The organism is Caulobacter sp. SRI_014 (assembly GCF_057586315.1).
In genome coordinates this window covers 1-217,419 of sequence record NZ_JBYCZQ010000007.1, presented here as the reverse complement: position 1 = coordinate 217,419, position 217,419 = coordinate 1, and the positions used below count along the sequence as shown (strand labels likewise).

The following is a 217,419-nucleotide window of genomic DNA, read 5'->3' as shown; positions in this document are numbered from 1 at the left end:
GTTCGCAGGAGCAACGCGGGGCGGTCAGTCCAGTTGCCGGGCCTTGATGACGCAGATCAGGCCGTCCGGCTCATAGCGCAGATCGACCGCGCCGCCGAGTTCGCCGACCAGGCCCTGGCGCAGCAGGCGGCTACCGAAGCCACTGCGGCTCGGCGGCGTGACGGGCGGACCGCCCTCCTCCCGCCAGATCAGGTCCAAGCCGCCGTCGACCGGCGTCCAGCTGACGGCCACGGCGCCCGACGATCCAGACAGCGCTCCGTACTTGAGGGCGTTGGTGGCCAGTTCGTGCAGGGCCATGCTGATGGCCAGGGCGGCGCGCGGCCCAACCCGGATGGCCGGGCCTTCGGCGCCATGGCGGCCGGCATCGTAGGGCCGCAGGGCGGCGGCGACCACTTCGGTCAGGTCGGCGCCCTCCCAGTTCTCGCGGGTCAGCACATCGTGCGCCGCCGACAGGGCCAGCAGGCGGGCGGTCAGGAGGTCGCGGGCCTCACGCGGTGTCGAGCCGTTGCGCAGGGTCTGGTGGGCGATGGACTGGACGGAGGCCAGGGTGTTCTTCACCCGGTGGTTCAGCTCGTTGATCAGCAGTTGCTGATGCTGTTCGGCGCGGCGGGCCTCGGTGACATCGACATTGACGCCGATCATGCCGATGAAGCGGCCCTCGACGTCGTGGCGCGGGTCGGCGCGGGTGAACAGGGTGCGGATTTCGCCGTCGGCGCGGCGGTAGCGGGCCTCGACCTCGAAGGCCTGCTGGCGGGCCATGGCGGTTCCGAAGGTCTCGAACAGGCCGGGCGCGTCGTCCTCGAGGAGGGTCGAGGCCCAGGTGAAGCCGGACAGGTCCTCCGGCACGCCCCAGAAGTCGCGCAACAACCGGTTGAGATAGACGCAGCCGCCATGCTCGTCGCCCATCCACAGCATGACCGGCGCGCTTTCGGCCAGCAGACGGAAGCGGGCTTCGCTTTCGCGCATGGCGGCCTCGGCGGCGCGCATCTCGGTCAGGTCGATGGCGATGCCGACATAACCCTGGAAGCCACCCTCGGGGGTGAGCCTGGGCTTGGCGCTGGCCAGCATGGTGCGCCAGACGCCATCCGCGCGTCTGAAGCGGGCCTCGAAACTGTAGGGCTCGATGTTCAGCCGGGCCGAGGCGCGGGCGCCGAGCACCCCCGGCAGGTCGTCGGGATGCAGCATGTCGATCCAGACGTTGCCGAGCAGGGTGTCGGTGGGGGCGCCGGCGTACTCGCCGAAGGCCTGGTTGGCGAATTCCATCTCGCCGGCCGCGGTGGTCATCCAGATCGGGGCGGGCGCCTGGTCGGCCATGGCCCGGAAGCGGCGTTCGCTCTCTTGCAGGGCGGCTTCGGCGCGGGCCCGCTGCAGCGCCGACCAGGTGCGGGCGGCGACGTCCTCGACGAGGGCGGCCTCGGTGTCAGTCCAGACCCGTGGCTGGGTGTCGTGGACGAACAGGACGGCATTGAAGCGGCCGTCACGGATCAGACCGACGCTGAGCTGGGCGATGATATTTCCGCGCCGGTAGGCGTCGACGTGGGCGGCGGTGCGGGGGTCGTTCTGGCTGTCGTCGATACGCAGGGTGTGGCCGGCCCGCAGTTCGTCCATCACCGACGGGCCGAAGTTGTCGAGGCGGAAGCTGCGGCCGCCCAGGCTGTTGACCCCCTCGATGGTCCAGTCGCCGGGCACGGTCATCATCTCGCCGGCCGCATCGACCTCGCCGAAGCCGGCCCGGGCCACGGCCAGGTGCAGAGCCAGCTCACGGGCGGCGATACGGGTGATCTCGACCGGGTCGGCGGTGGCCCGCAGGCGCTCGGACAGCTGCAGCAGGAAGCTCAGACGCTGGCGGGTCCGCACGTGCTCGCTGGTCTCGGTGACGGCGGCGAAGACCCCGCCGACGGCCCCGACCTCGTCATGGATCGGGGTGTAGGACAGGGTGTACCAGCCCTCCTGGGGATAGCCGTTGGGCGAGACCACGCGGCGAACATTCTCGGCCAAGGTCGGTTGGCCGGCGTAGGCCGGATCGATCAGGATCCGGGCGTCCTCGTAGAACTCCGGCCAGACCCCGGAGACCGGCAGGCCCAGGGCGACGGCGTCGCGATCACCGAGGATGCGGGCGTAGGCGTCGTTGTAGATGATGGTCCGCTCTGGCCCCCACAGGACGAACATAGGCTGGCGGGCGTTGAGCATCAGGCCGATGGCGGTGCGCAGGCTCTGGCCCCACTGGTCGATCGGGCCCAGCGGTGTGGCGGCCCAGTCGTGTCGGCGCACGCGGTCGGCCAGTACGCCGGCCGCCTGGGGAAAGGCGGTCGCCGTCATTGGCGTCGAAGGTGACTGATCGTCCGGCAAGCCATCCCCGCTGTGGACGGCCGGCGCCCCGCCTCGTCCCAAAGGACGAGAATGCGCGAGTCGGGCGTTGGTTCCAGCCGCTTAGCGGCCGGGAGCGACCACCATGCAGGTCTGGCGCTTGGCGCTGAGCGCCTTGCAGGCGGCACGGGCGTCGTCGGCGGTCAGGCCGGTGAAGCGCACGCGGAAGAAGCCGTCGACCTTGGCGCCGATGACGCCCTCGGCGTCGTCGAGGACCTTGCCGAAACGCTTCTTGATCGTGCCCATCTGGGTCTTCGCCTGGTCCTTGCTCTTGAAGGCGCCGGCCTGGACCGTCCATTGGCCCTTGGGCTTCTTGGGCTGAGCAACGGCTTTCTTGGGCGTTGTGACCTTCTTCACGGCCGGATCGGGAATTGCCTTCATGCTGCCGACCACGGCGACGTTGCCGACGTCCGGGCCGGCGGTGAAGTAGGCGCGCGGCACGTCGGTGTCGCCCTGTGCGGTGTCGTACTGCAGCGGTGCGGGCGGCGGCGGCGGCTCGAAGAGGTTCTGGGCGACCAGGATGCGTTCCCCCCGGTCCCGGCGACGCATGACGTCAAAGCCGGTGGTCAGCAGTTCCTGCACGTGGTTGTCGCGGGCGGCGTTGGAGGTTCCGCCGAGCATGACCACGATCAGGCGGCGACCATCCTGCACGCCCGAGGCGGCGAGGTTGTAGCCCGAGGCATTGGTGTAGCCGGTCTTGAGGCCATCCACGCCCGGCATGCGGAAGAGCAGCCGGTTGTGGTTGTTCATGCTGACGCCCCGGTAGGTGAAGGTGCGCAGGTTGAACAGGTTGTAGTACTGCGGGTAGTCGCGCATCACGGCGCGCGAGAGGATGGCGATGTCGCGGGCGCTGGAGACCTGGCGGCTGTCGGGGAGGCCCGACGCATTGACGAACCGGGTGTTGAGCATGCCCAGCTCCTGGGCCCGCAGAGTCATCAGGGCGGCGAACTTGGCTTCCGAGCCATTGGCCATGTGCTCGGCGAGCGCCACGGCCATGTCGTTGGCGGACTTGACGGCCAGCGCCTTCATGGCGTCGTCGACCGTGATCACTTCACCGGCGGAAAGGCCGAGCTTGGTCGGCGGCTGGGCGGCGGCCTTGGCTGAGACGGTGATCAGGTCGGTCGGCTTCAGCCGCCCCTCGTTGATCGCCTCGAAGGCCAGGTAGAGGGTCATCACCTTGGTGATCGAGGCGGGGTAGCGCGGGCTGTCGGCGCGCTTGGCGTAAAGCACTTCACCCGAATTGGCGTCGACAACGACGGCGGCGTACTTGGGTTGCGCGGCAGGGTTGGCGCGCGGGGCCGTTTGAAGCTGGGCGTAGGGAACCTGAGCGGCCGCCAGACCGTTGATCATCGGCGCGAAAACCATCGCGGCGGCGGCGAAAGCTGCGAACACTACGCGGCGGGCGGGCTGGTACATGCTGCGTCCGTCGAAGAATCAATGGGTTACGCCACCCCCCTGTTGGTGGCGACTGCACCATAACATGCACGACCACGCCTTACGCCAAAGTAAACACCTCTTGAGCGAAATCGCCGCAGGGGCCTGAAATGGCGGCGTTTTCTGTTCACGGGAGCGTCATTGTGCACTGCACAATAAATCGTTGACTGCTGCAGTGCAGCATGAGACAACGCCGCTACGCCGAACCTCCCCGTGACGGCGATCCAGATCACATCCCAGCAATGGGCAAGCGCTTTCAAGGAGACCTCTCATGGCCGCCGCCGAAACCCTCAAAGCCACTGTCGAACAGTTCACCGTCGCCGGGAACCAGGCCTTCAAGGACCAGGTCGAGAAGAACCTCGCCGGCCTGAACGAATTCAACGCCCACTCCAAGAAGAACCTGGAAGCCGTCGTCGCCTCGGTGACCGCCGCGACCAAGGGCGCCGAGTCGCTGGGCGCGCAGTACATGGCCTATTCCAAGACCGCCGTGGAAAACCAGGTCGCCGCCGCCAAGGCCCTTTCGGGCGCCAAGAGCGTGCAAGAAGCCGTGGAGCTCCAGACGAGCTGGGCCAAGAGCGCCATGGAGCTCTACATGGCCGAAGTCGGCAAGATGGGTGAAACCGTCGCCGCCGCCGTCAAGGACAGCTTCAAGCCTCTCAACGAGCGCGTCACCGCGACCGTCGAGAAGCTGCAGTCGGTGAAGTAGCCCTCTCCCCCCAGCTTCACCAACTCGTGAGGGCCCGGATCGGTAACGATCCGGGCCTTTTCCGTTTCCGGCCCAGGGTTTGAGGCGCTAGGTATCGGCCATGTCCAACGCCGAAACCCGTCTGGCCGCCGCCGGCATCACCCTGCCCGCCCCGGTCGCCCCGATAGCCAACTACGTGCCCTTCGTCCGGTCGGGCAATCTGCTGCATATTTCCGGTCAGGTGTCGCTGGACGCCAACGGCGGGATCACCGGCATCGTCGGCGAGGACGTCGATGCGGCGACCGCCGTGCAGGCGGCGCGGCTCTGCGGCATCAACCTGATTGCCCAGATGAAGGCCGCCACCGGCGACCTCGACAAGGTGGTCCGGGTGGTCAAGCTGGGCGGCTTCGTTCAGGCGGGGCCAAGCTTCTTCGACATACCCAGCATCATCAACGGCGCTTCCGACCTGATGGTCGAGGTGTTCGGCGAGGCCGGACGGCACGCCCGCTCGGCGGTCGGCGTCTATCGCCTGCCGCGCAACTTCGCGGTCGAGGTCGATGCGGTGGTGGAGCTGGCCCCATGAAACATCATCCACGCCCGCAACCTTCGGAATTCGGCCAGGCCTGGGAGCTGTTGTTCAGCCCACCGGTCGCGCACCGGGGCCTGTGGTCGCCGGACGGCCCGCCGGAGAACAGCCTGGGGGCTTTCCATGCCGCCTGCGCCGCCGGTTACGGCATCGAGCTGGATGTTCACCTGACCGCCGATGGCGAGGCCGTGGTGTTCCATGACTATGGCCTCGACCGCATGTGCGGCGTCGAAGGCAAGCTGAAGGACCGCAGCCTGGCGGACCTGCGCGACCTGCGCCTCAAGGGCACCGACGAGGGCATTCCCACGCTGGCCGAAGCCCTGGTCGAGATCGGCAGCAAGGCCCTCGTCCACATCGAACTGAAGACCCCGTTCGGCGAGGTCGGCGACCTGGAGAAGCGGGTCAGCGAAGTGCTACTCGACCACCATGGCCCGACCTGTGTGATCGGCTTCAACCCCTACAGCCACGCCTGGTTCGCGGACCACCATCCCCAGATCCTGCGAGGCCTCGACAGCTATGCCTGGAACGATGAGGCGGCGATGAAGCTGGCCCCGGAGATGCGCAAGAGCTTCGCCAACCTGGAGCATGTCGAGATCGCCCGGCCCGACTTCCTGGCGCTGGACACCCGCATGCTGCCCTGCCCGCGTGCAGAGCTGTACCGCAGCCGGGGCATGCCGATCATCGCCTGGACGGTGCGCACCCTGGAGGACGGCGAGCGGCTGGAGCCCTACTGCGATAACGTCATCTTCGAGGGCTTCCGCGCGTGAAGCTGAAGCCGGCGGTCCGCATCCACCGCCGAATTTCCGAGATTGGGAAGGCCGCCTGGAGCGCCTGCGCCGGCGAGGGCAACCCCTTCGTCGCCTACGACTTTCTCGACATCTGCGAGGAGAGCGGCTGCGCCTCCGACCGCACCGGCTGGGCGCCGCATCACCTGTCGATCGAGGACGAGGCGGGCGCGGTGGCGGCCGTCATGCCCCTCTATCTGAAGAGCCACAGCCAGGGGGAGTATGTCTTCGACTGGTCCTGGGCCGACGCCTATGAGCGGGCCGGCGGGCGCTACTATCCGAAACTGCAGTGCGCCGCGCCCTTCTCGCCGGTGACCGGACCCCGCCTGCTGGTGCGGCCGGATGTGGATCCGGCCGAGGGCCGCAACATGCTGCTCGGCGGGGCCTTGACGGTCTGTGAGAAGCTGGGGGCGTCCGGCCTGCATGTCACCTTCCCCGAGGAGCGCGACTGGCGGTTCCTGACGACGGCCGGGCTTCTGGCGCGGCAGGATCAGCAATATCACTGGGAAAACAAGGGGTACGGGACGTTTGATGACTTCCTCGCCGCCCTGTCGTCGGGCCGGCGCAAAACCATCCGGCGCGAGCGTCGCGATGCGCAGACAGGCGTCGAGATCGTCGGCCTGACCGGCGCGGACCTGACCGAAGAGCACTGGGACGCCTTCTTCGCCTTCTACATGGACACCGGGTCGCGCAAGTGGGGCAGCCCCTATCTGAACCGGCGGTTCTTCTCGATGCTCGGCGAGCGGATGGCCGACCGGGTGCTGCTGGTCATGGCCAGGCGCGAGGAGCGTTGGATCGCCGGCGCCCTCAACCTTGTCGGCGACGACTGCCTCTACGGCCGCAACTGGGGCGCGCTGGAGGAACGGCCGTTCCTGCATTTCGAGCTCTGCTACTACCAGGCCATCGAACACGCCATCCGCCTGGGCCTGAACCGCGTCGAGGCCGGCGCCCAGGGCCAGCACAAGATTGCCCGCGGCTACCTGCCCTCCCCGGTCTACTCGGCCCACTACATCGCCGACCCGATGCTGCGCGAACCAGTCGCCCGCTATCTGGACCAGGAGCGGGCCAATGTGCAGGGCGAAATGAACTGGTTGGCCGAGGAGTTTTCTCCGTTCCGGCAGGGCTAGCTGGCGTCCCAGGAGTCCTTGAGAAGCTTGCTGATCGAGGCGTCCACCTCACCCGGCGACGACAGGGTGATCGCCGCCTTGAGGCGCTCGGACCAGCCCTCGTTCCTGTAGGGTTCCAAGCGTGGGTCAGCGTCGGGCGACACGCAGAGGCCCAGCCGGGCCTTGCCTCCCTTGAGCGGACGGACCGAGGCAAACTGGAAGTTCCGCGACCACGCCGAGAAGCCCTTGCGCTGGCCGGTGACCAGGCCCGGGTAGTCCTTCACCTGGGCTTCGACGGCCTCGAAGATGGCGGTTGAAGCCGGATCCTTCCACAGGGCGATGCGCAGGGCCGGGCCGTCGTCCCAGCCGAGGTCCGACGGGAAGGCCTCGTTCAGGACATGGGCGGCGCGGTTGACGCCAAGTCCGTGGTGCTCGCGCAGCCAGTCGGCCTGTTTGCGGCGACTGGTCTCGGGGCAGGATTTGGCGATGGCCACCCATTCAGCCAGGGTCTTGCCGGTGTCGCGCTCCAGACTGGCCTGGACCGAGGCGAACCACTTCTTCTGGCGCTCGGTGAGGTGTTCGGCCATCGTTGGAAATCCCCCGGTTGGAGCGAGCTTGATGAGTCTGGACGGAACCTACGACGACGCCAACATCTTTGCGAAGATCGTGCGGGGCGAGATCCCCAGCGCCCGGGTGTTCGAGGACGACGACGTCCTGGCCTTCATGGACGCCTTTCCGCAGTCGAAGGGCCATTGCCTGGTCATCTCCAAGACGTCGCGGGCGCGCAACCTGCTGGACGTCGAGCCGGAGGTGCTGGTCAATCTAATGGTCGCTGTTCAGCGGCTGACGCGGGCAGCGCGCAAGGCGTTGAAGCCCGACGGGCTGGTGGTCACCCAGTTCAACGGGGCGCCGGCGGGGCAGACCATCTTCCACCTGCATTTTCACGTCATCCCGCGCTGGGAGGGCGAGGCGCTCGGGCGGCATGGCGGCGGCATGGCCGACCCGGCCGAACTGCAGGCGCTGGCGGCGCAGATCAGGGCGGCGCTGGACTGATGCGCGCGGCCGGCCTCGCCCTGATCGCGGGCCTGGCGGCGACGCCGGCGGCGGCGGCGGATTTCCGCATCTTCGCGGATGACCTCGAGGGTCTGGGGGTGGTCGACCTGGACAGCATCGTCATGACCGGGACCTACCAGAGCTTCGAGCTGGTGCTGATCTATGGCGAGGAAGGCCCGGTGCAGGTCGCGATGATGCCGATGCAGCTGTCCTGCGGGCGGCGGCAGTTCCGGGCCAACGGGCCGGCGCGGGGGCTGGATGCGCAACTCAAGGTGGTCGAGACCAGCCCGGTGCCGACCGACTGGAAACCGACAGACGGCAGTCAGATGGCCCGGGTGGCGGCCCATATCTGTGATGGCGCGCCAATGCCGTTGGCGCCGGGGAGCAGTGTCCAGGACCTGATGGCCAAGCGGATGGCGCGGGTTCCCAACTAGCGCTTGAGCAGGCGGTCGCGGGCGGCGTTGAGCTGGGCCGCGAGGCCGGCGGTGCCGCCCCTGTCGGGGTGGGCCAGGCGGATCAGGCGGCTGTAGGCGGCCTGGATCTCGGCTTCGCCGGCCTCGGGGGTGACGCCGAGGATGGCGCGGGCTTCGGTGTCGCTGGGGCTGGGCAAAGCCTGCTTCCTGGGCAGATGGACGCGGGCTCCGAAGGCCAGGCCAACACCGACAACCAGCAGGCTGCCGCCCAGCACCATGCTGCCGCGCATGGCCGCGGCGATGCCGCCCAGGAAGGCCAGGGCCCCGAGCGCGCCGCTGGCCACCCGCCAGTCGCGGATGTTCAGCTTCGGCAGGCTCTTGCGGCCCATCCAGACGAGGACGCCGACCGCGGCGGCCAGCAGCAGATAGATCATGAACTCACTCCCCGCCCTATTCGGCGGCGAGCAACTCATCGCCCGAGAAGGCCGAAAGGCCAAGCGAATGCATCAGGGCGCGCAGTTCCTGACGCGCCGCGACATGGCTGAGGGCCACCGGGATCGGGCGGACCTTGGCCGACAGGTCGGCGATGGTCAGGCCGAACGGGAAGAGCTCGCGGTAGATGACCCGGTCGCGCAGGCCGGGGCCGGTGCGGAAGCCGACGCGCTTGGCGAGGGCCATCAGGCGGTCATCGACCCGCTTGCGGTTGCGGGCGTCGACGCTGGCCAGGCGGTTGCGCAGGACGACCCAGTCCAGCATCTGGCGCTGGCCGGTCAGGGCGCGCTGTTTGCGGGCTTCCCAGACGGTCTCGGAGTAGAGACTGGGCTTTTCCAGCTCCAGGGTCACCGGATTGACGCTGCCCAGCATGTCGAAGTCGACGAAACTGTCGTTCATCGGGGTGACGATGAGGTCGGCGCGGGCGTGGGCGGCGCGGCTGAGCGGGGTGTCGCCCCCGGGGGTGTCGATGACCAGGAAGTCGGCGTCCTGGTGGCCGGCGGCGAAGGCGGTCTCGAAGGCGGCCATCTGTTCGGCGGCGTCGGCGCGGTGCAGCGCAACGCCATCCTCGGATGGGTTCCGGATCAGGGGCTCAGGCAGGCTGACCCCGGGCTGCGAAGCGAGCCAGGCGTGGCGGTTGCGGTAGAATTTGGCGAGCGAAGACTGGCGCAGGTCGAGATCCATGATCGCCACCTTGGCCCCGCCGTGCAGCAGGGCGGCCGTCAGGTGGATGGCGATGGTCGACTTGCCGGCCCCGCCCTTCTCGTTACCCACGACGATGACCCGAGGCATTTGCTTGGGGGCCTGATGCATGGCGGTCTCCTTCCGCGATGGCCGCGACTCACCGAGCCCGGGCCGTTAACGATCCACCCCGCGAGGGCTGAGAGCAATGTGACCGGCGCGATTGTCCACAGGCGTGTGGAGAACCCCGGTCTCGCTGGACTTGGCCCGCGGGGACGGGCGATAAGCCGCGCCTGTTGACCTGAAAGGGAGGCCAAGCGTGGTCAAGCGCCCCGCCATCGTCCGAACCGTCACCGACCTGCGCCAACAGGTCGCGGCCTGGCGCGCGGCCGGAAAGCGCATCGCCATGGTCCCGACCATGGGCGCCCTGCATGAGGGGCACCTGTCGCTGGTCCGGCTGGGGCTGGAGACCTGTGACCATGTGGTGGCCTCGATCTTCGTCAATCCGGCCCAGTTCGCGCCGCATGAGGATTTCGACGCCTATCCGCGCGGCGAGGGCCGCGATGCGGAACTGCTGGGGGCGGCGGGCTGTGAGCTGATCTTCGCGCCGGGCGTGGAGGTCATGTACCCGCCGGGTTTCGCGACCAGGGTGACGGTGGACGGCGTCTCCGGACCGCTGGAGGGCGAGAAGCGGCCGCAGTTCTTTGGCGGGGTGGCGACGGTGGTCTCCAAGTTGCTGATCCAGTGCGGGCCGGACGTCGCCCTGTTCGGCGAGAAGGACTACCAGCAGCTGCTGGTCATCAAGCGGATGGCGCGGGACCTCGACCTGCCGGTGGAGATCGTCGGTGGGCCGACCGTGCGCGAGGCCGACGGTCTGGCCATGTCCTCGCGCAACGCCTACCTCAGCGCCGATGAGCGGCGGACAGCGGCGCTTGTGCCGGCGGTGATGGCCGAGGCCGTGGCGGCCCTGCGCGGCGGCATGGCGGTCGAGGCGGTGGAGGCTCAGGCGGTCGCGAAGCTGGAGGCGGCGGGCTTCGGGCCGGTCGACTATGTTCAGGCGCATGACGGCGAGACCATGCAGAGGCTGGGGCCTGGACCGGTTGGGGCCGGGGCCCGGCTGTTCGTGGCGGCGTGGCTGGGCAAGACCCGGCTGATCGACAACTGGGCGGTCTGATCCTCCCCCTCTCGGGGGAGGTGGCAGCGGCGCAGCCGCTGACGGAGGGGGTCACCGCTGAGGTTTGCGGGTAACCCGGCCGTAGCGACCGCCGGTGGGGACCCCCTCCACCACCGCCTTCGGCGGCGGTCCCCCTCCCCCGATGGGGGAGGATCTTTACCAGGCGCCCAGTTCACGCAGCTGTTTCGCCAGTTCCTGGTCCATCGCCTCCCCTTCCCCCTTGGCGAGGTCCGGCGGAGCGTCCTTGGCGTCGAGATAGCGCCAGCCCTGGAAGGCGCGGCGGGGCTGGGGGGCGGTCTCGATCAGTTCGGGCGCCAGCATGAAGCGGACGGGTTGTTGGCCCGGGACGTCGGTGCGGATTTCGGTGATCGCCTGGCGGCAAAGCACCTGGCCCTTGATCACCCAGTATAGCGACCCGCCATCGAGCACCTCGGCGGCGCGCTTGGGGGCCATGCGGGTCGGGCAGTAGGACGGATGACCCTGCGCCGCACGCTGGGCCCGCCAGTCGCGCAGGTCCTGCAGGCTCTCGACGCCGACGCAGAGCTTGATGATGTGAAGCGGCATGGGGCGGATTTAGGCGATCTGGGCGGGGATGGAAGGCTTATCGAAGCGGGGGACCATTATACCGCAGCAGGGACATCAACACAGACACCCGGCGATCGGTAGCCGAGGTTCGACGTTCCGGTTAGTCGATTGTTTTTGTGTGACTTTAGGGTAGCGGGAGAGGCCGGGAATGTAGGCGCCGGTGTTGACATGGCGTAGGCGCCGAGGCGGGGAATGTTGGCGCCTTGTGACAGGCCGATATCAACGCGACCCTGTTGGCGGGCTCTGAACCGTCGTTGCGGCCGGTTTTGCGAGATGAATATGTCTAGACATATTCGCTAAGTCTCTGATTTTGCAGGATCCACATAGAGATATTCCGCGAGCCGTTTGCATTGCGGCGCAGGCATCCCTAGATCAGGAACGCTCTTCGGGGAGTAGCCGGCCGCGGTTCCAGCGGGATCATCGTCACCAATCCTGGCCCGCGGGCCCTGGCGATGAGGACGGATCAGATCGATCCGGATTGGCGAGACCGACGACACCGCCCCCGCCATGGGCCAAGGGGACGGCCTGTCGCCTGTGTCTGGATGGCCCCCGGGATATCGATCATGACGCTGACCCTGCGCTCCACCGGCCCCGTGCTCGGCCTGCTGGCAGTCTCCGCCCTGCTGCTGTCGGCCTGCGAGGATGGGGCCGCCGCCCTGCAGCAGGTGGAAGACGCCGCCGCCAACGCCCGCAACACGGCCCAGAGACTCAACGAAGGCGCCGAGCTTGCCGAGCAGGCGGTGCGTGATCCGGCCGGCGCGGTGCGAGAGCGCACCCTCAGCGCCCGGTTCAACCGCGCGCCGACCGCCCAGCCCAATCTTTTCGTGCTGACCGACATCGCGACCGGCTGCCAATACCTGGCGACCTATGCCGCCGATGGGACGACGGTGCAGTCCGTCGCTCCGCGCATCGATGGCGCGGACGGCAAGCAGCGCTGCCTGACGCCCAGCGGCGAGGCCCTGCCCGCCCCCGATGCGGCGAGCCTGGTCGGCAAGACCATTCGCGGCCTCGGCGGCGACGGCGGCGAAGCCGCGCGATAGCTCAGCCGGCCTCGAGCTTCGCCAGCACGACGCCCTCACTGACCTGGCCGCTGGCGACGGCGTTGAGTTCGGCGACCGTCCCGTCGAAGGGGGCGGCCAGGGCGTGTTCCATCTTCATGGCCTCGAGGACCAGCAGGGTCTGGCCCTTGGTCACCGTGTCGCCGGCCTTGACCGAGACGGAGACGACCTTGCCGGGCATGGGGGATAGGATGGCGCCGTCGGAGGCGCCGGACTGTCCGGCCGCCGCCAGCGTCCATCGGAACTCGTAGATCTCGCCGTCGATGATGATGATCCGCGTATCGTCATCAGCGCAGATCACGTTGAAATAACTACCGTTCAATCGCGCATGGTTTTCCGAGCCGCTCATCCGGGCGGTGCAGCCGTCGTAGCTGCCATCGAATTCCGGGTCTAAGGTGTATCCCTCTTCTTTGTGCGGGAGACCTGTAAAGGCGAGCGTTCTGCGTTGACCATCTTCGTACATCGTCAGCGGAAAAGTGGGGTCAGCGTTCAACCGGAAGCCGACCATCAAGTTCTCCCAGAGGAGTTCCTCCGTTTCGCCGGACCGTGCCCGCCGACGCTTCGTTCGAGCAAACGACTGCCCAGCAGCCAGAACGGCCAGAGCCGGCGCAGGGCCCTTCCGAACGAGATCGTCTAACCGGCGCTCAATGAAGCCGGTATCCACATCACCCGCGATGAATTGCGGGTCGGCGGCGCAGCGCCCCAGGAACGCGGCATTCGTCTTGACGGGCCACACCCGAACTGCACGACAGGTCTCTGACAAGGCATTCGCTGCCTGCTCCCGAGATGCTCGATGCACGATCAGCTTCGCGATCATAGGGTCGTAGAACGGCGAAACGCTGCCGCCTCTCTCGACTGCACTGTCAATCCGGGCGTCGCCTTCAGGAAGATAGAAGACGTCGAGATCTCCCGTGCTCGGCAGGAACCCCGTCGCCGGGTTCTCCGCATACAGCCGCGCCTCCATCGCCCAGCCGTCGATCTTCAACTGGTCCTGCGTCAGCGGCAGCGGCTCGCCGCTGGCCACCCGCAGTTGCCACTCCACCAGATCCTGCCCGGTGATCATCTCCGTCACGGGGTGCTCGACCTGCAGGCGGGTGTTCATTTCCATGAACCAGATGCGGTCGGCCTTCAGGCCCTCGGACGCATCGGCGATGAATTCGATGGTGCCGGCGCCTTCGTAGTTCACGGCCTTGGCGGCGAGGACGGCGGCCTCGCAGACGGCGGCGCGGGTGGCCTCGTCCATGCCGGGGGCCGGGGCTTCCTCGATGACCTTCTGATGGCGGCGCTGGAGGCTGCAGTCGCGCTCGAACAGGTGGACGACGTTGCCGTGGCTGTCGCCGAACACCTGCACCTCGATGTGGCGCGGGCGGGTGACATACTTTTCGATCAGCACCTTCTGGTCGCCGAAGCTGGCGGCGGCCTCGCGCTGACAGGAGGCGAGCGCGGCGGCGAACTCGCCGGCTTCCAGCACCTTGCGCATGCCCTTGCCGCCGCCGCCGGCCACGGCCTTGATCAGCACGGGATAGCCGATGGCGTCGGCTTCCTTCTGGAGGCGATCAGCCGACTGGTCGTCGCCCAGGTAGCCCGGAGTGACCGGCACGCCGGCCTCGGCCATGCGCTTCTTGGCGGCGTCCTTCAGGCCCATGGCGTCGATGGCGGCCGGCGGCGGGCCGACCCAGATCAGGCCGGCGTCGATCACCGCCTGGGCGAAGCCGGCGTTCTCGGAGAGGAAGCCGTAGCCGGGGTGGACGGCGGCGGCGTTCGTCGCCTTGGCGGCGGCGAGGATCTTCTCCTGGACGAGGTAGGACTCGCGGGCCGGGGCCGGGCCGATGTGCACGGCCTCGTCGGCTTCGCGGACGTGGGGCGCATCGGCGTCGGCGTCCGAATAGACGGCGATAGTGCGCACCCCCAGCCGGCGGGCGGTGCGGATGATCCGCCGGGCGATCTCGCCACGGTTGGCGATGAGGACGCTTTCAAGCATGGGAACTTCCCAGGACGATGATGGCGGCGATGCCGAACACAAAGATGAAAAGGCTGAGAAGGGTCAGGACGCCCATGACCACGCCGGTCATGACGGCGCCGGGCCACTTCATGGCGTAGGCGACCTTGAGGTGCCTGACCGCATGGATGGGCACGAAGACCATTAGACCAAGAGTCCAGAAGTCCCGGGGCCCCGGAGGGATCGCTTCGCCGATGGATATCAGGAGGGCGGTGAACCCCAACCCGTAGAGGGCGACCGTCGCGTGGTCGTAGAGGGTGTAGCCACGCTTGTAGAACAGCAGCAGCCACAGGATGGCCACCGAGATCGGCACCATCAGGAAGCCGAGCTTGTAGAGCATGCTGACAATCTTGAGCATGTAGTAGTCGAACTTCTCCGACTTCTTCATGATCGTGTTGGAGATCGAGAGCATGGTCTTCTCGACCTGACTGGCCTTTTCGCCAGGCTTGGCCTTCATGGCCTCGAGCTTTTCGCTCTGCTGCTTCATCAGGGCCTGACGGCCCGCCTCGTTGCGCTCCACCGGCGCGCCGTTGACCTTCACCACGCCGCCACCCGGATATTGGATGACGCTCGGGATGGTGAACATCAGGAACAGGGCGAACAGGAAGATGTGCAGCGGGGCCACGTAGCGAGCCCGCTTGCCCTCGATCCAGTCGCGGCTGAGGCGGCCGGGGCGCCAGGCCAGCAGCGGCAGGGTGCGCCACAGGCGGCCGTCGAAGTGCGCAATGCCCTCGACGAACTCGTGCAGCAAATGGCCGAGCTTGTTGTGCAGGTGACCCTGCTGGCCGCACTCATGGCAGTAGTGGCCAAGCAGCGGCGTGCCGCAGTTGGCGCAGGTCTTTCCGGGGTCGGCCGGCATCGGAGGCTGGCCGGGCCTGGGATGCTCCGGGTCAATCGCGGGGCCGGCTTCGGCCACGGCGGCAGCCGCCGCTGGCTTGGGAGCCCGCGGCTTGCGCGGTTTGGCGGCGGGTTTCGCAGCCGCCGCCTTCCTGGGTTTGGCCCCCTGCGTCATCCCTACTCCGCCCAGCCCGGTTTGCGCTTCTCGAGGAAGGCGGTGACGCCTTCACGGCCCTCTTCGCTGACCCGGCGGGCGGCGATGCGCTTGGCCGTCTCTTCCATGACGCCGCGGTCGATCTCGGCGCCCTCGATGTCGTTGACCAGGGCCTTGGCGTCCGCGACGGCGCCGGGAGCACAGGCCTTGATGGCGGTGGTCAGACCGGCGCGGACAGCGTCGAAACCGGCGGCGTCCGGGATCACCTGGCCAACCAGGCCGTAGCCCTGCGCCTCGGCGGCGCTGAAGACCTGGCCGGTCGCGAACAGGGCCTTGGCGTTGCGGGCCCCGATGGCGCGGATCACGTAGGGGCTGATGGTCGCCGGGGTGAGGCCGAGCTTCACCTCCGAGAAGGCGAAGGTCGAGCGTTCCGTGGCCACGGCCATGTCACAGGCGGCCGCCAGGCCGGCGCCGCCGCCGAAGGCCGGGCCGTCGATCAGGGCGACGGTCAGCTGCGGCAGGTCGTGCAGGGCTTTCAGCATGCTGGCCAGGCCCATGGCGTCTTCGCGGTTCTCGGATTCCGACCACTCGACGGCGGCCTTCATCCACTCCAGGTCGGCCCCAGCGCTGAACGAGGCCCCTGCCCCGGTCAGGAAGACCAGCCGCACGCCGTCGGCGTCGCTGAGGGTGCGGAAGGCCTCGTGCAGAGCCGAGATGACCTCGGCGTTGAAGGCGTTGCGGCGGGCGGCGCGGTTGATGGTAACGGTGGCGACGCCGTCGGGGGTGGCCTCGATGAGGACGAGGTCGCTGAGGGTGTCGGTGTCGGGGACTTCGACGAGGGGGTCGGCGATGGGGTTGGTCATGTTGGGAACCTATGGTGTGGCTGAGGCGTGGGAAACGCCTGAGCGGTGACGCCGATACCGTTGTTCTTTTTTTGTTCCATACTAATCTCCGTCATCCCGGCCGTAGCGCGCAGCGCGGAGAGCCGGGACCCAGGGGCGGCGCGCAAGATGTTGGCGGCCGCAACCGGCGGAGCTTCCGGCCCCTGGGCCCCGGATCGGCCTTCGGCCGTCCGGGATGACGGAGTGGGGAGGATATGGAACGACACTTCTACGTCTACATCCTGGCGAGCCGGCGCAACGGCACGCTCTACACGGGGATCACCGGCGACCTCGCCCGACGCGTCGCGCAGCATCGTGAAGGTGAAGGCAGCGCCTTCGCCAAGAAGCACGCGGTGCGGATGCTCGTCTGGTACGGCCACTTCGAGACAGCTCACGAGGCGATCCGCTTCGAGAAGCAGGTCAAGCGCTGGCGGCGGACCTGGAAGCTTGAGTTGATTGAGAAGCTGAACCCGCAGTGGCTGGACCTGTACGAGACGTTGAATTGTTGAGCTGGGAACGCGGCTGATCCGTTGGCGGCGGCCGCCCCTGGGTCCCGGCTCTACGCTTCGCTTCGGCCGGGATGACGGAGATGGGTGGTGGATCAGCATCATTACATCCGGAAGACGCCGAACGGCGTCTCGGGGATCGGCGCGTTGAGGCTGGCGGAGATGGCGAGGCCGAGGACATCGCGCGTCTGGGCCGGGTCGATCACCCCGTCGTCCCAGAGGCGGCTGGTGGCGTGGTAGGGGTTGCCCTCGTCTTCGTAGGTCTGGCGGATGGGGGCCTTGAAGGCCTCTTCCTGCTCCGGCGTCCATTTATCGGCGTCGCGGTGGACAGTGGCGAGAACGCTGGCCGCCTGTTCGCCGCCCATGACGCTGATCCGGCTGTTGGGCCAGGTGAAGAGGAACCGGGGGGAATAGGCGCGGCCGCACATGCCGTAGTTGCCGGCCCCGAAGCTGCCGCCGATCAGGACGGTGAACTTCGGCACATTGGCCGAGGCGACGGCGGTGACCATCTTGGCCCCGTCCTTGGCGATGCCGCCGGCCTCGTATTTGCCGCCGACCATGAAGCCGGAGATGTTCTGCAGGAACACGAGCGGGATCTTCCGCTTGCAGGCCAGTTCGATGAAGTGGGCGGCCTTCTGGGCGCTCTCGCTGAACAGGACGCCGTTGTTGGCGAGGATGGCGACCGGATAGCCCCAGATGCGGGCGAAGCCGCAGACCAGGCTGGTTCCATAGAGGGCCTTGAACTCGTCGAAGTCGCTGCCGTCGACGATACGGGCGATGACCTCTTTCACATCGTAGGGCGCGCGGACGTCCGACGGGACGATGCCGTAGAGCTCGGCCGGATCGAAGGCCGGGGGCTTGGGTTCGCGGACGTCGAGTTCCTGAGGCTTCAGGGTGTTCAGACCGGCGACGATGTTGCGGACGATCTCCAGGGCGTGCTCGTCGTTGGCGGCCACGTGGTCGACGACGCCCGAGCGGCGGCCGTGGACGTCGGCGCCGCCAAGGTCCGTGGCGGAGATGACCTCGCCGGTGGCGGCCTTCACCAGCGGCGGGCCCGCGAGGAAGATGGTGCCCTGGCTCTCATCGCCCGCGCCGCGGACGATGACGGTCTCGTCGCTCATCGCCGGAACGTAGGCGCCGCCGGCGGTGCAGGATCCCATGACGCAGGCGATCTGGGGGATGTTCTCGGCCGACATGCGGGCCTGGTTGTAGAAGATGCGGCCGAAGTGTTCGCGGTCGGGGAAGACCTCGGCCTGGTGGGGCAGGTTCGCGCCGCCGCTGTCGACCAGGTAGATGCAGGGCAGACGGTTCTGCTGGGCGATCTCCTGCGCGCGGAGGTGCTTCTTGACCGTCATCGGGTAGTAGGTGCCGCCCTTCACGGTGGCGTCGTTGGCGACGATCATCACCTCGCGGCCAGAGACTCGGCCGATGCCGCAGATCAGGCCGGCGCCGGCGATTTCGCCGTCGTAGAGGTCGAAGGCGGCCAGCTGGCCGATTTCCAGGAAGGGCGAGCCCGGGTCCAGCAGGCGCTCGACGCGTTCGCGCGGGAGCAGCTTGCCCCGGCTGGAATGGCGTTGGCGCGAGGATTCCGGCCCACCAAGCGCGGCCTTGGCCACGCGCTCGCGCAGCTCGGCGGCCAGGCCCTGGTTGACGGCGGCGTTGCGGGCGAAGGCCTCGCTGGATTTGTCGACGGTCGTGCTCAGTTTCGGCATGGGTGAGGGATAGCTTGTCCCTTGAAGCGGGGGAAGCGGCAGGATTGTGCCCATTGAGGCCGACGACGTGCCGGCGGGTTCATTTCGGAGACTCGTGATAGGCTGGCGCCGTGGTCGGGCCCATCACCTATCGTCAGGACAGCGCCCTCACCCGCCTCTTCGAGCGCGAGTGGGAGGCCGGCAACGCGCGCTGGTTCTCGCTGCCGGGCGGAGCGACCCTGTTCGAGTCGGGCGAGCGGTCGGGCCAGATCTTCCTGGTCCACGCCGGCAAGCTGGGGGCCTTCCGCAAGGAAGAGGGTCTGGACCGGCAGTTCGTCGGCGTCATCCGGCCCGGCGAGCCGGCCGGCGAGATGGCCCTGGTCGGCGGCACGGCCCACACCGCCCGGGTCGTCGCCTTGCGCGATTCCGAGGTGCTGGCCCTCGACGCCAAGGCCTTCTTCGAGGCCGCCGACGACGATCCTCACGTCATGCTGGAGATCGCCAGGCTGGTGCTCAACCGGGCCCGATACGCCAGCACCCGCGCATCGACGGGCGACCCGGCCGTGTTCGGCTTCGTGGCGGCCGACAAGACCGGCAAGATCAGGACGTTGATCGGCAAGATCGCCCGGTCGATGGCCGCGATGGGCCATTCGGTCACCGTGGTCGGGTCCGAGGCTGCCAGCGCCCCGACCGAATGGTTCTCCAACGTCGAGGCCGATCACGAGTTCGTCCTCTATGTCGCCGAGGCCGGCGAGCGGGCCTGGGGCGACCTGGTCGGGCGGCAGGTGGACCGTCTGTTCCGGGTCGGCCGCGGCGACCGGCCGCCGCCGTCGACAAGCGGCAAGGCGTCGGAGACGCTGGAAGCCTACAAGCTGGTCGATCTGATGCTGATCCAGCCGGCGACCCTGACCCAGCCGAAGGGCTCGGAGGCCTGGCTGGAGGCGACCGGGGCGGCGCGGCTGTTCCATGTGCGCGAAGGCAGCGAGCCCTGCGCGGCGCGGATGGCGCGGTTGCTGACCGGCCGGTCGGTGGGGCTGGTGCTGTCGGGCGGCGGGGCGCGGGCCTATGCCCACATCGGCGCCCTGCGGGCCCTGAAGGCGGCCGGGGTGCCGATCGATTTCGTCGGCGGGGCGTCGATGGGCGCGATCATCGGCGCCAGCCTGGCCATGGGCTGGGAAGAGGCCGAACTGGAGCGACGCATCCGCCAGGCCTTCGTCGACACCAGCCCGCTGGACGACATCGCCTTTCCCCTGATCGCCCTGACCCATGGGCGTAAGGTCAATCACCGGCTGGAAGAGCATTTCGGCGAGGTCGAGATTCCGGACCTGTGGCTGCCGTTCTACTGCATCTCCTCCAACCTGACCCAGGGCACCTACGAGCTGCATCAGCGGGGGGTGCTGCGCCATGCGTTGCGGGCGTCCATCGCCCTGCCCGGGGTCATGCCGCCCTCGACCCTGGCCGGCGAGGTTCTGGTCGACGGGGCGGTGATGAAGAACTTCCCGGCCGACATCATGCGCTCGATCCAGCGCGGGCCGGTGGTCGGGGTCGATGTCACGCGCGGCCGCAGCATCACCACCGAGGACATCGCCCTGCCCTCGCTGCTGAAGTGGGTGCTGTCGGGCGAATGGCGCAAGGGGCCGCCGATCGTGGCCTTGCTGATGCGGGCGGCGACCCTGTCGACCAACCGCGAGGTGCTGGCGGCGCGGGACGCCACCGACGTCCTGGTCCTGCCGGACGTCGACCACATCGACATCCGCGACTGGAAGGCCTTCGAGATCGCGGCCCAGGCCGGGCTGCTGGCCACCGAAAAGGTGCTGGCGGGGCTGGAGCGGGCGGTCGTCGATTTGCGCCGGGCCAAGACCTGAATGGATTGAGCCCGGCGGCGGCGCAGCGCTAGGGTGGCGTCAGGGTATCGGGGGATTTCATGGCTATCGAGGAGCGGCGTCGCGCCTGGTTCAATTTCGGCCGGGTTTTTTCCAGAGGGTTCCAGTCGTTCGGCAAGGCGATGATGCCGGCGATCCTGATCGCGCTGATCTTCATCGTCGCGCCCTACGCGGCGCTGATCGGCGCGTTGGGGACCCTGACCACGGCGGCGGACTACGAGCGTCTGATGGCGTCGGGGATGATTGCCGCCTGGTTTGGCGGCGCCCTCGTGGTCGGGCTTGTCGCACTGGTCGCCCAGACAGGCCTCATTCACCTGGCCCTCAGCGTGCAGCACGGCAGAGACTTCAGCTTCGGGAGCAGCCTGAGGGCCGGCGTACGGCTGTTCCTTCCCGCCTTGGGCATGGGGATCCTGGTCGGCCTGGGAACCATGCTGGGGCTGCTGCTGCTGGTCGTCCCCGGTCTCATCCTGATGGTCATGTGGTGCGTCGCCCTGCCCGCGCGCATCCACTACGGACCGGGCGTCACCGCCGCCATGGAGGAGAGCGCGGACCTGACCAAGGGCGTCCGCTGGATCGTCTTCGCTCTTCTGCTGGTCAGCGGCGTTGTTCTCTACGTCCTGGGCCAGGTGACGACCGCGCCGATCGCCCTGCTGCCGCCCCAGGTCGCGATGGTCGCCGCCGCCATCATCGTGCCGGTCACCGCCGGCGCCACGACCCTGGCTCAATGCTTCGGCGCCGCTTCGCTGTTTCACGAACTGAAATGGGGCGATCGCGATCCCAATGAAGAGGTGGCGGCCGAGGTGTTCGACTAGGCCTGGCGGGCGACCAGGAACAGGCGCGGGAAGGGGAACAGGGTCACCCCGTCGGCACGTGGCGGAAACGCTTTGGCAGTCCGGGCGGTGAACTCGGCCAGGAAGGCGGCGCGTTCGGCGGCGTCGGTCAGGGCGTCGAGGTAGGGTCGCAGGGCCGTGCCCATCATCCAGTCGACAACGGGGTCCTCGCCCTCCAGCACATGCAGGTAGGTGGTGGTCCAGATGTCGACGGCGCCGCAGCTGCGGGCCAGCCAGCCGTAATAGTCGTCGAAGGACGGGGTCGGGACGATCAGCCGGGCCGGGGCCGTTCGCGCCGCCCAGGGCCCCTCGTCGGCGGTGCGGCGCAGGATCTGGTGGTGGCGGGTCTCGAAGGCGGTCGGCATCTGGCAGGCGAAGACGCCGCCGGGGGCCAGGGCGGCGGCCAGGCGCGGGAACAGTTCGGCGTGGTCCGGCAGCCATTGCAGGGCGGCGTTGGTGAAGATCAGGTCCGGCGGCGTGGGCGGACCGAAGCTGGCGATGTCGCCTTCGATCCAGGTCACGGCCTCGGGCCGGGCGCGGGCCTTGGCGAGCATGTCGGGACTGGAATCGAGGCCGAAGACCCTGGCGCGGGGATGACGCCTGGCCAGCAGCGCCGCCTGTTCGCCCGTGCCGCAGCCGAGGTCCCAGATGATGCGGGGGTCGAGGTCGGATGGAACCTGCAGCAACAGGTCGAGGGCCGGCCTGTCGCGGTAGGCCTTGTAGCGTTCGTAGACGGAGACATCCCAGGACGGCATGGGCCAAGCCCTACACGGGTCGTTGCAGGTTATCCACAGGCCGCGACTTTTGCGCCGCCCCCCTCAGATGACCTTTGCATTGGGCGGCGAGGCGCCCATATCCTGAAGGTCCTGTTCTCAACAGCTGAAAGGAGGTGATCCAGTGTCTCACCAAAAACACACGGCAACCGCTCACGGATCGACGGGCGGGGATTATTCCCTCCTCTAGACTGTGAAGTCGTCTAACGACGCGGTTCAACCGTCGTTTGGTGTGGGGCCGGCTCTCGTAAGGGGGCCGGCCCTTTCCATTTGAGGTCAGGTGTTCGGCGCGGCGGCCGGCGGCGGGCTGTCCAGGAATCGCTGGATCAGGACCGGCAGCTCGACATCGACCAACTGGTTCGACTTTCGCAGAGCGGCGTCGCAGGCGAGGTCCAGCAGATCATGGCCGACGGTGTTGGGGGGCAGTTTCAGCCAGGCGGTGCGGCTGTCGGTGTTGAGCACCTTGCCCGCGCGGTCGTAGCCGACGTGCTCCAGGATCCGCATCCGGCCGCCCTTGCAGTCCAGCTCCAGCTTCTCGACCTCGTAGTCGACGCCGTTCTCGGGGTTGCGGTAGATCCAGGTCGAGACGATTTCGACGGAATTGCCGTCGCGCGCCTCGGTGCCGAGGTCCATCAGCACCAGTTCGTTGTCCTTCACCGAGACCACGTAATAGTCGTTGGCGGCCGCGGCCCCTGCCGTCGCAAGCCCGGCCGCCAGAGCAGCCGCCGCAATCCATCGTTTCATCGTTTCCCCCACCGGCCCGTTCAACCGAAGAAGCCCATCACCCAGTAGGCGACGGCCGCGACCAGCACGGTCAGAACGACGCCCAGGAGAACCCGACCGAACAGCCGGCCGTAGCGATCGGCGGCGGGACCACGCTCGGCCAGCGCACGGCGGCGGCGCGCATCGCGCTCGGCCATGGCGGCCGCCCGCTTCCGGTCGGCCTCCTGCTCACGGCGTTGGTCGAGGCTGACGATCTTGTCTTCTTCGCGGGGCATGGGTCCGATCTAGCGCTGACCGGACACCATTCCAAGCCTTGGCGGCCAGGCCTTAGCCGCCAACCAGTTCGCGGCCGATCAGGAAGCGGCGGATTTCGTTGGTGCCGGCCCCGATGTCGTAGAGCTTGGCGTCGCGCAGGTAGCGCTCAACGGGCCATTCGCGGGTGTAGCCGGCGCCGCCGAGGGCCTGGATGGCGTCGTTTGCCACCTTCATCGCATTTTCGCTGGCCAGCAGGATGGCGCCGGCGGCGTCGAAGCGGGTGGTCTTGCCGGCGTCGCAGGCGCGGGCCACCGAATAGACGTAGGCGCGGGCGCTGTTGAGGGCGACGTACATGTCGGCGACCTTGCCCTGCATCAGCTGGAAGCTGCCGATGGCCCTGCCGAACTGCTTGCGGTCGCGGACGTAGGGCAGGACCACGTCGAGACAGGCCTGCATGATGCCGAGCGGGCCGGCGGAGAGGACCGCGCGTTCGTAGTCGAGGCCGCTCATCAGCACGCCGACGCCGCCGTTCAGCGGGCCCATGATGTTCTCTTCCGGGACTTCGCAGTCCTCGAACACCAGCTCGGCGGTGTCCGAGCCGCGCATGCCCATCTTGTCGAGCTTCTTCGAAACGCTGAAGCCCTTCATGCCCTTCTCGATAAGGAAGGCGGTGATGCCGCGGCTGGCCCCTTCCGGGTCGGTCTTGGCGTAGACCACCAGGGTGTCGGCGTGCGGCGCGTTGGTGATCCAGAACTTCGTGCCGTTGAGGACATAGCGGTCCCCCTTGTGATCGGCGCGCAGCTTCATCGAGACAACATCGGAGCCGGCGCCGGCCTCGCTCATGGCCAGGGAGCCGACGTGTTCGCCGCTGATCAGCTTGGGCAGGTAGCGGCGCTTCTGTTCGGGCGTTGCCCAGCGGCGGATCTGGTTGACGCACAGATTGGAGTGGGCGCCGTAGCTGAGGCCGATGCTGGCCGAGGCGCGGGACACCTCTTCCATGGCGATCACATGTTCGAGGTAGCCGAGGCCGAGGCCCCCGAATTCTTCGTCGACGGTGATGCCGTGCAGGCCCAGGTCGCCCATCTCGGGCCAGAGCTCGCGGGGGAAATGGTTGTCGGCGTCGATCCGCGCGGCCATGGGCGCGATGCGGTCGGCGGCGAAGCGGGCGGTGGTTTCGCGGATCGCCTCGGCGGTCTCGCCGAGGCCGAAGTCCATCTGGGGGGAGTGCGTCATGGCGCCGAGATAGCAGACGCCCCGCGGGTCGCACAGACCCACGGGGCGGTTACGCCATGCTACGCGGCACTTACGCTTTACTGCCCCCTGTCGCCGGCCATCACTCGGCCGGCGCATTCTCGCTCTGTTGAGCCTCGTCCTCGTCATCCATCGGCGGCAGACCGAAGGCCGACAGCCAGCGCCAGGCCGAGAACAGCAGAACCCCACCACCGCCCAGAGCCATCGACCAGGCGGCGATCTTGATGGTGGTGTCGCCGGTGCCGTCGACCAGGCCCCAGGCGATGCCGCCACCGCAGACGAACAGGCCGATCACGGCCCCGCCCAGCCAGGCCATGCCCGGAATGCGCGGCTGTTCCAGCGGCGTGGCGTCGAAGGCCGGATCGAAGTTGGCGGCCAGGACGCGCTCGTCCTCTTCCACCAGGCGGCGGATGTGGTCTTCGTTGAGCAGCGGCTGGCTGCGGACGCCGCTCATCTCCGGCTCGAAGGGCTGGCTGGAGATGTCGAACAGGCCCGGCTCGGACTCGTTGGCGGCCTCGAAGCGGAAGGGATCGCCGGCGTCGCTGGCGACGGCCACTTCATGCTCGGGCGCCGGGGTCAGGACGAAGGCGCGGTCGCCGTTGCCGACGGCCAGCACCGGGGTCGCCGGGTACGGGGTGTAGCTTTCCGGCTGTTCGGGCAGGGCTTCGACCGGGGCCGGCGGCGGCGGGAAGGCCAGGGCGTCGGCGGCCGGAACCGGGGTCGGGTCGGCCGGGGTGCGGGAGAACTCCAGCACCGGATCGGCGTCGCTGGCCTCGGCGTCGGCGAAGTCGGCTTCGGCGGCCGGCTCCTCGGCGGTGACCACCTCGGCCGAGGTCGGCGACCAGGAGAGGCTTTCGTCGGCGGTCTGTTGCGGGACAATTTCCTCGACCGGCGTCTCAACGACAGTGGCGCTCAGAGACTCGTCGGCGACAGGCGCGGACACCACCGGCTCGACGGTCGGAACCGGCGGCGGCACGACGACCGGTTCCGGCACCAGTTCCGCCAGGCGCGAGGTGACGGCGGCTGCGGCCGTCATCGTCTGCGTGGTCGCCGGCGGCGGGGCATGCGGCGAGGGCAGCGGTTCGTCGCGCTCGGCGACGGCCTTGTCGGCGGTCAGGTCGGTCTTCAGGGCCGTCGGGGTCTGCCGCGGCACGAAGTTGACGGCGTCGTAGTCCACCTTGGGCCGAACGATCGGCGACGGGGCCGGCACCCAGCCGTTGGCCGGGGTCAGGAACAGGGTCTTCTCGGCCGAGCGGCGGCGGACCAGGGCGTCGACGACGATGCGCTCGCCCTCGAAGTCGGCCTTGCGCCACATCTCCATGGCGCAGGCCGCTTGCAGCAGGCTGCCTTCGTTGACCCGGCGCAGGACGCTGGAGCGCTTGAAGTTGTCGACGCCGACGTTGAAGGCGAAGCAGCACAGCGCGTCGAACTGGTTCTGCGTCAGCGGCGTGAAGGTCTGCTCGTTCACCGCGTGGGCGACGGCGATCAGGTCGTAGAGCAGCAACGCCTCGGCGTCCTGTTCCGAGACCTGCGCCCCTTCGCGGGCGGTCAGGGTGTGGCCAAAGCCGATCGTCCAGCGGCCGTCAGGCAGCTGAGCCGCTTTGGAACGGTAGCCTTCGAACGTCTTGATCAGTTCGACGGCGGCCTTGGAGACCTGATGACGGGGTTTCATGCCCATTTTGACCCAAATTGATACGAGCGCCGGTGCGTTCAACTACCCCCGGGCAAGATAGGGGCCGTTTTGCGCGAGCGCTGAACTGAGGGTCTCACCTTACAGGAGAATCAACGCCGCCAGACCCAGGAAGGACAGGAAACCCATGAAATCGGTCAGGAACGTGACGAAAACTGAGGATGAAACCGCAGGATCGCGTCCGAGCCGGTCCAGGGCCAGCGGCACAAGGATGCCGGCCATGCTGGCGATGAACAGATTGATGACCAGGGCCAGGCCGATGGTCAGGCACAGCAAGGGGTCGCGGAAGAACAGGAACACCGCCAGGGCCATGATCGAGGCCAGCACGGCCCCATTCAGCAGGCCGACGCCCAGTTCGCGGAAAACGATCCGCATGGCGTTCGACGCGTTCAGCTCGCGGCTCGCCAGCGCCCGCACGGCCACGGCCAGGGTCTGGGTGCCGGCATTGCCGCCCAGGGAGGCGACGATGGGCATCAGGATGGCCAGGGTGAGGATCTTGCTGATCTCCTCCTGGAACGCCCCGATGACGCTGGCCGCCACGGCAGCGGTCAGGGTGTTGACCACCAGCCAGGGTAGGCGCGACCGGGCGATCCCCCAGATGGTGGCGTCACGGCCGGCGTCGCTCACCCCGGCCAGGGCGAGGATGTCTTCCTCGGTCTCTTCCTGGATAACGCCGACGATGTCGTCGACGGTGATCTGGCCGACCAGACGGCCTCCACTGTCGATGACCGGGGCGCTGATCAGGTGGTACTTGTCGAAGATGTAGGCGACCTCTTCCTGGTCCATGTCGACGTCGATCTCGGTGACCGACTCCATGATCTCGGCCAGGTGCTGATCGCGCTGGGCCCGCAGCAGGATGCTGACCGGGACGGCGCCGGTCGGCTTGTGCGAGGGGTCGATGACGTAGACGTCGAAGAACAGCTCGGGCAGGTCTTCGCTGTGGCTGCGGATGTGGTCGATGGTCTGGCCGACGGTCCAGAAGCTGGGGGCCGCCATCAGGTCGCGCTGCATCAGGCGCCCGGCGGTTTCGTCCTCGTACTTCAGGGCGGTGACGATGGCGTCCCGCTCTTCCTGATCCATGGCGGCCAGGACCTGGGCGCGCTTGTCGTCTTCCAGGTCCTCGACCAGGTCGACGGCGTCGTCGCTGTCCATCTCCTCCAGGGCGCGGGCCAGGGTGGTGCTGGGCACCGATTCCATAACCTCTTCGCGCAGGTTGGTGTCGAGCTCCGACAGCACCTCGCCCAGGGTCTCGGCATCGAGCTGGGGGATGACCTGCTCGCGGTAGTCAGCGGTCAGGAAGCCCATCAGGTCGGCGACGTCTTCCGACCGCAGGGCCCCGACCAGCTCGCGCAGACGCTCGTCATCGCCGCGGTCGGCGGCGTCGATGACCAGTTCCACGTATTCGGCGTTGAGGGCGTAGTCGTCGCCGAGCGCGAGGTCTTCGAGGTCCTCGGGGGCGGCGATGGCGCGAACGTCCATATCTTCGGTCAGGTCGGCTTCGTCCCGGGTCATGGGGGCCTCCTGGCTGAAGTGGCTTCGTCTTTTCGGCTAAGGACCCGGGTCTGCCGCTGGCAGGCCCGGATGCTTGTCAGAAAGCGACTGGTAGATCGCCTTCATTCATCGATTCACTGGTGCGGTCGAGAAGACTCGAACTTCCACGGGTTGCCCCACAGCGACCTCAACGCTGCGCGTCTACCAATTCCGCCACGACCGCTCGTAGTGAGGCGCGGGGGGTAGCAAAAGCCGCGCGCGATGGGAAGCGCAATATTCAGTCGATCCCGAATGCGGCCACCACCTGATTGCCGCCGCCGCGGCCGCCCCAGCCCCAGCTGTTGTTGCCAAGCTTGGGCGCGATGGCGAGCGCGTACTCCCCGGGCGTCAGGGGTTCGGCCGGAATCAGGGTCCAGCCGGCGGCGTCACGCGTGGCGTTCAGCGCCACGGCCGAGGCGTTCTTGACGTTGCGCGTGCCGTAGCCGAGCGGGTTCACCTTGCCGGTGGTCAGCCGGCGGGTGTTCTTGACAGTGGACAGTCTAAACAGGCCGAAGATCTGCTGGGGATCGACGTCGGCTGGCTCGCCGCTGCTGAAGGCCAGGCTGTCGGCGCTCTTGAACCGTGCTGTGCTGGCCGCGCCCTTCAGTTCGTAGAAGACGTCCGCGCCGCCATAGCCCATCGCCTTCATCTGCTGCTTGAAGGCAGCGGTCTGAACTTCAAGGGAAGCCGCAGCGCCGTTCGCGCTGACTCCGAACGGCGAGGCCGGCGGCGCTTTAGCGGCTAGCGCCGGGCCAGCGACAAGCGCGGCGGTCGAGGTCAGGATGAAGGCGCGGCGGTGCATGGCTTACTCCCCAGAATGTGGGGAGACAGTGCCCGGAGTCAGAGAACGCCGCTTCCTCGGAATGGGGGGCCTTGATCCCCTAATCGACGCCGAAGGCGTAGATTCCGACATTCGGCGCGCCATCCTTGCCACCAAAGCCTTCCCATCCGCCGGACTTCGATCCGACCGCCGCAGTACTGACCCAGGCGTACTCGCCGGGCGTCAGGGGGTTCACAACGTCCAGCTTGAAGAAGTCGGCCCCGTATCGGGCGGCGGTGAAGGCGACCTTGTAGCGCTCCTGGATATTGAGGTTGGTCGCGCCGCTTGCGATCGTTCGCCCGGTTTCCAGATGGCGGGCGCGCTTGGCGGCCGTCAGGCGGAAGAGCGCGTAACGCGCCATCGGATCGGCATCGGCCGGCCCGTTGACCACGAACGAAGGAACAGTCGTCGGCGTGAACCGCACCCGGCTGCGCTCGCCCCACAGCTCATAGAAGTTGATCAGGACCGCGCCGACCGGATCGCGCTTCTTGACCTTCATGACCGCCGTCTGCCGCTCCAGCGGAATGGCGCCGATGTCGGAAAAGCCCGTGAAGCCTTCGACCACGGCATCCGCCGCGTGGGCGGTCGAGGCCAGGCCAGCCATCAGGCCACCGATCAGAAACGCACGTCTTTGCACTGAAATCCCCCTGGAACCGAGGGGCTCTTCAAGCACGATTTGCCGCGTTTGTCTTCGCGGCCTTGCGCCCTATGCCGTGCCGTCTCCGCGCCCCAGCGGATCACGCAGCGGCTCCCCTGCACCGACGAATTCCAGCGACACAGAGTTGATACAGTAGCGCAGGCCGGTCGGGGGAGGGCCGTCCGGGAAGACGTGGCCCTGGTGGCTGTCGCAGCGGGCGCAGCGGGTCTCGATGCGGCGCATGCCGTAGCTGCGGTCCTCGACGCCCTTGACGTTGGCCGCGGCGATCGGGGCGTAGAAGCTGGGCCAGCCGGTGCCGCTCTCGAACTTGGTTTCGAACTTGAACAGCGGCAGGCCACACAGGCGGCAGCAGTAGACGCCCGGCCGCTTCTCACCCAGCAGGCCGCCGCAGAACGGCGCCTCGGTGCCGTGGTGAAGGAGGACGTCGCGCTCTTCCTGGTTCAGGTCGCCTTCGAGGACCTTGCGTTCGGCTTCGGTCGGCGGGGTCAGGTCGTAGGTGGTGGCGGTGTCGGTCATGACACCCAATCTAAGGCGGGCGGGCCGATCCGCAATCATACGAAAGGGCAAGCCGTCGTGATCACCTCCACCACCCCCACCGTCCCCGGCCGCGAGGTCGTCGAGAGCCTGGGCGTCGTCAGCGGCGAAGCGATCATCGGGGCCCACATCTTCCGCGACTTCTTCGCCGGCATCACCAACATCATCGGCGGCCGGGCCGGCGGCTATGAGAAGGCGCTGCGCCAGGCGCGCGACATCGCCTTGCAGGAGATGGAAGACGAAGCGCGCGAGCGCGGCGCCGGGGCGGTGATCGGCGTTGATCTCGACTACGAGACGCTGGGTCCCGACAACGGCATGATGATGGTCACCGCCAGCGGGACGGCGGTCAGGCTGGCTTAAGCCAGCTCGGCCTTCATCCGCCGCCGCACATCCCAGAGGTAGGCCAGAACGAACAGCACGGCGTAGATCTCTATCGACTCGCGGATGGCGATGTACTGCGGACGGAACTTGTCCTCCATGTCGGTCGCCACCAGCAGCCGCTCGGATATCCGCATGACCCAGGTCAACGCCGCCGCCGGCCAGATCAGGCTGCTGGGCCAGATCCAGCTGAACCAGCCCTGACCGAGGTAGGGGCCGCGCTTTTTCGCCCAGGCCCAGATTGGCCAGATGATCCCACCCAGCAGGGCAGCGAGGATCAGCATCGTCTTGGGAATTTCCTCAGTCAGGGAGCTGAGGTTGTGCAGGTTGGTCTCGCCCTGGCGATTGATCTTCGCGTACTCCGCCGGCGTCTCCCAGCGGAACCAGCTCTGCCCCCAACTGGCTTCCTCGCCGGCGAAGAGGAACAGCGCCAGTACGAACAGGCCAAACCACCAGACCATGGCCGGATGCGGCAGCCGGCGCCGGTCGCGGATAATCTGGATCGCCTCCCAGCATCCCCAGAGCGCAAAGATGATCGTCGGTATCTCGACAATCCCAAGCTCGCCCGACAACCAGCGACGGCCTTCCTGTGGCCAAGGGAAAAGGGCCACGGCGAGGAGCGTCGTGGCGGCCAAAACATAGAGCGGCAGGCGGCGGCTGAATGAAAGATTCATTCCGTCACAATTGCCGGAGGCGCGACTGCTTCGCAACATCCTTCTCAGACCGGGAGAGGGGGTATGCTGACCTAGCGTCGCCGTTGCCAACGGGACGTGGGCGGTCTAACCCCCGTCGCGCAAGAACCCTGCGTGCAAGAGGCTGCCTCGTCGATGTTCTCGAAGATTCTGATCGCCAACCGCGGCGAGATCGCTGTCCGGGTCATCAAGACCTGCCGTCGCATGGGTATCAAGACGGTGGTGGTCTATTCCGAGGCGGACGCCGACAGCATGGCCGTGGAAATGGCCGACGAGACGGTCTTCATCGGCCCCCCGCCCGCCAACCAGTCCTACCTGGTCGCCGAGAAGATCATCGCCGCCTGCAAGTCGACGGGCGCGGAAGCCGTGCACCCCGGTTTCGGCTTCCTGTCGGAGAAGGCCGAGTTCGCCCAGCTGTGCGCCGACGAGGGCATTGTCTTCATTGGTCCCAACCCCGGCGCGATCAGCGCCATGGGCGACAAGATTGAATCCAAGAAGTTCGCCCAGGCCGCCGGCGTCTCCTGCGTGCCCGGCCACATCGGCGAGATCGACGACACCGCCCATGCCATCAAGATCTCCGAGGAGATCGGCTATCCGGTGATGATCAAGGCCAGCGCCGGCGGCGGCGGCAAGGGCATCCGCGTCGCCTGGAACGAAAAGGACGTCGAGGAAGGCTTCCCCGCCGTCCGCGCCGAAGCCAAGGGCGCGTTCGGCGACGATCGGATCTTCATCGAGAAGTTCATCGTCGATCCGCGCCACATCGAGATCCAGGTGCTGGGCGACAAGCATGGCCACGTCGTCCACCTGTTCGAGCGCGAATGCTCGATCCAGCGCCGTAACCAGAAGGTCATCGAGGAGGCCCCCTCCCCGCTGCTCGATCCGGCCACCCGTGAGGCCATGGGCGCCCAGGCCGTCGCTCTGGCGAAAGCGGTGAACTACGACAGCGCCGGCACCGTCGAGTTCGTCGCCGGCCAGGACAAGAGCTTCTACTTCCTGGAAATGAACACCCGCCTGCAGGTGGAACACCCGGTCACCGAGCTGATCACCGGCCTGGACCTGGTCGAGCAGATGATCCGCTCGGCCTACGGCGAAAAGCTGGCCTTCGAACAGAAGGACCTGAAGATCAACGGCTGGGCGATGGAAAGCCGCATCTACGCCGAGGACCCCTACCGCAAGTTCCTGCCGTCGATCGGCCGCCTGGTCCGCTACGACCCGCCGGTCGAGGGCGTTCAGGACGGCTACACCGTGCGCAACGACGCCGGGGTGCGCGAGGGCGACGAGATCTCGATGTTCTACGACCCGATGATCTCCAAGCTCTGCACCTGGGGCAAGACGCGGGACGAGGCCATCGCCGGCATGGGCCGGGCGCTCGAGGACTTCCACATCGAGGGTCTGGGCCACAACATCCCGTTCCTGTCGGCGGTCATGGACCATCCGGTGTTCCAGTCGGGCAAGCTGGCCACCAGCTTCATCGCCGAGGAATATCCCGACGGCTTCCACGGCGCCCCGCCCAGCGACGCGGCGCTCGACATCATGACGGCCTCGGCGGCCGCCATGCACCTGGTCGGCCAGCAGCGGATCGGTGAAAGCAAGCGGACCGACTGGATCGTGGTCATCGGCCATCGCCAGATCCCGGTGACGATCTCGGGCGGCGGCGCGTCCGTCACGGTCCGCCTGACGGAGGGAACCCGCACCCTGGAGCTGACCGACATCGCCTGGCGTCCGGGTCAGCCGCTGTTCAAGGCGCGCCTCGGCGGCAAGCCGTTCAGCGTCACGGTCAAGCCGGCCGCCGAGGGCTTCACCATCCGCCACCGCGCCACCTCGCTGAAGGTGCTGGTCCTGACCCCGCGCTCGGCCGAGCTGCACACCAAGCTGCCGGAACGCAAGGCCGCCGACACCTCCAAGATGATCATCAGTCCGATGCCGGGCCTGGTCGTCTCGATGGACGTCGAACTGGGCCAGCAGGTCCGCGAGGGCGAAATCGTCTGCGTCATCGAGGCGATGAAGATGCAGAACATCATCCGCGCCGAGCGTGACGGGGTGGTCAAGGCGGTGTCGGCCAAGAGCGGCGACAGTGTCGCGGCCGACGAAGTGTTGGTGGAATTCGCCTGAAACCCGGGCAAAGGGACGGGCGGGTAACGGTCGGGCTGCCGACCAATTCTGTTGCAAAGGTGCGACAGGCCGCCGCAGTTCGACTGCGGCGCGTATCGAGAACGCATCGAAACGCCGGAGATCGGCGTTAGGCTCCCGTTCAGGACGGGTGCATCGGACATGGGCGTTCCGCATATCTACAGCCTTGAAGGCCGTATCGGCCGGCGCGAGTTTGTGCTGACCCAGATCGGCGTCTTCGTGGGCTGGTACTTCTTCACCTTCCTTCTCATCGTCGTCGGCGGCGCGGGCTACGCCAGCCAGACCGGCGTGCGCGGAATCTGGGAGGCCGGGGCCAACCTGGCCGGCTGCATCGCCGCCAGCCATGCGATCTGGATTTCCCTGGCGGCGGCGGTGAAGCGTTGCCATGACCGCTCCCTGAGCGGGTGGATGCTGCTGTTCGCCATGCCGCCGGTCATCGGCCAGCTGTGGCTGATCCTCAACCTGATCGCGGGGGCCGGCGAGGCCGAGGACAACGCCTATGGCCCAGCCCGCGACAGCGACACGCTTTCCGAAGACCTCGCGCTCGCCTAGATAGGGACCGACCGGGGCCTATGGCCCCCAAGCGAGTCGGAGCGGCAAGGCGGATGAACGGCCAACTGGACTGGGCGGAGCTCTTCTTCTCCTCGACGGGACGGCTGGCGCGCACCCCCTTCCTGATCACCAGCGCTCTGCTGTTCGGGGTCGCCTTCCTCTACTACTGGGTGACGCCTGGGCCGTTGCAGTGGGTGACCGGCTTCGTGGTCTATCCGGTGCTGCTGATCAGCGGCTGCTGCCTGCTGGCCAAGCGGCTGCATGACCGGGGACGGTCCGGCTGGTGGGCCGGACTGATCATTCTGGCGGTTGTCGCCGTGTTTCCCTGGCCGCAGGGCTTTTTCGACTTCGTGTTCTCGGCCATCGTGATCTGGGCCTTGGTCGAGCTCGGCGTCATGCCGGGCGAGGCGGGGGCCAACCGTTTCGGGCAGAGCCCGCTGAAAACTGCCTAGCTGGAGTAAAGAGATGCGTTTCGTGACCGCCGCGGCCGTGTTGGCCCTGACGTTTTCCGCCGGCGCGGCCATCGCCGCCGAGGACCTGAGCCCCGAGGCCCAGGCCGGCGTCGATATCGCCAAGAACTACGCCCGCACCCCCAAGGTGAAATTCCGCAAGGTGAAGGTCGGCGCCGACGGCAACGTCTGCGGCCTGGTCGCCGTCGGCGCGGACCGCGAGATGGAGTGGATGGTCAACCCGTCCGAACAGACCCTGTGGCTCAACGAGGGTGCGCAGGAACCCGAGAGCGTCTTCGGCTGGGGCGAAAAGATCCTGCGCAGCAACGGCGACCGCAAGCAGTTCCAGACCTGGAAAGCCTGTCAATCCGGCAAGTAGGAATGGCGGGCAAGTAGGGCCTATATCGGCGCCGGAACCTCGGTGACGGCGCCGAACACCCGCTCGAAGCTCGACTTCAGCGCCGCGTCAGTCTCGTCCATGGTCACCGGCAGGCCGAGGTCGACCAGGCTCGTCACCCCATGCTCGGTGACGCCGCAGGGCACGATGCCGTCGAAGTGGCTCAGGTCCGGTTCGACGTTCAGGCTGATGCCATGGAAGCTGACCCAGCGGCGCAGCTTGACCCCGACCGCCGCGATCTTGTCCTCGCGCGCCCAGCCCGGCCCCTTGCGCTCGACCCAGACGCCGACCCGGCCGTCGCGCAGTTCGCCGACCACGTTGAACGCCCCCAGCGCCTCGATCACCCAGGTTTCCAGGGCCGTGACGAACCGGCGGACATCCCGCCCGCGCCTGGTCAGGTCGAGCATCACATAGGCCACCCGCTGGCCCGGCCCGTGATAGGTGTACTGCCCGCCCCGGCCGCTCTCGAACACGGGAAAGCGCGAGCTGTCCTTGAGGTCGCCGTCCTTGGCCGACACCCCGGCGGTGTAGAGCGGCGGATGCTCCAGCAGCCAGACCAGCTCCCCTGCCCGCCCCTCGGCGATGTCAGCGGCCCGTTGCTCCATGACCGCCACGGCGTCGGGATAGGCCACCGGCGCAGTGGACACCGCCCATTCGGCCGTAACGCCGTCCTCGCGGCCGAAAAGCGGCGTCGCGTCTTCGGAACTTAACTGGTGATCAAGCATGTTCCGGCCAATGTGGGGCCTGCGCCGAGTTTGCGCGAGGGGTTGGTGGGTCTAAGTGAGCCAGGTCAAGTCGGTCAACGTCGAGATTTCCGTGGTCCTGGGCCGCTCGCAGCTGCCCATGGCCCAGCTGTTGCGCATGGGCCGCGGCGCGGTCATTCCGCTCGATGCCAAGGCCACCGACGAAGTCTGGATCCTGGCCAACAACCACCCCGTCGCCCGCGGCGAAATCCAGATCAACGACGACAAGATCAGCATCGCCGTGACGCGCGCGGCGGATGTTTATGACTTCATGGCCGGGGGCGGGTGAAGCCCGCAGGGACCGCTCGGCCTTTTGCCATCCGCTTCTACCGCCAACGAATGCCTGCGAGGTTCGATCCGTTGATCGTAGATGCACAAGACTACGAGATAAGATGCCGCTTCAGAATGGTCAGAACAGTTCATCGCTAACTGCTGCCGGGTGCGTTGCAGCGTGAAAATCAGCCCCAAAGCGCGTCATGTACACTCTAGTGCACGTTATCACGACATCATCCAGCGGTGTGAGATTTGCAACATCTAAAACTACAAGTCCATTCTGGTGAAGAACTTCCAACGAATCGATATCGCTTTTCACATCGACCCAAATGGGCTTGCTTACTGTTTCTCCACCCCTCGGGTGCACCCCAACAGAAAGCAACTTGTGACCAGAAAAATCCATACATTCAATAATGTTTGAAAAGAACTTCTCCATGTCTCCGTCGTATTTCTCCCAGCGAGTTTTGAATTCGCGATTTATCATCTCATCCGGATAGGCAATTGATTGCATGTCATCTTTAGCATCGACGCCAATCATGATTTTCTCAAATACACCGGCGTCGTGAGCGTTAATCTTTGAGAGAACTTCCTTAAAAAGAATATGCTTCGAGGAGAAGGCACCACCGGCGCTAATCATCAAATGCGCCCAGAGGTCGACCATCTCGTCTTCTTCCTCGAGGGAAGCAGCTTCCATAAATGGAATCAGAAACTTTATGGCGGGCATTTCTGCGGGGCCCACCTCCCCCATTTCCTCGCTGATCTCCTTCGCGCGGAGAGCGATCTTTCTCAAGGCGTTCTCTCGATGAAAGCGGACTTTGTCCGCCAAGTAGAGACCGAACTCTCTAAACGCGGGGCCAAAAAGGTCATTGAAGGCTGCAACGATGCCCTTCTGAGCTTCTTGTCCGATATCTGGCAGCTGAACCGTCATAGTGGTATGTTATCGTGCTTCTTCCAGGGGTTGGAAAGCTCCTTCCCACGCAGGCTCTTGAACGCCCGCACCAGCCGACGCCGCGTCCCATGCGGCATGATCACGTCGTCGATGTAGCCACGGCTCGCCGCCACGAACGGGTTCGCGAACCGCGCTTTGTAATCCGCTTCCTTCTCGGCGATCTTTTCCGGGTCGCCGATGTCGGCGCGGAAGATGATCTCGACGGCGCCCTTGGAGCCCATGACGGCGATCTCGGCGGTCGGCCAGGCGTAGTTGACGTCGCCGCGCAGGTGCTTGGAGCTCATGACGTCGTAGGCGCCGCCGTAGGCCTTGCGGGTGATCAGGGTGACCTTGGGCACGGTGGCTTCGGCGTAGGCGAACAGCAGCTTGGCGCCGTGCTTGATCAGGCCGCCGTACTCCTGCTTGGTCCCCGGCATGAAGCCCGGCACATCGACCAGGGTCAGCAGCGGGATGTTGAAGGCGTCGCAGAAGCGGACGAACCGGGCGGCCTTGCGGCTCGAGTCGATGTCCAGGACGCCGGCCAGAACCTGCGGCTGGTTGGCGACGATGCCGATGCTCTCACCGTCCATGCGGGCGAATCCGCAGACGATGTTCTTGGCCCATTCACTTGAAATCTCGAAGAAATCGCCTTCGTCGACGATCTTGAAGATCAGCTCCTTGATGTCATAGGGCTTGTTCGGGTTGGCCGGGACCAGGGTGTCGAGGCTGGGCTCGGCGCGGTCGCCCGGATCGAAGCTCTCGCGCGACGGGGCCTTCTCGCGGTTCGACGAGGGCAGGAAGTCGATCAGGCGGCGGACCTGGGTCAGGGCTTCCAGATCGTTGTCGAAGGCCCCTTCAGCGACGCCCGACTTGGCCGCGTGGACGCGGGCCCCGCCGAGGTCCTCGTGGCTGACCTCCTCGTTGGTGACCGTCTTCACCACGTCGGGGCCGGTCACGTACATGTAGCTCGTGTCCTTCACCATGAAGATGAAGTCGGTCATGGCCGGCGAATAGACGTCGCCGCCGGCGCAGGGGCCCATGATGACGCTGATCTGCGGGATGACGCCGCTGGAGAGCACGTTCTCGAGGAAGATGTCGGCATAGCCGGCCAGGCTGTCGACACCCTCCTGGATGCGGGCCCCGCCGGCGTCGAACAGGCCGATGATCGGGGCGCCGACCTTGGCCGCCTGGCGCTGGACCTTGACGATCTTGGCCGCGTGGGCGCCCGACAGGCTGCCGCCGAAAACGGTGAAGTCCTTGGAGAAGACAAAGACCACCTTGCCGTTGATGGTGCCCCAGCCGGTGACCACGCCGTCGCCGGCGATCCGCTGGTCCTGCATGCCGAAGTCGTGGCTGCGGTGTTCGACGAACATGTCGAACTCCTCGAAGCTGTCCTCGTCGAGCAGCAGGTCGATACGCTCGCGGGCCGTCAGCTTGCCCTTGGCGTGCTGGCTGGCGATACGGCGCTCGCCGCCGCCGGCCCGGGCCTGTTCGCGCCGACGTTCAAGCTCTGCGAGGATATCTTTCACGCGCCTGCTCCACACAATGATCTGCGCACGGGTTAAAGCGCGGATGAGAGCGGCGCAAGCGTCCCGCTAGGTCAGCGTAAGGCGTCGAACCAGGCGCCCAGCATGCGGGCCTCGCCCAGGCGGTTGGCGGTGCGGTCGGCGGCCTCCTCGTCGACACCCCAGCGCTCTTCCTGGAAGGCCTCGTCGACCCGGGCCAGGTGGTGGGCTTCCTCGCCGGTCAGGCGGCCGCGCTGCACGGCCAGGGCCAGCAGGGCCGAGCCGAACAGGCTGGTGGCGCTGAGCAGGGCGATCAGGCTGAAGTCGTCCATGGCGAGGGCCAGCGCCCTCGCCTGCTCCAGCGTCTTGACCGGCTGCGGCCGGTGAATGACGCCGGCGGCGCGTTCGAAGGCGAGGTTGTGCTCGGCTTCCGCCCACTGCAGCACCGGCTCCCAGGCCGCCGTCTGGCGGGCGATCAGCTCAGTCGGCTGGTCGGCGAAGTAGCAGAGCGCGTCGCTGCCGGCGTAGCGGGCGAATTCGTCGGCCAGGGCGGCGCGCGACGGCGCGGTCTTCTCGATGGCGGTGAAGGCCAGCCGCGTGGCCGGCATCTGGGCCATCAGGATGAACTCCTTCTGGCGCTCCCACTCCCCCGCGACCAGGTCCGCCAGCGCCTGGGTCGGCGTGACCATGGGCAGGCCGCCCGGGCTCCTGGGCGAGCGCCCGTCCAGCAGAACCGCAAAACCGCCATCGACGGGGGCCACTGTCACGGCCTTGTAGAACCGCCGCGCCGTCTGCACGGTGTCGTCCGGACCTTTGAGCGCCATCTCTTCTTCCTGGTTCGCGACGGAAGCGTGTCGCGCGGGCGTGGAAGTGGGGCAAGCCGGCGAATGTTGCAAGGGAGCGTGACTTGGCCCTGCCCACGAAAGACCTGATGGCGTCGATCGCCGCCACCCGGTTCGGCCTCGGCGCCCGACCGGGCGAGATCGAGGCCGCCCGGTCCGATCCGCAAGGCTGGCTGGGCCGCCAGATTGTCGGCCGGGGCGCGGACCTGGGCGTCGCCAACTACGATCTGAGCGCCGCGCGCATCGCCGAATTCCGCAACTTCCGCGCCGACCGCCGCGAACAGCGGATGGAACAGGCGGACATGAAGGAAACGCCGCCCGGGAATGACCCCGTCCAGATCGCCGGCCGCATGATCCGCGAAGGCGCCGCCGAGGACTTTCTCCTCCGGGCCCGCAACGCCGCCAGCACCGACGCCAGCTTCCGCGAGCGCTGGGCGATGTTCTGGTGCAACCACTTCACCGTCTCGGGCGTGAAACTGATCACCGCCGTCACCGTCGGCCCCTTCGAGGCCGAGGCGATCCGGCCCCGGGTGTTCGGCAAGTTCGAGGACCTGCTGATCGCCTCCAGCGCCCACCCGGCCATGCTGCTCTATCTGGACCAGGCGCAGTCGACTGGCCCGGGCAGCCGCATCGGCATGGCCCTGCAGCGGCGTCCCAATCAGCGCAACCGCACCGGCGGCCTCAACGAAAACCTGGCCCGCGAAATCCTCGAGCTGCACACCGTCGGCGTCGATGGCGGTTACAGCCAGGCCGATGTCACCGAGTTCGCCCGATGCATGACCGGCTGGAGCGTCGGCAATCAGCGAGAGCCGGAGAAGTTCGGCAGGTTCGTGTTCCGCGAGTACGCCCACGAGCCGGGCGACCGCACGGTCATGGGCAAACGCTACAAGGACGCCGGCGTCGACCAGGCGGCGGCGGTGATGAAGGACCTGGCCGCCAACCCGAAGACGGCCCGCTTCATCTGCGCCAAGATCGCCCGCCACTTCGTCGCCGACGCGCCTCCGCCGGCGCTGGTCGCCGACCTGGAGAAGGCCTGGCTGGCGAGCAATGGACATCTGGGCGAGGTCGCCCGGGCCCTGATCGCCTCGCCTCACGCCTGGGCGCCAGAGCCGCACAAGTTCAAGACGCCCTACGAGTTCGTCCTTTCCGGCTATCGCCTGATCGGCGGTCAGCCGGGGGCCATCGAACACATCGCCCCGACGCTCAACGGGCTGGGGATGCGGGCCTATTCGCCGCCCTCGCCCAAGGGCTGGCCGGACGACGGGGCCTATTGGGCGACGCCCGACGCCCTGATCAAGCGCATGGCCTGGGCCGAGTCCTTCTCCGCCGTGGTCGCGCCCGAGCGCGACCCCGACGCCCTGGCCCGCTCGGCCCTCGGCGCTCGGCTCAGCGAGCGCACCGGCAAGGCCGTGGCCCGCGCCGAATCCCGTCCCGAAGCGCTTTCCCTGCTTTTGATGTCCCCGGAGTTCCAGCGCCGATGACCGTCCCCCTCCTGACCCGCCGCTCGCTGCTGGCCGCCGGGGCCGGCCTCAGCGTCACCTTCATGGGCGCCAATGCCTTCGCGCAGGCGACCGGCCACAAGCTGGTGGTTGTGGTCTGCCGGGGCGGTATGGACGGCCTCAGCGTCTCGCCGCCGATCGGCGATCCGGACTACGCGGCCCTGCGAAAGGGCATCGCCATCCCGGCCGACGCGGCCCTGAGACTCGACTCCACCTTCGCCCTGCATCCCTCGCTGGCCGCCATTCACGCCATGGCGCGGCAGGGCGAGGCCCGCATCGTGCCGGCCATGGCCAGCCCGGACCGCGCCCGCAGCCACTTCGAGGCCCAGGACGTGCTGGAGACCGGGGCGGGCGGCGTCTACGCCACCGACAGCGGCTGGCTCAACCGCGCTCTGGCGGCCATGGGCGACCGCAGGGTCCCGGCCCTGTCGGTCGGCGCCACCTCGCCGCTGATCCTGCGCGGCCCGGTGCAGACCGGCGCCTGGTCGCCCGGACGGGCCAGCGAGAAGAGCCCTCGCCTGCCGGGCCTGTTGATGGACCTTTACGCCGGCGATCCCCTGCTCGCCCCCGCCCTCGCCCAGGGTCTGGAGACCGAGGACATGGCCAAGGCGGCCCTGACCAGCATGAGCAAGGCGCCCCCCGGCGAGATGGGCGGCGGCCTGGCCGGCCTGCAGCGCCAGGGCCAGGCCTCGGCCAAGCGCATCGGCCAGACGGTTGCCGGCTTCATGGTTCAGCCGGAGGGTCCGCAGATGGTCGCCCTGTCGGCCGAAGGCTTCGACACCCATGCCAACCAGGGGGCGGCCCAGGGGGTGCTGGCCAACCGCCTCGCCTACCTCGACTCCCTGGCCGAGGGTCTGCGCGAGGGGCTGGGCGCCCAATGGAACAAGACGGTGGTGGTGTTCGCCACCGAGTTCGGCCGCACGGCGCGGGTCAACGGCACCGGCGGCACCGACCATGGCACCGGTTCGACCGCCATCCTGCTGGGCGGGGCGCTCAAGAAGGGCGGCATCGTCGGAGACTGGCCGACCCTGAAGGAGACGGCCCTCTATGAAGGCCGCGACACCCGCCCGACCGTCGACAGCCGGGCCCTGTTCAAGGGCCTGCTGGCCGACCACATGGGCGTCGACCGCCGCGCGCTCGACACGACGGTCTTCCCCGACAGCGCCGGCGTGGCGCCCGTGACGGGTCTGGTCTAGGCCGGGACCACGTCGAAGGCGATCGTCAACCGGGGCTCGTCGCCGCCGAACGGCTCGGTGCCGTGCCACATGAAACTGGGGAACAGCACCAGCATCCCCGGCTGCGGCTTGACGCGGTACTCCGCCTCCAGCGGCGGCTTGGTCGGCGTGCCCGGATGGCCGAAGCGCAGGGAGCCTTCGTCGCCATCGGCCTGCACGCTGGGCGGCAGGGCGACGTAAAAGGCCGAGGAAATCCAGCCGCCGGGATGCAGGTGGTCGACATGCCGCCCGCCCGGCGCCAGCCGCACCGACCAGCTGCCGGTGTACCGGTAGCCGTCGCCGTGCGGACGGCCGCGCATCGGATCGTCGCCCTCGCCAAGCCCCGCGATGTAAGCGCGGATCGGCGCGTCAATGGCCTTGAAGAAGGCCTGGATGACCGGATCGTCGCTCTGGTCCAGCCGGCCTTTAGACTGGGTGCCGCCGCGCAGGGTCTGGCCGATCGGATGGGCCTTGGCCTGATGCACCGCGTCGAGCGCCTTGGCCAGGTCGGCGAGGAAGGCCTCCAGGCTGGACCAGCCCTCCGGGGTCTCGATCACGACGGCCTTAACCAGCGCCGCATGATCGGCCAGGGACGCGTAGCGGGGATCGTCCTTCATCCGCCAGGCCGTAGCCTGCAGGGCGATGCCGTGCTGGTCGAGCGGGTCGATGCGGCGCAGCTTTTCGGCCGTGACCTCGGCGCCGTTGACGTCGCCGGCGGCCAGTTGCGCCTGGGCCAGGGTGGCCAGGCCGAAGGTGTCCATCGGCGCGCGGCTGACCGCCTGGGCGGCCAGCAGGGCGGCCCGGATCGGATCGCTCGCCAACACCACCTGCGACGCCGCGCACAGCAGATAGTTTGGCGCGTCCGGATGCTCGGCGGCGGGAACCAGGGAGGCGATCGCGCCCTCGGTGTCGCCGGTGTATTCCAGCAGCTGGCCCTTCACGACCAGCAGCGGCGCGGCCGCGTTGCCGGTCTTGCCGGCCAGGGAGGCGTCGAGGCGGGCGCCGGCGGCGGCCACATCCCCGGTCCGGGTCCAGATCAATTGCGAGAGGTCGCGGTGCGTGCCCGGATCGTCCGGATCCTGCGTCAGCGCCGCCTCGAAGGCGGCCTGGGCCTCCTCGAAGGCGTCGCGGGCCAGCAGGTAGTGGCCGAGGGCCCGATGCAGGGTCGCCGAGCCGGGCTGGCGATCGATGGCCTTGCGGATGGTCGCTTCGGCCTCGGTCGGGCGGCCGGCGCCGGACTGCGCCATGGCCAGGTTCTGCAGCGCCAGCGGATCGCCGCCGGAAGCGGCGACGGCGGCCTCATAGTCCGCCAGTTCCGCCTGGGTGTCGCCGCGATGGCCATGGGCGCTGGCCCGCACGGTGAGGAAGGACGGATCTGGCCCGCCGGCCAGGCTCTTGTCGAGCACGGCGATCGCCTCGGCCGCCTCGCCCTTGTCGATCAGGTACTGCGTCAGGCTAAGCGTGCCCGAAACGAAGCGCGGATCGCGCCTGTGGGCCTCGCGCCAGGCCTCGGCGGCATCATCGCCCCGGCCCTGTTCGTAGAGGAACTCGCCCAGCGCGGTGGGCGCCAGCGGCCCGGCCTTGTCCAGCTCGGCGACGCGCCGCAGGGCCTTCTCAACGCCGGCCGGATCGCCGGCCATCTGGGCCAGGGTCGCCTGGGCCCACCAGACGCGCGGCTCGTTGGGGATGGCCCCCGCGACATGAGCCAGCACCTGCTGCGCCTGCTCGGGACGGCCGCCCTGCAGGTGGAATTCAACGGTGGCCATCATACGGGCCTGTTCGGGGGTCAACGCTTGGATCTCCGGGCAAAGGGGTCTTCATCGACTTCCGATTCATGGAAGCCGAAGCGCTCGAAGCCGGCCCGCAGTTCGGGGCTGATCGGCGCGGTCACATCGATGAGGCCGCCGCTGGGATGCGGCACGACCAGGCGGCGGGCGTGCAGTTGCAGCTTGATGCCACCGCTGAGTTCGCTGCTCTTGTCATTGGAATATTTCGGGTCGCCCAGGATCGGGTGACCGATAGCCTGCATATGGGCGCGCAGCTGGTGGGTGCGGCCGGTGTGCGGGCGCAGGGCCATCCAGGCGGCTCGGTGGGCGGCCCGGCTCAGGGTGACGTACTCGGTCTCGGCCGGATCGCCGCGCGGGTCCTTTGGGTCGGCCGCGACGACCAGTTCGCGGTCGCCGACACCGGTCTTCATCAGGGGCAGTTCGATGACCCCTTCGGCGGGCTTGGGGTTGCCCGAGACGATGGCCCAGTAGGTTTTCCTGGCCTTGCGCCGGGCGAAGGCCCCCGACAGCTTGGCGGCCGCGCCCGGGCTCTTGCCGAGGATCAGGACGCCGGAGGTGTCGCGGTCAAGACGGTGGACCAGACGCGGCCGCTCCAGCCCCTCGCCCCATGCCGACAGCAGCCGGTCAATGTGGTGTGGCGTCTTGGTGCCCCCCTGGACCGCCAGGCCTGCGGGCTTGTTAAGGGCGATGACCTCGTCGTCTTCATAGAGCACCAGTGAACGGACGTAGGCCGCGTCGCGGTCGCTGATCTTCTTCTTCTCGCCGGCCGGCGGGGCGTCGGGCAGCGGCGGCACGCGGACGATCTGGCCGGCGGCCAGCCGGGTGTCGGGCTTGGCCCGCCCGCCGTCGACGCGCAGCTGGCCGGTGCGGGTCAGCTTCTGGATCTGGATCTGGCCAAGGTGCGGCCAGCGCCGCCGGAGCCAGCGGTCCAGGCGGCTGCCGTCCTCGCCATCGGCGACGATCAGCGACTTGACCTCTCTGACGCTCACGCGAAGACCCTCCGGGCCAGCATCAGCCCTGCAAAGACAGCGGCGACCGACGCGATCACCGACACCGTGGCGTAACCGGCCGCCCCGGCCATGTCGCGCCGCTCGATCATGCCCACCACCTCCAGCGAGAAGGCCGAGAAGGTGGTGAAGCCACCCAGGAAGCCGACGCCGGCCAACAGCCGGATCCGCTCCTGCCCGTCCCCGCCACGCAGGGCCAGGGTCCCGATCAGAAGACCCATCAACAGGCCGCCGAGGATGTTCACCGTCAGCGTACCCCACGGCCATCCGCCCCAGCGCGCGGTCAGCGTCCCGGTGAGATACCGGGCCACCGAGCCCGCCGCCCCGCCGGCGGCCACCAGAAATAGCTTGTCCATCCGCGCCTTATAGCGAAACCGGGCGGTTCCGCACCCCCTTGGGTCAGTTGTAGCTGGCGCAAAGCGCGCGGCGTTCGGCGCGGCGTTCTTCCGCCTTCCTGAACTTGGCGTCGATCTCTTCGGTCGTGTCGATGTGGTCGTCGTCGACACTGAAATCGAAGTCCTTGCTCACCTGATCGGAAAGGATCCCGAAAGCGGCTGCCAGCGACTGATCGTAGGAGGCCGCATCCCGCTGCCGGCGGAGCCTGTAGAAACGGGTCTCCGTGTCCAGGGACGCGGCTCCGACAACCAGCCGGACCATCTCTGCCTGGCCCAGACATATGACCAGATTGTCGTCATCAATCATTGGGCTGTCAGGTCTGAAGTCCATGTCTCCGAAATCAGCCGGATCGAGCGCATCCGTCATTTCAAAGGTGCTTTGATTGTCGACCGATCGCACGACGAGAAGGTCCCGGCAGCGCTGCTTTTCGTCGTACAAGTCGCCCTGCATCTCGCCCATCATCATGGGCTTGAAGGTTTTTCCCAGTGTCTCGGCTTCCGCCGCGATCTCGTTGTCGCCAAGGCCCCGGGCACGCCAGTCGGCGACAAGCGCCTTCTCCCATCCGAGGAAGAGCGCACGTGGGTCGGGGCCGGGTTTCTCCCCATCTTCTTCAGTCTCGTCGAGATCGACAGGCTCTCTGCCCGCGGCCACATCCTCGGCGTTCAACCGGGCTTCGATGCCCGCACGCATGTAGCGGATCGAGGCGAGGCGAAAGCAGGTCCGGATAGTCTCCGGGTCGGACGGCTTCACCATCACCGCCGGCTCCGCCGCGAAGGCCGGCGACACCATCAGGCCGTACAGGACGACAAACAGAGCAGGCGGCAGGCGCATCATGGAAGCCTGCCTGATCCTTCGCCCGGCCGCCAGTATCGGGCTCATGACGGATCGACGTCGAAGGCGATCGTCAGTCGCTCCTCGCCGTCCTCGAACGGTTCCGTGCCATGCCACATGGCGCTGGGGAACAGGGCCAGCATGCCGGGCCTGGGCTGGATCCAGCGTTCGGCTTCCAGCGGCGGGGTCGTCATCAGCCCCGGCTTGCCCAGCCGCAACCAGCCGGCCTTGCCGCCGGCGTCGACCTCGGGCGGCAGGGCGACGTAGAAGGCCGAGGAAATCCAGGCCTTGTGCAGGTGGTCGATGTGCACACCGCCGGGCGCCAGCCGCACCGACCAGGAGCGCACGACCCGGTGCGGCCTCGCCTCGCCGGTCATGCCGAGGATATGGGCGGCGATAGGCGCCTCTATCACCTGGAAGAAGGCGCGGATGGCCGGATCGTCACTCTCGGCCAGGCTTTTGTCGGTCTGGGTGCCGCCGCGCAGGGACTGACCGACCGGATGGGCCTTGCCGCCGTGCAGCGCGCGCAGGGCCACCGCCAGGTCGGCGAGATAGGCCTCCAGACTATCCCAGCCAGGCGGCGTGGCGATGGTCTGGGTCGAGACCATGGTCTCGTAGTCGCAGGCCTCGGCGTAGCGGGGATCGCCGTTCAGACGCCAGACCAGCTGACGGATCGAGTGAGCGTGCTCATCGTGGGGGGCGATGGCCAACAGACGCTCGACCGCCGCATCCGCCGCGAGGGTGTCGCCGGTCGCCAGCATGGCCTCGGCCAGGGCGGCCAGGGCAAAGGGATCGTCGGCTTCCCGGGCCAGGGCCCGCTGCGCCATGCCGGCGGCCGCTTCCGGATCGACCGCGATGGCCAGCCGGGCGGCGGCGCTGAGCACCAGCGGCGGGGCGGCGAAATCGGCGGCCGCCTCGGCCAGCACGGCCCTGGCGGCGTCGGCCTCACCGGCGTATTCCAGCACCCGCGCCTTGAGGACCAGCAACCCCGGCTCGCCGGGTTTGAAGGCCAGGGCCGTGTCGATCTCGCGCGTCGCTTCGGCGGCGTCGCCGGTCAGGCTCCAGCGCAGGGCCGCAAGGTCGCGATGCAGTCCCTCGTCCTCCGGCCAGTGGCGCAGGCCGTCGCGCAAGGTCGCCTCGCAGGCCGCCAGATCGCCGCTCAGCCGCTCGCCATGCGCGATCAGTTGGGTGAGGTCCGCCGACTTCATCCCCAGCGCCTGGGCCCGCCGACCGGCCTCGACGGTTTCGGCGCCCCTGTTGAGCTGAGCCGAGACGGCGGCGCGGTCGAAATGCACCTCGGCCTCTTCCGGGGCCAAGCCGGCGGCGATCCGCAGGTCGTCGAGCGCCTCATCCAGGCGGCCCAGCCGGCGATAGATCCAGGCGCGCACGCCGCGCACCGCCAGGGTCCCGACCTCAGGCGGCTTCGAGAGCGCCGGGGCGAGGATGGCCAGCGCTTCTTCGGTGTCGCCCTCGAGGGCCAGTTGCTGCGCCACTGCCGAAGCCACGGGATGGTCGGGATCAGCCGCCAGGGCGTTGCGCCAGGCCTCCAGCGCCTCTTCGGCCCGCCCGGCGGCGGCCATCACCTCGCCCAGCGCCACCCAGCCCTGAGCCCTGCCCCCGTCGATCCGGACCAGATGGCGCAGCGCCCGCTCGGCGCCGACTGTGTCGCCCGCCGCGCGGCAGGCCGCCCCCAGGGCCCACCAGACGGGCGGCGTGGTCGCCGCTTCCATGCCCACGGCCGCAAGCATGGCGCGGGCTTCGACGGGCCGGCCGCCGCGCAAAAGCTGTTCGGCCTGGCGGAAGCGATTCAACTGATCGGGGCTCATGGCGCAGTTATACCCGCAACCCTCCACAGCGATATCGTTCCTCAACCTGGGCATATATACGCGGCGTTAAGCGCACCTGCGGCACCGTGCCGCGCAGATGAACGCTCCGCCCCTCGACCGCATCGCCGCCGCCGATGTCGCCGCCGTTCTCGAACGGGTGGCCGGCGCGGATCTGGCCGCGCGCGGCGGGATCACGGTCATCAGCGTCGAGGCCGTCCGCGACAAGGTCGGTGAGCGCTGGGAACGCAACCGCGCCGCCGTCTGGGCCTATGTCCAGCGTCGCATGGCCGAGCATCTGCAGCCCGGCGACATCTTCCAGCGCATCGGCGACACCGACTTCCTGATCGCCATGACCAGCGAGCACGGCGCCGCCGCCCAGGCCGTGGCGCTGCGCATTCTGGAAGAGGTGCTCAGCCACTTCCTGGGCGAGGCCAAGCCCTCCCAGCTGAAGCTGCGCACCGTCACCGAGGTCAACGGCGACGAGCTGCGCTGCGCCGAGCTGGACCCGCGCATCATCGCCGTGGCCCGCCGCACCGAAGACGCCCCGGACTCGCCTCATCGCTTCGGCATCGACCCGCGCGAGGAGTCCCGCCGCAACCCGGCCAGCTTCGTCACCGCCAGCGGCGCCCGGCTGCGGGTCGATTTCGCGCTGGAACATCTGGTCAGCCTGCGCCACCAGGTCACCGCCGCCCTGCGGGTCGAGCCGACCGTCACCGACGAGGCCAGCGGCCGGGTATTCGCCGCCCGCCAGCTGATCCGGCTGAGCGACGACGAGCTGGAGCAGATCGATCAGGCGACCATGGACTATGGCGCCCTTTTCCTGCCCGCCGGTCAGGACCGGTCGCGTACGCCGCTGATCCTGCCGGCCTCCTTCCGCACCATGATGGCCCGAAAAGGTCGCGGCATGCTGATCGCCGCCGCCGGCCAGGCCCCGGACCTGGCCCGCACCGGCCTGCTGGTCGAGCTCAACGACGTCGACCGTGGCACCCCGCCCGGGCGGCTGATCGAGGTGGTGGGGCTGCTCCGCACCCTCACCCGCGGCGTCTTCGTGCGCGGGGGCCTGGCAAAGGACGCGCTGGAGCCGCTGCGCGGGGCGCGGCTGGCCGGCGTGACCATGGACGCCTCCGAGCTGACCAGCGACGCCTCGAAACTGGCCGCCAGCCTGCTGGACTTCGGTCGCCAGGCGCGAGGTCTGGCGCCTGCCGTGGCCGTCCAGGGCCTGCCGTCAGACGACTATTTCGCCGTCGCCGAAGTGGCCGGCATGACCCACGCAGCGGTGCGCGGCGCTGTCCTCACCGCCACCCGGTCGGCCGCCTAGAGCAGGCTTCCGCGGCCGCTGGTCACTTCGCTGTAGCGGTGCACGCGGGTCGACAGCACCAGGCCAAAGCCGATCATCACGGTCATCATGACGGTGCCGCCGTAGCTCAGCAGCGGCATCGGCACCCCGACGACCGGCGCCATGCCCATGACCATGGCCCCGTTGATCAGCACATAGAGGGCAAACGTCGCCGTCACCCCGGCCGAGCCCAGGCGGCCGAAATGGCTGTGGCTGGTGGCGGCGATGCGCAGGGCCATGAAGATGATCCCGACGTAGAGCAGAAGCACCGTTGCGGCGCCGAGGAAGCCCAGCTGTTCGGACAGGGCCGCGAATATGAAGTCGGTGTGCTTTTCGGGCAGGTAGTCGAGCTGGCTCTGGCTGCCCAGACCCAGGCCCTTGCCGAGGAAGCCGCCGGAGCCGAGCGCGATCTTGGACTGCAGGATGTGATAGCCGTCGCCGCTCGGGTCCTTTTCAGGTTCGAGGAAGGTGAAGACCCGCTTTCGCTGGTATTCCTGCAGAACGAAGAAAATGAAGGGCGGCAGGGCGGCCAGGGTGGCGACGATGCCGCCGACGATCAGTTTCCAGTCCAGCCCGGCCAGGACCATGATCGCGACGCCCGTGGAGCCAACCAGGATGGCGGTGCCGAGGTCGGGCTGGTGGGCGACCAGCAGAGTCGGGGCGGCGATCAGCGCGAGCGGGATCAGCAGCCACCAGCTCATCCGGGCGCTCTCGGCCGAAACCCCGTGATAGAAGCGCGCCAGGGCCAGCACGATGCCGATCTTCATGATCTCGGACGGTTGGAAGCGCGCCGGGCCGATCTCAAGCCAGCGCTGGGCTCCCTTCGAAACGTCGCCGAACAGCTCGACCAGCACCAGCAGGAAGAGGCCGACCGCATAGACCGGATAGGCCGTCTCGAACCACCACCGCAGCGGGACCATGGCCAGCACGATCATTGCGACAAAGAAGATGCCGTAGCGCACCAGATGTGCGGCGGCCCAGGGCGTCCAGCTGGAGCCGGCGACGAAGTACATGATCAGCGACCCGGCGCCGGCGATCAGGCACAGCAGAAGGCAGAAGACCCAGTCGATCTCTAGAAACTTGATCAGCGGCCGGTCACGCTCGCCGGGCCGGGACAGGGCGGACATGGTCATCGGCCGGGTGCTCCGGGAACCGCTGCGGGCGGCGGGTTCGAGATGCCTTCGCCCGCCGGGGCCAGCGGCTCGATGCCCTCGGCCGGTTGGGCCGGCTGGGCGGGCTGAACGCCCTCGACGTCAGCGTTGGGATCGAGTTCTGGCGGGGGCAGCGGCTTCTCGATGCGGGCCCTGATTTCCGGGTCCTTGAGCAGCGCCGTGCGCATGATCTCACGCGCCCGCGGCGCCGCCGCCAGCGAGCCGCTGACGCCGCCGTGCTGGACGATGACCGACAGGGCGTAGCGCGGATTGTCGACCGGTGCGAAGGCGATGAAGAGGTTGTGGTCCTTGAGCTTCCAGGCAAGGCCGGCGTTCTTGCGCGACTCGCCGACCTTGTAGTCGCGCGACTGGGCCGTGCCGGTCTTGCCGGCCATCAGCACGTCGCCGAGACCCAGCTGGCTCTGACGATAGGCGCCGCCGGTGGTGTCGTTGGCCACCGCCGCCATGGCGTTGCGAACAATGTCCAGGTGCTCCTTGGGGATCGGCAGGTCGGGAACGGCGGCGCCCGAGGGCAGCTCCTTGCCGCCGACCGACTTGATAAGCCGGGGATTCAACGCCTTTCGGCTGTTGGCGATGCGGGCCGTGGCGACGCAGAGCTGCAGGGCATTGACCGTGACGGCCCCCTGCCCGATCGCCACCGACAGCGTCTCGCCCAGGTGCCAGACCCTCGCGTCGGGATTGGCAGCCTTCTTGAAGGCCTCCTTCTTCCAGGCCTTGTTCGGGATGAGCCCCCGGGACTGGCCCGGAATGCCGATGTCGAAGACCTGCTGGAAGCCCAGCTTCTTGGCGGTATCGGCGATCAGGTCGATGCCGGCGCGGTTGCATAGATGGTAGAAATAGGTGTCGCAGCTGTTCTTGATGGCGTCGTGCATGTCCTGCGCGCCATGGCCGCCGGCCTTCCAGCAGCGGAACGTGCGGTTGCCGTAGTGGTAGCCGCCCGTGCAGACCACCCGCTCCTTGGGATTGATCCCGGCCGCCAGCAGGGCCAGCGCCGTGGTCGGCTTGAAGGTCGAGCCGGCCGGGTAGGTCCCCGACAGAGCCTTGTCGAGCAGCGGGTTGCGTTCGTACTGCGCCAGAGCCCGGTACTCCGGTCCCGAAAGGCCGCGCACGAAGCCGTTGGCGTCAAAGGCCGGGGCCGACATCATGCAGAGGATGTCGCCGGTGCGGCAGTCCATCAGCACCGCGGCGCCGCTCTCCTCGCCGAACACCTCCAGCGCCCGCCGCTGAACATCGACATCGAGAGTCAGTCTGATTTCGTCGCCCGGCACCGGCGGCAGGTCGCCGCCGGGGTCCTCGGCCACCACGCGGCCCTTGGCGTCGACCTCGACCTTCTTGCCCCCGGCCTTGCCCCGCAGCTCCAGATCGAAGGCCTTCTCAACCCCCTGGCGGCCGATGCGGAAGCCGGGATTGAACAGCAGCGGGTCGGGCGTCTGGCCGGCGTCCTTGACCTTCTTGATGTCCTTGTCGTTGACCTTGGCGACATAGCCGATGACGTGGGCGAAGGCGCCGCCGTAGGGATAGACCCGCACCTCGGCCATGTCGGCCGAAACGCCCGGCAGTTCCGGCGCGCGGACGTTGATGCGGCTGAACTGCTCCCAGGTCAGGTCTTCCATGACCGGCACCGGGGCCTTCTTGGGCGCGCGTTTGATGTCCTTGATCAGCCGCGGAATCCTGGCCGGATCGATGGGCACCAGCTTGGCCAGGTTGTTGACCACCCGCTCGACGTCGGTGTCCTCGTCCCGATAGACGGTCAGCCGGAAATTGGGGCGGTTGGAGGCCAGCACCGCGCCGTTGCGGTCGAGGATCCGCCCGCGCGGCGGCGGCACCATGATGAAGTTGAACTGGTTGGAGCTGGCCAGCATCTGATAGCGCTGGGCCTCGACCACCTGCAGATAGGCCAGCCGCGTCCCGAGCGCGGCCATGCCGAGACCCGTGATGCCGCCCAACAGGAAGGCGCGCCGGTTGAAGTCGCCCTGACGGCGATTGACCTCGCTGAAGAAGATGGACGGCTCGCTCACCGGAACCTCACATCCGCGTCGTCGAAGCGGTCGATCAGTCGGTGCGCGAACGGATACAGCAGGCTGGTGGCGAGAAGTTGCCAGATCATGCCGATGACGTTCGGCGTCGCGCCCGACTGCAGCATCGTGAACAGAAAGCCGGCGATCAGCACCACGCCGGTGACGCCCGCGTACCAGGCCCACATCATCATCCGGCTCTGGCCCGTCATCATGGCCCGCATGGCCAGGGTCAGGCCGTAGCCGATCAGCATGGAAAGGCTCCAGAGGCCGAACGGCGTACCCCACAGCAAATCGAGGATCAGGCCGATGACCAGGATGACGATCGGCGACAGGATCGAGGGCCGGATCACCGCCCAGGAGAAGACGCAGATCATCGGAAACACCGGCTCGGGCAGCTGCAGCCCCAGCAGGCGGAACGGCAGGCCAAGTAGCAGGGTGGCCAGCAGGCAAAGCAGGGCCGGCGCGCCCATCCAGCGCCAGGGATCGAGCGGCCGAGCGGCCTGCAGGCTCACGGCATGCCCCCCGGCGTCGCGTCGGGTTTGGCGGCCGGCTTCGGCGCCGGCGGCCTGGCGGCCGGCGGAGGCGCTGCGGTTTTCGGTGCGGGCGGCGGCGCGGTCTTGGCGGCCGGCGGAGTCTGGGCCTTTACCGCAGGCGTTGCAGCGGGCGGCGGCGCACCAACCGGAGCGGGCGGCTTGGGCGCCGGGGCCAGGATGGTCCTGGCCGCCAGGGCCGCTGGGTCCTCGGTCTTGATGTCGGGCATGACGCCGGAGTTAAGCGCCTTGTCGTCGGCCAGCTGGGAGAAGTCCTTGAATTGAATGATCCGCACCCAGTCGAGGGCCGTGGCGTCGCTGTCCAGGGCCACCCGCCATTTGCCGTCCAGGCCCTTTACGGCCCGGCCGACCGGCAGACCGCGCGGATAGACACCGCCGTCGCCGCTGGTCAGCACCCGGTCGCCCGGCTTGACCGGATCGGGGCCGCGCAGGTTGTCGAGGCGCGGATTATCGCCGCCATCGCCGGTCAGGATGGCGCGGGCGTTGCTGCGGGCGATCATCACCGGCGTGCGCGAGGAGACGTCCTTCAGGAGCAGGATGCGGCTGGCATTCGACGACACGCCGACCACCCGACCGATGACGCCGCGCTCGCTGATAACGGGATAGCCGATGGCCACGCCCTTGTCGGTCCCGGCATTGGCCAGCTGAGCCCGGCGGAAGGGGCCGCGACCGTCGAACACCACGCGCGCCGTGATCATTGGCATGGCCGGCTCGGTGCGGACGTTCAGCATGGTGCGCAGCCGGGCGTTTTCCAGCGCCAGGGCGGTGGCCCGGTCCTCGACCCGGCGGGCGTCCTGCAGCTCCTGTTTCAGCCGGCGGTTCTCACCGGCCGCGTCGAAATAGCTTCCCAGCCAGGAGAAGCCGCCGCTGATCCAGCGACCAGGCTGGGCGACCACATCGCCGACCGGGGCCACGACGTTGTCGACGGCGGTCTGGGTGGCCTGTTGGGCGGTGTTCTCGACCGTGCCGCGACGGTCCGACAGCATCAGGGCGATGGCGATGACGACGCAGACGACCAGGGCGACCCCGGCCGTCCAGGCGAGGGGCACCTTCAGATCGCCAAACGTGTCCTGGCGGAACGCCACCCGATATCTCCCCTAGATCCGCAAAGCGGATCTAGAAATGTTTGGTTGGGAAGACGACGGGCGGCGGAACCGCACACACTTCCGCCTGCCGTCTTCCCGCTGGGACAAGAAGTCCCGATTCGAGAAGTTTAGACGAGCGTGCTCTCGAGAACGCCCTTCATCCACTTGGGGTGTTCAAGAACCTTGCCACAGCCAAGCGCCACGCAGGACAGCGGATCGTCGGCCACGGTGACCGGCAGGCCGGTGTGGTCGCGGATCTCGGCGTCCAGGCCGCGCAACAGGGCGCCGCCGCCGGTCAGCATGATGCCCTTATCGGCGATATCGCTGGCCAGTTCCGGCGGGGTGGCTTCCAGGGCGACCTTTACGGCCTCGACGATCTGGTTGACCGGTTCGGCCAGCGCATCGGCGGCCTGCTTTTCCGAAATACGCACTTCGCGCGGCACGCCCTGCATCAGGTCGCGGCCCTTGACGTCGATCGACAGGCCTTCGCCATCGGCCGGCGAACGGGCCGTGCCGATTTCCTTCTTGATACGCTCGGCGGTGGTCTCGCCGATCAGCAGGTTATGGTGGCGGCGCATGTAGCTGATGATGGCTTCGTCCATCTTGTCGCCGCCGACCCGCACGCTGCGCGAATAGACGATGCCCGACAGGGACAGAACCGCCACCTCGGTGGTGCCGCCGCCGATGTCGACGACCATCGAGCCGGTCGGCTCATGGATCGGCAGGCCGGCGCCGATGGCGGCGGCCATCGGCTCGTCGATCAGGCCGACGCGGCGGGCGCCGGCGTTCAGGCAGCTGTCGTTGATGGCGCGGCGTTCGACGGCGGTGGCGCCCGACGGCACGCAGACGATCACCTTGGGGTTCACGAAGCCCTTGCGGTTGTGAACCTTGCGGATGAAGTACTTGATCATCTCCTCGGCGACTTCGAAGTCGGCGATGACCCCGTCGCGCATCGGACGGATGGCTTCCATGTGGCCGGGGGTGCGGCCCAGCATCTGCTTGGCTTCGATGCCGACGGCGTGGACGCTCTTGCGGCCGCCGATGTTGCGCAGGGCCACGACCGACGGCTCATTCAGAACGATGCCCTTACCCTTCTGATAGATCAGGGTGTTGGCGGTGCCGAGGTCGATGGCGATGTCGTTGGACATGGCGCCGAAGAGAGAGCCGAACATTCAGGGCCTTGAGGTCAGGTGCAAATCGGGACGGGCGAAGCGCTGCCCTGCAAGCCCTGCACCATGCGAAAAAGCCCCCGGGGCCCCCAGATTCGCGGTTTGGTCCAAAGCATTGCGGAACGTGACGCGTTTGCCCCGCGAACGTGTTGATTTCAAGGTCTAAACTGAGCGCCGTTTCACCAAGTCACGGAACGTTTGGTCGGGAACCCGGACTTAGGGGAACGGCAGCGGTTCGAGGTTGTTGCTGCCGACCGAGGAAAAGGCGTTGTCGGAGCCCGGTTCGACACGAATTTGCCATTCCGGGAACGGCTCGAACTTGAAGGCCACGTCCGGCTTTCCCTTGACGTCGGAGGGCTTGCCGCCCTTGTGGCAACTGACGCTGACGACGGTTCCCGCCGTCCGTCCGACGCACCAGAAATCGGCTTCCGGAACGCCCTTGCGTTTGCGCACCATGAGCCAGGTCAGCAGTGTCGGGTCCTTCCTGTCCGGCCCCTGGTAGTCGAACGACCAGATCGCCGGCACCTGGTCGGAGCGCCCGCCACGATCCGGCAGGACGGTGCGTTCGAGCTTGAAATCGAGCCCCTTCACCTCACGCAGCCACAGGTCGGAGCCGTACCACTCCCCGCCCCCGCTGGCGCCGCCGAACATGTAGCCGTCGCGGTGCGCGGCCAACTGAGTCAGGGCGTCGCCCAGGTTGGCCGCCACACCGGGATCGAGCCGGCGCCCGCCACTGGGCGCCGGGTTCAGCGGCGTCAGCGTCAATCGTTCTCGAAAGCCGCTCTTCACCACCCGCAGGCCGTCGGCCGACAGGCGCAGGGTCCAGATGGTGTCCGGCGGCCGCAGGGCCCGGCTGCGCAGGGAAGACCGGCTGAAGCACTGAATCTCATAGCGATCGGCATTGCCGCCGCCCCGGCAGAAGCGGCCGGTATCGAAGTCGGGGCCTGTGTCCGGCCAGATGTCGTCGTATTTGAAGCCCTTGCCGTTGTAGCGAAACACCTGCGGCGGAGCGTCCTTGTCACGCCGGATTTCGACGACCATCACGCCGTCCTCGACCGACACCCGCGCCCTGGCGTCCGGCAACACCGCGCCAAGCCCTTCGGCCACCCGAAGGTCCTGCGGACCTCGGGCCGCCAGCTGCTCGATGAAGGTCGGCTCGGCGGCCAGGGCGGCCGGCGCCGACAGGAGCAGGGCGAAGCTCAGACAGACGGCGCGCATGCACGGCCTCCTTCAGCCCGAAACATGCGGCCTGCCAGGGGTTGCCGCATCCCCAGAACGAGGGGGTTCAGGCCAGCGCCGCCAACAGCACCCCGACCGCCGTCGCCCCGCCGAACAGCCACTGCCAACGACTGATGTGCTCGGCGAACAGCCGCTTGCCGGCCAAGGCCGCGATCGGCATCTCGACCACCCCGACCGCCCGCACCAGACCGGCGGGGGCCAGGGCCAGGGCCACGAACCAGCCGGCCGAGGCCAGGGCCCCGAACAGGCCAGCGCCCATCGACACCCGCCAGGACCGCAACACGGCGATCAGGGCCGGGCGGGCGAACAGCAGCATCCAGCTGCCCAGCGCCAGGCTCTGGATGGCCTGGACCACGGCCACGGTGACCAGGGCGGCGGGGATGGGATGGCTGAGGTCCAGCGCATGGCTGGCCTGGCGGAAGGCGTTGGCGCTCACCGCGAAGCTGGCCCCCGATACCGTGCCCAGGATGGCGGCGCTCCAGTCGCGCGGCCCCTCGATGCGGCGTGGCCAGCTCAGCGCCGTCAGCCCCGCCGTGGCCAGCAGGATGCCGCCCCAGGCCGCGGCGCTGAGGTGATCATGGAAGACGAAGAAGCCGATCAGGGCCGCGAACGGCAGGCCGCTCTGCTGGAACGCGGTGCCCAGCGCGAAGCTGGAGCGGTGCATGGCGACCAGCAGCGCGGCCGTAGCCCCGATCTGAGCGAAGGCGCCGAGCGTGGCCCAGGCGAAGAAGGCCGGGGTGAACTGCAGGGCGTGCGGCGCCACCCCCATGGCCACGGTCGCGAAGACGCAGGCAAACGGCAGGCCGAACAGGAACCGCACCAGGGTCGCGCCCCACGGCCCGCCGGCCCCCAACAGACTGCGCTGAGCAGCGTTGCGCGCCACCTGGAAGGCGGCGGCGGCGACGGTGACGGGAATCCACAGCATGAAGAGGTTCGCCTACACGCCCCTCCCCGCCCCGTCATCCTCCGGCTTGTCCCGAGGATCCATGGTCAGGTCAGGCGCGAACGTCGCCGCGGACCGCGTGGATCATCACCACGGCCCGTGCGAGCGGAAGAATGGGTCCTCGGGACAGGCCCGAGGATGACGACGTTGTCAGAACCCGCTTGCGATGGCCGTTTCCGGCCGGCTCTTTTCCTTGCGGGAGAAGAGGTTGTTGAGCGCGTTGACGTAGGCCTTGGCGCTGGCCGTCAGGGTGTCGGTGTCCGCCGCCTGTCCGGTGGCGATGCGGCCGTCCTCCTCCAGACGCACCGAGACCTGGGCCTGGGCGTCCGTGCCTTCTGTCACCGCATGCACCTGGAACAGGCGCAGGGCGGCGGCGTGGGGCACGATGGCGTGGATGGCGTTGAACACCGCATCGACAGGACCGTCGCCGGTCGCCTCGGCCGTCTTTTCCTCGCCATCGACATCCAGGGTCAGCTCGGCCGACTGGCCGTCGGTGCCGGCCACGACCCGCAGGCGGACGACGCGGATCTTCTCCGAACCGCGCGCCAGGGCGTCGTCGACCAGGGCGATGATGTCGTCGTCGAAGACATGCTTCTTCTTGTCGGCCAGTTCCTTGAAGCGGACGAAGGCCTCGTTCAGGGCGTTCTGGCCCAACTCATAGCCCAGCGCCTTCAGCTTCTCGCGGAAGGCATGACGGCCCGAATGCTTGCCCATGACCAGGTTGGTGGCGCCCTGCCCGACGTCCTCGGGCCGCATGATCTCGTAGGTCTCGGCGTTCTTCAGCATCCCGTCCTGGTGGATGCCGCTCTCGTGGGCAAAGGCGTTCTTGCCGACGATGGCCTTGTTGAACTGCACCGGGAAGCCGGTGATGGCCGACACGTAGCGGCTGGCGCGGGTGATGTGGATCGGGTCAACGCCGCTGTCGAAGCCCAGGTCCTCGCCGCGGACGCGCAGGGCCATGACGATCTCTTCCAGCGCCGCGTTGCCCGCCCGCTCGCCGATCCCGTTGACCGCGCATTCGACCTGACGCGCCCCGCCCTGGATGGCGGCGATGGAGTTGGCCACGGCCAGGCCCAGGTCGTTGTGGCAGTGGGCCGAGAAGACCACTTCGTCGGCGCCGGGCACCTTGGCGATCACATCGCGGAACATCGCGCCGTACTCTTCCGGGTACGAATAGCCGACGGTGTCGGGCAGGTTGATGGTCTTCGCGCCGGCCTTGATGGCGGCTTCAACGCAGCGGTACAGGAACTCGCGGTCGGTGCGGGTGGCGTCTTCCGCCGACCATTCGACATCGCCGCACAGGTTGCGGGCCTTGGCGACCGAGGCGGTGACCGCCTCCAGCACCTGCTCTGGCTCCATCTGCAGCTTCCACTTCATGTGCACCGGGCTGGTGGACAGGAAGGTGTGGATGCGGCCGCGGGCGGCCGGGCGGATGGCCTCGGCGCAACGCTCGATGTCGCCGGCGGCGGCGCGGGCCAGGCCGCAGACCGTGCTTTCGGTGACGATCCTGGCGATCTCGCGCACGGCCTCGAAGTCGCCGTTCGAGGCGATCGGGAAGCCGGCCTCGATGACATCGACCCCCATCTCCTCGAGGATCTTGGCCAGCTCCAGCTTCTCGTCCAGGGACATGGAGGCGCCGGGCGACTGCTCGCCGTCGCGCATGGTGGTGTCGAATACGATGACGCGCTGGGCGCCGGTGATGATCGAACTCATGGGGTAAAATCTTTCGTCGCGTATGGCTTGGGCGGGTGGAGCTTTTTGCCCCTGGGCGACCCGCCGCGACGTATGCGCAGCTAGACGGTCATCCAGGGGCAGCTAAGCCCGAGGAGCCGAAGAAGACGCAGGGTGTCGCGCTGGCGATCCATGCTGCCGATGTACAGATTCACCCTGAATCACGCAAGCTTTTTGCGCCGATGCGCGATTATGCCGCCTGCTGAGCAAGAACCTTCCGCACCGCCGGCCGCAACCTGACCCGCTCGCGATGCTCGTAGACTTTCGGGAACCGGCGGCAGTCCACCCCGTCGCCCTCCAGCCAGTCGGCCATGGCGAAGAGGTAGAGGTCACAGACGCTGAAATCCTCGCCCAGCACCCAGGGTCCGATGAAGAGATCGTCCTCGATCACCTGGAACACCCCGGCCATGGTCTCCGGCACCTTGGCGGTCAGATGGGCGATGGCCGCCGGATCGTCCGCCCAGCGATAGCCGCGCATCTTGTGGGCGTGGGCGACGTGGACGGTGGTGGCGAGGTAGGCGTTGAAGGCCTGGGCCTGGGCAAAGCCGAACGGGTCGGTCGGCGCCAGCCGGGCCTCCGGATAGCTCTGGGCGACCCAGGCAAGGATGGCCATATTTTCGGTGATCACCCCCTCGTCGGTGACCAGCGCCGGCACTCGGCCCTTGGGGTTGATCGCCAGGTACTCGGGCGTGCGCTGCTCCTGTTTGGAGAAGTCGACGCGCAGGGCGTTGTAGTCCGCCCCCGCTTCTTCAAGCGCGAGACGGGCGACATCAGAGGCGGAGCCGGGCACGTAAAACAGGGTCAGCATGGGCGATACCTTTCGCCCTCACCCCTACTGCGGCCGGGTAACGATCGGGAAGTCTCCTTTCGGTGCATCGAACCACCCGAGCATTTTCACCAGCGCCCCGACGTTGCCCTCGACCTTGACGCCCGACTGACCGGCCAGGCCCTTGCCGCTGAGCAGCGCCTGCAGGAGCATGGCCCGGGGCAGCGTCACCGTCGCCTCGGCCGTCGCACCCTCGCCGGCCGGACGGGCGACCAGCACCTGGTTGCGCACCGTCACCAGCACCCGCTCCTGCCGCTCGGGGAAGACGAACAGAACCGAAGCCTGGCCATCGCCGACCTTTTCCGGGTTCAGCCGCACGGCCAGCAGGTCGAACAGCATCGGCGTGGTCATGCTCATGACGATGTCCGGCGAGTTCGAGACCACCGAAGGCGGCGGCAGGCCATGGCGCAGCTCGCCGGCCCCGGTCAGGTAGATGTTGCGCCACAGGCTGCTCTCGGCCTGGTAGCCCAGCTGGTCATAGGTTCGGGCCAGCTGTTCGGCCGCCGCCTTGTCGGCCGGATCGGCCTGCACGACGTTGTTGAGCAGGGTTGCCGCCCAGGCATAGTCGGCCGCGTCAAAGGCCTTGGCCGCCAGGGTCCGCACCTTCTCCGCCCCGCCCATGGCCTCGACATACCGCCTGGCCTGCTCGGCCGGCGGCAGCACCGCCAGGCTCGACGGGTTGGCGTCGTACCAGCCCATGTAGCGCTGATAGACCGCCCGGCTGTTGAAGCTCATCGTCCCGTAGTAGCCGCGGTTGAACCACTGGTTCGCCAGGACCGGCGGCAGCTTGATGCGGTTGGCGATCTCGGCCCCGACGTAGCCCTGGTTCATCAGCCGCACCGACTGGTCGTGCAGGAACTTGTAGGCGTCGCGGTGGCTCAGCAGATAGTCGTTGATCACCGCCTGGCCAAAGCGCGGCCAGCCATGGCTGGTGAACATCACGTCGGTTCTGGGGCCGTACAGCTCAACCGCTTCCGACAGGTCGTCGGCCCAGACCTTGGCGTCCCGCACCAGCGCTCCGCGCGGCGTGAGCACATTGTGCATGGTCGGGTTGGCGTTCTCGGCCATGCACAGCGCACGGAACTGCGGCAGGTAGATGTTCATCTCGGCCGGCGCCTCGGTGCCGGGCGTGAACTGGAAGACCATCTCGATGCCGTCCACCGTCATCGTCTGGCCGGTGCGCTCGATGATGTCGCGCGGCGCGATCAGGGTCACCGTGCCCTTGGCCACGGCCTGGCCGATGCCGGAGCTGACCTGTCCCTGCGGCCCGGGCGCCAGGTTGTGGCCGAACTGGTAGTTGGCCCGCCGGCTCATGGCCGTGCCGGCGATGACGTTCTCCGACACCGCCTCTTCCAGGAAGCCGTGCGGTGCGATCACCCGCACGTCGCCCGGCCCCGTGCCGACATCCTTTTCGTCGATCACCCCCCGCACCCCGCCGAAGTGGTCGACATGGCTGTGGGTATAGATGACGGCGACCACCTTGCGGGCCCCGAGCGTCTCGTTGACCAGGTCGAGCGCCGCCCGGGCGGTCTCGGTGGTGGTCAGGGGATCGATGATGATCCAGCCCGTGTCGCCCTGGATGAAGGTGATGTTGGCGATATCGAAGCCGCGCACCTGCCAGATCCGGTCCGAGACCTTGAACAGGCCGTTCAGCGACAACAGCTGGGCCTGTCGCCAAAGGCTGGGGTTCACGCTGGCCGGCGCCTCGCCCTCGATGAAGTCGTAGGCGCCGAGGTTCCAGGCCACGCTGCCGTCAGCCCGCTTGATCAGCGGGTCCTTCCGCGTGGTGACGAAGCCGCGCCGGGCGAAGTCGAAGTCCTGCCGATCCGCGAAGGGCAACTCCGCCTTCAGCTTGGCCTGCGCCGCCGCGGTGGCGGCGGTTGGGGCTTCCGCCGCTGGCGCATGGCCCGCCATCATCAGGGCGACCACCGCCGCCGTCGCCGCCAGTCCACGCATGCAGGCCTCCCCATTCTGTCACTGAAGAATGGCAGACCGGGGCAGCACCATTTGTAACTGGAGTTACAGTTTTTGCAGGACCGAGTTCAGGACTCAGCCTGCTCCAACGCCGCCTGCTGGGCCTCATGCTTCTTCAGCCAGCGGCGGGCGTACAGGCCGATGGCGATCCAGGCCGCCACCACCAGGGCGATGCTGATGTAGTGGCCAACGTTGCCCTGGCCCTTGAAGCTCTGGACCAGGGAATTGCCGGCGAAGGCGGTCAGGGCGATCTTGGGAATGATCCCCAGCCCCGTGCCGGCCGCGAAGTCGCGCTGGCGCATCGGCGCGACGCCCGCCGCCATGTTGACGACGATGAAGGGCGCCGAGGGCACCAGCCGCACGATAAGGCTGGCCAGGAAACCGTTCTCGCCGATCAGCCGCATGAAGCTGTTGACGCCCTTGCCACCGACGTTGCGCAGCAGCTTGCCGCCGAACATCCGGCCCATCCAGAAGCCGATCTGGGCCGACACCAGGGTGCCGATCCAGCTGTAGGTCATGCCCAGCCACGGCCCGAAGGCGACGACGGCCGCCGCGATCAGCACGATCTGCGGCACGCCCAGGAAGGCCAGCACGGCAAAGGCTCCGACCGCCACCGGCAGACCCCAGATCCCGTGCACCGAACCCAGCCAGGTCTCGATGGTCGATTCCCCGTCCAGGCCGATCAACGGCGCCCCGAACAGGAAGACGATGCCCACGCCGCCGAACAGCAGAAAGCTGACCGCCACCGACCGCCAGGCCCTGGCGTCCATGTTCAGGACGAATTCGATAAAGGCCTTCATGTGAGCGAAGGCCTCGCCGATTGCCGCGATGGGGTCAAGCGAAGGTTGCGGGAGCGCACGGGTGCGGCTGCGATCGGGGGCGGCGTAGCTCATCACAACTCCATCGGCCCCGAGCCGCTTCAACCGGTCCGACGACGGAGCGGTTCCACAAACCCTTGTATGACTTTGGTTCCCCCTTCTTCATTTTGAGAGGATGGGCCTTTGCGGCTACGCTCCCGGGATGAACCTCCTCGGCGTCTCCGGCAGCCTGCGCGCGGCCTCCTTCAACACCACCCTGCTGCATGCGGCCCGGGACCTGCTGCCCGACGGCGTCAGCCTGACGATCCACGGCCTGCACGATCTGCCCCTGTTCAATCAGGACGTGGAATCTGAGGGCGACCCGCCCGCCGTCACTGCCTGGAAGGACGCCATCCGCGCCGCCGACGGCATCCTTTTCGCCTGCCCCGAGTACAACGCCGGCATCACCGGCGTGCTCAAGAACGCCATCGACTGGGCCAGCCGCGGCTCCCCTGCCCCGCTGACCGGCCAGATCGCCTGCATCGTCGGCGCCAGCCCCGGGATGACCGGCAGCGCCCGCGCCCAGGACCAGCTGCGCCTGATCCTGCGCCGCACCCTGACTCGCGTCGCCCCGATCGGCGAGGTTCTGGTCTTCCAGGCCCATACCAAGATCGTCGATGGCGCCCTGACCGACGAGAAGACCACCACCTTCCTCGGCGCTCATCTGCAGGGCTTCGTCGACGAGGTGCGCCGCTACCGGGCCGGCTGACACCCTCTCCACGAAAACTGCACGGCTCGGCATGTTGCGGCGCGGCGCCCCCGCGCGTAAGACCCCCGCAATCCTGAAATCATCAAACCTCCAGGGGAGCCCTTACCGATGTCGCTCGAATCCGCCGCTCTGGCCCGCGTGAAGCCGTCCGCCACCATCGCGGTCACGGCCAAGGCCCGCCTGCTGCAGCGCGAGGGGCGAAACGTCATCGGCCTGGGCGCCGGCGAGCCCGACTTCGACACCCCGGACAACATCAAGCAGGCGGCCATCGCCGCCATCAACGCCGGCAAGACCAAATACACCGACGTCGACGGCATCCCGGAGCTGAAGGAAGCCATCTGCGCCAAGTTCGCGCGCGAGAACGGCCTGACCTACAGACCCAGCCAGATCAACGTCTCGCCGGGCGGCAAGCCGGTCATCTACAACGCCTTCGTCGCCACCCTGAACCCGGGCGACGAGGTGGTCATCCCGACCCCCTACTGGGTCAGCTACCCGGACATGGTCTACCTGGCCGGCGGCGAGCCGCGCTTCGTCCAAACCAGCGCCGCGACCAACTTCAAGGTCGAGCCCGCGGCGCTTGAGGCGGCGATCACGCCCCGCACCCGCTGGGTGCTGCTGAACAGCCCGTCCAACCCGTCCGGCGCCGCGTACACGCGCGACGAACTGCGGGCCATCGGCGAGGTCCTGCTGCGCCATCCGCAGGTCTGGATCCTGACCGACGACATGTACGAGCACCTGGTGTTCGACGACTTCGAGTTCACCACCATCGCCCAGGTCGTGCCCGAGCTCTACGACCGCACACTGACCATGAACGGGGTGTCGAAGGCCTACAGCATGACCGGCTGGCGCATCGGCTACGCCGGCGGCCCCGAGCCGCTCATCAAGCTGATGGGCAAGGTGATGAGCCAGTCGACCTCCAACCCCTGCTCGGTCTCGCAATGGGCGGCGGTCGAGGCGTTGAACGGGCCGCAGGACTTCATCAAGCCCAACGCCAGGCTGTTCCAGGAGCGCCGCGACCTCGTCGTCTCGATGCTGAACCAGGCCAGCGGCATGCACTGCCCGACCCCGGAAGGCGCCTTCTACGTCTATCCGTCGGTGGCCGAGCTGATCGGCAAGACCGCGCCCACGGGCAAGGTCATCACCGATGACGAGGCCTTCGCCAGCGAACTGCTGGAGTCGGAGGGCGTCGCCGTGGTGCACGGCGCCGCGTTCGGCCTCTCGCCCCACTTCCGCATCAGCTACGCGACCTCGAACGCGGTGCTGGAAGAGGCCTGCAGCCGGATTCAACGGTTCTGCGGCGCGGTCCGCTAAGCTCCGTCGCCGGACGAAGCACCCCGGTTTGGGACGTTACCCACCGGTCACATCTCCGCGACTAAATCGGCTTTGGAAATATTTGGGTAAGCATTCGCGTGATGCTTGTAGTTCAATCGCACTAAGCGCGAATCGAACGCATCATCATTTTGAGGCCTGCATCCCATGCCCTTCACCGCCGTAGTCGCCCTGACCTCGCTTGACGGAACCACCGGGACCCAGATCACGGGTGAAGCCGCCAGCAATTACGCCGGCCAGTCCATCGCCAACGTCGGCGACATCAACGGCGACGGCATCGACGATTTCGCCGTCGGCGCCACCGGCGTCGGCGGGGCCAGCCAGGGCGCGGTCTATGTCGTGTTCGGCACGGCCTCAGGCTTCCCGGCGGCGTTCAACTTCAACACCCTCACCGGCGCCAACGGCTTCCAGATCAACGGCGGCGAATACGCCCAGGACTTCGTCGGCGTCTCGGTCGCCGGCGCGGGCGACGTCAACAACGACGGCATCGACGACCTGATCATCGGCGCCTCGGGCGCCGACCCGGACGGCGGCGGCTCCGGCGCGGCCTATGTGCTGTTCGGCAAGAACGTGGCGGTCGATGGCGCCTTCGCCAGCGACATCGCCACCAGCAGCCTGACCGGCACGACCGGCTTCCAGATCAGCGGCACCAACGGCGGCGACGGCCTCGGCTTCTCGGTCGCCCTGGGCGACTTCAACGGCGACGGCATCGAGGACATGCTGATCGGCGCCAACCAGGCCGACAGCTACCGCGGCGCGGGCTACGTGATCTTCGGCAAGGACACGGCCGTCGACGGCGCCTTCGCCGGCAACATCGACGTGGCCACGCTTGACGGCACCAACGGCTTCAAGATGCCGGCCATCAACTCTTACGACTACGTCGGCACCTCGGTGTCGAACGCCGGCGACGTCAACGGCGACGGCATCGACGACATCGCCGTCAGCGCCCAGGGCGCCGACCCCAACGGCTCCAACTCCGGCGCCGTCTACATCGTCTTCGGCAAGAACACCGCCTTCACCGCCACGGTCAGCCTCAGCGCCCTGGACGGCACCGACGGCTTCCGCATCTCCGGCACCGCCGCGGGCGACCAGTTCGGCATCAGCGCCGCCGGAATCGGCGACGTCAACGAAGACGGCATCGACGACGTCCTGGTCGGCTCCAACGGCCTGACTAACAATGGCGGCGCCTTTGTCATCTTCGGCAAGGACACCGCTGTTGACGGCGATTTCGCCAGCAACGTCAACGCCTCCGCCCTCGACGGAACCAACGGCTACCGGATCGACGGCGAGCTCTCGGGCGACAACCTCGGCATCCGCGTCGCCGGTACGGGCGACGTCAACGGCGACGGCGTCAACGACTTCATCGTCGGCGCCACCGGCAAGGACGACGCCGGCTCCAACGCCGGGGCCGCCTACGTCATCTTCGGCGGCGCCGGCGTCGGCTCCACGGGCAGCGTGTCCCTGGCCGGTCTCGACGGAACCAACGGCTTCCAGATCAACGGCGAGGCCGCTGGCGACAACCTCAGCCGCGTCGCCGGCTGGGGCGATTTCAACAACGACGGGGCCATGGACATCCTGGTTTCCACCTCCTTCCACGACGCTGGCGGCAACAACAGCGGCGCGGCCTGGATCATCTTTGGTGAAGTCGGCGCCAACATGCTCGCCGGCACCGGCGCCGATGACGACCTGACCGGCACCGCGGGAGTCGACATCGGCGACGGCGGCGACGGCAACGATATCCTGCGCGGCCTGGCCGGCGACGATGTACTTGATGGCGGCGCCCTGTCCGATCAGCTGTTCGGCGGCGACAACGACGATGTTCTCGGCGGCGACGCCGGCGGCGACCTCCTCTATGGCGAAGCCGGCGTGGATGAACTGAACGGGGGCGACGGGGCCGACAAGCTGTTCGGCGGCACGGGGACCGACGAGCTCAATGGGGGGCTCGGCAACGACCGCATGGACGGCGGGACCGATGTCGATAGCCTGAACGGCAACGAGGGCAACGACTACCTCGACGGCGGGGCCGGCGCCGACATCATGACCGGCGGCTTGGCCAATGACATCTACATCGTCGACGACGTTGGTGACCAGACCATCGAACTGTCCGGCGAAGGCTTCGACATCGTCCGCACCGCCCTCGACGGCTGGGTTCTGGCCGCCAACGTCGAGGGGCTTGAGCTACAGGGTTCCGCCGACATCGACGGCAGCGGCAACAGCGGCGCCAACAACCTTCAGGGCAACAGCGGCTCCAACACCCTGAGCGGGGCCGCCGGCGTCGACACCATCAATGGCAACGACGGCGACGACTTCATCGTCGGCGGCGAAGGCAACGACCTGCTGCGCGGCGGCCTCGGCGCGGACACTTTCGTCGTCGCCCATGCCTTCGGCGCGACGCTCGAAACCGACCAGATCTATGATTTCAACGCGGCCGAGGGCGATATCATGGACTTCTCGGCCGCCTATATCGGAACACTCTCCGAGGTGGCCAGCTTCGGCAAGAACGCCGGCGAGATGACCGTGACCTTCGCGGCCGGCATCACCACCGTCCGCCTGGACATCAACGGCGACGGCAAGACCGACTACCAGGTCAAGATCAACGGCGATGTCACCGGCGAGACCGGCGACTGGATTCTCTAGGCGGCTACTGCGGCGGGGGCAGTCCGTAGCGCCCGTCGCAAGCCCGCATCTCTGCGAACAGCGGCTCGGCGGGGGCCTTCTTCTCCAGGAGGATGGCCTTCACTCGGGTTTCCGCCGCCGCCTGGACCTCTTTGCCGATCGCCAGCCGGTCCAGTTTCGGGTTGGCGCCGGCATAACGCAGCAGCGCCCCGTCGGCCCGCTGGAAGAAGACGCCGGCCAACGGCGGATTGGCCTGATTGCCGTAAGACAGGGCCAGGTAGGCCACCGCACAACTCTTGTCGTCGACCACCGGCGGTTTGGCCGCCGGCGGTGGCGGGGCCTTGGCGACCGGTGGCGGCGCCTTTGGCGGCGGGGGTTTGACCGGCGCCATCGAGGGGACCGGGCCCAGGGGCGGCTTGAGACCGAACGCGGCGTCGCAGCGGGCCGCGAGCCGCAGAACCTCGAGGATCGGCTTGGGATCGGAGTCGATGCCGCCCTTCAGAAGCATCATCTCGAAATTCTGGCTGTAGGCCTCCCAGTCGCTCGACTGGTAGTCGGCGACAGCCTTGTCGACCACCGGCGACGAAGCGCGGGCGTCGAAGTCGATCTTGTCGAAGTTGGGCGTCGCCCGAGCTTCGGCCGACAGCGTCATCAGCGACGACTTCTGCTTGTGGAGCGCGTCATAGACCCCCTGGCAGGTCGGCCCGTCGCTCTTCCACGCCTCTGCCGCCAGAGCCGGCGATCCGGCCAGCAACAGGAGAACAACACCCAAACCCAGCCGGACCATCGCGCGCCTCCCCTGTGCACGACGATCTTAAGCTGGAAGAGCGCGGCCGTGCATGCCCGTATTGGGGGGTGCGCGGCCCTTGTGGTCCTAGTGCTTTTCGCGCCAGGCCGCCTTGGCGGCATCGGCCGTCAGGCTCAGCCGGACCTTGTCGTCATCCACATAGTCGACCCAGCTGAGCGGGATCATGTGATGTTTGAAGCCGCCGGCCAGGTCGATCTTGGCCAGCTCGATGTCCGTGCCGACCACATGGTCCACGCGGCCGACATGCTTTTCGTCGGAGCCGATGACTTCCATATGTTCGCGGATGTTGGTGGCGTCGGTCATTTGGCTACTCCCGGACAGGTTACGCGGACCTGCACAACGGCTGTGCGGCGGGAGGGTTTCAGACTAGATTTCGCCCATGGCTGACGTGATCAACCTCAACAAGGCCCGCAAGGCGAAGGCCAGGGCCGCCGGCAAACAGTCGGCCGTAGAGAACCGCGCGAAGTTCGGCCGGACGGGTGCGGACCGCTCCCTGGAAGCCGCCCGCAAGGCCAAGGCCGACCAGGCGCTCGACGGCGCGAAGCTCAGGGACGACGAGCAAACCTAGCTCTCCCCCCGCGAAGTGGGGGGAGGACCGCTTTGGAGCGAGAGCGACAAAGCAGGAGGGGGGTACCCCTGTCCGACGACAATCCCAACCGCCGGTGGGCCCGCCTCCTGCTTTCTCGCTTGGGCTCGAAAGCGGTCCTCCGCCCAAAGGGCGGAGAGCTTGGATGCCGCTACTCGACGCCCAGCTTCGCCTTCAGAATCGCGTTGACCGCCGCCGGGTTGGCCTTGCCGGCCATTTCCTTCATCACCTGGCCGACGAACCAGCCGATAGCCTGCGGCTTTTCCTTTACCGCCGCCGCCTGACCGGGGTTGGCGTCGATCAGCTTCTGCACGACCGCCTCGATGGCCCCGGTGTCGGTGACCTGCACCAGCCCGTGCTTCTCGACGATGGCGGCCGGAGCCCCCTCGCCCGCCCACATGTGCTCGAAAACCTGCTTGGCGATCTTCGAGGAGATGGTTTCCTTCTCGATCAGCTCGACCAGGGCGGCGATATCGGCCGGCGGGATCGGCGAAGCGTCGAATTCCAGCCCGTCGAGGGCCAGCTTGGCCGCCAGCTCGTTGGTCGTCCAGTTGGCCACCAGCTTGGCGTTCCGCCCCGCCGCCGCCGTCTCGAAGAAGGCCGCCAGGGCCGCATCGCTGGTCAGCACGCCGGCGTCATAGGGCGACAGCCCGTACTGGCTCTGCAGCCGCGCCTTCTTGGCGTCGGGCAGTTCCGGCAGGCTGGCTTCGATTTCCTTCACCCAGGCCGCGTCGATGACCAGCGGCAACAGGTCCGGATCGGGGAAGTAGCGATAGTCCATCGCCTCTTCCTTCGACCGCATCGAGCGGGTCTCGCCCTTGGTCGGGTCGAACAGGCGGGTCTCCTGGTCGATCTTGCCGCCGTCCTCGAGGATCTCGATCTGGCGGCGCGCCTCGTACTCGATGGCCTGCTGGATGAAGCGGTAGCTGTTGACGTTCTTGATCTCGCAGCGCGTGCCCAGATGCTCGAAGCTGCCGGTCTCGCGGAACCTGTCATAGCCGCCGACCCGGCAGACCGAGACGTTGACGTCGGCCCGCAGGTTGCCCTTCTCCAGGTCGCCGTCGCAGGTGCCCAGGGTGACCACGATGGCCCGCACCTTCTTCACATAGGCCGCTGCCTCCGCCGCGGTGCGGATATGGGGCCGCGAGACGATCTCCATCAGCGCCGTGCCCGACCGGTTCAGGTCGATGAAGGTGGCGTTCGGATCGAGGTCGTGGATCGACTTGCCGGCGTCCTGCTCCAGGTGCAGCCGCTCGATGCCGACGGTAAAGGTCGTGCCGTCGTCGCGCTCGACCAGCACCTCGCCCTCGCCGACGATGGGCTGGTCGAACTGGCTGATCTGATAGCCCTGCGGCAGGTCGGGATAGAAGTAGTTCTTGCGGTCGAACCGGCTCTTCAGGTTGATCCTGGCGTTCAGGCCCAGACCCGTCTTCACCGCCTGCTCGACGCAATGCTTGTTGAGCACCGGCAGCATGCCCGGGAAGGCCGCGTCGACCAGGCTCACCTGCTCGTTCGGCCCCGCGCCGAAGCCGACCGCCGCGCCGCTGAACAGCTTGGAGTTCGACGCCACCTGGGCGTGGATCTCCAGCCCCATGACGATTTCCCAGTCGCCGGTGCGACCCTTGATGACATTCGCGCTCATCACCACCACCGTTCCGCACGGGCCTTGAACCCGGCGGCCTTTTCAATCGCGCCGGCCACGGAGAACACCGTCCCCTCGTCCAGCGCCCGCCCGATCAGCTGCAGGCCGAGCGGCAGTCCATTCGCGTCCACACCCGCCGGCACGCTGATCGACGGCAGGCCGGCCAGGTTGGTCGTCACCGTGAAGACGTCGTTCAGGTACATGGCGATGGGATCGGCGTTCCGCTCGCCCAGCGCAAAGGCCGCCGACGGCGCCGTCGGGGTCAGCAGCACGTCGCACTGTTCCCAGGCCCGGTCGAAGTCATCGGCGATGCGCCGGCGCACCTTCTGGGCCTTCAGGTAATAGGCGTCGTAATAGCCGGCGCTCAGCACATAGGTGCCGATCAACAGCCGCCGTTTCACTTCCGCGCCAAAACCTTGCGCCCGGGTGTTCTCGTAGATCTCGGTGAGGTTCTTGCCCTCGGCCCGGAAGCCGTAGCGCATGCCGTCATAGCGGGCGAGGTTCGACGAGGCCTCGGCCGGCGCCACGATGTAATAGGCCGGCAGGGCGTATTTGGTGTGGGGCAGCGACACCTCGACGATCTCGCAGCCGGCCTCGCGCAGCCAGGCGACGCCGTCTTCCCACAGCTTCTCGATCTCGGCCGGCATGCCGTCGACGCGGTATTCCTTCGGAACCCCGACCCGCAGACCCTTCACCGACTTGCCGACAAAGCTGGCGAAATCAGGCGTTTCGACCGGCAGGCTGGTGCTGTCCTTGGGATCGTACCCGGCCATGCTGGTCAGCAGAATGGCCGCATCCTCGACCGTCTTGGCGATTGGCCCGGCCTGGTCCAGCGAAGACGCGAACGCCACCACGCCCCAGCGCGAGCAACGCCCATAGGTCGGCTTGATCCCGACCGTCCCCGTGAACGCCGCCGGCTGGCGGATCGACCCGCCGGTGTCGGTCGCCGTGGCGCCCAGGCACAGGTCGGCCGCCACCGCCGCCGCCGAGCCGCCCGAGCTGCCGCCCGGGGTCAGAGACTGGTTGCCGCCCTTGATCTTCCACGGGTTCACAACCGGCCCGAAGGCGCTGGTTTCGTTGGACGAGCCCATGGCGAACTCGTCCATGTTCAGCTTGCCCAGCATGACCGCACCGTCGCCGAACAGGTTGGCGGTGACGGTGCTCTCATAGGGCGGCTTGAAGTCGCCGAGGATCTTCGAACAGGCCGTGGCCCGCACACCCTCGGTGCAGAACAGGTCCTTGATGCCCAGCGGGGCGCCTTCCAGCGGCCCGGCCGTCCCGGCGGCGATCTTGGCATCCGAGGCGGCGGCCATCGCCAGCGCCTTCTCCGGCGTCTCGAGCACAAAGGCGTTCAGCGGCCGCGCCGCCGCGACGGCGTCCACGTGGGCCTGGGTCAGCTCGACGGCGGAAAACTCTTTGGCCTTAAGGCCTTCCAGCGCGGTCTTCAGGGAGAGGGAGGTAAGCGACGACATCTATTCCACCACCTTCGGCACGATGAAGAAGCCATCGACCGTCTTCGGCGCATTCAGCACCACCTTGTCGACATAGGCCCCGTCGGTGACCACGTCCTCGCGCAGCGGCAGCACGGCGGCCACCGCCGAGGTCATCGGCTCGACCCCGTCGGTATCCACCTCGGCCAACTGTTCGATCCACTGCATGATGCCGTCGATCTCCCTGGCCATCGGCTCAAGGGCTTCTTCGGGCACGGCAATCCGGGCGAGACGGGCGACCTTGCGCACCGTGGCGGCGTCAACGGCCATTGGCCAAACTCCAGTCGAAACGAGAGCCGGTGGTTAGCCGCGCCGAGGCCGCTTTGACAAGGAGAACCGGCCTTTTCGGCGCTATTTCCAGCCGAACGCCTACTTGATCTTGATCTTCAGCGTCCGCTTGTCCTGCACCCGGCTGAAGTCCAGCGTCACCGTGCGGTCGCGGCCGTTCTCGATGACGTCCAGTTCGGCGCCGGTGAAGTCGTCCTCGGCCACGATGCGCCAGCGCTCGAAGGCGCCGATCTCATAGGTCAGCCAGCCCGTCATCGACTTCGGCGAGGCGATGGTGATGAACAGGGTCCCCTGGTCCACATAGAGCCAGGTTTCGGTCGGCGCGTCGGCCACCGGATCGGCCCCGCGCGGCGGCGGCGTCCCCATCATCGTGGTCAGGGTGCGGCTCTGCACCGAGACGGACCATTCCTGAGCGGAGGCCGGCGTGGCGAGGAGCAAGACGGCGAGGGCGGAGATGAGGATACGCATGCCCCTACCCTCGCTCGCTTTGATCCGGCGCGCTTCCTCATTTCGGGGGGCTGCGTTTGACCTGGCGCCGGTGCGCGCCTACAGCCCGCCCATGGCCATCCTCGACATCCTCGACCTGCCGGCCGCCCTGCCGCAGTACGCGCCACTTGTCGGCCTCGACCCGGGCGAGAAGACCATCGGCGTCGCGGTCTCCGACATAACCCGCACAGTCGCCAGTCCGCTGGACGTCATCCGCCGCGAGAAGTTCACCAGGGACGCCGAAGCCCTGTTCAAACTGATGGACGAGCGGGGCGCCAAGGGCATCGTCATCGGCCTGCCGGTCAACATGGACGGCACGGAGGGCGTCCGGGCTCAGTCCAACCGCGCCCTGGCCCGCAACCTGCTGCGTCTCCGCGACCTGCCCATCGCCTTCTGGGACGAACGGCTGTCGACGGCGGCGGTGACCCGCGTCCTGATTGACGAGCATGATGTGAACCGCAAGAAACGCGGCGAGGTCGTGGATAAACTGGCCGCGACCTGGATCCTGCAGGGCGCGCTGGAGCGACTGCGCAACGCCTAGACACCAATACCTCCCCCTTTGGGGGAGGGGGACCGCGCGCGAAGCGCGGGGTGGTGGGGGCAGCGCCGGCCCATCAAGCACACCCACGTTCTGGCGCGGCGGCAACAGCAGCGTTCAGGATCAACCCGATACGCCGGTGCTGCCCCCACCACCACCGGCTTCGCCGGCGGTCTCACTCCCCCCTTGGGGGAGGAACTGAGCCCTACCCCGCCACCTTCACCATCCGCTTGCCGACGTTCTCCCCGGCCAGCAGCCCGATCAACGCGCCCGGCAGGCTCTCCAGCCCCTGCAGAACATCCTCCTGCACCTTCAGCTGGCCGCTCTTGGTCCAGGCCTGCAGATCGGCCATCGCCTGATCGTTCTTCTCGGCGAAATCGCTGACGATGAACCCCCGCAGGCGAAGCCGCTTGGTGACGATCAGCCCCGGCACCCCGCGCGGCCCGAACGGCGCGGCGTTCTCGTACTGCGACACCGCCCCGCAGCAGGCGATCCGTCCGTGCACGTTCATCTGGAACAGGCAGGCCTCGAGGATCTCGCCGCCGGTGTTGTCGAAATAGACGTCGATGCCGCCCGGACAGGCCGCCTTGAGATCCTTGAACAGATTGCCGCCCTTGTAGTCGACCGCCGCATCGAACCCGAACTCGTCTACCAGCATCCGGCACTTGGCCGCCCCGCCGGCGATGCCGACCACCCGGCAGCCCTTGATCTTGGCGATCTGGCCGACGAACAGCCCGACCGACCCCGCCGCCGCCGACACCACCACCGTCTCCCCGGCTTTCGGCTCACCGCACTCCAGCAGGCCGAAATAGGCCGTCAGCCCGGCCACCCCGAACACGCTGATAAGATTGGTCAACGGCTCGACCCGGGGCAGTTTGCTGAGGTTCCTGGCCTTCAGCACCGCGTATTCCTGCCAACCGGTGTCGGCGAACACCAGGTCGCCGGCCTTCAGATTGTCGGCCTTTGACTCGACCACCTCGGCCAGCGCCCCGCCGGCCATGACATCCCCCGCCTGCAGCGCCGAGCGGTAGGTCGCCCCCTGCATCCAGGCCCGGTTGGCCGCATCGAGGCTGACGTACAGCACCTTCAGCAGCACCTCGCCCTCACCCGGCGATCCGACCGTCCCCTCGCTCGTGCGAAAATGCGTCGGCTCCAGCTTGCCCTTGGGCAGGTCGGCGAGGACGATCTGGCGATTGGCGGTCATGGCGGCGCTCCCTGAGATTTTCCGCAAGTTCGCACTCCGCGCCGCCCCCGTGAACCCTCCAGCTTCGTGCGGAATTTTACCCGGTAAAAATTCGGTCGCCGGAATTGCGCGCCCAACCACCGCCCGTTCCCAGGTGTTCAGAGGGGGTGGTTTCAGGGAGGACGTTCCCGTGTCGCGCATCGGTCGAAACGCCCCCGCCGGCGGACGCCGAGTAGGTTGTAGATGGGTGCTTATCGACTGAATTATTTGATCTTTTTTTCTTCTACAGAACCCCGACTTGCTCCCTTCGCGGTATAATGGTCGCCGCTTCGGTAAGACCACCCCGGGAATCCCTGTACAGCCGTCCCATGAGCGCAATCCTCCTCGGCGTCCTGCCCGTCTTCGCGATGATCGCGCTCGGCTGGGGCCTGCGGGCCAGCAAGTTCATCCCCGAAGAGCACTGGCCGGCCATCGAGCGGATCACCTATTTCGTCTTCTACCCGGGCTTCCTCGCCCCCGCCGTCTGGCAGGCAGACTTCTCGGCCCTGTCGGCCGGCCCCCTGGCCATCGGCACGATGGGCGGCATCGCCATCGTCGCTATCGCCGTCCTGCTGGCCAAGCCCCTGCTCAAGCTGTCGGACGCCTCCTACACCTCGGTCTTCCAGGGATCCTTGCGCTGGAACGCCTTCGTCTTCCTGCCGCTGGTGGCGGTGGTCTACGGCCCGGCCGGCGCCAGCCTGGGCGCGATGATCATGGGCGCCCTGATCCCGGCCATCAACATCGTCTGCGTCCTGGTCATGAGCCGTTGGGGCGAGGGCCAGGGCGGCGGGATCAAGTCCGCCCTCAAGGGCCTGGCCCAGAACCCGGTCCTCTGGGGCTGCGGCATCGGCGCCCTGCTCAATGTCCTGCACGTCCCCAAGGTCCCGGTTGTGATGACCACCGTCGGCCTGCTCTCCGACGCCGCTTTCGCGCTGGGCCTGCTGGTCGCCGGCGCCGGCCTCAACTTCGCCTACGTCCGCCGCCGCCAACTGCTGATCTTCACCGTCAGCGCCATCAAGATCCTCGTCCTGCCGGTCCTGATGTGGGGCCTCACCCGCCTGGCCGGCGGCGACGAGACCGCCCAGGGCATAGCTCTTCTGGCCGGCTCAGCGCCCGGCGCCGCCGCGTCCTACGTGCTGGCCCGTCAGATGGGCGGCGACGCCCCGCTGATGGCCGGGATCGTCGCCTTCACCACGGTCGCCAGCCTGCTGACCATTCCCGCCCTTCTCATCGTCTTCCACCTGCCGTAAGAGGGCGGCTCATGACGGCCAGCGCCCCGGGAATCGACGACCTCCGAAGCAGGACCTTCCCGTTTCCGTTCCGTCATTTCGTTTCGGCGGGCGATCTCAACATCGTCCAGGTCACCGAACTCCTCGACCTCGCCGACCACTTCGTCGATTTCAACCACCGCGCCTCCAAGAAGCTCGACCTTCTGAAGGGCCGCACGGTGATGAACCTCTTCTTCGAGGCCTCGACCCGCACCCAGTCCAGCTTCGAGATCGCCGCCAAGCGCCTCGGCGCCGACACGGTCAACATGAGCCCGCGCTCCTCGTCGATGACCAAGGGTGAGACCCTCATCGACACCGCCGTCACCCTCAACGCCATGCAGCCGGACATCCTCATCGTCCGCCACGGCAGCAGCGGAGCCGCCGCGCTGCTGGCCCAGAAGGTCGGCTGCAGCGTCGTCAACGCCGGCGACGGCCAGCATGAACACCCCACGCAGGCCCTGCTCGACGCCCTGGCCATGCGCAGGGCCTTCGGCTCGCTAGCCGGTCTGACCGTCGCCATCTGCGGCGACGTCGCCCACAGCCGGGTGGCCCGCTCCAACGTCGCCATGCTCAGCATCCTGGGCGCCGAGGTCCGCCTCGTCGGCCCGCCGACCCTGATTCCGGCCGGGGCCGAACACTGGGGCGTCGAGATCCATCACGACATGAAGACCGGCCTCAAGGGCGTCGACGTGGTCATGATGCTGCGCCTCCAGCTGGAGCGGATGCAGGGCGCCCTGGTGCCCTCGACCCGTGAGTACTTCCGCTTCTACGGCCTTGATCGCGAACGGCTTTCCTATGCCGCCAGCGGCGCCAAGGTCATGCACCCCGGCCCCATGAACCGCGGCGTCGAGATCGACAGCGATGTCGCCGACGACCCGGCCGTCAGCCTGATCCAGAACCAGGTCGAGATGGGCGTCGCCGCCCGCATGGCGGTGCTGGCCAGCCTCGCCCACCGCCTGGACAACGCCTGATGGCCCGGCCGCAACCCACCGCCTTCCAGAACGCCCGCCTGGTCGATCCCGAGAGCCGCTATGATGGTCCGGGCTCCGTGATCGTCTCCGAAGGCGTCATCGCTGACGTCGCAAAAGGGCGTGAATTCAAGGACCTGTCCGGCGATGTTCGCGTCATCGACTGCGAAGGCGCCATGCTCTCGCCCGGCCTCATCGACCTGCGCGTCAAGACCGGCGAGCCCGGCGCCGAGACCAAGGAAACCCTGAAGTCCGCCGCCCAGGCCGCCGCCGCTGGCGGCGTCACATCCATGGTCGTCCAGCCCGACACCGATCCGGCCGTCGACGATCCGGCCATGGTCGACTTCATCCTGCGCCGGGCCCGCGACATCGAGCTGGTCAACGTCTACCCGGCTGGCGCGGCCTCCAAGGGCCTAAAGGGCCAGCAGCTGGCCGAGATCGGCCTGATGCGCGACGCCGGCTGCGTCTACATCACCAACGGCGACCAATCGATTGTAGATTCACGGGTTTTCCGCCGTATCCTGGCCTACGCCAAGGCCTTCGGCATGCTGGTCGCCCACCGCCCCGCCGATCCCTGGCTGACCGGCGACGCCGGCGCCACCGAGGGCGACTTCGCTGCACGCCTCGGCATCCCGGCAGCCCCGACCGCCGCCGAAACCATCATGCTCGAGCGCGACCTGGCGCTGGCCGAACTGACCGGAGCCCGGCTGCTGGTCGACCAGATCACCTGCGCCGCCAGCCTGGCCGCCCTCAAGCGGGCCAAGGATCGCGGCGTGAAGGTCCACGCCTCCGTCTCGATCAACCACCTCAGCTTCAACGAGCTGGACATCGGCGACTACCGCACCTTCGCCAAGCTCGACCCGCCGCTGCGCAGCGAGGCCGACCGCCAGGCCCTCATCGACGCCCTGGCCGACGGCCTGATCGACGTCGTCGTCTCGGCCCACGCCCCTGCTCCGGCCGAGGACAAGCGCCTGCCTTACGCCGAGGCCGCGCCGGGCTCGGTCGGTCTCGAAACCCTGCTGCCCGCCCTGCTGGCCTTCCACCACGACGAGCGCATCCCGCTCGTCGACCTGATCCGCGCCGTCACCCTGGCCCCGGCTCAGCTGCTCGGCCTGCACGCCGGGCGCCTGGCCCCCGGCGCCCCGGCCGACCTGGTCCTCTGCGACCTCGGCGCCCCGGTCATCGTCGACGCCGACAAGCTGCGTTCCAAATCCAAGAACTCCGCCTTCGACGGCCGCCGCCTGCAAGGCCAGGTGCTGATGACCCTCGTTGACGGCAGAACCGTCTACCGCACCGCCGACTGACCTCTTGCTCAGCGACAATCGGCGCGGCAGTGTCGCGTCGGGAGGAACAAACATGGAATCCTTGGCCGGCGCCGTCTATCTGACGCTGGGACTCGTCGCCATAGGCGGCTACCTGCTGGGCTCGATCCCGTTCGGGCTGCTCAGCGCCCGCATCGCCGGGATCGACATCCGCACCGTGGGCTCGGGCAACATCGGGGCGACCAACGTCCTGCGCACGGGCCGCAAGGACCTGGCGCTGCTGGCCCTGATCGGCGACAGCGGCAAGGGCGCCCTGGCCGTGCTGCTGGCCGGCCTGCTGACACACTGGAACGCCGCCGCCATGGCGCTCGCCGCTGGCGCGGCCTTCACCGGCCACCTCTTCCCGGTCTGGCTGAAATTCAAGGGCGGCAAGGGCGTCGCCACCTTCTTCGGCACCATGCTGGCCATCGCCTGGCCCGTCGGCCTCCTGGCTGGGGTCGCCTGGCTGCTGATCGCCTTCCTGATGCGGATCTCGTCCCTGGCCGGCCTGACCGCCGTGGCCCTGGCCCCCTTCTTCGCCCTCGCTACCGAACAGCCCTACCCCGTCGTCGTGCTGGCCGTGTTCATGGCCGTGCTGGTCTTCATCCGCCACCGCGACAACATCGGCCGCCTGCTCAAGGGCACGGAGCCCAGGATCGGCGCCAAGAAGGACGCGCCACCCGCCGCATGACCAACGAGGAGCGCCTCGCCTGGCTGCGCCTGGCCCGCACCGAACAGGTCGGGCCGGTCGCCTTCGAGAACCTGGTCGGCCGCTATGGTTCGGCCGTGGCGGTCATGGCCGCCCTGCCGGACCTCGTCCAGCGGGCCGGCCGCACAGGTCCCTTGCGCATCCCCGGCCTGGACGACGCCCGCCGCGAACTCGAGGCCGGAGAGCGGATCGGCGCCAAGCTCTTCTGTTCCTGCGAACAGGCCTTCCCCTATCTGCTGGCCGCTATCGACCCACCGCCGCCGCTCATCTGGGCCCTCGGCGACCTGACCCTCGCCAGTCGCCCGACCGCCGCCATCGTCGGCGCCCGCGTCGCCTCGGCAGGCGGCCAGAAGTTCGCCCGGGGCCTCGCCGCCCAACTCGGCGAAGCCGGCGTCACCGTCATCTCGGGCCTGGCCCGTGGCATCGACGGCGCGGCCCACCTCGGCGCCCTGCCGACCGGAACCATCGCCGTCCTCGGCGGCGGTCCCGACGACCTCTATCCGCCTGAACACGCCGACCTGCACCGCCAGATCGCCGAGCGCGGCGCCGTCGTCTCAGAAAGCCCGCCAGGCTACCGCGCCCAGGCCCGCGACTTCCCGCGCCGCAACCGCATCATCTCGGGCCTCTCCCTGGCCGTGGTGATCGTCGAGGCTGAACTGCGCTCCGGCTCCCTGATCACCGCCCGCCTCGCCAACGAACAGGGCCGCGAAGTTCTTGCCGTCCCCGGTTCGCCGCTCGATCCTCGCGCCAAGGGGACCAACGACCTGATCCGTCAGGGGGCCCAGATGTGCGAGTCGGCCGAAGACGTCCTGAACGCCATCCGCGACATGTCCCTGCGCGAACGCGACCCGCCCGTCTGGAAAGGCCCCGCCGTCAGCGACCGTGAGATCGACGCCTTGCGTGAGCGCCTCGCGGCCCTGCTCTCCCCGACGCCAGTCTCCCGCGATGAGCTGGTCCGGGCCACCGGCGCGCCAGTCCCTGTGGTGCTCGCCGCGCTTACCGAACTGGCCCTGGCCGGCCGCGCCGAACTCCTCTCCGGCGGCATGGTCACGAGCGGCTGACGCCGTACCCGAGTTTCAAACTGGCGTTCAAACGCTCGTTCGGCCATGATGCCGGCAACAAACCAAAAGCTGCGGGAGACTTCAGGATGGACGCGCAATCGAACTGGACCGGCCTCGACGCCGACCGCCTGGAACGCATCGGCGAGCACCTGCAGAAGCAGTACATCGATAAGGGCCGCATCGCCGGCTGCCAGATCGCCGTCACCCGCCACGGCCACCCCGCCTACAACGCCGTGTTCGGCAGCATGGACCTCGAGCGCAAGAAGCCGCTGACCGAGGACACCATCTTCCGCATCTATTCGATGACCAAGCCGATCACCTCGGTCGCCCTGATGACCCTGTTCGAGCGCGGCTTCTTCCAGCTCGACGATCCGGTGCAGCGCTTCTTCCCCGAATGGAAGAACCAGCGCGTCTGGGTGAGCGGCGAAGGCGAGGACATGGTCACCGCCCCGCTCGACCGCCCGGTCAGCATCCGCGACGTGCTCACCCACATGAGCGGCTTGACCTACGGCGGCGGCCTGCCCGGCGTCGGCATCCAGCACCCGGTCGACAAGGTCTATCGGGCCTTGAAGGTCCGCAGCCTCGGCTCCACCGACAGCCTCTCCGAATTCATGACGAAGCTTTCCCAGGTCCCCCTGCTGTTCCAGCCCGGGACCAAGTGGATGTACAGCCTCGCGACCGACGTCTGCGGCGCCCTCGTCGAACGCATCAGCGGCGTGCCCTTCGACAAATATCTGCAGGACGTCATCTTCGATCCGCTGGGCATGGTCGACACCGCCTTCCACGTCGCCCCGGAGAAGGTCCACCGCTTCGCCTCCAACTACCAGCGCAACCCCGACAAGACGCTGGGCCTGCTCGACGACGCCGGGACCAGCGCCTACCTCAAGCCCGCCGGCTTCCTGTCCGGCGGCGGCGGCCTGACCGGCACCTGCGCCGACTACATGCGCTTCGCCGAGATGCTGCGCCGGGGCGGTGAGCTGGACGGGGTCCGCATCCTCGGCCCCCGCACGCTCGACCTGATGACCCGCAACCACCTGCCCGGCGACCAGGACCTGACCGAGATCGCGCTCGGCAGCTTCTCCGAAACCGCCAACAGCGGCGTCGGCTTCGGCCTCGGCTTCGCCAGCACCATGGACGTGGTCAGCACCGGCACGCTCGGCGAAGGCGACTTCTACTGGGGCGGCGCCGCCTCGACCATCTTCTGGGTCGATCCGCACGAGGAACTCAGCGTCGTCTTCATGACCCAGCTGATGCCGTCGGGAACATTCAACTTCCGGGGCCAGCTGAAGAACATCATCTACTCGGCGATGGTGGACTAGTTCTTGCGCGGCTCGACCGGCTGAGCCTCCGCCCAGTCGCCCGGCCGCTCCTCGCGGACCCAGCGCCAGCCATCTGCCCCGCCATGGTTGCCCTTCGGATCAATCCGGCTGGCGCTGGCGGCGGCGATCAGGCCGGCGCGGCCCTTGGCGGCGCAACCGCCCTCCTCCACCTCGACGCCGGGATAGGGTTCGAGGGTCTGGCGGCGCGGCTTGCCGCCGGCGGTCCTGGTCCCATCGGGCGGGGGCGGGCCACACTTCAGCCGCCATGTCCGCAGGGCGATGACCCGGCCACTCTCGTCGAGCCGAACGCCATCGACGCCATAGTAGCTGTAGTAGCCGTCGGCGCCGGGATCGCTGGGCCCGGTCTGAGCGACCTGGAAGTCGGGGCCCACGCCGACCCGCATGGCCTTGAACAGGGCCGGGTCGTTCTCAACCGCACTGTCGGGCTGGGCCGCATGGCCGCGACGGACGATGAAGGCCGAGTCGCAGTCCCAGGCCGGCAGGTCGAGCGACGCATCGACCGAACAGCCATCCCCGACCCACACCCCATCCCGCGCAGGCGGCAGGGCGTCGCGGTCGGCCGCGAACAGCACCGGCGTCTTGGTGGTCAGAACATCGTCGTTGCAGGCGGTCAGGCCCACGGCGGCGAGCAACAGAGCAACGGATAACAGCCTCATCACGACCTCCTCACGCCCCCGTGAACAGTGCGTGAGAGTCGCGTGATTGTCCAGCCGGCTTATTTGTCCCCATCGCGGACCCAGCGGCTGTCCTCGCCGCCCGATCCCATGTCCTCGAAATGCTCCGACAGACCCGCTGCCGAGATCAGGGCGGTCTTGCTCACCGGGGCGCAGCCGGACAGGTCCTTGTCCATGATCATGCCCGGCGATGGCTCAAGCGTGCCGTAGCGCGGATTGCCGTCTGGCCGTTTGGCGTCCTTGGGCGGCGGCGGACCGCACTGCACCAGCCAACCGGTGTAGGAGATGATCCGCCCCTCCTTGTCGGTCTTGAGAGGACGTAGCCCCATGTAGATGTAGATGGCGGCAGGCTCACCGTTGGGGGTCTTCTTGTTCTTGTCCTCGTCCTCGATGCGGATCTGCATCACGCGGGGATCGCCGGCCGCCAGAACGAAGGGCAGAGCAAAGGCTTCGCCCTTCTCGCTGACGCCGGTCATCGCCGAATCCTTGATCACGATCCAATGGGCGCACTCGGGCCAGGTCGTCGCCGGCTTCTTGAGGTCAAATTTGCAGCCCTTCTCTTCGTTGACCCACAGGCCCTCACGAAGCGCAGGCGTTCCCTGATCCGCGGCCAGGAAGGTCGGCTCTGTCGTTATCACCATGTTGCAGGCCGACAGCGAGGCGGCGAGGCCAACCGCCATCAGTCCCTTGAGCGCGATCCGATGCCACATGCTTAATCCCCCTTCGAAGCCTATTAAGCATTATCCCCCATTGCTGTGATGTCCATCTGGAGAGTCGCCCGTGCCAATGCCCGCCGCCGAACTGGAACGCCGCCTGACCGAGGCCTTCCCGGACGCCGAAATCACCATCACCGACCTGGCGGGCGACGGCGACCACTACAAGGCGCGGATCGTCTCGCCTGCGTTCGCCGGCCTGCCCCGGGTGCGCCAGCACCAGCTGGTCAACAAGGCGCTCAGCGATGTGCTCGGCACCGTGCTTCACGCCCTCGCCCTCGAAACCGCAGCCCCCTAGGGACACCATGCGATACCGCCCCTTTGGCGCCACCTACGGAATAGCCGTTTCAGTGGTCACGCTGCTGCTCGACGATTCCGGCCGCAAGTCGGCCCGCGACTGGCGCGAGTTGATCGAGGCCGCAATGGCCGCCGGCATCAACAGCTTCATGCTGGCCGGTCACGGCGACCCCGTGCTCGACGGCCTGGCTCAAGCCATCGCCGGGGTCGAGCGGCGGTTGCTGTTCCTGGCCTGGCGGGCGCCGGCCATCGGCAACCTGGACCACAGCACCGGCATGATCCTGCGCCGGCTGGACACCGACTACCTCGATCTGGTGGTCGTCGAGGACCTCGATCAGATCGAATTCGCCCGCACGCTCAAGCACAGCCGGTCCGCCCGTCAGATCGGCCTCGCCGGCTCGGGCGAACTCCTCGACCTGGCGCTCAAAGGGGGCGGCGTCGACTGTCTGATCGCCCCCTACAGCCTGACCTCCATGGGCATGGAGCGGGTTCGCCTGAAGACCGCCTCGGAACGCAACATCGCGGTCATCGCGCGCGACGTCTGCCCGACCGAACTGACCGGCGAGGACAAACCCAGCCTGATCCCGAAGGGCTGGTTCAAGAAGAAGCCGAAGATCAGCGCCCGCAGCGCCTATCACTTCCTGGAGGACACCCACGGCTGGACCGGCGAGGAAATCTGCCTGGCCTACGCCCTGTTCGACCCGTCCGTGACCAGCGTTCAGATGCAGGCCGACAGCCTGGAACGGATCGCCCGACTCGCGGCGGTGCCGGAGCGCGAACTGCCCACCGGCGTCGCGGCGCAGATCGAAATGGCGCGGTTCGCGGCCCGATAGCGACACGAAATGTCGCGGGTTCTTGACCCGGAGCCCCCCGGCGCCTAGCTGAGGGGCAAGTTTTCTTTGAGGATTTGACCATGTCCGAAGCGACCGTCGCCGACCGCGTCCAGGCCTTCATCGCCGGCGCCGTCGCCGAGAACCCCGTTGTGGTGTTCATGAAGGGCGAGCCGGACCAGCCGCGCTGCGGCTTCTCGGCCCAGGTCGTCCAGATCCTCGACCATCTGGAAGTCGATTTCGTCGGCGTCGACGTGTTGCAGTCGGAAGAGCTGCGCCAGGGCATCAAGACCTACAGCGACTGGCCGACCATCCCGCAGCTCTATGTGAAGGGCGAGTTCGTCGGCGGCTGCGACATCATCCGCGAGATGTACCAGGCCGGCGAGCTGAAGACCTTCCTGCAGGGCCAGGGCGTGCTTCCGGCGTGAGCCGGAGCCTGACCCCACCGGACGGCCGCCAGACCTTCACCCTCGATTTCACGCCCGTCCCGGCCGACATCGACGAGAACGGCCACGTCAACAACGTGGTCTATCTGGGCTGGATGCAAGACCTGGCCACCGGCCACTGGCGCGCCCGCCTGCCCGTCGAAGAGCAGTCGAAGTGGGCCTGGATCGCTCTGCGTCATGAACTCGACTACCGGCGCGCCCTGCTGCCGCACGAGACCGCCAACGCGGTCACCTGGATCGGCGAACGGCGCGGCCCGCGCATGGACCGCTTCTACCGGATCGATGGCCCGGACGGGGAAATGTGCTCCCAGGGCCGCTCCGAATGGTGCCTGATCGACGCCATCACCCGCCGTCCCGTCCGCGTGCCGGAGTGGATGGAGCAGATGTTCACCGCGCCGCTAGCGGATTGACGATGGCCACCGGCTGCCCAGGCTTGAGACCCAGTTCGGCGTAGCTGAAGGCGATCTCCATCGGCCGCGGCGCGGCCTTGCAGGCGTCCAGCTTCTTGCGGCCAAACGCGACCGCCGCCTTGCCACCGGCCTTTTCGACGAACCAGACGATGTCCTCCTTGGCCGTACAGCCGGTCGAGGTCACCCGGATGACCAGGGTGTCAGCCCGCACCTCGGCGCTGATCAACGGCTCAAGCTCGACCATCCCGGCGTCCGGCGAGGAATAGACCGCCTTGGTGGCGCAGGCCGAGACGAGCAACAGAGCGGCGAGCAGGGCGTGGCGGCGTGTCATGCCGACAGCAAAGACAGGCCCACCGTTCTTGTCCAGCCTTGGCGGAACTCCGGAAGCCTAAGATCGTCGAGACGTTGCCTCCCAACCTCGTAGTCCCCCAGGACCGGGAGAACGGCTTCCCCCCTGAAGTCCCATAGAAAAAGGGCCCCGGATCGCTCCAGGGCCCTTCAACTCTTGGTCTGGTTCGACGCTTACGAGGCGTAGAATTCGACGACCAGGTTCGGCTCCATCTTCACCGGGTACGGCACTTCGGCCAGTTCCGGGGCGCGGACGAAGGTGGCCGAGAACGACCGCAGGTCCACGGTGATGTAGTCGGGGTGGTCACGCTCGGACGAACCGAGAGCTTCCAGAACCAGCGCCATGTTGCGCGACTTTTCACGCACGGTGACGACGTCGCCCGGCTTCACGCGGTAGCTCGCGATGTTCACACGCTTGCCGTTCACCTGCACGTGGCCGTGGTTGACGAACTGGCGGGCGGCGAAGACGGTAGGCACGAACTTGGCGCGATAGACGATCGCGTCCAGGCGGCTTTCCAGCAGCGCGATGAGGTTTTCCGAGGTGTTGCCCTTGCGGCGCGCGGCTTCGGTGTAGGTCTTGGAGAACTGCTTCTCGGTCAGGTTGCCGTAGTAGCCCTTCAGCTTCTGCTTGGCCTTCAGCTGCAGGCCAAAGTCGGAGACCTTGGACTTGCGGCGCTGGCCGTGCTGGCCGGGGCCGTACGAACGCTTGTTGACCGGAGACTTCGGACGACCCCAGATGTTTTCGCCCATCCGACGGTCGATTTTGTACTTGGCGCTATGGCGCTTGGACATAAGTCACTCATTCATTTTCGATCCGGGCCGGCGACCCCGTCAGTGGGGCCACGATCTCAACGGCGGCAACAGGATCACCCGTCATGTCTTCCGCCACCGTCCGGCAAGCCGGCGGCGTGGAAGGCGCGGTGTATGACGGCGCGAGGCCGACAAGTCAAGGCGCGGGTGGGGCTTTCGGCAGCAGGGCCTCGATGCGGGCGATGACATCATCCATGGCCACAACCTGCACCGCCTCGAGCAAGGCCGCGATCTCCGGATCCGCCACGCCCTCCTTGGCGACGGCGCTGCGTTTCGGCGGCTGGGCTGCCGCGCTGCTGGCGATGACCGTATCGTCGAGGCGCACGGTGATCTCGACGACAAACGGCGGCGGATCCGGCTTGAACTGCTTGGTGTCGTACCAGCCCGACTTGGTGTCCTTGCGTTTGCAATTGAGGGTGTAGGTCGACTCCATCGCGCCGCCGATCAGCCCGCCCGCGAAGGCGCCGGTGCTGTGGATGTACATGATCTGGGCGTTCTGAAAGACCTCATAGCGCTCCAGCACCACCTTGTGGCCGTTCAGTCGGTCGCCGAAATGCTCGCGCAGCCGCTTCTCGACCCGATCGGCCCGCCCCCCGACCAACTGGTCGCCATAGGCGATCACTCCATACTCGCAGGAACTCAGGAACAGGTTCACGAACCGCAGTTCCTGCTTGTAGACCTTGCGGGTGTTGGCCAGCGTCCACGGCGGCGTCGGGGCGCCCACCGGGACCGTCGGAACCGTTGTCGACTCGACCGACGCAGCCGTTGGCTGCACCGTCACCGGCGGCGCCATGTCCTGGGCTCTCGAAGCCCCTGCCGCCAGCGCCAGCAACAGGCCGGCGATGGCCCATGACCCCCTGATACCCATGACACCCCCAACTCCGGTGCGACAGACGCACCCCGACGCCATTGGTAAGGCGTCGGGGACCGCCCTTCAACGTCAGCCGTCGATGGGATCATCCTCCGCCGGCAGCGGCTGGTCGGTGATCGGCAGCGGCCGGCCCAGTTGCGGCGACCAATCGATTGTCCGCTGCATGGTCGGACCCTGGATAGCCACCACAATCTTGCGCTCGGTGATGGAACGAATTTCGACCGCCGCCCCCTCGATACCGCCGCCCAGCGAGGGCGACACCGGTGAGGCCGCGTCGGCCTCGGCCAACCACTGCGCCATCTTCTCGTTCAGGGCCCGTTCGGCCGGCGTCGCCGGCTCGGCCAGTTGGTCGAGCAGCAGCCGGCGGCCGGTGCGCCGCAGCATCGCCCCCTCCGGCGCGTCGGAGATGACGTATCGCGTCAAGGTGACGATGGCCGGGCCCTTGGACAGGCTGGTGTCGAGGTCGGCGGTGCGCTGCTCGTAGGCCCACTCGAGGCAGACCGGATCGTCGGCGCAGGCCGTGCGGGCATAGGTCAGGAAGGAGCGTTGTCCCTCCAGCAATCGACTTCGCTGCCTCTCCGGAAACTTCTCAAGCTGTGCCTTGTAACTCTGGGCCATCCGCTGGTCCGCCACCGCCAGCGTCGGGTTCTCGCAGGCCATTCGCTCGACCGAGGCCTCAGCCTTCGCGCAGTCGAAACTCGGCCTCGGCGGGGGCCTGGGCGCCTCCGCCGCCACCGGCGTCGCGGCCACGGGCGCCGCCGGCGCCTTTTGCTCACACGCCCCCAAAACCGCCGCGAGCGAGGTCGCGGCCGCCACAAGACAGGCCTTCCTTTTCATGGTTGTTCCGCCAGGAAGCCCGACCGGTCCATCCGGCCGCCGCTCCGGTAACGATGTTCATCGCTTCCCCTTTTGTTCCGCAAGTCACCGGTGCGTGTTCGCACGCCTTGTTTTGCGGCTTTCCCTTACGCAAAGTCGCCGCGAGCACGGGATTCGCCATGGCCGACACCACTTCACCGACCCGCACGGTCGCCCCCCACACTGTGGCAATTGTCGGCGGCGGCTTCAGCGGGACCCTGCTGGCCCTCAAGCTGACGGCGGCGAGGCCTGGCTGGCGCATCCTTCTGATCGACCCGGCGGTGCGGCCCGGACGCGGTCTGGCCTACGGCGCCTGCGAGCCCTACCACCTGCTCAACGTGCCGGCCCACCGGATGGAGACCGGCCTCAGCCCGCCCTTCCAGGACTGGCTGTCCGGCGCCGGCCACCACCTCGACGAGGCGCTGGTCGAGGCCGAGGGCGTGCTGGCCGACGCCTTCCTGCCGCGCGGCCTGCTCGGGGACTATCTGCAGGAGCGCCTCGACGACGCCTGCTCGGAAAGCGACGGGCCGGGCCTGGCCACCATCCGGGGCGAGGCGGTCGCCCTCCTCGATCCCCCGCGCCGCGGCGTGCGCCTGCTCGATGGGCGCGAGATCGCCTGCGACCTCATGGTGCTGGCCACCGGCAACCTGCCGCCCCGCGCGCCCCTGCCCCAGGACGCCTGGCTGCACGACCATCCGGCCTTCGTCCCGGACCCCTGGGCGCCCCAGGCCCTGAAAGGCGGCGATCCGGATGCCGCGGTGCTCATGCTGGGCACCGGCCTGACCATGGTCGATGTCGCCCTCAAGCTGGCCGCCGAAGGCCAGAAGGGGCCGATGGTCGCCGTCTCGCGCCGGGGCCTGCTTCCAACGCCGCACAAGGCCGGCGGGGCATGGTCGCCGTTCGTTGCGCCCCTCCTCCCCGCCTCACCGCTGATGCTGACCCGCGCCGTCCGCGCCGCCGCCGCCCAGGCCGAGCGCCAGGGCACGCCCTGGCAGCGGGTAATGGACGCCGTCCGCCCGGCCATCGCCCGGGTCTGGGAGACCTGGACGCCGCGCCAGCGCCGCCAGTTCCTGCGTCACCTGCGGCCGCGCTGGGACGTGCACCGCCACCGCATGGCGCCGCGCGTCGCCGCCCGGCTGGACGCCCTGTTGGAAAGCGCCGCCCTGACCGTCCTTGGCGGCCGCATCGTTGAATGGACCCGCCGCAAGGGCCAGGTCACAGCCCGCCTGCACCTGCGGGGCCTGAAGACCGAACAGTCCCTGACGGTCGGCAAGGTCATCAACTGCACTGGCCCGCGCAGCGATCTGGACCGCCTGGCCAATCCCCTGTTCGCCGACCTCGCCCGCCGCCGCCTGATCCGCCCCGATCCGCTGGGTCTGGGGCTGGAGAGTGACGACTGCGCCGTGCAGGACATCGACGGCCGCGCCTCCGACTGGCTCTACGCCGTCGGCCCGCTGACCCGGCCGGCCCTGTGGGAAGTCACCGCCGTCCCGGAGATCACCGCCCAGATCGACCGCCTGACCCACGAACTGGCCCAGGACACCGAACGGCCGAAGGTCGCCCTGGCCGAAACCTTCATCGACATGGGCGCGGGGATCTAGGGCGCGGGGATCTAGGGGCGCCGCCTCTAAAGCCGCGCCGCGTGCCAGGCGATGTGGTCAGCGATGAAGCTGGTCATGAAGAAGTAGCTGTGGTCGTAGCCGGGCTGGCGGCGCAGGGTCAGATTCTGGCCGGCGGCGGCGCAGGCGGCCTCCAGCAGTTCGGGCTTCAGCTGGCCCTCGAGGAACTGGTCGCCGAGGCCCTGGTCCACCAGGATGTCGTCGAACCTTGCGGCGCCCGCCTCGATCAGCAGACAGGCGTCGTGAGCGGCCCAGGCGGCGCGGTCCTCGCCGAGATAGGCGGTGAAGGCCTTCTCGCCCCAGGGACAGCGAGTCGGCGAAACGATCGGCGCGAAGGCGGACACTGATTTGAACAGGTCCGGATGGCGCAGGGCCAGGGTCAGAGCCCCGTGGCCGCCCATGCTGTGGCCGAACACGCCTCGCCGGGCCGGGTCGGTCGGGAAGGCGGCGTCAACCTCGGCCAGCAGGTCGTCGGTGATATAGCTTTCCATCCGGAAGTGCGGCGCCCAGGGGGCCTGTGTGGCGTCGACATAGAAGCCGGCCCCCTGCCCCAGGTCATAGGCCGGATCGTCGGCCACGCCCTCGCCGCGCGGGCTGGTGTCGGGGGCGACGATGATGACGCCGTGCTCGGCGGCCGCGCCATAGGCGCCGGCCTTGGTGGTGAAGTTGTCTTCGGTGCAGGTCAGGCCCGATAGCCAGATCAGGACCGGAAACGGCCCCTCGCCCGGCGGGACGAATACGCTGAACTTCATCGGCGTGCCGGTGGCGGCGCTGTCGTGGCGGCAGTAGCTGAGGGTTCCGCCGTGGACGCGGTGGGTGGCGGTGATGTCGGGCATGGTCGGCGCGGACTCCAGGGGGTGTCCGCGCCTTCCTAGCGACTTGGTGTTACAGCATCCAGCCGGCGCTGTCGGCGGTCACGTCACCGTCGAGGCGCATCTGGTAGTCGGCCTTGCCGTCGCCATCGACGTCGAGGCGCAGGGTCGTGGTGTTGCTGGCCGCGGTGTAGGCCAGGGTCATCTGGCCGGCCTGCATGCTGAAGCCCGTGACCAAGGTGAAGGCCTGGTCGCCGGCGACGTCCATGTTGGCGTCGATGCCGGACAGGTCGAGGAGGTCGCGTTCGGCCCGCACCAGGTCGGTGACGCGGTCGACTTCGAGCGTCCCGCCCAGTTCGCTGGAGATGACCGACTCCTGCAGGACGACGAAGGTGTCGTTGCCCGTTCCGCCGGTCATGGTGTCGTTGCCCGTGCCGCCGATCAAGCGATCTGCGCCGCCGCCGCCCGACAGGGTGTCGCCGCCGCCGAGGCCTTCAAGCAGGTTCAGGCCGTTGTTGCCGGTGATGCGGTTGACCTCGGCGTTGCCGGTGCCGCGGTAGTTGGCGGTGCCCATGATTTCCAGGGCCTCGACGCCGTCGGCCAGGGTCGAGCTGACCGTGGCGCGGACGATGTCATAGCCTTCGCCCGCGACTTCGAAGACGCGGTCATTGACGTTGTCGACGATGTAGACGTCATTGCCGGCGCCGCCGTGCATCTGGTCGCCGTTGGCGCCGCCGTCCAGGTAGTCGTTGCCGGCCCCGCCATAGAGGGTGTCGTAACCCGCGCCGCCGTCGAGGCGGTCGTTGCCGTCATCGCCCACCAGGATGTCGTTGCCGTTGTCGCCGTTCAGCTTGTCGGCGCCGGCAAGGCCGTAGATTTCGTCATTGCCGTCGCCGCCCGACAGGGTGTCGTTCGAGGCGGTGCCGACCATGGTGTTGTCGGACCCGTCGCCGGTGGCGACCAGGGACTGTGCGGAATCGCCGGGAACAGGCGCGTACTGGGGCGTTACGGCGTCCTGATCAATGGAAACGCCGGTCGTCTTGGCAAGCTTCGCCATCTGGTAATCCTCCCCAGCCGATGGCGCTCACCACCAGCCGAACTTTTTACTGTCGCGGAAATCGCGGACGCACTCAGGGTGCGGAGCTAGTCGGCAACGATCTGTCGGCGACATTGTTCCGGTTTGGCACAGGGGAATATTTTGCGTCGGAAAGTTGCCCAATGGACACGTCTTTCCACGCGAGTAATCGTCGCGTGAAATTTATGCCCACTCTGGGCGATATAGTGCAAATAAACTATATCGTGCGGAAAGCGGTCTAGAAGACCACCACCGAGCGGATGCTCTCCCCGGCATGCATCAGGTCGAACGCCTCGTTGATGCGTTCCAGCGGCAGGGTGTGGGTGATCATCGGGTCGATCTCGATCTTGCCGTCCATGTACCACTCGACGATCTTCGGAGTGTCGGTGCGGCCGCGTGCGCCGCCGAAGGCCGTTCCCTTCCAGACCCGGCCAGTGACCAGCTGGAACGGCCGGGTAGCGATCTCTTTCCCCGCCTCGGCCACGCCGATGATGATGCTTTCGCCCCAGCCCCGGTGGCAGGCCTCCAGCGCCTGGCGCATGACCGTGACGTTGCCGGTGGCGTCGAAGGTGTAGTCCGCGCCGCCGTCGGTCAGGGCGACCAGGTGGGCGACGATGTCGCCATCGATGTCCTTGGGATTGACGAAGTGGGTCATACCGAAGCGGCGGCCCCATTCCTCCCGGGCCGGGTTGATGTCGACCCCGATGATCATGCCGGCGCCGACCATCTTCAGGCCCTGGATGACATTCAGACCGATGCCGCCCAGGCCGAAGACGATGCAGTTGGCCCCGGCCTCGACCTTTGCCGTGTTGACCACCGCGCCGACGCCCGTTGTGACGCCGCAGCCGATGTAGCAGGCCTTGTCGAAGGGGGCGTCCTTGCGGATCTTGGCGAGCGCGATCTCGGGCAGCACCGTGTGGTTGGCGAAAGTCGAACAGCCCATGTAGTGGGCGACCTGCTGGCCCTTGTAGGAAAAGCGGCTGGAGCCGTCCGGCATCAGGCCCTTGCCTTGCGTGGCGCGGATGGCGGTGCAGAGGTTGGTCTTGCGGCTGAGGCAGCTTTTGCACTGCCGGCATTCGGGTGTGTAGAGCGGGATGACGTGGTCGCCGGGCACGACGCTGGTCACGCCGGGGCCGACTTCCAGAACGACACCCGCGCCTTCATGGCCGAGGATCGAGGGGAAGATGCCTTCGCTGTCGAGGCCGTCGAGGGTGTAGGCATCGGTATGGCAGATGCCGGTGGCCTTGATCTCGACCAGCACCTCGCCGGCGCGGGGACCTTCCAGGTCGACCTCCACGATCTCCAGCGGCTTCTTGGCTTCGAAGGCGACGGCGGCGCGGGTCTTCATGGACGGAATCTCCTCTGATCGGAGCGCACCCTAGCGTCTGTCGCGTTCCGGTCCATGGGTTCGATTGTAGAGGGCGGCGGAAACCTCACGGGCCTCGTCCCACCAGGCCTTGACGAGGTCGGCGGCCGGACCCGTCCGGGTCAATGAGGCCCCCTGCCCTGCCCACAAGGACAACACCTCGCCATCGCCGAGGCGGCCGCCGGCGGCGCGCAATTCTCGGGTCAGGCGATTCTGCACCGGATAGGCCGGGACCTCGCCTTCAACGGGGCGCATCGTCCGCATGAAGTCGTTCTCGATGCCCCGCGCGTTGCGGCCGGTGAAGGCGCGGGTGACGGCGGTGGCATCGTCGGGGACGGTCTCGATACGCCCTCGCCAGGGCTTGCTGATCGTCGCCTCGTCGGCCAGCAGGAAGGCGGTGCCCATCTGGGCCGCCGCCGCACCGAGGCTCAAGGCCGCCGCGACGCCATGACCGTCCATGATGCCGCCGGCGGCGATCACCGGCAGATCGACGGCGGCCCGGATGGTCGCGACCAACGCCATGGTTCCGATCAGGCTCTCGGGGCCGGGCTTGAGAAATTCGCCGCGATGGCCGCCCGCCTCGCCGCCCTGGGCGCAGATGGCGTCAGCCCCGACGGCGGCCCAGGCTCGCGCCTCGGCCACGGTGGTGGCGGTTCCGACCACAAGGGTCCCGGCTGCCTGCAGGGCCGCCACCTGATCCCGGCTCAGAACGTCGAAGGTAAAGCTGGCCAACGGAGGAGCCGCCGCCACCAGCGCCGCGAACTGGGCGTCGAAGTCCGGCGCATAGTCGTTGGGCGGGGCCGGCAGGTCGATGCCAAGCCGGTCGTGCCAGGGCGCCAGCCGCTCCAGCGCCTCGGTAACCGCCGCCGGATCGGGCGCGGCCGCACGGGCGATCAGCAGATTGACCCCGAACGGCCGGTCGGTCGCGAGCTTGAGGCCCGCCACCTGCTCGATGATGTCCTCCGGCGCGAGGGCGCCGGCCGCCAGCGAGCCCATGCCGCCCGCCTGACTGACCGCCAGCGTCATGGCGACCCCGGAGGCCCCCAGCATCGGCGCCTGGATGATCGGAATGGCGAGGCGGTCGAACAGCGCAGCGGCGGTCATGTCGCCAAGATGGGGCGCCAGGCCTTCAAGCGAAAGACGGTCAGTCCTGCGGATTGGCCACCAGGCGACGGCTGAGCCAGCCCTTCTCCGGCCGCGTCAGATAGACGTCCTCGATCACCCAGCGGCCATCCTCGACGACCATGTCGATCAGCCGCTCGCGTGCGTCGCCATAGTTCTTGAACGTCACCCGGATCCGCGCTGTCTCGGCGGTCTGTTTGACCACGACGATCTTCAGGTCCTTGTACTCCGGCAGGTCCTGGCCACCCGAGACCCAGTCGAAGTCGAGGTAGTTCATGTCGCGCGTCGCATCGACCGCCAGCAGCGCCCGCAGGCTGGCCGCGTAGAGCGGCGGCGCATTCGGGTCTTCCTCCGGCAGCGGCGCATCCGGGCCAGGATCTGGGACCGGTTTGTAGAGTTCGGCGATGACCTCGGCGGGGCCAGGCGTCTGGGCCAGGGCCGGCGCGCCAAAGGCCAGGGTCAGGCAGAGGGCCAGGATCGCTGCACGCATCGTCGTCTCCATCGTGAAGCGATCCTGCGCCGCGCCAAGTCAGGCGTCTCCCCCCGTTAAGGTGGTCAGGCCGCCGCGATGGCAGGCAGGCGCCAGTCGCCGTTGATCAGCGCCGGCTTGGGCAGATAGCCGCGCCAGGTCACCGTCCAGGGTCCGGCCTTGGGGGCCGGCAGCCAGTTGTCCGTCCGCTCACCCCCGGGATCGCTACGGCCGATCCAGACATCGACCCCGCCATCGGCGCGACGTTTCAGCCCCTTGGTCCGGTCGCCGATGGCGTAGCGGTTCAGCGGATTGTCGGTGAAGAAGAACTGGCCGTCGGCGGTGGCCTCATACATCGACAGCGACCAGAAGGCCCCGACCGGCACATCGGCCGGCAGGCTGAAACGGTAGAGACCTTCGCCGTGAAAGACGCCGTCCTTCTCGCCCTCGGGCCGCATGTACATGGCCTCGGCCGGCGGCAGGGCACCCAGCCCACCGAGCGCCACGGCGGCGCGGTAGAAATAATCCTGGCCATAGTCACCGAGGTTGGCCCGCGGATAGCTCCAACCCTGGATGACCTTCTGGCGGCCCCAGCCGCCCTGGACCAGCTTGCGGGCCTCGGCGACCCCGGCGGCGACAGCCGCCATGTCGGCGTCGGCGACCTTGCCGTCGCCCAGAAGGCCAGGCACGCGGCGCAGGAGTTTCAGGTCCAGCGCGCTGGCCGGATCGCTCGCCAGCAGATCGCGGATGCTGGCGAAATAGGCGGCCGGATCGGCGTCGCGCGTGGCGTAGACGCCAGGCGCCTTGCCGGCCTTGCCCGCCAACCTGAACCCGCGCAGCAACGGCTGCAGCGCCTCCACCTCGGCGGGACCATCGACCAGAACGCGGGCCAGAGCCCAGGCGTGCGGCGTGGCGATCCGCACCGGATTGGGCCCTGTCGACGCCTGGCCAGGACCGCAGAGGGTGAAGGTCCCCCCTGCGCCGCCGACGGTGCGGCTGCCGAGCACGGCGTTGTTGTTGGTGAACATGTCCATGATGGCGACGGACCAGTAGCGGTCGCCGGTCTCAGGCACGGTCAGGGTCACCGGACCTTCGGACAGATCGAGCCAGGCGCTGAGATAGAGAGTGTCGTTGTTGGGCGTGGTGACAACCCGCGCGGTGTGATCAGACAACGCCCGTCCGCCAGCGAAGACGTTGGGCGGCAGACCTTGCTTGACCTGACGGGCCCGGGTCAGAGCCATCTCAATCAGCGGCAGGCCGAAGATCCAGGCGTCGCGAGCGGCGGTCTTGATGTCGGATTGGGCAAAGGTCGCGGGCGCCAATCCGGAGAGGCCAAGAGCGCTGAAGCTGAGCATCAGTTCGCGACGGTTCATGACCTGGCCTCCCGTGATTTGCCAAGAATGTAACCGTACGGTTTCATTTCAGCAAGAGCGGCTACCCGCCCTTCTCGGACGCCGCCTTCTGCGCCGCCAGCTTGGCCAGCACCCGCCCCCGGCCTTTCGACAGAGCCGTAATCACGCCCCGGAAGGTCCGCACCTCCTGGTCGGTCATCTGCGCCTTGCCCAGCGCGACCCGCAGATTCCGCACCATCGACGGCCGCTTGGCCGGCGGGTGGAAGAAGCCGGCCTCGTCCAGTTCCGCCTCGAGCTGTTCGTACAGCCCCATCATCGCCTTCTGATCGGCCGGCGGCAGGGCGTTGTGAGCAAACGCCTGGCGCGGCCCCTCGTCGATGGTCAGCCGCCATTCGTAGGCGTTCAGCGCCACCGCCTGGGCCAGGTTCAGCGACCGGAACCGCTCATCCACCGGGATGGTGACGATGGCCTGGCAGAGGGCGATGTCGTGCGTCTCCAGCCCCGCCCGCTCGCCGCCGAACAGCATGCCGACCGCCTGGCCCGCCGCCACCCGTTCGTGCAGATCGGCCGCCGCCTGGCGCGGGGTGATGACCGGCAACTGGGTCTCGCGCGGCCGGGCGGTGGTGGCGAAGGTCAGGCTGAGATCGCCGATGGCCTCGGCCAGGGTCTCGAAGACTTTTGCATTGTCGAGCGGCCAGCTGGCGCCCGAGGCGCTGGCCCAGGCGCGGTCCTGCGGCCAACCATCGCGCGGCCGCACGAGGCGCAGTTCCGACAGGCCGAAATTGGCCATGACGCGCGCAACGGCGCCGATGTTCTCGGCCAGCTGAGGTTCGTTGAGGATGACGACGGGGGGGCGGAAAGACATGGCGGCTTCCTACTCCAGACCACTAGCTGATGTCGAACCGCCGGCTCGCGCGTTAGGGTCGGACCATGCGCACCCTGATCCTCGCCGCCGCCCTGTTGCTCGCCGCCTGCGGGGGCGAGACCGATACGGTGGCCAGGACGCCGCCCCTGGACATCAAGGTGCTCGACAAGGGCATCACCCAGCTGGCCGACCGCGTTGACGGCCGGCTGGAAGTGGCGGTGCAGAACATCGACGGCGGCGAAACCTGGGCCCGGAACGCCGAGCAGACCTTCCCGCTTCAGAGCGTCTTCAAGGCGCCGCTGGGGGCGGCCGTTCTGGCCGAGGTCGACGGCGGGCGGCTGTCGTTGGACGAGGTTCTGACCATCAGTGACATGGAGCTGTCGCCGCCGCTCAGCCCGATCTCGCAGGCCTGGCCCGGACGGACGACCTACACGGTGCGCGAGTTGCTGGTCGCCGCCGTGCGGGACAGCGACAACACCGCCGCCGACGTGCTGATGCGCAAGATCGGCGGACCGGGCGCCCTGAAGTCCTGGCTGGTCGAGCACCAGATCGTCGGCCTGCGCATCGACCGCTATGAGCGCGAGCTGCAGGTTGAAGCCGTCGGCATGCCGTCGTTCCGCCCGGCCTGGCGCACTCCGGAGGCCTTCGAGGCGGCCAAGATGGCCGTGCCGGAGGCTCAGCGCCGCGCCGCCTGGGAGGCCTACGCCGCCGATCCCCGCGACACCACCATCGCCTCGGGTTCGCTCAACTTCCTGCGGCAGCTGTCGACCGGACAGCTGTTGTCGCCGACCTCGACCAAGCTGTTGCTGGGGCTGATGACGGAGACCAAGACCGGCGCGAACCGGCTGAAGGCGGGGCTGCCGGAGGGGGCCAGCCTGGCGCACAAGACGGGGACGTCAGGGACGAATTTCGGGGTGACGGTGGCGACCAACGACATCGGCATCCTGACGCTGAAGGACGGGCGGAAGTATGCGGTGGTGGTGCTGCTGGCCGACTCCACGGCGGACCTGAAAACGCGCGAGTCGGTGATCGCCGAGGCGATGCGGGTGATCGCCAAGGCGGTGGAGTAGAGCCGAGGCGAGGTAACAAGCTCTCCCCCCGCGAAGTGGGGGGAGGACAGATTTCGAGCCTTAGCGAGAAATCCGGAGGCGGGCCCCACCGGCGGTAGGGAGGTTCCTCCTGCAACAGACTTGCCCGCCTCCTGCTCTGTCGCTCACGCTCCAGAGCGGTCCTCCCCCCACTTCGCGGGGGGAGAGCTTGAGAAGGCCGCCGGCTTAGGCCGAAGCCCGCGACACGACCTCCTCGGCCTTGCGACCCGTCAGTTCCACGCGGTGGTCGAACTCCGCCTCGAAGGCGCCCAGGCCCTGCGTCATCGACCTCAGGTCGATGATGAAGTCCTGGCGCTCCGCATGCGGCATGCAGACCTCGATGCGGTCCCACCCCGGCCAGCCATCCCGGGCGTCATACCCGAGGATCTGCCCGCGCTTGTTGGACAGCGTCGAGGTAATCCGCGCCGTCGCGGTATTCGGCGCATATATGGTCAGCTTCTCGATCGGCTCCAGCAGGATCGGCGAGGCCGCCGCCAGGGCCTCGGTCATGCCGATCCGCCCCGCCGTGCGGAAGGCCATTTCCGAACTGTCGACCGGGTGCCAGCTACCGTCGACCAGGGTCACGGCCACATCGACCACCGGGAAGCCCAGCGGCCCCTTCTCCAGCGCGTCGCGCACCCCGGCCTCGACAGCCGGGATCCACTGCTTGGGCACGACCCCGCCGGTGATCTTCTCGCTGAACTGGAAGCCCTCGCCGCGCGCCAGCGGCCGGACTTCCAGCAGCACATCGCCGAACTGGCCGTGGCCGCCGGTCTGCTTCTTGTGGCGGCCGCGCTGGGTGACCGCCTTGCGGATGGTCTCCTTGTAGGGCGTGGTCGGGGCGTGCTGGGTCACCTCGACGCCGTACCGGCGCTTCAAGCGATCCAGCGCGATACGCAGGTGCGCCTCCCCCTGCCCGGCCAGCCGCATCTCATGCAGCTCGCCATCGTGCACCAGCCGCAGGCCGGGATCCTCTTCCAGCAGCTTGGTCAGGGCGCCGGACAGGCGCACATCGTCCTTGCGGTCGCGGGTCTCGATGGCGATCTCGTACACCGGGAAGCGCGCCGTCGCCGACACCGCCGCCTTTGCCGCCGTCCTGCCGACGCTGAGCAGATCGCCGGCGTGGGCGTCCTCGACCTTGCCCAGCGCCACCACATCGCCGCATCGGGCCGAAGCCACCTTCTTCGTCGCCTGACCCATGACCTGGAACAGGCCGCTGATCCGGCCCTTCTCGCCGTTCGGCAGGGTAACGTCCGAGCCGTCGGCCAGGTCGGCCCCGAACACCCGGGCATAGGTCATCTTGCCGGCCTGACCGGCATGGCTGGTCTTGACCACATAGGCCGCCGGCCCGTTGGCGCCGAGCCGCTGGGCCGCCGCGTCCGGTTCCGGCGCGTCGTGACGCAGGGCCTTCAACAGGCGACGCACGCCGCATCCCTGCTGCGCCACGCCCAGAAAGACCGGGGCGATCTGCGCCGCCCGGGTCTCGGCGATAATGTCGGCGAACACGGCGCTGAGGTCCGGCGTCTCGTCCGACAGAAGCTGCTCCATCAGCGCGTCGTCGAAGTCGGCCATCTGCTCCAGCATGTGGAAGCGAGCATCGGCCTCCTCGGCCTTCAGTTCGCCGGGGATGTCGACCTGCTCCGAGGCCTTGCCGGGCCGATAAACGAAGGCCCGCTCTAGGGCCAGGTCGATGAAGCCGGTGACGTGCTCGTCCTTCCAGATCGGAAGCTGGCGCGCCACCACGGGCGCGCTCGACACTGGCTGCAGGGCATTGAGCAGGTCATCGACATTGCCGCGCGCCTGGTCGATGCGGTTGACGAAGATGGCGCGGGGGATGCCTAGCCGCTCGATTTCCTTCAGCCAGGGCTGGGCGAGGATGGCCTTGTCGGGTTCGGGATCGATGACCAGCAGGGCGAGATCAGCGCAGGCCAGGGCCTGGTCGGCCTCGGCGCGGAACTCGACTGACCCGGGACAGTCGATCAGGGAGTATCGGTCGTCCATGAAGTCGAAGCTGGCGATGTTGAGCTCGACGGACTGTCCGGCCGCCTTGGCCTCGGGGGACCCGTCGCCCACCGAGCCCTGCCCCACCGGGGACTGGCGATCGGTGGCGCCCGCCGCATGCAGCAGAGCTTCGAAGAGTGTGGTTTTTCCCGCGCCGTTCGGACCGACAAGGACAATGGTCCGGACGGCGCCAGCCTTTCTACCCATGGAGTAACCTCCCACCGTTAGGCGGCGAGGCCTCGCGGCCCGGCCGCGGTTGTAAGGGTCAAGGGAGGACCAGACCGGCCCTCCACGCGGCCACTTCACGCCTGTGTGCGGCGCAGCAGCAAGTCCACTTCCGTCAGGTCACGCTTTCGGGATCGGGAACCGTGAGTCATGCTCGCTCCAAACAAGGGGAGCGGGCGGTTGTCTGAGGGATTGGACGCCATCGTCATCGGGTCGGGCTTCGGCGGCCTGTGCGCGGCCATCAAGCTGAAGGAGGCCGGCTTCAGCCGCCTGGTGGTGCTGGAAAAGGCCGACAAACTGGGCGGCACCTGGCGCGACAACACCTATCCCGGCGCCTGCTGCGACGTGCCGTCGCGGCTCTACAGCTACAGCTTTGCGCTCAACCCGGCCTGGACCCGCGCCTATTCCGGCCACGCCGAGATTCGCCAGTACATGGAGGATGTCGCGGTCCGTTTCGGCGTCCGCGACAAATTCCGCTTCAATGCCGAGGTCGAGCGCGCCGACTGGACCGGCGAGTCCTGGACCGTCACCTTGAAGGGCGGCGAGACCCTGACCGCCCCGGTGCTGGTCTCGGGCCTTGGCCAGCTGAACCGGCCAAGCTTCGCCGGCATCCCCGGTCGCGAAACCTTCAAGGGCGAGAGCTGGCACAGCGCCCGTTGGCGCCACGACATCGATCTGGCCGGCAAGACGGTGGGCTGCATCGGGGCCGGGGCCAGCGCCATCCAGTACATCCCGGAACTGGTCAAGGTGGCCGGCAAGGTCGTCGTCTTCCAGCGCACCCCCAACTATGTCGTGCCCCGCCTGGACAAGGCCATGAGCCCGGCCCGCCGCGCCCTCTACGCCACATTCCCGCTCATCGACCGCGCCCAGCGCTGGCTGACCTGGAAGATGATGGACGCCCGCTTCCAGGCCTTCAAACAGGGGACCAAGGCGGCGACGGACTTCAAGAAGGTGGCCACCGACTACCTCGAACGCGAGGTCGCCGACCCTGTTCTGCGCGCCAAGCTGACCCCTGACTACCCGATCGGCTGCAAGCGCATCCTGGTCTCCGACGACTACTACCAGGCCCTGGTCAAACCCAACGTCGAGCTCGTCACCGAGGATGTGAAGGAAATCACCGCCGACGGCGTCCGCACCGGCGACGGCGCCGAGCACGCCTGCGACGTCCTGGTCTTCGGCACCGGCTTCGAGACCACCGACTTCCTGGCCCCCCTGGCCATCAACGGCGAGAACGGCCTCTCCCTCGACGAGGCCTGGAAGGATGGCGCCGAGGCCTACTACGGCGTCACGGTGGCCGGCTTCCCCAACCTCTTCATGCTCTACGGCCCCAACACCAACCTCGGCCACAACAGCATCATCCTGATGATCGAGGCCCAGGTCGGCTACATGGTCGAGGCGATCAAGGCATTGCGGCTGAAGGGCGCGAAGGCGTTGAAGGTGAAACCGGACGCGCAAGCGCGGTTCAACGCCCAACTCCAGCACGACCTCCAAGACACGGCGTGGGCGGGCAGCTGCTCCAGCTGGTACAAGACCACGTCGGGCAAGATCACCAACAACTGGAGCGCCGACACCGCCACCTACATGAAGGTGATGCGCGAGCCGGTGCTGGCGGACTACGAGGTGGCGTGATTTCGCTCCACCCTCACCCCACCCACCGTCATCCTAGGCCTTGTGCCTAGGACCCATTCATCCGCCCGCACGATCCGTTGTGTGGGGTCGCGGCCGCGACCCCACGGCAAGCGTTCGGGTCAGCCCAACCATGGGTCCTAGGCACAAGGCCTAGGATGACGGGGATGTGGGGGCGGGCGGGGTCCAATCGATCAGCTTCGGCGGCCCCGGTATCCAGTTCATCATCTGGTCGTAGAGATCGTCCCAGTGCGGATTGTCCCGCTCGATCAGATTGATCTTCCAATCCCTCGGCCAGCGCTTGAGCGACTTCTCCCGCTGGATCGCCCGGGTCATCAGGTCGTGCTGCTCGTACCAGACCAGCCGCTTCACGCCGTACTTGCTGGTGAACCCCTTGAAGACCTCATCTCGATGGCTCACCACCCGCGATAGAAGTGACCCGGTCACGCCAATGTACAGCGTCCCGTAGGGCCGACTGGCCAGGATGTAGGTTGCGATGAAGGCGTTGTCCCGAGAAACCATCCAAGAACAATGTTCTTGTTTTGTTTCCCGCGCAAGACCCCTAACCACCCCCGATAAACGTCACAATCTCGATCCGATCCCCGTCCATCACCGGCGTATCCGCATACGTAGACCGCGGCACGATCTCCAGGTTTCGCTCCACGGCGACCTTCCTCGGATCGAGCTCCAGAGCCGCCACCAGGGCGGCCACGGTCGCCACGCCGTCAAACGTCTGTTCTTCACCGTTCAGCTGTATCCGCATGCCTGCGCTTGTTACCCCGCCCCTGTGGCGATACAAGGCCCGTCTTGAATCGACGGCGGGGCCGAATGCCGAAACCGATCTTTGTTTTGAGCGGGCCCAATCTCAACCTGCTCGGTCAACGCGAACCTGACATCTATGGATACGACACCCTGTCGGACATCCATGCCCGCTGCGCCGCGCGCGCGGAAGCGTTCGGCCTGACCGTCGAGGCCCGCCAGACCAACCACGAAGGCGTGCTGATCGACTGGGTCCAGGAGGCCCGGGAATCGGCCAGCGCCCTGATCATCAACCCCGCCGGCTATGGTCACACTTCCGTGGCCCTGCTGGACGCGCTGAAGACTCTCGCTATTCCGGTGGTCGAGTGCCACCTGTCGAACCCTGCGGCGCGCGAGGCGTTCCGCAAGACGACCTATGTTTCGCTCGCGGCGACCGGCGTAGTGTCGGGCTTCGGCGCGGCAAGTTATGAACTGGCGATCGAAGCCGCCGCCGGCCTTGTCGGCGCGGCCCGCTCGTAAGCTGATAAAGACAAGAACAAGGTATCACTGATGTCCAATACCCCGGCCGACGACTCCGCCGAGAACAGCGCCGCCATCGACACCCGGACGGTCCGCAAGCTCGCCGACATCCTCAAGAGCACCGGCCTGACCGAGATCGAAGTGGAGCGCGGCGACCTGCGCATCCGCGTCGCCCGTGAAATCACCGTCGCCGCCGCGCCGCAGAACTATGTGGCCGCTCCGGCCCCTGCCGCCGCCCCGGCTCCGGCCGCAGCCCCGGCCTCCGTGGCCGCCGCGCCGGCCGAGGCCGCCGCCCCGGCAGCCCGCAAGGGTGACGAGGTCAAGTCGCCGATGGTCGGCACCGTCTACCTGCAGCCGCAGCCCGGCAGCCCGTCCTTCATCAAGGTCGGCGACAAGGTCGGCGAGGGCCAGACCCTGCTGATCGTCGAGGCCATGAAGACGATGAACCCGATCCCCGCGCCCCGCGCCGGGACCGTGGTCGAAATCCTGGTCGGCGACGCCCAGCCGGTCGAGTTTGGCCAACCGCTCGTGATCCTCGAGTAGCGGCCGTGTTCGACAAGATCCTGATCGCCAACCGGGGCGAAATCGCCCTCCGCATTCACCGCGCCTGCAAGGAAATGGGCATCGCCACCGTGGCGGTCCACTCCGAGCCCGACGCCAGCGGCATGTGGGCCCGCCTGTGCGACGAAAGCGTCTGCATCGGCCCGGCCCCGGCGGCCAAGAGCTACCTGAACATCCCCTCGATCATCGCGGCGGCCGAGATCACCGGCGCCCAGGCGATCCATCCCGGCTACGGCTTCCTGTCGGAAAACGCCCGCTTCGCCGAGATCGTCGGCACCCACGGCATGACCTTCATCGGGCCCAAGCCCGAGCACATCCGCATGATGGGCGACAAGATCAGCGCCAAGCAGGCGGTCAAGGACGCCGGCATCCCCGTGGTCCCCGGCTCCGACGGCGCCGTGACCACCGAGGAAGAAGCCTTCGCGGCGGCCAAGGAGATCGGCTTTCCGGTCCTGATCAAGGCGGCCGCCGGCGGCGGCGGACGCGGCATGAAGGTCGCGGCGACCCAGGACGACCTCTACGAAGCTGTCTCGACAGCCCGCTCGGAGGCCCGCGCGGCCTTTGGCGACGACGCGGTCTACATGGAGCGCTACCTCCAGACCCCGCGCCACATCGAGATCCAGGTTATCGCCGACAGCCACGGCAACGTGGTCCACCTGGGCGAGCGCGACTGCTCCTTGCAGCGCCGCCACCAGAAGGTGCTGGAAGAAGCCCCCTCGCCGGCCCTCAGCGCCGAGGGCCGCAAGAAGATCGGCCAGACGGTCGTCGAGGCCATCCGCGCCATCGGCTACCTCGGCGTCGGCACCATCGAGTTCCTGTGGGAGAACGACGAGTTCTTCTTCATCGAAATGAATACCCGCCTGCAGGTCGAGCATCCGGTCACCGAAGCCATCACCGGCATCGACCTGGTCCGCGAACAGATCCGCATCGCCGCCGGCCTGCCGCTCAGCTTCACCCAGGACGACGTGGTCTTCGAAGGCCACGCCATCGAATGCCGCATCAACGCCGAGAACGCCCGCACCTTCACCCCTTCACCGGGCAAGGTGACGGACTTCCATGCGCCGGGCGGACTGGGCGTGCGTCTCGATAGCGGCCTCTACGCCGGCTATTCGATCCCGCCCTACTACGACAGCCTCGTGGGCAAGCTGATCGTCCACGGCCGCGACCGCGCCGAATGTATCGCCCGCACCCAGCGGTGCCTGGGCGAAATGGTCGTCAGCGGCATCGAGACCACCATCCCGCTGTTCCAGGACCTGCTGCAGAACGAAGACATCCGCAACGGCGACTACAACATTCACTGGCTGGAAAACTGGCTCAAAGCGCAGGCCTAGGCTTCGGGGCAGGATGAAGGACACGGACGACGCCTTCACCGCCGAGGACCTGATCGCCTGCTACCGGCGCGGCGTCTTCCCGATGGCCGACTCGCGGGACGATGAGGGCGTCTTCCTCATCGATCCCCAGCGGCGCGGCGTCCTGCCGCTCGACGGCTTCCAGCTGTCCAGCCGCCTGGCCCGCACGGTCAAAGCCGGGAAGTTCGAGGTCCGCGTCGACACCGCCTTCAACCGCGTCGTCGGCCTCTGCGCCCAATCAGCCCCGGGGCGTGAGGACACCTGGATCAACCCGGTGATCGAGTTCCTCTACGGCGAGCTCCACCGCCGCGGCCAGGCCCACAGCGTCGAGACCTGGCGGGACTGCGAACTGGTCGGCGGCCTGTACGGCGTCTCATTGGGCGGAGCCTTCTTCGGCGAGAGCATGTTCAGCCGCGCCACCGACGCCAGCAAGGTTGCCCTGGTGCACCTGGTTGCCCGCTTGCGTATCGGCGGCTACCGCCTGCTCGACTGCCAGTTCGTGACCGATCACCTGACCCAGTTCGGAGTCGTCGAAATCTCACGCGCCGAGTACCACAGAAGACTGGCACAAGCGCTTGACATATCAGGTGATTTCGGCCGCTTTGAAGGCGACGGTCAGGCTGCCTTGCAGGCAATCACCCAAGCGTCATAGACCGGGTGCTGCAAGGGGTTCAGACCTGGCGACGAGGCAAACATCCAACCCTTGAACACCTGCCGGGTCGGCGGCGTTGGCCGGCCAGGCTGCGGCTTCGGCGAGGAATCCACCAGCACGTAGGCGGCCGATTCCGGGGCCGTCTCGTCCGGGGCCGTGCTCTCGCAGGCGCGCACGGTGAAGACCAGCGACTTGTAGCGGACGGACTGGCCGACCGGCACCTCGAAGCGCAGGGTCTCGGCGGTCACCTTGTCCAGCGCCTGGATGATGGCCGAGCCGGAGCGCACGCGCTTCAGGGGCTCGACCGGCTTGGCCGCGGCGGCTTTGGCCTTGGGGGCGGGTTTGGGATCGGGCAGCGGCACGATCGGCACCGGCGCCACGGGCTGTGACACGACCGGCGGCGGTGCGGTGACATTGGCCGGCGGCGGCTCTTCCGGGGCCGGTGCGGTGGGCGCGGCCTTCGGAACGGGCGCGGCCTTCGGAACGGGCGCGGCCTTGGGCGTCGGCGCCGTGGTTTGCGCGACCGCCGCCCCGCCAATGGCCAGGCCCGCCGCCGCCAGGAGGATCAGCCGCAACGTCATGACTACTCGGGCGTCCAGGGCAGGTAGTCGCCGGTCGCCTTGTCGCGCTGGCCTTCGCCGGCGATGGAGCCCTTGGGCCGCCAGGCGTGGACGGTGCCGGTCAGGTTCGGCCGGTGTTCCTTCTCCCAGCTCCGGCGCGGCAACGGGGCGATGGTCGGCGGCTCGTCGAAGGTATAGCGCAGCCACCCGTGCCAATCCGGCGGCACCTTCGAGGCCTCGGCATACCCGTTATAGATCACCCAACGGCGCTTGCGACCGACGTCGTAGCTGTCCTTGTCGTCGCGGGCTTCGTAGTAGGTATTGCCGTACTCGTCCTGGCCGATCTTCACGCCACGGCGCTTGATGTGGAAGGTCTGCCCCAACGTGGCGCCGTTCCACCAGGTAAAGATCGCTTTCAGCACAGGAGAATCCGTCTGTCGGGGAGGGTCGAATTTCGAGCGGAACATAGAGGGCGCGGCACGAAAAACAAAGCGTTCCTTGTCCCGCTTGTCGGCAGAAGGTGGCCCCCGAAGGGGGGCGGATGAGCGCAGATCGGAAGCGAATGATTGGCCACAGCGCCGAACGCGCCAGAACCCGCGCAATCGTTCACGGCCGGCGCTGCCCTCATCGGTCGGCTTCGCCGACACCGTCTGCCGACAAGCGGGAACAGGGACCGTTGATCGCACCATATCTTGTGGATGACCCTACGCCGCACCCCATCATCTATTGCTCACGCCGCCCCCGCGCCCTACCCTGCCCGCCTTAGCGTGGGAGCGGCGGACGTATGCGTTTCGAGCGGCGGCGAGCCAAGGCCGCGGGGCCGGAAGTCGAGCTTCGCACCCTGGAGGGGACCAGCGCCCTGTCCGGCGTGCTGGCGCCCGTCAGCTGGCCCGGAGCCCGCGTCCAGGCCTGGGCCGACTGGGCCGACACGCTCACCGACCCCGCCACCGCCGATGACCTTCCCAACGTCCTCGGCCAACCCCTGACCCCCATCGGCCTGCTAGGCGGCGGCCCGGCCCGCAAGGCGCAGGACCTCGCCAACAAAGGCTGGACCGCCGGCCTCTTCGCCCGCCCGACCGACGCCGGCGCCTTCCGCGACGAGCTCTTCGCCCTGATGAGCCACGGCATCGCCGCCTTCGCCGCGCCCCAGCGCTCCGCCCCCGTGCCGGTCCTCGACCTGGCCGCCCCCGACGTCGACCGCCGCCTCGCCGCCTTCGCCGCTGACATCGCCGCCCATGACCTGACCGCGCCTGCCCTGCGCACCCTGACCGAGCGCCTCGCCGCCGTCAGCGACGCGGTCCGCCGCTGCGAGGGCGACGCCACCGCCTGCGCCGACCCCAACGCCAATCCGGCCCTGGCCCGCATGGCCCGCGCCGCCCGCGCCGCCGGGGCAAGCGACGCGGCCATCGCCGACGCCATCGGCGCCGGCCTCTGCGGCCTGACCACCGCCCTGCCCCCGGCCGAGGTGGCCCCACGCCCCGCCGTCATCCTCCAGGCCGCCGACAACGCCCATACCGGCCGCGAGCGCGAACTGGCCGCCCTCGGCTGGCGCACCAGCGCCGCCACCTTGGCCCTCACCGCCGAGGACGCCGCCGCCCTCTCGGTCCGCGCCGCCGGCCCGGTCGCCGCCCTCGACCTGATCGCCTTCCAGAACGGCCGCACCTTTGACGTGCCGGGTTTCGAGGCCGCCGCCCGCCTGCTGGCCACGGCCGTCCGCCTCGACGCCGGCCAGGACGCCCCCGCCACCCTGACGCTGGCCAACACCGCCGCCCTGATCGTCTCGCGCGGCCTGGCCTACGACAGCGACGAAGCCCGCGACCTCGCCGCAGATCTGTGGAGCCGCGCCGCCTCCGCCGCCCGTGGCCTGGCGGATGTCGCCCCGCATGAGGACGCCGAACTGCAGCTGCGCCTCGGCGCCGCCTCGATGGCCGCCGCCCCCTGGGCCGGCCCGCTGACCCTTGCCGAGACCGAGGACGGCGAAACCGTCCGCGTCATCGCCGAACCGGCCCTCGACGCCATCGCCTACCTCGGCGAAGACCCCGACGCCCTGCGCCTGGCCCTGCTCGGCCACCGCGACTTCAGCGAAGCGCCGCACATCAACACCGCCTCTCTGGCGGCCCTGGGCTTCACTGTCCTCGAAATCGAATCCATCCAGGCCGTCCTGCCGCTGGTCACCGACCTGCGCGACGCCTTCAGCCCGCTGGTGGTCGGCGAGGGCTTCCTGCGCGACATCCTCGGCGCCGATCCCGAGGCGCTCAGCCAGCCCGGCTTCGACACCCTCGGCCTGTCCGGCTTCACCGACCGGCAGATCGCCGAAGCCGGCGCCTATGTCCTCGGCTCGGCCAGCCTCGACCAGGCGACCGACCTTTCCGCCGCCGCCCGCGCCATCCTCGATCCCGACCAGCCCTTCGCCGCCCGCCTGGCCCTGCATGCGGCCATCGAGGACGCCTGCGGCCACGCCGGTCCCCTGGGTCTGCCGCTGGCCTTCACCGCCCTGCCGTCCGAAGCCGCGCTCCTCCAGGCCCAGGCCCTCGCCGCCGGCGTTCGCGCCCTGCGCCTCGACCGTGGTCTCGCCCCGCTGGCCTACAGCCTCAACCTCCCCGAGGAAGCCGCCCCCGAAGCGCCCCGCGCCGCTCCCGCCCAGGAGCGAATCATCGAGCGGGTCATCGAGCGCGACCGCACCCGCCGCAAGCTGCCCGACCGCCGCAAGGGCTACATCCAGAAGGCGGCCGTCGGCGGCCACAAGGTCTACCTTCACACCGGCGAATACGACGACGGCGAGCTCGGCGAGATCTTCATCGACATGCACAAGGAAGGGGCCGCCTTCCGGAGCGTGATGAACAACTTCGCCATCGCCATCTCCATTGGCCTGCAATACGGCGTGCCGCTGGAGGAATTTGTCGACGCCTTCGTCTTCACCCGCTTCGAGCCCGCCGGTCCGGTGACCGGAAACGACACCATCCGCAGCGCGACCTCGATCCTCGACTACGTCTTCCGCGAACTAGGCGTCAGCTACCTCGGCCGCAACGACCTCTCCAACGCCGACGGCGAGGAACTCAACGCCGATGGCCTGGGCCGCGGCAAGGCCGACGACGCCATCGCCTATGAAGCCGAACCGCAGCCCGCCAGCCGCTTCATTTCCAAAGGCTTCTCGCGTGGCGCCGCGCCCGACAACCTGGTCTTCCTGCCCTTCGGCAAACGCCCCGGCGAGCTGATGATCGACCACCCCCGCGCCGCCAGCGTCTGCCCCAGCTGCGGCGACCAGTCGGTGTTCAGCGGTGTCTGCGACACCTGCGGCGTGGTCGTGGAGCAGAACGCCAGCTCCTAGGCGCCGTTAACCGAACAAAGACCCCTGTCGTGCGATGTTTCGCGCCCATGAAGCGCCTCATCGTCCTCACGCTCGCCGCCACCGTCCTCGCCGGCCCCGCGACCGCCCAGAACGCCGGCCAGATCGGCCGTGTCCAGAAGGGCGCCAGCTGCCCTGGCTGCAACCTGTTCCAGGCCGACCTCATGGGTCTGGAGCGCAGCGGCCTCAACTTCCGCAAGGCCCGTCTGCGCCAGGCGACCCTGACCGCCGTGGTCATGAACCGGGCCAGCTTCGCCGGCGCGGACCTGCGCGACGTCGACGCCTCGGCCGGCGTCTTCGGCGGGGCCAGTTTCGCCGGCGCCAACCTGTCCAACGCCAACTTCGTCGGCAGCTATCTGCAGGGCGCCAACTTCAGCGGCGCCACCCTGACCGGCGCCGTCTTCTCGGGCGCCGAGATGGACCGCGCCGTCGGCCTGACCCAGCGCCAGCTCGACCAGGCCTGCGGCGACGAGACAACCCAGCTGCCGAGGGGCCTGCGAATCCCGCAGTGCTGACCCGGGCGTGACCCGGATCCGGGAAAACCCAATCCTTACCGCGAATTAAGTGGCGCCTTTGGGTGACGTGGGCCACATCTGATTGCGATGAACAAGCTCGCTGTCGCCCTTTCCGCCTTCACTCTCATGGCCGCCGCCGCCGGCGTCGCCGAGGCCCGGGTCATTCCGGACGAGAAGGACATTCCCCGTCAGCTGTCGTTCGGCGGCGCCTGCCGGGCCTGCGACCTGTCGGGCAAGAAACTGGTCAAGGCCCGCTTCACCGGCGCCGACTTCGGCGGGGCCGCCCTGGTCCGGGCCGACCTGCGCGGCGCCAGCTTCGTGGGCTCCAACTTCCAGTCCGCCCACCTGGCCGACGCCGACCTCTCGGGCGCCGAGATGATGGGCTCCAACTTCTCCTACGCCGACTTCACCGGCGCCGAGCTCGACGGGGTCGAGGGCGCCGGGGCGGTGTTCCAGAAGGCCAACTTCACCCGCGCCAGCTTCCAGGACGCCGAACTGCCGGCGGTCAATTTCAACGGCGCCAATCTCAGCGGCACAAACTTCCGCGACGCCGAGCTGCCGCACGCCGTGATCACCAATGCCCAGGCCCCGGGCGCCAGCTTCCGCGACGCCGAACTGGTCGGCGCCCGGCTGATCGGCTCGACCTTCACCGGCGCCAATTTCCGCGACGCTGACCTGTCGGGCGCGGTGCTGATGCGCTCGACCTTCAATAACGCCGACTTCCGCGATGCCGACCTCTCGAACGCGGTCCTGTTCGGCGCCGATCTCAGCCGGGCCCGCAATCTGACCCAGCACCAGGTCAATGAAGCCTGCTCGGACAACTCGACCCGCCTGCCCAACGGCCTGACCCCGCGCATCTGCAAGGGCCGCCGGATCATGGTCTACAACGTGCCGGCTCCGCCCCGCGCGCCCGAGCCGCCCAAGCCCCCCAAAGCCCCGCGCAACTAACGCGGCCTTTCGGCTCCAAACCATCGACGGCATGACCGGCTGAAGCTGGTCGGATCGGCATAGCCCAGCGCCTCGGCGATCCGCGCCTGGGTCAGGCTGCTGTCCCGCAGCATCCGCTCGGCCCGTTCCCGCAGCTCCGCGTCCAGGAGCTGGCGATAGCCGACCCCGGTCTCGGCCAGCTTGCGCACCAGGGTCCGCCGCGACACCCCCATCAGCCGCGCCGTCTCCTCCGCCGTCAGCCGCCCGACCGGCAGGGTCTTCAACAACCGCTCGACCCGCCCGCGCAGCCCGACCGGCTCGGACACCCGTTTCTCCGCCGCCTGCAGCTCCGTGACCGCCGCCGCATGCAGGGCCGGATCAGCGAACGGCGAGGCCACCTCCAGCCAGGCGGCGGGAAACCGCACCGCATTGACCGGCGCGTCATAGACGACGTGCTCTCCCAACACCGCCCGCACCTTGTCGGCATGGGCCGGCTCGGGACAGGCGAAGTGGAAGGCCGCCTCCCGCGTCGGCACGGTCAGCACCGTCGCGAGGATCCGCTGCACTCCGACCATGGCGATCTCCATCATCGGCCGCCACAGCCGCTCCTCGATCGAGACGGTCACAGCATACTCAAGCCGTCGCCAGCCCGGGCCCTTGCGCACCGTCATCTTGTAGAAGGGCGCGCGCACGAAGCCGAACCGCTGCAGCACATCGATCAGCCCGGCGATGTTGGGGGCCGTCAGCCCGGCCACGCCCAGCGGCCCGTGCGAGGCCGGGTTCCACAGATCCGGATGGTCCAGCGCCCAGCCGTCGCCGAACAGCCCGACCATGTTCTCGATCTGGCGGACCTGCTGGAACAGGCTGATGTCGGCGGCGCCGTCGGCCGCCATGGCCTCGGTGACGCCGGTGCCCTCGAGAATGGCCGCCCGCCGCTCGGGCGTAGCGCCATAGCCGCGCAGGATCAGCCGGAAGTATCCCGGCGTCATCGGCAACCGTTCGAGCGTGTTGCGCTCCCCCATGTGGCGCAAAATGCCATGAGATTGGCATTCTGCGCCATCCCCCTCACGCAACGTCACGCCTAGCCTGCACCCATAGACCTGCCTCGAGGCAGGCGACCCTGGAGGAAATCCCGATGGCCGACGGTTCTGTGCACCAGTCCGCGCGCGAGCGCGCCTATTCCATCCCCCTCGACCAGATCGACGTCAGCGCCATCGACCTGTGGGCCACCGACAGCCACTGGCCCTATTTCGAGCGCCTGCGGGCCGAGGACCCGGTCCACTACTGCGCCAACAGCCTGTTCGGCCCCTACTGGTCGATCACCCGCTACAACGACATCATGGCCGTGGACATCAACCATCAGGTCTTCTCGTCGGAAGCGGCGCTGGGCGGTATCGCCATCCTGGACCAGGGCGCCGAGCTGCGCCTGCCGATGTTCATCGCCATGGATCCGCCCAAGCATGACCAGCAACGGAAAGTCGTCAGCCCGGCCGTGTCCCCCGCCAACCTCGAACGCCTGGAACCGCTGATCCGCGAACGGGCCGGCAAGATTCTCGACGAGCTGCCGCGCGGCGAAACCTTCGACTGGGTCGACAAGGTCTCCATCGAGCTGACCACCCAGATGCTGGCCACCCTGTTCGACTTCCCGTTCGAGCAGCGCCGCAAGCTGACCTGGTGGTCCGACGTCGGCGCCTGCATCCCCGGCCCCGGCCAGGTGGTCGAGACCGAGGAACAGAAGCTGGCCGAGCTGATGGAGTGCCTCGCCGCCTTCACCGAGCTGTGGAACCAGCGGGTCAACGCGCCGCCGACCGGCGACCTGATCTCCATGCTGGCCCACGGCGAGGCCACCCGGAACATGAGCCCCGAGGAGTATCTGGGGAACCTGATCCTGCTGATCGTCGGCGGCAACGACACCACCCGCAACAGCATCACCGGCTCGCTCTACGCCCTCAGCAAGAACCCCGATCAGTTCGCCAAACTGCGCGCCAACCCCGAACTGATCCCGTCGATGGTCTCCGAAACCATCCGCTGGCAAACGCCGCTGGCCCACATGCGCCGCACGGCGCTGGAGGACATCGAGTTCCAGGGCAAGACCATCAAGAAGGGCGACAAGGTCGTCATGTGGTACGTCTCGGGCAACCGCGACGATGCCGTGATCGACAACCCCAACGCCTACATCATCGACCGCGAGCGGCCCCGCACCCACATGTCCTTCGGCTACGGCATCCACCGCTGTGTCGGCAACCGGCTGGCGGAAATGCAGCTGCGCATCATCTGGGAGGAAATCCTGGCCCGGTTCCCGGTCATCGAGGTGATGGGCGAGCCCGAGCGCGTCCCCTCGCCCTTCGTCAAGGGCTACCTCAACCTGCCCGTCCGCATCCCGGCCTGAGAGATCCCATGCCTGTCATCACCTATGTCCAGCACGACGGCTCCGTGCACAGCGTCACCCTGCCCGTCGGGACCAGCCTGATGCAGGGGGCGGTCAGCAACAACATCCCGGGCATCGACGCCGATTGCGGCGGGGCCTGCGCCTGCGCCACCTGCCATGTCTATGTCGACCCGGCCTGGATGGACCGGCTGGGCGAGCGCGGGGCCATGGAGGCCTCCATGCTCGACTTCGCGGAGGGCGTGCAGGAAACCTCCCGCCTGGCCTGCCAGATCAAGATTGCCGACGAGCACGACGGACTGATCGTCCGCCTGCCCGAGGCGCAGCACTAGCCAAGGCTAGGCCTTGAGCGGCGGGTTCAGCCGGATGTGCAGCTCTTTCAGCTGCTTGTCCGAGACTTCCGACGGGGCGCTCATCAGCAAATCCTGACCCTGCTGGTTCAGCGGGAAGGCGATGACCTCACGGATCGCCGTCTGGCCGGCCAGCAGCATGACGATGCGGTCGATGCCGGGGGCCAGACCACCGTGCGGCGGCGCGCCATAGCGGAAGGCGTTCAGCATGCCGCCGAACTGCCCCTCGACCACCGAGGCGTCGTAGCCGGCGATCTCGAAGGCCTTGAGCATGATCTCGGCCTTGTGGTTCCGGATCGCGCCCGAGCACAGCTCGTAGCCGTTGCAGACGATGTCGTACTGGTAGGCCAGGATATCGAGCGGGTCCTTGGTCTCCAGCGCCTCCAGTTCGCCCTGCGGCATCGAGAAGGGGTTGTGGCTGAAGTCGACCTTCTTCTCTTCCTCGCTCCACTCGAACATCGGGAAGTCGACGATCCAGCAGAACTCGAACTTGCCCTCGTCGATCAGCTTCAGTTCCGTGCCCACGCGGGTACGGGCCGAACCGGCGAACTTGTAGAAGACGCTCGGATCGCCGGCGACGAAGAAGGCGGCGTCGCCTTCGCCGAGGCCCAGGCTGGTCATCAGCCCCTGGGTCTTCTCTTCGCCAAGGTTCTTTGCGATCGGACCGCCCCAGGCGTTCTGGTCGGCGCTCCAGAAGATGTAGCCGAGACCCGGCTGGCCTTCGCCCTGGGCCCAGCTGTTCATCCGGTCGCAGAAGGCGCGCGAGCCGCCGCCCGGCGCCGGGATCGCCCAGACGGCGTTCTTCCCGGTCTCCAGGATGCGGGCGAACAGGCCGAAGCCGCCGCCGCGGAAGTGGTCGGAGGCGTCCGACATCTTGATCGGGTTGCGGGTGTCGGGCTTGTCCGAACCGTACCAGGCGATGGCGTCGCGGTAGGGGATGCGCGGGAACGGGTAAGGCGTCACCGACTTGCCGTCGGCGAACTCCTCGAACACGCCGTGCATCACCGGCTCAATGGCCGCGAACACGTCCTCTTGCGTCACGAAGCTCATCTCGACGTCGAGCTGATAGAATTCGAGGCTGCGGTCGGCGCGCAGGTCTTCGTCGCGGAAACAGGGCGCGATCTGGAAGTAGCGGTCGAAGCCCGAGACCATCAGCAGTTGCTTGAACTGCTGCGGGGCCTGAGGCAGCGCGTAGAACTTGCTGGGATGCAGGCGCGAGGGCACCAGGAAGTCGCGCGCGCCTTCCGGCGACGAGGCCGTCAGGATCGGAGTCTGGTACTCAAGGAAGCCCTGGCCGACCATCCGCTTGCGGATGCTGTCGATGACCTTCGAGCGCAGGACGATGTTCTTGTGCAGGGTTTCCCGGCGCAGATCGAGGTAGCGGTGCTTCAGCCGGATCTCTTCGGGGTAGTCCGGCTCGCCGAACACCGGCAGCGGCAACTCGGCCGCTTCCGAGAGCACTTCCACGGCGCTGACGCGCACTTCCACTTCCCCGGTGCCCAGGTTGGCGTTCACCGTCTCGGCCGAGCGGGCGACGACCTCGCCATCGACCCGGATCACGCTCTCGGCGCGCAGGCGCTCGACGGCGTCGAAGCCGGGCGTGCCCGGGTGCAGGACCAGCTGGGTCAGGCCATAGTGGTCGCGCAGGTCGATGAACAGCAGACCGCCATGATCGCGCTTGCGATGGATCCAGCCGGACAGGCGCACCGCGGCGCCGGTGTCGGTGGCGCGCAGGGCGCCGCAGGTATGGGTGCGATAGGCGTGCATGAATCTAAGCTTCAGAGTCGGAATTTCGAGAGGCGCGGAAGGGCGCATGGAGCCCCCGGAAAGTCAAGGCAGACGGCGCTTTCAATCGGTCGCTTCGACCATCGCCCAGACGATGTGGCGAACGGCGAAAGAAGCTCCTTCGCCCTTGTTCCAGTGGGCCTCCGGGTTCCAGATCCAGCACTCGCCACCCTCGACCCAGTCGGGGGCCAGGCGCGCCTTGACCGCCTCCATGTCGAAGTCGCTGAAGGTCGGGGTGATCTCGATCCAGCCTTCCTCCTTGTAGTAGGGCTCCACCAACAGGCTCTTCACCGTCGCCGCGCCGTCAAGCACGGCCAGCAGATCACGGGCGACATCGAGCGCCTCAGGCATCGTCGCCACTTTCGCGAAGCTACGCAGATGCCCACCCGGCATGTGTCCCCCATTGCACCGGCCCACGAAGCCGGATCATCTGGCCCCATGTCCGAAGACCTCTATGACCCCCGGTTCGTCAAGGCCGTCTTCGATCGCTGTTCCGACCGCTATATCGCCTTCAGCTACGTCTGTTCGATGGGTTTCACCGAGCGCTGGCGGCGCCAGTGCGTCGCCCTGATGCCGCCACCTGCCGTGGCGGCGCCCAACGGCTACGACTTCATGGCCGGCACCGGCGAGGTCTGGCCGCACCTGCTGAAGCGCTTTCCGGACCTTGGCGCCATCACCGCCGTCGACATCTCTTCGGGGATGCACAGGCGGGCCATGGAACGCCTTCACGCGATGCGGGCCCACAGGATCGCCTTCATAGAGGATGACCTGCTGGCCAGCGAACTGGCCTCCGACAGCGCCGATTTCGTGATCGCAACCTTTGGGCTGAAGACCTTCAATGCCGAGCAGCATGGGCGACTGGCGAAGCTGACGGCGCGGGTGCTGAAACCGGGCGGCGTGTTTTCCATGATCGAGGCCTCCGATCCGAAGGGGTGGTGGTTGCGGCCGCTGTACCGGCTGCATCTGTTGGTCGTGCTGCCGCTGATCGAACGGCTGTTCCTTCGTGGAGCGCAGGATTTTGCGATGATCGGGACCTACAGCAGCAATTTCGGAGATGCGTCCGGGCTGGCGGAGATGATGCGGGCCGAAGGGCTGGAGGTCACCTACCACAGGCTGTTCTTCGGCTGCGCAACGGCGGTGAGTGGGCGCAAGCCCTAGCGAAGCGACCAACAATTATACCACGCGCCCGATGATGTAAGACGGCAATATTCGGCAAGCCGCTGAATTGCCGTGATATTTCAGGTGGCGCCAACGCTGTGAAAGTTGGCGCCGGCGTTGATGAGGCGTAGGCGCCGAGGCGGGAAATGTTGACGGCCTGGTGAGGTCGCCCGCCTACGCGCCAGGATGGATCAATCCCCCACGCTGTCGGCGCCGGCGCCGGCGACGGCTGTCCGGGCCGATCGGGCGCTCCAGCCCGTGCCGAAGATGAATATGTCTATACATATCCATGGGACCGCTCCGTTAAGCCTGTTGTCCACAGGCCGCCGCCGGTTCTCCCCGCCCCTGCGGCGACCGCGCCGTGACCGCCGCGTGGTCGCTTGCTAGAACCCTCCGGTGAGCGCCGCCCAGTTCCGTCTTCCGTTCGAGCCCGCGACCAGCTGGACGCGCGACGCCTTCGTGCTGTCCGACGCCAACCGCTCGGCGGTGATGGCGCTCGACGACTGGGCCAGCCTCGGGCGCGGGGCGCTGGCCCTGATCGGCCCGGCCGGCAGCGGCAAGACCCACCTGGCCCAGACCTGGGCCGACGCCAACGGCGCCCAGCTCGTCTTCCCCGGCCGCAGTCCCAGCCTCGACGGCAACGGCCCGGTCCTGGTCGAGGACGCCGACCTGCTGGGCGAGGACGAGGCCGTCTTCCACCTGCTCAACCAGGCCCAGGCCGGCCGCGCCGTGCTGTTGACTGGCCGTGAACGCCCGCTGGCCTGGCCGACCGCCCTGCCCGACCTGCGCTCCCGCTACAATGCCCTGGCGGTGGCCGAGATCGACCCGCCGGACGACGCCCAGCTGCGCGCCGTGCTCGAGGCTCTGTTCAAGGCCCGCCACATCAAGCCCGACGACGACCTCTACCCCTACCTGCTGAGCCGCATGGAGCGGTCGGTGACCGCCGCCCGCATCCTGGCGGCCCGGATGGATGAGGCGGCCGCCTCGCGCGGACGGGCGATCAACCGCGCCCTGGCCCGGGAACTTTTGGATGAGACCAGCGACCTCTTCGAGGACGCCGAACCGGCCTGACCGGATGATCGCCCGGAAAAAGCCGTCAGCCCCCGGATCAATCCACCCCGGACCGCCGTTCCCTCAACGATCCTCCACCGTTGAAACTGTCGCGGGCATGGGCCAAAGGTGGCCGAACCACCGCATAGAGTCCCGATGCCAAAGTCCGCGACCGCCCGCTCTTCGACCCGAAGTCCGACGGCCCTCCGGGACCTGACTCTCGACGAGACCCTGCTGGCCTCGCCCGAGCGCTTCTTCAACCGCGAACTGTCCTGGCTGGCCTTCAACAAGCGGGTGCTGGAAGAGGCCGAGAACCAGCGCCACCCGCTGCTCGAACGCCTGCGCTTCCTGTCGATCAGCGCCAATAACCTCGACGAATTCTACATGGTCCGCGTCGCCGGCCTGAAAGGCCAGGTGCGCGAAGGCATCCGTAAGGTCAGCCTCGACGGCCTGACCCCCATCGAACAGCTGGACCGCCTGAACGCCGCCGCCTCGGTCCTGATGGATGACCAGCAGCGCATCTGGCGCGCCCTGCGCGCCGAACTCGGCCACGAAGGCCTGCGCCTGCTGGACGCCCGCGACGTGACCGCCGTCGACCTGCCGGCGGCGCTGGAGATCTTCCAGAACAAGCTGTTCCCGGTCCTCACGCCGTTGGCCATCGACCCGGCCCATCCCTTCCCCTTCATTCCCAACCTCGGCTTCTGTCTGGGCCTGAAGATGCGGCGCACCGACGGCAAGCTGCTGTTCGCCCTTGTGCCGGTGCCCCAGCAGGTGAAGCGGTTCTGGGAACTGCCCGGCCCGCCCCGGCGCAAGGAACGGCGGTTCATCGCCCTTGAGAGCCTGCTGATCCTGTTCATGGACCAGCTCTTCCCCGGCTTCGCCATCGAGGGCCGGGGCCTGTTCCGGGTGATCCGCGACAGCGACATCGAAATCGAGGAAGAGGCCGAGGATCTGGTCCTGGAGTTCGAGACCCAGCTGAAACGCCGCCGGATGGGCGAGGTGGTGCGGGTCAAGGTCCAGACGACCATGCCCGACGACCTGCGGGAGTTCATCCTCGACGGCCTGGACGCGCGGCCTGACGACGTGGTGCTGATCGACGGCAAGCTGGGCCTGGCCGCGATGTCGGAGATGATCCCCAAGGATCGCGCCGACCTGAAGTTCCCGCCCTTCGTCGCCCGCTTCCCCGAGCGCATCCGCGACCATGCCGGAGACTGTTTCGCCGCCATCCGCGAGAAGGACATCCTGGTCCACCATCCGTTCGAGAGCTTCGACGTGGTGGTCCAGTTCCTGCGCCAGGCCGCCCGCGACCCGCAGGTCCTGGCCATCAAACAGACCCTGTACCGGACCAGCCAGGACAGCCCGATCATCGCCGCCCTGATCGAGGCGGCCGAGAACGGCAAGAACGTCACCGCCCTGGTCGAGATCAAGGCGCGGTTCGACGAGGAGAACAACCTGCGCTGGGCCAAGGACCTGGAGAAGGTCGGGGTCCACGTCGTCTTCGGCTTCGTGGAGTACAAGACCCACGCCAAGCTGAGCCTTGTGGTGCGCCGCGAGGGCGAGACCCTGCGCACCTACTGCCACTTCGGCACCGGCAACTACCACCCGGTGACGGCCAAGGTTTATACCGACCTCAGTCTGTTCACGACCGACCCGGCGCTGGGCCGCGATAGCGCCCGCCTGTTCAACTACATCACCGGCTACGCCCGCCCCGAACGGCTGGAGAAGCTGAGCTTCTCGCCCGAGACGATGAAGCCCGACCTGCTGGCCATGATCGGCGCCGAGGCCGACAACGCCCGGGCCGGAAAACCCTCCGGCATCTGGGCCAAGCTCAACGCGCTGGTCGATCCGGAGATCATCGACGCCCTCTACCGCGCCAGCCAGGCGGGCGTGCCGATCGACCTGGTCATCCGCGGCATCTGCTGCCTGAAGCCCGGCGTGGCCGGCCTGTCGGAGAACATCCGGGTCAAGTCCATCGTCGGCCGCTTCCTCGAGCATTCGCGCATCGCCGCCTTTGCCAACGGCGAGCCCCTGCCCAGCAAGGCGGCCAGGGTGTTCATCTCCTCGGCCGACTGGATGCCGCGCAATCTCGACCGCCGCGTCGAGGCCCTGACGCCGGTCGATAACCCCACGGTGCACGAACAGGTGCTCAGCCAGATCATGGTGGCCAACCTCAACGACGAGGCCCAGAGCTGGACCCTGGACAGCCAGGGCGGCTACGCCCGAGACCCGGCCTGGAACAAGCGGATGGCCTTCTCGGCCCACGACTACTTCATGACCAACCCCAGCCTGTCGGGCCGGGGCCACAACGTTCGCGACCTGCCCGGCGCCCTGGCCCTGGACCTCGACCAATGACCAGCCACGACGCCGCCGTCGTCGACGTCGGCTCCAACTCGGTGCGCCTGGTGCTGTACCGGGTCGAAGGCCGTTCGATGTGGACGGTGTTCAACGAGAAGGTGCTGGCCGGCCTCGGCCGCGACCTCCAGAAGACCGGCAAGCTCAGCGAGGACGGCGCCGCCAGCGCCCTGGCCGCCCTCAAACGCTTTCGCATGGTCGTCGACCGCCTGCCGCCCGAGCGGGTCTTCACCGCCGCCACCGCCGCCATCCGCGATGCGGAGGACGGCCCGACCTTTGCGGAACGGGTACAGGCCGAGACCGGCATCGTGCTGCGCGTGCTCAGCGGCCAGGAAGAAGCCCGGTACGCCGCCCTCGGCGTCCTCGCGGGCGCCCCGGCCGGCGACGGCGTGGTCGGCGACCTCGGCGGCGCCAGCCTTGAGCTGACCCCCATCGGACCAAAGGGCGCGGGCGAAGGCGTCACGCTGCCTCTTGGCCCCTTCTCCTTCGGCGCCTTCCCTGACGACGATGCAGAGATCCGGCGCCGCGAGGTCGATGAGCGCCTGTCCGGTCTCGAACGCTTCCACACCCCGACCTTCCACGCCGTCGGCGGCGCCTGGCGCAACCTGGCGCTCATCCACATGCATATGACCGGCTACCCGCTGCGTGTCGTGCACCAGTACGAGCTCAGCCGCGCCGAGGCGCTCAACGCCTGCCGCTTCGTCGCCAGCCAGTCGCGCCGTTCGCTGGAGGCCGTCGAAGGCGTCTCCAAGAAACGCGCCGAGACCCTGCCGCACGCCGCCGTCGTTCTCGAACGGCTGATCGTGGCCCTCGGCATCGAAACCGTGGTGCTGTCGGCCTATGGCGTCCGCGAGGGCCTGCTGTTCGAGGCCATGGATCCGGAGACCCAGGCGCTGGATCCGCTGATCGAAGGCTGTGCCGACCTGACCGTCCGCACCGGCGCCGACGCCACCCTGGGTCCGACGCTGGAGGCCTGGCTGAGCCCGGTGTTCACCGCCCTGCCCCCCATCTTCCCGGGCCGCGACCCCATCCTGCTGGCCGCCGCCTGCCGCCTGGCCGATCTCGGCGCCCGGCTGCACCCAGACCACCGCGCCGACCTGGTGTTCGAACAGGTGCTGCGCGCCCCGGTCGCCGGCCAGAACCATGCCGAACGCGCCTTCCTGGCCATGGCCGCCTTCAGCCGCCACACCAGCAGCAACAACACCCCGGAACAGGGCACCATTACCCGCCTGCTGCCTGACGTGGCCCGCAAGCGCGCCCGGGCCCTGGGGGCCGCCATCCGCCTGGGCTGCGACCTGACCGCCCGCGACAGCGCCCTGCTGGCCCATACTCGCCTGAGCTTGAAGAACGACCGCCTGCTGCTGACCACCGACGCCGACCGCGCGGACCTGCTGCTCGGCGAACAGACCGGCCGCCGGGCCGCGACCCTGGCGGGGCATCTGGACGCCAAGGCGGAGATCCGGGCCGACTAATCGGCGGGCATCGTCCCTTCGTGGATGGCGATGCGGCCGAGGATGCCCTTGACGATCAGGTCGAGCGCCGAGCCGTCGGTGTAGTTGGCGGCGGCGACGAAGTTGACCCGGTCCTCGGCGATCAGGCGGTGAAGCTTGGTCTGGTCGTTGGGCTCGGTGCGCGGGTCGTAGACGGCGATCGAATGGCCGCCCTTGGTGTGCATCATCTTCATGGTCGGGACGTCGGTGTCGCCATCGCCGACGAAGATCATCCGCTCGAACGGCACCGGCCGCTCATCGTCGGGCATGAAGCGGTTGATCTTCTCGTGCTCCCAGTTGTTGTGCACGCCCTTGTTGATGCGGAACAGGTACTGGGTCTTGGTGGTGTAGTTGATGCCCACCGCCGGCCATTCGGCCTCGCCATCCTCGTTGTAGACGTAGTGGCTGGCGAAGACGTGCTCGAAGGCCGGATAGATCGGGCAGCCCTCGACCATCTCCTGCAGCCCAGACGAGAGGATGTAGTGCTGGATCTTCAAGCCGTAGTTGGCCCCGAAGGCGTTGATCCGGTCGAACCAGCTCATGTCGCGCAGGCCGTCGAACAGCAGCACGCCCTCGCCGTGCTTCTGCAACATCTCCTTGGTCACGGTCAGGCCGGCCTTGCGGGCCGTCTGCAGCATCAGCTGCATGTACATCAGGATGTCATCGCCATCGGACTTGATCGTCTGGGGGCGGACCGTGTCGTTCCAGAACTGCTTGGGCGTCAGACCCAGCGCCGGAATGAAGCTGGTCTCCTGCATGTTGCCGCGGGCGAGCGTGCCGTCGAAATCATAGATGATGGCGGTCTGGAGAAGTTTGGACATCGGGCGCTCTAGGGGCGGTTGCTTGGAGGGACTGTGAATCACCTTTCCGGGGCGATTGGCAAGCTTTGCGAGGATGGCGATTTGGGATTAGGCTCGGAGCATGGCTGACAGCGAACTTACACTGAAGCTGAATCCAGGGGTCGAACGGCGCCTACGCGAGATGGCTGCTGACAAGGGCGTGCCCCCCGAAGAACTTGCCGTGCAGATCATCGCTGAGCAGCTCGCCAAACGTCTTTCCGGTTTCTCTGAAGACGCCACAACGAGTTGGATCGGACCTGATCTGGAGGCTGACCGTGCGGCGCTCGACGAGTTCGAGCGGACGCGTATGGGTGTTCCTTGGGAAGAGGTCGAGGCCTGGATGATGTCCTGGGGCACGGACAATCCGCTGCCGAAGCCGCAGGTCCGCAAGCTTTGAGGATTTTCGTCACGCCTGAGGCGGCGGGCGATATCGAAAGGCTGGAAGCCTGGCTGTTCGACAAGAACCCAGATGCGGGCCGCCGCGCCGTTGTCGCGATCGCCAGCGCGATCCGGTCACTGAATCAGTTTCCGCACCGAGGCTACCTGGCTGGCCTGCGGATGCGGCACCTGCACGTGGCGTTCGGCAAGCGCGGCTACGTCATACGTTACGAGGTGACGGAGACGGACGTTCGAATTCAGCGCATCTTCCACGGCCTGGAAGACCGCTAAGGCGGCGGATTACTCCGCCGCCGCCGCCTTCGGCGCCCGCCGCACCTCGACCACCCGCACCCGGGTGCCGTCCAGCACCAGGGCCAGTTCGCCGCGCTTCAGCTTCAGGGCGTCGTTGCCGAATGCATCCTTCCGCCAGCCGGTCAGGGCGCCGACGTCAGCCTTGTCGTCGTTGGCGATCTTCTCGAGGTCCGAGACGGTGGCGATCAGCTTGGACGCCACGCCCGCATCTTCGGCCCGGGCCTTGAGCAGGACCTTGAGCAGCTCGACCACCGCGCCGGCGGCCGGGTTGTGGACCGTCTTCTCGCGTTCGACGACCGGGGCGTAGGCCTCCGGGTCCTTCAGTGCTTCCTTGATGGCGGCCATCAGGTCGGGCCCGAACTTGCTGCCCGAGAAGCCTTTGGGCACGCCGCGCAGGCGGTCCATGGCCGCCGCGTCGGTCGGGGCCTGGGCGGCCAGTTCGTCCATGGCGTCATCCTTCAGGATGCGGCCACGCGGCTGGTCGCGGGTCTGGGCGGTGCGTTCGCGCCAGGCGGCGACGGCCTTGAAGACGGCCATGTACTTGGCTGAGTGCTTGCGCGGGCGCAGGCGCTTCCAGGCGTTCTCGGGATTGACGTCGTACAGCTCCGGATCGGTCAGAGCCTCCATCTCCTCCTCGACCCAGGCCAGGCGTCCGGCCTTCTCGAGGCTGCCGCGCAGCATCGGATAGAGGCGCGCCAGGTGGGTGACGTCGGCGATGGCGTAGGTCAGCTGGTTGTCGCTCAGCGGCCGGCGGCTCCAGTCGGTGAAGCGGCTCGACTTGTCGAGGTCGATCTTCAGCATCTGGCGGACCAGGGCGTCATAGGCGATCTGCTCGCCGAAGCCCGCGGCCATGCCGGCGATCTGGGTGTCGAACAACGGCTTGGGCATGGCGCCCAGGTTGTTGAAGATCTCGACGTCCTGGCGAGCGGCGTGGAAGACCTTCTGGATGGAGGTGTCGCGCAGCACGTCGAGGAAGGGGCTGAGGTCGATGCCGGGGGCCAGCGGATCGATGCAGGCTTCGGCCCCATTCGGCGCGGCGGCCTGGATCAGGCAGAGCATCGGCCAGTAGGTCGTTTCGCGCATGAACTCGGTGTCCACGGCGACGAAAGGCTGGCCCTTGAGTTGATTGCAGAACGCCGCCAGGTCGGCGGTGGTTGTAATAGGCGTCATGCGGCAGCTATAGCCCCGCGCGCGGGCGAGTCTGCAAGCTTTTGCCGCCCGCGCGACAGATTCTTCGTTTCCTCGTGACCCAGGCGCCAACATGACCGACCGCAAGAACGGGCTGACCTATGCGCAGGCAGGGGTCGATATCGACGCCGGCGCCGCCCTTGTCGAGGCCATCAAGCCCTTGGCCAAAGCCACCAACCGCCCCGGCGTGTCCGGCGGTCTGGGCGGTTTCGGCGCCCTCTTCGACCTCAAGGCCGCCGGCTACGACGACCCGCTGCTGGTCAGCACCACCGACGGGGTGGGCACCAAGCTGAAGATCGCCATCGACACCGGCCTGCACGGCCAGGTCGGCATCGATCTGGTCGCCATGTGCGTCAACGACCTGCTGGCCCAGGGCGCCGAGCCGCTGCTGTTCCTCGACTACTACGCCACCGGCAAGCTGGACGTGGCGACGGCGACCAGCGTCGTCGCCGGCATCGCCGAAGGCTGCACCCTGGCCGGCTGCGCCCTGGTCGGCGGCGAGACGGCCGAGATGCCCGGCATGTACAGTGAAGGCGACTACGACCTGGCCGGCTTCACGGTCGGCGCCGTCAACCGCGACGGCGTCCTGCCGCGACTGGATGCGCAACGCCCGGGTGACGTGCTGATCGGCCTGGGCTCAAGCGGCCCGCACAGCAACGGCTACTCCCTGGTCCGCAAGGTGGTCGAGCGCTCGGGCCTCGCCTGGGACGCGAAGTCCCCGTTCGGCGACGGCACCCTGGCCGAAGCCCTGATGGCCCCGACCCGCATCTATGTGAAATCGGTCCACCCGCTGCTCAAGGCCGGCAAGGTCAAGGGCGTCGCCCATATCACCGGCGGCGGCCTGATCGAGAACCCGCCGCGCGCCATCGCCGACGGCCTCGAAGCCCGGTTCGACTGGAACGCCTGGCCCCTGCCGCCGGTGTTCGACTGGCTGCAACGCGAGGGCGGCATCGACGACCACGAACTGCGCCGCACCTTCAACTGCGGCATCGGATTGCTGCTGATCGTGGCCCGGGACCAGGCGCCCGAGGTGCTGATGGCCCTCCTCGACGCGGGGGAAGACGCTTTCGTCTGCGGCGAGCTCGCCAAGGCATGAGCCGCGCCCGTGTTGGCATCCTGATCTCCGGAACAGGCTCCAACATGGAAGCCCTGATCCGGGCGGCCCAGGCGGCGGACTGCCTCTATGAGGTGGCGGTGGTCATCTCCAACCGCCCGGACGCCGCCGGCCTGAGCCGCGCCAAGGCGCTCGGCATCACCGCCGTCTGCGTCGACCATAGTCTGTTCGGCAAGGATCGGGAGGCCCACGAACACGCCCTGGACGCCGCCCTGCGCCGGTTCAATTGCGGGTACGTCGCCCTGGCCGGCTACATGCGGATCATGACGCCCTTCCTCGTCGGCGCCTGGGAGGGCCGGATGGTCAACATACACCCCTCGCTCCTGCCGAAGTATCCGGGGCTGGACACCCATCGCCGGGCCATCGAGGCTGGCGACGCCGAAGCCGGCTGCTCGGTGCATCTGGTAACGGCGGGCGTCGATGAGGGCCCCGTACTGGCCCAGGCGCTCGTCCCGGTTCTGGCCGGCGATACCGCCGAAACCCTGGCCGAGCGCGTGCTTGCCGAAGAGCACCGCCTCTATCCGCAGGCCCTCGCCGCCCTGGCTTCCCGTGCCTAGCGCCGCCGGGCGTTCGCCGCCCGTGCCTCCATTGGGCCCAGCGCCCCGTTGCGGGCCAGCGTGACCCGGGCCGACTTCATCCTGGCCCGGTATTCCGAACCATACTTCTCCTGCAGCGCGACGTTCCAGGCCTCGCTCTCGGCCTGCATGACCTTGGCGACGCTCATGGCCGTCATCACGTCGCGCACGACCTTGAGATTGCTCTGCTCGCTCTTGCAGACCCGGATCGTCGCCGGAACCTCGGCGCGGGTGATCCCGCCGTCGCCCAGATAGTCTAGATAGACGTAGCGGGCCTCGGGCGACATCGAGACGACGGTCCGGTTGTTGATCCGCCTGACGATGTAGGCCACGGCGGCCGCCTTCGAGGCTTTGATCCCCTGGTCGGTGCAGGGGTCGGCCCCGCCCTCGGCCGCCAGCTCGGCGGCGGCCTGGGCCTCGGTCGAATCGGTCAGGGCGTTCAGGCCCGCGATGTCGCCCTCGCGGTAGGCGGTGACCGCCTGACGAAGCTCATCGGGCTTCTTGGCCAGATCGGCCATCTGGCAGCCGCCCAGCGCCGCTGCCGCCAGGCCCATCGCAATCCAACGCATTCCCGCACCCCCAACTCCATGCGGAAACACAACCACAGGGCCTTTAGCGTCAGCCTAACGGGCCCGACGAACCGGCAAAGAAAAAGCCGGCGGGTCGCCCCGCCGGCTTGCTCCCTTCGAGGGAGGGCTCAGCCTTAGCCGACGATCTCGGCGTCGGTGAAGAACTGGGCGATCTCGATCTTGGCGTTGTCCAGGCTGTCCGAACCGTGCACCGAGTTCTCACCGACGCTGTCGGCGTAGAGCTTGCGGATGGTGCCCTCGGCGGCTTGGGCCGGGTTGGTGGCGCCCATCACGTCACGGTAGCGGGCGACGGCGTTCTCGCCTTCCAGAACCTGCACGACCACCGGAGCGCGGGTCATAAACTCGACCAGCTCGCCGAAGAACGGGCGCTCCTTGTGGATCTCGTAGAACTTCTCGGCCTGGGCCTGGCTCAGCTTGATGCGCTTCTGGGCGACGATGCGCAGGCCGGCCTTTTCGATGACGGCGTTCACGGCGCCGGTCAGGTTCTTCTCGGTCGCGTCGGGTTTGATGATGGAAAAGGTGCGTTCGGTCATGGCCTAGTTTCTTTCAGCCCTACAAAGAGGTGGGATTTGGGAGGTCGCGGGCTTATAGCGGCGACCCTCCCCTACGCCAACACCCCCAAAGCGTTTCATGCTCCAGATCAACGAACTGACTTTCAACGCCTGGGGACGACGCTTCTTCGACAAGGCGACGGTGACCCTGCCGACCGGCGGCAAGATCGGGCTGGTCGGCCGCAACGGCATCGGCAAGTCGACCCTGTTCAAGCTGATCCTCGGCGAACTCCACGCCGGCGACGACGAGATCAAGATCCCCAAGTCCGCCCGCATCGGCACCGTGGCGCAGGAACATCCGGCCACGCCCGTCTCCCTGCTCGACACCGTGCTGGAGGCCGACGAGGAGCGCCACAGCCTGCTGACCCGGCTGGAAACCGCCGATCCCGAGGAGATGGGCGACATCTGGGGCCGGCTGATCGAGATCGACGCCGACTCCGCCCCGAGCCGCGCCTCGGAAATCCTTTCGGGCCTGGGCTTCAGCAACGCCGACCTCAGCCGCCCGATGGCCGAGTTCTCCGGCGGCTGGCGCATGCGCGTGGCTCTCGCGGCCGCCCTGTTCGCCGAGCCCGACCTGCTGCTGCTCGACGAGCCGACCAACTACCTCGACCTCGAAGGCGCCCTGTGGCTTGAGGCGCGGCTGAAGAAGTATCCGCACACCGCCCTGATCATCAGCCACGACCGGGAATTGCTAAATAATTCAGTTGGTTACATCCTTCATGTTCGTGAAGGAAAACTGGACCTTTATACCGGCGGGTATGACAGCTTCGAGGAACAGCGGGCCGAGAAGGCCCGTCTGGCCGAAGCCATGCGCGGCAAGATCGAAGCCAAGCGCGCCCATATGCAGGCCTTCGTCGACCGCTTCCGCGCCAAGGCCTCCAAGGCCACCCAGGCCCAGTCGCGCCTGAAGATGCTGCAGAAGCTGCCGCCGGTGACGATGACGCTGGAAGAGCGCACCGCCCCCTTCACCATCCCCTCGCCGGTCCGGCCTCTGGCCCCGCCGCTGGTGCGACTGGAGAACGCCACCGTCGGCTATGGCGGCCCGCCGATTCTGAAGAACCTCAACCTGCGGATGGACATCGACGACCGCATCGGCCTGCTCGGCGTCAACGGCGCCGGCAAGTCGACCTTCGCCAAGATGATCGCCGGGGCCCTGTCCATCCAGTCAGGCGACCTGCACCGCGACCGCCGCATCAAGGTCGGCTGGTTCCACCAGCACCAGATCGAGGCCCTTGATCCGGTCGACACCCCGATGGACATCATCCGCCGCGCCCTGCCCGAGAGCAGCGAGAGCCAGCGGCGCTCGAAGCTGGCCCAGTGGGGCATCGGCTACGAAAAGGCCGAAACCACCGTCGCCAACCTGTCGGGCGGCGAGCGCGCCCGCCTGCTGCTCAACATGGTGGCGATGGAAGCGCCGCATCTGCTGATCCTCGACGAACCGACCAACCACCTCGATATCGACAGCCGCCGGGCCCTGCTCGACGCCCTGAACGAGTACGAGGGGGCGGTCATCCTGATCACCCACGACCGCTCGCTGATGGAACTGGTCGCCGACCGGCTCTGGCTCGCGGCGGATGGCGGCGTGAAGCCCTTCGACGGCGACATGGACGACTACGCCAAGTTCGTTCTCGACCGCGCCCGCGTCGCCGCCCGCGCCCCGACCCAGGTCAAGGGCGAAGAGCCGAAACCCGTCCGCAACGACAAGGCCCCGGTCCCGACCGGCCGCGATCCAGCGGCGATGGCCGGTCCGCTGAAGCGCAAGCTGGCGGCGGCCGAGGAAACCCTGGCCCGGGTGACCAAACAGCTGGCCGAGATCGACGAAAAGCTCGGCGATCCCAACCTCTACGTCCGCGAACCCACCGCCGCCGCAGACCTCGGCAAGCGCCGCGCGAAGATCCAGGCGCAGGTGGATGAGGCCGAGGCGGCGTGGATGGCGGCGGCCGAAGCCCTCGAAGCCGTGGCCGGCTGACCACCCTCCCGGAATGGGAGGGACAGTGTTAGCCGCACTTGACCTCTTTGATGATGCCCGTATCGGCATCGAAGAAGATGTTCAGCCGCTCGGGGTTGTAGTCCATCGTCACCGGGCACGTGGTGCAGGTCACCCGCCGCTTGGTCGGGTCGACCGGCACCGGGATTTCGCTCTTCTGCTTGCCGACCAGGTACTGCAGCGGCTTGGCCCCGCAACTATCCTTTGGTTCTTCCGCCGGCATCGGCGCGGGCGCCTCGACCTTCGGCGGCGGGGGCGGCGGAGCGGGCGCCGGCTCGGGTTCGGGCGTGGCGCAGGCAAACAGGGCCATCAGACCCAGAACCGAAACCGCCACGCGAACCGTCTTCATGCCTGCTTCTCCCAACCCTTGCGTTCGCCCTGGCGCCAGTAGGAGGCCGACAACCCTTGCGCTTTCACAGATTTCCACAGCCCCCGCGCCCCGGCCAGCGCTTCCTCGTCGCGACCGTCGAACAGGACGATGCAACGCTCAAAGGGCTGCAGGTCGCCGGGCTGGGCGCCGTCGATGAGGAACAACGCCTGGGCGCCGTTCGGGTTGTCCTCGCCCGTGGTCAGCAACACGGGCTGATGATCGGCGAAGGGTTCGCCGGTCACCCCGTGCGGCAGGAAGCCGTCCTCCTGGAAGGTCCAGAGGAAGCTATCCAGCTGCTCGAGGCGCTCGGGCTCGCTGCTGCGGACCAGGGCCCGCCAGCCGCGCTGCAAGGTCTTGGACAACAGTTCAGGCAGCACCTGATCGAGCGTCGAGCGCTCCAGGTGATAGAACCAGACCTCGCAGGCGGTGGCGGTCAGCGCCCTACCCTTCGTATTTGTCGGCGACCATCTGGTTCAGCAGACGCACGCCAAAGCCCGTCGCCCCGTCCGGTATCGTCGGGTCGGTCGAGGGCTTCTTCCAGGCGGTCCCGGCGATGTCGAGGTGGGCCCAGGGCGTCTTGTTGACGAAGCGCTGCAGGAACAGGCCTGCCGTGATCGACCCGCCGGCGCGGCCGCCGGTGTTTTTCACGTCGGCGATCATGCTGTCGATCTGCTTTTCGTAGGCCGGCGGCAGCGGCATGCGCCACAGCTGCTCGCCCGTCGCCTTCGACGCCGCCAGCAGGTTCTCCGACAGCTCGTCGCTGTTGCTGAACAGGCCGCTGACGTCGTTGCCCAGCGAGATGATAATCGCGCCGGTCAGGGTGGCCAGGTCGACCATGAACTTCGGCTTGAAGCGGTCCTGGCAGTACCAGAGCGCGTCGGCCAGCACGAGGCGGCCTTCGGCGTCGGTATTGATGATCTCGATGGTCTGGCCGGACATGCTGGTAACCACATCGCCCGGACGCTGGGCGTTGCCGTCGGGCATGTTCTCGACCAGGCCGAGGATGCCGACGACGTTCGCCTTGGCCTTGCGACCGGCCAGCGCGTGCATCAGGCCGGCCACGGCGGCCGAGCCACCCATGTCCCACTTCATGTCTTCCATGCCGTCGGCCGGCTTGATCGAGATGCCGCCGGTGTCGAAGGTCACGCCCTTGCCGACGAACGCGATGGGCTGGGCGTCGCCGCCGCCCTTCCACTGGATGACGACGAGCTGGCTGTCGCGAATCGAGCCCTGGCCGACACCGAGCAGGGAACCCATGCCCAGCTTGGCCATCTCGGCCTCGCCGAGGATCTCGACCTCCAGGCCCATCGACTCCAGCGCCTTGATCCGCTGGGCGTAGCTTTCCGGATAGAGGACGTTCGGCGGCTCCGACACCAGGTCGCGGCTGAAGAAGATGGCCTCGGCCAGGGTCTTCAGCTCGGCGAAGGCAGCCTCGGCGGCGGCCGGATCATCGACGGCGACCTTCACGGTCGTGACGGACGGCTTCTTGTCCGCCTTCTCGGTGGTCCGGTACTTGTCGAACCGGTAGCTGGCCAGCTTGGCGCCGAAGGCGGCGCGGGCGGCCTCTTCGCCGCTGACATCCTTCAGCACCAGGGTCAGGGTTTCGGCCCCGCTGGCCTTGACCAGGGCGTAGGCCGAGGCGCCGAACTGCTCGGCGGCTTCGGCGTTCCACGCGTCGTTTGCGACCCCGATCATCGCCACACGAGCCTTCTCAAGCCCGGTCGGCGCGACCAGCTCCAGGCTGGCCCCCTTGGCGCCCTTGAAGCGACCGGCGGCGACGGCGCGGCTCAGGGCGCCGCTGGTGGCCTTGTCCAGGGCTTCGGCCCCGGTGGACAGCTTGCCGCCCTCGATGACCACGGTGGCGACGGCGCCTTCCGACGGCAGGTTGGCCAGATCAAGCTGTACGAACTCGATACGCATGAAGCGCTCCTCAAAAAGTCTTGGGGAGCGAGATAGGCCTTTCCGCCTGATTGGGGAAGCGGGGGAAGATTTCGCCAGTCAGGGCAAGGAATCGCGCCCGCCCGGGTTCCGTTCGCGGCCAACGCGCACTACTAACAACCCTCCGGCGGCCCGACAGAGGCCGAGCTTCCAAGTCCGCATGCGCCTGATCGAACGCTACCTCTTTGGCCAGCTGCTATGGCCCACGCTGCTGGCGACGGCGGCGCTCGCCGCCGTGGGCCTGCTCAGCCAGAGCCTGGGGCAGCTGGACATCATCATCGAGCAGCGCCAGAGCGCCTGGATCTTCCTGAAGATCATCGTCCTGGCCATGCCGCAGCTGGCCAACCTGATCATCCCCATCGCGGTGCTCGTCGCCGCCTTCGTGGCCCTGAACAAGCTGCAGGGCGATCAGGAGCTGGTCGTCTGCTACGCCGGCGGCATGAGCCGCTGGCGGGTGATCAGCCCGGCGGTGAAGCTGGCCGTGCTGGCCACCCTGACCTGCCTGGTCATCAACCTGTGGGTCCAGCCGGCGGCCTATCGCGAGTACCGCAAGCTGATCTTCCAGGCCAAGACGGACCTCGCCGCCATGCTGGTCGTCGAGGGCCAGTTCACCGATCCGGCCCCGCGCCTGACCGTCTATGGCCAGACGGTCGACAGCAACGGCGCCATCCACAACCTCTTCATCCACCAGATGACCGAGGACGGCCAGGCGACCACCTATACGGCCAAGGAAGGCCAGGTGCTGTTCAAGAACGGCGCGCCGCTGCTGCTCATGCGCCACGGCTCGACCCAGGAATTCTCCGACCGCGGGGTGCTGAACTACCTGACGTTCGATGAGTACGCGCTCGACCTGAAACCCTACCTGAACTCCAACGAAAGCATCCGCTTCAAGGCCTCGGACCGCTACCTGCACGAGCTCTTCTATCCGGACCTCAATCAGGAATACGAGAAGAAGAACCGCAAGCGCATGCTGGCCGAGGGCAACTCGCGTCTGGCCTCGCCGCTCTACGCCCTGGCCTTCATGGCGATGGCCCTGGCGGCCGTGGTCGGGGCCGGGTTCAACCGCATGGGCTATGCCAAACGCATCGCCCTGATCGGCGCCGCCGCCGGCCTGGTGCGGATCATCGGCTTCGCGGTCCAGGCCGCCTGCGAGGACAGCGTCGCCTTCAACGTGCTGCAGTACTCGATCCCGATCGGGGCGATGATCTGGGGCTTCGACCAGGTGTTCCGCCCGGTCGAGAGCCGCGTCGGCTGGCAGGCCTGGATTCCCTTCATGCGTATGCCCAAACCTCCCGTGAAGGGGCCGCCTCAGGGTCCCGCGCCGGTGGGAGTCGCCGCATGAGACTTCTGCCCGGACGCCTCGAACTCTACGTCCTCAGCCGCACCATGCTGTCGGTGGCCGGCGCCCTGGCCATCATCGGCGCGGTCATCCTGCTGATCGATTTCGTCGACGTGTCGCGCAACGTCGGCGGACGGGCGGACGCCGGCTTTGTCGTCCTGCTGTGGCTGACCCTGCTCAAGGCGCCCTCGACCATCCTGACCCTGCTGCCGTTCGCCTTCCTGTTCGGGACGCTGGCGGCCTTCGTGGGCCTGAACAGACGCAGCGAGCTGATCGCGATGCGGGCCGCCGGGGTCTCCGCCTGGCGCTTCATCCTGCCGGCCGCCGCCGCCGCCTTCGTCGTCGGGGCCCTGACCGTGGCGGTGCTCAACCCGATGGCCGCCTGGATGAACGTCAAGTTCGAGCAGGCCCGCACGGCGGTGATGGATGACTATCTGGCCAACGCCCCCAAGGAGACCTGGCTTCGCCAGACCGATGACAAGTCGCAGGTGGTCATCCGCGCCCGCGGCCATGACCAGGTCGATGGCGTGGTGCGGCTGAAGACCGTCTCGATGTTCATCTACAAGGTCGAGGCCGACGGCGGCCTGCAGTTCGCCCGCCGGGTCGAGGCGGCCGAAGCCCGGCTGTTCCCCGGCTACTGGAAGCTGACCGATGTGCGCGAGGCGACCCCCGGCGCCGGCTCGGTGCGGTCCGACACCCTGACCATCCCCTCGACCCTGGACGACCAGGCGGCGATCGAGCGGTTCACCACGCCCGAGGCCATCGCCTTCTGGCGCCTGCCGGCCACCATCGTCGGCACCGAGAAGGCCGGTTTCTCGGCCCTCGCCTATCGCCTGCGCCTGCAGCAGCTCCTGGCGACGCCCATCCTGTTCTCGGCCATGTCGGTGCTGGCGGCGGCCTTTTCGCTCAGGCTGATGCGGCTGGGCGGACTCCCCGCGCTGGCCGGATCGGGCGTGGTCCTTGGTTTCGCCTTCTTCTTCTTCAACCAAATGTGCATAGCGCTCGGCAGGGCGGAGATCATACCGGCCATGCTGGCGGCCTGGGCGCCGCCGCTGTTGGCGCTTTTGTCGGGGCTGACCCTGCTTTGCTATACGGAAGACGGGTGACTCGCCGCCCTAGTGCTTGGCGAGAGGGAAACAGGGGTTTCATGAGGCTGGACAGCACCGATCCGCGCAACACCCGCGCCCGCCTGCTGGCTGGCGCGACGGCGCTCGTGTTCACCGCCCTGGCCGGTCCCGTCTTCGCGGACGAGGACGGCGCCATCTCGACGGCCCTGCCCGTGCTCGCCGCCGCGCCCGGCCCGGCCGCCCCGCCTGTCGACGATGGTCTGGGGGCCGGCGGCTATCTGCTCGAAGCGGACACCCTGATCCAGGATGACAAGGCCGGCACGATCGTCGCCGAAGGCAGTGTGCAGATCCGCAATCAGGGCCGCACCCTGCGGGCCGACCGGCTGGTCTACAACCGCACCACCGGCGTCGTGGTCGCCACCGGCAATGTGGTCATCGTCGAGCGCGACGGCGCCACCGCCTTCGCCGACGAGGTTGTCCTCGACGACCAGCTGCGGGCCGGCGTCGCCAAGGGTTTCTCGGCCCGGCTGCAGGACAACATCAAGATCGCCGGCGACACCCTGGTCCGACGCGACGACAACACCGCCGAACTCAACAAGGGCATCTACACCCCCTGCGAGCTGTGCGCCGAGGACAAGACCAAGGACCCGACCTGGTCGATCAAGGCCGACAAGGTGGTCCAGGACGGCGAAAACCACCTGATTTACTACGAGAACGCGGTCATCGAAATGTTCGGTGTTCCAGTGTTTTACACGCCGATCCTGTGGCACGCGGACCCGAACGCCGACCGCATGTCCGGTCTGCTGCCGCCGACCATCGTCGGCTCCCAGCGGCGGGGTCTGAGCTACGAGCAACCCTATCTGTGGGTGATCAACCCCTATTCCGACCTGACCGTCAGTCCGCAGATCAACACCAAGGTCAATCCGTTCGTGAACCTCGATTATCGCCAGCGCTTCTACAGCGGCGAGATCGAGGCCCGCTTCGGCTACACCTACGAGAAGGACCTCGACAGCAACGGCAGCAAGATCGGAGACATGACCCACCGGTCCTATGTGCTGGCCAATGGCGCCTTCGACATCGACGACAAGTGGAAGTGGGGCTTCGCCGCCGAGCGGGCCAGCGACGACCTGATCTTCGACAAGTACGACATCAACGACGTCTCGCGTCAGCGCGGCCTGGTGGCCAGCGACAACCGCCGCCTGACCAGCCAGCTGTTCGCCACCCGCCAGGACAATCTCTCCTGGTTCTCGGTCAACGCCATCAGCGTCCAGGGCCTGCGCCCGACCGACAACGACCGCACCTTCCCGACCATCGCCCCCCTGATCGAGGGCCGGTTCGAGCTGCCGATGCCGGTGCTCGGCGGCCGCTTCCGGATGCAGGGCTCGGCGGTGGTCCTGACCCGCGAGCAGTCGCAGTTCGTGGCCAGCCAGCCCGGCGCCGATTCGCGCCGCGCCACCTTCCAGGCCGACTGGCGGACCAACTTCACCTTCACCAGCGGCCTGCGCGTCTCGCCCTTCCTGGAGGCCCGCGCCGACTACTATTCCATCGAGGACTATCCGGCCGCCGGCGGCAGTGCGAGCTTTGGTCGCGGCCTGGGCGTGGTCGGGGTCGACCTGACCTATCCGCTGTTCCGCCGCGACGGCGACCGCACCATCGTGCTCGAGCCCATCGCCCAGATCGCCCTGTCGCCCGACAGCGACCTCGACCCCCGAATCCCCAACGAGGATTCCGTGGTCCTTGAGTTCGACGAAACCAACCTGTTCCGGGCCAACAAGTCCCCGGGCTTCGACCTCTATGAGGGCGGCCTGCGGGCCAATCTCGGCGCGCGGGCGACCGTCTCCTTCGACGATGGCCGCTCGTTCAGCCTTCTGATCGGCCGCAGCTTCCGGGACGAGGAGGACACCACCCTGCCCGCCCGCAGCGGCCTGCAACGCAAGGCCAGCGACTGGATCGTGGCCGGCGACGCCAAGCCCTTCCAGAACCTGACCCTCTACGGCCGGGCCCGCTTCGAGTCGGAAACCCTGGACCTGCGCCGCGTCGAGATCGGGGTGAACGCCACCTTCGAGCGCGCCAGCGGCTACGTCCGCTACCTGCACGACAACCAGGACATCACCGGAGTCGAACGCCAGGACATCGACTTCGCCGCCGACGTCATGGTCAGCAAGACCTTCGGCATCACCACGGCCGGGGTCTGGGATATCGAGAACGACGTCTGGCGCCGCCAGGAACTGGGCGCCTTCTACCGCGACGACTGCCTCGACCTGGCGGTCGTCTGGATCCACGAGGAGACGTTCAACCGCTCTCTGGGACCATCCGACGCGGTGGTCCTGCGCCTAACGCTCGCCACATTGGGCGATAAAGGCTACAGGCGGTGACCTTCCCCGCCGGACGCGCCCCGCGCCGGTGGTTTTGCACTATGGGAACGACGAATTTGCTCTCGACGCTTAAGGTAACGGGCAGGATCCTGGCCACGGTTTCGGTCATCGCCCTGGTCACGGCCGGAATGCCCATGGCCGCCCTCGCGCAGGAGGCTCCCGTCCAGCCCGACATCGCCGAAGGCGTGACGGCGGTCGTCAACGACGACATCATCTCCAGCTACGACCTAGTGCAGCGCATGAAGCTGCTGATCCTGACCACCGGCTTCCAGCCGACTCAGGAAACCCTGCCGCAGCTGCAGGCCGAGGCCCAGCGCCAGCTGATCGACGAGCGCCTTAAGAAGCAGGAACTGCGCCGCGTCGAGAAGGAAAACAAGACCACCATCCTGGCCACCGACCCGGAGATCGACGAGGTCATCGCCGAACAGGTGCGGGAGGAATTCAAGGTCACCCCCGACCAGTTCTACGCCCAGCTCGCCCAGCAGGGCGTCGGCCGCGACACCTACCGCGAGCAGGCCCGCGTCGAATACAGCTGGCAGGGCTACATGCGCGGCCGCTACGGCAGCCGCCTGCGCATCGGCCAGGACCAGATCAAGGCCGTCCAGAAGCGCCTGTCGGACGCGGCCAGCAAGCCGCAGTACCAGGTTGGCGAGATCTTCATCGAAAGCGCCCGCGTCGGCGGCCCGGACGTGGCCCTCAACGGCGCCCAGTCGCTGATCGCCCAGATGCAGCAGGGCGCGCCCTTCCCGCAGGTGGCCCGCCAGTTCTCGGCCTCGCCGACGGCGGCCAGCGGCGGCGACGCCGGCTGGGTTTCGCCCGGCGAAATGCCGCCCGAGGTCGACGCCGTGCTCGATTCGGTCCGTCCCGGCCAGATGTCGGGCCCGATCGTGACCCAGGACGGCGTCTACATCATCCTGGTCCGCGAGAAGCGGGCCGGCGGAGCCGCCAGCCTGGTGACCCTCAAACAGGCCGCCGTCACCGTTGACGCCAGCGCCGACCAGGCCGCCGTCGACGCCGCCGGCAGGTCGCTGGAGCAGCTGCGCGCCCTCAAACCGACCTGCGCCGACCTCGAAACCAAGGCCGGCCAGGTTCCCGAGGTTCTGGCCGGCGACATGGGCGAGATCGAGATTTCCAGCCTGACCGGCGGCTTCGCTGACGCCGCCGCCAACACCCCCGAGGGCCAGCTGTCGGCGACGCCGATCCGCACCGACGTCGGCGTCCACCTGGTCATGGTCTGCGGCAAGCGCAACGCCGGCGGCAACCTGCCTACGGCCGAGCAGATCGAACGCCGCCTGTTCGCCCAGCAGCTGGACCTCATCGGCAAGCGCGTCCTGCGTGACCTGCGGATGCAGGCCACCATCGAGAACCGGTGACCGGGCGGCCTCTCGCCGTCACCCTGGGCGATCCGGCCGGCATCGGCGCGGAGATCATCGTCAAGGCCTGGAACGCCGTGCGCGCCGAGGGCCAGCCCTTCCTTGTGGTCGGTGACGCCGGCGCCCTGCGCTCGGCCCCGGGCGCGCTTGGAACGCCCGTTCAGGCCATCGGCGCCCCGTCCGAGGCGGCCGGAGTGTTCGCCACGGCCATCCCCGTGCTGCACCAGCCGCTGTCGGCCCCCGTGGTCTCCGGCCAGCCCTCGCCGGCCTATGCGAAGTCGGTGATCGGCTGGATCGAGACCGCCGTCGGCCTGGCCCTGACCGGCGCGGTCAAGGGCGTCGTCACGGCCCCCATCGCCAAGGCCCCGCTCTACGCCGCCGGCTTCGGCTTTCCGGGCCACACCGAGTTCCTGGCCGAGCTGACCGCCGCCGAGCGCCAGGACGGCGCCCGGGGCCCGGTGATGATGCTGGCCGCGCCGGATCATGGGCCCAATTCTCTTCTTGGGGGCGGCCTGCGCGTCTGCCTGGCCACCATCCATACTCCGCTTTCAAAAGTGGCGGACAGCCTGACCATCGAGAGCCTGGTCAACGCCGGCCTGGTCACCGCCCAGGCCCTGCGCCGCGACTTCGGCATCGGCCAGCCCCGGCTGGCCGTTGCCGGCCTCAACCCGCACGCCGGCGAAGACGGCGGCATCGGCCGCGAGGAGATCGACGTCATCGGCCCGGCGGTGCGGTCTCTCCGCGACCTCGGCGTGGAGGCGACGGGGCCCTCCCCAGCCGACACCCTGTTCCATCCCGAGGCCCGGCGGCGATACGACGCGGTTCTGTGCATGTATCATGATCAGGGGCTTATCCCTCTGAAGATGCTGGATTTCTGGGGCGGCGTTAATGTAACGCTCGGCCTGCCGATCGTGCGCACCTCCCCGGACCACGGCACCGGCTTCGACATCGCCGGCCGGGGCCTCGCCCGCGCCGACAGCCTGATCAACGCCCTGAAGATGGCGGCCCAGATCGCCGACCGCCGGCTCACCGCATGACCCTTGAAGACCTTCCGCCCCTTCGTGAAAGCCTCGACCAGCACGGCCTGCTGGCCAAGAAGGCGTTCGGCCAGCACTTCCTGCTCGACCTCAACATCACCCGCAAGATCGCCCGCCTGGCCGGCCCCCTGGAGGGCCAGACGGTCATCGAGGTCGGCCCCGGCCCCGGCGGCCTGACCCGCGCCCTGCTTGAGGCCGGCGCCAGGGTCGTGGCGGTGGAGAAAGACCCCCGCTTCGTCCCGCTGCTCGAGGAACTGGGCGAAGCCTCCGGCGGCGCCCTGACCATCATCCAGGCCGACGCCCTCAAGGTCGACGAAGCCGCCCTCATCAAGGAAAATGGGGCGGGCGGAGACGGCCTGGTCGTCGCCAACCTGCCCTACAACGTCGGCACCCCCCTGCTGATCAAATGGCTGACGGGCTCCTGGCGCCCGACCTCGATGAGCCTGATGTTCCAGAAGGAAGTCGCCGACCGCATCGCCGCCCCGGTCGGTTCGGACGCCTACGGGCGCCTCGGCGTCATCAGCCAGGCCATCTGCCGTTGTCGGGTGGTCATGGACCTGCCGGCCAAGGCCTTCACCCCGCCGCCGAAGGTGGCGTCGGCGGTGGTGCGCCTGGATCCTCTGGAGACGGCGCCGTCGGCTCAGGTGATCACCGCGCTGGAGAAGGTCACAGCCGCCGCCTTCGGCCAGCGCAGAAAGATGCTGCGCTCGAGCCTGAAGCAGGTGGGTGGCGCGGCGCTGTGCGAGAGGGCCGGGATCGATCCGGACGCCCGGGCCGAGACCATCGACGTGGCCGGCTTCCTGAGGCTGGCGGACGCCCTCTAGACGTCTTCCTTCAGCAGCTCATCCACGAACGGCGTGATCCACAGGTTGCGGGCCCGCTTCATGCGTTCGGCGTGGTAGATGTGGGCCAGGTCCGAGTAGGCCTTGTCGAAATCCTCGTTGAGCAGGACGTAGTCGAAGGTCTTCCACTGCTCGACCTCGTCCTTGGACCGGGCGATCCGCTGGGCGATGACCTCCTCGCTGTCCTGCGAGCGGGCGTGCAGCCGGCGGCTCATCTCGGCCAGCGACGGCGGCAGGATGTAGACCAGCACCGAGTCCTCCGGCGCCTGGTCGTGGATCGACATGGCGCCCTGGTAGTCGATGTCGAACAGCACGCTCTCGCCGCGATCCAGCGCGTCCATGATCGGCTTGCGCGGGCTGCCGTAGCGGTTGCCGTAGACCTCGGCCCATTCGAGGAAGGCGTTGTCGGCGATCATGGCGTCAAACGTGGGCCTGTCGACGAAGTGATAGTCGCGGCCCTCATGTTCGCCCGGGCGCGGATCACGGGTCGTCGCCGAGATGCTCAGCAGCAGGTCGGAATGGTCGGCCACCAGGCGGCGGGTCAGGCTGGTCTTGCCGACGCCCGAGGGCGCCACGACCATCATCAGCAGACCACGGGTGCGGGGCGTTTCACTCGACATTCTGCACCTGCTCCCGGAACTGCTCGATGGTGGCTTTCAACTCCAGCCCGGTCGCCGTCAAGGCGGGTGTCGCCGATTTCGAGCAAAGCGTGTTGGCTTCACGCATGAATTCCTGCGTCAGGAAGTCCAGGCGCCGCCCCGCCGGCCCCTCGCCGGTCAGCAGCAGGCGGGCGGCGGTCACATGGCCACCCAGACGATCGAGTTCCTCGCGCACATCGGCCTTCACGGCCATGGCGGCGGCTTCCTGCAGGATGCGCTCCTCGCTGGCCGCTTCGCCGGCCAGTTCGGTCAGGCGCTTCTTGAAGCGGTCCCGAATCATCGGCGGCTGCTCACCGGCCTGCGACGTGGCCGTGGTCGTCAGGGCCTCGATGCGGTCGACGAGGCTGGCGAGCACCGGCAGCAGGGCCGCCCCCTCCTCCAGACGCGCCACCTTGAGGCCGTCCAGCGCCAGGGCCACAGAGGCCGCCATGGCAGCCTCCAGCCCGCCGCGGTCCTCCTCGATCGCATCGCTGTCGGTGGTCTCGATGACGCCGCGCAGGCCCAGCAGGCCATCGGCGCTGGGCGGGCTCGCCTGCCCGGACGCCACATAGGGCGCCACTGCCGCCAGATAGCGCTCCAGCTGCGCGATGTTGACGCTGACGTTGCCGACCTGCGCCTCGGCCCGCTTGGCCTGCAGGGTCAGGGACACCTGGCCACGCTGGAACCGCGCCTGCCCGGCTTCCCGCGCCCCGCGCTCCAGGGCGTCGAAGCCCTGCGGTCCCTTGAACCGGATCTCCAGATTGCGGCCGTTGACGCTCCGCGCCTCGACCGCCCAGCTCCAGGCCCCTTGCGCGCCCTCGGCCCGCCCGAACCCCGTCATGCCGGAAAGGGCCATCAGTTCCCCTTGGCAGCCTTCGCGGCCGCCTTCTGCTGCTCGATCGCCCGCCATCTGGCGACGTTGGCGTTATGCTCCTCCAGGGTCGCGGCGAAGACGTGCCCGCCGGTGCCGTCGGCCACGAAGAACAGCTCGTTGGTGTCCGGCGGATCGAGCACGGCGGCCAGGCTGGCCCGACCCGGATTGGCGATCGGCCCCGGCGGCAGCCCGTCGATCTGATAGGTGTTGTAGGGGTTGGGCGCGTCGAGCTCCGAACGCCGGATGCCCCGGCCCAGCGGTCGCCCGCCGTTCAGCCCATAGATGATGGTCGGATCGCTCTGCAGCCGGATGCCCTGGTTCAGGCGATTCATGAACACCGCCGCCACGCGCGGGCGTTCCGAGGCCACCCCCGTCTCCTTCTCGACGATCGAGGCCAGGGTCACCGCCTCTTCCGGCGTGCGGATGGGCAGGCCGCTTTTGCGCTTCTCCCACAGGGTGGCCAGCAGCTGGTCACGGTCGTCCATCATCCGCTGCAGCACGGCGGCGCGTTCCTCGCCCCGCTCGTAGTCATAGGTCTCAGGCAGGATGGTGCCCTCGGCCGGGGTCGCCACGTCGCCGGTCAGGGCGGTTTCCTTCATAAGGGCCTCGACGACCATGGCGCTGGTCCAGCCCTCGGGGATGGTCACCTGGTGGCGCACCACCTTGCCCTTGCGGATGTAGTCGAGGACCGTGCTCATCGGCGCCTTGTTGGGGAATTCGTATTCCCCGGCCTTCAGCTCGCGCGCCGCGCCGGTGATCTGGGCCGCCGCCAGGAAGACCGGCGCGGACCGCACCGCCCCCGCCTTCTCCAGCGAGGCGGCGATCTCGTTGAGACCCGCCCCCCGCCGCAGCATGACCACATGGACGCCGCCGTCCTTGGTCGCCGGTCCGGGACCTTGATAGGTCCACAGCGCCCAGATGCCGCCCAGGGCGGCGACCAGAGCGAGGGTCAGCAAGCCGCTGACCAGCATGATCATCAATCTACGCAAAGCTGGCAGCCCCCCGCCCCGACGCTCCGCCCCGGCCACTAGACCCGGCGGAAAATGACAGCGGCATTGGTGCCGCCAAAGCCGAAGCTATTGCTCATCGCGATGTCGATCTTCATCGGCTTCGCCTTATTGGGGATGAGATCGAGCGCCGTTTCCTGCTCCTGGTTGTCCAGGTTGATGGTCGGCGGGGCGATGTTGTCGCGGATGGCCAGGATCGAGAAGATGGCCTCGATGGCTCCGGCGGCGCCCAGCAGGTGCCCGGTCATCGACTTGGTCGAGCTCATCGCCTTGCCCTTGGCCGCATCCCCCATGAGGCGTTCGACGGCCCCCAGTTCGAGATAGTCGGCCATGGTCGAGGTGCCGTGGGCGTTGATGTAGTCGATGTCGCCGGCGTCGATGCCGGCGTCCTTCACCGCCGCCTTCATGGCCCGGAAGCCGCCATCGCCATCCTCGGCCGGGGCCGTGATGTGGTAGGCGTCGCCGGCCAGGCCGTAGCCGATGACCTCGGCATAGATCTTGGCGCCGCGCGCCTTGGCGTGCTCGTACTCCTCAAGCATCACCATGCCGGCGCCTTCACCCATGATGAATCCCGAGCGGTCCTTGTCGTAGGGCCGCGAGGCCGCCGCCGGATTGTCGTTGTAGTCGGTGTTCATGGCCCGGCAGGCCACAAAGCCGGCGATGCCGATCGGGCAGACCGAGGCTTCCGCCCCGCCGGCCAGCATGACGTCGGCGTCGCCGTACTTGATCAGGCGGCAGGCATCCCCGATGGCGTGGGCGCCCGTGGCGCAGGCCGTCACCACCGAGTGGTTGGGCCCCTTGAAACCATAGCGGATCGACACCTGGCCCGAGACCAGGTTGATCAGGGCCGAGGTGATGAAAAAGGGGCTGACCCGGCGCGGGCCTTTCTCGGCCATTTCCAGCGAGGTCTTCTCGATGGTCGCCAGACCGCCGATGCCCGAGCCGATGATGACGCCGGTGCGTTCCTTGTCCTCGTCGGTTTCCGGGACCCAGCCCGAATCACGCACGGCCTCGTCGGCCGCGGCCATGCCGTAGAGGATGAAGTCGTCGACCTTGCGCTGTTCCTTCGGCGCCATGGTGCCGAGCGGGTCGAAGCTGCCGGGCACGTCCGGCCCGCCGCCGCCCCGGCCATCGATGCGCGGGACTTCGCAGGCGATCTCGCAGCCGAATCCGGTGGCGTCGAAAGTGGTGATCCGGCCCGCGCCGGACTTGCCGGCCTTGATACCTTCCCAGCTGATCTCCGCGCCCTGGCCGAGCGGGGTGATCAGGCCGATTCCAGTGACAACAACACGACGCATGTCAGTAAAGCTCCGTAAAGCCCAGAAACCTTTTTAAAAACAATTCCTTGGTCAAAAACGAAGACCGCCGCGCGCATCAGGTTTAAGCCCATGCGGCGCGGCGGCCAACGTATCAGAACTGTCTAGGCCGGTTTAGGCGGTCTTTTCCGTGATGAACTTCACGGCGTCGCCAACCGTTTGGATGTGTTCGGCAGCGTCGTCGGGGATTTCGATGTCGAATTCCTCTTCGAACGCCATCACCAGCTCAACGTTGTCGAGGCTGTCGGCGCCCAGGTCATCGATGAAGCTCGCCTTCTCGGTGACCTTCTCGGGATCGGCATCGAGATGTTCGATGACGATCTTACGCACACGCTCGAGAATGTCGGACATTCGCTATGGTCCCTCTTGGTCTTTTCAAAGGTCCGCGCCAACGCTGGCGGCGGAAATCGGGTGTCTCGCTAGCAGGTTTTATTCAGGCTTGCCAGCGGCAGAAGGTTTCAGGCCCACGCTAACATTTGCGTGTTCAGATCATCGCCATGCCGCCGTTCACATGCAGGGTCTGACCCGTGACGTAAGCGGCCTCCTGGCTGGCCAGGTAGACGCAGGCGGCCGCGACGTCGGCGCCCTCGCCCAACCGGCCCATCGGAATCTTGACCATCATGGCGGCCTTCTGGGCCTCGTTCAGCTCGTCGGTCATCGGACTGGTGATGAAGCCGGGGGCCACGCAGTTGACGGTGACATTGCGGCTGGCGACTTCCTGGGCCAGGGCCTTGGAGAAGCCGATCATGCCGGCCTTGGAGGCCGCGTAGTTGGCCTGGCCCGGGTTGCCGGTGACCCCGACGATGCTGGTGATGCCGATGATCCGGCCCCAACGGCGCTTCATCATGCCCTTCAGGGCGGCGCGCGACAGGCGGAAGTAGGATTCGAGGTTCACCCGAATCACGTCCTCCCAGTCGGCGTCCTTCATCCGCAGCATCAGCCCGTCGCGGGTGATGCCGGCGTTGGCGACAACGATGTCCAGCTCCTTGCCGGCGGCGGCTTCAGCCGCGGCGATCAGGCCATCGACGCTGGCGGGGTCGGAAAGATTGGCGGCGGCGACCGAGACGCGCTCGCCGAAGCCGGCGGCCAGGTCGTTGAGCACACCCTCGCGGGTCCCGGAAAGGACGACATGGGCGCCGGCGTCATGCAGCGCCTTGGCGATGGCGCCGCCGATACCGCCGGTGGCGCCGGTGACGAGGGCTGTCTTGCCGGTGAGGTCGAACATCCGGGCATTCCTTATCTCTTGGAGCCGATCCGGCTCAGCATATCGACGGCCTGGGCCGTCATTGGTTCCGAAAACATCAGGCGCAACGGGCCATCGAAGAGATCGGCCTTACCCGACAAGGTCAAAATCAGCGAGTCCTTGCCGATGTCCATGGCCTTTACCCCGCCGTACTGACCGCCGGCCTGACCGTTCAGCTCGACATAGTGGTCGGCGCCGAACCAGTCGTCTTCGCCGCCGGCGAGCGGGATCTGCACCAGCCAATAGCCCGAGCCGTCGCTGAACCCCGACCCGACCGTCACATGGCCGGGGTCGGAGCGGTCCAGAACCACCGGCAGGGCCTCGATGGTGGTCACAGTGACTTGGCGAACCCTTCCAGGTCGGCCGGGCTGTTCAGCGGCGTCGCCGTGGCGTCCGGCACGCTGCGCTTGATCATGCCCGACAGCACCTTGCCGGCCCCGGCCTCGGCGAAGCGGGTCACCCCGCCCTCACCGGCCAGCCAGTCCATGGTCTCGCGCCAGCGGACCCGGCCGGTGACCTGCTCGACCAGCTGACGGCGGATGGTCTCCGGGTCATGCACGGGGCGGGCGGTGACGTTGGCGACCAGCGGCGCGCGCGGAGCGATGATGGCGGCGCCGGCCAGGGCGGCGGCCATCTCGTCGGCCGCGGGCTGCATCAGCGGGCAGTGGAAGGGGGCCGAAACGTTCAGACGGATGGCCCGGGCGCCCAGTTCCTCGGCCTTCTCGATGGCCCGCTCGACGGCCGCCTTGGCGCCGGAGATGACCACGTTGCCGGTGTTGTTGTCGTTGGCGACCACGCAGACGCCGACCTCGGCGCCGGCCGCGGCGGCCGCTTCGGCCAGGGCCACGTCGGTCTGCTTGCCGATCAGCGAGGCCATCGAGCCTTCACCAACGGGCACGGCCCGCTGCATGGCCTGGCCGCGCAGCTTCAGCAGCCGGGCGGTGTCCGACAGCGAGATCGAGCCGGCGGCGGCCAGGGCGGCGTATTCGCCCAGGCTGTGGCCGGCCACGAAGGCGGCCCGGTCGATGCCGACGCCGAATTCCTTTTCCAAGGTGCGGGTGACCGCCAGGCTGACCGCCATCAGAGCCGGCTGGGCGTTCTCGGTCAGGGTCAGCTCGTCCTCGGGACCTTCCCACATCAGCTTGGAGAGCTTCTGGTTCAGGGCGTCATCGACCTCCTGAAACACCTCGCGCGCGGCGGCGAAGGCCTCGGCGAGATCAGCGCCCATGCCGACGGCCTGGCTGCCCTGGCCGGGGAAAACGAAGGCGAGAGACATGGGGGGGGGCTCCTTGGCGGGCGCCTGTCAGGCGAAGTGTTTGCGGTTCGCCGCCCGGACAGGCGCCATGAGAATGGGCGGTGAGGGTTAGGCCAATCGCCAAAAAGGGGCAAGCCACCCCCCAAACAGGCCGTGCGCAACGCCCGCGGTCATGGCTAACTCCACGGACATTGGGGAGTTTCCATGCGCCGCCTGATCCTGATCGCCGCCCTCGCTTTGTTGCCTGCCTGCGCCGCCTCGGCCGCGAGCCCGCCGGCCTTGATCGTCGAGGAGGCCCGCGTGGCCATCCGCGAGGCGGTCACCGAGGGCGCGACGCCCGAGGAGATCAAGGAAATCCCGGCCTGGATGCTGAAGGTCCCGCCGAAGATGTTCAGCAAGGTCGACCTCAACGGCGACAAGCTGACCGACTGGCGCGTCAACTACGAAAGCGCGCCCAACCCCTCCTACTTCTGCGGCACCGGCGGCTGCCGCAACATCCTCTACGTTGGCCAGGCCGATGGCACGGTCCGCAAGGTCTTCCAGAACAGCGGCGGCGGCTACAAGCTCACCGGCCCGAAGACCGCCCGCAAACTGGAAGTCAACCTGCACGGCAGCGCCTGCGGCAGCTACGGCGCCGATGAATGCCTGCGCGCCTGGCGCTGGGACAGCGCGACAAGCGCCTATGTCGAGACCCCCAACAGCAAAGGCCTGGCCCTGCTGGCCTCCGGCTCCATTCCCGCCCTCGAACCGGACCTGAAGGATGCGCCCGACGCCGTGAAGGCCGAGGTCGCCGCCCGCGAGGCGGCCTGCAAGGCCTGGGGCGTAGAAGAGTTCGAAGGCATCTCGATCAGCACCATTCCGGATGTCGACGGCGATGGCCGGCGCGACTGGACCGTCGGCTCGGCCTATCCCGACTGCGGCTATGAGAAAGAGAACCCGCCGGCCGGCAAGCTTGCCTTCTTCGTCTCCAACGGCGGCGCGTTCGTAAAAGCCTTCGAGCAACAGGACGCAGGCTGGAACCTCGACATCGCCAAATCTCCGGCGACGATCCAGCTGATCCTCAACGCCGACGACTGCGGCCTCGGCGAGAACAAATGCCCTACCCGCCCCCTCGCCTGGGACCCGGCCAGCAAGACGCTGAAATAGGACCGGAAGCGGGGGTCTGAAGTTTTCACCGGGTGAAATTGTCGCGGCTTTCGGCGCCCTGCCGGTCGCTCAGGCGCCGGCGTAGGCCGGCTCACCACGAAAGGCGCCTACAATCGCAAACCGCATGCCACCCAAAAGCCTACGCCGCGGCCTACAAACGCAGCGTGCCTGCCTACGCCAGTGACTTGTAATGTCTGACGATTTTTCCCATCGCGGTCCTGGCGGTCCCGCCGCCCTGCTATAATCGTAGGCCGCTTCGATAACGCGCCCTTGCCACCCGCCCCCGTGGCGCTAGCTTTCGCTGCCTGCCTGGAGCCACGCCATGAACCGCCGCCTGCTGCTTTCCGCCATCGCCGCTGTCTCTGTCGCCGCGGTTGGGCTGCCCGCCTTCGCGGCGCTCAAGGTCGGGACCAAGGCGCCGGACTTCACCCTGCCCGCCTTCCAGGCCGGCAAGGCCATGACCTACAGCCTGGCCGACGCCCGCAAGAAAGGCCCGGTTGTGGTCTACTTCTTCCCGTCAGCCTTCACCGGCGGCTGCGATCTGGAGGCCCGGCTGTTCGCCGAGGCGGCCGACGACTACGCCAAATCCGGCGCCACGATCATCGGCGTGACCGCCGGCAAGATCGACCGCCTGCAGGAATTTTCGGCCGACAATGCGCGTTGCTCCGGCAAATTCCCGGTCGCCGCCGACCAGGGCGCCAAGGTCGCCAAGCAGTGGGACTCGACCCTGCCGGTCGGCATCTCCAACCGCACCAGCTACGTCATCGCCCCGGACGGCAAGGTGATCTACGTCCACAGCGACATGAACGCCCAGAAGCACGTCGAGCTGACCCTGGCGGCGGTCCGGCAGTGGAAGGCCGGCAAGAAGGGCTAGGACTGAACCTGGCGGGCCATCTCCGGTCCGCCTTCGTCCTCACAGCCCATCTGCTCGCAGTAGCGGGCCATGGCGTCGTCCATGATCCCCGGCAACAGGTCTTTCATGGCCTGGCTGCTGATGCCGCCGACATCGCGTGACTTGGCGACGACCGACTGGCCGAGCGGGCTTTCGTAGAAGGCCACCAGGGCCGCCAGCTCCTCCTCGCTGTAGGCGGAGGCGAGCAGCGGGGTCATCTTCTCGATGTACCGGGGCATGGCCGCGTCGAGCGCCTGCTTGGTCGCGGTCCGCATGGCCTCGGCCTGCTCGGGATCGGCGTCCTCGCCGCCCAGCAGGGCCGGGTCGAGGTTGTCCAGCGCCTTGCCGAGGGTCTCATCGAGCCGCATGGCCTTGAAGTAGCGCTTGGAGAGATCCATCGCCTTGGCGGACGGCGCCGCGGCGGCGGCCCTGGGCGAGGCTGTCGGCGCCAAACCTCCCGGTGTCTGGGCGAACCCGGAGCCGGCCGACAACAGCAGAGCGGCCGACAGGCCGGCGGAAACAGCTAGGCGAAGCACTTCGGAGTCCCCCGATACGCGATACAGCCCAAAGGCTCTCACGGCCGCGACTCGCCGACAATTGGACAGCGAGTCGCGGGGAGGGCGGTCGGCTCAGGAGCTGTGCTTGCGCAGCTTGTCGCGCATCGAAGGCGAGCAGGTCGTCTTCTGGCAATACCGGGTGATCATGTCGTCCATGTAGTCGGGCATGAGCTCGAGCATGGCGGCCATCATCGGCAGGTTGAGATCATTGGTCTTGGCGACCACCGACTTGCCGATATCGCTTTCGTAGAAGGCGACCATCGCTTCCAGCTCGGCCTCGGTGAAGGTCTTGGCCACGATGGGGATCATCGCGTCGACCATCCGCGGCAGAAACGCCTCGGTCGCCTCGCGCGCCGCCGCGGACATGGCCTTGCCATCGTAGCCCTCGGCCTCCTCCTCGAACTCCTCGAACATGTCCATGGTCTCGAACGTGCTCATCATCATCTTTTCGAACTGCATGGCCTCGAAATAGCGCCGGGCCAGCGACAGGGCCCGCTCCGAAGGCTTGGCGGAAGCCGACGCGGCCGGCTCATGCGGCGTTTGCGCGACGCCGGCGACTGGCGACAGCAGAAGGCCGACCGACAGGCCGGCGCAGAGGATCAGACGACGCATTGAACTTGCCCCCCAAGGCAACAACTTGAACAGGTGGAAGGCATCCCACACCCGCCGTCGCCGATCAATCGGCTCGCGGTCAAAAACCCCGGCGGTGCTTGCGTTTGCGGCGCCTTGCCTGTATTAGCGCGCCCTCTCTCGGAAGGCGGTCTTGCGCGGATCCCTTTAGTGGCGGGCGAACTCATCGCTCTCCGACGCGCCAGATCCATCGGAATCGCCGGGCTTGCGCCGTCGTTTTCCGCCGCCTTCCCCATCGCAAGAAGGATAACCATGGCGCTCTACGAGCATGTGGTCATTGCGCGGCAGGACATCAGCCCGCAACAGGCCGAACAAATGAACGAGGACATGAAGGCCCTTATCGAAGGTCAAGGCGGTCACATCGCCAAGATCGAGTACTGGGGCCTCCGCAACCTCACCTTCCGCATCAAGAAGAACCGCAAGGGTCACTACTCCCTGCTGGCCATCGAAGCCCCGGCGCCGGCCGTCAAGGAAATGGAACGTCAGCTGTCTCTCAACGAAGACGTGCTGCGCTACATGACCATCCGCGTCGACGAACTCGACCTGGAACTGAGCCCGGTTCTGGCCCGCCGCGACCGTGACCGCGAACGCCGCGACGACTTCGGCGGCGACCGCCCCGAGCGTGGCGAGCGTCCGGAACGCGCCGAGCGCACCGGTGAGGAGGCTTAAGAATGACTGACGCGACTGAAACCTCGGCTCCGGCCGCCGCCGGCGGCGGCGCCCGCCGCCCGTTCTTCCGCCGCCGCAAGGTGTGCCCGTTCTCCGGCGCCAACGCCCCGAAGATCGACTACAAGGACGTCAAGCTCCTGCAACGCTACATCTCTGAGCGTGGCAAGATCGTTCCGAGCCGCATCACGGCCGTCTCGGCCAAGAAGCAGCGTGAACTGGCCCGCGCCATCAAGCGCGCCCGCTTCCTCGCCCTGCTCCCCTACGTCGTGAAGTAGGAGACAGCACGATGAAAGTCATTCTGCTCGAACGTGTTGAAGGCTGGGGCACCCTCGGCGACGTGGTCAACGTGAAGGACGGGTTTGCCCGTAACTTCCTGCTGCCGCGCTCCAAGGCCCTGCGCGCCACCGCCTCGAACCTGAAGACCTTTGAAGGTCAACGGGCCGAGATCGAAGCCCGCAACGCCAAGACCCGTGAACAGGCTGGGACCGCCGGCGAGAAGCTGGACGGCACCTCCTACATCATGATCCGCCAGGCCGGTGAGTCCGGTCAGCTGTACGGTTCGGTCTCCGGCCGTGACGTCGCTGACATGGTCAACGCCGAAGGCGGCAAGATCGACCGGTCGATGGTCATCCTCGACAAGCCGATCAAGACCCTGGGCGTTCACCCCGTGAAGGTGAAGCTGCATGCTGAAGTGACCATCTCGGTCAACATCAACATCGCCCGCAGCCAGGACGAAGCTGAACGTCAAGCCAAGGGCGAAGACGTCATCGCCAGCCGCTTCGAGGAAGAGGCTCGCGCCGACGCCGAAGCGGCCGCCGACCTGCTCGAAGGCGGCGCCGGCCAGCAAGAGCGCTTTGGCGAAGAAGCCTAAGTCACTCTGCTGACTGACGAAAAAAGGCGGCGCGGAGGGCAACCTCCGCGCCGCTCTTTTTTTGTCCGGCCACGTCGCAAGAAGGACGGTCTCGGACATCCACAGAAGGACCCAAGTTGTCCCCAGCCCATCGCCCGGGTGCGACACCCAGTCATCATCTGTTAGTCTATCGGTAACCCATGGCCATCGTCCCCGCTCTCGACCTGCGACCGGTTCCGACCGAACCGACGGTGCAACACCTGCCCTCGAACATCGAGGCCGAACAGGCGCTGCTCGGGGTCCTGCTGTACGACAACGCCGCCTATGAGCGGCTGAGCGACAAGCTCAGCGGCAGCCACTTCTTCGAACCCTTCCATCAGCGGCTCTTCGTCTCGATGGAGAACCACATCCGCAAGGGTCAGCTGGCCGAGCCGATCCTTCTGGCCGACGAGTTCCGCGCCGACCCTGCCTTCCAGGAACTGGGCGGCCTGCGCTACCTGGCCGACCTCGTCGACCGCGCCCCGCCCGCCGCCAACGCCCCCGACTACGCCCGGGTGGTCTTCGAGCTGGCGACCCGGCGCGAGCTGATCCGCATCGGCGGCGAGATCGCGGCCGAAGCCGCCGTCCCCGACGCCGAACGCAACAGCCGCGACCAGATCGAGGCGGCGGAACAGAAGCTCTACAACCTGGCCGAATCCGGCACCGCCTCGACCGGTTTCGTCCCCTTCGGCGACGCCCTGCGCGGCGCCGTCGAGATGGCCGCCGAGGCCTACAGCCGCGACGGCGGCCTGGCCGGCATCTCCACTGGCCTGATCGACCTCGACCAGAAGATGGGCGGCCTGCACCCCTCCGACCTTCTGATCCTCGCCGGCCGCCCCTCGATGGGGAAGACGGCCCTGGCCACCAACATCGCCTTCAACGTGGCCAAGGCCTACGCCTGGGAACCGCAGCCGGACGGCAGCAAGAAGACCGTCAGCGGCGGCGTCGTCGCCTTCTTCTCCCTCGAAATGAGCGCCGAGCAGCTGGCCCTGCGTCTGCTTTCGGATGCCTCCGGCGTGTCCGGCGACCGCCTCCGCAAGGGCGAGATCGACGCCTCCGAGTTCGGCCGGGTCCGCGATGCGGCCATGGAGATCCAGGAAGCGCCGCTCTACATCGACGCCACCGGCGGCCTGCCCATCGCCAAGCTGGTCGCCCGCTCGCGCCGCCTGAAGCGCTCGGTCGGCCTCGACCTGATCGTCATCGACTACCTGCAGCTGGTCACCGGCGGCGAGGGCAAGAGCGACAACCGCGTCCAGGAAGTTTCGATGATCACCCAGGGCCTCAAGGCCCTGGCCAAGGAACTGTCCGTGCCGGTCATCGCCCTCTCGCAGCTCAGCCGCCAGGTCGAGAACCGCGAGGACAAGCGGCCCCAGCTCTCCGACCTGCGGGAATCGGGCTCGATCGAGCAGGACGCCGACATGGTCATGTTCGTCTACCGCGAGGCCTACTACCTGGGCCGCGCCGAGCCGGACAATACCAAGGACCAGGCCAAGCATCTGGAGTGGCAGGAGCGTCTGGATGAGATCCAGAACGTCGCCGAGGTGATCATCGGCAAGCAGCGCCACGGCCCGATCGGCACGGTCCGGCTGCACTTCGACTCCGACACGACCAAGTTCGGCAACCTGGCCTCGGACGGACGCTTCCAGCGCCGATAAGGCGCCCCTCGTCAGCCAAACCGCTTGACCCATGTTGTCGTGGTGAGCGACATCCTGTCGCACTCTTCGACAGGCGTTCGTTTTGCAGTCACCTCAGTCCCTCGTTCCGGCTCTGCGCAAGGCCATCGGGCCCAGCGTGCGTAGCCGGCTGGTGCTGATGGCCCTGAGCCTGGTCATCCCTGCCGTGGTGCTGATGGTGCTTCTGACCGTCAACGCCTACCGCGAGAGCCAGGCGCGCTACGAACAGCAGCTGATCGCCACGACCCGCGCCCTGGCCGTCGCCACCGACCGGCAGATTTCCCAGAGCCTGGCCACCCTGGAGACCCTGTCCCTGTCGCCCGACCTTGAGGCCGGCGACTTCACGGCCTTCGAGCGTCAGGCGCGCGAGGTCATGAATGGCCGTTCCGAATGGATCGTCCTGGCCGACGAGCAGCGCCAACGGATCAACACCCGCGCCCCGCTCGGCGCGCCCCTGCCCGCCTCAAAGCGCCCGGCCTCGGCCTGGAAGGCCCTGCGCGAGGGCCGCACCACGGTTTCCAACCTGGGCGTCGGTCAAGTCGTCAGCCGGCCGATCATCGCCATCGACATGCCGATCGTGATCGACGGCAAGCTCTACAGCCTGTCCCATATCCAGGAACCCGCCGCCTTCGAGAGCATCTTCCGCTCGCAGAGCCTGCCCAAAAGCTGGACCGGCGGCATCCTTGACCGCGAAGCCCGGCTCGTCGCCCGCTCTCGGGATGGCGAGAGGATGCGCGGCCGCCAGGCCACCCCGGACATGCAGGCGGCCATGACCAGGGCCACTGAGGGCGTAGTGCTGACCCAAACCCTGGACGGCGTGCCCACCCTGTCGGCCTTCAGCCGTTCGCCCAACTACGGCTGGACCTTCATCGTCGGTGTGCCACGCACCGAGGTCTATGCCGTCATCACCCGGTCGGTGATCGGCCTGTCGGCGGCGACGGGGCTGCTGTTCATCCTCGGCCTGCTGCTGGCGCTGGGCTTCTCCGTGCAGATCTCGCGGCAAGTGCGCAGCCTCGCCGCCGACGCCGCCCTGATCGCCGAGAACCGCATTGTAGAGACCCGTCCCGATGACCTGACCGAGACCGCCCAGGTGCGCGAGGCTCTGCATCAAGCCTCCCTGGCCCTGCGTGTCCGCGAAGAGGAACAGGCCGCCGCCGCCGCCCGTCAGGAGGTGATGATCAACGAGCTGAACCACCGGGTGAAGAACACCCTGGCGATGATCCAGTCCCTGGCCCGTCAGAGCTTCAGCGGCTCCGAACCGGCGGCCCTGCACAGCTTCACCGAACGGCTGGTCGCCCTGTCGCGGGCCCATGACCTGTTGACCGAGCGCACCTGGCTCAACGCCGACCTGGCCGAGGTGGTTGAGCGCACCCTCGGCCCCTACGGCGAGCGGGCCCGCTACAGCGGCCCGCCGCTCAGCCTGGCGCCCAACTCGGCGGTCACCATGAGCATGGTCTTGCACGAAATGGCCACCAACGCCCTCAAGTACGGGGCGCTGTCGGCCGAGGGCGGCGTGGTCGAGGTCTTCTGGACCACCGACGGCGACCACAGCCTGACCCTGATCTGGCGCGAGCGCGGCGGGCCGGAAGTCACCGCGCCGGGCCGCGACGGCTTCGGCTCGCGCCTGATCGCCGCCAGTGTTCAGCACGAGTTCGGCGGCCAGGTGCAGATCGAGCACCTGCCCCAGGGCCTGGCCTGCACCATCGTCATCCCGCTGAGCCAGCGGCTGACCGGCTAGTCGGCGTCAGTCTCTTCCGTGCCCATCTGAGGTCCGGCGGGATCCTCCCCCGCCACCGCCCGGGCCACGCTGACCATGAAGGCCTGCCGCGCCTTCAGCGGCTGGCGCGTCGCCCCGACCATTACGGCCACCGCGTAGACCCGGCCGTCCGGGGCGGTGATCAGGCCAACATCGTTGTACCCGGTCGCCAGCGAACCCATCACCTGGCCGGTGCCAGTCTTGTGGGCGATCTTCCAGCCCGGCGGCAGTCCGGCCCGCAGCCGCCCGCCGCCCGTGACGCTGCCGCCCATCACGCTCAACAGGTGCGAGGTCGAGTCCGCCGAGAGCAACCCGCCGCCCTGCAGCCGGCTCAGGGCCTCGACGATGCCCAGCGGCGTCGCCGCATCCGGCGGATCGGCGAGGTAGGCGTCGAGCGCCGCCTTGCGCCGGGCGACGGGCAAGGCCTCCCGCTCTTCCCAGAAGGTGCGATCGAAACTGTACTCCGGCTTCCAGGTCAGGCCGGCCGCCTGCGTCTGCATGACCCGCTCGCCGGGCCCAAAGCGGATGCCGTCGAGATTGCGCCCGACGATGGCCACCTGCACGGCGAACGGCCCGCCCAGCCGCTTGACCAGCGCATCGTTGGCGGCGTTGTCGCTCTGCTGCACCGCGCACTCCATGAGGCTGCGCAGGGAGGCGGTGTAGCCGGCGTCACCGACGAACTTGCGGATCGGCTGATGGAAGATGCTGAGGTCGTCCTTGCGGATGGTGACCTGCTCGTCGAGGCTGAGTTCGCCCCGGTCGGCCGCCGCCAGGATGGCCAATGACACCCACAGCTTGCTGACGCTTTGCTGCGGCATGGGCCGATCACCGTTGACGCTGACCGTCCATCCCGCATCGACCCGCCGCACCGCCACCCCGACATCACCCGGGAACTGCAGCGCCAGCGCCATCAGCCGCCGCTGCAGGATTTCGTCCTCGCGCAGCGCCCGCTCCGGTGGTCGCTTCACATGGCCGGAGAGCTCGAACACCTCACCGCCGGGCATCGGTGTCGCCAGGCCGCCGAGGAGCGCTGCCGCCCCCAACGCCAACCGTCCCGCCCAAGCCTGCAAGCGTCCAACCATGACCTATTCAACCACTCCGGCCTTGCGTCGCGAAGTGGCTTGCCGCCCAAGGCGAATTGGCTATGTTGCGCGGCCCCGGCCCTGCCGGGCGATGCGGCCGTAGTTCAGAGGTAGAACGTCAGCTTCCCAAGCTGAATGTCGGGGGTTCGATTCCCCCCGGCCGCTCCAATTTTCCCGCGACATCACGCCATTCCACCCTTGCCCCCCGCGCCAAAGCGGCGTGTGCTGGCCGCAATCAAGAATGCGGTCTCGGGAGGACTCGTGAAGGGCCCAGCCATTTTCCTTGCGCAGTTCGCTTCGGACGAGCCGCCGTTCAACAGCCTGAAGTCAATCGCCGAATGGGTCGCTTCCCTCGGCTACAAGGGCGTGCAGATTCCGACCTGGGACAGGCGGCTGTTCGACCTGAAGCTGGCCTCCGAGAGCGACGCCTACTGCGACGAGGTCAAAGGCACCCTGGCCGACGCCGGCGTCGAGATTTCCGAACTGTCGACCCACAGCCAGGGCCAGTTGGTCGCCGTCCACCCGGCCTATGACGAGATGTTCGACGGCGGCGTGCCGCGCGAGGTGCGCGGCAACCCCACGGCCCGCCAGGCCTGGGCCGTCGACCAGGTGCTGATGGGGGCCAAGGCCTCGCGGCGCCTCGGCCTCGACGCCCATGTGACCTTCTCCGGCTCGCTGGCCTGGCCCTATTTCTATCCCTACCCGCAACGGCCGGCTGGCCTGATCGAGGAAGCCTTCGACGAGCTGGGCCGGCGCTGGCGGCCGATTCTCGACGCCTTCGAGGATGTCGGGGTCGACCTCTGCTATGAGGTCCATCCAAGCGAGGACCTGTTCGACGGGACGACGGTCGAGATGTTCTGGGACCGCGTGGATCACCATCCCCGCGCCTGCCTGCTCTACGACCCCAGCCACTTCATGCTGCAGCAACTGGACTATCTCGAGTACATCGACCTCTACCACGACCGCATAAAGATGTTTCACGTCAAGGACGCCGAGTTCCGCCCGACGGGCCGCCAGGGCGTCTACAGCGGCTATGCGCCGTGGAAGGAACGGGCCGGTCGCTTCCGCTCGCTGGGTGACGGCCAGATCGACTTCAAGGCCATTTTCTCCAAGTTCGCCACCTACGGCTACAAGGGCTGGGCCGTGCTGGAGTGGGAGTGCGCCCTGAAGGATCCGGGCGATGGGGCCCGCGAGGGCGCGCCCTTCATCCGCGACCACATCATCCAGGCGACCGGCAAAAGCTTCGACGACTTCCTGGCCACCAATGTCGATGCGGCGGCCAACCGCAGGATGCTCGGCCTTGACCGCCAGTAACCTCGTGAAGGGACGCCTGCGGCTCGGCATGGTCGGCGGCGGCGACGGCGCCTTCATTGGCGGCGTGCACCGCATGGCCGCGCGACTGGACGGCCGCTGGGACCTGGTCGCCGGGGCGTTCAGCTCGGACGCGGCGCGGTCGCGGGCCTTCGGCCGCTCGCTGGGACTGGATGAGGCGCGCTCTTACGGCGACTGGGCGGCGATGGCGAAGGCCGAAGCCGCGCGGCCGGACCGCATCGGCGCCGTCGCCATCGTCACACCCAACCACTTGCACCACGGGCCCGCCAAGGCCTTCCTGGAAGCCGGGTTCGCGGTGATCTGCGACAAGCCGTTGACCACCACCCTGGCCGACGCGCTCGATCTCGCCCAAGCGGTCGATACCACCGGCCGGCCCTTCGTCCTGACCCACAACTACAGCGGCTACGCCATGGTTCGTCAGATGCGGGCCATGGTCGCGGCCGGCAAGCTCGGCGCCCTCCGCGTGGTCCAGGCCGAATACGCCCAGGACTGGCTGGCCAGCGACCTGACCGGCAACAAACAGGCCGACTGGCGCGGCGATCCGGCCCGGGCCGGGGCCGGCGGCGCGCTCGGCGACATCGCCACCCATGCCTACCATCTGGCCACCTTCGTCACCGGCGAGACGGCGCAGGCGGTCAGCGCCGAGACCTCGCGGTTCGTGCCCGGCCGGCGGCTCGATGACGACGTGCAGATTCGCTTGCGCTGGGCCGGCGGCGCGCGGGGCCAGTTGTGGGCCAGCCAGGTCGCCATCGGGGTCTCCAACGGCCTGCGCCTGCGGCTCTACGGCGAGAAGGCCGCTCTGGAATGGGCGCAGGAAGAGCCGGACCTGCTGCGCTTCACCCGGCTGGGCGAGGCGCCGCAAATCCTGCGCCGAGGCGGTCCCGGCCTGTCGCCGGCGGCCACGGCGGCGACCCGCATCCCGGCCGGCCATCCGGAGGGCTATCTGGAAGGCTTCGCCCAGATCTACGCCGACGCGGCCGACCTGATCGGCGGCGGCGCGGCGCCGATGCTGCCCGGGGTGAAGGATGGCGTCGATGGCGTCCGCTTCATCGAAGCGGCGGTGGCCAGCGCGGCGGCTGACGGGCGCTGGACCGCCCTGGAGGCAAACTGATGCGGCAGAGCTTTGCCTGGTGGTCCTTCACCATGGGCCGGGAGATCGAACCGGCGGCCTTCCTGGCCCAGGCGGTGGCGGCCGGCGCCCGGGGTGTCGAGATGCTACCCGAGGACCTGTGGCCCGTGGCGCAGGACCTCGGCCTCTCCATCGTCACCCTCACGGGCCACAAGCTGGAGGAGGGTTTCAACGACCCCGCCCGCCACGCCGGGCTTCAGGACCATGTGCGCCGGCAGATCGACGCGGCGGCCAGGGGCGGCTGCGAGCAGGTCATCGTCTTTTCCGGCAATCGCCACGGCGACGGTGATGACGACCGGGCCATTGCCGCCTGTGTCGAGGGCCTGGCGCCCGTCGTCGCCCATGCGGAAAGCGCGGGCGTGCAGCTCCTCATGGAACTGCTCAACAGCAAGGTCGACCATCCCGGTCAGCAGTGCGACCGCACCGCCTTCGGCGCGGCGGTAGCGCGCGGGGTCGGTTCGCCGGCCCTGAAGCTGCTCTACGACGGCTACCACATGCAGCTGATGGAGGGCGATCTCAGCCGGACCATCAAGGCCAACCTCGACATCATCGGCCACGTCCACACCGCCGGCGCCCCGGGCCGCCGCGACCTGGACGACCGGCAGGAGATCAACTGGCGCGGCGTCGCGGGGATGCTGAAACACCAGGGATACGACCGCTGGGTCGGGCACGAGTTCATTCCGCGCGGCGAACCCATCGCCGCGCTCAAGCAGGCGGTAGACCTGTTCAACGAGGCTTAGGGGGAAGTGATGGCGTTCGATGCGATCGTCGTGGGGTCTGGCATCAGCGGCGGCTGGGTCGCCAAGGAGCTGTGCCAGCGCGGCCTCAAGGTGCTGATGCTGGAACGCGGGCCGGAGATCGAGCACGGCGGGCCGGACTACAGCAAGGATATCGCCCTGCGGCTGCACGCCAGCGAGGACCAGGTGTCCGACGAGGACAAGGCGCTGCACTACCCCTATTACGAGGGGGTCTCCTACGCCCTGTTCAACTCCAACCGGAAGTTCTGGGCCAGCGACCACGACCATCCCTACGAGACCGTGCCCGGCAAGCCCTACCGCTGGATCCGCGGCTACCACCTGGGCGGCCGGTCGCTGACCTGGGCCCGGCAGTCCTACCGCTGGGCGCCGCAGGACTTCGAGAGCAACCTCCAGGACGGCCACGGGACGGACTGGCCGATCCGCTATGAGGACCTCGAGCCCTGGTACGACCACGTCGAGGCCTTCGCCGGGGTCAGCGGCAACTACGATGAAATCCCCCAGCTGCCGGACGGCGACTTCCTGCCGCCCTTCCCGTTCAACTGCGTCGAGGAAACGGTCCGCGACCGGATCGAGGACGCCTTCCCCACCCGCCGGATGATCATGGGCCGCACGGCCAACCTCAGCCGGGTCGCCAAGGCGCAGATGGATGTCGGCCGCAAGAAGTGCGAGCAGCACGTCAAGTGCCACCACGGCTGCCAGATCGGCAGCTACTTCTCCTCTCTGGCCGCCACCCTGCCCGCCGCCCGGGCGACCGGCAATCTGACCATCCTCACCGACGCCATCGTCGAAAGCGTGACCTATGACCCGGCCACCAAACGCGCCACCGGCGTGCGGGCGGTCAATCGCCTGACCAAGGAGGGTGTGACCTATGAGGCGCGGACGGTCTTCCTCAACGCCTCGGCCATCAACACCGCCGCCCTGCTGCTGAACTCGCGGTCGGACGCCTTCCCGCGCGGCCTGGCCAACGGCAGCGACCAGGTCGGGCGCAACCTGATGGACCACGTCAGCTGCAAGCAGATCGTCGGAACCTTCCCCGGCTTTGACGACCAGCCCTGGCAGAACGACCGGCCGACCGGCATTTACGTTCCGCGCTACGGCAACATCACCGAGGAGGAGAAGCCCTACCTGCGCGGCTTCGGTATCCAGGGCGGGGCCCGCAAGGTCCGCCGCGAGGGCGGCGAGCTCGACGCCTCCGGCCGGCCGAAGAAGGTCTGGGTCATGCACCTGGGACCGTTCGGCGAAATCCTGCCCAACCCCGACAACCGGGTCACCCTGACGACCTCGCGGGTCGACAACTGGGGCATCCCCCTGCCGGTCATCGACTGCGAGCACGGGTCCAACGAGTACGCCATGATGATGGACGCGGCGCGGGACTCCCACGCCATGCTGGCCGCCGCCGGCTGTACCGACATCACCCCCTGGGAAGAGGCCGGCGCCTATCTGACCCCGCCCGGCGACCGCATCCACGAGATGGGCACCGCCCGCATGGGCCGCGACCCGGCCACCTCGGTGTTCAACGGCTGGGGCCAGGCGCACGAGGTCGTGGGCCTGTTCTGCTCGGACGGGGCGGTGATGGCCTCCAGCGCCTCGATGAACCCCTCGCTCACCTACATGGCGCTGTCGGCCCGCACGGCCAACCACGCCGCCGACCTGCTCGAACAAGGAGCCCTCTGATGAAGCCCTTCGGCCTGCAGCTCTACACCCTGCGCAAACCCTTCGCCGAAGACCCGATCGGCACGCTCGAACGCATCAAGGCCACCGGCTACGACGAGGTCGAGTTCGCCGCCTCGCTCGATCTCGACTTCGCTCCCTTCGCCGCGAAGATGCAGGAGTTCGCCCTCGACTGCCCGTCCGTCCATATCGGCCTCGCCGACATGACCAGCCGCCCCGAGCGCGTGCTGGAGGTCGCCAGGACCCTGGGCAGCCGCTTCATCGTCATGCCCTTCGTCGATCCGAACACCGCCGACTGGCCCGCCGTCGTCGGCCAGCTCGAGACCTTCGCGAAGCAAGCGGCCGGCGGGGGCTTCACCACCTGCTACCACCATCACCACTTCGAGTTCGACGCCTCCAAGGGAACCCGCCCCTTCGACATCCTGCTCACCGCCGACCCGTCGCTCGTCTTCTTCGAGCTCGACGTCTACTGGCTGAAGACCGGCGGCGAAGACCCGGTGGCGATGATCGAAAAGCTGGCCGGCCGGGTGAAACTGCTCCACCTCAAGGACGCCCTGCCCGACGGCCCGATGACCGACCTCGGCCTCGGCAACCTCGACTTCCCCGCCATCATCGCCGCCGGCCGCGCCGCCGGCGTGGCGCACATGTTCGTCGAAAACGACATCCCGCCCAAACCCTATTGGCCAAGCGTCGAGACCAGCGCCGCCTACCTCAAGACCCTCGTCTAGATCAGTCGCGCACGAACACCGACTTCATGGCCGGGCGGCGCAGGATTCGGTCGGCGTCATCGAAGGCGACGATGTCGGTGATGGCCCCGGCCGGATCGATGCGGCCATCCAGCACGAAGGCCAGGGCAGCGGCGATGTTGGGGTGACCTCTGCCCCGGCCGGTGTGGAAGTGGATGCCCTTGGCGTACATCTCGCGCATTGGGAATGCGACGTCGGCCCAATGGGTGCCGACCGATGACGATTGGCCCTCCGGTTCGGTCGACGAGATGGCGCAGCGCAGGCCTGCGTCCGTTCCGCTGGCGTCTACGGTGATCGGATACATCCCCGGCATGCGCCGCGGCGCCGGCCCCTCGACGATGGTGGCGCCATAGGCCTGCGCCCGCTCCAGCCGCTCGCGATCGGTGTCGACATAGGTAACCCGGCCGCCCGCGGCGACGCCGAAGGCGGCCGCATAGAGCCCAACCGAGCCGACGCCGCCCATCACCAGAACCTCGGCGCCGGGCTGCTCTTCCAGGAAGGGCACGGTCAGCTCCCAGCCGAACGGCAGGTTGTCGCTGGCCGCCGCGCAGACGGCGGGATCAAGGCTAGCCGGCAGGGGAACCAGCATCTGCGCCGCGTGGGGCACGCGCACGAAGTCGGAGAAGAAGCTGCCGAAATCCCCCGACAGGTCCATGCCGTACATGGCCCCGGCTGGGAAGGTCTCGCATGTGTTGGGCAGACGCCGCCGACACCGCGGGCAGGCGCCGCAGGAGACATGCCAGGGCACGACGACCCGCTGACCAATGCTCAGTCCGGCCGTGTCGTCGCCCAGCTCGACGACCTCGGCGATGCATTCGTGTCCGAGCGCCATCGGCGCCTGGAACGGCGTGGTCCCGCGCAGGATCATAACATCGAGGTCGCAGGTCGTGGCCGCGATGGGCCGCACGATCGCGTCGTGAGCCGCCGTCAGCCTTGGCCGGGGGGCAGGCCGCCACTCAACCTCGCCCGGGCCCAACCACCATAGGCGGCGCATGGTTTCCTCTCGCATCGTCCCGGCCTCAGGCAGCCGCCGCGGGCGCGGCGGCGTTGATCAGGCGGGCCAGATGGCCGCCGCGGGCGCGCAGGAACAGCTCCAGTCGGCGCGGGTAGTCGCCGTCGACGGCCTGGGCGATGCTGGCCCGCCTGGCCAGCGCCGCCCGCCAGGCCCGCACCCTCGGCTTGCCGCCGAACACGCCCAGAGACACGAACCGTTCCAGAGTGTCGAAGTAGCGGAACACCGGCCCGAAGGCGGCGTCCACGATGCTGAATCGGTCGCCGGCGAACCATGGGCCTTTTTCCGTCAGCGTTTCTTCGAGCCGCTCGAAGCGGTCGGCCAGCAGTTGCACCTTCTCTTCGAAGGCCGCCTCGTCCGGGGCATTGTAGAGGCCGCCGATGACATCGAGGATGGTGGAGGCATAGGCGATCCATGCGCGGTGTTCGGCCCGCTCGAAAGCCCCTTCCGGGTGCAGACGCGGCGCGTAGACCTCGTCGAGGTAGTCACAGATGGCCGCGGACTCGAACAGCACGCCACCGTCGCCGGTGCGGAGCAGCGGCACCTTGCCCAAGGGCGAGATGGCGATGAACCACTCTGGCTTGGCCGACAGATCGATGGTGGTGCGGCGGAAGGGGACGCCCTTCTCGGCCAGGGTTATGGCCGCTCGCTGGACATAGGGGCAGAGGTGGTGACTGACGAGTTCAAGGTCGCTCATGACGGGTCTCCGTTGTCTTGGCGGGACCCTAGCTCTGGTGTACTCGCAAGCGTAATTGTGTTTTCGCCAACTGTGCTTGCATGGATGCAAACCGATGGACGACTGGAACGACCTGCGCTTGATCCTCGCCATTGTCCGCAGCGGCTCGCTGACCGCAGCGGCGAAGGCGCTGTCGGTCGCCCACTCCACCGCCTTTCGCCGCCTGGCGGCGCTGGAGCGCCGGCTTGGGGTGCGACTGTTCGAGCGCTTGCCGGCCGGCGTCTACGCCGCGACCCCGGCCGGTGAACGGATGGCCGACGCCGCCGAGCGGGTTGAGACAGAAACCGCCGCGCTCGATCGGGACCTGCTGGGGGCCGACCTGCGCCTGAGCGGCCGGCTGCGGGTCACCTGCTCCGAAACGCTGGCCTACAAACTCCTTACCCCCTTCATCGCCGGGTTCCGGCGCGAGCACCCGGCCATCTCACTGGACCTGATCATCGACAACCGGGTGCTCAGCCTGTCGCGCCGGGAAGCCGATGTGGCGCTGCGGGTCTCGCGCCCCCGCGAGGGCGACCTGCACGGCCGCAAGCTCTGCGACATCGGCTGGGCCGTCTACGGCTGCCGCGACCGCCCGCTCCTGACGCCGGAGGCTCTTCCGGACCAGGCCTTCGTCGGCTGGGAAGAGACCGTCACCGGCGTCAACACCGCCGACTGGATGGCCGAGCGCCTGCCCGAGGCGGCGATCGTCTATCGCACCAACAGCGTCATCAACCAGATGGTCGCCGCCCGCGAGGGGGTCGGGTTGGCCGTGCTGCCGTGCTACCTGGGCGATGACGAACCGGCCCTGGCCCGTGTCGTTCCTGGCCTCCTTCGGGAACTGGGCCGCGAGCTGTGGATCGTCACCCACGCCGACCTGCGCCGCACCGCGCGCGTGCGGGCCTTCATCGACCACATCGCGGCCCAGGTCGGCGCCGTGCGGTCGCGGATCACGGGCGAGGCGGCCTGACGCCGTTGACGCCCGGCCTCCCCTCCCGCACCATGGCTCAAACAAACGTTCGGGAGACGCATCATGGCCGACGGTGAACACGGGCAAGCCAAGTTCCACGCGATGGTCGACGGCACCCAGGAAGACTGGCTGGCCATTGCCCAGGCCTCGGCAGAGTTCGGGCGCGGCCTGCCCGACCGCCTGATCGCCCACCTCAAGCTGCTGGAAGGCGACTGCGGCGGCTTCGCCGTCGACCGGCTGGAGCACAGCCTGCAGACCGCCACCCGCGCCCATCAGGCCGGCATGGACGAGGAATACGTCGTCTGCGCCCTCCTCCACGACATCGGCGACACCCTGGGCCCGCGCAACCACGCCGACGTCGCCGCCGCCATCGTCCAGCCGTTCGTCTCGGAGCGGAACCACTGGATGGTCGCCAACCACGCTATCTTCCAGGGTTACTACTTCTTCCACCACCTGGGCCTGGACCGGAACATGCGGGACCAGTACCGCGGCCATCCGGATTTCGAGTATACCGCCCAGTTCTGCCACCTGTTCGACCAGGAGGCCTTCGACCCCAATTTCAAGTCGATGCCGCTCGACGCTTTCGTGCCCATGCTCCAGCGCGTGATGATGACGCCCAAGCGCTCGATCTACCTGCGCGAAAAGGTGGCCTGATTTCAGCTACCCATGTTAGGCATAGCCCGAGGGACCTGTCGGGAAGCCTAGAGTCGTGTTCGATAGCGTAGAGACCGCCCCCACCATGCTGGACCGCTTCGCCACCGGCGACGTCAGCATGGCGACCATCGACAGCTGGCAGCTGCTGCACACCACCGCCGACCGCGACCCCGAGGCTTTGGCCGAGGCGCTGCAGATGGCCGCCGTCATCAACGCCTCCGCCTTCACCAGCCTGGCGCCCCGCGCGGGCTTCGGCATGGCCGTGGTCGGGCTGGACCACCGCTGCCACTACGCCGACAGCCGCTTCCGCGAGTGGTTCGGCAACCCTGGTGACAGCCCGGCCCTGCGCCGGCTGGCCCATCAGGCGGCGCGTCAGGGGCAAGCTTCCGGTCTGGTCGATGACCTGGAGGGCGCGGCCATGGCCGCCTGCGCCGCCGGGTCCGACGCGCTGCAGAACTGGCCGGTGCCGGACGAGGTGCGCGAGATCGCCCGGGCCGGCGCAAGACGCATTGTCCTGATGTGCTTCGCCCCCTCGCGGGACAAGTCCCTGGCCCTCGAGGCGGCGGCCATGCTGGGCCTGACGCCCCTGGAGTCGCGGCTGGCCGAGGCCATGCTGGACGCGCCGACCGTGCAGGTGGCCGCCGAACGGATCGGGGTCGGCTATGAGACGGCCCGCGAGGCGCTGGGCAAGATCAAGAAGCGGCTGGGGGTCAAGCGGACCAGCGACATCGTCCGTCGGCTGATGACCCTGATGTGCGGCGACATCTTCCTGGAGCCGGACCTCAAACCCCTGATGGCCAAGGTGCTGGGCGCCACCCCGGCCGAGGCCCGGGTCGGGGCCCTGACCGCCGAAGGGCTGAGCGCCCCGGAGATCGCCCGCACCCTGGGAGTGCAGGAGGCGACCATCCGCGGCCAGCTGAAGGCCCTCTACGCCAAGGCCGGGGTCGGCCGGGCGCGGGACCTGGTGCGCATCGTCACCGAGGCCGGCGCCCTGGTGACCATGACCCACGGGGCCGAGACGGCGCTGCAGCCCGAGAGCCTGTCGGGCAAGCTGCGGGTCATCCAGACGCGGGACGAGCGCCAGGTCGCCTTCTGGGACTATGGCCCGCGCGGCTACCGGCCGATCCTGATCCTGCACGGATCGATCACCGGCCGCACCCTGCCCCCGGCCTTTGTCTCCCTGATGCACGCCCGGGGCTGGCGTCCGATCGTGCCCCAGCGGCCAGGGTTCGGACTGACCGAGCCCGACCGAGGCGATTACCTGACCACCTGCGCCGACGACATGGCCGACATCCTGGGCGCCCTGCGGCTGAGCCAGGTGCGGATCGCGGCGCGCGACGACGGGGCGGCCGCCGCCCTGGCCTTCGCCAGCCGCTATCCGGAGCGGGTGACGGACGGGGTGCTGCTGCGCCCCAACGCCTCCGGTACGCGCCGGGTGCGGGCCGAGAATACGGTGACCGGGGCGGTGAAGAAGCTGTTCTACACCCAGCCGGACCTGATCGCCCTGATCGCCGAGCTGATGCGCCGCCAGAACAGCACCAACCTGCTACGCGAGACGGTGCTGCGCTCGGCCCAGCACATCGAGGCCGACCGGCTGATCGTCGAGGAACCCACGGTGCTGACCAGCCTGATCCGCGATTGCCAGGCGATGTCGGCCCGCACCATCCGCGGCTTCGCCGTCGAACAGGCCCTGTTCGCCCGGGGCTGGACGCCGCCACCGGTGGTCGGCGGCGCCAGCTGGCGGGTCATCGAGTTTCCCGAGATGCCGATGCCGGGCCTGCAAGCGGTCTACGGCCACCTGCCCGGCGTCAGCTTCGGGGAGCTGCCCGGACCCGGACTGTTCCCCTACTACTCGCACCCCGAACAGCTGGCCGCGCTTCTGACCGCCTAGACCCTTTCAGGTTTTGATGTACGCATCAAAACCTGATCAAAAGGGTCTAGAATCAAACATTTAGAGCATGTCCGGGCGGGCGAACCGCATACACTTCGCCCTGACATGCTCTAGTAGCGGGTGGCCTTGATGCCTTGCTTGGCCAGGAAGCTCTGCACGCTGTCGTTGCCGATCAGGTGAGCCGAGCCGACCGAGACGAAGCTGACGCCGCTGCCCTTCAGCCGTTCGGCCAGGGTCTTGGCCCAGGCGGCGTTCCGGTCAACCAGCAGGACCTTGTAGAGGTCGGGGTACTCGCTCTTCATGTCGGACACGAGGTCGGCTTCCAGGGCGGCGATATCACCGACCGCCCAGTGCTTGACCAGGCCGTCGAGCATGTCGGCGCTCTCGTCCAACTCGTCGATGCTGCTCATCAGGAACTCAACCTGCACCTCGGGCGGCTGGCTGTCGAAGAAGCGCAGCTGCTGCTCGGCGGTCTCGAAGGCGCGGAGAGGCTTCTTGGCCGTCTCGCCCTCCTTCTTGACGATGCTGTCGACGCCGGCGTTGGGGTCGAAGCCGGACTTCATCATGGTCAGGACCGACAGGGTCAGGCCGGCCATCCAGGGCTTCATGTTGTCCAGGGCAGCGACCGGGAAGCCGGCCTTGTCGGCGGCGGCTTTCACGCGGGCGTACTGCTCGGGCGTCAGCTTCTTGGACAGCGGATTGGCCTGATCCATGCCGATGGTCATGACCAGCGACTGCATGTTGCCCGCATCGTCGCCGTCGGTGATCTCGAACCACAGCTCATCGGCCGAGGCCAGCGCGGCCTCGAACTTCGGCGTCCGCCATTTGGTTTCCGGCCGCAGCAGGTGGACCGTCCCGAACAGGTAGATGGTCGAGTCGTGGTCGCGGATGACCCACATGGCGGGGCCTTGCGGCTCCGGCGCGATGGCGACAGGCGGCTTGGCGGGGGTGCTGGAACAGGCCACACCCAGCAGGGCGATGGCGCTGACCGCCAGGACCTTGGCGGTCCGCAGGGACTTGAACATGAAGCGATCCACTCTTTTCGAGGCTGAGGTTATTTAAGGAAGGTCTCGACTTCGCGGAGGAACGCCTCCGGCTGGTCGATCATGATGAAGTGCAGGGAATTGTCGATCTCGATGATCTTCACCCCCTTCAAGGCGGCATAGTTATCCTTGTAGACGCCGCCGATGATGTTGCCGACGAACCCCATGCTGGCGTCCTTGGCGTAGACCACGGTGACCGGGGTGGTGATGGCGGCCAGTTCGCCGCGCAGGTCGGTGGTCATGACCTCATAGGTCACCTGGCCGACCACCTGGCGGTCGCTGGCCATCGACCAGGCGATGGAGTCCCTCCGCCCCTGCTCGTCCTTGACCAACGAGGCCATGGTGCGGGTCTGAACCTTCAGAAGGTCCTCGTCGCTCATGGTCGCGAAGTTGGCGCGGGTCCGGGCGGCGACAGGCTCGGCCGCGACGGCGTCCTTGGCCTGGATCAGGATGCTGAAAAAGGGAAAGGCGTCGACCACCATCAGCCGGCCGAGGCTCTCGGGATGGCGCCGCGACAGGGCGAGCCCGGTGAATCCGCCCATCGAGTGACCGATGACGGCCGGACGATCCAGCCTGTTGTCGGCGATATAGGCGGCCAGTTCCTCGACCAGGCCATCGATGATCGGCCCTTGGGCATTGGCTCCGGCCGGACTACCGGCGAAGCCGTTCACCTGGACGACGTGCAGCCGGTAGCGGCCTTCGAGGGCCCTGGCGGTCGGTTCCCAGACGGCCCGGCTGGAGGCGAGGCCCGGGATCAGGATGACGTCCGGCCCCTTGCCGCGCACCTCGACGGTGAAGCGGGTCGGCGCCGCGGCGTGCGCCAGAGTCCCGGCAAGTCCGGGGGCCAGAAAGGCCAGGATGACGGCGAGCAGGCGCATGGTCTTGGGCAGCATGGCGGGGAAATCCTACGGGGAGATGTCGAAACGTCAGGCCAGGCCGCGGCGGGCCGACATTGCCGCCGATACCACCAGATAGAAGCCCATCATGATGGTCATCATGTCCCAGGCCGACAGGGCGGGCGCCAGGTTCAGCTTCTCCGCCGCCGCCCAGAGGAACAGCATGCCCTGCAGCACCCAGAAGCAGACCGCGCCCGTCTGGGAAATGGTCTGGCGCATCAGTTCATCGGCCCTGCGCCAGACCAGCAGGTTGTAGGCCGTCTGGGCCAGGAAGGCGGCGACGACGGCCAGCATGACGGCCGAGGCGACGGGGAACGGCAGCGGGTCGTACAGCACCGCGGCGGCGACCGGCCCGGCCATCATCGCCCCGGCGAGAAACAGGACCAGGCCCTGCTGCCGGTAGAAGGACGCCTGACCGGCTGTCGCCGGCCGATCGCCGTCCGGATCCATCATCCGACCAGCGGCGCGGCGATTGAGGCTGACCAGGCCGATGATCAGGCCCAGCGCCATCAAGGAGATGGCGATCACCACGGCGGCTTCGTCGGACCACCCCATGGACGCGACATCGATGACGCCGGTCTTGATGAGCTTGCCGACGGCAAACCCCACCGCGCCGCCGAAGACGAGGCCGAGGCAGACAAGGATGCTCCTCACGGTGAGGCGGCGGGTGGTGGCTGTTGAAGAGGTCATTGGGACTCTCCGTCGTCAAAGATGGTTTCGATGGACTGGCCGAACAGTCGGCCGATCTTGAAGGCCAGGGGCAGGCTGGGGTCGTACTTGCCTGTCTCGATGGCGTTGATGGTCTGGCGCGAGACCTCCAGCCGGTCGGCGAGGTCGGCCTGGCTCCAGTCGCGCTCGGCGCGCAGGACCTTCAGGCGGTTCTTCACCGGTACCTCCGCGCCACGAAGAACTGGGCCAGACCCTGAGCCCCGCAGAACAGCGGGAAGGCGAGGTAGGTCTGGAAGTGCGGCAGCACGTCGGCGTTCTCGAGGAAGCCCCAGACGGTGGTCAGCGTCAGGGTCGCGCCGATGCCCCAGAGCATGGATTCGACTGTGACGGCGCGGGTGAACTCGTCTTTCTCCTCGAGGAGATAGAGCCCCATGACCACGATGCAGCCGACCACCGGCAGCGCCGGCGCCACGGCCAGGGCCCAGAGGAGCGGGCCGGTGGGCGTCAGGGTGCTGATGGCCCAGAGCGTGGCGGACAGGACGATCACGTAGAGGACCATCACGGGGACGAACCGGCCCAGGTAACGGCGCATGGCGGGGCTGGCGGGATTGATGCGGTTCATGACCTTGCCTCCCTAGCGATTGCGCAACCACCACGCCGCCCAGGCGATGGTGTAACCGACGAAGGCGAAGACGATGGGGATCAACAGGCCGGTGGCCATCAGGCCCGCGTCGCCGGGGAACAGGGCGAACTGGCGCAGCGAGAAGTCGGGTTCGAGGGCGAACAACAACCCCAGCAGGCCGCCGGCCACGGCCAGGCCGCCCGATCCACCCCAGTACCAGCCGGTCTTGTGGGCCTCCTTGACCGCCTCATCGGCTTCCTTCCACCAGCGCTGGCTGGCGTGAATCGAGCCCATGGAGACTGCGAAGCCGACGACCGCCATGATCGTGGTGACGACACTGGTCTCCATGCTCAGCGAGGCGAAGGCGAGCACCAGCCCGGCGGCGGCGCCCATAAAGGCCAGCATCAGCTGCTTGCGGCTGCGCTGGGCGCGGCCCTCGCCGGGGGATGATTTCGGCATGTCGAACGTCCTTGTCCTTGTGACAAGGATGCTTGTCTCATCGAGTCAGTCGCCATGTCAAGCGACCTAGACATTACGTCTAGTTCACCTGACAGGCCGACAGGCTATTTCCAGACCTTGAAGTGTTTCGACAGCTTCAGCCCCTGGCGCAGGTAGTGCGAACCGTCCTCGCCGTAGAGGCGGGTCGGGCGGGCTGTGAGCGGCTCGTACACCAGCCGGGCGACGGTCTGGCCGTCCTCCAGCAGGAAGGGAGTCTCGTGGCTGCGCACCTCCAGCACCCCCTTGGAGCCGACGGAGTCGGTTTCCGAGGTGCCGAAGCCGGGGTCGAAGAAGCCGGCGTAGTGGACGCGGAACTCGCCGACGGCCGGGTCGATGGGGGTCATCTCGGCGGCCTGCAGGACGGGGATCTCGATGTCGTCCTTGGAGGCCAGGATGTAGAACTCGTTGGGATCGAGCAGCAGCTCGCCCTTACGCGGCTCCAGCGGCTCCCAGAAGTCGCGCGGGTCGTGGCCGTCCTCATGGTCGAGGTCGATGACCCCGGCGTGGCGGCGCCCCCGGAAGCCCGCCATGCCGGCCGACAGATCGACGCCGACGCTGCGGGTTTCGAGGATCTGAGGCTTGCCGCGCTTGAGGCGCAGCTGGTTCAGGCGCGTGCCCGGGCGGACCAGGACCGAGAAGGTCTGCGGCGCGATCTCCAGGTAGAGCGGGCCGTGATAGCCTTCGACGACGTCGTCGAAAGCGTGGCCGTGGTCGGTCAGCAGGCGGACGAAGACGTCGACCCGGCCCGAAGAGCTCTTCGGGTTGCCGCGCGCCGAGACGCCCGGCGGCAGGGCCAGGCTTTCCTGGATCTCGGCGATATAGACGCAACCGCGCTCGAGCACGGCGCCGCCGCGGGTGAGGTCGAGTTCGTGCATCGAAACGTCGGCGATCCGGTCGAGCACCTTGCGGCGGCCCGGCAGGAAGGAGGCGCGCACGCGCCAGACCCGCAGGCCCAGGCGCAGGTCCAGGCTGGCCGGTTGGACCTGGTCAGCATCGAACGGGGTAAGCGAGGTGATGGCGCCTTGCGCGACCAGATCCTCGATGGATTGGCAGGGAAGAATCCCCGCGGACGGTGTTTCTGTCATCGTCGAACCACATTCGCCGCGCGCGGGGCCGGTTGCAAGGGAATCTTCGGGAGCCTCGAACGCGGGTTATCGAAGCGGCGATCATTATACCTCGACCGTCACACCTACGGAAAATGGGGTGCATCGGCCAGGATTCCGCAAAAGCCCTTGTGGCGTGGGCCTTGGCGTTGATCTTGAGCGCGGGATTGTAGGCGCCCGCGTAGGCGCCACGTAGGCGCCGGCGCGGGGATTGTTGACACCGGGCGCCAACCTGCGCGCCACGCCGATCCGCCAGCCGGCGCGGAGGCCGCCAGAGGGCCCCGAATATGTCTAGACATATTCGTTAAGTGACTGATTTATCGTATATTTTATCGTTCAGTGGTGGGACTTGTGCCCGCCAGCCCCCTGCCCCAGCACCCAGACGCCGGCCCCGACGCCGAACAGCAGAATGGCGTCGGTCAGGCTGGTGGTGGCGCTGAAGCTGACCGGCGAGAACCGGCCGATGGGGTCGGCCAGGATCAGCAGGACGAAGTTGAGGATTCCGAACAGGGCGAGGATGGCCGCGAACACGCGGAAGATCGTCGTCAGGGGCAAGGTGTGGCTCTCCGGCAAGGGGAAGTACGCACGCTACGTTAACCTCAACGCCGCCTCGCCGAACAGGGTTCCGCCGACGGTGTCGGGCAGCCGACGGTCAGCTGCGGGCGATCGCGCGCTCGGCCTTCAGCGCTTCGGCCAGTTCCCAGTCCATCGCCCTTTGCGCCGCTTCAATGATGGTCAGGTCGATGACGTCGCGCTGGGCGTGGCTGCCGCCGAACCGGGCCGCGCCGTTGCGGGCCGGAAGCAGAAGGTCGATGCTGCGGTTGTAGTCGCCGAGACCGAAGGCCTCGATGCCGCGGGCGATCGGCAACCCTACTTCGCGGGCGACGAGCGCCGGCTCGCCCTGCCCCGCCGCGGCCGCTTCCAGCGCCGCCAGGACAGCGCCTGCCTCGTCGCGCCGGTCGGTGGCGGCGAAAGCCATCATCGCGTGGGCGTCGTCGAAGGCATACTGGCCGTGCGGCTGCTTCTCGTAGAGGTCGGCGAGATCGTCCCAGCGGCCGCCGACATCGGCCTTCATCAGGTTCATCCGCCACAGCAGCCCGGCCGCATCGACCATATCGAAGGCCAGGTCGGACCGGTCGCCGAAGATGGGGCCGTCGAAGGCTTCCAGCGCTCCGTCCGTGTCGCCCAGGCCCAGGTGGAACAGGGCCGTATGCCACCAGTTGTGGACGGCGAAGAAGCTGCCTTCGGTCCATTGGGCGGTGTCGGCGCGCATGAAGGCGAGGCCCTCCTCGCGCCGGTCCTGCATCTCCATCACATGGGCCACCGCGTGGCGGGCCCAACCGTTGCGCGGCTCCAGCTCCAGGGCCAGGCGGCCGGCCGCCTCAGCCCGGGCGTAGGCGCCAGTCTCCTCAAGCCCGAAGGCCAGCATGCCCTGGATGGCGTGGTAGCCCGGCATGTCCCGCGTCCAGACGCCGGTCACCCGGGCGATGCGGTCGCGAAGCATGCGGGCGTCGCCGCGCAGGAAGTCCAGGGTCTGGCCGATCTGCAGGGCGATGATGTCGCGGGGCTCGGCCAGCGAGAGGTCTTCGAGGATCGCCGCCGCCCGGGCAATATCCGCCGGCTCTTCGAGCAGCGCGGCGAGGGCCGCGCGATGCTGCACGCCCCAGCCCCCGCTTTCGGTCAGGCCGTTGGCTGCCTCAAGACACCGCCGCGCGACCTTCACGGCCCTCGGGTTGGACCCGAGGACGTGCATGTAGCCCTTGAGCACATGGGCCATCAGGAAGCCCGGACTGTCGGCGATCGCCGCGTCGAGCAGGGCGACGGGATCGCCGGCATAGCGGTTGTAGGCGGCGACGGCCTCGTCCCAGAGGTCGACGGCGTTGCGGCTGGCCCCGGTCAGATCGACGCCATGGCGGTCCTTGATGATCATGGTTCCACCTTGCAGCCGGACTGACACCTCCTTCAACAGAAGTTTGGCCCCCTCAGGGTTGCCCACGGCGCCCCGATGCGGTTCAAGCGCGGCAAGACGAAGGAGCCTCCCCATGGCCGATGACCCCAAGAGCTGGCAGCCGGCCACCAAGCTGATCCGCGGCGGGCTGAACCGCAGTCCGTTCGGCGAGACCTCCGAGCCGATCTACCTGACCCAGAGCTTCGTCTACGAAAGCGCCGGGGCCGCCGACGCCCGCTTCGCCGGCGATGATCCGGGGTTCGTCTACAGCCGCTACGCCAACCCCACGACCCAGATGTTCGAGGAGCGGCTGGCGCTGCTGGAAGGGGCCGAATTCTGCCGCGCCGTGGCCAGCGGCATGGCCGCGGTGCATGTGGCCCTGACCGGCCTGCTCAAGGCCGGCGACCATCTGGTGGCGGGCCGGGCGCTGTTCGGCAGCTGCAACTGGATCGTGGCCAACTGGCTGCCGCGTTTCGGGGTCGAAACCACCTTCGTCGACGCGACGGACCTGGAGGCCTGGGAAGCGGCCATGCGGCCCAACACCAAGGTGGTGCTGGTCGAGAGCCCGGCCAACCCGCTGCTGGAGGTCACCGACATCGCGGCGGTCTGCAAGATCGCCCACGCCGCCGGCGCCAAGGTGGTGGTCGACAACGTCTTCGCCACGCCGATCTTCCAGCAGCCCCTGAAGCTGGGGGCCGACGTCGTCGTCTATTCGGCGACCAAGCACATCGACGGCCAGGGTCGCGTCCTCGGCGGCGCCATCCTTGGCGACTTCGCCCTGATGGACGAGGCCTACCGCGACATCCTGCGCCACACCGGCCCGGCGATCAGCCCGTTCAATGCCTGGGTGCTGCTCAAGGGGCTGGAGACGCTCGACCTGCGGGTCCGCCGTCAGACCGAGACGGCCGCCGTGCTGGCCGACGTCATTGCCGACCACCCGGTGACCAGGTCCGTGCGCTATCCGGGCCGGGCCGATCACCCGCAAGCGGCCGTCGCGCGCAGCCAGATGAGCGGGTTTGGCAACCTGCTGGCTTTTGACCTCGGTTCGCGTGAGGCGGCATGGCGATTCCTCGACGGGTTGAACCTCGTCGACATCAGCAACAATCTGGGTGATGCCAAGTCCATGGCGACCCATCCGTCGACCACCACGCATCGCGCGATGCCCGAGGAGAAGCGGCTCGAAATCGGGCTGACCGAGGGTTTTGTGCGGATGAGCGTGGGGCTGGAAGATGTGGCCGACCTGACGAGGGACATCGTTCAGGCGTTGGATGCTGCATGAGACCGATACGGAAGCGCGGAACCACGGATAGCCCGGTCTATGAAGCCCGCACCCGCGACGTCGTCGTTCGGGTGAAGGCCTCGTACGAGCCGGCCCATTCGGATCCGATCGAGAACAAGTACTTCTGGAACTACACGGTCGAAATCGAGAACCACGGCGCCGAGACGGTGCAGCTGGTGTCCCGCCGCTGGGTGATCACCGACGCCCGCAACCGGCAGGAAGAGATCCGCGGCCGCGGCGTTGTCGGCGAGCAGCCGATTCTCAAGGGCCGCGAGGCCTTCCGCTATGTCTCTGGCTGCCCGCTGGACACGCCGTCGGGCCTGATGAGCGGGGCCTACCAGATGGTCACCGACGACGGCGAGGCGTTCGAAGCAGCGATCCCCGAGTTCTCGCTGCACCTGCCGGGGGCTTCGAAGAAGCTGAACTAGTCGTCGTTGCGGGTTAGAAACTTCTTGAGCAGCCACGCCGCGCCGTACCGGATCGTCAGGATGACGGCGAGTATCGGCAGAGCCAAAGTCGCCTCGACGCCGTTCATCCCGGACCACTTCAGGAGAAACCAGATGAAGGGCAGCACGACCGCCGCCCACAGCGGCCAGGACAGCCAGGCCGGTGGCTGGAACCGCATGTCTACCCAGATCATCCCGGCAACGCCCAGGACGGCATAGGCGATCAGGGCGTAGACCGGCCACTCCACGCCGTTACTGCGCCACGGCGTCCGGATCGATGGCGTAGACCCGGCTGCAGTATTCGCAGGTGACGCGGATCTTGCCGTCGTCCTCGACCATCTCGGCCTTCTCTTCGTCGGAGAAGCTGTCGATCACCGTGGCGATGCGGTCTTCCGAGCAGCGGCAGAAGGCCTTGAGGGCATGGGGTTCGAACACCCGCACGCCGTCCTCGTTGAAGAGGCGCCACAGCAGGGTCTCGGACGACAGAGTCGGGTCGACCAGTTCGTCCTCGCCGGTGGTCTGGAACAGAGCCTGGGCGCGGGTCCAGACGTCCTCGGTCGAGCCACGGGCGTCGTCGCTGGCGATGTTCTGGATCATCAGGCCGCCGGCCCGCCAGGTCAGGCCCTCGCCGGTGTCGATCTGGCCGACAGCCAGGCGGACGCGGGTCGGGGTCTGTTCCGACTGGGCGAAATACTGCTCGGCGCAGAGGGCAAGGGTTTCGCCCTCGATCTGGGTGATGCCCTGGTAGCGCTCCATGTCCTCGCCCTGGTCCACCGTCATGATGAACAGGCCATCACCCAGCAGGGTGCGGGCGCCGGGGCGGATGAAGCCCTTGCCGGCCTCGGCGACGCGCTCGGGGTCGAAACGGCAGTAGCCACGGAACTGGCCGGTCGTGTCGTAGTCGCAGACCACGTAAGAGACCGGCCCATCGCCCTGGGCCTGGACGATCAGCCGGCCCTCGAACTTCAGGCTGGAGCCGACCAGGGCGGCCAGGGCGCAGGCCTCGCCCAGCAGGTTGGCCACCGCTTCCGGATAGTCGTGCCGGGTCAGCACCTCATGGATGGAGGCGCCGAGCCGGGTGATGCGGCCGCGAACCGGCCAGCCTTCGATCTGGAACGAGGCGACGAGGTCGTCGGGAATGGGAGCTTGGGTCATGAGCGGGTCTAGATAGGGGCTCACGCGAGAAAAGCGAGAGGCAGACGGCGAGGCACAGGTTTCAGCTCTCCGCCCTTGGGGCGGAGGACCGTTTTGGAGCCTTGGCGACAAAACAGGAGGCGGGACTTCCACCGGCGGATGGGCAGGGAGGCCGCCGCCGCCGGCGTGTAAGGGAACGCGCTAACCTTCCAACGCCGGTGGGCCCGCCTCCTGCTTTCTCGCTAAGGCTCGAAAGCGGTCCTCCGCCCAAAGGGCGGAGAGCTTGGAGGTCTGCGCACTTTGTGGTGCGGGCTAACGACCCTTCCACTGCGGCGCGCGCTTTTGCGCGAAGGCCATCGGCCCTTCGACGAAGTCCTCGGACTTGAACAGCGCCGCCACGGCCGGGTGCTTGAACTGCTCCTTGATCGCCGATTCCAGCGACGGGGCGTCCAGGCCGTTCATCACCGCTTCCTTGGAGGCGCGGATCGACATCGGGCTGCATTCGCTGATCATCGCGGCCCACTTCTTGGCCTCCGCCATCAGGTCGGCGGCCGGGACGACGGCGTTGACGAAGCCCAGCGCTTCGCCCTCCGCGGCCGAGACGCGGCGGGCGGTCAGGATCATGCCCATGGCCCGCTTGACGCCGATGGTGCGCGGCAGACGGTGCAGGCCACCGGCCAGGGCGGCGAGGCCGACCTTCGGCTCGGGCAGGGCGAAGACGGCGGTGTCGGCGGCCAGGATAATGTCGCAGGCCAGGGCGATCTCGAACCCGCCGCCCATGGCGATGCCGTTTACCGCCGCGATCAGCGGCTTGTTGAGGTCGAAGCGGCTGGTCAGGCCGGCGAAGCCCGAAGGCGGGCTGCCCATCTTGCCGCCGCCGGCCTGGTGCTTGAGGTCGTTGCCGGCCGAGAAGGCGCGGTCGCCGGCCCCGGTGACGATGCCTACCCACTGCTCCGGATCGGCGGCGAAGGCGTCAAACGCCTCGTGCAGCTCGAAGTGGGCCGGCGAATGGAGGGCGTTCATCACCTCCGGCCGGTTCAGCGTGAAGATGGTGACCGGCCCTTCGCGGTCGACCTTGATGTATTCGTAGGCCATCGGCTTGCTCCCTTGTTGGGCGCCAGCAAGCCGGGCTTCCGCGACGTCCGTCAATCGATGAGCGTCAGTTCCCGCACGTAGCGTTTCCAGTTCTCGACGTAATGGTGAGCCGAGGCCTCGAGGACGCGGGCCTGTTCCGGGCTGACGTCGCGGACCACCTTGCCCGGCGCGCCCATGACGACGCTGTTGTCGGGGATCTCCTTGCCCTCGGTGATCAGGCAGTTGGCGCCGATGAGACAATTCCGCCCGATCTTGGCGCCATTGAGGATAATCGAGCCGATGCCGATCAGGCTGCCGTCGCCGATCGTGCAGCCGTGCAGCATGACCAGATGGCCGACCGTGACATTGGCGCCGATATTCAGCGGCACGCCGAAGTCGGCATGAAGAACAGAGCCGTCCTGGACGTTCGAATTCTCGCCGATAGTGATGGTGTCGGTGTCGCCCCGGCATGTGGCGCCCCACCAGACGCTGGCGTTCTTCTTGAGGATCACGTCACCCATGACCGAAGCACTGGGGGCGATCCAGTATTCGCTGTTTTCAGGCAGAGTCGGACGGCGATCGCCCAAAGCATAAACAGTCATCCGTCCACCCCGTATATTGCCAGAAGGCGCTTGCTTAACCGCTCATAAACCAAGTTACCCTCATCCTAGTCGGGCGATTCGAGGGGGCCAACAAAGCTCTGTCGAACCTGTCGTGACCGATCTCGGCCACGTGCTCCGACGATGGAGACCTGGGTGTCGCGTTACGAGTCCTGGCGGTATCCCCCGCCCGAACACTGCAGTGAAAGCGGACCACCCGGCCGCGCAAGCGACTCCATCATTCCTGTGCCGACCCGAGGGCGCGCCGTTGTGGCGACGCCCTTTTTTCTTGCCCCTGTGGAGGCCTGATTCATGACCAAGCGAGCCCTCAAGCGCGTTGCCCGCGAAGGCGCCTTTGATGCCGGTCAATTCGGAGATGACAGCAAGATCCGCCGTCTTCCCGTCGGATCCGGCTGGTCGCCGCTCGGAGGGCATGGCCAGGAGGACAGGGACCAGGGGTACCTCAAGACAATAAAACCCAAGTCCGAGGGTCAGAAGGCCCTGATGGAGGCCATCGACAGCAAAAACCTGGTCATGGCGCTGGGCCCGGCCGGCACCGGCAAGACCTACATCGCCATTTCCAAGGCCGTTGAGGCGCTGGAGGCCGGCAAGGTCGGCCGCATCGTGCTGAGCCGCCCGGCCGTCGAGGCCGGCGAGTCCATCGGCTATCTGCCTGGCGACGTCGAGGACAAGCTCGCCCCCTATCTGCGCCCGCTTTACGACGCCCTGTCGGACCGCCTCTCCATGAAGCGGGTCAAGGCGCTGATCGCCGAGGGCCTGATCGAGATCGCCCCGGTCGGCTACATGCGCGGCCGCACGCTGAACAACGCCTTCGTGGTCATCGATGAGGCGCAGAACTGCACCTATGTGCAGTTGAAGATGCTGCTGACGCGCCTCGGCTGGCATTCGACGATGGTGGTGACGGGCGATCCGGCCCAGTCGGACCTGCTGCCGACCCTCTCGGGCCTGGCGGACATCTCCGAAAAGCTGGAGTCGGTGGGCAATATCTCGGTCGTCCGCCTCGCCGACCGCGACATCGTCCGTCACCCCCTGGTGGCCGAGATGCTCGGGGTCATCTGATTTTTAAACGCGTTACAGAAATTTCGTGAGCTTACCCTGCGTCCGGCTTGTCACCTCGCCGGACGCAGCGCTTACTTCCGGGCAAAGGCCCTAAGAGCCACGGGAGATGCGCCATGCCGGACGGCTTCATCCTGGAGATCGAAAAGCAGGTCGGCATCCCCGTTGCCGCCCGCCGCGAGCCAGAGGCCGGCGCCCAGGCCTGGCCCGAGGGGACGATCATCGTTTCGGCCGACAGCCACATGCTGGAGACCGACTGCTGGATCGACCGCTTCCCCGACGACCTGAAGGACCAGGCCCCGCGCATGGTCTTCAAGGACGGCGGCTGGGACCTCTCCATCGCCGGCAAGTCGATGACCCCGCCCGAGATCGCCGCCGGCCTGTGCGAACAGATGGAGTGCTATCCGGGCCTGACCGACCTGGAGACGCGCTTCCGGGACCTCGACATCGAGGGGGTGACGCGCGAGCTGATCTTCCCGCAACGCCTGTTCGGCCTTTTGATGTTCGGCGAGCTGACCAACCGCAAGGAGGTGTTCGGCGCCTACAACGAACATATCGGCGAGGTCTGCGCGGGGTCAGGCGGACGGCTCTATCCGGTGATGATTCCCAACTACTGGGACCCCGAGGCCGCCGCCGCATCGGTCCAGCGTTGCGTTGAGCTCGGCGCCGCCTGCCTGATGATCCCGATCAAGCCCGGCAAGTTCGAGAATGGCCGCACCATCCACTACAACCACGGGGCCATGGATCCCTTCTGGACGGCGGTCGAGGCCAGCGGCCTGCCGCTCGCCTTCCACATCGGCGAGGCCATCCCGACGGCGGAGCCCGGGGCGGTCGGCGTCTCGGTGCTTACCCAGATGCAGGGCTTCCGCCACAACTGGGGTCAGCTGGTGTTCGGCGCGGTGTTCGACCGCTTCCCGGGCCTGAAGTGCGTCTTCGTCGAGGGGGGCCTCAGCTGGATCCCCGGCATGCTCCATGACGCCGACATGATCTACAACAGCTTCCCGACCTCGATCTCGCCGAAGCTGAACCACCCGCCCAGCTGGTACTGGCGCAACCACTGCTACGCCACCTTCATGACCGACCCCGTTGGCCTCGAGATGCTGCACCGGATCGGGGCCGAGACGGTGATGTGGTCCTCCGACTACCCCCACCAGGAAAGCACCTTCGGCTACAGCCGCAGCGCCATCGATGCGGTTTTCGCGGCGGTCGGGGTCGAGGATGCGCAGAAGATCCTGGGCAAGACGGCCATGAGCCTGTTCCGGATGACCCGGCCCCTGACCGCAACGCCCTTGCGGGCTTGAGGTAGCCGGCGTTAGCGGCCACTCTCCGCGCCAAATCAGCGGGGACGCCAAGTGACTGATCAAACCACCGCCCAGGGCCGCCGGGTCGAACTGACGATCCGCGGCCTGTTCATCGGCATCCTGCTGACCGTCGCCTTCACGGCGGCCAACGTCTTTCTCGGCCTCAAGGTCGGTCTGACCTTCGCCTCGTCGATCCCGGCGGCGGTGATCTCGATGGCCGTTCTGCGGGCGTTCCGGAGCTCGACCATCTGGGAAAACAACATCGTCCAGACGGTGGCCAGTTCGGCGGGCACCCTGTCCTCGATCATCTTCGTGCTGCCTGGGCTGGTGATGATCGGGCACTGGACGATGGGTTTTCCGTTCTGGACCTCGTTCCTGATCTGCGCCATCGGCGGGACCCTGGGCGTCATGTATTCCATCCCGCTGCGGCGGGCCCTGGTGACCAATTCCGACCTGCCCTACCCCGAAGGCGTCGCCGCCGCCGAGGTTCTGAAGGTCGGCTCCGGCTCGCGGGAGACGGCCAAGGGGGCCGCCGCCGAGGGCAATGCCGGGCTGGCCGTCGTCATTGTCGCTTCCCTCGCCTCGGTCGCCGTGGCGGCGCTGACGGCGACCAAGCTGGCGGCGACCGAGTTCACCAAGTTCTTCAAGGTCGGGGCCGGCGCGGGCGCGGCGGGGACCTCCTTCTCCCTGGCCCTGCTGGGCGCCGGCCACCTGGTGGGCTTGACCGTCGGCCTGGCCATGCTGGCCGGGCTGTTCATCGCCTGGGGCGTGGCGACGCCGATCCTGACCAGCGGTCTGATCCAGCCGGGCGGCGACATGGCCGACATCGCAACCACCGTCTGGGCCAAGCAGGTGCGCTTCATGGGCGCCGGGGCCATCGGGGTCGCCGCCCTGTGGACCCTGGCGCGCCTGGCCGCTCCGCTGTGGACCGGCCTGATGGGCGCCCTGGCGACCCAGGCCAGGCGCCGCGCCGGCGAGAGCGCCAGCCTGGACATCACCGAGCGCGACATCCCCATCGGCATTGTCGGCCTGATCAGCGCCGCCCTGCTGCTGCCGTTGGCCTACCTGCTCTACAGCTTCCTGCAGGCCAGCGGCATGGCCGCTTCGGGGGCCTGGGTCCTGGTGATCGCGGCCCTGGTCTACATCGTCATCGTCGGCTTCCTGGTCGCCGCCATCTGCGGCTACATGGCCGGGCTGATCGGCTCCTCCAACAGCCCCCTGTCGGGGGTCGGGATCCTGGCGGTGCTGGGCGCCTCGCTCCTGTTGGTCATGGCCAAGGCCTTCCTGCCCGCCGACGCCGGGCCGGTGCTGGTCGCCTTTGCCCTGTTCACCACCGCCGTCGTCTTCTCCATCGCCACCATCGCCAACGACAACCTCCAGGACCTCAAGACCGGCCAGCTGGTCGGCGCGACTCCGTGGAAACAACAGGCGGCCCTGGTGGTCGGGGTGCTGGCCGGGGCCGTGGTCATTCCCCCGGTGCTCAACGTGCTGAACACCGCCTACGGATTCGCAGCGACGCCGGGCGCCGGTCCGGACGCCCTGCCCGCCCCACAGGCGACTCTGATCTCGACTCTGGCCAAGGGGGTTCTCGGCGGTGACCTGAACTGGGGCCTGATCGGTATCGGCGCGCTCATCGGCCTGGCCATCGTGGCGGTGGACGAGGTCATGCGCATGACCAGCAAGAAGATGCGCATGCCGCCACTAGCCGTCGGCATCGGCATCTATCTGCCCATGACCACCACGGCGACCGTCGTCATCGGGGCGGTGGTCGGCTCAATCTACGACCGCTGGGCGGCCGGCAAGCCGGCAGGCGACATCATGCGCCGCATGGGCGTGCTGCTGGCGTCCGGGCTGATCGTCGGCGAGGGACTGTTCAACGTCGCCCTGGCAGCAGTGATCGCCGCGACGATCAACTCCGGCAAGACCGACCCCATGGCCCTGGTCGGCGAGGCCTTCGAAGGCCCGGCGATGGTAATCGGCTTCGCCGTCTTCGTCATCGCGACCCTGGCGCTCTATGCCTACAGCGCCCGCCAGGGAGCCAAGGCCGGACGGGTCAGCTGACCGGGACCAGCCAGCCGCGATAGAGGACGATCGGGCCGGTCAGCGGGTGTGAGATGTCGACGTGGAAGCGGAAGCGGCCGTCGGCGTCGACCTCTTCCCAAGCCTCGATGCGGGGGAAGAGCCAGGCCGGCAGGTCGAGGCCGAAGACGGTCCAGCGGCGCGGGACGAGCAGCAGGCGCTGGCCATCCAGCACCGGGGCCATGCCGCAGCCCATGGGGCCGAAGGCCTCGACGGCCAGGGCGGCGGCGCGGCCCTGGCCGGCGAACTGGCGGCTGGTGAAACTCTGGTTGCCGAAGGTGCGGGTCCAGGTCTCGACGCCGTCCTTGCGGTGGAAGTCGACACGGACGCGGCCGTCCTTCTGGGCGCCCGGAAAGCCGATGACGGCGGCCATCAGTTGGGCCAGGGGATTGCCGCCCCGGTCGACATCGACGCGGCCCTCGGCCGCCATGCGGCCGCCCTCGGGCAGATCGTGCATGGCGCGGATGGCCGGCGGCAGGTCGGCCCAGGCGCCCGCCATGACCTGCTGGTAGACGGGCGCGGAAGCCGGCTGTTCGTCGCGGATGCCGGTGACGATCCGCTTGCTGTCGAACAATCGCTGGTAGTCGGCCAGAGTGACCGCCCCGGCGGCGGTGCGGGCCCCGCTGCGCGGGCGGCGGCCGTCGAGCAGGCCCAGGATGATGGCGGCGGCCGCCATCGAGGGGATGAAGGGGCCGTCGTCGCCCTCGGCGATCAGGTTCCAGCTGCGGGCGGCGGGTTTTCCGTCGCCGTCGAGGCCTGCCACACGGACGAACATGCCCCCGCGGTCTTCGCCCCACTTCAGCTGTGTCTTGGCGGCATGGAACAGGCCCGACAGCTTCACCAGCGGCAGCGGAATGCCGAAGCTGACCAGCCGCGCCAGGGCATTGAGCATCCGGTGCAGCAGTTCGGGCCTGGGACCCGCGCCCAGCCAGATGTCGCGCACGCTCGGCCAAAGCTTCGGCAGGGCGGTCAGGTCCGGCACATCGACCAGTGAAAACCGGGTGCTGTAGAGTGGCAGCATCCCCGGCGGCGCGATGGTGACATTGCGCGCCTCGACCAGTCCCCTGCCCGTCGCCGGCCGACCGCCCCGCAGCAGCGGCACGGGTTTGCCGGCATAGCTGGTGATCGCCTGCAGGACGCTGACACCGACGTCGGCGTGCGGTGACGGGGCGATGCCGGCGCTGATCTCGTGGACAGCCGTCCAGTCATCGGTCATCGCACCGACGGCGGCCGAGGTCAGGGCCGGACAGGTGCTGGTCCCGCTGAGAGCGAAGGCGCCCTTGTCCTTGGCCAGGCCATCGAACCGTTCGACGCCGAGCACGAAGTCGGTGGCGTCGGCGAGGTCGAGATAGTCGCAACCTTGCGAGAGGCAGGCCTCGACCAGGCGGAACGGCGCCTCGCCGTAGCCCTGGAACGGGCCGCTGCAGTCAACCACCAGGTCGGGGGCCTGGGCCGCCAGCTGCTGAACCGTGTCGCCGTCGCGGTCGAACACAGCCGGTTCAAGGACGGCGCCGCCGGCCTGGGCCCAGCGGGCGCAGAAGGCGCCGGCCTTGTCGGCCGAGCGGCCGGCGATCAGCAGGCGCAGGCGCGGCTCGTGGGCCAGCAGGCGGGCAAGCCGGGCTCCGAAGACGCCATAGCCGCCGACGATGAGGACCCTCATCCCAGCACCCGGTCGGCATAGGCGGGATCGGGCCGGTAACAGACGGTGCTGCGGCCGAAGAGCTTCATGCGGTTGCGGGCCACCAGGTTGTAGAGGCCGTCGGCCCAGGACCCCGGCAGCAGGCGGCCGATGGCGGCGATCCTCCACGGCCAGCCGAGGCGTTCAGCCATTCGAATGGAGCCATCGGCCTTGAAGCGGGCGAGGCCGTCCTCGATCAGGATGTTGCTCTCGTAGTCGGTCGGGTCGAGGCCGTAATGGCGGTAGAGCGCCTCGCCCAGCGGCGTCTGGGCCGGCAGCAGGCGGAACTGGCCCGCTTTGTCGAGCGCCAGGATGGCGCGCATGCCCGAGCTGCAGAAAACGCAGTGGCCGTCGAAGACGATGATCGGCTTGTCGTCCGGAAACGACGGCACGGCGGGGTCCCGGCGATAGCTGTGGGCCTCGCGCGGGATCACCTGAGGCTAGTCCAGGTCTTCCGCCAGGATCGCCATTTCGAACATGTAGGAGCCGGCCTCATCCTCGTCTTCGTAGATGACGCCGATGAACTCGCCCTTCAGCTCGACCTCGGCCGAATCCTTCTGCTTGCGGGCCTTCACCGCCACGTGCGGGTTGCCGAAGGTCCGCTTGAGGTGGGCTTCGACTTTCTTGATGGCGACGTCGTCCACGGGCGGGCTCCGATGCAGAGTACTGAAATTTGGCCGGAAACTAGCCGCGAACGGCCGCCGCGCAAGCCCAAAGTCAGATCACGTAGTCGTAGACGATGTCCGCGAGCGTGTGATCCATCGTCCGGGCCGGTTCCTCGCAGGTCGGGCAGTTGACCAGACGCGCGGGAACGCCGGCAGCCGTGCAGCCGGGCGGGACCGGCTTCAGCACCACCGAACCGGACGCCACCTTGGCGTAGTCGCCGATGTGGATGTTGCCCAGCACCTTGGCCCCGGCGCCCAGCAGGACGCCCTTGCCGATCTTGGGGTGGCGATCGCCGCGCTCGGCCCCGGTGCCGCCCAGGGTCACCCCGTGCAGCATGGAGACATCGTCGCCGATGACAGCGGTCTCGCCGATGACGATGCCCGTGCCGTGGTCGAGGAAGATGCCCGACCCGACCTTGGCGGCCGGGTGGATGTCGACCTGGAAGATCTCGCTGGCCCGGCTCTGCAGGTAGTGGGCAAGGGTCTCGCGGCCGTGGGTCCACATCCAGTGGGAGACCCGGTGGGTCTGCAGGGCCATGAAGCCCTTGAAGAACAGGAAGGGCTGGACGTAGCCCTTGCAGGCCGGGTCGCGCTCGAAGACGGCCTTCAGGTCCAGTTCGGCGGCGGCGATGATCGAGGGGTCGGCCTCATAGGCCTCCTGGGCGAACTCGCGGGCGCTCATGGCCCGCAGTTCCTGGTCGGCGATCTTGCGGGCCAGCTGGAAGCTCAGGGCGTCGGCCAGGCGGTCGTGCGCCAGGATGACGGAGTTGAGGAGACTGGCGAGGGCCGGCTCGTCCTTCGAGGCGCGCTCGGCCTCATTGCGCAGGGACGCCCAGACGGGCGGCGCGACGGTCGGTTCGACCACTTCAAGATGCTTGGCCATCACCGGCCTCCCTCAGTCCTGGCTTCAACCTAGCACGAAACGCGCAAGGTCGCCCTCCAGCTCGCCCTTTGACGCCATATGGTAAGCCCGCAGCAGCATTGCCACTGTTAACGCGTCCTCGATTTCACCGGCCGTGGCGGCGGCCAGCGCCTCGGGAAACGGCACGCGAACGACGGCGAGGTCCTCGGTGTCGTCGGGATCGTCGCCGACGCTGGTCAGGCCTGTCGCCAGGAACCCGAAGGCCCGCTCGTCGGTCAGGGAATTGGACAGCTGCATCTTCAGGATCAGCCGCCAGTCGGCGCCGACCAGGCCCGTCTCCTCGCGCAGCTCCCGCATGGCGCTGTCCAGCGGGTCGACGTCCAGCGCCCCGCCGCCTTCAGGGATTTCCCAGCTGTAGCCCATGGCGAAGCGGTTCTGGCCAACCAGGGTGACCGTGCCGTCGTCGTGCAGCGGCAGGACGGCAATGCCGAACTGCTTCATGTGCACGAGGCCATAGAGGGCCGGGGCGCCGGTCGGGGCGATGGCGTCGTACTCGGTCAGCGACAGCCAGGGATTGTCGTAGATCGGCCGCTCGGCGGTGCGCACCCAGGCGGCGCCATGCGGTTTGAGCCAGTTTCGCGCCTGTGACATGGTTCCTCTGACGTTGCGTCGACCGGACGGGGGTCTTATCCCTTTCAAAGTCCGCGACGGGAAGGACGAACCGATGAAGACCATCCTGCTGAGCGCCTGCGCCATCGCGGCCCTGTCGGTCGCCCCGGCCGCCCTCGCCGGCGAGGCGCCGCTCGACCGCGAGGCCCTGCGCAGCCTGGCTCTGAGCGGCGATCCGCTGTGCGGCGGCTGGCGCGACCGCGACGACAGCTGCGAGGACGTCGGCTTCCTGGAACTGCTGCCGCAGGACCAGGTGCTGCACACCTACCGTTTCCGCATCAGCTTCGAGCCCGACTACGAAGTGGTCATGCAGGAGACCGCCACCATCGAGGACGGCGCCCTGTGCAGCACCTACTCCGTCGCCAACCTGAAGGTCCGGGTGCTGGCCGACGGCGCGGCGGCGCCGACCGAGCAGTCCCTGGCGATCAGCGCGATGTTCCAGGACGCCCTGGCCGAATACGAAGGCAAGCAGGTCTGCGAAAGCTACTTCCGCGACCAGGAGACCGGCGAGCTGACCACGGTCGTGACCATCGACGGCGTGCGCGATCCCGGCCTGGAATCGAGCTATCGCATCCTGACCAAGGACGAGCGTATCCATCTGCGCCAGATGGACGAGTCGGCTGACCCCATGCGCCAGGACGTCTGACCCACACTGTGACCACCGTTCCCCCCTCCCCCGCGTTCGGCGAAAGCCTTCCTCTTTCTCCCTCCCAGCCCGTGCTGGACTTCCTGGCCCGCCGGCGCTCGGCCTCGGCCCTGTCCCTGGCCGCGCCGGGCCCGACCGACGCCGAGCTGGCCGACCTGCTGCGCCTCGCCGCCAGGGTCCCGGATCACGGCAAGCTGGCCCCCTGGCGGTTCATCGTCCTGACCGGCGAGGGCAAGGCCGCCTACGCCGCCGGCCTCGAGGCCATCGCCGCGTCCCGCGTGGACGCCGTCAAGCTGACCGCCAAGCTCGGCAAGCTGAAGGCCCCGCCGATGGGCGTCGCCGTCGTTTCCAGCCCCAGGCCCGGCGAGATTCCGGAGTGGGAACAGCTGCTGTCGGCCGGCGCGGTCTGCACGGACCTGCTGCACGCCGCCTCAGCCATGGGCTACGGCGCCAACTGGATCACCGACTGGTACGCCTATGACGACGAGGCCAAGGCCCTGCTCGGCCTGACGCCGGCCGAAAAGGTCGCGGGTTATGTCTTCATCGGCACGCCATCCGAGGCCCCGGCCGAACGGGTGCGGCCCGAGGCGTCGGCCCTGACCAGCGTCTGGTCACCCCCCGCCAGCTGATGGGCGCATGACAGCGGTTTAACTGGCGGGCTGGTCCGGCCGCCGCTAGCTTTCCACGGCAACTTTCAGGATTCCGTCATGCGCCTCCTCGCCATCGCCGCGCCGCTCATCGCCCTGGCCTTCTGCCTGCCGGCCGCCGCGTCCCAGCCGCTGCCGACCTACGACAAGGTCGGCCTGAAGTGGAAAAAGCCGCCGACGGTGGTCGACATGGCCCGCCACTTCCCGGTGCGCGCCCGGGCGCTGCAGATCGACCGCGGCGTGGTCGATGTGGCCTGTGCGGCCAGGAACGACACCGGCGTCCTCGACTGCCGGGTGGTCAGCGAAACCCCTTCCGAAGGCCAGTTCGGCGCCGCCGCCCTGACCGTGATGAGCCGGGCCAAGGTCGAGGCCGTCGACGGCGGCGATCCGACCGGCCGCACCTTCGGCTTCCGGCTGAAATTCGGGACCTGGGGCGCCGCCGACCTGCCGCCCAGCTTCCAGCCCGGCCCCGGCCTGCACTGGGCGCGCTTCCCGACCATGACCAAGTGGTCGATGTCCGGCCAGGACAAGTACGAAACCCTCACCGCCGACTTCGACTGCGTCGCCCGCGCCAGCGGCCGGCTGACCTGCACCCCGACCGGCGGCGGAGCTCCGGCCAAGTTCCAGGCCGCCGCCCGCGACGCCATGGCCCGGGCCAAGGTGATGAGCGCCGACGGCGGTCCGGTCGAAGGCAAGCGCTTCAGCTGGACCGTCTCGGTGCAACGCCAGAACTGGTGCTCGCCGGGCCGGGAGGAGATCTTCCAGGACAGCGAAACGCCCGGCCCCGTCGGCCGCTGCTTCCCCAGCCAGGTGCAGGTCCGCTAGGCCTGTTCAACCGACCAAGGGGCTGAATTCAGCCGCGCCCGCGATAAGGGGCGACGCCCTGGTCGGGCAGCCACAGGCCTTCGGGCGGGGCGCCGCTCTGCCAGAAGACGTCGATCGGAATGCCGCCGCGCGGATACCAGTAGCCGCCGATGCGCAGCCACTTCGCTTCGGCGGTCTCGAAGAAGCGGCGGCCGATGGCGACGGTGCAGTCCTCGTGGAAGGCGCCGTGGTTGCGGAAGCTGGCCAGGTAGAGCTTCAGCGACTTGCTCTCGATCAGCCAGTCGCCGGGCACATAGTCGATGACCAGGTGGGCGAAGTCGGGCTGGCCGGTGACCGGGCACAGGGAGGTGAACTCCGGGGCCACGAAGCGGGTCAGATAGGTGACGCCGGCCTGCGGGTTGGGCACGCGCTCCAGGACAGCGTCCTCGGGACGTTTGGGCGTCTCCGTCTGCTGGCCGAGCTGGGTCAGGTGGGTCTCTTGCATCCCGGCGATTTAGACCCCGCGTGAAACGGTAACAAGACTGGGGGCGGACAAGGCCGTTTCGCCGCGCTATCAACCCACCTCAAACAATCGTTGGGAGAGCGGACATGGCGGGCAAGGATTTCGACGGTTTCGTGGTGGTGGTGACGGGCGGTTCGACCGGACTCGGCCGGGCCATCGCCGTGGAAGTGGCCGACCGGGGCGCCCGGGCGGTGATCGTCAACTACGCCTCCAGCAAGGACGAGGCGGCCGAGACGGTGAGCCAGGTCGAGGCGCTGGGCGCGCAAGGCATCCTGGCCCAGGGCGATGTCGCCGACGACGCGGCCTGCAAGGCAATCGTCGCCCACGCCGCACAATTCGGGAAGATCGACGCCCTGTTCAACAACGCCGGCATGACCAAGTTCGCCCCCAACCACAGCGATCTGGACGCCCTGCAGGCCGAGGACTTCACCCGGCTCTATTCGGTCAACGTCGTCGGCGCCTTCCAGATGGTGCGGGCCGCCCGCAGCCTGCTGGAAGCGGCCCCGCAGCCCGGCGCGGTGGTCAACACCAGCTCCATCGCGGCGGTCACCGGCATCGGCAGCTCAGTGGCCTACGCCGCCTCCAAGGGGGCGATGACGACCATGACCCTGTCGCTTGCGAGAGCGCTGGCCCCGAAGATCCGCGTCAACGCCGTCTGCCCCGGCTTCATCGACACGCCCTGGTTCGGCAAGTCGATGCCCGACGACACGGTCGAGCGCATGCGCCAGGGCGTCATCAAGTCCACCCCGCTGCAGGCCGCCTCGACCGCCGAGGACATCGCCGCCTCGACGGTGTTCCTCGCCTCCCCCGCCTCGCGGCACGTCACCGGCGAGACCCTGCTGGTCGACGCCGGCACCCACCTGGGATTCGCCTCGCTTTCGATGCGCTGAAGCCACGCATCAGGCCTTTATGCCGGCGGGACACATCCTTAATGGCCCGTCAAATCGAGTCGTGGCACAAGCCCCGCTGCCTAAAAGTTAGGCGATGGGCCCGGGTGTCGCTCAATTGGGCGACAGGCTGCGACAGTGCGCACTGATAGCCGCTGCCGAGGTTAGCCGCCCGGGAACCCTTCGCCCATCTTGAGCGGGACTTCCGATCGAAGAGACGGGGGCGACGCTCGGGCGCTACGGCGCACCTCGCGCCAAACATAAGGGGATAGACAATGAAATTCTGGAAACTGGCCCTGGTCGGCGCTGCCGCCTCCCTGGCCCTCGGTGGCGCGGCCTTCGCGCAGGACGAAGCGGCGGCTGACGAGTTCTCGTTCAGCTACAACGCCGGTGTGGCGAGCGACTACGTGTTCCGTGGCGTCAGCCAGACGGACGGCCCGCAGATCTTCGGCGGCGCAGACGTCTCCAGCGGCGCGCTGTACGGCGGCGTGTGGCTGTCGAACGTCGACTTCGGCGACGACACCGACGCCGAGCTGGACCTCTACGTCGGCGTGAAGCCGGAACTGGGCCCGGTGACCCTCGACATCGCGGCCATCTACTACGCCTACATCGGCGACTCCTCGGCCTCGAACTACGAGTTCGCCGAATTCAAGGTCGCCGGCTCGGTTCCGGTCGGTCCGGCCACCATCGGCACCGCCTGGTACTACTCGCCGGAATTCTTCGGCAACACCGGCGAGGCCCTGTACGGCGAACTGAACGGCAGCTGGGCGATCAACGACAAGTGGTCGATCGGCGGCGCCGTCGGCAAGCAGGTCATCGACCTCGGCACCGACTACAGCACCTGGAACTTCGGCGTGGGCTGGGCCCCCTTCGAAAAATTGGCGCTCGACCTGCGCTACCACGACAGCGACCTGAACTGCGCCACCTTCTGTGGTGAGAAGGTCGTCCTGACGCTGAAGACCACCCTGCCCTAGAGCAGACGACAGACCGGTCCGCTCCTCCCCGGATCGGCCAGGACGGGCCGCCGCAACCTCTACAGGTCGCGGCGGCCTTTTCCTTTTGGGGGCCGGAAGCTATCGAGGGGCATGGACAGTTTCGCCCGCCTGCTTGCGCCGATCACGCCGGACCAGTTCCTTTCCGAGGCCTACGGCAAGGCGCCGCTCCATATCCCTGCCGCCGAGGGCGCGCGGCGGGACATCCTGACCTGGGCTCGCTGGAACGAAATTCTGTCGGTGTCCTCCAGCTGGACCGAGCCCCGGCTGAAACTCTACATCGAGGGCCGGCGGATCGCCGCCGAGCACTACTGCGACAGCATCAACACCCTGGATGGCCAGCAGCTGCGGGTGAACCCGCGCAAGGTGCGGGTCTTCCTGTCGATGGGCGCCAGCCTGGTGGCCAACGCCGTCGAGACCATGACGCCGGAACTGCGGGCCGTGGCGCGGACTCTGGAGACGGCCCTCCTGGGGCTGACCAGCGCCAATGTCTACAGCTCGTTCGGCGGCAAGCGGGCCTTCAACAGCCACTACGACAGCCATGAGGTGTTCGCCTTCCACACCGAGGGCGAGAAGGTCTGGCGCATCTATGAGGGCCGGGCGGACAACCCCCTCGTCGGGCCGCCCGATCACCCCGACGTCCAGGCCCAGATGGATCGCCAGAAGGGCCGGCTGCTGCGGGAAGTAACCATGCGGCCGGGAGACCTGCTGTACATCCCGCGCGGCCAGTTCCACGACGCCTTGGCCAGTTCCGAGGCTTCGCTGCACGTCACCTTCTCGGTCGAACCGCGCACGGCCCGCATCCTGTTCCGGGTGCTGGAGCAGGAGGCGATGAAGGACAGCGCCTTCCGCGCCTGGCTGCCCGATCCGCGCGCGGATGGCGGCGCGGCACTGAAAGCCCGACTGGGTGAGCTGGCCGACAGGCTGAAGGCCATCGCCACCAGCGACGCGGCCGTCGGCGAGGTGGCCGACCTGCAGGGGTCGATTTTCGGCGAGCTCAGCGAGTACGCTCTACCCGCCGTCGGCCCGCTGGAGGCCTATGAAACGGCCCCGCGCCCGGCCGAGGTGGTGCGCACGGCCGACGGCTGGATGCTGCGCACCCAGCATGCGGGCCCTGTGCCGCTGGACGGTCTGCACAAGCCGATGGCCTGGATTCTGGGCCGCCCGGCCTTCACTCTGCAGGAAATGGCCGCCTGGCATCCGCAGGCGGACGAGGCGGCGCTGCGGCGGCTGCTGGAGCGGCTGACGGCGATCGGGATGGTCCGGCCGCGCGCCTGAGTCCGCCTAGCGCGGCTTGGCGTCGCCGGTGGTCCGGGCGCCGTCCATGATCTGCTGGGCCTGGTCTTCGCGCTTCTGCCAACCGGCCTTGGTGTCGCAGATCTTGGTCTTGCGGCGCGAGCCGACGACGGCCTCACGCTTGCAGGTCAGGCGGTCGGGATCCTTCACCCCTATCTCGCCGACCGGAATGCTGGTGCGCTGCGGTGCGTTCACATCCACCGGGCTCACGGTGGAGCCCGGCGCCGGATCGGCGGCCAGCAGGGCGAGGGCGGAAATCAGGACAAGCACGGGAACGCCTCATACGGGTCAAGGGCGCGGAAGCAACCACCACACCGTGGCGAGGTCAAGGCGCCGCTCGCTGGCGGATTGACGGCGCGGACGAGTTGGCGTGAAAGCGGTGCATGACCCTTGCCAGCAAACTCATCGTCGACGACACCCTGAAGGCCTTCGTGGAGGCCGAGCTGCTGCCCGGAACCGGCGTGTCGCCCGAGACCTTCTGGGCCGGTCTGGAAGACATTCTGACCCGGTTCACGCCCCGGAACGCCGCCCTGCTGGCGACCCGCGATTCCCTGCAGGCCCAGATCGACGCCTGGTGGCGGGATCACAGGGGCAAGCCCTTCGACCTGACCGAACAGCACGCCTTCCTGACCGCGATTGGCTACCTGATCCCCGAGCCGGCGCCGTTCGAGATCACCACCGCCAACGTCGATCCGGAGATCGCCCGACTGGCCGGGCCGCAGCTGGTCGTGCCGGTATCCAACGCCCGCTACGCCCTCAACGCCGCCAACGCCCGCTGGGGCAGCCTCTATGACGCCCTCTACGGCACCGACGCCCTGGAGCCTCCGACCAAGGCCGGGGGCTACGACCCCGTCCGCGGCGCCGGCGTGATCGCCTATGCCCGCGATCTGCTGGATCGGGTCGCCCCGCTGGCCAGGGGCTCGCACAAGGCGGCGACCAGCTATCGCGTCGAGGACGGCCGGCTGATCGTCTCGACCGACGAGGGCGACACGGGCCTGGCCGCCACGGGGGCCTTCGTCGGCTGGCGCGGCGAGGCGGCGGCGCCGTCGGGCGTGTTGCTGGTCCACAACGGCCTGCATCTGGAGATCGTCATCGATCGCGGCCACGCCATCGGCAAGGACGACCCGGCCGGGGTCGCCGACGTGGTCATGGAGTCGGCCCTGACCGCCATCCAGGACTGCGAGGACAGCGTCGCCGCCGTCGACGCCGAGGAGAAGGTCCAGGTCTGGCGCAACTGGCTGGGCCTGATGAAGGGCGACCTGGCCGCCAGCTTCGACAAGGGCGGCCGCACCGAGACGCGGGTGCTCGAGGACGACCGCCGCTACAGCACGGCGGACGGGGCGGGCCTCACCCTGCCCGGCCGCAGCCTGATGCTGGTCCGCAACGTCGGCCACCACATGACCAGCGACGCGGTGCTGTTTGAGGGCCAGCCGGTCTACGAGACCGTGCTGGACGCCCTGATCACCGTCACCGGCGCGATGCACGACCTGAAGGGCGCGCGCCGCAACAGCCCGGCGGGCTCGGTCTATGTGGTCAAGCCCAAGCTGCACGGCCCTGACGAAGCCGCCCTGGCGGTTCAGCTGTTCGACGATGTCGAGGATGTGCTCGGGCTGCCGCGCAACACCGTCAAGATCGGGGTGATGGACGAGGAGCGGCGGACCAGCGCCAACCTGGCCGCCTGTATCCACGCCGCCCGCGAGCGCATTGTCTTCATCAACACCGGCTTCCTCGACCGCACGGGCGACGAGATTCACACCGCCATGGAAGCGGGGCCCATGATCCGCAAGGAGGCGATGAAGGGCGAGGCCTGGCTGGCGTCCTACGAGAAGCGCAACGTCGAGATCGGCCTGACCACCGGTTTCGACGGCAAGGCCCAGATCGGCAAGGGCATGTGGGCCGCGCCCGACATGATGAAGGCCATGCTGGAGGCCAAGGTCGGGCATCCGAAGACCGGGGCCAGCACCGCCTGGGTGCCCTCCCCGACCGCCGCGACCCTGCATGCGCTGCACTATCACGCGGTCGATGTGGCGGCCGTGCGGGCCGGGATCGACCTGTCGTCGCGGACGGGGACAGACGCGCTGCTGACGCCGCCGCTGGCGAAGTCGAACTGGAACGAGGCCGACATCCAGCAGGAACTGGACAACAACATCCAGGGTCTGCTGGGCTATGTCGTGCGCTGGATCGACCAGGGTGTGGGCTGCTCAAAGGTGCCGGACATCCACGACGTGGGCCTGATGGAAGACCGGGCGACGTTGCGGATTTCGAGCCAGCACCTGGCCAACTGGCTGCATCATGGCGTCTGCAGCGAGGCGCAGGTTCGCGAGACCTTCGCCCGCATGGCCAAGGTCGTTGACGGCCAGAACGCCGGCGATCCCCTGTATGAGCCGCTGTCGGGCAACGAGGAAGGCGTGGCCTGGCAGGCGGCGCTGGAGCTGGTGTTCTCGGGCCGCGACCAGCCGAACGGCTATACCGAACACGTCCTGCATCGCCGCCGTCGGGAGCGGAAGGCGAGGGCCTAGCCCTTAACCACCCAGCGCCTCACCCGCGTTTCCAGCACGCCGAGCGGCAGGGAGCCGCCGGAGATGACCAGGTCGTGGAAGGTGCGCTGGTCGTACTTCGGGCCCATGGCCGTTCGCGCCTCATCGCGGAGGCTGAGGATCTTGACCATGCCGACCTTGTAGGATGTCGCCTGACCCGGGCTGACGAAGTAGCGGCGGATCTCCGACCTGATCTTGGCCGCCGGTTGCGGGCTGTTGGCGGTGTAGAATTCGGTGGCCTGGGCCTCGCTCCAGCCCTTGGCGTGGATGCCGGTGTCGACCACCAGTCGGATGGCCCGCCAGATCTCGCGCCCCAGCCGCCCGAAGTCGCTGTAGGGGTCACGATAGAAGTCCATCTCCTTGGCCAGCCGCTCGACGTACAGCCCCCAGCCCTCGGCATAGGCGCCATAGCCGTACTGGGTGCGGAACACCGGCAGGCCGGTCAGCTCCTGGGCGATGGATATCTGCATGTGATGGCCCGGCCAGCCCTCGTGGTAGGCGGTGCCTTCGATCTCGTAGAGCGGGGTGGCGCGCACATCCGACAGATGGACATAGAAGACGCCGGGCCGTGAGCCGTCGACCGATCCGGAACTGTAGTGGGCCGCGCCGCCCGGCTCCTCGCGATAGGGCTCGACCCGTTTGACCACCAGCGGCGAGCGCGGCAGACGGCCGAACTGTTCGGGCAGCCGGGCCTTCATGCCCGCCAGATAGTCGTCGGCCAGCTTGAGGTAACGGGCGCGGCCGGCGTCGTCGTTCGAGACATAAAACCGATCGTCGGTCTTCAGATAGGCGAAGAACTCTTCGAGCGCGCCCTTGAAGCCGATCTTCGCCTTGAGGGTCTCCATCTCGGCGCGGATGCGTTTGACCTCGTCCAGTCCGAGCTGGTGAATCTCGTCAGCGGTCATGCTGGTCGTGGTCTGCAGCCGCAACATGGCGTTGTAGTAGGCGGCGCCGTCCGGCAGCGAACCGGCCCCCTTGGGGTCGGCCGACGACTGCTCGCGATCCGCCGCCAGCCAGGCGCCGAGCCGGTCGTAGGCCGGCTTCATCCGGCCCGTCATGGCGTCGGCGACAGCCTTGGTCAGCTGTGCGACCTGCGCATCGCCGATCACGCCCCTGGTCTTCAGCGCCTGGAACTTCGCCTTGGCGTCGGCGAACAGGGCGCTGTCGGGGCCCTCGTCGAACGGCGCGCCGGTGGTCACCCGGCGGACGTCCAGGCTGGCCTGCTCGTAGGAAAAGCGCGGCATGCGCACGCCCTTGGCGGCGGCGCGCCTGGCCTGGTCGAGCTGAATGTCCAGCACCCCGCCGATGGCGGCGACGCGGGCGAGATAGGCCTCAGCGTCCGACGCGGTGTCGACCGGGTGCATGTTGATCATGAAATTCGGCAGGCCAGTGTGGTCCCCGCCGCGGGCGAAGACATAGCGGTGGTCGCGCCAGCGCCAGTATTCCTCGGCGCGGTCCAGCTCCAGCGACCACATCTCGAAGGAGGTGCGGGCGTCCTCGCCCAGCCTGGCGGGATCGAACGTCCGCTTCATCGCCTTGACGCTGCCGCGCCGCCAGTCGAGGCGCTTCTTGCCGGCCGCTTCGGAGCGGTCGGTCAGCTTGTCGTACTGCTCCTTGCGCCCCAGCTGCGACAGCTGTTCCGGATCCATGGCCAGCTCTTCCTCGAAGGCCTTGTCGAGGAAGACGGTCAGCTGGGCGTCGAGGTCGCCGGTCTGGCGGGCCATCACAGCGGTGGGAAGAAGGGCGGCCGCGCTGACCCCCATGCCGAAGTCACGCCGGGAAAGCCGCATCTTCAAGACCCTTTGAAACACCTGAACCGGACGCGACCCTAGGCCGGTTCGCCGCCGGGGTTAAGCCGCCCGATTGACGGGGCCGGAACCGCCTGATCCAAAGCGGCGAAGGAATCGGAACGCCGTCGCATGAGCGCCAACACCCGCGTCGTCCTCGCCAGCGATCACCACGGCATTGGGCTGCGCCAGGTCGTCGCCGCCCACATCGCGGCCAAGGGCTGGACCGTGGTCGACATCGGCCCGACGGGCCCGGGCAGCGTCGACTATCCCGAGCAGGGCGAGGCGGCGGCCAGGCGGGTCGCCTCGGGCGACTGCCGGTTCGGCATCATCCTGTGCGGAACCGGCCAGGGGATCATGATGGCGGCCAACAAGGTCAGGGGCATCCGCTGCGGCGTCTGCGCCGACCCTTACTCGGCCGGCATGATCCGCCGGCACAACGACGCCAACATGCTGTCGATCGGCGCGCGCCTCGTCGGCGAAGGCCTGGCGCTGGAGATTGTCGACGCCTTCCTCGCCGCCCCCTTCGACGGCGGCCGGCATGGCGCCCGGGTGGCGATGATCGAGGCCCTGGAGGGCTGACGCCGACCAGACTCCGACCTCGTAGGGACGGTGGGACTCGAACCCACACGCCTTGCGGCTGCGGCTTTTAAGGCCGCTGCGTCTACCATTCCGCCACGTCCCCGCCCGGCCCTGTCTAGAGCGCGTTCCGATAAGTGGGAACCGGTTATCGGACAAAACGCGCGACTCGGAAAACCCGAACCGGCGGGGGATGGCAAGCGGCGGCGACTACTGCTTGGGAACCATTGCCGGCTTGACGCCGCCCTGGCCCCACAGGGTGGTGTCCATCGTCCGTTGGGCGGCGTCTTCCCGCTCGGCCCAGGCGAAGGCGGTCAGGCAGACCTTCTTCGGCCGCACGGCGCCCAGCACCAGGGTCTTGCGGCAGACGATGCGGTTGTGATCCAGCCGACCAGGCGCACCGACCGGCACGCGGGCGGTGTCGCCGGTGTTGGACACCCTCATGGCGGACATATCCGTCGGCGCGGCAAACAGGGCGCCGATCAACGCGGGAACGAGAAGACTCATGTCGACCTCCTTCACCTTAGATCAGGCCAAGGAGTGTACGCCGAACAGCGGTCGTTCGAAAGCCGCTACTTGGGATCCTTCGGACCGTCTTGCCAGCCGAAGTCGTCCTTGGTGCCGGCCGTGCGGCGACCGGGGTCGGTCATCTGCTCGACCTGATCCTTGAGCTGCTCGCGCTGGGCGACCGTCATGCAGACCTTCTGTGGCCGGTTCGAACCGACCACATGCTCGCGCTTGCAGACGATGCGGTCGGGATCGTTCAGCGAGTCCTTCTTGATGCCTTCGACCGGCGCCGGCTTGGGATCATCAGGGGTGTCGACCTGGACCGGGCTGACCGTCGGGCCCGGCACGCCTTGCGCCAGCGCCGGCGTTGCCAGACCGAGGGCCATCAGGCCGATGAGCAGAGGTTTCATCCTGGGTCTCTCCAACAGGGCGCCGGCCGTCAGGGCTTGGGATCGGCGCTGAAGTCGTTGCGGGTCCCGGCCGTGCCGTCAGCCGGGCCCGGCTCCGTCTGGGCGAGCGCCGGCCTGACCAATCCGAGGACCAGAAGGCTGAAGATAATCTGTTTCATCGCCCCCCCTGGCTACGAAGACTAGTTGCCGTTTTCGGCAGCCGTCTGACGCAGCGTCGCTTCATCGGCGACCGTGCGGTTGCCCGGATCGGTCAGTTTTTCGGCGTCGTCCTTCAGGCGCTGGCGCTGGGCGACGGTCATGCAGACCTTCTGCGGACGGTTTGAGCCGACCACGTGCTCGCGGGTGCAGACGATGCGGTTGGGATCATCGAGCGCCTTTTTCTTGGCGGCGGCCGGATCAACCAGCGGGGCCTGGGCCAGGGCGGGCGAAGCGACGAGAAGAAGGGCGGCGGCGACAAACGCGATGCGCATGGGGGAGGTTACTCTCGAGGATGCTCAAAATGTTGGCGCCCAAGGTGCCGGTTACTCGCCCCGGGTGTCAAGGAAGGTAATGTTTCCGATACCTTCCGCCGCAAGGGCTGCCTCCAGATCGCGCCGCGCCTGCTCGACCTGAGCCAGATCGCGGCCACGGATGACCAGCTGGCTGCCGTAACCGGCCGACGAGAAGAAGGGATAGCTGCCCAGGGACAGGTCCGGATGGGCCTTGGCCACGCGTTCCAGCGGGGCGGCCATGGCCCCCTCCCCCGTGCCTTCGACCCGCAGGGTCTGGGAGATCACCACCGCTCCCACCCGCAGCCGGGGCCCGACGTCCTCCAGCATGCCGCGCATGATCGACGGCACCCCGGCCAGGACGAAGACATTGCCGATCTGAAAGCCGGGCGGGCCCTGGACCGGGTTCTTCACCAGCGTGCCGCCCTCCGGCACCCGCGCCATACGGCGGCGGGCGGCGTTCAGCTCGCCCCCCCAGCGGGCGGTCATCATGGCGATGATCTCGGGATGCTCGTACAGCGCCACGCCAAACGCCTTGGCCACGCAGTCTGCGGTGATGTCGTCGTGGGTCGGCCCGATGCCGCCGGTGGTGATGAGATAGTCGTAGCGCTCGCGCAGATGATTGACCGCCGCCACGATCTCCGCCTCGTCGTCGGCCACGACCCGCGCTTCGGCCAGGTCGACGCCGTACTGGGCGATGTAGCGGGCGATGGCGTTGAGGTTGGTGTCCTGGGTCCGGCCCGACAGGATCTCGTCGCCGATGATGAGGACCGCCGCCGTCACCCGTTCCTGGCTCGCCATCGAGGCCGTCCTTCCCTACATCGCTGTCCGCAACGATCTAGAGCGCGCATGGACCTGCCTCAACCCTTAAGCCGCGGCCGGCTGGTCAGCCGCTACAAACGCTTCTTCGCCGACGTCATTCTGGACGACGGTCGGGCGGTGACGGCCCATGTGCCCAACCCGGGCGCGATGCTCGGACTGAGGGACGCCGGCATGGGCGTCTGGCTGTCGTTCTCGAGCGATCCCAAGCGCAAGCTGCCCTGGACCCTGCAGCTGGTCGAAGCCGACGGCGGCCTGGTCGGGGTCAACACGATGAACCCCAACAAGCTGGTGGCCGAAGCCCTGGCCAAAGGCTCCATCCGCGAGCTGACCGGCTACGCCGTGCGGCCGGAGGTGAAGTACGGCGAGGCCAGCCGCATCGACTTTCTGCTGACCGATCCCGACCGGCCGTCCTGCTGGCTGGAGGTCAAGAACTGCCACTATCGCCGCGATGGGACCCTCGCCGAATTCCCCGACTGTGTCGCGGCCCGCAGCGCCAAGCACCTGCGCGAGCTGGAGGCGATGGTGGCGGCCGGCGACCGGGCCGTGGTGCTATTCGTCGTCCAGCGCACCGACTGCGACGCCTTCAGCGCCTGCGCCGACCTCGACCCGGTGTTCGCCGCCGCCCTGGGCCAAGCCGCCGACGCCGGGGTCGAGGTGCTGGTCTACGCCTGCGCCATGGGGACCGACCGCATCGAGATCGAACGCCGCATCACCTGGCGGCGCTAGGCCCGGTCGGTGATCCCCCGCGGCAGGGCATCGGCATCCGTGCGTCGCCTGGATGCCTCAATCGGCTTTGGCGCCCTCAACCAATTGCCGGTAGTTGTCGACGACGTCGCGAGCGGACTCCCGTGTCTCCACCCGCTCGCTCTGTATTCCCGCCGGGTCACAGACTGCTTTCATCATCAGGTCGCCGGTGGACCGAGGGATTAGAGGTTTCCACTCACTCTGAACGTCCATGGCCCGGATCACGCTGCCATCGGCATTGTGTAAGGTCGGCGACACGCTTCGGGATAACTGCTTCTCGCAATCAAACTCTTCGCGGCTCGTGATGAAGGCGACTTTCAAGTCGACGATCTCAAATGGCTCCGGCTTGGCCATAACCATCAAGGCCGAAGCCAGCGACCCATCCCTCTTCACTGACGAGACTTCGAACGCCGACAGATAGTTCCTGTCCCTGACCGTGATGAAGTAGTCGGCCGCGTTCGCGGTCCCGGTAACCGCTAGACCCAAGGCCGCCACGGCGCCTGCAACCGATATCTTCATCACCTGCCCCCGGGAAACCTGGTCGACCCGAGTCAACAACGTCTCGACCATAACGCCCTTGGCTCGCCAGCCGACCCAAGCGGCGCTGCACGGTATGATCTGGATCGGAGATTTTGGGAACACCCAGAAGGGGGCCTACGAGCGCTAGGCCCGAGCCGCGTCCGCCTTCGCGAAATGGGCCATCTGGTCGGCGTAGGCCTTCCGGAACGCCGGGCGGGCCGTGGCGCGGGCGACGTAGGCCTTGCAGGCCGGATAGCCGGTCAGACCGTCCAGGCGATCGACGATGCGCAGCACGTCGGCCATCATGATGTCGGCTATGGAGAAATCGCCGGCCAGCCAGTCGCGCCCCGCCAGCACCGCCTCCATCCGCTGCAGCCGCAGGGTCGCGAAGTGGTCGATGAAGTCCCAGGCCGGGCTTGGCTGGTTGCGGCCCATCATGGTCAGCAGGGTCCAGTGCTGGGTCGCGGCCTCGACCGAGGCGAAGGCGGCGAACAGCCATTCCTTGGCTTCCTTGCGCGCCACAGGGTCGGTTGGCAGCAGGATGGCGCTCTTCTCCCCCAGATGCAGCAGCATGGCCCCGGTCTCGAAGACCGAAATGTCTCCGTCGGTCAGCCACGGCGTCTGGGCGAACGGCTGGTGGGCCAGATGCCCGGGGCCTCGCTCGTCGAAGGGCGTGCTCTCTACCCTGTACGGCAACCCCGCCTCCTCCAGCGCCCAGCGCAGGCGGATGTCGCGGACATGGCCGCGCGGCATTTCCGGCACCCAGTCGTAGGTGATCAGGACGATTTCGCTCATACGGCCTCTCCCAGGAATTTCGAAAGTTCGTCGAGGAAGCCGCTCCAGCCCCTGGCGTGACTGGTGCGGTGCGGCTCGTCGGGCAGCTGTTCATGGGTGAGGGTGAGTTCGGTTCCGCCCTCGACCGGCGCCAGCAGGATGGTGACCACGGAGTCGGCCTCCCCGGCCAGTTCCCAGGTGAAGACCAGCTTCTGCTCCGGAACGATCTCGCGGTAGGTCCCGGTGGGGTTGCCCTCCATGTCGTTGAGCATCCGGAAGACGACGCTGTAGCGGCCGCCAAGGCGCACGTCAGCCTCGGCGCTGAGCGTCTGACCGGCGTCGGGACCCCACCACAGGGCCATCTGCGCCGGGTCGGTCACCGCCGCCCAGATGCGGGCTGGCGAGGCCTTGAGGCGGCGAACGAGCGTCACACTGGGCAGGGTCACGACGGATCCTCCTGCTCGACCAGGGCCGTCAGCCGGTCGAGGCCGGCGCTCCAGAACCGCTCGTAACGCTCGAGCCAGGCCATAGCCTCGCGCATCGGCCCGGCGGCCAGATGCACCGCCACGGTCCGGCCGGTCTTCTTGCGGGTGATCAGGCCTGCGTCCGACAGCACATCGAGGTGTTTGCTCAGGCCGGGCAGCTTTAGCGCGTGCGGCCGGGCCAGCTCGCTAACCGACAGGCCGGACTCGGCCATCAGCCGTTCGAGCACATATCGCCGTGTCGGATCGGCGAGGGCCGCGAAGGTGCGGTCCATGTCGCCGGATTGATACTTCACCATGTGGCGAAGTGTTGTCGACCTCGGCGGCCGAGTCAACCGCCCTCAGTCGCCCCAGACCAGAACCCGCCAGGCCGGACCGAGCTCTCGCGCCAGGTCCTCGCCCAGCCGGCGCCCCTCCGCCCGGAAGGCCGCCTCATCGTCCGGGGCCATGGGCGGGGAATTGCCGGGATCGTCCCAGTCAAGGCCAGCGTCGAAGGTCTCGGCCCAGGCCAAGAGCCGCGCCCGCAAGTCCGCAGACAGGAGCAGGTCCGCCGGGTCGATGTTGTCGCCCGACTCCCATAGCGGCCAGCAATGGTAGTCGGGCATCAGCTTCAGAATGCGCATGGCCGTTTCCTAGCACGGGCTTGGCCCGGCCGTGGGTGACATGCTATCGCCCTCCCCGGTCGGCAGTTCACCAAGGCGTCGCTGTCCCATCCGGGAAGCTAAACCTGCCACTTCGAACCCCTTCGTCACCTGCTTGTCCCGTGCCGAAGTCGTAAGTCAGCGACCACGACCGATCCTCACTGGATCGCCTCGGCATGACGAGGATGAGTGATGAGAGACGTAGTCCCCTTCGCCGCGCCCGACATTTCGGCGCTGGCCAAGACCCTGAGCCGTGAACTCGGCGCGCTTGAGCAGCTGCCCAGCCATGTGCAGTTGCTCAATATCCTGGCCCGGGCCGCCGGCCATCGGAACTACCAGGCCATGAAGGCTCAGCATGAGGCCGGCGGGCGGCTGGCCGCCCGGGCCAAGCCGCCGGAGCTGGTCGATCATCGCCTGGTCGAGCGGACGGCGCGATACTTCGACGAAACTGGCAGGTTGGTCAGCTGGCCGTCGAAGGTCAGCCTGCAGCGGTTGTGCCTGTGGGTGATGTGGTCGCGGCTGCCGGCGGAGTCGGAGCTGAACGAACGCCAGATCAGCGAACGGCTGCAGGCCGAGCACCTGTTCGGCGACCCGGCCATCCTGCGGCGCGATATGGTCGGTCAGGAACTGCTCAGCCGCACGCGGGACGGCAGCATCTACCGCCGCGTGGAGCGGCGGCCGCCGCCCGACGCCCTGGCGCTGATCCGACAGACCAGCGCCCTCGTGCCTTAGGGCTGGGTCGGGATCGGCATGATCGGCATCACCTCGACGCCTTCGCCGGGGAAGATGGCGAAGTGCGGGTGGTTCAGGAACAGGCGGGCGGCCTCGTCATGGTCGGCCGCCTCGACCACCACGAACCCGGCCAGCAGGTTGGTGATGTCCTGCACCCCGGCCCTGGAGGCCTTCTTGGTCTTGCCGAGCGGGCCGCCGGTGACGACGACGCGGCCGGCGTTGTCCTCCATCCACTGTCCCCAGGCGGCCATGCCGCGGCCGATCTCGGCCGGGTCCATGTCGCCCGGACCCACAGTATTGTTGGGGTTGCCGGTATAGACGGCGAGAAACTGGGGCATGGGAATTCTCCGGGTTGAGCGGCCCCTGTCAGGCCGGCTCGTGTTGCTTGAAGACGGTCAGCTGGGCGTCCATGGCCCGCTTGAAGGCGGGCCGGGCCGTGCAGCGATCGAGATAGGCCTCGAGGTTGGGGAACTTCGACAACAGTTCGGTGCGGTCGACCTCGCGCAGCACCGTGGCCATGATCAGGTCACCGGCCGTGAACCGGCCCTCCAGATAGTCCTTGTCGCCCAGGCTGGCGCTGAGCTGCTGCAGCCGCTGGGTCAGGGCCGCCACCACCTGAGGCCGGCGCTCGACCGTCCAGGCTTCGCCCTTATGGAACAGGTCGATGTCGCCCATCTGGCCGGTGTGGATCTCGATGGAGTTCAGCGCCGCCAGCACCCAGGTGATGACCCGGGCCCGGCCGGCGTCATCGCGGGGCGCCAGGGCTTCGTATTTCTCGGCCAGAAAGATGACGATGGCGCCGGACTCGAACATCTCGACCTCGCCGTCGCGATAGGCCGGGACCTGGGCGAAGGGCTGCCAGTCACTGTAGGCCTCGCCCTTGTTCATGACGTCGACGAGCGCGGCCTCGTAGGGCACGCCGGCCTCCTCCAGCGCCCAGCGCACCCGCAGGTCGCGCACGAAGCCCTGGGCGAAGTCGGGCACCCATTTATAGGCGCTTACCTGGATGGTCATCGGTCTACTCCTCTTCACTCACAGGGCGGCGGCGCGGGCGCGGCCAGGGCGCTGAGGCCCCGGCGCAGCTGGGCCGGTTGATCGGGGTCGAGCTCTGCCTCGAGGCCGGCGTGCAGGCGCGTCCAGATCGGCAGGGCGGCGACCAGGCGGGCGTGGCCGGCCGGGGTCAGGGCGATGCGGCGGGCGCGCTGGTCGGCCGGATCTGGCGCGGCGCGGGTCAGGCCCTCGCGCTCCAGCACCTTGAGGGCGGCGGTCAGGGTGGTGCGGTCGGCGCCGAGCAGTCGGGCCACCTCCCCCATCGTCGCCGGGGCCGGTCGGTTCAGGGCGTTGAGCAGCGAAAACTGGCTGTTGGTCAGCCCGACGGGACGCAGGGCGTCATCGAACCGCCGGGCCAGCACCCGGGCGGCGCGCTGGGCGTGCAGGCATAGGCAATGGTCGCGGATGTGGTGAGTGTCGGCGAAGGCGAGGGTGTCGGTCACGTCGCCTTTTACGTTGATATCAACTTATTGGTCAACGGCGCCTTACCCGTTCTGACGTTTTCGTGCGCGGCCCACTCTTGCTCCAATTTGAAGTTATTGAGGAAATGAGTTGAAACAGAATGGCCTGAGGGCTCGGCGAATCGCCGGCCCCGGCGGGCTGATCGGGAGGCGTCCGAGTTGATCTTGCTGTTGCCATCGGCGCTGGCCGCCACCCTGCTGCTGAGCCTTGTCGGCCAGGACCAACCGGTGCCGACCGTGGCCCCGCCCGTGGCCACCACGCCAATGCCGGCGCCCTATGTCTCCAGCGCAACGCCCGCCCAGGCCCTGTCCTCGGCCCTGGAAGCGGTGCGGCGCAAGGATTTGAACGGGGCCCGCTCGGCCCAGGCCCTGCTGACCGATCCGGTCGCCCGCCGCATCGTCGACTGGGCCATTGTCGATGTCATCGGCAAGGATCTGGGCGAGGCCGAGCTGTCGCGGGCCGTCAACGACTTCGCCGGCTGGCCCCGGCCCGAGGGCCGCCTGGCCGCCCTGCAGGACGCCCACACCGCCGCCCTGCCGCCAGGCCCTGTGCCCTACAAGGCCATCGCCGGCGCCACCGGCAGCGGGGGCGGCTTCAATGCCATGCGCCTGCGCATGAACGACGCCCTGAAGGTCCGCGACGCGGCCGCCGCCTACCGGGCCATCAGCAACCACAGCCTGCGCCCGGGGAGTGTCGATTTCGCCGAGGCCGAGTCCTATGCCGGCTGGCTGGCGCTGAACAAGCTGCGCGACCCGCGCCTGGCCGACACCCATTTCCAGCGGCTGGAACAGAACGTCAAAAGCCCGGTCAGCAAGGCCCGCGCCGCCTACTGGCGCGGCCGCGCGGCCGAGGCCATGGGCGACACCGCCCGGGCTCGGGCCTTCTATGAGCAGGGCGCCGAGCACACCACGACCTTCTATGGCCAGCTGTCGGCCGAGAAGGCCGGGCGCACCACCCTGGTTCTGACCCCCGATCCGCAGCCGACGGCCGGGGACCTGGCCGACTTCGAGACCGGCGAGCTGGTCCGCGCCCTGCGCCTCCTGTCCGCCGCCGGCGAGCGCAACCTGGTCCGGGTCTTCGGCCTCTATATGGGCGAGACGGTCGAGACGCCGGTCGAGCTGGCCATGCTGGTCGACACCCTGCGGGGCCTGGGCGAACAGGAGGTCTCGCTGATCGCCTATCGCCGGGGCGCCCAGCGCGGCCTGATCCTGCACGAGCGCGGCTATCCCCTGCTGACCCCGCCTTCGGTCTATGGCGGGGCCGAGGACGCCTTCGTCCTGGCCATCGTGCGCCAGGAGAGTCAGTTCGACCCCCGGGTCCGCAGCCACGCCGACGCCCGCGGCATGATGCAGCTGCTGCCCAGCACGGCCCGCGCCACGGCCAGCCGGGTCGGCGTCGCCTGGCAGCCCGAGCGGCTGTGGGAGCCGGACTACAACATGCGCCTCGGCTCCGGCTACCTGGGCCAGATGGTCTCCAACCTCGGCGGCAGCTACGTAATGGCGGCGGCCGGCTACAACGCCGGGCCCGGACGGCCGGTGGCCTGGGTCAAGTTCTGCGGCGATCCGCGCGATCCCAACGGCGACCCGCTCGACTTCCTCGAGTGCATCCCCTTCGCCGAGACGCGCAACTACGTGATGAACGTGCTGTCCAACGTCGAGGTCTATCGCGCCCGCCTGAACCACGGCCAGGCGCCCCTGACCCTGTCCAGAGACATCCGGCGCGGGGTCATGCCGGCGGTGGCGCCGGACGTTCCGGACGGTCCTCAGCCCTACCTGCCCGATGGCCCGCAACCCTATGTGGCGGATCCGACCGCCAGCCGGTAAGTATGCGCCGGGGATTATGAGGGGGGCGCGTTGTGCCGATCGCTGTCGATTATTTCACACCGGGCCGGGTCACACCCAAGCGCACCGTGGCCCAGGTGGCGGAAACCCTCAGCGGCGGCGAGATGCTGGTGCGGCGCGGGCTGGGCTGCTGGATCGACTTCGCCGTCCTGGCCCTGCTCTATTTCGGTCCCGGCTTTCTGACGGGCCAGCGGTTCGACTGGATGATCTGGGTTGGGACAGCACTGGCGGCCGCCTATTTCCCGATCACCGAGGGCCGCTGGGGGCGTTCGCTCGGCAAGGTTCTCACCGGCACCATCGTGGTGCGCGGCGATGGCCGGACGCCCAGCTACCTGCAGGCCATTGTCCGTACCCTGCTGCGGCTGTTCGAGGTCAATCCCTTCCTGCTCGGCGGGCTTCCGGCCGGCATCTGCCTGCTCGTCACGCGCAACAAGCGGCGGCTGGGCGACCTGGCCTCGGCCACCTTCGTCATCCCCTACAGCGAGTGGAAGTACCTGCGCGCCGACGACACCCCGCTCGAGGTCTTCGACTGACCATGTCCGACGGATGGGACGAATCGGCGGCGGCCTGGATCGCCAGCCTGGGCGACAACGGCGACTGGGGTCGGGAGTTCGTCCTCGACGCCCCGATGCTGGCCCGGGTCCGGGCCGCCGCGCCGGCCAACGCCCTCGATGTCGGCTGCGGCGAAGGCCGGTTCTGCCGCATGATGCAGGGCCTGGGGATCGCCACGGTCGGGATCGACCCGACAGAGGCCCTGCTGGACGCCGCCCGGCGGCAGGATCCGGCCGGCGACTACCGCAAGGGCCGGGCCGAGGCGCTGGAGTTTCCGGACGCCAGCTTCGACCTGCTGGTCAGCTACCTGAGCCTCATCGACATCCCGGACGCCGCCGCGGCCATCGCCGAGATGGCCCGGGTGCTCGAACCCGGCGGCCGCCTGCTGATCGCCAACCTGAGCAGCTTCACCTCCGCCGGCATGACCACCGGATGGAGCGACCTGGCCGACGGGCAGCGCGCCTTCGCCTTCGACCGCTATCTCGACGAGTGGGCCGAAGAGGTTGCCTGGAAAGGCATCCAGATCATCAACTGGCACCGGCCGCTTTCGACCTACATGACCCTGTGCCTGGAACAGGGCCTGCAACTGACCCACTTTTCAGAGCCGGAGGCCCACGGCGGCGACCCCTTCCGCCAGGCCCGCCACCGCCGTGCGCCCTGGTTCCTGCTCATGGAATGGGCCAAGCCGGCGGCCTGACGCCCCGCGCATTGAACTTCCATGCTATGATTGCGACATAGGGGCGACCTGCCGCCCGCATAGTTGAAGACTCCATGACCTATTCCGTCGACGACGACATCGAATTCGAGACCCGCACGGGCGAGATCAAGATCCACGGCCCGGAGGGCTTCGAGGGCATGCGCAAGGCCGGCCTGCTGGCCGCCCAGTGCCTCGACATGCTTATCCCGCACGTCGTGCCCGGCGTACTGACCTCGCACCTCGACGACCTGGCCCGGGAGTTCATCCTCGAGCGAGGCGCCCTGCCCGCCTGCCTGTTCTACAAGGGCTACGGCCACACCGTCTGCATCTCGCGCAACCATGTGGTCTGCCACGGCATCCCCGGCGACTGGGCCCTGCGCGAGGGCGACATCGTCAACATCGACGTCACCGTCATCGTCGACGGCTGGCATGGCGACACCAGCCGCATGTACGGCGTCGGCAAGGTGCCGGCCCGCGCGCGGCGCCTGGTCGACATCACCTACGAAGGCCTGCGCCTCGGCCTCGACGCCATCAAGCCGGGCGCCACGCTCGGCGACGTCGGTCACGCCATCCAGAAGTATGTCGAGGCCCAGCGCTGCTCCGTCGTCCGCGACTTCTGCGGCCATGGCCTCGGCCGCGTGTTCCACGACAGCCCCAACGTCCTGCACTTCGGCCGGCCGGGCACGGGCCCGGTGCTGAAGCCTGGCATGTTCTTCACCGTCGAGCCGATGGTGAATCTGGGCAAGCCGCAGGTGAAGGTGCTCAGCGACGGCTGGACGGCGGTCACCCGCGACAAGTCCCTGTCGGCCCAGTGCGAGCACAGCTGCGGCGTCAAGGACGACGGCACGATCGAGATCTTCACCGCCTCGCCGACCGACCAGTTCAAGCCGGAAATCCTCGGCGACTGAAGCGTTGGCGACCCGCGCGATCCTGGCAGCCTGCATCCTGTTGATCGCGGGTTGCGCATCGACCGGGGCCGTCAAGCCTCCGGACGACGTCGACCTCCTGATCTATGAGCCCGAATCTCCGCCCTTCTGCGGTCGGTGCGATACCCTGAAGTTCAGCCTCGCGACCGATGGACGACTGTGGGTCGAACGAGGCCATTGGGCTGGCCACTATCGAAACTGGCGCACCCGCCATGATCTGCGACAAGCGACTCCCGAGCAGACTCGCGAGGCGTGGGCCTCTGTCGCGCCGTTCAAACCCGGCCCGGAAGCGCCCGCCAATACACTGGCCTGTCGGGAAGACGCGCCGGACCAGGGCGGCGCACGGATATCTTGGCGCGTTGGCGGCGAGACGAAGACTTTGGTTCGCAGGGACTGCCAGGACAATGAGGCTACGGAATTGGGAGAGGCGCTCGACGACCTGCCCGCCGTTCTCGGCCTGAAAGACGGTCAGTAGCTCCCCCTTGCCAAACGCGAACGTTTGGGGAACATAGTTGCCCATGCGCCAGTCGTTCGATGATATCGCCACCGGCTCGCTTCTGCTGCCGGACTTCGCCCCGCCGCCGGTCGAGGCGAACCCCAACACTGGCCACCGCGAGCGCCTGCGCGAGCGGGCCCGCAAGGGCGGCCTGACTGCCCTGCCCGACTACGAGCTTCTGGAGTTGTTCCTGTTCCGCTCGATCCCGCAGGGCGATGTCAAACCCCGGGCCAAGGCGCTGCTGACCCGCTTCGGCAGCCTGGCGGCAGTGCTGGCCGCCTCGGTCGAGGATCTCTGCACGGTCAAGGGCATAGGGCCGGCGGTGGCGCTGGACCTGACGGCGCTGCAGGAGGTCACCCTGCGGGCGCACCGCGAGCCGATCGTCAAACGGACGGTAATCTCGTCCTGGACGGCCCTGCTGGCCTACGTGAAGCTGGCCCTGGCCCACGAGCCGCGCGAGCAGTTCCGGGTGCTGTTCCTCGACAAGAAGAACCAGCTGATCGCCGACGAAATCCAGAACCACGGCACCGTCGACCACGCTCCGGTCTATCCGCGCGAGGTGATGCGCCGGGCCCTCGAACTGTCGGCCAGCAACGTCATCCTGGTTCACAACCATCCCAGCGGCGATCCCACGCCCAGCCACGCCGACATCGATATGACCCGCCAGATCGTCGAGGCCGGCCGCACCCTGCGGGTCGGCGTGCACGATCATCTGGTCGTCGGCCGCGAGGGTGTGGCAAGCTTCCGGTCGCTGGGGCTGATGTAGCCCCGCGAGGAACCCTCGCCATGATCGCCTCTCTGGTCGCCGCCCTTTTCCTGACCGCCCAGCCGGTCGCGCCCTGCGACCCCAACCTGCAGGTCTGTCCGGTCATCGATCAAGCCACGGGCCTGCCCAAGGTCTGGCCGGTCGATATCCAGGGCTTCCAGGACGATGTCGAAGCCTGCGTCCATTTCGCCGGCGAGGAGCCCTACGACGCCGCCCGCCGACGCGAGATCGAGGCGGCGATCCGGCGGCACTGCGATGGCTCGGCCCGGGCCTTTCCCCGCCTGCTGAAGCGCTATGAGAAAGCGCCCGACGCGCTGGCCCGCATCAGGGCCATCCAGGCCTTCCGCGAGGCCTCGCTCTAGCCAAACCAAAGGGCCACGGCGTTGCAGCGATGGCGCAACGCCGTGGCGGAAGCTCCTACTTGGCCGGGTTGATCAGATACTTCTCGCCCGTCGCCTTGCGGCTGTAGGCCTTCAGGGTCTCGGGGTTCAGCGCCTCGGCCAGGGAAAGCTCGGCCGTGTAGTGGCTGGCGAAGGTGGTCTTCAGCTCGGCGGCGACGCGGGCGCGCAGGCGGTTCATCACCTCCGGCCCGGCCTTCTGCAGGAAGTAGGTCAAGAGATAGCCGCCCGTGCCCCAGGACAGGCCGACGTTGCGGCCGATTTCGGTCGGACGCAGGTCGAGACCGCCGTAGATGTAGACCTGCTTGTGGGTGGCGCTGCCATAGCGGCTGTAGGTGGTCGCGGTGCGGTTCAGGGCCACCTCCATCGCCGCCAGGATGTCGCCGGCCATCGGGCCGCCGCCGAGGGCGTCGAAGCCGATGGTGGCGCCGGTCTCGGCCAGGGCGTCGACGAGGTCGGCCTTGAAGCTGGGCGTGGTGCTGTCGAGGACGTATTGCGCGCCAAGGTCCTTGAGAATCTTCACCTGCGCGGGACTGCGCACGATGTTGACCAGCGGCACGCCGTCGGCCTTGCAGATCTTGACCAGCATCTGGCCGAGGTTGGAAGCGGCGGCCGTATGGACCAGCGCCTTGTGGCCTTCCATCCGCATGGTCTCGGGGAAGGACAGGGCCGTCAGCGGGTTTACGAAGCAGGAGGCGCCGTCGGCCGCCGTGGCGTCGTCGGGCAGCAGCAGGCAGGCGGCGGCCGGCGCGATCTTGTGGGTGGCGTACATCGAGCCGCCCAGGGCGGCGACCTTCTTGCCGAGCAGGGCCTCGGCCCCCGCCCCGGCGGCGATCACCGTGCCGGCGCCCTCGTTGCCGACCGCCATCGACTCGTCGAGGCGGCCGGCGACCATGGCCTGGCGCTGCGGGGGAATGTCGGCGGTCAGGGTCGGACGGTCCGCGGTTCCGCCGGCCACCAGGGTGTCCAGATCGGCCGGACCGGTCAGCAGACCGAGGTCCGACGGGTTGATGGGCGAGCCCTCCACACGAATGACGACCTGGCCGGCCGCCGGTTCGGGGACCGCCACCTCTTCCAGCGACAGTTCGAGCTTGCCGCCCGAGGTGATCTTCGAGCGCAGTTCCAGACCGGTGGTCATCTCGTCTCTCCCGTTTGTTTTCGTTGTTTCAGGCGTCGGCCAGCCAGGCCAGGTACTCGGGGGTTTGCAACAGGGCCTCGGAGTAGGCCTGCGCCCGACCGTCGTCGCCGCAGATTTTCAGGTCGAGGCCATAGCTTTCGAATCGGGTGGCGACCGGCGTGAAGAAGGCGTCGGCGATCGACCAGGCGCCCAGCAGGAACGGCCCGCCCGAGCGATCCAGCAGCGACAGCCACAGCTCGACGATCCGGCGCACGTCCTTCTGAACCTCGGCGCTGGGTTCGACAGTCGTGCGCAGACCCAGTTCCATCGGATGTTCGCGGCGCAGCGCCCCGAACCCACTGTGCATCTCGCTGGCGGCGGCGCGGGCCAGGGCGCGGTCGACCGGGTCGGCGGGCCAGAGGCCAGGGAATCGCTCGGCCAGATATTCGCAGATGGCCAGCGAATCGACGATCACCACGTCCTGATCCTTCAGCGCCGGCACCAGGCCGGACGGCGAATGCCTGCGAATCTCCGCTGTCGAGGTCTCGACCTCGCGCAGCGGGATCAGGGTCTCGGTGAACAGGGCGCCCGTGTGTTTCAGCACCAGCCAGGGCCGCATCGACCAGGTCGACCAGCGCTTTGTCCCAATGACCAGTTCCATGGCTGTCCCCTGCAAGGTTGGAACGAACGGTATTGGCGCCGCCCCTTATCCGGGCTCTAGTGCGGGGAACAGTTTAGAACAAGCGTTTGAGGAAATCGCCCATGACCGACGCCGCTGTTTCGGCGCCGCCCGAGTCCAAACTGGCCGATCGCGCCGACGACGGACCCGGCATCGAGCCTCTGAGCAAAGGGTTCCGGCGCTATGCGCTGTGGACCCTGATGATCATCTACACGCTGAACTTCCTGGATCGGCAGATCGTCAACATCCTGGCCGAGCCGATCAAGAAGGATCTGCACCTCGCCGACTGGCAGCTGGGCATGATGACCGGCCTGGCCTTCGCGCTGTTTTATACCTTCCTGGGCATCCCGATCGCCCGCAAGGCCGAGAAGTCCAATCGCCCGATCATCATCGGGACCGCCCTGGCGGTGTGGAGCGGCTTCACCATGCTCTGCGGCTTCGCGCAGAACTTCTGGCACCTTGTGTTGGCCCGCATCGGCGTCGGCGTGGGCGAAGCGGGTTGCACCCCGCCGGCCCACTCCCTGATCACGGACTATGTTCCGCGGGACAAGCGGGCCTCGGCCATCGCCTTCTACTCGATCGGCACGCCCCTCGGCAGTCTGATCGGCACGGCGATGGGTGGGCTGATCGCCGACGCCTACGGCTGGCGGGCGGCCTTCCTCGTGGCGGGGGCGCCGGGCCTGCTGTTTGCCTTGCTGACCATCTTCACCCTGCCCGAGCCCAGGAAGAAGCTGACCGCCATCATGGCCGCGAAGGCCACGATCAGCGTGCCGCTGCGTGAGGCGATGCGGGTTCTGGTCTCGAAAAAGACCTTCTGGCTGATCGCTTTCGCCGCCGCCATCAAGGCCTTCATCGGCTATGGCCACGCCCCGTTCACCGCCAGCTTCTTCTTCCGCAGCCACGCGGGTCACATCGCGGACCTGTCGGCCTGGATCACCAGTGTCACGGGCTTCTCCATCGGCCCAATCGGCACCGTGGGCGTGGCGCTGAGCGTGGTCAGCGGCACGGCCGGCGTGTTGGGCGTCTGGCTCGGCGGCGTCATCGCCGACAAGCTGGGGGCCAAGGACCTGCGGGCCTATGTGATCGTCCCGGCCATTGCCTCGCTGATCACCATCCCCATCTACATCACCGCCGTCTCGGTCCCGAGCGCCACGGTGGCGCTGCTGCTCCTGGCCCTGCCGGCCATCATCGGATCCCTCTGGTACGGCCCGGTCTACGCCACCGCCCAGAGCATTGTGCCGCCGCAGATGCGGGCCACCTGCGCGGCTGTCCTGCTGTTCATCATCAATCTCGTCGGGCTGGGCCTCGGGCCGCTGTTCGTCGGCATTGTCAGCGATCTTTGGGCCAGCGGCATCCTGGGCCAAACGGGCCTGAGCCTTGCCGACTGCGGCAAGACCATGCTGGAGGTCAACAAGGCGGCCTGCGGCGTGGCTCAGGCCGAAGGCCTGCGCTGGGCCATGATCGTCTCGATGGGCTTCAACGTGCTCGCCTTCGCCCTCTTCTGGATGGCCCGAAAGACGATCCGCGAAGAGATGGTCAGCTGACCGCAGCGACAACGACACAACAACGATAAGCCGCCTCGACGCGGAGAGGAAACCGATGACCGAAGTCGTAGAAGGCCCGGCGCCCGCCGCCCCTGCCGAGAGCTACCCCGGCCAGGGGACCAAGCCCTATCGCGCCTATGTGCTGATGGCGCTGCTGACGGTCTATACCTTCAATTTCATCGACCGGGTGGTGATCGCCATCCTGCAGGAGCCGATCAAGCAGGAGTTCGGTCTCACCGACCTGCAACTGGGTCTGCTCGGCGGGCCGGCCTTCGCCGTGCTCTACACCTTCCTCGGCATCCCGATCGCGCGGCTGGCCGAGAAGCACAACCGGATGACCATCCTGGCCCTCTGCGTCGCCCTGTGGAGCGGTATGACGGCCGCCTGCGGCCTCGCCACCTCCTACATGACCCTGCTGCTGGCGCGGGTCGGGGTCAGCATCGGCGAGGCCGGCTGCACGCCCTCGGCCCAGTCGGTGATCAGCGACTATTTCCCGGCCGAGAGCCGCGCCACGGCCATCTCTATCTACGCGCTTGGCGTGCCGGTGGGTTCGATGCTGGCCGCCATCGGCGGCGGCCTGATGATGGAGTATTTCGGCTGGCGCGAGGCCTTCCTGGTCCTGGGCCTGCCCGGCCTGCTGCTGGCCATCGTCATCAAGCTGACGGTCAAGGAACCGGAGCGGGGCGGCATCGGCGCCGCCAAGGTCGAGACCCCCGGTTTCGGCGCGGCCTTCGGCATCCTCATGAAGAAGCCCACCTTCTGGCACGTGGCGCTGGGGTCCGCCGTGGCCTCCTTCGTGGGCTACGGGGTCGGTCAGTACCTCAACTCGTTCCTGATGCGGACACACAAGCTGACCGGCCTGGAGGCATCGCAGCTTTCCGGCATCGTGCTCGGCGTGGCCGCGGCCTTCGGCACCTTCCTGGCCGGCTGGCTGGCCGACCGGATGATCAAGCGCCACCCCAATGCCCTGGCCTGGCTGCCGGCCCTGGGCTTCGTCATCGCCACCCCTTTCTACCTGGTCGGCTACTCGGTTCCGAACCTGTGGATCGGCGTGCCGTTCATGATCGTCGGGGCCATCACCCACTACTTCTACCTGGGCTGCATGTACGCCTCGGTGCAGGGCATCGTCGCCCCGCGCATGCGGGCCACCTCGACCGCCATCCTGCTGTTCATCGTCAACCTGCTGGGCTACGGCCTCGGCCCGCCGGTCATCGGCGCACTCAGCGACTTCCTCGCGGGCACCAACCTGCAGGCGGCCGGCCTGACCCTCGCCGACTGCGGCAAGACCATGCTGGCGGCCAACAAGGCGGCCTGCGCCGTCGGTTCGGAATTCGGCCTGCGCTGGTCGATCTTCATCGGCCTGTTCGGCTACCTCTGGGCCGCCGTCCACTTCCTGCTGGCCTGGAAGACCCTGCGGCGCGACTGGGTCGGTTGACACGAGGGCGCATGGGAGCCATCAGGCGCCCATGATCCCGCGCTATTCACGCCCCGAAGCGGCGGCCATCTGGTCGCCGCAGACCCGCTATTCGATCTGGTTCGAGATCGAGGCCCACGCCGCCGACGCCATGGCCGAGCTCGGGGTCATCCCCAAGTCGGCCGCCGAGGCCATCTGGGAAGGCGGCAAGGGCAAGATCTGGGACGCCGACCGCATCGACGAGATCGAGCGCACGACCAAGCATGACGTCATCGCCTTCCTGACCCATGTCGCCGAGGTGGTCGGCCCCGAGGCCCGCTTCCTGCACCAGGGCATGACCAGCAGCGACGTGCTCGACACCTGCCTGTCGGTGCAGATGGCCCGGGCCACCGACCTCCTCATCGAGGACGTCGACCTGGTGCTGGCCGCCCTCAAGCGCCGGGCGCTGGAACACAAGTTCACCCCCTGCACCGGCCGCAGCCACGGCATCCACGCAGAGCCGACCACCTTCGGCCTCAAACTGGCCGGCCACTACGCCGAGTTCGTGCGCGCCAAGGAACGGCTGGCCATGGCCCGCTTCGAGATCGCCACCTGCGCCATCTCCGGCGCCGTCGGCACCTTCGCCAACGTCGATCCGGCGGTTGAGGCCCATGTCGCCGAAAAAATGGGCCTGGCCGTCGAGCCGGTCTCGACCCAGGTCATCCCGCGCGACCGCCACGCCGCTTGGTTCGCCGCCCTGGCCGTTGTCGCCAGCAGCATCGAGCGCCTGGCCGTCGAGATCCGCCACCTGCAGCGGACCGAGGTCCTCGAAGCCGAGGAGCCCTTCGATCCGGGCCAGAAGGGCAGCTCGGCCATGCCCCACAAGCGCAACCCGATCCTGACCGAGAACCTGACGGGCCTCGCCCGCCTGGTCCGCTCGGCCGTCGTCCCGGCCCTGGAGAACGTCGCCCTCTGGCACGAGCGCGACATCAGCCATTCCTCGGTCGAGCGCGGTATCGGCCCCGACGCCTCGATCCACCTCGACTTCGCCCTGCGCCGCCTGGCCGGCGTCGTCGAGCGGCTGGTGATCTACCCCGAGAACATGCTGAAGAACCTCGACCGCCTGGGCGGCCTGGTCCACAGCCAGCGGGTCATGCTGGCCCTGACCCAGAAGGACGTGTCGCGGGAAGAGGCCTATTCGGCCGTCCAGTCGAACGCCATGAAGGTCTGGCGCGGCGAGGGAAAGTTCATCGACTTCCTCAAGGCCGACCCGTTCGTCTCGGCCAATATGTCGGGCGCCGAACTCGAGGCCCTGTTCGACAACGGCTACCACTTCAAGCACGTCGACACGATCTTCACCCGCGTGTTCGGGGTTCAGGGCTGAGCCAGCCCCCAGCCAGCCAAACTCCGGCCAGAAAGGCCGGCTTCCCGCCGGTCTTCGCCCCGGACGCCCGACTGCTGATTCTCGGCAGCCTGCCGGGCGACGCCTCCATCGCCCGCAGCCGCTACTACGGTCACCCCCAGAACGGCTTCTGGCGACTGGTCGGCGAGGTCCTCGGCGTCGATCTGGCCGCGATGGACTATGAGGCCCGCCTCGAGGCCCTGAAGGCCCACCACATCGCCCTCTGGGACGTCATCGCCAACGCCCATCGTCCGGGCAGCCTCGACGCCGCCATCCGCCAGGAGCGGACCAACGATCTGGTCAGCCTGATCGGCTCATTGCCTGACCTCAGGGCCGTCGCCTTCAACGGCGGCACGGCCGCCAAGCTCGGCCTCAAGGCCGTGGCCCCGGTCAGCCCCGACATCGAGCGGATCACCCTGCCCTCATCCAGCTCGGCCCACGCCGCCCTGCCCTTCGAACGCAAAACGGCCGCCTGGCTTGCGCTCAGGCGGCCGCTCGGGCTCGTCGCGGACGACGAAGCTTAGCTGTTCTTGATCGACTCGCGGGCCTGGGCCAGCAGCTCGTCCATCTTCATGCGCACTTCGCCCTCGGTGGTTTCGAGGCCGGACCCCTTCAGGTCGCCCCACACCTTGCGCAGCACGTCCTCGTCGCCCGGCATCTCGAAGTCGGACTTGACGACGGCGCGCACGTACTCTTCCGGGGTCTCCAGGCCCATCAGGCCGGCAGCCCATTCGCCCAACATCCGGTTGCGCCGGGCGGTGGCCTTGAATTCCTGTTCGGCATCGAGGGCGAACTTGCGCTCGAAGCCCTTTTCGCGATCGTCGAAGGTGGTCATAGAAATCCCGAAACCTATTGTGCGGCGCGGTGCATAGCGCGCGCGGGCGCCGCCCGCAATGACAACCGGAGCAACCATGGTCAACGACGACACCGCTATCGGAGACGTGATCGACGGCATGTACGCCATGATCAGCGGCCCGGCCGGCCCTCGGGACTGGGACCGGCAGGCGGAATTGTTCCATCCGGACGCCCGCCAGATGCGCACTGGCGTCGGTGAGGACGGCAAGCCCTGGATCGTCATCATGGGCCTGGAACAGTACCGGCGGGACACCCAGCCCTTCTTCGACACCGGCCCCTTCTTTGAGGTCGAACTGGCCCGGCGCATCGAGGTGTTCGGCAACATGGCCCACGCCTGGAGCCACTATGAAGCCAAGCGCGACCCCGCCGACCTGGTGCCGGAGCGCCGGGGGGTCAATTCCATCCAGCTGTTCAAGGGCGAGGATGGCGTCTGGAAGATCATCTCGATGATCTGGGACAACGAGCGCCCCGGCCTTTCATTGCCGCCGCTTTGAGAGTATTCACGCCCACGACCACCCATCCTCGCGATGCGAGTCGGAACCTCGCGCGCTGGCCTCTCGCCCGCGCGCGATTTTCGTTCCGCCGCTCCGTCGCCGCACCCCACCGGGGAGAACCATGACCACCCGCCGCAAGAAGATCTACGAAGGCAAGGCCAAGATCCTGTACGAGGGCCCCGAGCCGGGCACCCTGATCCAGTACTTCAAGGACGACGCCACCGCCTTCAACGCCCAGAAGAAGGCGGTGCTGGAGGGCAAGGGGGTCATCAACAACCGCATCAGCGAGTTTGTGATGACCAAGCTGAACGCCATCGGCGTCGCCAACCACTTCATCAAGCGGCTGAACCACCGCGAACAGCTGATCAAGGAAGTCGAGATCATCCCGCTGGAGGTGATCTGCCGCAACATCGCGGCCGGCAGCCTCAGCAAGCGCCTGGGTCTCGAAGAGGGCACCCCTCTGCCCCGCTCGATTATCGAGTTCTGCTACAAGAACGACGCCCTGGAAGACCCGCTGGTCGCCGAGGAGCACATCACCGCGTTCAACTGGGCCACGACCCAGGACATCGACGACATCATGGCGATGACCCTGCGCATCAATGACTTCCTGACCGGGATGTTCGGCGCCGTCGGCATCACCCTGGTCGACTTCAAGATCGAGTTCGGCCGCGTCTGGGAAGGCGATTTTTCCCGCATCATCCTGGCCGACGAGATCAGCCCCGACAGCTGCCGGCTGTGGGATTCGACGACCAACGAGAAGCTCGACAAGGACCGTTTCCGCCGCGATCTCGGCGACGTCATCGAGAGCTACACCGAGGTGGCCCGCCGCCTGGGGATCATGAAAGACATGCCGACCGTCATCCAGGGGGGACTGCACTAGTGAAGGCCACCGTCCACGTTTTCCTCAAGCCCGGCGTCCTCGACGTGCAGGGCAAGGCGATCGAGAACGCCCTGCATGGGCTCGGCTGGGCGGACGTCAACCACGTCCGCGTCGGCCGGGTTCTCGAGTTCGAGGTCGACGGCGACAAGGCTTCTGCGGAAGCCGAGGTCAAGGCCATGTGCGACAAGCTGCTGGCCAACACGGTGATCGAAAGCTACCGGGTCGAGATCGGCTGAGGCGGGCTTGTTCGCGTTCGGAATGGTCTGGGTCCAGGCTTCGGCAGCCAAGGCTGATCGACATTCATGCCCCGATTTCGCCTCCCATTGCCGTCATCCCGGACGGCCCGCAGGGACGATCCGGGACCCAGGGGCGGCCGTGCTCAGGGCCGGCAGCGGCACGGGTAGTGCCCCGCACCCCCTGGGTCCCGGCTCTCCGCTTCGCTACGGCCGGGATGACGGCGAGGGGATGCGTGCGCCGGGTCATGTAGGGACCGGCCAACTTCTCCCGAAAGGCGCACTCGCGACGCCGACAAGACTCTGCTAAAGGCCGCCGCCATGAAAGCCGCCGTCATCGTCTTCCCGGGTTCCAACTGCGATCGCGACTGCAAGGTCGCCGTCGAGCGCTCCACCGGCGCCCATGTCGACATGGTCTGGCACGGCGACACCCAGCTGCCCGACAACCTCGACCTGATCGTCCTGCCCGGCGGCTTTTCCTACGGCGACTACTTGCGCTGCGGGGCCATGGCCTCGCTGTCGCCGATCATGACCGAGGTCAAGGCGGCCGTGGAACGCGGCGTCGCCACCGTCGGCATCTGCAACGGCTTCCAGGTGCTGTGCGAGGCCGGCCTGCTGCCGGGAGCCCTGCTCCGCAACGCCGGCCTGAAATATGTCTGCAAGCCGGTCGCCCTCGACATCGTCAACGGCCAGACCCGCTTCACCGCCGCCTACCAGGGCCGCCGCGAGGCGGTGATGACGGTCGGCAACGGCGAAGGCAACTACTTCGCCGACGAGGCCACCCTCGACCGGCTGGAGGGCGAGGGCCAGGTGGTGTTCCGCTACAAGGACAACCCCAACGGCTCGGCCCGCGACATCGCCGGCATCATCAACCCGGCCGGCAACGTCATCGGCCTGATGCCCCACCCCGACCGCGCCTTCGAGCCCGAACTGGGCTCGGCCGACGGCGCCCTGCTGTTCCAGAGCGCCCTGGCGAGCGCCTAAACCTCTGAAAACGCTCATCTCCTGAGTGAGCGGTGA

At 68.0% G+C, this 217,419-nt stretch carries 232 protein-coding genes and 3 tRNA genes; 108 read left to right on the top strand and 127 right to left on the bottom strand.

The features are described from left to right. Window positions 1-24: 24 nt before the first annotated feature. Complete coding sequence (locus tag AC2YG9_RS16445; RefSeq protein ID WP_487299063.1) at window positions 25-2,319, bottom strand: PAS domain S-box protein; 2,295 nt, start codon at window positions 2,317-2,319, stop codon at window positions 25-27. 111 nt (window positions 2,320-2,430) lie between these two features. Further along, window positions 2,431-3,783, bottom strand: coding sequence for an SPOR domain-containing protein (locus tag AC2YG9_RS16440; protein WP_487299062.1), 1,353 nt, complete (start codon window positions 3,781-3,783; stop codon window positions 2,431-2,433). Between the two features lie 289 nt (window positions 3,784-4,072). Here AC2YG9_RS16440 and AC2YG9_RS16435 point away from each other — a divergent pair, with 289 nt between their 5' ends. The 4 genes from AC2YG9_RS16435 (at window position 4,073) to AC2YG9_RS16420 (ending at window position 6,984) form a co-directional block, all read left to right on the top strand. Next, on the top strand, window positions 4,073-4,507 hold the full coding sequence (locus AC2YG9_RS16435; RefSeq protein WP_487299061.1) for a phasin family protein: 435 nt from the start codon (window positions 4,073-4,075) through the stop codon (window positions 4,505-4,507). A 100-nt stretch (window positions 4,508-4,607) separates the two neighbouring features. After that, a complete protein-coding gene (locus tag AC2YG9_RS16430; RefSeq protein WP_487299060.1) occupies window positions 4,608-5,069 on the top strand; it encodes a RidA family protein in 462 nt (153 codons plus the stop codon). Continuing rightward, window positions 5,066-5,839 carry a glycerophosphodiester phosphodiesterase gene (locus AC2YG9_RS16425; RefSeq protein ID WP_487299059.1) on the top strand — a complete coding sequence of 258 codons (774 nt, stop codon included), beginning with the start codon at window positions 5,066-5,068 and terminating at the stop codon, window positions 5,837-5,839. Before AC2YG9_RS16430 ends, AC2YG9_RS16425 begins: the two co-directional genes overlap by 4 nt. After that, window positions 5,836-6,984: a GNAT family N-acetyltransferase gene (locus AC2YG9_RS16420; RefSeq protein ID WP_487299058.1), complete on the top strand. Its 1,149-nt coding sequence runs from the start codon at window positions 5,836-5,838 to the stop codon at window positions 6,982-6,984. The genes AC2YG9_RS16425 and AC2YG9_RS16420 overlap by 4 nt, the downstream gene beginning before the upstream one ends. Here AC2YG9_RS16420 and AC2YG9_RS16415 read toward each other — a convergent pair. After that, window positions 6,981-7,550, bottom strand: a complete 570-nt coding sequence (locus AC2YG9_RS16415; protein WP_487299057.1) for a DUF4287 domain-containing protein — start codon at window positions 7,548-7,550, stop codon at window positions 6,981-6,983. The two genes, AC2YG9_RS16420 and AC2YG9_RS16415, sit on opposite strands and share 4 nt — an antisense overlap. 31 nt (window positions 7,551-7,581) lie before the next feature. Here AC2YG9_RS16415 and AC2YG9_RS16410 point away from each other — a divergent pair, with 31 nt between their 5' ends. Together AC2YG9_RS16410 and AC2YG9_RS16405 are read left to right on the top strand one after the other, a co-directional pair. Further along, entirely contained in the window at window positions 7,582-8,016 is a 435-nt protein-coding gene (locus AC2YG9_RS16410) for an HIT family protein (protein ID WP_487299056.1), read from the top strand. After that, window positions 8,016-8,450: a hypothetical protein gene (locus tag AC2YG9_RS16405; RefSeq protein ID WP_487299055.1), complete on the top strand. Its 435-nt coding sequence runs from the start codon at window positions 8,016-8,018 to the stop codon at window positions 8,448-8,450. Before AC2YG9_RS16410 ends, AC2YG9_RS16405 begins: the two co-directional genes overlap by 1 nt. Here the strand turns inward: AC2YG9_RS16405 and AC2YG9_RS16400 are convergent. Then, window positions 8,447-8,863 carry a J domain-containing protein gene (locus tag AC2YG9_RS16400; RefSeq protein WP_487299054.1) on the bottom strand — a complete coding sequence of 139 codons (417 nt, stop codon included), beginning with the start codon at window positions 8,861-8,863 and terminating at the stop codon, window positions 8,447-8,449. The two genes, AC2YG9_RS16405 and AC2YG9_RS16400, sit on opposite strands and share 4 nt — an antisense overlap. A gap of 16 nt (window positions 8,864-8,879) precedes the next feature. Then, a complete protein-coding gene (gene mipZ / locus AC2YG9_RS16395) occupies window positions 8,880-9,734 on the bottom strand; it encodes a division plane-positioning ATPase MipZ (RefSeq protein WP_487299053.1) in 855 nt (284 codons plus the stop codon). A gap of 187 nt (window positions 9,735-9,921) precedes the next feature. Between mipZ and panC the strand changes: the two genes are divergently transcribed. Beyond that, a complete protein-coding gene (panC, locus tag AC2YG9_RS16390; protein WP_487299052.1) occupies window positions 9,922-10,776 on the top strand; it encodes a pantoate--beta-alanine ligase in 855 nt (284 codons plus the stop codon). A 156-nt stretch (window positions 10,777-10,932) separates the two neighbouring features. Here panC and AC2YG9_RS16385 read toward each other — a convergent pair whose 3' ends face one another. Next, a complete protein-coding gene (locus AC2YG9_RS16385; protein WP_487299051.1) occupies window positions 10,933-11,340 on the bottom strand; it encodes a DUF1489 family protein in 408 nt (135 codons plus the stop codon). Window positions 11,341-11,924: 584 nt separating this feature from the next. Between AC2YG9_RS16385 and AC2YG9_RS16380 the strand changes: the two genes are divergently transcribed. Beyond that, window positions 11,925-12,401, top strand: coding sequence for a hypothetical protein (locus AC2YG9_RS16380; RefSeq protein ID WP_487299050.1), 477 nt, complete (start codon window positions 11,925-11,927; stop codon window positions 12,399-12,401). Window position 12,402: 1 nt separating this feature from the next. Here the strand turns inward: AC2YG9_RS16380 and AC2YG9_RS16375 are convergent, their stop codons facing one another. The 3 genes from AC2YG9_RS16375 to AC2YG9_RS16365 are packed head-to-tail and all read right to left on the bottom strand — an operon-like array spanning window position 12,403 to window position 16,272. Then, complete coding sequence (locus tag AC2YG9_RS16375) at window positions 12,403-14,400, bottom strand: acetyl/propionyl/methylcrotonyl-CoA carboxylase subunit alpha (RefSeq protein ID WP_487299049.1); 1,998 nt, start codon at window positions 14,398-14,400, stop codon at window positions 12,403-12,405. Continuing rightward, on the bottom strand, window positions 14,393-15,430 hold the full coding sequence (locus AC2YG9_RS16370) for a DUF3667 domain-containing protein (protein ID WP_487299048.1): 1,038 nt from the start codon (window positions 15,428-15,430) through the stop codon (window positions 14,393-14,395). The genes AC2YG9_RS16375 and AC2YG9_RS16370 overlap by 8 nt, the downstream gene beginning before the upstream one ends. Window positions 15,431-15,432: 2 nt before the next feature. Then, window positions 15,433-16,272: an enoyl-CoA hydratase-related protein gene (locus AC2YG9_RS16365; protein WP_487299047.1), complete on the bottom strand. Its 840-nt coding sequence runs from the start codon at window positions 16,270-16,272 to the stop codon at window positions 15,433-15,435. Between the two features lie 233 nt (window positions 16,273-16,505). On the opposite strand from AC2YG9_RS16365, the gene AC2YG9_RS16360 reads away from it, so the two are divergent. Further along, window positions 16,506-16,799, top strand: a complete 294-nt coding sequence (locus tag AC2YG9_RS16360) for a GIY-YIG nuclease family protein (RefSeq protein WP_487299046.1) — start codon at window positions 16,506-16,508, stop codon at window positions 16,797-16,799. Window positions 16,800-16,900: 101 nt separating this feature from the next. Here AC2YG9_RS16360 and AC2YG9_RS16355 read toward each other — a convergent pair whose 3' ends face one another. Further along, a complete protein-coding gene (locus tag AC2YG9_RS16355) occupies window positions 16,901-18,508 on the bottom strand; it encodes a carboxyl transferase domain-containing protein (protein WP_487299045.1) in 1,608 nt (535 codons plus the stop codon). 110 nt (window positions 18,509-18,618) lie between these two features. Here AC2YG9_RS16355 and AC2YG9_RS16350 point away from each other — a divergent pair, with 110 nt between their 5' ends. Further along, window positions 18,619-20,352, top strand: a complete 1,734-nt coding sequence (locus tag AC2YG9_RS16350) for a patatin-like phospholipase family protein (RefSeq protein WP_487299044.1) — start codon at window positions 18,619-18,621, stop codon at window positions 20,350-20,352. Window positions 20,353-20,411: 59 nt separating this feature from the next. Further along, the gene (locus tag AC2YG9_RS16345) at window positions 20,412-21,182 is read left to right on the top strand and encodes a hypothetical protein (RefSeq protein ID WP_487299043.1); all 771 of its coding nucleotides are present in this window, start codon (window positions 20,412-20,414) and stop codon (window positions 21,180-21,182) included. Here AC2YG9_RS16345 and AC2YG9_RS16340 read toward each other — a convergent pair. The 10 genes from AC2YG9_RS16340 to msrB all read right to left on the bottom strand — a co-directional run bounded on the left by AC2YG9_RS16340 (window position 21,179) and on the right by msrB (window position 29,416). Then, window positions 21,179-21,955: a methyltransferase domain-containing protein gene (locus tag AC2YG9_RS16340; protein WP_487299042.1), complete on the bottom strand. Its 777-nt coding sequence runs from the start codon at window positions 21,953-21,955 to the stop codon at window positions 21,179-21,181. The genes AC2YG9_RS16345 and AC2YG9_RS16340 overlap by 4 nt on opposite strands. A gap of 294 nt (window positions 21,956-22,249) precedes the next feature. Then, entirely contained in the window at window positions 22,250-22,717 is a 468-nt protein-coding gene (locus AC2YG9_RS16335) for a surface-adhesin E family protein (protein ID WP_487299041.1), read from the bottom strand. 20 nt (window positions 22,718-22,737) lie between these two features. After that, window positions 22,738-22,971 carry a hypothetical protein gene (locus tag AC2YG9_RS16330; RefSeq protein ID WP_487299040.1) on the bottom strand — a complete coding sequence of 78 codons (234 nt, stop codon included), beginning with the start codon at window positions 22,969-22,971 and terminating at the stop codon, window positions 22,738-22,740. A 52-nt stretch (window positions 22,972-23,023) separates the two neighbouring features. Beyond that, window positions 23,024-24,184, bottom strand: a complete 1,161-nt coding sequence (locus tag AC2YG9_RS16325) for an isovaleryl-CoA dehydrogenase (RefSeq protein WP_487299039.1) — start codon at window positions 24,182-24,184, stop codon at window positions 23,024-23,026. 100 nt (window positions 24,185-24,284) lie between these two features. After that, entirely contained in the window at window positions 24,285-25,874 is a 1,590-nt protein-coding gene (locus AC2YG9_RS16320; RefSeq protein ID WP_487299038.1) for a lysozyme, read from the bottom strand. Between the two features lie 99 nt (window positions 25,875-25,973). Next, on the bottom strand, window positions 25,974-27,404 hold the full coding sequence (mgtE, locus tag AC2YG9_RS16315) for a magnesium transporter (protein WP_487299037.1): 1,431 nt from the start codon (window positions 27,402-27,404) through the stop codon (window positions 25,974-25,976). Window positions 27,405-27,521: 117 nt separating this feature from the next. Beyond that, window positions 27,522-27,606, bottom strand: a tRNA-Leu gene (locus AC2YG9_RS16310). Between the two features lie 54 nt (window positions 27,607-27,660). Continuing rightward, window positions 27,661-28,224, bottom strand: coding sequence for a hypothetical protein (locus AC2YG9_RS16305; protein WP_487299036.1), 564 nt, complete (start codon window positions 28,222-28,224; stop codon window positions 27,661-27,663). 79 nt (window positions 28,225-28,303) lie between these two features. Beyond that, on the bottom strand, window positions 28,304-28,879 hold the full coding sequence (locus AC2YG9_RS16300; RefSeq protein ID WP_487299035.1) for a hypothetical protein: 576 nt from the start codon (window positions 28,877-28,879) through the stop codon (window positions 28,304-28,306). A gap of 69 nt (window positions 28,880-28,948) precedes the next feature. Beyond that, window positions 28,949-29,416: a peptide-methionine (R)-S-oxide reductase MsrB gene (msrB, locus tag AC2YG9_RS16295; RefSeq protein ID WP_487299034.1), complete on the bottom strand. Its 468-nt coding sequence runs from the start codon at window positions 29,414-29,416 to the stop codon at window positions 28,949-28,951. A gap of 57 nt (window positions 29,417-29,473) precedes the next feature. On the opposite strand from msrB, the gene AC2YG9_RS16290 reads away from it, so the two are divergent. Continuing rightward, entirely contained in the window at window positions 29,474-29,794 is a 321-nt protein-coding gene (locus AC2YG9_RS16290; protein ID WP_487299033.1) for a heavy metal-binding domain-containing protein, read from the top strand. On the opposite strand, the gene AC2YG9_RS16285 is transcribed toward AC2YG9_RS16290, so the two are convergent. Continuing rightward, window positions 29,791-30,486 carry a hypothetical protein gene (locus AC2YG9_RS16285; RefSeq protein ID WP_487299032.1) on the bottom strand — a complete coding sequence of 232 codons (696 nt, stop codon included), beginning with the start codon at window positions 30,484-30,486 and terminating at the stop codon, window positions 29,791-29,793. The genes AC2YG9_RS16290 and AC2YG9_RS16285 overlap by 4 nt on opposite strands. A 153-nt stretch (window positions 30,487-30,639) precedes the next feature. Between AC2YG9_RS16285 and AC2YG9_RS16280 the strand changes: the two genes are divergently transcribed. The 4 genes from AC2YG9_RS16280 to AC2YG9_RS16265 all read left to right on the top strand — a co-directional run bounded on the left by AC2YG9_RS16280 (window position 30,640) and on the right by AC2YG9_RS16265 (window position 34,014). Beyond that, a complete protein-coding gene (locus AC2YG9_RS16280; protein ID WP_487299077.1) occupies window positions 30,640-32,616 on the top strand; it encodes an acetyl-CoA carboxylase biotin carboxylase subunit in 1,977 nt (658 codons plus the stop codon). A gap of 159 nt (window positions 32,617-32,775) precedes the next feature. Then, complete coding sequence (locus tag AC2YG9_RS16275; RefSeq protein WP_487299031.1) at window positions 32,776-33,186, top strand: DUF805 domain-containing protein; 411 nt, start codon at window positions 32,776-32,778, stop codon at window positions 33,184-33,186. A gap of 53 nt (window positions 33,187-33,239) precedes the next feature. Further along, window positions 33,240-33,638 (top strand): DUF805 domain-containing protein, encoded by a 399-nt coding sequence (locus AC2YG9_RS16270; protein WP_487299030.1) that lies wholly within the window; start codon window positions 33,240-33,242, stop codon window positions 33,636-33,638. A 13-nt stretch (window positions 33,639-33,651) separates the two neighbouring features. Then, on the top strand, window positions 33,652-34,014 hold the full coding sequence (locus tag AC2YG9_RS16265; protein WP_487299029.1) for a hypothetical protein: 363 nt from the start codon (window positions 33,652-33,654) through the stop codon (window positions 34,012-34,014). A gap of 20 nt (window positions 34,015-34,034) precedes the next feature. On the opposite strand, the gene lipB is transcribed toward AC2YG9_RS16265, so the two are convergent. Next, a complete protein-coding gene (gene lipB, locus AC2YG9_RS16260) occupies window positions 34,035-34,757 on the bottom strand; it encodes a lipoyl(octanoyl) transferase LipB (protein ID WP_487299028.1) in 723 nt (240 codons plus the stop codon). Between the two features lie 55 nt (window positions 34,758-34,812). On the opposite strand from lipB, the gene AC2YG9_RS16255 reads away from it, so the two are divergent. Continuing rightward, complete coding sequence (locus AC2YG9_RS16255) at window positions 34,813-35,064, top strand: FliM/FliN family flagellar motor switch protein (protein ID WP_487299027.1); 252 nt, start codon at window positions 34,813-34,815, stop codon at window positions 35,062-35,064. Between the two features lie 120 nt (window positions 35,065-35,184). Here AC2YG9_RS16255 and AC2YG9_RS16250 read toward each other — a convergent pair whose 3' ends face one another. The 3 genes from AC2YG9_RS16250 to AC2YG9_RS16240 form a co-directional block, all read right to left on the bottom strand. Continuing rightward, complete coding sequence (locus tag AC2YG9_RS16250; protein WP_487299026.1) at window positions 35,185-35,976, bottom strand: Abi-alpha family protein; 792 nt, start codon at window positions 35,974-35,976, stop codon at window positions 35,185-35,187. Further along, a complete protein-coding gene (locus AC2YG9_RS16245; protein WP_487299025.1) occupies window positions 35,973-37,505 on the bottom strand; it encodes an acyl-CoA carboxylase subunit beta in 1,533 nt (510 codons plus the stop codon). Before AC2YG9_RS16245 ends, AC2YG9_RS16250 begins: the two co-directional genes overlap by 4 nt. Before the next feature lie 71 nt (window positions 37,506-37,576). Next, entirely contained in the window at window positions 37,577-38,305 is a 729-nt protein-coding gene (locus tag AC2YG9_RS16240; RefSeq protein WP_487299024.1) for an ATP12 family chaperone protein, read from the bottom strand. Between the two features lie 83 nt (window positions 38,306-38,388). Between AC2YG9_RS16240 and AC2YG9_RS16235 the strand changes: the two genes are divergently transcribed. Both AC2YG9_RS16235 and AC2YG9_RS16230 read left to right on the top strand, forming a co-directional pair. Beyond that, window positions 38,389-39,804: a DUF1800 domain-containing protein gene (locus AC2YG9_RS16235; protein ID WP_487299023.1), complete on the top strand. Its 1,416-nt coding sequence runs from the start codon at window positions 38,389-38,391 to the stop codon at window positions 39,802-39,804. Next, window positions 39,801-41,018 (top strand): DUF1501 domain-containing protein, encoded by a 1,218-nt coding sequence (locus AC2YG9_RS16230; protein WP_487299022.1) that lies wholly within the window; start codon window positions 39,801-39,803, stop codon window positions 41,016-41,018. Before AC2YG9_RS16235 ends, AC2YG9_RS16230 begins: the two co-directional genes overlap by 4 nt. Here the strand turns inward: AC2YG9_RS16230 and AC2YG9_RS16225 are convergent. Genes AC2YG9_RS16225 through AC2YG9_RS16205 form a run of 5 tightly spaced genes read right to left on the bottom strand, consistent with a single transcriptional unit; the run spans window position 41,015 to window position 46,883 of the window. Continuing rightward, the gene (locus tag AC2YG9_RS16225) at window positions 41,015-42,826 is read right to left on the bottom strand and encodes a putative 2OG-Fe(II) oxygenase (protein ID WP_487299021.1); all 1,812 of its coding nucleotides are present in this window, start codon (window positions 42,824-42,826) and stop codon (window positions 41,015-41,017) included. The two genes, AC2YG9_RS16230 and AC2YG9_RS16225, sit on opposite strands and share 4 nt — an antisense overlap. Beyond that, on the bottom strand, window positions 42,823-43,812 hold the full coding sequence (locus tag AC2YG9_RS16220) for an RluA family pseudouridine synthase (protein WP_487299020.1): 990 nt from the start codon (window positions 43,810-43,812) through the stop codon (window positions 42,823-42,825). The genes AC2YG9_RS16225 and AC2YG9_RS16220 overlap by 4 nt, the downstream gene beginning before the upstream one ends. Continuing rightward, the gene (gene crcB, locus AC2YG9_RS16215) at window positions 43,809-44,186 is read right to left on the bottom strand and encodes a fluoride efflux transporter CrcB (RefSeq protein ID WP_487299019.1); all 378 of its coding nucleotides are present in this window, start codon (window positions 44,184-44,186) and stop codon (window positions 43,809-43,811) included. The genes AC2YG9_RS16220 and crcB overlap by 4 nt, the downstream gene beginning before the upstream one ends. Before the next feature lie 43 nt (window positions 44,187-44,229). Further along, window positions 44,230-45,060, bottom strand: a complete 831-nt coding sequence (locus AC2YG9_RS16210; RefSeq protein WP_487299018.1) for a hypothetical protein — start codon at window positions 45,058-45,060, stop codon at window positions 44,230-44,232. Window positions 45,061-45,101: 41 nt separating this feature from the next. After that, window positions 45,102-46,883: a putative 2OG-Fe(II) oxygenase gene (locus AC2YG9_RS16205; RefSeq protein WP_487299017.1), complete on the bottom strand. Its 1,782-nt coding sequence runs from the start codon at window positions 46,881-46,883 to the stop codon at window positions 45,102-45,104. A 97-nt stretch (window positions 46,884-46,980) separates the two neighbouring features. Here AC2YG9_RS16205 and AC2YG9_RS16200 point away from each other — a divergent pair, with 97 nt between their 5' ends. Then, a complete protein-coding gene (locus AC2YG9_RS16200; protein ID WP_487299016.1) occupies window positions 46,981-48,201 on the top strand; it encodes a nucleotidyl cyclase domain-containing protein in 1,221 nt (406 codons plus the stop codon). Here AC2YG9_RS16200 and rodA read toward each other — a convergent pair. The 11 genes from rodA to AC2YG9_RS16145 form a co-directional block, all read right to left on the bottom strand. After that, window positions 48,198-49,352: a rod shape-determining protein RodA gene (rodA, locus tag AC2YG9_RS16195; protein ID WP_487299015.1), complete on the bottom strand. Its 1,155-nt coding sequence runs from the start codon at window positions 49,350-49,352 to the stop codon at window positions 48,198-48,200. The genes AC2YG9_RS16200 and rodA overlap by 4 nt on opposite strands. Then, the gene (gene mrdA / locus AC2YG9_RS16190; protein WP_487299014.1) at window positions 49,349-51,409 is read right to left on the bottom strand and encodes a penicillin-binding protein 2; all 2,061 of its coding nucleotides are present in this window, start codon (window positions 51,407-51,409) and stop codon (window positions 49,349-49,351) included. The genes rodA and mrdA overlap by 4 nt, the downstream gene beginning before the upstream one ends. Next, window positions 51,406-51,921: a hypothetical protein gene (locus AC2YG9_RS16185; protein ID WP_487299013.1), complete on the bottom strand. Its 516-nt coding sequence runs from the start codon at window positions 51,919-51,921 to the stop codon at window positions 51,406-51,408. Before AC2YG9_RS16185 ends, mrdA begins: the two co-directional genes overlap by 4 nt. Further along, on the bottom strand, window positions 51,918-53,045 hold the full coding sequence (gene mreC / locus AC2YG9_RS16180) for a rod shape-determining protein MreC (RefSeq protein WP_487299012.1): 1,128 nt from the start codon (window positions 53,043-53,045) through the stop codon (window positions 51,918-51,920). Before mreC ends, AC2YG9_RS16185 begins: the two co-directional genes overlap by 4 nt. Window positions 53,046-53,173: 128 nt before the next feature. Further along, a complete protein-coding gene (locus AC2YG9_RS16175; protein WP_271064850.1) occupies window positions 53,174-54,217 on the bottom strand; it encodes a rod shape-determining protein in 1,044 nt (347 codons plus the stop codon). 213 nt (window positions 54,218-54,430) lie between these two features. After that, window positions 54,431-55,432 carry a hypothetical protein gene (locus AC2YG9_RS16170; protein WP_487299011.1) on the bottom strand — a complete coding sequence of 334 codons (1,002 nt, stop codon included), beginning with the start codon at window positions 55,430-55,432 and terminating at the stop codon, window positions 54,431-54,433. 67 nt (window positions 55,433-55,499) lie between these two features. Then, window positions 55,500-56,378, bottom strand: coding sequence for an EamA/RhaT family transporter (locus AC2YG9_RS16165; RefSeq protein WP_487299010.1), 879 nt, complete (start codon window positions 56,376-56,378; stop codon window positions 55,500-55,502). A 168-nt stretch (window positions 56,379-56,546) separates the two neighbouring features. Continuing rightward, window positions 56,547-58,109: a 2-isopropylmalate synthase gene (locus AC2YG9_RS16160; protein WP_487299009.1), complete on the bottom strand. Its 1,563-nt coding sequence runs from the start codon at window positions 58,107-58,109 to the stop codon at window positions 56,547-56,549. A 208-nt stretch (window positions 58,110-58,317) separates the two neighbouring features. Then, window positions 58,318-58,935: a glutathione S-transferase family protein gene (locus AC2YG9_RS16155; protein WP_487299008.1), complete on the bottom strand. Its 618-nt coding sequence runs from the start codon at window positions 58,933-58,935 to the stop codon at window positions 58,318-58,320. 24 nt (window positions 58,936-58,959) lie between these two features. Next, the gene (locus tag AC2YG9_RS16150) at window positions 58,960-60,909 is read right to left on the bottom strand and encodes an alkyl/aryl-sulfatase (protein WP_487299007.1); all 1,950 of its coding nucleotides are present in this window, start codon (window positions 60,907-60,909) and stop codon (window positions 58,960-58,962) included. Window positions 60,910-60,995: 86 nt separating this feature from the next. Then, the gene (locus tag AC2YG9_RS16145; protein ID WP_487299076.1) at window positions 60,996-61,727 is read right to left on the bottom strand and encodes a TVP38/TMEM64 family protein; all 732 of its coding nucleotides are present in this window, start codon (window positions 61,725-61,727) and stop codon (window positions 60,996-60,998) included. Window positions 61,728-61,947: 220 nt separating this feature from the next. On the opposite strand from AC2YG9_RS16145, the gene AC2YG9_RS16140 reads away from it, so the two are divergent. The 3 genes from AC2YG9_RS16140 to AC2YG9_RS16130 all read left to right on the top strand — a co-directional run bounded on the left by AC2YG9_RS16140 (window position 61,948) and on the right by AC2YG9_RS16130 (window position 66,459). After that, complete coding sequence (locus AC2YG9_RS16140; protein ID WP_487299006.1) at window positions 61,948-62,493, top strand: NADPH-dependent FMN reductase; 546 nt, start codon at window positions 61,948-61,950, stop codon at window positions 62,491-62,493. Between the two features lie 108 nt (window positions 62,494-62,601). Next, window positions 62,602-63,804, top strand: a complete 1,203-nt coding sequence (locus AC2YG9_RS16135; protein ID WP_487299005.1) for a pyridoxal phosphate-dependent aminotransferase — start codon at window positions 62,602-62,604, stop codon at window positions 63,802-63,804. 165 nt (window positions 63,805-63,969) lie between these two features. Beyond that, the gene (locus tag AC2YG9_RS16130; protein ID WP_487299004.1) at window positions 63,970-66,459 is read left to right on the top strand and encodes a beta strand repeat-containing protein; all 2,490 of its coding nucleotides are present in this window, start codon (window positions 63,970-63,972) and stop codon (window positions 66,457-66,459) included. A gap of 4 nt (window positions 66,460-66,463) precedes the next feature. Here the strand turns inward: AC2YG9_RS16130 and AC2YG9_RS16125 are convergent, their stop codons facing one another. Then, entirely contained in the window at window positions 66,464-67,225 is a 762-nt protein-coding gene (locus tag AC2YG9_RS16125; RefSeq protein ID WP_487299003.1) for a hypothetical protein, read from the bottom strand. Window positions 67,226-67,312: 87 nt separating this feature from the next. Beyond that, the gene (locus AC2YG9_RS16120; RefSeq protein WP_487299002.1) at window positions 67,313-67,549 is read right to left on the bottom strand and encodes a DUF2171 domain-containing protein; all 237 of its coding nucleotides are present in this window, start codon (window positions 67,547-67,549) and stop codon (window positions 67,313-67,315) included. A gap of 76 nt (window positions 67,550-67,625) precedes the next feature. On the opposite strand from AC2YG9_RS16120, the gene AC2YG9_RS16115 reads away from it, so the two are divergent. Then, a complete protein-coding gene (locus tag AC2YG9_RS16115; RefSeq protein WP_487299001.1) occupies window positions 67,626-67,814 on the top strand; it encodes a DUF4169 family protein in 189 nt (62 codons plus the stop codon). A 169-nt stretch (window positions 67,815-67,983) separates the two neighbouring features. Here AC2YG9_RS16115 and gatB read toward each other — a convergent pair whose 3' ends face one another. From gatB to AC2YG9_RS16095, 4 genes are all read right to left on the bottom strand, one after another. Then, window positions 67,984-69,474, bottom strand: a complete 1,491-nt coding sequence (gatB, locus tag AC2YG9_RS16110; RefSeq protein WP_487299000.1) for an Asp-tRNA(Asn)/Glu-tRNA(Gln) amidotransferase subunit GatB — start codon at window positions 69,472-69,474, stop codon at window positions 67,984-67,986. Continuing rightward, on the bottom strand, window positions 69,474-70,946 hold the full coding sequence (gatA, locus tag AC2YG9_RS16105) for an Asp-tRNA(Asn)/Glu-tRNA(Gln) amidotransferase subunit GatA (RefSeq protein WP_487298999.1): 1,473 nt from the start codon (window positions 70,944-70,946) through the stop codon (window positions 69,474-69,476). The genes gatB and gatA overlap by 1 nt, the downstream gene beginning before the upstream one ends. After that, window positions 70,947-71,234, bottom strand: a complete 288-nt coding sequence (gene gatC / locus AC2YG9_RS16100) for an Asp-tRNA(Asn)/Glu-tRNA(Gln) amidotransferase subunit GatC (RefSeq protein ID WP_487298998.1) — start codon at window positions 71,232-71,234, stop codon at window positions 70,947-70,949. It abuts the gene before it with no gap. Window positions 71,235-71,333: 99 nt separating this feature from the next. Beyond that, the gene (locus tag AC2YG9_RS16095) at window positions 71,334-71,720 is read right to left on the bottom strand and encodes a hypothetical protein (RefSeq protein ID WP_487298997.1); all 387 of its coding nucleotides are present in this window, start codon (window positions 71,718-71,720) and stop codon (window positions 71,334-71,336) included. A 91-nt stretch (window positions 71,721-71,811) separates the two neighbouring features. Here AC2YG9_RS16095 and ruvX point away from each other — a divergent pair, with 91 nt between their 5' ends. Then, window positions 71,812-72,279, top strand: coding sequence for a Holliday junction resolvase RuvX (ruvX, locus tag AC2YG9_RS16090; protein WP_487299075.1), 468 nt, complete (start codon window positions 71,812-71,814; stop codon window positions 72,277-72,279). 202 nt (window positions 72,280-72,481) lie between these two features. On the opposite strand, the gene AC2YG9_RS16085 is transcribed toward ruvX, so the two are convergent. Further along, complete coding sequence (locus AC2YG9_RS16085; RefSeq protein ID WP_487298996.1) at window positions 72,482-73,480, bottom strand: NADP-dependent oxidoreductase; 999 nt, start codon at window positions 73,478-73,480, stop codon at window positions 72,482-72,484. 347 nt (window positions 73,481-73,827) lie between these two features. Between AC2YG9_RS16085 and AC2YG9_RS16080 the strand changes: the two genes are divergently transcribed. The 6 genes from AC2YG9_RS16080 (at window position 73,828) to AC2YG9_RS16055 (ending at window position 80,124) form a co-directional block, all read left to right on the top strand. Then, window positions 73,828-74,748, top strand: coding sequence for an AEC family transporter (locus tag AC2YG9_RS16080; RefSeq protein ID WP_487298995.1), 921 nt, complete (start codon window positions 73,828-73,830; stop codon window positions 74,746-74,748). An 11-nt stretch (window positions 74,749-74,759) separates the two neighbouring features. After that, window positions 74,760-75,737 (top strand): aspartate carbamoyltransferase catalytic subunit, encoded by a 978-nt coding sequence (locus AC2YG9_RS16075; protein WP_487298994.1) that lies wholly within the window; start codon window positions 74,760-74,762, stop codon window positions 75,735-75,737. Continuing rightward, on the top strand, window positions 75,737-77,038 hold the full coding sequence (gene pyrC / locus AC2YG9_RS16070) for a dihydroorotase (RefSeq protein ID WP_487298993.1): 1,302 nt from the start codon (window positions 75,737-75,739) through the stop codon (window positions 77,036-77,038). The genes AC2YG9_RS16075 and pyrC overlap by 1 nt, the downstream gene beginning before the upstream one ends. Before the next feature lie 52 nt (window positions 77,039-77,090). Next, entirely contained in the window at window positions 77,091-77,726 is a 636-nt protein-coding gene (plsY, locus tag AC2YG9_RS16065; RefSeq protein ID WP_487298992.1) for a glycerol-3-phosphate 1-O-acyltransferase PlsY, read from the top strand. Further along, window positions 77,723-78,805, top strand: coding sequence for a DNA-processing protein DprA (dprA, locus tag AC2YG9_RS16060; RefSeq protein WP_487298991.1), 1,083 nt, complete (start codon window positions 77,723-77,725; stop codon window positions 78,803-78,805). Before plsY ends, dprA begins: the two co-directional genes overlap by 4 nt. 86 nt (window positions 78,806-78,891) lie before the next feature. Then, window positions 78,892-80,124 carry a serine hydrolase domain-containing protein gene (locus AC2YG9_RS16055; RefSeq protein WP_487298990.1) on the top strand — a complete coding sequence of 411 codons (1,233 nt, stop codon included), beginning with the start codon at window positions 78,892-78,894 and terminating at the stop codon, window positions 80,122-80,124. On the opposite strand, the gene AC2YG9_RS16050 is transcribed toward AC2YG9_RS16055, so the two are convergent. Then, a complete protein-coding gene (locus AC2YG9_RS16050) occupies window positions 80,121-80,801 on the bottom strand; it encodes a hypothetical protein (RefSeq protein WP_487298989.1) in 681 nt (226 codons plus the stop codon). The two genes, AC2YG9_RS16055 and AC2YG9_RS16050, sit on opposite strands and share 4 nt — an antisense overlap. A 59-nt stretch (window positions 80,802-80,860) precedes the next feature. Then, a complete protein-coding gene (locus tag AC2YG9_RS16045) occupies window positions 80,861-81,529 on the bottom strand; it encodes a hypothetical protein (RefSeq protein WP_487298988.1) in 669 nt (222 codons plus the stop codon). Between the two features lie 70 nt (window positions 81,530-81,599). On the opposite strand from AC2YG9_RS16045, the gene AC2YG9_RS16040 reads away from it, so the two are divergent. The 4 genes from AC2YG9_RS16040 to AC2YG9_RS16025 all read left to right on the top strand — a co-directional run bounded on the left by AC2YG9_RS16040 (window position 81,600) and on the right by AC2YG9_RS16025 (window position 83,515). Next, window positions 81,600-81,830: a BolA/IbaG family iron-sulfur metabolism protein gene (locus AC2YG9_RS16040; protein WP_487298987.1), complete on the top strand. Its 231-nt coding sequence runs from the start codon at window positions 81,600-81,602 to the stop codon at window positions 81,828-81,830. Between the two features lie 7 nt (window positions 81,831-81,837). Continuing rightward, complete coding sequence (locus AC2YG9_RS16035; protein WP_487298986.1) at window positions 81,838-82,662, top strand: aldo/keto reductase; 825 nt, start codon at window positions 81,838-81,840, stop codon at window positions 82,660-82,662. A gap of 80 nt (window positions 82,663-82,742) precedes the next feature. Next, entirely contained in the window at window positions 82,743-83,087 is a 345-nt protein-coding gene (gene grxD, locus AC2YG9_RS16030; RefSeq protein WP_487298985.1) for a Grx4 family monothiol glutaredoxin, read from the top strand. After that, window positions 83,084-83,515 (top strand): acyl-CoA thioesterase, encoded by a 432-nt coding sequence (locus AC2YG9_RS16025; RefSeq protein ID WP_487298984.1) that lies wholly within the window; start codon window positions 83,084-83,086, stop codon window positions 83,513-83,515. Before grxD ends, AC2YG9_RS16025 begins: the two co-directional genes overlap by 4 nt. Here the strand turns inward: AC2YG9_RS16025 and AC2YG9_RS16020 are convergent. From AC2YG9_RS16020 to AC2YG9_RS16005, 4 genes are all read right to left on the bottom strand, one after another. Further along, entirely contained in the window at window positions 83,493-83,846 is a 354-nt protein-coding gene (locus AC2YG9_RS16020; protein ID WP_487298983.1) for a hypothetical protein, read from the bottom strand. The two genes, AC2YG9_RS16025 and AC2YG9_RS16020, sit on opposite strands and share 23 nt — an antisense overlap. A gap of 191 nt (window positions 83,847-84,037) precedes the next feature. After that, entirely contained in the window at window positions 84,038-84,655 is a 618-nt protein-coding gene (rpsD, locus tag AC2YG9_RS16015) for a 30S ribosomal protein S4 (RefSeq protein WP_487298982.1), read from the bottom strand. Between the two features lie 154 nt (window positions 84,656-84,809). Continuing rightward, window positions 84,810-85,541 carry a hypothetical protein gene (locus tag AC2YG9_RS16010; RefSeq protein WP_487298981.1) on the bottom strand — a complete coding sequence of 244 codons (732 nt, stop codon included), beginning with the start codon at window positions 85,539-85,541 and terminating at the stop codon, window positions 84,810-84,812. Window positions 85,542-85,613: 72 nt separating this feature from the next. After that, window positions 85,614-86,294, bottom strand: a complete 681-nt coding sequence (locus AC2YG9_RS16005; protein ID WP_487298980.1) for a lysozyme inhibitor LprI family protein — start codon at window positions 86,292-86,294, stop codon at window positions 85,614-85,616. Between the two features lie 245 nt (window positions 86,295-86,539). Between AC2YG9_RS16005 and AC2YG9_RS16000 the strand changes: the two genes are divergently transcribed. Further along, the gene (locus AC2YG9_RS16000; RefSeq protein ID WP_487298979.1) at window positions 86,540-88,000 is read left to right on the top strand and encodes an FAD/NAD(P)-binding protein; all 1,461 of its coding nucleotides are present in this window, start codon (window positions 86,540-86,542) and stop codon (window positions 87,998-88,000) included. A 26-nt stretch (window positions 88,001-88,026) separates the two neighbouring features. On the opposite strand, the gene fghA is transcribed toward AC2YG9_RS16000, so the two are convergent. The 7 genes from fghA to AC2YG9_RS15965 all read right to left on the bottom strand — a co-directional run bounded on the left by fghA (window position 88,027) and on the right by AC2YG9_RS15965 (window position 95,079). Beyond that, entirely contained in the window at window positions 88,027-88,854 is an 828-nt protein-coding gene (fghA, locus tag AC2YG9_RS15995; protein WP_487298978.1) for an S-formylglutathione hydrolase, read from the bottom strand. Between the two features lie 49 nt (window positions 88,855-88,903). Further along, window positions 88,904-89,887 (bottom strand): calcium-binding protein, encoded by a 984-nt coding sequence (locus tag AC2YG9_RS15990; protein WP_487298977.1) that lies wholly within the window; start codon window positions 89,885-89,887, stop codon window positions 88,904-88,906. Window positions 89,888-90,143: 256 nt separating this feature from the next. Beyond that, window positions 90,144-91,253 (bottom strand): S-(hydroxymethyl)glutathione dehydrogenase/class III alcohol dehydrogenase, encoded by a 1,110-nt coding sequence (locus AC2YG9_RS15985; protein WP_487298976.1) that lies wholly within the window; start codon window positions 91,251-91,253, stop codon window positions 90,144-90,146. 30 nt (window positions 91,254-91,283) lie between these two features. Continuing rightward, on the bottom strand, window positions 91,284-92,375 hold the full coding sequence (locus AC2YG9_RS15980) for an NAD(P)H-dependent flavin oxidoreductase (protein ID WP_487298975.1): 1,092 nt from the start codon (window positions 92,373-92,375) through the stop codon (window positions 91,284-91,286). A gap of 40 nt (window positions 92,376-92,415) precedes the next feature. After that, window positions 92,416-92,883 (bottom strand): DUF3828 domain-containing protein, encoded by a 468-nt coding sequence (locus tag AC2YG9_RS15975; protein ID WP_487298974.1) that lies wholly within the window; start codon window positions 92,881-92,883, stop codon window positions 92,416-92,418. A gap of 65 nt (window positions 92,884-92,948) precedes the next feature. After that, a complete protein-coding gene (locus AC2YG9_RS15970; protein ID WP_487298973.1) occupies window positions 92,949-94,235 on the bottom strand; it encodes a DUF1254 domain-containing protein in 1,287 nt (428 codons plus the stop codon). A gap of 61 nt (window positions 94,236-94,296) precedes the next feature. Beyond that, window positions 94,297-95,079, bottom strand: coding sequence for an RNA methyltransferase (locus AC2YG9_RS15965; protein WP_487298972.1), 783 nt, complete (start codon window positions 95,077-95,079; stop codon window positions 94,297-94,299). Between the two features lie 65 nt (window positions 95,080-95,144). Between AC2YG9_RS15965 and bla the strand changes: the two genes are divergently transcribed. Then, complete coding sequence (bla, locus tag AC2YG9_RS15960) at window positions 95,145-96,149, top strand: class A beta-lactamase (RefSeq protein WP_487298971.1); 1,005 nt, start codon at window positions 95,145-95,147, stop codon at window positions 96,147-96,149. 204 nt (window positions 96,150-96,353) lie between these two features. On the opposite strand, the gene AC2YG9_RS15955 is transcribed toward bla, so the two are convergent. Then, on the bottom strand, window positions 96,354-98,375 hold the full coding sequence (locus AC2YG9_RS15955) for an elongation factor G (protein WP_487298970.1): 2,022 nt from the start codon (window positions 98,373-98,375) through the stop codon (window positions 96,354-96,356). A 198-nt stretch (window positions 98,376-98,573) separates the two neighbouring features. Between AC2YG9_RS15955 and AC2YG9_RS15950 the strand changes: the two genes are divergently transcribed. After that, entirely contained in the window at window positions 98,574-100,022 is a 1,449-nt protein-coding gene (locus tag AC2YG9_RS15950; protein ID WP_487298969.1) for a flavin-containing monooxygenase, read from the top strand. Window positions 100,023-100,172: 150 nt separating this feature from the next. Here the strand turns inward: AC2YG9_RS15950 and AC2YG9_RS15945 are convergent, their stop codons facing one another. Then, entirely contained in the window at window positions 100,173-100,541 is a 369-nt protein-coding gene (locus tag AC2YG9_RS15945) for a GIY-YIG nuclease family protein (RefSeq protein ID WP_487298968.1), read from the bottom strand. A 40-nt stretch (window positions 100,542-100,581) separates the two neighbouring features. Continuing rightward, window positions 100,582-100,782 (bottom strand): sulfur carrier protein ThiS, encoded by a 201-nt coding sequence (gene thiS / locus AC2YG9_RS15940; RefSeq protein WP_487298967.1) that lies wholly within the window; start codon window positions 100,780-100,782, stop codon window positions 100,582-100,584. 65 nt (window positions 100,783-100,847) lie between these two features. On the opposite strand from thiS, the gene AC2YG9_RS15935 reads away from it, so the two are divergent. Genes AC2YG9_RS15935 through aat form a run of 4 tightly spaced genes read left to right on the top strand, consistent with a single transcriptional unit; the run spans window position 100,848 to window position 103,859 of the window. Continuing rightward, window positions 100,848-101,297: a type II 3-dehydroquinate dehydratase gene (locus AC2YG9_RS15935; RefSeq protein ID WP_487298966.1), complete on the top strand. Its 450-nt coding sequence runs from the start codon at window positions 100,848-100,850 to the stop codon at window positions 101,295-101,297. A gap of 30 nt (window positions 101,298-101,327) precedes the next feature. After that, entirely contained in the window at window positions 101,328-101,840 is a 513-nt protein-coding gene (gene accB, locus AC2YG9_RS15930; RefSeq protein ID WP_487298965.1) for an acetyl-CoA carboxylase biotin carboxyl carrier protein, read from the top strand. Between the two features lie 5 nt (window positions 101,841-101,845). Then, window positions 101,846-103,189: an acetyl-CoA carboxylase biotin carboxylase subunit gene (gene accC / locus AC2YG9_RS15925; RefSeq protein WP_487298964.1), complete on the top strand. Its 1,344-nt coding sequence runs from the start codon at window positions 101,846-101,848 to the stop codon at window positions 103,187-103,189. Window positions 103,190-103,202: 13 nt separating this feature from the next. Then, window positions 103,203-103,859, top strand: a complete 657-nt coding sequence (aat, locus tag AC2YG9_RS15920; protein ID WP_487298963.1) for a leucyl/phenylalanyl-tRNA--protein transferase — start codon at window positions 103,203-103,205, stop codon at window positions 103,857-103,859. On the opposite strand, the gene AC2YG9_RS15915 is transcribed toward aat, so the two are convergent. Beyond that, a complete protein-coding gene (locus tag AC2YG9_RS15915; RefSeq protein ID WP_487298962.1) occupies window positions 103,823-104,440 on the bottom strand; it encodes a DUF2155 domain-containing protein in 618 nt (205 codons plus the stop codon). The genes aat and AC2YG9_RS15915 overlap by 37 nt on opposite strands. 2 nt (window positions 104,441-104,442) lie before the next feature. Then, entirely contained in the window at window positions 104,443-104,841 is a 399-nt protein-coding gene (locus AC2YG9_RS15910; protein ID WP_487298961.1) for an NADH:ubiquinone oxidoreductase subunit NDUFA12, read from the bottom strand. 362 nt (window positions 104,842-105,203) lie between these two features. Between AC2YG9_RS15910 and AC2YG9_RS15905 the strand changes: the two genes are divergently transcribed. From AC2YG9_RS15905 to AC2YG9_RS15895, 3 genes are all read left to right on the top strand, one after another. Then, window positions 105,204-107,747 (top strand): TSCPD domain-containing protein, encoded by a 2,544-nt coding sequence (locus AC2YG9_RS15905; RefSeq protein WP_487298960.1) that lies wholly within the window; start codon window positions 105,204-105,206, stop codon window positions 107,745-107,747. A 47-nt stretch (window positions 107,748-107,794) separates the two neighbouring features. Beyond that, on the top strand, window positions 107,795-108,280 hold the full coding sequence (locus AC2YG9_RS15900; protein WP_487298959.1) for a pentapeptide repeat-containing protein: 486 nt from the start codon (window positions 107,795-107,797) through the stop codon (window positions 108,278-108,280). Window positions 108,281-108,367: 87 nt separating this feature from the next. Next, on the top strand, window positions 108,368-109,228 hold the full coding sequence (locus tag AC2YG9_RS15895) for a pentapeptide repeat-containing protein (protein ID WP_487298958.1): 861 nt from the start codon (window positions 108,368-108,370) through the stop codon (window positions 109,226-109,228). Here AC2YG9_RS15895 and AC2YG9_RS15890 read toward each other — a convergent pair. Beyond that, on the bottom strand, window positions 109,225-110,196 hold the full coding sequence (locus tag AC2YG9_RS15890) for an AraC family transcriptional regulator (RefSeq protein ID WP_487298957.1): 972 nt from the start codon (window positions 110,194-110,196) through the stop codon (window positions 109,225-109,227). The genes AC2YG9_RS15895 and AC2YG9_RS15890 overlap by 4 nt on opposite strands. Before the next feature lie 146 nt (window positions 110,197-110,342). Here AC2YG9_RS15890 and AC2YG9_RS15885 point away from each other — a divergent pair, with 146 nt between their 5' ends. Next, a complete protein-coding gene (locus tag AC2YG9_RS15885) occupies window positions 110,343-111,596 on the top strand; it encodes a cytochrome P450 (RefSeq protein WP_487298956.1) in 1,254 nt (417 codons plus the stop codon). Between the two features lie 8 nt (window positions 111,597-111,604). After that, a complete protein-coding gene (locus AC2YG9_RS15880; protein WP_487298955.1) occupies window positions 111,605-111,925 on the top strand; it encodes a 2Fe-2S iron-sulfur cluster-binding protein in 321 nt (106 codons plus the stop codon). Window positions 111,926-111,931: 6 nt separating this feature from the next. On the opposite strand, the gene aspS is transcribed toward AC2YG9_RS15880, so the two are convergent. Next, entirely contained in the window at window positions 111,932-113,710 is a 1,779-nt protein-coding gene (gene aspS / locus AC2YG9_RS15875; RefSeq protein WP_487298954.1) for an aspartate--tRNA ligase, read from the bottom strand. Between the two features lie 81 nt (window positions 113,711-113,791). Next, complete coding sequence (locus tag AC2YG9_RS15870) at window positions 113,792-114,079, bottom strand: hypothetical protein (RefSeq protein ID WP_487298953.1); 288 nt, start codon at window positions 114,077-114,079, stop codon at window positions 113,792-113,794. Between the two features lie 87 nt (window positions 114,080-114,166). Between AC2YG9_RS15870 and AC2YG9_RS15865 the strand changes: the two genes are divergently transcribed. The 4 genes from AC2YG9_RS15865 (at window position 114,167) to AC2YG9_RS15850 (ending at window position 119,760) form a co-directional block, all read left to right on the top strand. After that, window positions 114,167-114,886, top strand: a complete 720-nt coding sequence (locus AC2YG9_RS15865; protein WP_487298952.1) for a class I SAM-dependent methyltransferase — start codon at window positions 114,167-114,169, stop codon at window positions 114,884-114,886. A 396-nt stretch (window positions 114,887-115,282) separates the two neighbouring features. Continuing rightward, the gene (locus tag AC2YG9_RS15860) at window positions 115,283-115,957 is read left to right on the top strand and encodes a P-loop NTPase family protein (protein ID WP_487298951.1); all 675 of its coding nucleotides are present in this window, start codon (window positions 115,283-115,285) and stop codon (window positions 115,955-115,957) included. A 135-nt stretch (window positions 115,958-116,092) separates the two neighbouring features. Further along, a complete protein-coding gene (locus AC2YG9_RS15855) occupies window positions 116,093-118,288 on the top strand; it encodes an RNA degradosome polyphosphate kinase (protein WP_487298950.1) in 2,196 nt (731 codons plus the stop codon). Beyond that, a complete protein-coding gene (locus AC2YG9_RS15850; RefSeq protein ID WP_487298949.1) occupies window positions 118,285-119,760 on the top strand; it encodes a Ppx/GppA phosphatase family protein in 1,476 nt (491 codons plus the stop codon). Before AC2YG9_RS15855 ends, AC2YG9_RS15850 begins: the two co-directional genes overlap by 4 nt. Here the strand turns inward: AC2YG9_RS15850 and AC2YG9_RS15845 are convergent. After that, window positions 119,757-120,599 (bottom strand): HAD family hydrolase, encoded by an 843-nt coding sequence (locus AC2YG9_RS15845; RefSeq protein ID WP_487298948.1) that lies wholly within the window; start codon window positions 120,597-120,599, stop codon window positions 119,757-119,759. The genes AC2YG9_RS15850 and AC2YG9_RS15845 overlap by 4 nt on opposite strands. A gap of 100 nt (window positions 120,600-120,699) precedes the next feature. On the opposite strand from AC2YG9_RS15845, the gene AC2YG9_RS15840 reads away from it, so the two are divergent. Further along, window positions 120,700-121,014, top strand: coding sequence for a hypothetical protein (locus AC2YG9_RS15840; RefSeq protein ID WP_487298947.1), 315 nt, complete (start codon window positions 120,700-120,702; stop codon window positions 121,012-121,014). Then, window positions 121,011-121,286, top strand: coding sequence for a type II toxin-antitoxin system RelE/ParE family toxin (locus AC2YG9_RS15835; protein WP_487298946.1), 276 nt, complete (start codon window positions 121,011-121,013; stop codon window positions 121,284-121,286). Before AC2YG9_RS15840 ends, AC2YG9_RS15835 begins: the two co-directional genes overlap by 4 nt. 9 nt (window positions 121,287-121,295) lie before the next feature. Here the strand turns inward: AC2YG9_RS15835 and rnd are convergent, their stop codons facing one another. Next, the gene (gene rnd / locus AC2YG9_RS15830; protein WP_487298945.1) at window positions 121,296-122,477 is read right to left on the bottom strand and encodes a ribonuclease D; all 1,182 of its coding nucleotides are present in this window, start codon (window positions 122,475-122,477) and stop codon (window positions 121,296-121,298) included. A 91-nt stretch (window positions 122,478-122,568) separates the two neighbouring features. On the opposite strand from rnd, the gene purM reads away from it, so the two are divergent. Together purM and purN are read left to right on the top strand one after the other, a co-directional pair. Further along, window positions 122,569-123,591: a phosphoribosylformylglycinamidine cyclo-ligase gene (gene purM / locus AC2YG9_RS15825; protein WP_487298944.1), complete on the top strand. Its 1,023-nt coding sequence runs from the start codon at window positions 122,569-122,571 to the stop codon at window positions 123,589-123,591. Then, on the top strand, window positions 123,588-124,166 hold the full coding sequence (purN, locus tag AC2YG9_RS15820; RefSeq protein WP_487298943.1) for a phosphoribosylglycinamide formyltransferase: 579 nt from the start codon (window positions 123,588-123,590) through the stop codon (window positions 124,164-124,166). The genes purM and purN overlap by 4 nt, the downstream gene beginning before the upstream one ends. On the opposite strand, the gene AC2YG9_RS15815 is transcribed toward purN, so the two are convergent. After that, complete coding sequence (locus AC2YG9_RS15815) at window positions 124,163-124,753, bottom strand: hypothetical protein (protein WP_487298942.1); 591 nt, start codon at window positions 124,751-124,753, stop codon at window positions 124,163-124,165. The two genes, purN and AC2YG9_RS15815, sit on opposite strands and share 4 nt — an antisense overlap. A 134-nt stretch (window positions 124,754-124,887) precedes the next feature. Then, a complete protein-coding gene (ndk, locus tag AC2YG9_RS15810) occupies window positions 124,888-125,307 on the bottom strand; it encodes a nucleoside-diphosphate kinase (protein WP_487298941.1) in 420 nt (139 codons plus the stop codon). Between the two features lie 97 nt (window positions 125,308-125,404). Between ndk and AC2YG9_RS15805 the strand changes: the two genes are divergently transcribed. Continuing rightward, the gene (locus tag AC2YG9_RS15805) at window positions 125,405-127,294 is read left to right on the top strand and encodes an ABC-F family ATP-binding cassette domain-containing protein (RefSeq protein WP_487298940.1); all 1,890 of its coding nucleotides are present in this window, start codon (window positions 125,405-125,407) and stop codon (window positions 127,292-127,294) included. 28 nt (window positions 127,295-127,322) lie between these two features. Here the strand turns inward: AC2YG9_RS15805 and AC2YG9_RS15800 are convergent, their stop codons facing one another. From AC2YG9_RS15800 to AC2YG9_RS15790, 3 genes are read right to left on the bottom strand one after another with little or no spacing between them, the layout of a single operon-like run. Further along, window positions 127,323-127,661 carry an I78 family peptidase inhibitor gene (locus AC2YG9_RS15800; protein WP_487298939.1) on the bottom strand — a complete coding sequence of 113 codons (339 nt, stop codon included), beginning with the start codon at window positions 127,659-127,661 and terminating at the stop codon, window positions 127,323-127,325. Further along, window positions 127,658-128,119 carry a DNA polymerase III subunit chi gene (locus AC2YG9_RS15795; RefSeq protein ID WP_487299074.1) on the bottom strand — a complete coding sequence of 154 codons (462 nt, stop codon included), beginning with the start codon at window positions 128,117-128,119 and terminating at the stop codon, window positions 127,658-127,660. Before AC2YG9_RS15795 ends, AC2YG9_RS15800 begins: the two co-directional genes overlap by 4 nt. Window positions 128,120-128,123: 4 nt before the next feature. After that, window positions 128,124-129,602: a leucyl aminopeptidase gene (locus tag AC2YG9_RS15790; RefSeq protein ID WP_487298938.1), complete on the bottom strand. Its 1,479-nt coding sequence runs from the start codon at window positions 129,600-129,602 to the stop codon at window positions 128,124-128,126. 178 nt (window positions 129,603-129,780) lie between these two features. Here AC2YG9_RS15790 and AC2YG9_RS15785 point away from each other — a divergent pair, with 178 nt between their 5' ends. Genes AC2YG9_RS15785 through rsmA form a run of 6 tightly spaced genes read left to right on the top strand, consistent with a single transcriptional unit; the run spans window position 129,781 to window position 137,635 of the window. Continuing rightward, entirely contained in the window at window positions 129,781-130,962 is a 1,182-nt protein-coding gene (locus tag AC2YG9_RS15785) for an LptF/LptG family permease (protein WP_487298937.1), read from the top strand. Next, window positions 130,959-132,065, top strand: a complete 1,107-nt coding sequence (gene lptG, locus AC2YG9_RS15780) for an LPS export ABC transporter permease LptG (RefSeq protein WP_487298936.1) — start codon at window positions 130,959-130,961, stop codon at window positions 132,063-132,065. The genes AC2YG9_RS15785 and lptG overlap by 4 nt, the downstream gene beginning before the upstream one ends. A 41-nt stretch (window positions 132,066-132,106) precedes the next feature. Beyond that, window positions 132,107-134,401 carry an LPS-assembly protein LptD gene (locus tag AC2YG9_RS15775; RefSeq protein ID WP_487298935.1) on the top strand — a complete coding sequence of 765 codons (2,295 nt, stop codon included), beginning with the start codon at window positions 132,107-132,109 and terminating at the stop codon, window positions 134,399-134,401. Window positions 134,402-134,457: 56 nt separating this feature from the next. Then, window positions 134,458-135,774: a peptidylprolyl isomerase gene (locus AC2YG9_RS15770; RefSeq protein ID WP_487298934.1), complete on the top strand. Its 1,317-nt coding sequence runs from the start codon at window positions 134,458-134,460 to the stop codon at window positions 135,772-135,774. Beyond that, window positions 135,771-136,811: a 4-hydroxythreonine-4-phosphate dehydrogenase PdxA gene (pdxA, locus tag AC2YG9_RS15765; RefSeq protein ID WP_487298933.1), complete on the top strand. Its 1,041-nt coding sequence runs from the start codon at window positions 135,771-135,773 to the stop codon at window positions 136,809-136,811. The genes AC2YG9_RS15770 and pdxA overlap by 4 nt, the downstream gene beginning before the upstream one ends. Further along, window positions 136,808-137,635 carry a 16S rRNA (adenine(1518)-N(6)/adenine(1519)-N(6))-dimethyltransferase RsmA gene (gene rsmA / locus AC2YG9_RS15760; RefSeq protein ID WP_487298932.1) on the top strand — a complete coding sequence of 276 codons (828 nt, stop codon included), beginning with the start codon at window positions 136,808-136,810 and terminating at the stop codon, window positions 137,633-137,635. The genes pdxA and rsmA overlap by 4 nt, the downstream gene beginning before the upstream one ends. Here rsmA and gmk read toward each other — a convergent pair. The 8 genes from gmk to fabD form a co-directional block, all read right to left on the bottom strand. Continuing rightward, window positions 137,632-138,273: a guanylate kinase gene (gene gmk, locus AC2YG9_RS15755; RefSeq protein WP_487298931.1), complete on the bottom strand. Its 642-nt coding sequence runs from the start codon at window positions 138,271-138,273 to the stop codon at window positions 137,632-137,634. The genes rsmA and gmk overlap by 4 nt on opposite strands. After that, window positions 138,263-139,147 carry a YicC/YloC family endoribonuclease gene (locus AC2YG9_RS15750; RefSeq protein WP_487298930.1) on the bottom strand — a complete coding sequence of 295 codons (885 nt, stop codon included), beginning with the start codon at window positions 139,145-139,147 and terminating at the stop codon, window positions 138,263-138,265. Before AC2YG9_RS15750 ends, gmk begins: the two co-directional genes overlap by 11 nt. Continuing rightward, complete coding sequence (gene mltG, locus AC2YG9_RS15745) at window positions 139,147-140,154, bottom strand: endolytic transglycosylase MltG (protein ID WP_487298929.1); 1,008 nt, start codon at window positions 140,152-140,154, stop codon at window positions 139,147-139,149. The genes AC2YG9_RS15750 and mltG overlap by 1 nt, the downstream gene beginning before the upstream one ends. A gap of 38 nt (window positions 140,155-140,192) precedes the next feature. Continuing rightward, on the bottom strand, window positions 140,193-141,470 hold the full coding sequence (gene fabF, locus AC2YG9_RS15740; RefSeq protein ID WP_487298928.1) for a beta-ketoacyl-ACP synthase II: 1,278 nt from the start codon (window positions 141,468-141,470) through the stop codon (window positions 140,193-140,195). 132 nt (window positions 141,471-141,602) lie between these two features. After that, entirely contained in the window at window positions 141,603-141,839 is a 237-nt protein-coding gene (locus AC2YG9_RS15735; protein ID WP_004615098.1) for an acyl carrier protein, read from the bottom strand. A gap of 133 nt (window positions 141,840-141,972) precedes the next feature. Then, a complete protein-coding gene (gene fabG, locus AC2YG9_RS15730; protein WP_487298927.1) occupies window positions 141,973-142,713 on the bottom strand; it encodes a 3-oxoacyl-[acyl-carrier-protein] reductase in 741 nt (246 codons plus the stop codon). A gap of 11 nt (window positions 142,714-142,724) precedes the next feature. Further along, on the bottom strand, window positions 142,725-143,066 hold the full coding sequence (locus tag AC2YG9_RS15725; RefSeq protein ID WP_487298926.1) for a hypothetical protein: 342 nt from the start codon (window positions 143,064-143,066) through the stop codon (window positions 142,725-142,727). Further along, entirely contained in the window at window positions 143,063-144,007 is a 945-nt protein-coding gene (gene fabD, locus AC2YG9_RS15720) for an ACP S-malonyltransferase (RefSeq protein WP_487298925.1), read from the bottom strand. The genes AC2YG9_RS15725 and fabD overlap by 4 nt, the downstream gene beginning before the upstream one ends. 183 nt (window positions 144,008-144,190) lie before the next feature. Between fabD and AC2YG9_RS15715 the strand changes: the two genes are divergently transcribed. Then, complete coding sequence (locus AC2YG9_RS15715) at window positions 144,191-145,132, top strand: hypothetical protein (RefSeq protein ID WP_487298924.1); 942 nt, start codon at window positions 144,191-144,193, stop codon at window positions 145,130-145,132. Window positions 145,133-145,454: 322 nt separating this feature from the next. Further along, window positions 145,455-146,006 carry a peroxiredoxin gene (locus AC2YG9_RS15710; protein ID WP_487298923.1) on the top strand — a complete coding sequence of 184 codons (552 nt, stop codon included), beginning with the start codon at window positions 145,455-145,457 and terminating at the stop codon, window positions 146,004-146,006. Here the strand turns inward: AC2YG9_RS15710 and AC2YG9_RS15705 are convergent. Next, complete coding sequence (locus AC2YG9_RS15705) at window positions 146,003-146,560, bottom strand: DUF2059 domain-containing protein (protein ID WP_487298922.1); 558 nt, start codon at window positions 146,558-146,560, stop codon at window positions 146,003-146,005. The genes AC2YG9_RS15710 and AC2YG9_RS15705 overlap by 4 nt on opposite strands. Window positions 146,561-146,653: 93 nt before the next feature. Beyond that, complete coding sequence (locus AC2YG9_RS15700; RefSeq protein WP_487298921.1) at window positions 146,654-147,193, bottom strand: DUF2059 domain-containing protein; 540 nt, start codon at window positions 147,191-147,193, stop codon at window positions 146,654-146,656. Between the two features lie 270 nt (window positions 147,194-147,463). Here AC2YG9_RS15700 and rpsF point away from each other — a divergent pair, with 270 nt between their 5' ends. From rpsF to AC2YG9_RS15675, 5 genes are all read left to right on the top strand, one after another. Beyond that, on the top strand, window positions 147,464-147,880 hold the full coding sequence (rpsF, locus tag AC2YG9_RS15695) for a 30S ribosomal protein S6 (protein ID WP_487298920.1): 417 nt from the start codon (window positions 147,464-147,466) through the stop codon (window positions 147,878-147,880). Window positions 147,881-147,882: 2 nt separating this feature from the next. Beyond that, window positions 147,883-148,155, top strand: a complete 273-nt coding sequence (gene rpsR, locus AC2YG9_RS15690; RefSeq protein ID WP_487298919.1) for a 30S ribosomal protein S18 — start codon at window positions 147,883-147,885, stop codon at window positions 148,153-148,155. Between the two features lie 11 nt (window positions 148,156-148,166). Further along, window positions 148,167-148,751, top strand: coding sequence for a 50S ribosomal protein L9 (gene rplI / locus AC2YG9_RS15685; protein WP_487298918.1), 585 nt, complete (start codon window positions 148,167-148,169; stop codon window positions 148,749-148,751). A 179-nt stretch (window positions 148,752-148,930) separates the two neighbouring features. Then, on the top strand, window positions 148,931-150,424 hold the full coding sequence (locus AC2YG9_RS15680; protein WP_487298917.1) for a replicative DNA helicase: 1,494 nt from the start codon (window positions 148,931-148,933) through the stop codon (window positions 150,422-150,424). A gap of 136 nt (window positions 150,425-150,560) precedes the next feature. Then, a complete protein-coding gene (locus AC2YG9_RS15675; protein WP_487298916.1) occupies window positions 150,561-152,180 on the top strand; it encodes a sensor histidine kinase in 1,620 nt (539 codons plus the stop codon). Here the strand turns inward: AC2YG9_RS15675 and AC2YG9_RS15670 are convergent. Further along, the gene (locus AC2YG9_RS15670) at window positions 152,177-153,280 is read right to left on the bottom strand and encodes a serine hydrolase (protein WP_487298915.1); all 1,104 of its coding nucleotides are present in this window, start codon (window positions 153,278-153,280) and stop codon (window positions 152,177-152,179) included. The genes AC2YG9_RS15675 and AC2YG9_RS15670 overlap by 4 nt on opposite strands. 93 nt (window positions 153,281-153,373) lie before the next feature. Between AC2YG9_RS15670 and AC2YG9_RS15665 the strand changes: the two genes are divergently transcribed. The 6 genes from AC2YG9_RS15665 (at window position 153,374) to AC2YG9_RS15640 (ending at window position 158,898) form a co-directional block, all read left to right on the top strand. Further along, window positions 153,374-153,448 (top strand) — tRNA-Gly (locus tag AC2YG9_RS15665). Between the two features lie 93 nt (window positions 153,449-153,541). Next, the gene (locus tag AC2YG9_RS15660; protein ID WP_487298914.1) at window positions 153,542-154,594 is read left to right on the top strand and encodes a sugar phosphate isomerase/epimerase family protein; all 1,053 of its coding nucleotides are present in this window, start codon (window positions 153,542-153,544) and stop codon (window positions 154,592-154,594) included. Then, the gene (locus tag AC2YG9_RS15655; RefSeq protein WP_487298913.1) at window positions 154,581-155,723 is read left to right on the top strand and encodes a Gfo/Idh/MocA family protein; all 1,143 of its coding nucleotides are present in this window, start codon (window positions 154,581-154,583) and stop codon (window positions 155,721-155,723) included. The genes AC2YG9_RS15660 and AC2YG9_RS15655 overlap by 14 nt, the downstream gene beginning before the upstream one ends. After that, the gene (locus AC2YG9_RS15650; protein WP_487298912.1) at window positions 155,723-156,481 is read left to right on the top strand and encodes a hydroxypyruvate isomerase family protein; all 759 of its coding nucleotides are present in this window, start codon (window positions 155,723-155,725) and stop codon (window positions 156,479-156,481) included. Before AC2YG9_RS15655 ends, AC2YG9_RS15650 begins: the two co-directional genes overlap by 1 nt. Before the next feature lie 9 nt (window positions 156,482-156,490). After that, the gene (locus AC2YG9_RS15645) at window positions 156,491-158,173 is read left to right on the top strand and encodes a GMC oxidoreductase (RefSeq protein WP_487298911.1); all 1,683 of its coding nucleotides are present in this window, start codon (window positions 156,491-156,493) and stop codon (window positions 158,171-158,173) included. After that, window positions 158,173-158,898, top strand: coding sequence for a sugar phosphate isomerase/epimerase family protein (locus AC2YG9_RS15640; protein ID WP_487298910.1), 726 nt, complete (start codon window positions 158,173-158,175; stop codon window positions 158,896-158,898). Before AC2YG9_RS15645 ends, AC2YG9_RS15640 begins: the two co-directional genes overlap by 1 nt. Before the next feature lies 1 nt (window position 158,899). Here AC2YG9_RS15640 and AC2YG9_RS15635 read toward each other — a convergent pair whose 3' ends face one another. Beyond that, window positions 158,900-159,910 carry a zinc-dependent alcohol dehydrogenase gene (locus tag AC2YG9_RS15635; RefSeq protein WP_487298909.1) on the bottom strand — a complete coding sequence of 337 codons (1,011 nt, stop codon included), beginning with the start codon at window positions 159,908-159,910 and terminating at the stop codon, window positions 158,900-158,902. A 25-nt stretch (window positions 159,911-159,935) separates the two neighbouring features. Beyond that, window positions 159,936-160,625: a glutathione S-transferase family protein gene (locus AC2YG9_RS15630; RefSeq protein WP_487298908.1), complete on the bottom strand. Its 690-nt coding sequence runs from the start codon at window positions 160,623-160,625 to the stop codon at window positions 159,936-159,938. A gap of 94 nt (window positions 160,626-160,719) precedes the next feature. On the opposite strand from AC2YG9_RS15630, the gene AC2YG9_RS15625 reads away from it, so the two are divergent. The 3 genes from AC2YG9_RS15625 to AC2YG9_RS15615 all read left to right on the top strand — a co-directional run bounded on the left by AC2YG9_RS15625 (window position 160,720) and on the right by AC2YG9_RS15615 (window position 164,155). After that, the gene (locus AC2YG9_RS15625) at window positions 160,720-161,610 is read left to right on the top strand and encodes a LysR family transcriptional regulator (protein ID WP_487298907.1); all 891 of its coding nucleotides are present in this window, start codon (window positions 160,720-160,722) and stop codon (window positions 161,608-161,610) included. Window positions 161,611-161,673: 63 nt separating this feature from the next. After that, window positions 161,674-162,264, top strand: coding sequence for an HD domain-containing protein (locus AC2YG9_RS15620; RefSeq protein WP_487298906.1), 591 nt, complete (start codon window positions 161,674-161,676; stop codon window positions 162,262-162,264). Between the two features lie 55 nt (window positions 162,265-162,319). Next, window positions 162,320-164,155 (top strand): bifunctional helix-turn-helix transcriptional regulator/alpha/beta hydrolase, encoded by a 1,836-nt coding sequence (locus AC2YG9_RS15615; RefSeq protein ID WP_487298905.1) that lies wholly within the window; start codon window positions 162,320-162,322, stop codon window positions 164,153-164,155. A gap of 110 nt (window positions 164,156-164,265) precedes the next feature. On the opposite strand, the gene AC2YG9_RS15610 is transcribed toward AC2YG9_RS15615, so the two are convergent. The 9 genes from AC2YG9_RS15610 to AC2YG9_RS15570 form a co-directional block, all read right to left on the bottom strand. Then, the gene (locus AC2YG9_RS15610; RefSeq protein WP_487298904.1) at window positions 164,266-165,180 is read right to left on the bottom strand and encodes a TraB/GumN family protein; all 915 of its coding nucleotides are present in this window, start codon (window positions 165,178-165,180) and stop codon (window positions 164,266-164,268) included. A gap of 29 nt (window positions 165,181-165,209) precedes the next feature. After that, window positions 165,210-166,091 carry an alpha/beta fold hydrolase gene (locus AC2YG9_RS15605; RefSeq protein ID WP_487298903.1) on the bottom strand — a complete coding sequence of 294 codons (882 nt, stop codon included), beginning with the start codon at window positions 166,089-166,091 and terminating at the stop codon, window positions 165,210-165,212. A gap of 33 nt (window positions 166,092-166,124) precedes the next feature. Further along, complete coding sequence (locus tag AC2YG9_RS15600) at window positions 166,125-166,784, bottom strand: hypothetical protein (protein ID WP_487298902.1); 660 nt, start codon at window positions 166,782-166,784, stop codon at window positions 166,125-166,127. Beyond that, the gene (locus tag AC2YG9_RS15595; protein WP_487298901.1) at window positions 166,781-166,981 is read right to left on the bottom strand and encodes a helix-turn-helix transcriptional regulator; all 201 of its coding nucleotides are present in this window, start codon (window positions 166,979-166,981) and stop codon (window positions 166,781-166,783) included. Before AC2YG9_RS15595 ends, AC2YG9_RS15600 begins: the two co-directional genes overlap by 4 nt. Further along, window positions 166,978-167,385: a hypothetical protein gene (locus AC2YG9_RS15590; protein WP_487298900.1), complete on the bottom strand. Its 408-nt coding sequence runs from the start codon at window positions 167,383-167,385 to the stop codon at window positions 166,978-166,980. Before AC2YG9_RS15590 ends, AC2YG9_RS15595 begins: the two co-directional genes overlap by 4 nt. A gap of 12 nt (window positions 167,386-167,397) precedes the next feature. Beyond that, entirely contained in the window at window positions 167,398-167,844 is a 447-nt protein-coding gene (locus tag AC2YG9_RS15585; protein ID WP_487298899.1) for a hypothetical protein, read from the bottom strand. Window positions 167,845-167,948: 104 nt separating this feature from the next. After that, a complete protein-coding gene (locus tag AC2YG9_RS15580; protein ID WP_487298898.1) occupies window positions 167,949-168,968 on the bottom strand; it encodes a 2'-deoxycytidine 5'-triphosphate deaminase in 1,020 nt (339 codons plus the stop codon). Window positions 168,969-169,322: 354 nt separating this feature from the next. Continuing rightward, window positions 169,323-169,541 carry a hypothetical protein gene (locus AC2YG9_RS15575; protein ID WP_487298897.1) on the bottom strand — a complete coding sequence of 73 codons (219 nt, stop codon included), beginning with the start codon at window positions 169,539-169,541 and terminating at the stop codon, window positions 169,323-169,325. 97 nt (window positions 169,542-169,638) lie between these two features. After that, complete coding sequence (locus AC2YG9_RS15570) at window positions 169,639-170,916, bottom strand: tetratricopeptide repeat protein (RefSeq protein WP_487298896.1); 1,278 nt, start codon at window positions 170,914-170,916, stop codon at window positions 169,639-169,641. Between the two features lie 112 nt (window positions 170,917-171,028). Here AC2YG9_RS15570 and metZ point away from each other — a divergent pair, with 112 nt between their 5' ends. Together metZ and apaG are read left to right on the top strand one after the other, a co-directional pair. After that, window positions 171,029-172,213, top strand: a complete 1,185-nt coding sequence (gene metZ, locus AC2YG9_RS15565) for an O-succinylhomoserine sulfhydrylase (protein ID WP_487298895.1) — start codon at window positions 171,029-171,031, stop codon at window positions 172,211-172,213. Beyond that, window positions 172,210-172,641 carry a Co2+/Mg2+ efflux protein ApaG gene (gene apaG / locus AC2YG9_RS15560; protein WP_487298894.1) on the top strand — a complete coding sequence of 144 codons (432 nt, stop codon included), beginning with the start codon at window positions 172,210-172,212 and terminating at the stop codon, window positions 172,639-172,641. Before metZ ends, apaG begins: the two co-directional genes overlap by 4 nt. Here apaG and AC2YG9_RS15555 read toward each other — a convergent pair. The 4 genes from AC2YG9_RS15555 to AC2YG9_RS15540 form a co-directional block, all read right to left on the bottom strand. After that, window positions 172,638-172,907 carry a hypothetical protein gene (locus AC2YG9_RS15555; RefSeq protein WP_487298893.1) on the bottom strand — a complete coding sequence of 90 codons (270 nt, stop codon included), beginning with the start codon at window positions 172,905-172,907 and terminating at the stop codon, window positions 172,638-172,640. The genes apaG and AC2YG9_RS15555 overlap by 4 nt on opposite strands. A gap of 4 nt (window positions 172,908-172,911) precedes the next feature. After that, a complete protein-coding gene (locus tag AC2YG9_RS15550) occupies window positions 172,912-173,814 on the bottom strand; it encodes an Hsp33 family molecular chaperone (protein ID WP_487298892.1) in 903 nt (300 codons plus the stop codon). A gap of 291 nt (window positions 173,815-174,105) precedes the next feature. Further along, window positions 174,106-174,888, bottom strand: coding sequence for an enoyl-CoA hydratase-related protein (locus tag AC2YG9_RS15545; RefSeq protein ID WP_487298891.1), 783 nt, complete (start codon window positions 174,886-174,888; stop codon window positions 174,106-174,108). A gap of 50 nt (window positions 174,889-174,938) precedes the next feature. Continuing rightward, window positions 174,939-175,469: a gamma carbonic anhydrase family protein gene (locus AC2YG9_RS15540; protein WP_487298890.1), complete on the bottom strand. Its 531-nt coding sequence runs from the start codon at window positions 175,467-175,469 to the stop codon at window positions 174,939-174,941. Window positions 175,470-175,778: 309 nt separating this feature from the next. Between AC2YG9_RS15540 and AC2YG9_RS15535 the strand changes: the two genes are divergently transcribed. The 3 genes from AC2YG9_RS15535 (at window position 175,779) to AC2YG9_RS15525 (ending at window position 179,905) form a co-directional block, all read left to right on the top strand. After that, window positions 175,779-176,546 (top strand): PhoH family protein, encoded by a 768-nt coding sequence (locus tag AC2YG9_RS15535; protein ID WP_487298889.1) that lies wholly within the window; start codon window positions 175,779-175,781, stop codon window positions 176,544-176,546. 113 nt (window positions 176,547-176,659) lie between these two features. After that, a complete protein-coding gene (locus AC2YG9_RS15530; protein WP_487298888.1) occupies window positions 176,660-177,844 on the top strand; it encodes an amidohydrolase family protein in 1,185 nt (394 codons plus the stop codon). A gap of 51 nt (window positions 177,845-177,895) precedes the next feature. Then, window positions 177,896-179,905 carry an OPT family oligopeptide transporter gene (locus AC2YG9_RS15525; protein ID WP_487298887.1) on the top strand — a complete coding sequence of 670 codons (2,010 nt, stop codon included), beginning with the start codon at window positions 177,896-177,898 and terminating at the stop codon, window positions 179,903-179,905. Here AC2YG9_RS15525 and AC2YG9_RS15520 read toward each other — a convergent pair. The 5 genes from AC2YG9_RS15520 to AC2YG9_RS15500 form a co-directional block, all read right to left on the bottom strand. Further along, entirely contained in the window at window positions 179,898-181,583 is a 1,686-nt protein-coding gene (locus AC2YG9_RS15520) for a saccharopine dehydrogenase family protein (protein WP_487298886.1), read from the bottom strand. The genes AC2YG9_RS15525 and AC2YG9_RS15520 overlap by 8 nt on opposite strands. Then, window positions 181,580-182,035, bottom strand: a complete 456-nt coding sequence (locus tag AC2YG9_RS15515) for a thiol-disulfide oxidoreductase DCC family protein (protein ID WP_487298885.1) — start codon at window positions 182,033-182,035, stop codon at window positions 181,580-181,582. The genes AC2YG9_RS15520 and AC2YG9_RS15515 overlap by 4 nt, the downstream gene beginning before the upstream one ends. A 6-nt stretch (window positions 182,036-182,041) precedes the next feature. Beyond that, on the bottom strand, window positions 182,042-182,245 hold the full coding sequence (locus AC2YG9_RS15510) for a DUF3126 family protein (protein ID WP_487298884.1): 204 nt from the start codon (window positions 182,243-182,245) through the stop codon (window positions 182,042-182,044). 73 nt (window positions 182,246-182,318) lie between these two features. Next, the gene (gene cysE, locus AC2YG9_RS15505; protein WP_487298883.1) at window positions 182,319-183,149 is read right to left on the bottom strand and encodes a serine O-acetyltransferase; all 831 of its coding nucleotides are present in this window, start codon (window positions 183,147-183,149) and stop codon (window positions 182,319-182,321) included. Between the two features lie 24 nt (window positions 183,150-183,173). Next, window positions 183,174-183,779, bottom strand: a complete 606-nt coding sequence (locus AC2YG9_RS15500) for an NUDIX domain-containing protein (RefSeq protein WP_487298882.1) — start codon at window positions 183,777-183,779, stop codon at window positions 183,174-183,176. Between the two features lie 73 nt (window positions 183,780-183,852). On the opposite strand from AC2YG9_RS15500, the gene AC2YG9_RS15495 reads away from it, so the two are divergent. The 3 genes from AC2YG9_RS15495 to AC2YG9_RS15485 all read left to right on the top strand — a co-directional run bounded on the left by AC2YG9_RS15495 (window position 183,853) and on the right by AC2YG9_RS15485 (window position 185,915). After that, window positions 183,853-184,443: a hypothetical protein gene (locus AC2YG9_RS15495; protein ID WP_487298881.1), complete on the top strand. Its 591-nt coding sequence runs from the start codon at window positions 183,853-183,855 to the stop codon at window positions 184,441-184,443. Between the two features lie 8 nt (window positions 184,444-184,451). After that, window positions 184,452-185,072 (top strand): nitroreductase family protein, encoded by a 621-nt coding sequence (locus tag AC2YG9_RS15490; protein WP_487298880.1) that lies wholly within the window; start codon window positions 184,452-184,454, stop codon window positions 185,070-185,072. 78 nt (window positions 185,073-185,150) lie between these two features. Beyond that, window positions 185,151-185,915 carry a hypothetical protein gene (locus AC2YG9_RS15485; RefSeq protein ID WP_487298879.1) on the top strand — a complete coding sequence of 255 codons (765 nt, stop codon included), beginning with the start codon at window positions 185,151-185,153 and terminating at the stop codon, window positions 185,913-185,915. A gap of 28 nt (window positions 185,916-185,943) precedes the next feature. Here AC2YG9_RS15485 and queF read toward each other — a convergent pair whose 3' ends face one another. Next, window positions 185,944-186,399: a preQ(1) synthase gene (gene queF, locus AC2YG9_RS15480; protein ID WP_487298878.1), complete on the bottom strand. Its 456-nt coding sequence runs from the start codon at window positions 186,397-186,399 to the stop codon at window positions 185,944-185,946. Between the two features lie 104 nt (window positions 186,400-186,503). On the opposite strand from queF, the gene AC2YG9_RS15475 reads away from it, so the two are divergent. From AC2YG9_RS15475 to AC2YG9_RS15465, 3 genes are all read left to right on the top strand, one after another. Next, window positions 186,504-187,307 (top strand): SDR family NAD(P)-dependent oxidoreductase, encoded by an 804-nt coding sequence (locus AC2YG9_RS15475; RefSeq protein ID WP_487298877.1) that lies wholly within the window; start codon window positions 186,504-186,506, stop codon window positions 187,305-187,307. 272 nt (window positions 187,308-187,579) lie between these two features. Beyond that, window positions 187,580-188,278 carry a TorF family putative porin gene (locus AC2YG9_RS15470; RefSeq protein WP_487298876.1) on the top strand — a complete coding sequence of 233 codons (699 nt, stop codon included), beginning with the start codon at window positions 187,580-187,582 and terminating at the stop codon, window positions 188,276-188,278. A 111-nt stretch (window positions 188,279-188,389) separates the two neighbouring features. Beyond that, window positions 188,390-189,574, top strand: a complete 1,185-nt coding sequence (locus tag AC2YG9_RS15465) for a JmjC domain-containing protein (protein WP_487298875.1) — start codon at window positions 188,390-188,392, stop codon at window positions 189,572-189,574. Window positions 189,575-189,580: 6 nt separating this feature from the next. Here AC2YG9_RS15465 and AC2YG9_RS15460 read toward each other — a convergent pair whose 3' ends face one another. Beyond that, window positions 189,581-189,862, bottom strand: coding sequence for a hypothetical protein (locus AC2YG9_RS15460; RefSeq protein ID WP_487298874.1), 282 nt, complete (start codon window positions 189,860-189,862; stop codon window positions 189,581-189,583). Between the two features lie 113 nt (window positions 189,863-189,975). Between AC2YG9_RS15460 and AC2YG9_RS15455 the strand changes: the two genes are divergently transcribed. Further along, window positions 189,976-192,111 carry a malate synthase G gene (locus AC2YG9_RS15455; protein WP_487298873.1) on the top strand — a complete coding sequence of 712 codons (2,136 nt, stop codon included), beginning with the start codon at window positions 189,976-189,978 and terminating at the stop codon, window positions 192,109-192,111. On the opposite strand, the gene AC2YG9_RS15450 is transcribed toward AC2YG9_RS15455, so the two are convergent. Further along, on the bottom strand, window positions 192,108-193,919 hold the full coding sequence (locus AC2YG9_RS15450) for a DUF885 domain-containing protein (protein WP_487298872.1): 1,812 nt from the start codon (window positions 193,917-193,919) through the stop codon (window positions 192,108-192,110). The two genes, AC2YG9_RS15455 and AC2YG9_RS15450, sit on opposite strands and share 4 nt — an antisense overlap. Window positions 193,920-194,048: 129 nt before the next feature. On the opposite strand from AC2YG9_RS15450, the gene rpiB reads away from it, so the two are divergent. After that, window positions 194,049-194,498: a ribose 5-phosphate isomerase B gene (rpiB, locus tag AC2YG9_RS15445; RefSeq protein ID WP_487298871.1), complete on the top strand. Its 450-nt coding sequence runs from the start codon at window positions 194,049-194,051 to the stop codon at window positions 194,496-194,498. A 22-nt stretch (window positions 194,499-194,520) separates the two neighbouring features. Here the strand turns inward: rpiB and AC2YG9_RS15440 are convergent. The 6 genes from AC2YG9_RS15440 to AC2YG9_RS15415 all read right to left on the bottom strand — a co-directional run bounded on the left by AC2YG9_RS15440 (window position 194,521) and on the right by AC2YG9_RS15415 (window position 196,701). Further along, window positions 194,521-194,601 (bottom strand) — tRNA-Leu (locus AC2YG9_RS15440). Window positions 194,602-194,705: 104 nt separating this feature from the next. Continuing rightward, complete coding sequence (locus tag AC2YG9_RS15435) at window positions 194,706-195,002, bottom strand: hypothetical protein (protein WP_487298870.1); 297 nt, start codon at window positions 195,000-195,002, stop codon at window positions 194,706-194,708. 65 nt (window positions 195,003-195,067) lie between these two features. Continuing rightward, window positions 195,068-195,412 (bottom strand): hypothetical protein, encoded by a 345-nt coding sequence (locus AC2YG9_RS15430; protein WP_487298869.1) that lies wholly within the window; start codon window positions 195,410-195,412, stop codon window positions 195,068-195,070. A gap of 29 nt (window positions 195,413-195,441) precedes the next feature. Then, entirely contained in the window at window positions 195,442-195,570 is a 129-nt protein-coding gene (locus AC2YG9_RS15425) for a hypothetical protein (protein WP_487298868.1), read from the bottom strand. A gap of 21 nt (window positions 195,571-195,591) precedes the next feature. Next, window positions 195,592-195,882 (bottom strand): hypothetical protein, encoded by a 291-nt coding sequence (locus AC2YG9_RS15420; RefSeq protein ID WP_487298867.1) that lies wholly within the window; start codon window positions 195,880-195,882, stop codon window positions 195,592-195,594. Window positions 195,883-195,933: 51 nt separating this feature from the next. Continuing rightward, on the bottom strand, window positions 195,934-196,701 hold the full coding sequence (locus AC2YG9_RS15415) for a competence/damage-inducible protein A (RefSeq protein ID WP_487298866.1): 768 nt from the start codon (window positions 196,699-196,701) through the stop codon (window positions 195,934-195,936). A 48-nt stretch (window positions 196,702-196,749) separates the two neighbouring features. On the opposite strand from AC2YG9_RS15415, the gene sfsA reads away from it, so the two are divergent. After that, window positions 196,750-197,448: a DNA/RNA nuclease SfsA gene (sfsA, locus tag AC2YG9_RS15410; protein WP_487298865.1), complete on the top strand. Its 699-nt coding sequence runs from the start codon at window positions 196,750-196,752 to the stop codon at window positions 197,446-197,448. Between the two features lie 57 nt (window positions 197,449-197,505). Here sfsA and AC2YG9_RS15405 read toward each other — a convergent pair whose 3' ends face one another. The 5 genes from AC2YG9_RS15405 to AC2YG9_RS15385 all read right to left on the bottom strand — a co-directional run bounded on the left by AC2YG9_RS15405 (window position 197,506) and on the right by AC2YG9_RS15385 (window position 199,864). Beyond that, entirely contained in the window at window positions 197,506-198,036 is a 531-nt protein-coding gene (locus AC2YG9_RS15405) for a surface-adhesin E family protein (RefSeq protein WP_487298864.1), read from the bottom strand. 93 nt (window positions 198,037-198,129) lie between these two features. Then, window positions 198,130-198,780, bottom strand: a complete 651-nt coding sequence (locus AC2YG9_RS15400; RefSeq protein ID WP_487298863.1) for a glutathione S-transferase family protein — start codon at window positions 198,778-198,780, stop codon at window positions 198,130-198,132. Further along, a complete protein-coding gene (locus AC2YG9_RS15395) occupies window positions 198,777-199,205 on the bottom strand; it encodes an SRPBCC family protein (protein ID WP_487298862.1) in 429 nt (142 codons plus the stop codon). Before AC2YG9_RS15395 ends, AC2YG9_RS15400 begins: the two co-directional genes overlap by 4 nt. Further along, window positions 199,202-199,540 carry an ArsR/SmtB family transcription factor gene (locus tag AC2YG9_RS15390; RefSeq protein WP_487298861.1) on the bottom strand — a complete coding sequence of 113 codons (339 nt, stop codon included), beginning with the start codon at window positions 199,538-199,540 and terminating at the stop codon, window positions 199,202-199,204. The genes AC2YG9_RS15395 and AC2YG9_RS15390 overlap by 4 nt, the downstream gene beginning before the upstream one ends. Before the next feature lie 42 nt (window positions 199,541-199,582). Next, entirely contained in the window at window positions 199,583-199,864 is a 282-nt protein-coding gene (locus tag AC2YG9_RS15385) for a hypothetical protein (RefSeq protein WP_487298860.1), read from the bottom strand. Between the two features lie 210 nt (window positions 199,865-200,074). Here AC2YG9_RS15385 and AC2YG9_RS15380 point away from each other — a divergent pair, with 210 nt between their 5' ends. Continuing rightward, window positions 200,075-200,614 (top strand): DUF2087 domain-containing protein, encoded by a 540-nt coding sequence (locus AC2YG9_RS15380; protein ID WP_487298859.1) that lies wholly within the window; start codon window positions 200,075-200,077, stop codon window positions 200,612-200,614. Here the strand turns inward: AC2YG9_RS15380 and AC2YG9_RS15375 are convergent. From AC2YG9_RS15375 to AC2YG9_RS15365, 3 genes are read right to left on the bottom strand one after another with little or no spacing between them, the layout of a single operon-like run. After that, window positions 200,611-200,952 carry a YciI family protein gene (locus AC2YG9_RS15375; RefSeq protein ID WP_487298858.1) on the bottom strand — a complete coding sequence of 114 codons (342 nt, stop codon included), beginning with the start codon at window positions 200,950-200,952 and terminating at the stop codon, window positions 200,611-200,613. The genes AC2YG9_RS15380 and AC2YG9_RS15375 overlap by 4 nt on opposite strands. 28 nt (window positions 200,953-200,980) lie before the next feature. Further along, window positions 200,981-201,628, bottom strand: coding sequence for a glutathione S-transferase family protein (locus tag AC2YG9_RS15370; RefSeq protein ID WP_487298857.1), 648 nt, complete (start codon window positions 201,626-201,628; stop codon window positions 200,981-200,983). Between the two features lie 14 nt (window positions 201,629-201,642). Continuing rightward, window positions 201,643-202,107, bottom strand: a complete 465-nt coding sequence (locus tag AC2YG9_RS15365; protein WP_487298856.1) for a MarR family winged helix-turn-helix transcriptional regulator — start codon at window positions 202,105-202,107, stop codon at window positions 201,643-201,645. Window positions 202,108-202,284: 177 nt separating this feature from the next. On the opposite strand from AC2YG9_RS15365, the gene AC2YG9_RS15360 reads away from it, so the two are divergent. From AC2YG9_RS15360 to AC2YG9_RS15330, 7 genes are all read left to right on the top strand, one after another. Continuing rightward, window positions 202,285-203,949 carry a lytic transglycosylase domain-containing protein gene (locus AC2YG9_RS15360; RefSeq protein ID WP_487298855.1) on the top strand — a complete coding sequence of 555 codons (1,665 nt, stop codon included), beginning with the start codon at window positions 202,285-202,287 and terminating at the stop codon, window positions 203,947-203,949. 32 nt (window positions 203,950-203,981) lie between these two features. Continuing rightward, entirely contained in the window at window positions 203,982-204,500 is a 519-nt protein-coding gene (locus tag AC2YG9_RS15355; RefSeq protein WP_487298854.1) for an RDD family protein, read from the top strand. Window positions 204,501-204,502: 2 nt separating this feature from the next. Beyond that, window positions 204,503-205,216, top strand: a complete 714-nt coding sequence (locus tag AC2YG9_RS15350; protein WP_487298853.1) for a class I SAM-dependent methyltransferase — start codon at window positions 204,503-204,505, stop codon at window positions 205,214-205,216. A gap of 74 nt (window positions 205,217-205,290) precedes the next feature. Further along, window positions 205,291-206,124, top strand: a complete 834-nt coding sequence (map, locus tag AC2YG9_RS15345; protein WP_487298852.1) for a type I methionyl aminopeptidase — start codon at window positions 205,291-205,293, stop codon at window positions 206,122-206,124. 4 nt (window positions 206,125-206,128) lie between these two features. Further along, entirely contained in the window at window positions 206,129-206,617 is a 489-nt protein-coding gene (locus AC2YG9_RS15340; protein ID WP_487298851.1) for a hypothetical protein, read from the top strand. A 43-nt stretch (window positions 206,618-206,660) separates the two neighbouring features. Further along, window positions 206,661-207,404 (top strand): RadC family protein, encoded by a 744-nt coding sequence (gene radC / locus AC2YG9_RS15335; RefSeq protein WP_487298850.1) that lies wholly within the window; start codon window positions 206,661-206,663, stop codon window positions 207,402-207,404. Between the two features lie 20 nt (window positions 207,405-207,424). Beyond that, the gene (locus tag AC2YG9_RS15330; protein ID WP_487298849.1) at window positions 207,425-207,766 is read left to right on the top strand and encodes a hypothetical protein; all 342 of its coding nucleotides are present in this window, start codon (window positions 207,425-207,427) and stop codon (window positions 207,764-207,766) included. A gap of 55 nt (window positions 207,767-207,821) precedes the next feature. Here the strand turns inward: AC2YG9_RS15330 and AC2YG9_RS15325 are convergent, their stop codons facing one another. Then, window positions 207,822-208,940: a zinc-binding dehydrogenase gene (locus AC2YG9_RS15325; RefSeq protein WP_487298848.1), complete on the bottom strand. Its 1,119-nt coding sequence runs from the start codon at window positions 208,938-208,940 to the stop codon at window positions 207,822-207,824. 28 nt (window positions 208,941-208,968) lie between these two features. Continuing rightward, window positions 208,969-209,580 (bottom strand): glutathione S-transferase family protein, encoded by a 612-nt coding sequence (locus AC2YG9_RS15320; RefSeq protein ID WP_487298847.1) that lies wholly within the window; start codon window positions 209,578-209,580, stop codon window positions 208,969-208,971. A 101-nt stretch (window positions 209,581-209,681) separates the two neighbouring features. On the opposite strand from AC2YG9_RS15320, the gene AC2YG9_RS15315 reads away from it, so the two are divergent. From AC2YG9_RS15315 to AC2YG9_RS15300, 4 genes are read left to right on the top strand one after another with little or no spacing between them, the layout of a single operon-like run. Next, window positions 209,682-211,142, top strand: a complete 1,461-nt coding sequence (locus AC2YG9_RS15315) for a spinster family MFS transporter (protein WP_487298846.1) — start codon at window positions 209,682-209,684, stop codon at window positions 211,140-211,142. Between the two features lie 55 nt (window positions 211,143-211,197). Continuing rightward, window positions 211,198-212,577 carry a spinster family MFS transporter gene (locus tag AC2YG9_RS15310; protein ID WP_487298845.1) on the top strand — a complete coding sequence of 460 codons (1,380 nt, stop codon included), beginning with the start codon at window positions 211,198-211,200 and terminating at the stop codon, window positions 212,575-212,577. Between the two features lie 31 nt (window positions 212,578-212,608). After that, on the top strand, window positions 212,609-213,919 hold the full coding sequence (gene purB / locus AC2YG9_RS15305) for an adenylosuccinate lyase (RefSeq protein WP_487298844.1): 1,311 nt from the start codon (window positions 212,609-212,611) through the stop codon (window positions 213,917-213,919). Continuing rightward, window positions 213,916-214,461, top strand: a complete 546-nt coding sequence (locus AC2YG9_RS15300; protein ID WP_487299073.1) for a DNA-deoxyinosine glycosylase — start codon at window positions 213,916-213,918, stop codon at window positions 214,459-214,461. The genes purB and AC2YG9_RS15300 overlap by 4 nt, the downstream gene beginning before the upstream one ends. On the opposite strand, the gene AC2YG9_RS15295 is transcribed toward AC2YG9_RS15300, so the two are convergent. Next, complete coding sequence (locus AC2YG9_RS15295) at window positions 214,458-214,772, bottom strand: DUF1476 domain-containing protein (RefSeq protein WP_487298843.1); 315 nt, start codon at window positions 214,770-214,772, stop codon at window positions 214,458-214,460. The two genes, AC2YG9_RS15300 and AC2YG9_RS15295, sit on opposite strands and share 4 nt — an antisense overlap. A 76-nt stretch (window positions 214,773-214,848) precedes the next feature. Here AC2YG9_RS15295 and AC2YG9_RS15290 point away from each other — a divergent pair, with 76 nt between their 5' ends. The 4 genes from AC2YG9_RS15290 (at window position 214,849) to purQ (ending at window position 217,383) form a co-directional block, all read left to right on the top strand. Then, window positions 214,849-215,286 carry a YybH family protein gene (locus AC2YG9_RS15290; RefSeq protein ID WP_487298842.1) on the top strand — a complete coding sequence of 146 codons (438 nt, stop codon included), beginning with the start codon at window positions 214,849-214,851 and terminating at the stop codon, window positions 215,284-215,286. 121 nt (window positions 215,287-215,407) lie between these two features. After that, on the top strand, window positions 215,408-216,166 hold the full coding sequence (gene purC / locus AC2YG9_RS15285) for a phosphoribosylaminoimidazolesuccinocarboxamide synthase (RefSeq protein ID WP_487298841.1): 759 nt from the start codon (window positions 215,408-215,410) through the stop codon (window positions 216,164-216,166). Continuing rightward, a complete protein-coding gene (purS, locus tag AC2YG9_RS15280) occupies window positions 216,166-216,402 on the top strand; it encodes a phosphoribosylformylglycinamidine synthase subunit PurS (RefSeq protein WP_487298840.1) in 237 nt (78 codons plus the stop codon). The genes purC and purS overlap by 1 nt, the downstream gene beginning before the upstream one ends. Before the next feature lie 318 nt (window positions 216,403-216,720). Next, on the top strand, window positions 216,721-217,383 hold the full coding sequence (gene purQ / locus AC2YG9_RS15275; protein WP_487298839.1) for a phosphoribosylformylglycinamidine synthase subunit PurQ: 663 nt from the start codon (window positions 216,721-216,723) through the stop codon (window positions 217,381-217,383). The last annotated feature ends 36 nt before the right edge of the window (window positions 217,384-217,419 follow it).

Coding starts and splice junctions, on each gene's coding strand:
- AC2YG9_RS16445 (WP_487299063.1), bottom strand. CDS start 2,319: ATGACGGCGACCGCCTTTCCCCAGGCGGCCGGCGTACTGGCCGACCGC.
- AC2YG9_RS16440 (WP_487299062.1), bottom strand. CDS start 3,783: ATGTACCAGCCCGCCCGCCGCGTAGTGTTCGCAGCTTTCGCCGCCGCC.
- AC2YG9_RS16435 (WP_487299061.1), top strand. CDS start 4,073: ATGGCCGCCGCCGAAACCCTCAAAGCCACTGTCGAACAGTTCACCGTC.
- AC2YG9_RS16430 (WP_487299060.1), top strand. CDS start 4,608: ATGTCCAACGCCGAAACCCGTCTGGCCGCCGCCGGCATCACCCTGCCC.
- AC2YG9_RS16425 (WP_487299059.1), top strand. CDS start 5,066: ATGAAACATCATCCACGCCCGCAACCTTCGGAATTCGGCCAGGCCTGG.
- AC2YG9_RS16415 (WP_487299057.1), bottom strand. CDS start 7,550: ATGGCCGAACACCTCACCGAGCGCCAGAAGAAGTGGTTCGCCTCGGTC.
- AC2YG9_RS16410 (WP_487299056.1), top strand. CDS start 7,582: ATGAGTCTGGACGGAACCTACGACGACGCCAACATCTTTGCGAAGATC.
- AC2YG9_RS16405 (WP_487299055.1), top strand. CDS start 8,016: ATGCGCGCGGCCGGCCTCGCCCTGATCGCGGGCCTGGCGGCGACGCCG.
- AC2YG9_RS16400 (WP_487299054.1), bottom strand. CDS start 8,863: ATGATCTATCTGCTGCTGGCCGCCGCGGTCGGCGTCCTCGTCTGGATG.
- mipZ (WP_487299053.1), bottom strand. CDS start 9,734: ATGCATCAGGCCCCCAAGCAAATGCCTCGGGTCATCGTCGTGGGTAAC.
- AC2YG9_RS16385 (WP_487299051.1), bottom strand. CDS start 11,340: ATGCCGCTTCACATCATCAAGCTCTGCGTCGGCGTCGAGAGCCTGCAG.
- AC2YG9_RS16380 (WP_487299050.1), top strand. CDS start 11,925: ATGACGCTGACCCTGCGCTCCACCGGCCCCGTGCTCGGCCTGCTGGCA.
- AC2YG9_RS16375 (WP_487299049.1), bottom strand. CDS start 14,400: ATGCTTGAAAGCGTCCTCATCGCCAACCGTGGCGAGATCGCCCGGCGG.
- AC2YG9_RS16370 (WP_487299048.1), bottom strand. CDS start 15,430: ATGACGCAGGGGGCCAAACCCAGGAAGGCGGCGGCTGCGAAACCCGCC.
- AC2YG9_RS16365 (WP_487299047.1), bottom strand. CDS start 16,272: ATGACCAACCCCATCGCCGACCCCCTCGTCGAAGTCCCCGACACCGAC.
- AC2YG9_RS16360 (WP_487299046.1), top strand. CDS start 16,506: ATGGAACGACACTTCTACGTCTACATCCTGGCGAGCCGGCGCAACGGC.
- AC2YG9_RS16355 (WP_487299045.1), bottom strand. CDS start 18,508: ATGCCGAAACTGAGCACGACCGTCGACAAATCCAGCGAGGCCTTCGCC.
- AC2YG9_RS16345 (WP_487299043.1), top strand. CDS start 20,412: ATGGCTATCGAGGAGCGGCGTCGCGCCTGGTTCAATTTCGGCCGGGTT.
- AC2YG9_RS16340 (WP_487299042.1), bottom strand. CDS start 21,955: ATGCCGTCCTGGGATGTCTCCGTCTACGAACGCTACAAGGCCTACCGC.
- AC2YG9_RS16335 (WP_487299041.1), bottom strand. CDS start 22,717: ATGAAACGATGGATTGCGGCGGCTGCTCTGGCGGCCGGGCTTGCGACG.
- AC2YG9_RS16330 (WP_487299040.1), bottom strand. CDS start 22,971: ATGCCCCGCGAAGAAGACAAGATCGTCAGCCTCGACCAACGCCGTGAG.
- AC2YG9_RS16325 (WP_487299039.1), bottom strand. CDS start 24,184: ATGACGCACTCCCCCCAGATGGACTTCGGCCTCGGCGAGACCGCCGAG.
- AC2YG9_RS16320 (WP_487299038.1), bottom strand. CDS start 25,874: ATGAAACCCCGTCATCAGGTCTCCAAGGCCGCCGTCGAACTGATCAAG.
- mgtE (WP_487299037.1), bottom strand. CDS start 27,404: ATGACCCGGGACGAAGCCGACCTGACCGAAGATATGGACGTTCGCGCC.
- AC2YG9_RS16305 (WP_487299036.1), bottom strand. CDS start 28,224: ATGCACCGCCGCGCCTTCATCCTGACCTCGACCGCCGCGCTTGTCGCT.
- msrB (WP_487299034.1), bottom strand. CDS start 29,416: ATGACCGACACCGCCACCACCTACGACCTGACCCCGCCGACCGAAGCC.
- AC2YG9_RS16285 (WP_487299032.1), bottom strand. CDS start 30,486: ATGAATCTTTCATTCAGCCGCCGCCTGCCGCTCTATGTTTTGGCCGCC.
- AC2YG9_RS16280 (WP_487299077.1), top strand. CDS start 30,640: ATGTTCTCGAAGATTCTGATCGCCAACCGCGGCGAGATCGCTGTCCGG.
- AC2YG9_RS16275 (WP_487299031.1), top strand. CDS start 32,776: ATGGGCGTTCCGCATATCTACAGCCTTGAAGGCCGTATCGGCCGGCGC.
- AC2YG9_RS16270 (WP_487299030.1), top strand. CDS start 33,240: ATGAACGGCCAACTGGACTGGGCGGAGCTCTTCTTCTCCTCGACGGGA.
- AC2YG9_RS16265 (WP_487299029.1), top strand. CDS start 33,652: ATGCGTTTCGTGACCGCCGCGGCCGTGTTGGCCCTGACGTTTTCCGCC.
- lipB (WP_487299028.1), bottom strand. CDS start 34,757: ATGCTTGATCACCAGTTAAGTTCCGAAGACGCGACGCCGCTTTTCGGC.
- AC2YG9_RS16250 (WP_487299026.1), bottom strand. CDS start 35,976: ATGACGGTTCAGCTGCCAGATATCGGACAAGAAGCTCAGAAGGGCATC.
- AC2YG9_RS16240 (WP_487299024.1), bottom strand. CDS start 38,305: ATGGCGCTCAAAGGTCCGGACGACACCGTGCAGACGGCGCGGCGGTTC.
- AC2YG9_RS16230 (WP_487299022.1), top strand. CDS start 39,801: ATGACCGTCCCCCTCCTGACCCGCCGCTCGCTGCTGGCCGCCGGGGCC.
- crcB (WP_487299019.1), bottom strand. CDS start 44,186: ATGGACAAGCTATTTCTGGTGGCCGCCGGCGGGGCGGCGGGCTCGGTG.
- AC2YG9_RS16210 (WP_487299018.1), bottom strand. CDS start 45,060: ATGATGCGCCTGCCGCCTGCTCTGTTTGTCGTCCTGTACGGCCTGATG.
- AC2YG9_RS16205 (WP_487299017.1), bottom strand. CDS start 46,883: ATGAGCCCCGATCAGTTGAATCGCTTCCGCCAGGCCGAACAGCTTTTG.
- AC2YG9_RS16200 (WP_487299016.1), top strand. CDS start 46,981: ATGAACGCTCCGCCCCTCGACCGCATCGCCGCCGCCGATGTCGCCGCC.
- rodA (WP_487299015.1), bottom strand. CDS start 49,352: ATGACCATGTCCGCCCTGTCCCGGCCCGGCGAGCGTGACCGGCCGCTG.
- AC2YG9_RS16175 (WP_271064850.1), bottom strand. CDS start 54,217: ATGTTCGGCTCTCTCTTCGGCGCCATGTCCAACGACATCGCCATCGAC.
- AC2YG9_RS16170 (WP_487299011.1), bottom strand. CDS start 55,432: ATGCGCGCCGTCTGTCTGAGCTTCGCCCTGCTCCTGTCGGCGCCGGCC.
- AC2YG9_RS16165 (WP_487299010.1), bottom strand. CDS start 56,378: ATGCTGTGGATTCCCGTCACCGTCGCCGCCGCCGCCTTCCAGGTGGCG.
- AC2YG9_RS16160 (WP_487299009.1), bottom strand. CDS start 58,109: ATGAGTTCGATCATCACCGGCGCCCAGCGCGTCATCGTATTCGACACC.
- AC2YG9_RS16155 (WP_487299008.1), bottom strand. CDS start 58,935: ATGCTGACCCTGTTTTACGTGCCCGGCTCCGCCTCTGATGTCGCCCGT.
- AC2YG9_RS16150 (WP_487299007.1), bottom strand. CDS start 60,909: ATGCGTGGACTGGCGGCGACGGCGGCGGTGGTCGCCCTGATGATGGCG.
- AC2YG9_RS16145 (WP_487299076.1), bottom strand. CDS start 61,727: ATGAAGGCCTTTATCGAATTCGTCCTGAACATGGACGCCAGGGCCTGG.
- AC2YG9_RS16140 (WP_487299006.1), top strand. CDS start 61,948: ATGAACCTCCTCGGCGTCTCCGGCAGCCTGCGCGCGGCCTCCTTCAAC.
- AC2YG9_RS16135 (WP_487299005.1), top strand. CDS start 62,602: ATGTCGCTCGAATCCGCCGCTCTGGCCCGCGTGAAGCCGTCCGCCACC.
- AC2YG9_RS16130 (WP_487299004.1), top strand. CDS start 63,970: ATGCCCTTCACCGCCGTAGTCGCCCTGACCTCGCTTGACGGAACCACC.
- AC2YG9_RS16125 (WP_487299003.1), bottom strand. CDS start 67,225: ATGGTCCGGCTGGGTTTGGGTGTTGTTCTCCTGTTGCTGGCCGGATCG.
- AC2YG9_RS16120 (WP_487299002.1), bottom strand. CDS start 67,549: ATGACCGACGCCACCAACATCCGCGAACATATGGAAGTCATCGGCTCC.
- AC2YG9_RS16115 (WP_487299001.1), top strand. CDS start 67,626: ATGGCTGACGTGATCAACCTCAACAAGGCCCGCAAGGCGAAGGCCAGG.
- gatB (WP_487299000.1), bottom strand. CDS start 69,474: ATGAGCGCGAATGTCATCAAGGGTCGCACCGGCGACTGGGAAATCGTC.
- gatA (WP_487298999.1), bottom strand. CDS start 70,946: ATGTCGTCGCTTACCTCCCTCTCCCTGAAGACCGCGCTGGAAGGCCTT.
- gatC (WP_487298998.1), bottom strand. CDS start 71,234: ATGGCCGTTGACGCCGCCACGGTGCGCAAGGTCGCCCGTCTCGCCCGG.
- AC2YG9_RS16095 (WP_487298997.1), bottom strand. CDS start 71,720: ATGCGTATCCTCATCTCCGCCCTCGCCGTCTTGCTCCTCGCCACGCCG.
- ruvX (WP_487299075.1), top strand. CDS start 71,812: ATGGCCATCCTCGACATCCTCGACCTGCCGGCCGCCCTGCCGCAGTAC.
- AC2YG9_RS16085 (WP_487298996.1), bottom strand. CDS start 73,480: ATGACCGCCAATCGCCAGATCGTCCTCGCCGACCTGCCCAAGGGCAAG.
- AC2YG9_RS16080 (WP_487298995.1), top strand. CDS start 73,828: ATGAGCGCAATCCTCCTCGGCGTCCTGCCCGTCTTCGCGATGATCGCG.
- AC2YG9_RS16075 (WP_487298994.1), top strand. CDS start 74,760: ATGACGGCCAGCGCCCCGGGAATCGACGACCTCCGAAGCAGGACCTTC.
- pyrC (WP_487298993.1), top strand. CDS start 75,737: ATGGCCCGGCCGCAACCCACCGCCTTCCAGAACGCCCGCCTGGTCGAT.
- plsY (WP_487298992.1), top strand. CDS start 77,091: ATGGAATCCTTGGCCGGCGCCGTCTATCTGACGCTGGGACTCGTCGCC.
- dprA (WP_487298991.1), top strand. CDS start 77,723: ATGACCAACGAGGAGCGCCTCGCCTGGCTGCGCCTGGCCCGCACCGAA.
- AC2YG9_RS16055 (WP_487298990.1), top strand. CDS start 78,892: ATGGACGCGCAATCGAACTGGACCGGCCTCGACGCCGACCGCCTGGAA.
- AC2YG9_RS16050 (WP_487298989.1), bottom strand. CDS start 80,801: ATGAGGCTGTTATCCGTTGCTCTGTTGCTCGCCGCCGTGGGCCTGACC.
- AC2YG9_RS16045 (WP_487298988.1), bottom strand. CDS start 81,529: ATGTGGCATCGGATCGCGCTCAAGGGACTGATGGCGGTTGGCCTCGCC.
- AC2YG9_RS16035 (WP_487298986.1), top strand. CDS start 81,838: ATGCGATACCGCCCCTTTGGCGCCACCTACGGAATAGCCGTTTCAGTG.
- grxD (WP_487298985.1), top strand. CDS start 82,743: ATGTCCGAAGCGACCGTCGCCGACCGCGTCCAGGCCTTCATCGCCGGC.
- AC2YG9_RS16020 (WP_487298983.1), bottom strand. CDS start 83,846: ATGACACGCCGCCACGCCCTGCTCGCCGCTCTGTTGCTCGTCTCGGCC.
- rpsD (WP_487298982.1), bottom strand. CDS start 84,655: ATGTCCAAGCGCCATAGCGCCAAGTACAAAATCGACCGTCGGATGGGC.
- AC2YG9_RS16010 (WP_487298981.1), bottom strand. CDS start 85,541: ATGGGTATCAGGGGGTCATGGGCCATCGCCGGCCTGTTGCTGGCGCTG.
- AC2YG9_RS16000 (WP_487298979.1), top strand. CDS start 86,540: ATGGCCGACACCACTTCACCGACCCGCACGGTCGCCCCCCACACTGTG.
- fghA (WP_487298978.1), bottom strand. CDS start 88,854: ATGCCCGACATCACCGCCACCCACCGCGTCCACGGCGGAACCCTCAGC.
- AC2YG9_RS15990 (WP_487298977.1), bottom strand. CDS start 89,887: ATGGCGAAGCTTGCCAAGACGACCGGCGTTTCCATTGATCAGGACGCC.
- AC2YG9_RS15985 (WP_487298976.1), bottom strand. CDS start 91,253: ATGAAGACCCGCGCCGCCGTCGCCTTCGAAGCCAAGAAGCCGCTGGAG.
- AC2YG9_RS15980 (WP_487298975.1), bottom strand. CDS start 92,375: ATGACCGCCGCTGCGCTGTTCGACCGCCTCGCCATTCCGATCATCCAG.
- AC2YG9_RS15975 (WP_487298974.1), bottom strand. CDS start 92,883: ATGCGTGCAGCGATCCTGGCCCTCTGCCTGACCCTGGCCTTTGGCGCG.
- AC2YG9_RS15970 (WP_487298973.1), bottom strand. CDS start 94,235: ATGAACCGTCGCGAACTGATGCTCAGCTTCAGCGCTCTTGGCCTCTCC.
- AC2YG9_RS15965 (WP_487298972.1), bottom strand. CDS start 95,079: ATGTCTTTCCGCCCCCCCGTCGTCATCCTCAACGAACCTCAGCTGGCC.
- bla (WP_487298971.1), top strand. CDS start 95,145: ATGCGCACCCTGATCCTCGCCGCCGCCCTGTTGCTCGCCGCCTGCGGG.
- AC2YG9_RS15955 (WP_487298970.1), bottom strand. CDS start 98,375: ATGGGTAGAAAGGCTGGCGCCGTCCGGACCATTGTCCTTGTCGGTCCG.
- AC2YG9_RS15945 (WP_487298968.1), bottom strand. CDS start 100,541: ATGGTTTCTCGGGACAACGCCTTCATCGCAACCTACATCCTGGCCAGT.
- thiS (WP_487298967.1), bottom strand. CDS start 100,782: ATGCGGATACAGCTGAACGGTGAAGAACAGACGTTTGACGGCGTGGCG.
- AC2YG9_RS15935 (WP_487298966.1), top strand. CDS start 100,848: ATGCCGAAACCGATCTTTGTTTTGAGCGGGCCCAATCTCAACCTGCTC.
- accB (WP_487298965.1), top strand. CDS start 101,328: ATGTCCAATACCCCGGCCGACGACTCCGCCGAGAACAGCGCCGCCATC.
- aat (WP_487298963.1), top strand. CDS start 103,203: ATGAAGGACACGGACGACGCCTTCACCGCCGAGGACCTGATCGCCTGC.
- AC2YG9_RS15915 (WP_487298962.1), bottom strand. CDS start 104,440: ATGACGTTGCGGCTGATCCTCCTGGCGGCGGCGGGCCTGGCCATTGGC.
- AC2YG9_RS15905 (WP_487298960.1), top strand. CDS start 105,204: ATGCGTTTCGAGCGGCGGCGAGCCAAGGCCGCGGGGCCGGAAGTCGAG.
- AC2YG9_RS15900 (WP_487298959.1), top strand. CDS start 107,795: ATGAAGCGCCTCATCGTCCTCACGCTCGCCGCCACCGTCCTCGCCGGC.
- AC2YG9_RS15895 (WP_487298958.1), top strand. CDS start 108,368: ATGAACAAGCTCGCTGTCGCCCTTTCCGCCTTCACTCTCATGGCCGCC.
- AC2YG9_RS15890 (WP_487298957.1), bottom strand. CDS start 110,196: ATGACGCCGGGATACTTCCGGCTGATCCTGCGCGGCTATGGCGCTACG.
- AC2YG9_RS15885 (WP_487298956.1), top strand. CDS start 110,343: ATGGCCGACGGTTCTGTGCACCAGTCCGCGCGCGAGCGCGCCTATTCC.
- AC2YG9_RS15880 (WP_487298955.1), top strand. CDS start 111,605: ATGCCTGTCATCACCTATGTCCAGCACGACGGCTCCGTGCACAGCGTC.
- aspS (WP_487298954.1), bottom strand. CDS start 113,710: ATGCACGCCTATCGCACCCATACCTGCGGCGCCCTGCGCGCCACCGAC.
- AC2YG9_RS15870 (WP_487298953.1), bottom strand. CDS start 114,079: ATGCCTGAGGCGCTCGATGTCGCCCGTGATCTGCTGGCCGTGCTTGAC.
- AC2YG9_RS15865 (WP_487298952.1), top strand. CDS start 114,167: ATGTCCGAAGACCTCTATGACCCCCGGTTCGTCAAGGCCGTCTTCGAT.
- AC2YG9_RS15855 (WP_487298950.1), top strand. CDS start 116,093: ATGCCAAAGTCCGCGACCGCCCGCTCTTCGACCCGAAGTCCGACGGCC.
- AC2YG9_RS15850 (WP_487298949.1), top strand. CDS start 118,285: ATGACCAGCCACGACGCCGCCGTCGTCGACGTCGGCTCCAACTCGGTG.
- AC2YG9_RS15845 (WP_487298948.1), bottom strand. CDS start 120,599: ATGTCCAAACTTCTCCAGACCGCCATCATCTATGATTTCGACGGCACG.
- AC2YG9_RS15840 (WP_487298947.1), top strand. CDS start 120,700: ATGGCTGACAGCGAACTTACACTGAAGCTGAATCCAGGGGTCGAACGG.
- rnd (WP_487298945.1), bottom strand. CDS start 122,477: ATGACGCCTATTACAACCACCGCCGACCTGGCGGCGTTCTGCAATCAA.
- purM (WP_487298944.1), top strand. CDS start 122,569: ATGACCGACCGCAAGAACGGGCTGACCTATGCGCAGGCAGGGGTCGAT.
- purN (WP_487298943.1), top strand. CDS start 123,588: ATGAGCCGCGCCCGTGTTGGCATCCTGATCTCCGGAACAGGCTCCAAC.
- AC2YG9_RS15815 (WP_487298942.1), bottom strand. CDS start 124,753: ATGCGTTGGATTGCGATGGGCCTGGCGGCAGCGGCGCTGGGCGGCTGC.
- ndk (WP_487298941.1), bottom strand. CDS start 125,307: ATGACCGAACGCACCTTTTCCATCATCAAACCCGACGCGACCGAGAAG.
- AC2YG9_RS15805 (WP_487298940.1), top strand. CDS start 125,405: ATGCTCCAGATCAACGAACTGACTTTCAACGCCTGGGGACGACGCTTC.
- AC2YG9_RS15800 (WP_487298939.1), bottom strand. CDS start 127,661: ATGAAGACGGTTCGCGTGGCGGTTTCGGTTCTGGGTCTGATGGCCCTG.
- AC2YG9_RS15790 (WP_487298938.1), bottom strand. CDS start 129,602: ATGCGTATCGAGTTCGTACAGCTTGATCTGGCCAACCTGCCGTCGGAA.
- AC2YG9_RS15785 (WP_487298937.1), top strand. CDS start 129,781: ATGCGCCTGATCGAACGCTACCTCTTTGGCCAGCTGCTATGGCCCACG.
- lptG (WP_487298936.1), top strand. CDS start 130,959: ATGAGACTTCTGCCCGGACGCCTCGAACTCTACGTCCTCAGCCGCACC.
- AC2YG9_RS15775 (WP_487298935.1), top strand. CDS start 132,107: ATGAGGCTGGACAGCACCGATCCGCGCAACACCCGCGCCCGCCTGCTG.
- rsmA (WP_487298932.1), top strand. CDS start 136,808: ATGACCCTTGAAGACCTTCCGCCCCTTCGTGAAAGCCTCGACCAGCAC.
- gmk (WP_487298931.1), bottom strand. CDS start 138,273: ATGTCGAGTGAAACGCCCCGCACCCGTGGTCTGCTGATGATGGTCGTG.
- AC2YG9_RS15750 (WP_487298930.1), bottom strand. CDS start 139,147: ATGGCCCTTTCCGGCATGACGGGGTTCGGGCGGGCCGAGGGCGCGCAA.
- fabF (WP_487298928.1), bottom strand. CDS start 141,470: ATGCGTCGTGTTGTTGTCACTGGAATCGGCCTGATCACCCCGCTCGGC.
- AC2YG9_RS15735 (WP_004615098.1), bottom strand. CDS start 141,839: ATGTCCGACATTCTCGAGCGTGTGCGTAAGATCGTCATCGAACATCTC.
- fabG (WP_487298927.1), bottom strand. CDS start 142,713: ATGTTCGACCTCACCGGCAAGACAGCCCTCGTCACCGGCGCCACCGGC.
- fabD (WP_487298925.1), bottom strand. CDS start 144,007: ATGTCTCTCGCCTTCGTTTTCCCCGGCCAGGGCAGCCAGGCCGTCGGC.
- AC2YG9_RS15715 (WP_487298924.1), top strand. CDS start 144,191: ATGCGCCGCCTGATCCTGATCGCCGCCCTCGCTTTGTTGCCTGCCTGC.
- AC2YG9_RS15710 (WP_487298923.1), top strand. CDS start 145,455: ATGAACCGCCGCCTGCTGCTTTCCGCCATCGCCGCTGTCTCTGTCGCC.
- AC2YG9_RS15700 (WP_487298921.1), bottom strand. CDS start 147,193: ATGCGTCGTCTGATCCTCTGCGCCGGCCTGTCGGTCGGCCTTCTGCTG.
- rpsF (WP_487298920.1), top strand. CDS start 147,464: ATGGCGCTCTACGAGCATGTGGTCATTGCGCGGCAGGACATCAGCCCG.
- rpsR (WP_487298919.1), top strand. CDS start 147,883: ATGACTGACGCGACTGAAACCTCGGCTCCGGCCGCCGCCGGCGGCGGC.
- rplI (WP_487298918.1), top strand. CDS start 148,167: ATGAAAGTCATTCTGCTCGAACGTGTTGAAGGCTGGGGCACCCTCGGC.
- AC2YG9_RS15680 (WP_487298917.1), top strand. CDS start 148,931: ATGGCCATCGTCCCCGCTCTCGACCTGCGACCGGTTCCGACCGAACCG.
- AC2YG9_RS15670 (WP_487298915.1), bottom strand. CDS start 153,280: ATGGTTGGACGCTTGCAGGCTTGGGCGGGACGGTTGGCGTTGGGGGCG.
- AC2YG9_RS15650 (WP_487298912.1), top strand. CDS start 155,723: ATGCGGCAGAGCTTTGCCTGGTGGTCCTTCACCATGGGCCGGGAGATC.
- AC2YG9_RS15645 (WP_487298911.1), top strand. CDS start 156,491: ATGGCGTTCGATGCGATCGTCGTGGGGTCTGGCATCAGCGGCGGCTGG.
- AC2YG9_RS15640 (WP_487298910.1), top strand. CDS start 158,173: ATGAAGCCCTTCGGCCTGCAGCTCTACACCCTGCGCAAACCCTTCGCC.
- AC2YG9_RS15635 (WP_487298909.1), bottom strand. CDS start 159,910: ATGCGCCGCCTATGGTGGTTGGGCCCGGGCGAGGTTGAGTGGCGGCCT.
- AC2YG9_RS15630 (WP_487298908.1), bottom strand. CDS start 160,625: ATGAGCGACCTTGAACTCGTCAGTCACCACCTCTGCCCCTATGTCCAG.
- AC2YG9_RS15625 (WP_487298907.1), top strand. CDS start 160,720: ATGGACGACTGGAACGACCTGCGCTTGATCCTCGCCATTGTCCGCAGC.
- AC2YG9_RS15620 (WP_487298906.1), top strand. CDS start 161,674: ATGGCCGACGGTGAACACGGGCAAGCCAAGTTCCACGCGATGGTCGAC.
- AC2YG9_RS15610 (WP_487298904.1), bottom strand. CDS start 165,180: ATGTTCAAGTCCCTGCGGACCGCCAAGGTCCTGGCGGTCAGCGCCATC.
- AC2YG9_RS15605 (WP_487298903.1), bottom strand. CDS start 166,091: ATGCTGCCCAAGACCATGCGCCTGCTCGCCGTCATCCTGGCCTTTCTG.
- AC2YG9_RS15600 (WP_487298902.1), bottom strand. CDS start 166,784: ATGACCTCTTCAACAGCCACCACCCGCCGCCTCACCGTGAGGAGCATC.
- AC2YG9_RS15590 (WP_487298900.1), bottom strand. CDS start 167,385: ATGAACCGCATCAATCCCGCCAGCCCCGCCATGCGCCGTTACCTGGGC.
- AC2YG9_RS15585 (WP_487298899.1), bottom strand. CDS start 167,844: ATGCCGAAATCATCCCCCGGCGAGGGCCGCGCCCAGCGCAGCCGCAAG.
- AC2YG9_RS15580 (WP_487298898.1), bottom strand. CDS start 168,968: ATGACAGAAACACCGTCCGCGGGGATTCTTCCCTGCCAATCCATCGAG.
- AC2YG9_RS15570 (WP_487298896.1), bottom strand. CDS start 170,916: ATGATCATCAAGGACCGCCATGGCGTCGATCTGACCGGGGCCAGCCGC.
- metZ (WP_487298895.1), top strand. CDS start 171,029: ATGGCCGATGACCCCAAGAGCTGGCAGCCGGCCACCAAGCTGATCCGC.
- apaG (WP_487298894.1), top strand. CDS start 172,210: ATGAGACCGATACGGAAGCGCGGAACCACGGATAGCCCGGTCTATGAA.
- AC2YG9_RS15550 (WP_487298892.1), bottom strand. CDS start 173,814: ATGACCCAAGCTCCCATTCCCGACGACCTCGTCGCCTCGTTCCAGATC.
- AC2YG9_RS15545 (WP_487298891.1), bottom strand. CDS start 174,888: ATGGCCTACGAATACATCAAGGTCGACCGCGAAGGGCCGGTCACCATC.
- AC2YG9_RS15540 (WP_487298890.1), bottom strand. CDS start 175,469: ATGACTGTTTATGCTTTGGGCGATCGCCGTCCGACTCTGCCTGAAAAC.
- AC2YG9_RS15535 (WP_487298889.1), top strand. CDS start 175,779: ATGACCAAGCGAGCCCTCAAGCGCGTTGCCCGCGAAGGCGCCTTTGAT.
- AC2YG9_RS15530 (WP_487298888.1), top strand. CDS start 176,660: ATGCCGGACGGCTTCATCCTGGAGATCGAAAAGCAGGTCGGCATCCCC.
- AC2YG9_RS15520 (WP_487298886.1), bottom strand. CDS start 181,583: ATGAGGGTCCTCATCGTCGGCGGCTATGGCGTCTTCGGAGCCCGGCTT.
- cysE (WP_487298883.1), bottom strand. CDS start 183,149: ATGGCCAAGCATCTTGAAGTGGTCGAACCGACCGTCGCGCCGCCCGTC.
- AC2YG9_RS15500 (WP_487298882.1), bottom strand. CDS start 183,779: ATGTCACAGGCGCGAAACTGGCTCAAACCGCATGGCGCCGCCTGGGTG.
- AC2YG9_RS15495 (WP_487298881.1), top strand. CDS start 183,853: ATGAAGACCATCCTGCTGAGCGCCTGCGCCATCGCGGCCCTGTCGGTC.
- AC2YG9_RS15485 (WP_487298879.1), top strand. CDS start 185,151: ATGCGCCTCCTCGCCATCGCCGCGCCGCTCATCGCCCTGGCCTTCTGC.
- queF (WP_487298878.1), bottom strand. CDS start 186,399: ATGCAAGAGACCCACCTGACCCAGCTCGGCCAGCAGACGGAGACGCCC.
- AC2YG9_RS15475 (WP_487298877.1), top strand. CDS start 186,504: ATGGCGGGCAAGGATTTCGACGGTTTCGTGGTGGTGGTGACGGGCGGT.
- AC2YG9_RS15470 (WP_487298876.1), top strand. CDS start 187,580: ATGAAATTCTGGAAACTGGCCCTGGTCGGCGCTGCCGCCTCCCTGGCC.
- AC2YG9_RS15465 (WP_487298875.1), top strand. CDS start 188,390: ATGGACAGTTTCGCCCGCCTGCTTGCGCCGATCACGCCGGACCAGTTC.
- AC2YG9_RS15455 (WP_487298873.1), top strand. CDS start 189,976: ATGACCCTTGCCAGCAAACTCATCGTCGACGACACCCTGAAGGCCTTC.
- AC2YG9_RS15450 (WP_487298872.1), bottom strand. CDS start 193,919: ATGCGGCTTTCCCGGCGTGACTTCGGCATGGGGGTCAGCGCGGCCGCC.
- rpiB (WP_487298871.1), top strand. CDS start 194,049: ATGAGCGCCAACACCCGCGTCGTCCTCGCCAGCGATCACCACGGCATT.
- AC2YG9_RS15435 (WP_487298870.1), bottom strand. CDS start 195,002: ATGAGTCTTCTCGTTCCCGCGTTGATCGGCGCCCTGTTTGCCGCGCCG.
- AC2YG9_RS15430 (WP_487298869.1), bottom strand. CDS start 195,412: ATGAAACCTCTGCTCATCGGCCTGATGGCCCTCGGTCTGGCAACGCCG.
- AC2YG9_RS15425 (WP_487298868.1), bottom strand. CDS start 195,570: ATGAAACAGATTATCTTCAGCCTTCTGGTCCTCGGATTGGTCAGGCCG.
- AC2YG9_RS15420 (WP_487298867.1), bottom strand. CDS start 195,882: ATGCGCATCGCGTTTGTCGCCGCCGCCCTTCTTCTCGTCGCTTCGCCC.
- AC2YG9_RS15415 (WP_487298866.1), bottom strand. CDS start 196,701: ATGGCGAGCCAGGAACGGGTGACGGCGGCGGTCCTCATCATCGGCGAC.
- sfsA (WP_487298865.1), top strand. CDS start 196,750: ATGGACCTGCCTCAACCCTTAAGCCGCGGCCGGCTGGTCAGCCGCTAC.
- AC2YG9_RS15405 (WP_487298864.1), bottom strand. CDS start 198,036: ATGGTCGAGACGTTGTTGACTCGGGTCGACCAGGTTTCCCGGGGGCAG.
- AC2YG9_RS15400 (WP_487298863.1), bottom strand. CDS start 198,780: ATGAGCGAAATCGTCCTGATCACCTACGACTGGGTGCCGGAAATGCCG.
- AC2YG9_RS15390 (WP_487298861.1), bottom strand. CDS start 199,540: ATGGTGAAGTATCAATCCGGCGACATGGACCGCACCTTCGCGGCCCTC.
- AC2YG9_RS15385 (WP_487298860.1), bottom strand. CDS start 199,864: ATGCGCATTCTGAAGCTGATGCCCGACTACCATTGCTGGCCGCTATGG.
- AC2YG9_RS15380 (WP_487298859.1), top strand. CDS start 200,075: ATGAGAGACGTAGTCCCCTTCGCCGCGCCCGACATTTCGGCGCTGGCC.
- AC2YG9_RS15375 (WP_487298858.1), bottom strand. CDS start 200,952: ATGCCCCAGTTTCTCGCCGTCTATACCGGCAACCCCAACAATACTGTG.
- AC2YG9_RS15370 (WP_487298857.1), bottom strand. CDS start 201,628: ATGACCATCCAGGTAAGCGCCTATAAATGGGTGCCCGACTTCGCCCAG.
- AC2YG9_RS15350 (WP_487298853.1), top strand. CDS start 204,503: ATGTCCGACGGATGGGACGAATCGGCGGCGGCCTGGATCGCCAGCCTG.
- map (WP_487298852.1), top strand. CDS start 205,291: ATGACCTATTCCGTCGACGACGACATCGAATTCGAGACCCGCACGGGC.
- radC (WP_487298850.1), top strand. CDS start 206,661: ATGCGCCAGTCGTTCGATGATATCGCCACCGGCTCGCTTCTGCTGCCG.
- AC2YG9_RS15330 (WP_487298849.1), top strand. CDS start 207,425: ATGATCGCCTCTCTGGTCGCCGCCCTTTTCCTGACCGCCCAGCCGGTC.
- AC2YG9_RS15325 (WP_487298848.1), bottom strand. CDS start 208,940: ATGACCACCGGTCTGGAACTGCGCTCGAAGATCACCTCGGGCGGCAAG.
- AC2YG9_RS15320 (WP_487298847.1), bottom strand. CDS start 209,580: ATGGAACTGGTCATTGGGACAAAGCGCTGGTCGACCTGGTCGATGCGG.
- AC2YG9_RS15315 (WP_487298846.1), top strand. CDS start 209,682: ATGACCGACGCCGCTGTTTCGGCGCCGCCCGAGTCCAAACTGGCCGAT.
- AC2YG9_RS15310 (WP_487298845.1), top strand. CDS start 211,198: ATGACCGAAGTCGTAGAAGGCCCGGCGCCCGCCGCCCCTGCCGAGAGC.
- purB (WP_487298844.1), top strand. CDS start 212,609: ATGATCCCGCGCTATTCACGCCCCGAAGCGGCGGCCATCTGGTCGCCG.
- AC2YG9_RS15295 (WP_487298843.1), bottom strand. CDS start 214,772: ATGACCACCTTCGACGATCGCGAAAAGGGCTTCGAGCGCAAGTTCGCC.
- AC2YG9_RS15290 (WP_487298842.1), top strand. CDS start 214,849: ATGGTCAACGACGACACCGCTATCGGAGACGTGATCGACGGCATGTAC.
- purC (WP_487298841.1), top strand. CDS start 215,408: ATGACCACCCGCCGCAAGAAGATCTACGAAGGCAAGGCCAAGATCCTG.
- purQ (WP_487298839.1), top strand. CDS start 216,721: ATGAAAGCCGCCGTCATCGTCTTCCCGGGTTCCAACTGCGATCGCGAC.